Source organism: Nocardioides sp. Leaf307, assembly GCF_001423135.1.
Taxonomy (GTDB): Bacteria; Actinomycetota; Actinomycetes; order Propionibacteriales; family Nocardioidaceae; genus Nocardioides; species Nocardioides kribbensis.
This window is the reverse complement of the sequence record NZ_LMNY01000001.1, coordinates 810,624-1,037,667: the sequence shown is the minus strand read 5'-3', so window position 1 is coordinate 1,037,667 and position 227,044 is coordinate 810,624. Positions and strand designations below refer to the sequence as shown.

At 74.6% G+C, this 227,044-nt stretch carries 202 protein-coding genes, 7 tRNA genes and 4 riboswitches (2 of these 213 only partly in view); of the genes, 71 read left to right on the top strand and 138 right to left on the bottom strand.

Features of this window, described 5'->3' with window-relative positions; translation table 11 throughout:
- On the bottom strand, positions 1-3,808 hold the 5' portion of the coding sequence (locus tag ASF50_RS04805) for a Pls/PosA family non-ribosomal peptide synthetase (RefSeq protein ID WP_056903648.1). 125 nt of this gene lie to the left of the window's left edge; 3,808 of the gene's 3,933 nt are visible here — the first part of the coding sequence; the start codon lies at positions 3,806-3,808; the stop codon falls past the left edge of the window.
- A gap of 107 nt (positions 3,809-3,915) precedes the next feature.
- Complete coding sequence (locus tag ASF50_RS04800) at positions 3,916-5,523, bottom strand: long-chain-fatty-acid--CoA ligase (RefSeq protein WP_056903647.1); 1,608 nt, start codon at positions 5,521-5,523, stop codon at positions 3,916-3,918.
- 118 nt (positions 5,524-5,641) lie between these two features.
- Here ASF50_RS04800 and ASF50_RS04795 point away from each other — a divergent pair, with 118 nt between their 5' ends.
- Positions 5,642-6,922: a S1C family serine protease gene (locus ASF50_RS04795; protein WP_056903646.1), complete on the top strand. Its 1,281-nt coding sequence runs from the start codon at positions 5,642-5,644 to the stop codon at positions 6,920-6,922.
- A gap of 33 nt (positions 6,923-6,955) precedes the next feature.
- Here ASF50_RS04795 and ASF50_RS04790 read toward each other — a convergent pair whose 3' ends face one another.
- The 12 genes from ASF50_RS04790 to ASF50_RS18830 all read right to left on the bottom strand — a co-directional run bounded on the left by ASF50_RS04790 (position 6,956) and on the right by ASF50_RS18830 (position 22,686).
- On the bottom strand, positions 6,956-8,020 hold the full coding sequence (locus ASF50_RS04790; RefSeq protein WP_056903645.1) for a GNAT family N-acetyltransferase: 1,065 nt from the start codon (positions 8,018-8,020) through the stop codon (positions 6,956-6,958).
- Positions 8,017-9,702 carry an ABC-F family ATP-binding cassette domain-containing protein gene (locus ASF50_RS04785; RefSeq protein ID WP_056863796.1) on the bottom strand — a complete coding sequence of 562 codons (1,686 nt, stop codon included), beginning with the start codon at positions 9,700-9,702 and terminating at the stop codon, positions 8,017-8,019. The genes ASF50_RS04790 and ASF50_RS04785 overlap by 4 nt, the downstream gene beginning before the upstream one ends.
- Positions 9,703-9,744: 42 nt before the next feature.
- Positions 9,745-10,425, bottom strand: coding sequence for a GTP pyrophosphokinase family protein (locus tag ASF50_RS04780; RefSeq protein WP_056904237.1), 681 nt, complete (start codon positions 10,423-10,425; stop codon positions 9,745-9,747).
- Positions 10,426-10,478: 53 nt separating this feature from the next.
- Positions 10,479-11,207 carry a lytic murein transglycosylase gene (locus ASF50_RS04775; RefSeq protein WP_056903644.1) on the bottom strand — a complete coding sequence of 243 codons (729 nt, stop codon included), beginning with the start codon at positions 11,205-11,207 and terminating at the stop codon, positions 10,479-10,481.
- Positions 11,204-11,842: an HAD family hydrolase gene (locus ASF50_RS04770; RefSeq protein ID WP_056903643.1), complete on the bottom strand. Its 639-nt coding sequence runs from the start codon at positions 11,840-11,842 to the stop codon at positions 11,204-11,206. The genes ASF50_RS04775 and ASF50_RS04770 overlap by 4 nt, the downstream gene beginning before the upstream one ends.
- Positions 11,839-12,630 carry a 3'(2'),5'-bisphosphate nucleotidase CysQ gene (locus ASF50_RS04765; protein ID WP_056863792.1) on the bottom strand — a complete coding sequence of 264 codons (792 nt, stop codon included), beginning with the start codon at positions 12,628-12,630 and terminating at the stop codon, positions 11,839-11,841. The genes ASF50_RS04770 and ASF50_RS04765 overlap by 4 nt, the downstream gene beginning before the upstream one ends.
- Before the next feature lie 25 nt (positions 12,631-12,655).
- Positions 12,656-13,252, bottom strand: coding sequence for an aminoacyl-tRNA hydrolase (gene pth / locus ASF50_RS04760; RefSeq protein ID WP_056903642.1), 597 nt, complete (start codon positions 13,250-13,252; stop codon positions 12,656-12,658).
- Complete coding sequence (locus tag ASF50_RS04755; RefSeq protein WP_056863790.1) at positions 13,249-13,935, bottom strand: 50S ribosomal protein L25/general stress protein Ctc; 687 nt, start codon at positions 13,933-13,935, stop codon at positions 13,249-13,251. The genes pth and ASF50_RS04755 overlap by 4 nt, the downstream gene beginning before the upstream one ends.
- 166 nt (positions 13,936-14,101) lie before the next feature.
- Positions 14,102-16,615: an FHA domain-containing protein gene (locus ASF50_RS04750; RefSeq protein WP_056903641.1), complete on the bottom strand. Its 2,514-nt coding sequence runs from the start codon at positions 16,613-16,615 to the stop codon at positions 14,102-14,104.
- An 8-nt stretch (positions 16,616-16,623) separates the two neighbouring features.
- Positions 16,624-18,612, bottom strand: coding sequence for a serine/threonine-protein kinase (locus ASF50_RS04745; protein ID WP_056903640.1), 1,989 nt, complete (start codon positions 18,610-18,612; stop codon positions 16,624-16,626).
- A 10-nt stretch (positions 18,613-18,622) separates the two neighbouring features.
- Complete coding sequence (locus tag ASF50_RS18835) at positions 18,623-19,951, bottom strand: ABC transporter substrate-binding protein (protein ID WP_056903639.1); 1,329 nt, start codon at positions 19,949-19,951, stop codon at positions 18,623-18,625.
- Positions 19,952-19,953: 2 nt separating this feature from the next.
- Complete coding sequence (locus tag ASF50_RS18830; protein WP_156718097.1) at positions 19,954-22,686, bottom strand: hypothetical protein; 2,733 nt, start codon at positions 22,684-22,686, stop codon at positions 19,954-19,956.
- Positions 22,687-22,867: 181 nt separating this feature from the next.
- Between ASF50_RS18830 and pepN (ASF50_RS04730) the strand changes: the two genes are divergently transcribed.
- The 3 genes from pepN (ASF50_RS04730) to ASF50_RS04720 are packed head-to-tail and all read left to right on the top strand — an operon-like array spanning position 22,868 to position 27,635.
- Complete coding sequence (pepN, locus tag ASF50_RS04730; RefSeq protein ID WP_056903637.1) at positions 22,868-25,360, top strand: aminopeptidase N; 2,493 nt, start codon at positions 22,868-22,870, stop codon at positions 25,358-25,360.
- 35 nt (positions 25,361-25,395) lie between these two features.
- Positions 25,396-26,313, top strand: coding sequence for a hypothetical protein (locus ASF50_RS04725; protein WP_056903636.1), 918 nt, complete (start codon positions 25,396-25,398; stop codon positions 26,311-26,313).
- A complete protein-coding gene (locus ASF50_RS04720) occupies positions 26,310-27,635 on the top strand; it encodes a hypothetical protein (protein WP_056903635.1) in 1,326 nt (441 codons plus the stop codon). Before ASF50_RS04725 ends, ASF50_RS04720 begins: the two co-directional genes overlap by 4 nt.
- Here the strand turns inward: ASF50_RS04720 and ASF50_RS04715 are convergent.
- The 4 genes from ASF50_RS04715 to ASF50_RS04700 form a co-directional block, all read right to left on the bottom strand.
- Complete coding sequence (locus ASF50_RS04715) at positions 27,632-28,873, bottom strand: reverse transcriptase family protein (RefSeq protein ID WP_200920034.1); 1,242 nt, start codon at positions 28,871-28,873, stop codon at positions 27,632-27,634. The genes ASF50_RS04720 and ASF50_RS04715 overlap by 4 nt on opposite strands.
- A 310-nt stretch (positions 28,874-29,183) precedes the next feature.
- On the bottom strand, positions 29,184-30,155 hold the full coding sequence (locus ASF50_RS04710) for a ribose-phosphate diphosphokinase (RefSeq protein ID WP_056863781.1): 972 nt from the start codon (positions 30,153-30,155) through the stop codon (positions 29,184-29,186).
- Positions 30,156-30,292: 137 nt separating this feature from the next.
- On the bottom strand, positions 30,293-31,741 hold the full coding sequence (gene glmU / locus ASF50_RS04705) for a bifunctional UDP-N-acetylglucosamine diphosphorylase/glucosamine-1-phosphate N-acetyltransferase GlmU (protein ID WP_056903634.1): 1,449 nt from the start codon (positions 31,739-31,741) through the stop codon (positions 30,293-30,295).
- A 1-nt stretch (position 31,742) separates the two neighbouring features.
- Positions 31,743-31,821, bottom strand: a tRNA-Gln gene (locus tag ASF50_RS04700).
- Between the two features lie 67 nt (positions 31,822-31,888).
- On the opposite strand from ASF50_RS04700, the gene ASF50_RS04695 reads away from it, so the two are divergent.
- Positions 31,889-32,980 (top strand): ATP-dependent DNA ligase, encoded by a 1,092-nt coding sequence (locus ASF50_RS04695; protein WP_200920033.1) that lies wholly within the window; start codon positions 31,889-31,891, stop codon positions 32,978-32,980.
- A gap of 23 nt (positions 32,981-33,003) precedes the next feature.
- Positions 33,004-33,582: a hypothetical protein gene (locus ASF50_RS04690; RefSeq protein ID WP_056863779.1), complete on the top strand. Its 579-nt coding sequence runs from the start codon at positions 33,004-33,006 to the stop codon at positions 33,580-33,582.
- Positions 33,583-33,889: 307 nt separating this feature from the next.
- Here ASF50_RS04690 and ASF50_RS04685 read toward each other — a convergent pair whose 3' ends face one another.
- Complete coding sequence (locus tag ASF50_RS04685; RefSeq protein ID WP_056903633.1) at positions 33,890-34,978, bottom strand: WD40/YVTN/BNR-like repeat-containing protein; 1,089 nt, start codon at positions 34,976-34,978, stop codon at positions 33,890-33,892.
- Positions 34,979-35,022: 44 nt separating this feature from the next.
- On the opposite strand from ASF50_RS04685, the gene ASF50_RS04680 reads away from it, so the two are divergent.
- From ASF50_RS04680 to ASF50_RS04670, 3 genes are all read left to right on the top strand, one after another.
- A complete protein-coding gene (locus ASF50_RS04680; RefSeq protein WP_056903632.1) occupies positions 35,023-35,901 on the top strand; it encodes an EamA family transporter in 879 nt (292 codons plus the stop codon).
- 123 nt (positions 35,902-36,024) lie between these two features.
- On the top strand, positions 36,025-36,231 hold the full coding sequence (locus tag ASF50_RS04675; protein WP_056863776.1) for a hypothetical protein: 207 nt from the start codon (positions 36,025-36,027) through the stop codon (positions 36,229-36,231).
- A 54-nt stretch (positions 36,232-36,285) separates the two neighbouring features.
- The gene (locus ASF50_RS04670) at positions 36,286-37,203 is read left to right on the top strand and encodes an alpha/beta fold hydrolase (protein WP_056903631.1); all 918 of its coding nucleotides are present in this window, start codon (positions 36,286-36,288) and stop codon (positions 37,201-37,203) included.
- Here ASF50_RS04670 and ASF50_RS04665 read toward each other — a convergent pair.
- The 8 genes from ASF50_RS04665 to gatC all read right to left on the bottom strand — a co-directional run bounded on the left by ASF50_RS04665 (position 37,193) and on the right by gatC (position 47,035).
- Positions 37,193-38,035: an ECF transporter S component gene (locus tag ASF50_RS04665; protein WP_235557554.1), complete on the bottom strand. Its 843-nt coding sequence runs from the start codon at positions 38,033-38,035 to the stop codon at positions 37,193-37,195. The two genes, ASF50_RS04670 and ASF50_RS04665, sit on opposite strands and share 11 nt — an antisense overlap.
- Complete coding sequence (locus ASF50_RS04660) at positions 38,032-39,651, bottom strand: ABC transporter ATP-binding protein (RefSeq protein ID WP_056903630.1); 1,620 nt, start codon at positions 39,649-39,651, stop codon at positions 38,032-38,034. The genes ASF50_RS04665 and ASF50_RS04660 overlap by 4 nt, the downstream gene beginning before the upstream one ends.
- The gene (locus ASF50_RS04655; RefSeq protein WP_056903629.1) at positions 39,648-40,745 is read right to left on the bottom strand and encodes an energy-coupling factor transporter transmembrane component T; all 1,098 of its coding nucleotides are present in this window, start codon (positions 40,743-40,745) and stop codon (positions 39,648-39,650) included. The genes ASF50_RS04660 and ASF50_RS04655 overlap by 4 nt, the downstream gene beginning before the upstream one ends.
- Complete coding sequence (locus tag ASF50_RS04650; protein ID WP_056903628.1) at positions 40,742-41,728, bottom strand: hypothetical protein; 987 nt, start codon at positions 41,726-41,728, stop codon at positions 40,742-40,744. Before ASF50_RS04650 ends, ASF50_RS04655 begins: the two co-directional genes overlap by 4 nt.
- Before the next feature lie 2 nt (positions 41,729-41,730).
- Positions 41,731-43,407 (bottom strand): hypothetical protein, encoded by a 1,677-nt coding sequence (locus tag ASF50_RS04645; RefSeq protein ID WP_056903627.1) that lies wholly within the window; start codon positions 43,405-43,407, stop codon positions 41,731-41,733.
- Positions 43,408-43,509: 102 nt separating this feature from the next.
- A riboswitch (cobalamin riboswitch) is annotated at positions 43,510-43,591 on the bottom strand.
- A gap of 62 nt (positions 43,592-43,653) precedes the next feature.
- Complete coding sequence (gene gatB / locus ASF50_RS04640) at positions 43,654-45,177, bottom strand: Asp-tRNA(Asn)/Glu-tRNA(Gln) amidotransferase subunit GatB (protein WP_056903626.1); 1,524 nt, start codon at positions 45,175-45,177, stop codon at positions 43,654-43,656.
- Positions 45,174-46,739, bottom strand: coding sequence for an Asp-tRNA(Asn)/Glu-tRNA(Gln) amidotransferase subunit GatA (gene gatA / locus ASF50_RS04635; RefSeq protein WP_056903625.1), 1,566 nt, complete (start codon positions 46,737-46,739; stop codon positions 45,174-45,176). Before gatA ends, gatB begins: the two co-directional genes overlap by 4 nt.
- Positions 46,736-47,035, bottom strand: coding sequence for an Asp-tRNA(Asn)/Glu-tRNA(Gln) amidotransferase subunit GatC (gene gatC / locus ASF50_RS04630; RefSeq protein ID WP_056863767.1), 300 nt, complete (start codon positions 47,033-47,035; stop codon positions 46,736-46,738). The genes gatA and gatC overlap by 4 nt, the downstream gene beginning before the upstream one ends.
- Before the next feature lie 119 nt (positions 47,036-47,154).
- On the opposite strand from gatC, the gene wrbA reads away from it, so the two are divergent.
- Positions 47,155-47,751 (top strand): NAD(P)H:quinone oxidoreductase, encoded by a 597-nt coding sequence (gene wrbA, locus ASF50_RS04625; protein ID WP_228942354.1) that lies wholly within the window; start codon positions 47,155-47,157, stop codon positions 47,749-47,751.
- Positions 47,752-48,727: 976 nt separating this feature from the next.
- Here wrbA and ligA read toward each other — a convergent pair.
- Positions 48,728-50,866 carry an NAD-dependent DNA ligase LigA gene (gene ligA, locus ASF50_RS04620; RefSeq protein ID WP_082502755.1) on the bottom strand — a complete coding sequence of 713 codons (2,139 nt, stop codon included), beginning with the start codon at positions 50,864-50,866 and terminating at the stop codon, positions 48,728-48,730.
- A 100-nt stretch (positions 50,867-50,966) separates the two neighbouring features.
- Between ligA and ASF50_RS04615 the strand changes: the two genes are divergently transcribed.
- The 3 genes from ASF50_RS04615 to ASF50_RS04605 all read left to right on the top strand — a co-directional run bounded on the left by ASF50_RS04615 (position 50,967) and on the right by ASF50_RS04605 (position 54,094).
- Positions 50,967-51,653 carry an alpha/beta hydrolase gene (locus ASF50_RS04615; RefSeq protein ID WP_082502753.1) on the top strand — a complete coding sequence of 229 codons (687 nt, stop codon included), beginning with the start codon at positions 50,967-50,969 and terminating at the stop codon, positions 51,651-51,653.
- Between the two features lie 151 nt (positions 51,654-51,804).
- Complete coding sequence (locus ASF50_RS04610; RefSeq protein ID WP_056863766.1) at positions 51,805-52,392, top strand: TetR/AcrR family transcriptional regulator; 588 nt, start codon at positions 51,805-51,807, stop codon at positions 52,390-52,392.
- Positions 52,393-52,450: 58 nt separating this feature from the next.
- Positions 52,451-54,094, top strand: a complete 1,644-nt coding sequence (locus ASF50_RS04605; RefSeq protein WP_056863765.1) for an MFS transporter — start codon at positions 52,451-52,453, stop codon at positions 54,092-54,094.
- 116 nt (positions 54,095-54,210) lie between these two features.
- Here ASF50_RS04605 and ASF50_RS04600 read toward each other — a convergent pair whose 3' ends face one another.
- The 11 genes from ASF50_RS04600 to ASF50_RS04550 form a co-directional block, all read right to left on the bottom strand.
- Positions 54,211-55,209 carry a methionine synthase gene (locus ASF50_RS04600; RefSeq protein ID WP_056903623.1) on the bottom strand — a complete coding sequence of 333 codons (999 nt, stop codon included), beginning with the start codon at positions 55,207-55,209 and terminating at the stop codon, positions 54,211-54,213.
- 7 nt (positions 55,210-55,216) lie between these two features.
- Positions 55,217-56,326 carry a tRNA 2-thiouridine(34) synthase MnmA gene (gene mnmA, locus ASF50_RS04595; RefSeq protein ID WP_200920032.1) on the bottom strand — a complete coding sequence of 370 codons (1,110 nt, stop codon included), beginning with the start codon at positions 56,324-56,326 and terminating at the stop codon, positions 55,217-55,219.
- Positions 56,323-57,495 carry a cysteine desulfurase family protein gene (locus tag ASF50_RS04590; RefSeq protein WP_056903622.1) on the bottom strand — a complete coding sequence of 391 codons (1,173 nt, stop codon included), beginning with the start codon at positions 57,493-57,495 and terminating at the stop codon, positions 56,323-56,325. The genes mnmA and ASF50_RS04590 overlap by 4 nt, the downstream gene beginning before the upstream one ends.
- A gap of 27 nt (positions 57,496-57,522) precedes the next feature.
- On the bottom strand, positions 57,523-58,512 hold the full coding sequence (locus ASF50_RS04585; RefSeq protein WP_156718091.1) for an endonuclease/exonuclease/phosphatase family protein: 990 nt from the start codon (positions 58,510-58,512) through the stop codon (positions 57,523-57,525).
- Between the two features lie 62 nt (positions 58,513-58,574).
- Complete coding sequence (proB, locus tag ASF50_RS04580) at positions 58,575-59,666, bottom strand: glutamate 5-kinase (protein ID WP_056903620.1); 1,092 nt, start codon at positions 59,664-59,666, stop codon at positions 58,575-58,577.
- Positions 59,663-61,207, bottom strand: coding sequence for a GTPase ObgE (obgE, locus tag ASF50_RS04575; protein ID WP_056863760.1), 1,545 nt, complete (start codon positions 61,205-61,207; stop codon positions 59,663-59,665). The genes proB and obgE overlap by 4 nt, the downstream gene beginning before the upstream one ends.
- Before the next feature lie 125 nt (positions 61,208-61,332).
- Positions 61,333-61,587, bottom strand: a complete 255-nt coding sequence (gene rpmA, locus ASF50_RS04570; RefSeq protein WP_056863759.1) for a 50S ribosomal protein L27 — start codon at positions 61,585-61,587, stop codon at positions 61,333-61,335.
- A 47-nt stretch (positions 61,588-61,634) separates the two neighbouring features.
- Positions 61,635-61,943 carry a 50S ribosomal protein L21 gene (rplU, locus tag ASF50_RS04565; protein ID WP_056863758.1) on the bottom strand — a complete coding sequence of 103 codons (309 nt, stop codon included), beginning with the start codon at positions 61,941-61,943 and terminating at the stop codon, positions 61,635-61,637.
- Between the two features lie 216 nt (positions 61,944-62,159).
- Complete coding sequence (locus ASF50_RS04560) at positions 62,160-65,903, bottom strand: Rne/Rng family ribonuclease (protein WP_056903619.1); 3,744 nt, start codon at positions 65,901-65,903, stop codon at positions 62,160-62,162.
- A gap of 362 nt (positions 65,904-66,265) precedes the next feature.
- On the bottom strand, positions 66,266-66,997 hold the full coding sequence (locus ASF50_RS04555) for a TIGR03936 family radical SAM-associated protein (protein ID WP_056904232.1): 732 nt from the start codon (positions 66,995-66,997) through the stop codon (positions 66,266-66,268).
- A gap of 19 nt (positions 66,998-67,016) precedes the next feature.
- Positions 67,017-68,222, bottom strand: coding sequence for a winged helix DNA-binding domain-containing protein (locus ASF50_RS04550; RefSeq protein ID WP_056903618.1), 1,206 nt, complete (start codon positions 68,220-68,222; stop codon positions 67,017-67,019).
- A gap of 51 nt (positions 68,223-68,273) precedes the next feature.
- Here ASF50_RS04550 and ASF50_RS04545 point away from each other — a divergent pair, with 51 nt between their 5' ends.
- Together ASF50_RS04545 and ASF50_RS04540 are read left to right on the top strand one after the other, a co-directional pair.
- Complete coding sequence (locus ASF50_RS04545; RefSeq protein WP_414855732.1) at positions 68,274-69,494, top strand: MFS transporter; 1,221 nt, start codon at positions 68,274-68,276, stop codon at positions 69,492-69,494.
- Between the two features lie 4 nt (positions 69,495-69,498).
- Positions 69,499-70,269 carry a DUF4190 domain-containing protein gene (locus ASF50_RS04540; RefSeq protein WP_056903617.1) on the top strand — a complete coding sequence of 257 codons (771 nt, stop codon included), beginning with the start codon at positions 69,499-69,501 and terminating at the stop codon, positions 70,267-70,269.
- A 34-nt stretch (positions 70,270-70,303) separates the two neighbouring features.
- Here the strand turns inward: ASF50_RS04540 and ASF50_RS04535 are convergent, their stop codons facing one another.
- Positions 70,304-72,319 (bottom strand): TIGR03960 family B12-binding radical SAM protein, encoded by a 2,016-nt coding sequence (locus ASF50_RS04535; protein ID WP_056863754.1) that lies wholly within the window; start codon positions 72,317-72,319, stop codon positions 70,304-70,306.
- Between the two features lie 118 nt (positions 72,320-72,437).
- Here ASF50_RS04535 and ASF50_RS04530 point away from each other — a divergent pair, with 118 nt between their 5' ends.
- Positions 72,438-73,559, top strand: coding sequence for a calcium:proton antiporter (locus tag ASF50_RS04530; protein WP_056863753.1), 1,122 nt, complete (start codon positions 72,438-72,440; stop codon positions 73,557-73,559).
- 28 nt (positions 73,560-73,587) lie between these two features.
- On the opposite strand, the gene rodA is transcribed toward ASF50_RS04530, so the two are convergent.
- From rodA to ASF50_RS04495, 7 genes are all read right to left on the bottom strand, one after another.
- Complete coding sequence (gene rodA / locus ASF50_RS04525) at positions 73,588-74,832, bottom strand: rod shape-determining protein RodA (RefSeq protein ID WP_228942343.1); 1,245 nt, start codon at positions 74,830-74,832, stop codon at positions 73,588-73,590.
- A complete protein-coding gene (gene mrdA, locus ASF50_RS04520) occupies positions 74,829-77,006 on the bottom strand; it encodes a penicillin-binding protein 2 (protein ID WP_235557553.1) in 2,178 nt (725 codons plus the stop codon). Before mrdA ends, rodA begins: the two co-directional genes overlap by 4 nt.
- Positions 77,003-77,518, bottom strand: coding sequence for a rod shape-determining protein MreD (mreD, locus tag ASF50_RS04515; RefSeq protein ID WP_056903616.1), 516 nt, complete (start codon positions 77,516-77,518; stop codon positions 77,003-77,005). Before mreD ends, mrdA begins: the two co-directional genes overlap by 4 nt.
- A complete protein-coding gene (gene mreC / locus ASF50_RS04510; protein WP_082502751.1) occupies positions 77,515-78,525 on the bottom strand; it encodes a rod shape-determining protein MreC in 1,011 nt (336 codons plus the stop codon). Before mreC ends, mreD begins: the two co-directional genes overlap by 4 nt.
- On the bottom strand, positions 78,525-79,553 hold the full coding sequence (locus tag ASF50_RS04505) for a rod shape-determining protein (RefSeq protein ID WP_056903615.1): 1,029 nt from the start codon (positions 79,551-79,553) through the stop codon (positions 78,525-78,527). Before ASF50_RS04505 ends, mreC begins: the two co-directional genes overlap by 1 nt.
- Positions 79,554-79,727: 174 nt before the next feature.
- Entirely contained in the window at positions 79,728-80,135 is a 408-nt protein-coding gene (ndk, locus tag ASF50_RS04500; protein WP_200919020.1) for a nucleoside-diphosphate kinase, read from the bottom strand.
- On the bottom strand, positions 80,132-80,884 hold the full coding sequence (locus ASF50_RS04495; RefSeq protein WP_056903614.1) for a pyridoxamine 5'-phosphate oxidase family protein: 753 nt from the start codon (positions 80,882-80,884) through the stop codon (positions 80,132-80,134). Before ASF50_RS04495 ends, ndk begins: the two co-directional genes overlap by 4 nt.
- A gap of 69 nt (positions 80,885-80,953) precedes the next feature.
- On the opposite strand from ASF50_RS04495, the gene ASF50_RS04490 reads away from it, so the two are divergent.
- Entirely contained in the window at positions 80,954-82,291 is a 1,338-nt protein-coding gene (locus ASF50_RS04490) for a PLP-dependent aminotransferase family protein (protein ID WP_235557552.1), read from the top strand.
- A 13-nt stretch (positions 82,292-82,304) separates the two neighbouring features.
- On the opposite strand, the gene ASF50_RS04485 is transcribed toward ASF50_RS04490, so the two are convergent.
- The 3 genes from ASF50_RS04485 to ASF50_RS04475 are packed head-to-tail and all read right to left on the bottom strand — an operon-like array spanning position 82,305 to position 85,099.
- Positions 82,305-82,679, bottom strand: a complete 375-nt coding sequence (locus ASF50_RS04485) for a DUF4233 domain-containing protein (RefSeq protein ID WP_228942296.1) — start codon at positions 82,677-82,679, stop codon at positions 82,305-82,307.
- Positions 82,676-84,115, bottom strand: coding sequence for a bifunctional folylpolyglutamate synthase/dihydrofolate synthase (locus ASF50_RS04480; protein ID WP_056863748.1), 1,440 nt, complete (start codon positions 84,113-84,115; stop codon positions 82,676-82,678). The genes ASF50_RS04485 and ASF50_RS04480 overlap by 4 nt, the downstream gene beginning before the upstream one ends.
- A 12-nt stretch (positions 84,116-84,127) precedes the next feature.
- The gene (locus tag ASF50_RS04475; protein WP_082502749.1) at positions 84,128-85,099 is read right to left on the bottom strand and encodes a GNAT family N-acetyltransferase; all 972 of its coding nucleotides are present in this window, start codon (positions 85,097-85,099) and stop codon (positions 84,128-84,130) included.
- A 90-nt stretch (positions 85,100-85,189) separates the two neighbouring features.
- Between ASF50_RS04475 and valS the strand changes: the two genes are divergently transcribed.
- Entirely contained in the window at positions 85,190-87,838 is a 2,649-nt protein-coding gene (valS, locus tag ASF50_RS04470; protein WP_056903612.1) for a valine--tRNA ligase, read from the top strand.
- A 79-nt stretch (positions 87,839-87,917) separates the two neighbouring features.
- Here valS and clpX read toward each other — a convergent pair whose 3' ends face one another.
- The 16 genes from clpX to ASF50_RS04390 all read right to left on the bottom strand — a co-directional run bounded on the left by clpX (position 87,918) and on the right by ASF50_RS04390 (position 102,854).
- Positions 87,918-89,201 (bottom strand): ATP-dependent Clp protease ATP-binding subunit ClpX, encoded by a 1,284-nt coding sequence (gene clpX / locus ASF50_RS04465; RefSeq protein WP_056863746.1) that lies wholly within the window; start codon positions 89,199-89,201, stop codon positions 87,918-87,920.
- Positions 89,202-89,403: 202 nt separating this feature from the next.
- Positions 89,404-90,009: an ATP-dependent Clp protease proteolytic subunit gene (locus ASF50_RS04460; protein WP_056863745.1), complete on the bottom strand. Its 606-nt coding sequence runs from the start codon at positions 90,007-90,009 to the stop codon at positions 89,404-89,406.
- Positions 90,010-90,013: 4 nt separating this feature from the next.
- The gene (locus tag ASF50_RS04455) at positions 90,014-90,616 is read right to left on the bottom strand and encodes an ATP-dependent Clp protease proteolytic subunit (RefSeq protein WP_056864552.1); all 603 of its coding nucleotides are present in this window, start codon (positions 90,614-90,616) and stop codon (positions 90,014-90,016) included.
- 149 nt (positions 90,617-90,765) lie between these two features.
- Positions 90,766-91,254, bottom strand: coding sequence for an SRPBCC family protein (locus tag ASF50_RS04450; RefSeq protein ID WP_056903611.1), 489 nt, complete (start codon positions 91,252-91,254; stop codon positions 90,766-90,768).
- Between the two features lie 54 nt (positions 91,255-91,308).
- The gene (locus ASF50_RS04445) at positions 91,309-92,493 is read right to left on the bottom strand and encodes an esterase/lipase family protein (protein WP_156718089.1); all 1,185 of its coding nucleotides are present in this window, start codon (positions 92,491-92,493) and stop codon (positions 91,309-91,311) included.
- Positions 92,494-92,634: 141 nt separating this feature from the next.
- The gene (tig, locus tag ASF50_RS04440) at positions 92,635-94,065 is read right to left on the bottom strand and encodes a trigger factor (RefSeq protein WP_056903609.1); all 1,431 of its coding nucleotides are present in this window, start codon (positions 94,063-94,065) and stop codon (positions 92,635-92,637) included.
- A 60-nt stretch (positions 94,066-94,125) separates the two neighbouring features.
- Positions 94,126-94,198, bottom strand: a tRNA-Pro gene (locus tag ASF50_RS04435).
- 37 nt (positions 94,199-94,235) lie between these two features.
- Positions 94,236-94,306: transfer RNA gene (locus ASF50_RS04430), tRNA-Gly, on the bottom strand.
- A 102-nt stretch (positions 94,307-94,408) separates the two neighbouring features.
- Entirely contained in the window at positions 94,409-95,263 is an 855-nt protein-coding gene (locus tag ASF50_RS04425; protein ID WP_056903608.1) for an Fpg/Nei family DNA glycosylase, read from the bottom strand.
- Positions 95,263-95,781 carry a ribose-5-phosphate isomerase gene (locus ASF50_RS04420; protein WP_056903607.1) on the bottom strand — a complete coding sequence of 173 codons (519 nt, stop codon included), beginning with the start codon at positions 95,779-95,781 and terminating at the stop codon, positions 95,263-95,265. Before ASF50_RS04420 ends, ASF50_RS04425 begins: the two co-directional genes overlap by 1 nt.
- Positions 95,782-95,823: 42 nt before the next feature.
- Positions 95,824-96,723, bottom strand: coding sequence for an alpha/beta hydrolase (locus ASF50_RS04415; RefSeq protein WP_056903606.1), 900 nt, complete (start codon positions 96,721-96,723; stop codon positions 95,824-95,826).
- Between the two features lie 8 nt (positions 96,724-96,731).
- On the bottom strand, positions 96,732-97,301 hold the full coding sequence (locus ASF50_RS04410; RefSeq protein ID WP_056863738.1) for a hypothetical protein: 570 nt from the start codon (positions 97,299-97,301) through the stop codon (positions 96,732-96,734).
- A gap of 18 nt (positions 97,302-97,319) precedes the next feature.
- Positions 97,320-99,116: a methionine--tRNA ligase gene (gene metG / locus ASF50_RS04405; RefSeq protein WP_056863737.1), complete on the bottom strand. Its 1,797-nt coding sequence runs from the start codon at positions 99,114-99,116 to the stop codon at positions 97,320-97,322.
- A gap of 37 nt (positions 99,117-99,153) precedes the next feature.
- The gene (locus ASF50_RS04400) at positions 99,154-100,503 is read right to left on the bottom strand and encodes an N-acetylmuramoyl-L-alanine amidase (protein ID WP_156718087.1); all 1,350 of its coding nucleotides are present in this window, start codon (positions 100,501-100,503) and stop codon (positions 99,154-99,156) included.
- Between the two features lie 67 nt (positions 100,504-100,570).
- Positions 100,571-101,173, bottom strand: a complete 603-nt coding sequence (locus tag ASF50_RS04395; RefSeq protein ID WP_056903604.1) for a DsbA family protein — start codon at positions 101,171-101,173, stop codon at positions 100,571-100,573.
- 67 nt (positions 101,174-101,240) lie between these two features.
- A complete protein-coding gene (locus ASF50_RS04390) occupies positions 101,241-102,854 on the bottom strand; it encodes a CHAP domain-containing protein (protein ID WP_056903603.1) in 1,614 nt (537 codons plus the stop codon).
- A gap of 170 nt (positions 102,855-103,024) precedes the next feature.
- Between ASF50_RS04390 and pepN (ASF50_RS04385) the strand changes: the two genes are divergently transcribed.
- Positions 103,025-105,568: an aminopeptidase N gene (gene pepN, locus ASF50_RS04385; protein ID WP_056903602.1), complete on the top strand. Its 2,544-nt coding sequence runs from the start codon at positions 103,025-103,027 to the stop codon at positions 105,566-105,568.
- 92 nt (positions 105,569-105,660) lie between these two features.
- Here the strand turns inward: pepN (ASF50_RS04385) and ASF50_RS04380 are convergent, their stop codons facing one another.
- Positions 105,661-106,047 (bottom strand): DUF5130 family protein, encoded by a 387-nt coding sequence (locus tag ASF50_RS04380; RefSeq protein WP_056864551.1) that lies wholly within the window; start codon positions 106,045-106,047, stop codon positions 105,661-105,663.
- A complete protein-coding gene (locus ASF50_RS04375; RefSeq protein ID WP_056863732.1) occupies positions 106,034-106,399 on the bottom strand; it encodes a hypothetical protein in 366 nt (121 codons plus the stop codon). Before ASF50_RS04375 ends, ASF50_RS04380 begins: the two co-directional genes overlap by 14 nt.
- Before the next feature lie 167 nt (positions 106,400-106,566).
- On the opposite strand from ASF50_RS04375, the gene ASF50_RS04370 reads away from it, so the two are divergent.
- The 4 genes from ASF50_RS04370 to ASF50_RS04350 all read left to right on the top strand — a co-directional run bounded on the left by ASF50_RS04370 (position 106,567) and on the right by ASF50_RS04350 (position 110,675).
- Positions 106,567-107,592, top strand: coding sequence for a mechanosensitive ion channel family protein (locus ASF50_RS04370; RefSeq protein ID WP_082502747.1), 1,026 nt, complete (start codon positions 106,567-106,569; stop codon positions 107,590-107,592).
- 34 nt (positions 107,593-107,626) lie between these two features.
- On the top strand, positions 107,627-107,998 hold the full coding sequence (locus ASF50_RS04365; RefSeq protein ID WP_156697838.1) for a globin: 372 nt from the start codon (positions 107,627-107,629) through the stop codon (positions 107,996-107,998).
- Positions 107,999-108,782: 784 nt separating this feature from the next.
- Positions 108,783-109,337 (top strand): RNA polymerase sigma factor, encoded by a 555-nt coding sequence (locus ASF50_RS04355; protein ID WP_056903599.1) that lies wholly within the window; start codon positions 108,783-108,785, stop codon positions 109,335-109,337.
- A gap of 159 nt (positions 109,338-109,496) precedes the next feature.
- Positions 109,497-110,675: an NADH:flavin oxidoreductase gene (locus ASF50_RS04350; RefSeq protein ID WP_056903598.1), complete on the top strand. Its 1,179-nt coding sequence runs from the start codon at positions 109,497-109,499 to the stop codon at positions 110,673-110,675.
- Between the two features lie 14 nt (positions 110,676-110,689).
- Here the strand turns inward: ASF50_RS04350 and ASF50_RS04345 are convergent, their stop codons facing one another.
- The gene (locus ASF50_RS04345) at positions 110,690-111,592 is read right to left on the bottom strand and encodes an acyl-CoA thioesterase (RefSeq protein ID WP_056903597.1); all 903 of its coding nucleotides are present in this window, start codon (positions 111,590-111,592) and stop codon (positions 110,690-110,692) included.
- Between the two features lie 25 nt (positions 111,593-111,617).
- Entirely contained in the window at positions 111,618-111,797 is a 180-nt protein-coding gene (locus tag ASF50_RS04340) for a hypothetical protein (protein WP_056863726.1), read from the bottom strand.
- Positions 111,798-111,935: 138 nt separating this feature from the next.
- On the opposite strand from ASF50_RS04340, the gene ASF50_RS04335 reads away from it, so the two are divergent.
- The 3 genes from ASF50_RS04335 (at position 111,936) to ASF50_RS04325 (ending at position 114,425) form a co-directional block, all read left to right on the top strand.
- Positions 111,936-112,526, top strand: coding sequence for a TetR/AcrR family transcriptional regulator (locus tag ASF50_RS04335; protein ID WP_056903596.1), 591 nt, complete (start codon positions 111,936-111,938; stop codon positions 112,524-112,526).
- A 73-nt stretch (positions 112,527-112,599) separates the two neighbouring features.
- The gene (locus ASF50_RS04330; RefSeq protein ID WP_056903595.1) at positions 112,600-113,814 is read left to right on the top strand and encodes an acetyl-CoA C-acetyltransferase; all 1,215 of its coding nucleotides are present in this window, start codon (positions 112,600-112,602) and stop codon (positions 113,812-113,814) included.
- A 92-nt stretch (positions 113,815-113,906) separates the two neighbouring features.
- Complete coding sequence (locus tag ASF50_RS04325; RefSeq protein WP_200919018.1) at positions 113,907-114,425, top strand: MarR family winged helix-turn-helix transcriptional regulator; 519 nt, start codon at positions 113,907-113,909, stop codon at positions 114,423-114,425.
- A gap of 36 nt (positions 114,426-114,461) precedes the next feature.
- Here ASF50_RS04325 and ettA read toward each other — a convergent pair whose 3' ends face one another.
- The 5 genes from ettA to ASF50_RS04300 form a co-directional block, all read right to left on the bottom strand.
- Positions 114,462-116,144, bottom strand: coding sequence for an energy-dependent translational throttle protein EttA (gene ettA, locus ASF50_RS04320; RefSeq protein WP_056863723.1), 1,683 nt, complete (start codon positions 116,142-116,144; stop codon positions 114,462-114,464).
- A gap of 58 nt (positions 116,145-116,202) precedes the next feature.
- The gene (locus ASF50_RS04315; RefSeq protein WP_235557551.1) at positions 116,203-116,625 is read right to left on the bottom strand and encodes a single-stranded DNA-binding protein; all 423 of its coding nucleotides are present in this window, start codon (positions 116,623-116,625) and stop codon (positions 116,203-116,205) included.
- A 142-nt stretch (positions 116,626-116,767) separates the two neighbouring features.
- A complete protein-coding gene (locus tag ASF50_RS04310) occupies positions 116,768-118,408 on the bottom strand; it encodes a GTPase (RefSeq protein ID WP_056903594.1) in 1,641 nt (546 codons plus the stop codon).
- A 79-nt stretch (positions 118,409-118,487) separates the two neighbouring features.
- Positions 118,488-120,254 (bottom strand): dynamin family protein, encoded by a 1,767-nt coding sequence (locus ASF50_RS04305; protein WP_228942283.1) that lies wholly within the window; start codon positions 120,252-120,254, stop codon positions 118,488-118,490.
- On the bottom strand, positions 120,251-121,372 hold the full coding sequence (locus ASF50_RS04300; RefSeq protein ID WP_056903593.1) for a PrsW family intramembrane metalloprotease: 1,122 nt from the start codon (positions 121,370-121,372) through the stop codon (positions 120,251-120,253). The genes ASF50_RS04305 and ASF50_RS04300 overlap by 4 nt, the downstream gene beginning before the upstream one ends.
- 56 nt (positions 121,373-121,428) lie before the next feature.
- Here ASF50_RS04300 and ASF50_RS04295 point away from each other — a divergent pair, with 56 nt between their 5' ends.
- The 6 genes from ASF50_RS04295 (at position 121,429) to ASF50_RS18340 (ending at position 127,260) form a co-directional block, all read left to right on the top strand.
- A complete protein-coding gene (locus ASF50_RS04295) occupies positions 121,429-122,865 on the top strand; it encodes an aminopeptidase P family protein (RefSeq protein WP_056903592.1) in 1,437 nt (478 codons plus the stop codon).
- A 107-nt stretch (positions 122,866-122,972) separates the two neighbouring features.
- On the top strand, positions 122,973-124,340 hold the full coding sequence (locus ASF50_RS04290; RefSeq protein ID WP_082500316.1) for a hemolysin family protein: 1,368 nt from the start codon (positions 122,973-122,975) through the stop codon (positions 124,338-124,340).
- Positions 124,337-125,374: a hemolysin family protein gene (locus tag ASF50_RS04285; protein WP_056863719.1), complete on the top strand. Its 1,038-nt coding sequence runs from the start codon at positions 124,337-124,339 to the stop codon at positions 125,372-125,374. The genes ASF50_RS04290 and ASF50_RS04285 overlap by 4 nt, the downstream gene beginning before the upstream one ends.
- A gap of 13 nt (positions 125,375-125,387) precedes the next feature.
- Positions 125,388-126,449: a zinc-binding dehydrogenase gene (locus ASF50_RS04280; protein WP_235557550.1), complete on the top strand. Its 1,062-nt coding sequence runs from the start codon at positions 125,388-125,390 to the stop codon at positions 126,447-126,449.
- Positions 126,450-126,516: 67 nt separating this feature from the next.
- A tRNA-Arg gene (locus ASF50_RS04275) sits at positions 126,517-126,590 on the top strand.
- Between the two features lie 40 nt (positions 126,591-126,630).
- Positions 126,631-127,260 (top strand): hypothetical protein, encoded by a 630-nt coding sequence (locus ASF50_RS18340; protein WP_082502745.1) that lies wholly within the window; start codon positions 126,631-126,633, stop codon positions 127,258-127,260.
- On the opposite strand, the gene ASF50_RS04270 is transcribed toward ASF50_RS18340, so the two are convergent.
- The 3 genes from ASF50_RS04270 to ASF50_RS04260 all read right to left on the bottom strand — a co-directional run bounded on the left by ASF50_RS04270 (position 127,191) and on the right by ASF50_RS04260 (position 130,380).
- Complete coding sequence (locus ASF50_RS04270) at positions 127,191-128,900, bottom strand: SpoIIE family protein phosphatase (RefSeq protein WP_056903591.1); 1,710 nt, start codon at positions 128,898-128,900, stop codon at positions 127,191-127,193. The two genes, ASF50_RS18340 and ASF50_RS04270, sit on opposite strands and share 70 nt — an antisense overlap.
- Positions 128,901-128,992: 92 nt before the next feature.
- On the bottom strand, positions 128,993-129,661 hold the full coding sequence (locus tag ASF50_RS04265; protein WP_056863717.1) for a helix-turn-helix transcriptional regulator: 669 nt from the start codon (positions 129,659-129,661) through the stop codon (positions 128,993-128,995).
- A 71-nt stretch (positions 129,662-129,732) separates the two neighbouring features.
- Positions 129,733-130,380: a response regulator transcription factor gene (locus ASF50_RS04260; RefSeq protein ID WP_056863716.1), complete on the bottom strand. Its 648-nt coding sequence runs from the start codon at positions 130,378-130,380 to the stop codon at positions 129,733-129,735.
- Between the two features lie 70 nt (positions 130,381-130,450).
- Here ASF50_RS04260 and ASF50_RS04255 point away from each other — a divergent pair, with 70 nt between their 5' ends.
- Positions 130,451-131,281: a PIG-L deacetylase family protein gene (locus ASF50_RS04255; RefSeq protein WP_235557612.1), complete on the top strand. Its 831-nt coding sequence runs from the start codon at positions 130,451-130,453 to the stop codon at positions 131,279-131,281.
- Here ASF50_RS04255 and ASF50_RS04250 read toward each other — a convergent pair.
- A complete protein-coding gene (locus tag ASF50_RS04250; RefSeq protein WP_056903589.1) occupies positions 131,254-132,327 on the bottom strand; it encodes an adenosine deaminase in 1,074 nt (357 codons plus the stop codon). The two genes, ASF50_RS04255 and ASF50_RS04250, sit on opposite strands and share 28 nt — an antisense overlap.
- The gene (locus ASF50_RS04245; protein ID WP_056903588.1) at positions 132,324-133,049 is read right to left on the bottom strand and encodes a DsbA family protein; all 726 of its coding nucleotides are present in this window, start codon (positions 133,047-133,049) and stop codon (positions 132,324-132,326) included. The genes ASF50_RS04250 and ASF50_RS04245 overlap by 4 nt, the downstream gene beginning before the upstream one ends.
- Before the next feature lie 108 nt (positions 133,050-133,157).
- Here ASF50_RS04245 and orn point away from each other — a divergent pair, with 108 nt between their 5' ends.
- The 4 genes from orn to ASF50_RS04225 all read left to right on the top strand — a co-directional run bounded on the left by orn (position 133,158) and on the right by ASF50_RS04225 (position 135,507).
- Positions 133,158-133,784, top strand: coding sequence for an oligoribonuclease (gene orn, locus ASF50_RS04240; protein WP_056863712.1), 627 nt, complete (start codon positions 133,158-133,160; stop codon positions 133,782-133,784).
- A gap of 49 nt (positions 133,785-133,833) precedes the next feature.
- Positions 133,834-133,906: transfer RNA gene (locus tag ASF50_RS04235), tRNA-His, on the top strand.
- Between the two features lie 124 nt (positions 133,907-134,030).
- Positions 134,031-134,702: a Type 1 glutamine amidotransferase-like domain-containing protein gene (locus tag ASF50_RS04230; RefSeq protein ID WP_056903587.1), complete on the top strand. Its 672-nt coding sequence runs from the start codon at positions 134,031-134,033 to the stop codon at positions 134,700-134,702.
- 31 nt (positions 134,703-134,733) lie between these two features.
- Entirely contained in the window at positions 134,734-135,507 is a 774-nt protein-coding gene (locus ASF50_RS04225) for a hypothetical protein (RefSeq protein ID WP_056903586.1), read from the top strand.
- A 4-nt stretch (positions 135,508-135,511) separates the two neighbouring features.
- On the opposite strand, the gene ASF50_RS04220 is transcribed toward ASF50_RS04225, so the two are convergent.
- Entirely contained in the window at positions 135,512-136,129 is a 618-nt protein-coding gene (locus tag ASF50_RS04220; protein WP_056903585.1) for a hypothetical protein, read from the bottom strand.
- 115 nt (positions 136,130-136,244) lie between these two features.
- Positions 136,245-136,377, top strand: a riboswitch (cobalamin riboswitch).
- A gap of 74 nt (positions 136,378-136,451) precedes the next feature.
- Here ASF50_RS04220 and ASF50_RS04215 point away from each other — a divergent pair.
- From ASF50_RS04215 to ASF50_RS04205, 3 genes are read left to right on the top strand one after another with little or no spacing between them, the layout of a single operon-like run.
- On the top strand, positions 136,452-137,360 hold the full coding sequence (locus ASF50_RS04215) for a nitrite reductase (RefSeq protein ID WP_056904226.1): 909 nt from the start codon (positions 136,452-136,454) through the stop codon (positions 137,358-137,360).
- The gene (locus ASF50_RS04210; protein ID WP_056903584.1) at positions 137,357-138,025 is read left to right on the top strand and encodes a precorrin-8X methylmutase; all 669 of its coding nucleotides are present in this window, start codon (positions 137,357-137,359) and stop codon (positions 138,023-138,025) included. The genes ASF50_RS04215 and ASF50_RS04210 overlap by 4 nt, the downstream gene beginning before the upstream one ends.
- On the top strand, positions 138,022-139,611 hold the full coding sequence (locus ASF50_RS04205) for a precorrin-2 C(20)-methyltransferase (RefSeq protein ID WP_056903583.1): 1,590 nt from the start codon (positions 138,022-138,024) through the stop codon (positions 139,609-139,611). The genes ASF50_RS04210 and ASF50_RS04205 overlap by 4 nt, the downstream gene beginning before the upstream one ends.
- Before the next feature lie 12 nt (positions 139,612-139,623).
- Here the strand turns inward: ASF50_RS04205 and cobM are convergent, their stop codons facing one another.
- Complete coding sequence (gene cobM, locus ASF50_RS04200) at positions 139,624-140,394, bottom strand: precorrin-4 C(11)-methyltransferase (RefSeq protein WP_056904225.1); 771 nt, start codon at positions 140,392-140,394, stop codon at positions 139,624-139,626.
- Between the two features lie 38 nt (positions 140,395-140,432).
- Complete coding sequence (cbiE, locus tag ASF50_RS04195; RefSeq protein ID WP_235557549.1) at positions 140,433-141,764, bottom strand: precorrin-6y C5,15-methyltransferase (decarboxylating) subunit CbiE; 1,332 nt, start codon at positions 141,762-141,764, stop codon at positions 140,433-140,435.
- Positions 141,765-141,781: 17 nt separating this feature from the next.
- Positions 141,782-141,938, top strand: a riboswitch (cobalamin riboswitch).
- Positions 141,939-141,960: 22 nt separating this feature from the next.
- Here cbiE and ASF50_RS04190 point away from each other — a divergent pair.
- Genes ASF50_RS04190 through ASF50_RS04170 form a run of 5 tightly spaced genes read left to right on the top strand, consistent with a single transcriptional unit; the run spans position 141,961 to position 147,715 of the window.
- A complete protein-coding gene (locus tag ASF50_RS04190) occupies positions 141,961-144,027 on the top strand; it encodes a magnesium chelatase subunit D family protein (RefSeq protein WP_056903582.1) in 2,067 nt (688 codons plus the stop codon).
- On the top strand, positions 144,027-144,644 hold the full coding sequence (gene cobO / locus ASF50_RS04185; RefSeq protein WP_056903581.1) for a cob(I)yrinic acid a,c-diamide adenosyltransferase: 618 nt from the start codon (positions 144,027-144,029) through the stop codon (positions 144,642-144,644). The genes ASF50_RS04190 and cobO overlap by 1 nt, the downstream gene beginning before the upstream one ends.
- A complete protein-coding gene (locus ASF50_RS19600; protein ID WP_235557548.1) occupies positions 144,641-145,996 on the top strand; it encodes a cobyrinate a,c-diamide synthase in 1,356 nt (451 codons plus the stop codon). Before cobO ends, ASF50_RS19600 begins: the two co-directional genes overlap by 4 nt.
- Complete coding sequence (cobC, locus tag ASF50_RS19595; RefSeq protein ID WP_056903580.1) at positions 145,989-147,035, top strand: Rv2231c family pyridoxal phosphate-dependent protein CobC; 1,047 nt, start codon at positions 145,989-145,991, stop codon at positions 147,033-147,035. The genes ASF50_RS19600 and cobC overlap by 8 nt, the downstream gene beginning before the upstream one ends.
- Complete coding sequence (locus tag ASF50_RS04170; RefSeq protein WP_056903579.1) at positions 147,032-147,715, top strand: hypothetical protein; 684 nt, start codon at positions 147,032-147,034, stop codon at positions 147,713-147,715. Before cobC ends, ASF50_RS04170 begins: the two co-directional genes overlap by 4 nt.
- 15 nt (positions 147,716-147,730) lie before the next feature.
- Here the strand turns inward: ASF50_RS04170 and ASF50_RS04165 are convergent, their stop codons facing one another.
- The gene (locus tag ASF50_RS04165; RefSeq protein ID WP_056863702.1) at positions 147,731-147,952 is read right to left on the bottom strand and encodes a hypothetical protein; all 222 of its coding nucleotides are present in this window, start codon (positions 147,950-147,952) and stop codon (positions 147,731-147,733) included.
- Between the two features lie 88 nt (positions 147,953-148,040).
- Positions 148,041-148,129, top strand: a riboswitch (cobalamin riboswitch).
- 58 nt (positions 148,130-148,187) lie between these two features.
- Between ASF50_RS04165 and ASF50_RS04160 the strand changes: the two genes are divergently transcribed.
- The 4 genes from ASF50_RS04160 to ASF50_RS04145 all read left to right on the top strand — a co-directional run bounded on the left by ASF50_RS04160 (position 148,188) and on the right by ASF50_RS04145 (position 151,151).
- Positions 148,188-148,424, top strand: coding sequence for a CbtB domain-containing protein (locus ASF50_RS04160; protein WP_056903578.1), 237 nt, complete (start codon positions 148,188-148,190; stop codon positions 148,422-148,424).
- 93 nt (positions 148,425-148,517) lie between these two features.
- The gene (locus tag ASF50_RS04155; protein WP_235557547.1) at positions 148,518-149,333 is read left to right on the top strand and encodes a CbtA family protein; all 816 of its coding nucleotides are present in this window, start codon (positions 148,518-148,520) and stop codon (positions 149,331-149,333) included.
- Positions 149,330-150,403 (top strand): nicotinate-nucleotide--dimethylbenzimidazole phosphoribosyltransferase, encoded by a 1,074-nt coding sequence (cobT, locus tag ASF50_RS04150; protein WP_056903576.1) that lies wholly within the window; start codon positions 149,330-149,332, stop codon positions 150,401-150,403. The genes ASF50_RS04155 and cobT overlap by 4 nt, the downstream gene beginning before the upstream one ends.
- Positions 150,396-151,151: an adenosylcobinamide-GDP ribazoletransferase gene (locus ASF50_RS04145; RefSeq protein ID WP_156718085.1), complete on the top strand. Its 756-nt coding sequence runs from the start codon at positions 150,396-150,398 to the stop codon at positions 151,149-151,151. Before cobT ends, ASF50_RS04145 begins: the two co-directional genes overlap by 8 nt.
- Positions 151,152-151,156: 5 nt before the next feature.
- Here ASF50_RS04145 and ASF50_RS04140 read toward each other — a convergent pair whose 3' ends face one another.
- On the bottom strand, positions 151,157-151,681 hold the full coding sequence (locus ASF50_RS04140; RefSeq protein ID WP_056904221.1) for a bifunctional adenosylcobinamide kinase/adenosylcobinamide-phosphate guanylyltransferase: 525 nt from the start codon (positions 151,679-151,681) through the stop codon (positions 151,157-151,159).
- A 14-nt stretch (positions 151,682-151,695) separates the two neighbouring features.
- Here ASF50_RS04140 and ASF50_RS04135 point away from each other — a divergent pair, with 14 nt between their 5' ends.
- Positions 151,696-152,631: a cobalamin biosynthesis protein gene (locus tag ASF50_RS04135; RefSeq protein ID WP_056903575.1), complete on the top strand. Its 936-nt coding sequence runs from the start codon at positions 151,696-151,698 to the stop codon at positions 152,629-152,631.
- Here ASF50_RS04135 and ASF50_RS04130 read toward each other — a convergent pair.
- The 7 genes from ASF50_RS04130 to ASF50_RS04100 all read right to left on the bottom strand — a co-directional run bounded on the left by ASF50_RS04130 (position 152,582) and on the right by ASF50_RS04100 (position 163,126).
- Positions 152,582-153,307, bottom strand: a complete 726-nt coding sequence (locus ASF50_RS04130) for a cobalt-precorrin-6A reductase (protein ID WP_056903574.1) — start codon at positions 153,305-153,307, stop codon at positions 152,582-152,584. The two genes, ASF50_RS04135 and ASF50_RS04130, sit on opposite strands and share 50 nt — an antisense overlap.
- Entirely contained in the window at positions 153,304-154,752 is a 1,449-nt protein-coding gene (locus ASF50_RS04125; RefSeq protein ID WP_056903573.1) for a cobyric acid synthase, read from the bottom strand. Before ASF50_RS04125 ends, ASF50_RS04130 begins: the two co-directional genes overlap by 4 nt.
- Positions 154,749-155,561: a precorrin-6A synthase (deacetylating) gene (cobF, locus tag ASF50_RS04120; RefSeq protein WP_056903572.1), complete on the bottom strand. Its 813-nt coding sequence runs from the start codon at positions 155,559-155,561 to the stop codon at positions 154,749-154,751. Before cobF ends, ASF50_RS04125 begins: the two co-directional genes overlap by 4 nt.
- Entirely contained in the window at positions 155,558-159,169 is a 3,612-nt protein-coding gene (gene cobN / locus ASF50_RS04115; RefSeq protein ID WP_056903571.1) for a cobaltochelatase subunit CobN, read from the bottom strand. The genes cobF and cobN overlap by 4 nt, the downstream gene beginning before the upstream one ends.
- A 174-nt stretch (positions 159,170-159,343) precedes the next feature.
- Positions 159,344-160,066 (bottom strand): (2Fe-2S) ferredoxin domain-containing protein, encoded by a 723-nt coding sequence (locus ASF50_RS04110; protein WP_235557546.1) that lies wholly within the window; start codon positions 160,064-160,066, stop codon positions 159,344-159,346.
- Positions 160,067-160,102: 36 nt separating this feature from the next.
- Positions 160,103-161,050 carry a pirin family protein gene (locus ASF50_RS04105; RefSeq protein WP_056903570.1) on the bottom strand — a complete coding sequence of 316 codons (948 nt, stop codon included), beginning with the start codon at positions 161,048-161,050 and terminating at the stop codon, positions 160,103-160,105.
- Between the two features lie 66 nt (positions 161,051-161,116).
- Positions 161,117-163,126, bottom strand: coding sequence for an ATP-binding protein (locus tag ASF50_RS04100; protein WP_156718083.1), 2,010 nt, complete (start codon positions 163,124-163,126; stop codon positions 161,117-161,119).
- Between the two features lie 165 nt (positions 163,127-163,291).
- Between ASF50_RS04100 and ASF50_RS04095 the strand changes: the two genes are divergently transcribed.
- From ASF50_RS04095 to ASF50_RS04065, 4 genes are all read left to right on the top strand, one after another.
- On the top strand, positions 163,292-164,896 hold the full coding sequence (locus ASF50_RS04095) for a phytoene desaturase family protein (RefSeq protein ID WP_056903568.1): 1,605 nt from the start codon (positions 163,292-163,294) through the stop codon (positions 164,894-164,896).
- 66 nt (positions 164,897-164,962) lie between these two features.
- Positions 164,963-165,038, top strand: a tRNA-Lys gene (locus ASF50_RS04090).
- Between the two features lie 2,632 nt (positions 165,039-167,670).
- Positions 167,671-168,777: a C4-dicarboxylate ABC transporter gene (locus ASF50_RS04070; protein WP_156718079.1), complete on the top strand. Its 1,107-nt coding sequence runs from the start codon at positions 167,671-167,673 to the stop codon at positions 168,775-168,777.
- 140 nt (positions 168,778-168,917) lie between these two features.
- On the top strand, positions 168,918-169,472 hold the full coding sequence (locus ASF50_RS04065) for a type 1 glutamine amidotransferase domain-containing protein (protein ID WP_056863687.1): 555 nt from the start codon (positions 168,918-168,920) through the stop codon (positions 169,470-169,472).
- A gap of 104 nt (positions 169,473-169,576) precedes the next feature.
- On the opposite strand, the gene ASF50_RS04060 is transcribed toward ASF50_RS04065, so the two are convergent.
- On the bottom strand, positions 169,577-173,701 hold the full coding sequence (locus ASF50_RS04060; protein ID WP_200920031.1) for an Ig-like domain-containing protein: 4,125 nt from the start codon (positions 173,699-173,701) through the stop codon (positions 169,577-169,579).
- Positions 173,702-173,947: 246 nt separating this feature from the next.
- Between ASF50_RS04060 and ASF50_RS04055 the strand changes: the two genes are divergently transcribed.
- Positions 173,948-174,931: a LacI family DNA-binding transcriptional regulator gene (locus ASF50_RS04055; RefSeq protein ID WP_056863686.1), complete on the top strand. Its 984-nt coding sequence runs from the start codon at positions 173,948-173,950 to the stop codon at positions 174,929-174,931.
- 3 nt (positions 174,932-174,934) lie between these two features.
- On the opposite strand, the gene ASF50_RS04050 is transcribed toward ASF50_RS04055, so the two are convergent.
- From ASF50_RS04050 to ASF50_RS04035, 4 genes are all read right to left on the bottom strand, one after another.
- Positions 174,935-176,983 carry a beta-galactosidase gene (locus ASF50_RS04050; protein ID WP_056903563.1) on the bottom strand — a complete coding sequence of 683 codons (2,049 nt, stop codon included), beginning with the start codon at positions 176,981-176,983 and terminating at the stop codon, positions 174,935-174,937.
- A 115-nt stretch (positions 176,984-177,098) separates the two neighbouring features.
- Positions 177,099-178,442: an ABC transporter substrate-binding protein gene (locus tag ASF50_RS04045; RefSeq protein WP_056863684.1), complete on the bottom strand. Its 1,344-nt coding sequence runs from the start codon at positions 178,440-178,442 to the stop codon at positions 177,099-177,101.
- 108 nt (positions 178,443-178,550) lie between these two features.
- Positions 178,551-179,528, bottom strand: a complete 978-nt coding sequence (locus ASF50_RS04040) for a carbohydrate ABC transporter permease (RefSeq protein WP_056903562.1) — start codon at positions 179,526-179,528, stop codon at positions 178,551-178,553.
- A gap of 1 nt (position 179,529) precedes the next feature.
- Positions 179,530-180,432 carry a carbohydrate ABC transporter permease gene (locus tag ASF50_RS04035; RefSeq protein ID WP_056863682.1) on the bottom strand — a complete coding sequence of 301 codons (903 nt, stop codon included), beginning with the start codon at positions 180,430-180,432 and terminating at the stop codon, positions 179,530-179,532.
- A gap of 155 nt (positions 180,433-180,587) precedes the next feature.
- Between ASF50_RS04035 and ASF50_RS04030 the strand changes: the two genes are divergently transcribed.
- Complete coding sequence (locus tag ASF50_RS04030) at positions 180,588-181,010, top strand: hypothetical protein (RefSeq protein WP_056863681.1); 423 nt, start codon at positions 180,588-180,590, stop codon at positions 181,008-181,010.
- Between the two features lie 15 nt (positions 181,011-181,025).
- Here ASF50_RS04030 and ASF50_RS19880 read toward each other — a convergent pair whose 3' ends face one another.
- The 7 genes from ASF50_RS19880 to ASF50_RS04005 all read right to left on the bottom strand — a co-directional run bounded on the left by ASF50_RS19880 (position 181,026) and on the right by ASF50_RS04005 (position 188,263).
- Positions 181,026-181,157, bottom strand: a complete 132-nt coding sequence (locus ASF50_RS19880) for a hypothetical protein (protein ID WP_264674740.1) — start codon at positions 181,155-181,157, stop codon at positions 181,026-181,028.
- Entirely contained in the window at positions 181,154-181,789 is a 636-nt protein-coding gene (kdpC, locus tag ASF50_RS04025) for a potassium-transporting ATPase subunit KdpC (protein WP_056903561.1), read from the bottom strand. Before kdpC ends, ASF50_RS19880 begins: the two co-directional genes overlap by 4 nt.
- A gap of 11 nt (positions 181,790-181,800) precedes the next feature.
- A complete protein-coding gene (gene kdpB, locus ASF50_RS04020; RefSeq protein ID WP_056903560.1) occupies positions 181,801-183,804 on the bottom strand; it encodes a potassium-transporting ATPase subunit KdpB in 2,004 nt (667 codons plus the stop codon).
- Positions 183,801-185,465, bottom strand: a complete 1,665-nt coding sequence (kdpA, locus tag ASF50_RS04015) for a potassium-transporting ATPase subunit KdpA (protein WP_056903559.1) — start codon at positions 185,463-185,465, stop codon at positions 183,801-183,803. Before kdpA ends, kdpB begins: the two co-directional genes overlap by 4 nt.
- Positions 185,462-185,605, bottom strand: a complete 144-nt coding sequence (locus ASF50_RS18820) for a hypothetical protein (protein WP_156718077.1) — start codon at positions 185,603-185,605, stop codon at positions 185,462-185,464. The genes kdpA and ASF50_RS18820 overlap by 4 nt, the downstream gene beginning before the upstream one ends.
- A 109-nt stretch (positions 185,606-185,714) precedes the next feature.
- Positions 185,715-187,526, bottom strand: coding sequence for an amino acid transporter (locus ASF50_RS04010; protein ID WP_200920078.1), 1,812 nt, complete (start codon positions 187,524-187,526; stop codon positions 185,715-185,717).
- 476 nt (positions 187,527-188,002) lie between these two features.
- Complete coding sequence (locus tag ASF50_RS04005; protein WP_056904218.1) at positions 188,003-188,263, bottom strand: GlsB/YeaQ/YmgE family stress response membrane protein; 261 nt, start codon at positions 188,261-188,263, stop codon at positions 188,003-188,005.
- Positions 188,264-188,455: 192 nt separating this feature from the next.
- Here ASF50_RS04005 and ASF50_RS04000 point away from each other — a divergent pair, with 192 nt between their 5' ends.
- Positions 188,456-189,904, top strand: coding sequence for an MFS transporter (locus ASF50_RS04000; RefSeq protein WP_056903558.1), 1,449 nt, complete (start codon positions 188,456-188,458; stop codon positions 189,902-189,904).
- Here ASF50_RS04000 and ASF50_RS03995 read toward each other — a convergent pair.
- From ASF50_RS03995 to ASF50_RS03970, 6 genes are read right to left on the bottom strand one after another with little or no spacing between them, the layout of a single operon-like run.
- A complete protein-coding gene (locus tag ASF50_RS03995; protein WP_056864537.1) occupies positions 189,901-190,200 on the bottom strand; it encodes a GroES family chaperonin in 300 nt (99 codons plus the stop codon). The two genes, ASF50_RS04000 and ASF50_RS03995, sit on opposite strands and share 4 nt — an antisense overlap.
- A gap of 50 nt (positions 190,201-190,250) precedes the next feature.
- Positions 190,251-190,508 (bottom strand): DUF3618 domain-containing protein, encoded by a 258-nt coding sequence (locus ASF50_RS03990; protein ID WP_056863675.1) that lies wholly within the window; start codon positions 190,506-190,508, stop codon positions 190,251-190,253.
- A gap of 9 nt (positions 190,509-190,517) precedes the next feature.
- On the bottom strand, positions 190,518-191,276 hold the full coding sequence (locus ASF50_RS03985) for an energy-coupling factor ABC transporter ATP-binding protein (RefSeq protein ID WP_056863674.1): 759 nt from the start codon (positions 191,274-191,276) through the stop codon (positions 190,518-190,520).
- A gap of 28 nt (positions 191,277-191,304) precedes the next feature.
- Entirely contained in the window at positions 191,305-191,973 is a 669-nt protein-coding gene (gene cbiQ, locus ASF50_RS03980) for a cobalt ECF transporter T component CbiQ (protein WP_056863673.1), read from the bottom strand.
- 1 nt (position 191,974) lies between these two features.
- On the bottom strand, positions 191,975-192,355 hold the full coding sequence (locus tag ASF50_RS03975; protein WP_235557545.1) for a PDGLE domain-containing protein: 381 nt from the start codon (positions 192,353-192,355) through the stop codon (positions 191,975-191,977).
- Positions 192,352-193,050: an energy-coupling factor ABC transporter permease gene (locus ASF50_RS03970; protein WP_056863672.1), complete on the bottom strand. Its 699-nt coding sequence runs from the start codon at positions 193,048-193,050 to the stop codon at positions 192,352-192,354. The genes ASF50_RS03975 and ASF50_RS03970 overlap by 4 nt, the downstream gene beginning before the upstream one ends.
- Before the next feature lie 151 nt (positions 193,051-193,201).
- On the opposite strand from ASF50_RS03970, the gene bcp reads away from it, so the two are divergent.
- Both bcp and ASF50_RS03960 read left to right on the top strand, forming a co-directional pair.
- Positions 193,202-193,690 carry a thioredoxin-dependent thiol peroxidase gene (gene bcp, locus ASF50_RS03965; protein ID WP_056863671.1) on the top strand — a complete coding sequence of 163 codons (489 nt, stop codon included), beginning with the start codon at positions 193,202-193,204 and terminating at the stop codon, positions 193,688-193,690.
- A gap of 31 nt (positions 193,691-193,721) precedes the next feature.
- A tRNA-Leu gene (locus ASF50_RS03960) sits at positions 193,722-193,794 on the top strand.
- A 23-nt stretch (positions 193,795-193,817) separates the two neighbouring features.
- Here the strand turns inward: ASF50_RS03960 and ASF50_RS03955 are convergent.
- Genes ASF50_RS03955 through ASF50_RS03935 form a run of 5 tightly spaced genes read right to left on the bottom strand, consistent with a single transcriptional unit; the run spans position 193,818 to position 197,492 of the window.
- The gene (locus ASF50_RS03955; RefSeq protein ID WP_056863670.1) at positions 193,818-194,393 is read right to left on the bottom strand and encodes a 1-acyl-sn-glycerol-3-phosphate acyltransferase; all 576 of its coding nucleotides are present in this window, start codon (positions 194,391-194,393) and stop codon (positions 193,818-193,820) included.
- Positions 194,390-195,028 (bottom strand): non-canonical purine NTP pyrophosphatase, encoded by a 639-nt coding sequence (locus tag ASF50_RS03950; RefSeq protein ID WP_056903557.1) that lies wholly within the window; start codon positions 195,026-195,028, stop codon positions 194,390-194,392. Before ASF50_RS03950 ends, ASF50_RS03955 begins: the two co-directional genes overlap by 4 nt.
- A complete protein-coding gene (gene rph, locus ASF50_RS03945) occupies positions 195,025-195,747 on the bottom strand; it encodes a ribonuclease PH (RefSeq protein WP_056863668.1) in 723 nt (240 codons plus the stop codon). Before rph ends, ASF50_RS03950 begins: the two co-directional genes overlap by 4 nt.
- Before the next feature lie 21 nt (positions 195,748-195,768).
- On the bottom strand, positions 195,769-196,569 hold the full coding sequence (locus ASF50_RS03940) for an ABC transporter permease (protein WP_056903556.1): 801 nt from the start codon (positions 196,567-196,569) through the stop codon (positions 195,769-195,771).
- Positions 196,566-197,492, bottom strand: a complete 927-nt coding sequence (locus tag ASF50_RS03935; RefSeq protein ID WP_056863666.1) for an ABC transporter ATP-binding protein — start codon at positions 197,490-197,492, stop codon at positions 196,566-196,568. Before ASF50_RS03935 ends, ASF50_RS03940 begins: the two co-directional genes overlap by 4 nt.
- Positions 197,493-197,619: 127 nt before the next feature.
- On the opposite strand from ASF50_RS03935, the gene ASF50_RS03930 reads away from it, so the two are divergent.
- Entirely contained in the window at positions 197,620-198,792 is a 1,173-nt protein-coding gene (locus ASF50_RS03930) for a sensor histidine kinase (protein ID WP_056903555.1), read from the top strand.
- Positions 198,780-199,457, top strand: a complete 678-nt coding sequence (locus tag ASF50_RS03925; RefSeq protein WP_056903554.1) for a response regulator — start codon at positions 198,780-198,782, stop codon at positions 199,455-199,457. The genes ASF50_RS03930 and ASF50_RS03925 overlap by 13 nt, the downstream gene beginning before the upstream one ends.
- An 18-nt stretch (positions 199,458-199,475) precedes the next feature.
- On the opposite strand, the gene ASF50_RS03920 is transcribed toward ASF50_RS03925, so the two are convergent.
- Genes ASF50_RS03920 through clpS form a run of 9 tightly spaced genes read right to left on the bottom strand, consistent with a single transcriptional unit; the run spans position 199,476 to position 205,603 of the window.
- The gene (locus ASF50_RS03920) at positions 199,476-200,243 is read right to left on the bottom strand and encodes an MBL fold metallo-hydrolase (protein WP_056864536.1); all 768 of its coding nucleotides are present in this window, start codon (positions 200,241-200,243) and stop codon (positions 199,476-199,478) included.
- Positions 200,244-200,248: 5 nt separating this feature from the next.
- Positions 200,249-201,067, bottom strand: a complete 819-nt coding sequence (gene murI, locus ASF50_RS03915) for a glutamate racemase (protein ID WP_156697833.1) — start codon at positions 201,065-201,067, stop codon at positions 200,249-200,251.
- A gap of 49 nt (positions 201,068-201,116) precedes the next feature.
- Complete coding sequence (locus ASF50_RS03910; RefSeq protein ID WP_056863662.1) at positions 201,117-202,064, bottom strand: PLP-dependent cysteine synthase family protein; 948 nt, start codon at positions 202,062-202,064, stop codon at positions 201,117-201,119.
- Between the two features lie 22 nt (positions 202,065-202,086).
- Positions 202,087-202,641 (bottom strand): NYN domain-containing protein, encoded by a 555-nt coding sequence (locus ASF50_RS03905; protein ID WP_056863661.1) that lies wholly within the window; start codon positions 202,639-202,641, stop codon positions 202,087-202,089.
- A gap of 19 nt (positions 202,642-202,660) precedes the next feature.
- Positions 202,661-202,933 (bottom strand): MoaD/ThiS family protein, encoded by a 273-nt coding sequence (locus ASF50_RS03900; protein WP_056863660.1) that lies wholly within the window; start codon positions 202,931-202,933, stop codon positions 202,661-202,663.
- Positions 202,934-202,977: 44 nt separating this feature from the next.
- Entirely contained in the window at positions 202,978-203,427 is a 450-nt protein-coding gene (locus ASF50_RS03895) for a Mov34/MPN/PAD-1 family protein (protein ID WP_056903553.1), read from the bottom strand.
- 22 nt (positions 203,428-203,449) lie between these two features.
- The gene (locus ASF50_RS03890) at positions 203,450-204,718 is read right to left on the bottom strand and encodes a hypothetical protein (RefSeq protein WP_056903552.1); all 1,269 of its coding nucleotides are present in this window, start codon (positions 204,716-204,718) and stop codon (positions 203,450-203,452) included.
- A 7-nt stretch (positions 204,719-204,725) separates the two neighbouring features.
- On the bottom strand, positions 204,726-205,310 hold the full coding sequence (locus ASF50_RS03885) for a DUF2017 domain-containing protein (RefSeq protein WP_056863657.1): 585 nt from the start codon (positions 205,308-205,310) through the stop codon (positions 204,726-204,728).
- Positions 205,307-205,603, bottom strand: coding sequence for an ATP-dependent Clp protease adapter ClpS (gene clpS, locus ASF50_RS03880; protein ID WP_082502739.1), 297 nt, complete (start codon positions 205,601-205,603; stop codon positions 205,307-205,309). Before clpS ends, ASF50_RS03885 begins: the two co-directional genes overlap by 4 nt.
- A 34-nt stretch (positions 205,604-205,637) precedes the next feature.
- Between clpS and ASF50_RS03875 the strand changes: the two genes are divergently transcribed.
- From ASF50_RS03875 to ASF50_RS03865, 3 genes are read left to right on the top strand one after another with little or no spacing between them, the layout of a single operon-like run.
- A complete protein-coding gene (locus ASF50_RS03875) occupies positions 205,638-206,942 on the top strand; it encodes a nicotinate phosphoribosyltransferase (protein ID WP_268778346.1) in 1,305 nt (434 codons plus the stop codon).
- Positions 206,943-206,951: 9 nt separating this feature from the next.
- Positions 206,952-207,506 (top strand): isochorismatase family protein, encoded by a 555-nt coding sequence (locus ASF50_RS03870; RefSeq protein WP_056903551.1) that lies wholly within the window; start codon positions 206,952-206,954, stop codon positions 207,504-207,506.
- Positions 207,499-208,287, top strand: coding sequence for an enoyl-CoA hydratase-related protein (locus ASF50_RS03865; protein ID WP_235557544.1), 789 nt, complete (start codon positions 207,499-207,501; stop codon positions 208,285-208,287). The genes ASF50_RS03870 and ASF50_RS03865 overlap by 8 nt, the downstream gene beginning before the upstream one ends.
- Positions 208,288-208,326: 39 nt before the next feature.
- Here the strand turns inward: ASF50_RS03865 and ASF50_RS03860 are convergent, their stop codons facing one another.
- Together ASF50_RS03860 and ASF50_RS03855 are read right to left on the bottom strand one after the other, a co-directional pair.
- Positions 208,327-210,186, bottom strand: coding sequence for a bifunctional metallophosphatase/5'-nucleotidase (locus ASF50_RS03860; RefSeq protein WP_056903549.1), 1,860 nt, complete (start codon positions 210,184-210,186; stop codon positions 208,327-208,329).
- Between the two features lie 129 nt (positions 210,187-210,315).
- Positions 210,316-210,849 carry a DUF1697 domain-containing protein gene (locus ASF50_RS03855; protein WP_414855731.1) on the bottom strand — a complete coding sequence of 178 codons (534 nt, stop codon included), beginning with the start codon at positions 210,847-210,849 and terminating at the stop codon, positions 210,316-210,318.
- Between the two features lie 72 nt (positions 210,850-210,921).
- On the opposite strand from ASF50_RS03855, the gene ASF50_RS03850 reads away from it, so the two are divergent.
- From ASF50_RS03850 to ASF50_RS03830, 5 genes are all read left to right on the top strand, one after another.
- Positions 210,922-211,725 carry a basic amino acid ABC transporter substrate-binding protein gene (locus ASF50_RS03850; protein ID WP_056863652.1) on the top strand — a complete coding sequence of 268 codons (804 nt, stop codon included), beginning with the start codon at positions 210,922-210,924 and terminating at the stop codon, positions 211,723-211,725.
- A gap of 41 nt (positions 211,726-211,766) precedes the next feature.
- The gene (locus tag ASF50_RS03845; RefSeq protein WP_056903547.1) at positions 211,767-212,561 is read left to right on the top strand and encodes an amino acid ABC transporter permease; all 795 of its coding nucleotides are present in this window, start codon (positions 211,767-211,769) and stop codon (positions 212,559-212,561) included.
- Positions 212,561-213,313 carry an amino acid ABC transporter ATP-binding protein gene (locus ASF50_RS03840; protein WP_056903546.1) on the top strand — a complete coding sequence of 251 codons (753 nt, stop codon included), beginning with the start codon at positions 212,561-212,563 and terminating at the stop codon, positions 213,311-213,313. The genes ASF50_RS03845 and ASF50_RS03840 overlap by 1 nt, the downstream gene beginning before the upstream one ends.
- A 135-nt stretch (positions 213,314-213,448) precedes the next feature.
- Positions 213,449-213,922: a MarR family winged helix-turn-helix transcriptional regulator gene (locus tag ASF50_RS03835; protein WP_056864533.1), complete on the top strand. Its 474-nt coding sequence runs from the start codon at positions 213,449-213,451 to the stop codon at positions 213,920-213,922.
- Between the two features lie 38 nt (positions 213,923-213,960).
- The gene (locus ASF50_RS03830) at positions 213,961-215,169 is read left to right on the top strand and encodes an MFS transporter (protein ID WP_082502737.1); all 1,209 of its coding nucleotides are present in this window, start codon (positions 213,961-213,963) and stop codon (positions 215,167-215,169) included.
- 106 nt (positions 215,170-215,275) lie between these two features.
- Here the strand turns inward: ASF50_RS03830 and ASF50_RS03825 are convergent, their stop codons facing one another.
- Together ASF50_RS03825 and hppD are read right to left on the bottom strand one after the other, a co-directional pair.
- The gene (locus ASF50_RS03825) at positions 215,276-215,944 is read right to left on the bottom strand and encodes a hypothetical protein (protein ID WP_056903544.1); all 669 of its coding nucleotides are present in this window, start codon (positions 215,942-215,944) and stop codon (positions 215,276-215,278) included.
- Positions 215,945-216,074: 130 nt separating this feature from the next.
- On the bottom strand, positions 216,075-217,304 hold the full coding sequence (hppD, locus tag ASF50_RS03820; RefSeq protein ID WP_056903543.1) for a 4-hydroxyphenylpyruvate dioxygenase: 1,230 nt from the start codon (positions 217,302-217,304) through the stop codon (positions 216,075-216,077).
- Between the two features lie 82 nt (positions 217,305-217,386).
- Between hppD and ASF50_RS03815 the strand changes: the two genes are divergently transcribed.
- A complete protein-coding gene (locus ASF50_RS03815) occupies positions 217,387-217,875 on the top strand; it encodes an Lrp/AsnC family transcriptional regulator (protein WP_228941074.1) in 489 nt (162 codons plus the stop codon).
- Here ASF50_RS03815 and ASF50_RS03810 read toward each other — a convergent pair.
- From ASF50_RS03810 to ASF50_RS03790, 5 genes are all read right to left on the bottom strand, one after another.
- On the bottom strand, positions 217,872-218,534 hold the full coding sequence (locus ASF50_RS03810) for an IclR family transcriptional regulator (RefSeq protein WP_056863645.1): 663 nt from the start codon (positions 218,532-218,534) through the stop codon (positions 217,872-217,874). The two genes, ASF50_RS03815 and ASF50_RS03810, sit on opposite strands and share 4 nt — an antisense overlap.
- A gap of 37 nt (positions 218,535-218,571) precedes the next feature.
- Complete coding sequence (locus ASF50_RS03805) at positions 218,572-220,269, bottom strand: DEAD/DEAH box helicase (RefSeq protein WP_228941183.1); 1,698 nt, start codon at positions 220,267-220,269, stop codon at positions 218,572-218,574.
- Between the two features lie 110 nt (positions 220,270-220,379).
- Positions 220,380-220,649, bottom strand: coding sequence for a DUF3039 domain-containing protein (locus ASF50_RS03800; RefSeq protein ID WP_056863643.1), 270 nt, complete (start codon positions 220,647-220,649; stop codon positions 220,380-220,382).
- 25 nt (positions 220,650-220,674) lie between these two features.
- The gene (locus ASF50_RS03795) at positions 220,675-221,229 is read right to left on the bottom strand and encodes a YqgE/AlgH family protein (RefSeq protein ID WP_056903540.1); all 555 of its coding nucleotides are present in this window, start codon (positions 221,227-221,229) and stop codon (positions 220,675-220,677) included.
- A 33-nt stretch (positions 221,230-221,262) separates the two neighbouring features.
- On the bottom strand, positions 221,263-221,799 hold the full coding sequence (locus ASF50_RS03790; RefSeq protein WP_056904214.1) for a hypothetical protein: 537 nt from the start codon (positions 221,797-221,799) through the stop codon (positions 221,263-221,265).
- A 166-nt stretch (positions 221,800-221,965) separates the two neighbouring features.
- On the opposite strand from ASF50_RS03790, the gene ASF50_RS03785 reads away from it, so the two are divergent.
- Positions 221,966-222,670 carry a TetR/AcrR family transcriptional regulator gene (locus tag ASF50_RS03785; protein ID WP_056863640.1) on the top strand — a complete coding sequence of 235 codons (705 nt, stop codon included), beginning with the start codon at positions 221,966-221,968 and terminating at the stop codon, positions 222,668-222,670.
- A 30-nt stretch (positions 222,671-222,700) separates the two neighbouring features.
- Here the strand turns inward: ASF50_RS03785 and ASF50_RS03780 are convergent, their stop codons facing one another.
- From ASF50_RS03780 to ASF50_RS03760, 5 genes are all read right to left on the bottom strand, one after another.
- The gene (locus ASF50_RS03780; RefSeq protein WP_056903539.1) at positions 222,701-223,741 is read right to left on the bottom strand and encodes a DUF3048 domain-containing protein; all 1,041 of its coding nucleotides are present in this window, start codon (positions 223,739-223,741) and stop codon (positions 222,701-222,703) included.
- A gap of 164 nt (positions 223,742-223,905) precedes the next feature.
- Positions 223,906-224,667, bottom strand: a complete 762-nt coding sequence (locus tag ASF50_RS03775; RefSeq protein WP_056863638.1) for an SDR family NAD(P)-dependent oxidoreductase — start codon at positions 224,665-224,667, stop codon at positions 223,906-223,908.
- A gap of 89 nt (positions 224,668-224,756) precedes the next feature.
- The gene (locus ASF50_RS03770; protein WP_056903538.1) at positions 224,757-225,173 is read right to left on the bottom strand and encodes an HIT family protein; all 417 of its coding nucleotides are present in this window, start codon (positions 225,171-225,173) and stop codon (positions 224,757-224,759) included.
- Complete coding sequence (locus tag ASF50_RS03765) at positions 225,170-226,573, bottom strand: M15 family metallopeptidase (protein WP_056903537.1); 1,404 nt, start codon at positions 226,571-226,573, stop codon at positions 225,170-225,172. The genes ASF50_RS03770 and ASF50_RS03765 overlap by 4 nt, the downstream gene beginning before the upstream one ends.
- A gap of 88 nt (positions 226,574-226,661) precedes the next feature.
- Positions 226,662-227,044, bottom strand: partial view of a glycerophosphodiester phosphodiesterase gene (locus ASF50_RS03760; RefSeq protein WP_056903536.1) — the end only. Its footprint extends 808 nt past the window's final position; the window shows 383 of its 1,191 coding nt (coding positions 809-1,191); the start codon falls outside the window, past its right edge; its stop codon occupies positions 226,662-226,664.

Sequence of the window (227,044 nt, the reverse complement as noted above, 5' to 3'; positions counted from 1 at the left end):
TGGCCGCGGGCAGGATCACCGAGTTGGGCCCGAGCGTGCCGCCCCGGCGCACCCGCACCCGGTCGGTGGCCAGCAGCCGGTCGTGGAAGAGGTGGGTCTGCACCACGCTGCCCTGGTTGACCGTGGCCCCGTCGCCGAGCTCGACCAGGTCGGCCTCGGGCAGCCAGTAGGTCTCGCACCACACCCCACGGCCCACGGTGGAGCCCATCGAGCGGAACCACGCGGTGAGCAGGGGCGTGCCCGTGGCCAGCCGGGCGAACCACGGCGCGGCCACCACCTCCACGAAGGTGTCGGCCAGCTCGTTGCGCCACACGAAGGAGCTCCACAGCGGGTGGGTGCCGCTGCGGTGGCGGCCCACCAGCAGCCACTTCGTCGCGGTGGCGAGCGCGGCCGCCACGAGGCCCCCGGCCACCAGCAGCGGCACCAGGGCGAGGACGACCACCACGAGGACCGTCGCTCCCCCGCTCGGCCCCGTGACCGCGTCGGCCGCGGCGAGGGCGAGGAGCCCGACCACCGCGTGGAGCAGCACCGCGCAGGCCAGCGGCACCACGCGCGCCGCCTCCCACAGGGCGCGCGCGACCCGCAGCCGGGTCGGCGGGGCGTAGGTGCGGGCGTCGTCGCCCGCGCCCGTCGTACGCCGCAGGGCCGCGGGCGGGCTGCCCAGCCACGACTCCCCCGCGCGCGCGGTCTTGCGGTTGGGCGCGGCCGAGAGCACCGCGACCAGCGCCCGCTTGGGCACCTTGCGACCCGGGGCGGCCATGCCGGAGTTGCCGACGAAGGCCCGCTTGCCGATCTTGACCCGCTCGACGCGCAGCCAGCCCCCGCCGAGCTCGTAGCCGCCGATGAGGGTGTCGTCGGCGAGGAAGGCCAGGTCGTTGACGGTGGTCAGCGCCGGCACCATCAGCACCGTGGAGGCCTCGACGTCGGCGCCGACGCGGGCGCCGAGCAGGCGCAGCCAGGCCGGGGTGAGCGTCGAGGAGTAGAGCGGGAAGAGCCAGGTGCGGGCCTCGTCGAGCACCCGCACCGTGGCCCACACGCCGAGGGCGGGGCGGCTGCGCACGGGGTAGACCCCCGGGCTCAGCCCGAGCGCCGCCAGGCGCACCACGCCCAGCACGAGCGCGGCCAGCACGAGCAGACCCACCAGCGTGCCCGGCACCAGCCAGGGCAGCAGCGCGCCGAGCAGGTCGAGGGGTCCGGTGCCGGTGCCGGTGCCGGTGCCAGGGTCGGCGGGCAGGTCGGCGCCCAGCAGCGCCACCAGGGCACCGGCCCCGACGGCCAGCGCCGGGAGCAGGCCGAGCGCGACCGCCACGGCGGCGTAGGCCACGACCCAGGCCGCCGAGCTTGCCGGGCGCTCCGACCAGGGCCCGCGCGCAGCGCCCGAGACCCGGGTGGCCGGGGCCCCGGACCAGAACTCCCCGTCGGGCACGACGCCGACGACGGCGGAGCCCGGCGCGACCTCGGCGTCGTCGCCGACGCGGGCGCCGGGGCAGAGCATCGAGCGGGTGCCGACGCGGGCACGCCGGCCCACCCTCACCTCGCCGAGGTGGAGCACGTCGCCGTCGACCCAGTAGCCGGTGAGGTCGACCTCCGGCTCCACCGAGCAGCCGGCGCCCAGGCGCAGGAAGCCGGTGACCGGCGGCACCGAGTGCAGGTCGGCGTGGCGGCCCACGCGGGCGCCGAGCAGCCGGGCGTACCACGTGATGAGCGGGGCGCCGCTGAGCGCGGTGGCCCCGAGCTGGTCGACCATGCGCTCGGCGGCCCAGACCCGCAGGTGCACCTTGCCGCCGCGCGGGTAGTCGCCCGGGGTGATGCCGCGCAGCCAGAGCCGCGCCGCGCCGGCGGCCAGCACCATCCGGCCCGGAGGCGTCAGCACCAGCAGGGCGGCCAGGCCCAGCAGCCACCACGGGGCGGTGGGGAGCCCCCCGACGTCGAGCAGGTCGTGGACCAGGGTGCTGGCGGCGAGCAGCCACACGGCCCACCGCGGCGCGGCCAGCGCCCGCAGCGCCACGACCGCCGCCACCTGCCCGGCCTGGGTCTTGAGCGGGATCGGAGGCACCAGCCGGTCCTGGGCGTTGTCGACGCCGGCGTCCATCGAGTCGACGAAGTCGGCCAGCCCGCCCAGCGTCGGGTGGTCGTAGACGTCGCCGACCGCGACGTCGGGGTGCTCGCGGCGCAGCAGCGTGACGACCTGCGCGGCGGTGAGGCTGCCGCCGCCGACGTCGAAGAAGTCCTCCTCGCGGCGGGTGACCGAGGCGCCGAGCACCTCGTTCCACAGCTCGGCGATCCGCGCGGCGGTGCCGGTCAGCCCCGACTCCTGCGGCGACACGGCGCTGAGCGGCCACGGCAGGGCGTCGCGGTCGACCTTGCCCGAGGTGCGGGTGGGGATGTCGTCGACGACGGCCAGGCGCGGCACGAGCGCCGCCGGCAGGTCGCGGCGCAGCGCGGCCACCGCCGCGGCCGCGTCGTAGCGCTCGTCGACGGTGACGTAGCCGACCAGCAGCTGGTTGCCCGTGCGGGAGCGGCGTACGGCGGCCGCCGCCCCGACGACCCCGGGCAGGGCGAGCAGCGCCGAGTCGACCTCGCCGAGCTCGATGCGGCGACCGCCGAGCTTGACCTGGTCGTCGGCGCGGCCGCCGAAGAGCAGGCCGGCCGGGTCGTGGACCACGAGGTCGCCCGAGCGGTAGGCCCGCTCCCAGCCCAGCGTCGGCATCGGGGCGTACTTCTCGGCGTCCTTGACCGGGTCGAGGTAACGGGCCAGCCCGACGCCGCCGATGATCAGCTCGCCGGTCTCCCCCACCGGCACCTCGCGGCCCTCGGCGTCGACGACGGCGAGGTCCCAGCCGTCGAGCGGCAGCCCGATCCGCACCGGCCCCTCGGCGCCGACGAGGGCGCCGCAGGCCACCACGGTGGCCTCGGTGGGGCCGTAGGTGTTCCACACCTCCCGGCCCTCGCGGGCCAGTCGGGCGGCCAGCTCCGGCGGCAGCGCCTCGCCGCCGAGGATGACCATGCGCACGCGCTCGAGGGCCTCGTCGGGCCAGAGGCTGACCAGCGTGGGCACGGTGGAGACGAGGGTGATGCGGTTGGCGGCCAGCCACGGCCCGACGTCCATGCCGCTCTTGACCAGCGCACGGGGCGCGGGCACGAGCGTGCCGCCGTAGCGCCAGGCCAGCCACATCTCCTCGCAGCTGGCGTCGAAGGCGACGCTGAGCCCGGCCATCACCCGGTCGTGCGGTCCGATCGGGTCGTCCTGGAGGAACATCCGCGACTCGGCGTCGACGAAGGCCGCCGCGTTGCGGTGGCTCACGGCCACGCCCTTGGGGGTGCCGGTGGACCCGGAGGTGAAGATGACCCAGGCGTCGTCGTCGTGAGCCGGGTCCTCGCGCTCGCGGGGTGCGCCCGCGCGGCGCGCCTCGATCGCCAGGTCGGCGCCCACGACGGCGGCGACGTCGGCCTCGCCGAAGACCAGCCGGGCCCGCTCGTCGGGGTCGTCGGCGTCGACGGGCACGTAGGCCGCGCCCACGAGCAGGGTGGCCATGATCGCGATGTAGAGGTCGGTCGTGCCGCTGGGCAGGCGGACCCCGACCCTGTCGCCGCGGCCCACGCCGAGCGAGGCCAGCTCGTCGGCCACCTCGTCGGCGGCCTCGGCGAACTCGAGGTAGGTCAGCTGCTCCGCGCCGCTGTCGAGGGCCGTGGCGTCCGGGAAGGTGGCCACCGTGGTGCGGAAGACGTCGACCAGGGTCCGGGGGGCGGGCGCCGCCGCGCCGCGGCGCAGCGCGCTCGTCGGGGCGGTGCTCGTCGTGTCGCTCACGGGGCGGAGGGTGTCGCAGCCAGGTGAACGGCCGGTGTCGCGACCGAGGGCTGGGCGCCCGCGGGCCGGCGTGCGCGGGCCGGGCGAGCGCGGGCTGGACCGGTCGGTCAGTTGACCGCCCGGTCGCGACCCTCCCAGTAGGGAGCGCGCAGCGAGCGCTTGAGGATCTTGCCCGTGGGGTTGCGCGGGAGCAGGTCGAGGATGTCCACCGACTTGGGGCACTTGAAGTGCGCGAGGTGCTCGCGGCAGTGGGCGATGAGCTCCTCCGGCGTCGCCGAGGCGCCCTCCTTGAGCGAGACCACGGCCTTGACCGCCTCGCCCCAGGTGTCGTCGGGCACCCCGATGATGGCGACCTCCATCACCGCGGGGTGCTCGGCCAGCACGCGCTCGATCTCGGGGCTGTAGATGTTCTCCCCGCCCGAGATGATCATGTCCTTGAGCCGGTCCTCGACGAAGACGTAGCCACCGTCGTCGACCCGGCCCATGTCGCCGGTGCGGAACCAGCCGTCGGCCGTGACGACCTCGGCGGTGGCCTCGGGCTTGTTCAGGAAGCCCTTCATCAGCTGCGGCGTGCGCAGCCAGATCTCGCCGTGCTCGCCCACCGGGAGGTCCTCCAGCGTGGCCGGGTCGACGATGCGCACCTCGACGTCGGGCACCGGGCGCCCCGCCGAGACCAGCCGCTCCGGGTGCTCGGGGTCGCGGTGGTCCTCGGGCATGAGGTGGGTGGCGACGCCCGCGACCTCGGTGAGGCCGTAGACCTGGATGAAGTCGGTGTCGGGCCAGGCCTGCATCGCCGCGCGCAGCAGCGGGGGCGGCATCGGCGCCGCGCCGTAGGTGTAGGTGCGCAGCGCGCCGAAGAGCTTGACCGCGTCGGGGCCCGCCTGCAGGACCTGGGCCAGCACGGCGGGCACGAGGAAGGTGCGGTTGGCGCCGGCCATGATCGCCCCGGCCAGGGAGGCGCCGTCGGGCTCGCGGGTCATCACGCTGGGGATGCCGTCGTGGATGCCGAAGAGCACGTAGGACGAGCCGCCGACGTGGAAGAGCGGCATGGCCACCATGGACTTGTCACCGGGCTCGAACTCCCAGCCGTCGTGGGCGTTGACGGTGTGGGCGACCATGTTGGCGTGGGTCAGCATGACCCCCTTGGGGCGCCCGGTCGTGCCGGAGGAGTAGAGCACCAGGCAGGTGTCGTCGGGCGTGACGGCCGGGTCGCGGTCGACCGGGGTGGCGGCGGCCAGCATGGCCTCGTAGGCGTCGCCCTCGGCCCCGTCGGTGGTCACCTCGACGACGTGCTCCACGCCGGTCAGCCGCTCGCGCACCCGCTCGAGCAGCGGCGCCAGCTCGGAGCCCACCACGACGACCTTGGCCCCCGAGTCGTTGACCGCGTAGTCGACCTCGTCGGGTGCCAGGCGCCAGTTGACGACGGCGTTGGCCGCACCCAGCGTCGCCACGGCGAGGGAGACCTCGACGCAGGCCGGGTGGTTCTTGTCGAGGAAGGCCACGACGTCGCCGCGACCGACCCCGAGCCCGCGCAGCGCCCCCGCGGCGCGGCGCACCCGGTCGTGCCACTGCGCCCACGTCCAGGTGCGGCCGAGGTAGGTCATGCACTCGCCGTCGGGGTCCACCGACGCCCAGTGGGCGAGCCGGTCGTCGACGAAGACGGCCGTGGGGGCGGGGCGGGAGGACGTGGTCTCGGGCGTCGCCGTGGCACTCATGGCCCAGATTGTGACCGAGAGCACAGTCAGCCACAAGGGTCCGTCCCGCGCCGGCTTCTTCCCCCGCCAACAGGGCCGTCTCAGCCTGGTCACAGGGTGGCTGAGCACAGTCGTCACCATGAACGACTTCCCTCGCGACGAGCAGCCCGCCGGCCCCACCCGCTCCGACCAGCCGGCCTGGTCCGCCCCGGCCGGCCCGCCGCCGCCCCCGCCGTACGCCGGGTCGACGGCCGTGGCCGAGCGGCCGCGGCGTGGGCGCACCGTGTTCGCGGCGGGCCTGCTCACCGCCGCGCTCGTCGTGGGCGGCGGCGCCGGGGTCGGCGGTGCGGCGGTCTGGTCCTCGCTGAGCGACGACGCCACGGGCGGGTCGGCGTCCGGGGCCTCGACGGCGAGCACCACCTCGCAGGTCGTCGACACCCCCGAGGACCCCGGCGAGCAGGGCACGGTGCAGCAGGTGGCCCAGGAGGTGCTGCCCTCGGTGGTCAAGATCGAGGTGAAGGGCGCCCAGGAGTCCGGCTCCGGCTCCGGCATCGTGCTCTCCTCCGACGGCCAGATCCTCACCAACAACCACGTGGTCGAGGTGGCCGGCGACTCGGGCACCATCCAGGTCGACTTCAACGACGGTTCGACCGCACTCGCCGAGATCGTCGGCACCGACCCGCTCACCGACACCGCCGTGATCCAGGCCCAGGACGTCAGCGGCCTGACCCCCGCCACCATCGGCTCCTCCGACGACCTCCAGGTCGGGCAGGGCGTCGTGGCCATCGGCTCGCCCTACGGCCTCGACGCCACCGTCACCAGCGGCATCGTGAGCGCGCTGGACCGCCCGGTCGACGTCGGCTCCGACAGCGAGGGCAACACCACCGCCTACCCCGCCGTGCAGACCGACGCGGCCATCAACCCCGGCAACAGCGGCGGCCCGCTGGTCGACATGTACGGCCACGTCGTCGGCATCAACTCCTCCATCCGCACCGCCGGCAGCGGCTCGACCTCGCCCTTCGGCGAGACCGCCGAGGGCGGCTCGATCGGCCTCGGGTTCGCGATCCCGATCGACGAGGTCATGCCGATCGTGGAGCAGATGGTCGACGGCGAGACGCCCACCCACGCGCGGCTCGGCATCACCGTGAGCGACGTGCGCGCCGAGGGCGGCTCGACCGCGGCCGTCGTCGACGGCGCCCAGGTGCAGGAGATCGGCGACGGCTCGACCGCCGGCGACGCGGGACTGCAGGCCGGCGACGTGATCACCCGCATCGACGACACCGCGATCTCGGGCTCCGACTCGCTCATCGCCACCATCCGCTCCTACCGCCCCGGCGACACCGTCACCGTGACCTACGTGCGCGACGGCGAGGAGCAGACCACCGACCTCGAGCTCGACTCCGACGCCACCACCTCCTGACCCCGGCGCGACCGGAGGACGGTCACCACGGGGTCAGTCGTCACGAGGGAGTCGGCGCTGGAAGGCGCCGGCTCCCTCGGCCGCGTGGAAGCCCAGGGCGTCGTTGACCGCCACCATCGGTGCGTTGACGTCGGCGTTCCAGGTCAGCACGCGGCGCACGGAGGGGTCGGTGGACTGCAGCAGCCGCAGGTTGGCCGTCTTGACCGCCAGCCCGAGCCGGTGGCCCCGGTGCTCCCGCCGCACCAGGGTGCCCCACTGGAAGGCCCGGCCCGGCTCGTGACGGCCGGTGACCAGGTCGGTGTAGGCCACCACCTCGCCGTCGGCGTCGAGCGCGACGGTGCCGATCCTCGTGCGGCCCTGACGGCGCTGCACCTCCTCGGCCTCGCGCACCCCGGCGGGGTCGGCGGTCTCGGGCTCGCGGTCGAGGTCGCCGGTCGGGGCGTCGGACTCCACGCTGGCGCTCGCCTCGGCCCACCCCCGCAGCAGCTCCTGGGGCACGGGACCCACGAAGGAGCGCAGGGCGTAGCCGTCGTGGTGCGAGGCGGCCCGCGCGGCCAGTCCGGCGAGGAGCTCGGGGTCGACGGGCAGCTCGAGCGTGCGCAGCACCTCCACCAGCCCGAGCTCGAAGCCGTGGCGGCGCAGGAACGCCGGCCCCGCTTCGGTGGCCCCGTGGTCCGGCGCCCCCGCGGGCCACCAGGTCCGGGCCTGCACGACGTCGCGCCCTCGCTCGCGCGCGATCCCGAGCAGGTGCTCGAGCACCGCGGACCCGTGGCCGCGGCGCTGGTGCGCCGGCGCGGTGCCCACCTCGACCTCGGCGGTGTCGCGGTTGTCGCGCAGGCTCGCGCCGATCCACCCCGCGGCCACCACCTGGTCGCCCACCACCCCGGCGTAGGCGCTCGCGCGCCGGGTCCGGCTCGCGCCCTCGACCTGACCCTGCAGCTGCAGGCGCAGCTCCTCGCGCCTCCACGGCGTCGCGAGCTCCTCGTGCCCGTGGCGCTGGGCGGCCTCGTAGGTCGCGTGCCACGGGTCGAAGGACCCCGGGTCGAAGGGGTCGACCTCGACCACCGTCAGCGCGCCCGCCGCCGCGCCCTCGCTCACCGGGCGCGCTCCACGCGTCCCTCGTCCCACACCGGCCCGTCGGACTCGTAGACGTCGCCGTCGGCGCCGTAGACCAGGAACCGGTCGAAGCCGCGCGCGAACCAGCGGTCGTGGGTGACGGCCAGCACCGTGCCCTCGAAGGCCTCCAGCCCCTCCTCCAGCGCCTCGGCCGACTGCACGTCGAGGTTGTCGGTGGGCTCGTCGAGCAGCAGCAGCGTGGCGCCGGAGAGCTCGAGCAGCAGGATCTGGAAGCGGGCCTGCTGCCCGCCGGAGAGCGACTCGAAGCGCTGCTCCGCGGCGTGGGCCAGCTCGTAGCGGTCGAGCACCCGGGCGGCCTGCTCGCGCCCCATGCCCGCGCGGCGCTCGTCACCGCGGTGCAGCACCTCCACGAGCGTGCGCCCGACCAGCTCGGGATGGTCGTGGGTCTGCACGAACCAGCCCGGCCGCACGCGCGCACCCAGGCGGGCCAGCCCCCGGTGGCGCACGGGCTCGATGACCACGTCGCCCACCGGGCGGTGCTCGACGTCGGGGTCGGTGCCGCCCGCGGCCAGCAGGCGCAGGAAGTGCGACTTGCCCGAGCCGTTGGAGCCGAGCACGGCCACGCGCTCGCCGTACCAGACCTCCAGGTCGAAGGGGCGCATCAGGCCGGAGAGCTCCAGGCCCTCGCAGACCACGGCCCGCTTGCCGGTGCGACCACCCTTGAGCCGCATGGTGACCTGCTGCTCGCGGGGCTGGTCGGCCGGCGGCCCGGCCTCCTCGAACTTGCGCAGCCGGGTCTGTGCCGCGCGGTACTGCGAGGCCAGGCCGTCGTTGTACTCCGCCTTGATCTTGTAGCGCAGCACGAGCGCCTTGAGCTTGGCGTGCTCCTCGTCCCAGCGGCGGCGCAGCTCCTCGAAGCGCAGGAACCGGTCCTTGCGCGCCTGGTGGTAGGAGGAGAAGCCCCCCGGGTGGGTCCACACCGTGTTGCCGGCGGCGCCCAGCTCGACGGTCACGACGCGGGTGGCGGTGTTGTCGAGCAGCTCGCGGTCGTGGCTGATCATGAGGATCGTCTTGTCGGACTCGCGGATGCGCTGCTCGAGCCAGATCTTGCCCGGCACGTCGAGGTAGTTGTCAGGCTCGTCGAGCAGCAGCACCTGGTCGGGCCCGCGCAGCAGCAGCTCGAGCACGAGGCGCTTCTGCTCCCCGCCGGAGAGGGTCGCCAGCTCGCGGTACTTCGCGCGGTCGAAGGGCACGGCCAGCGCCGCGGTGGTGCAGACGTCCCAGGTGACCTCGGCGTCGTAGCCCCCCGCGTCGGCGTACTCCCCCAGCGCCGTGGCGTAGGCCATCTGCGTGGCCTCGTCGTCGCTCTCCATCAGCGCCAGCTCGAGGCGGTCGACCTCGGCGGCGGCCGCGCGCACGCGGGGGCTCGACACGCTGAGCAGCAGGTCGGCCACCGTGGGGGCCTCGCCGAGGTCCTTGCCGACCATCTGGCGCATCACGCCGAGACCGCCGGAGCGGGTCACGACCCCGGCGTGGGGCACCAGGTCGCCGGTGATGAGGCGCAGCAGCGTCGTCTTGCCCGCGCCGTTGGCGCCGACGAGCGCGACCTTGGCCCCCTCGCCCACCCGGAACGACACGTCGTCGAGCAGCACCCGCCCGTCCGGCAGCTCGTAGCGCACCCCGGCGACATCCACGTGACCCACGACGGGCCATTGTCCGGCACGCGCGGCCGCAGGGCACCTTCTTTAGCGCCCGGCCTCGTGCCCCCCGGCCTCGTGCCCCCTGACCTCGTGCCCCCTGACCTCGTGGTGCAGCCGCTCCATCGTCGCGTCGAGGGCGTAGGAGGTCTCGGCGGCCTCGGCGAGACCGTCCAGGAGCTCCCGCGGCACGTCCTGGCGGTACTTGTAGAAGATCTTGTGCTCCAGGCTGGCCCAGAAGTCCATCGCGATGGTGCGGAACTGCACCTCGACGACCACCGGCACCGGGCCCCCGGAGAGGAACACCGGCACCTCGAGCAGCGCGTGCAGCGAGCGGTAGCCATTGGCCTTGGGCGTGGTGATGTAGTCGCGCACCTCCAGCACGGTCAGGTCGCGGTGCTCGGCCAGCAGGTCGGAGACCCGGCGCACGTCGGAGAGGAAGCTGCAGGTCACGCGGACGCCGGCGACATCGGTGACGGTGCGCCGGATCGAGTCCAGGGACCCGTCGTCGCACCCCTTGCGGCGCATCTTCTCGGCCAGGCTGGCCGGCGACTTGAGCCGGGAGGAGACGTTCTCGATGGGGTTGTAGTCGTGCAGGTGGGCGAACTCGTCGCGCAGGATCTCGAGCTTGGTGACGATCTCCTCCATGCCGAACTTGTACTCCAGCATGAACCGGCGGAAGTCCTGACCGGGCTCGCCCAGCAGCTCCTCCCACGACTCCGCGACCATGGCGGTCACTCTAGGGCGCCCGCCTGTGACGGCTCTCAGGCTCCGGCCCGGGCTCAGGCCCCGGCGTCCCGGGCGTACGCCGACGCGGCGGCGTGCACGGCGTCGACGTACTCGCGCGAGGGGTTGTAGGTCAGCACCGCCGCCTCCCAGGGCCCCAGGGCGGAGAGGTCCTCGCCCGCCGCGCACAGGTAGCGCGCCGCCCCGAGCGCGGCGTCGTCGAGGTCGCGGGGGTCGGCTGCGCCGTCGCCGTCGCCGTCGGCCCCCCACGGCTCCCAGGTGGTCGGCAGGAACTGCATCGGCCCCACGGCGTGCTCCCACACGGCGTCGCCGTGCCAGCGCGCCGACCCGCCGGTGGCGCGGATGGCCGCGAACTCGCCCGACCCGTCGAGCGCCGGACCGAGGATCGTGCTCGAGGAGCGCCCGTCGGCGCCGAGCGTGCGACCGCCGAGCGTGCCGTGCTGCGACTCCACCCAGCCGATGCCGGCCAGGGTGGTCCAGCCGACCCGGCAGCCGGGGTCGGAGAGCTGGGCGTCGGCGTAGGCGCGCAGCGCGGGCACCGGGATGCCGGTGGCCCGCGCCGTGCGGGTCAGCCAGCGCTGCTCGACGAGCTGCCCGGCCGAGCGGGCACGCTCCGGCGGGGTGGGCGCGGCGACGTAGTCGGCACCCGGCGTCAGGTCGAGCACCCGCTCGGGGGCGTAGAGGCGCGAGGCGGCGAGGGCGAGCAGGCACACGACGGCGAGCAGTCCCGCCAGTCGCACCACCGCCCGGGACGGGCGGCTCACCCGCGTGGCCGCGCCTGGCCGAGGCGGACCCCGACCCCGCGCAGCAGCGAGACGAGTCGCTCGTGGCCCTCGGCGATGGTCCAGCGCACCCCGCGCAGGCCGACCCCGCACGCGGACGCGACGTTGTCGGCGCGGTCGTCGACGAAGACCACGTCGTCGGGGTCGGCACCGATCATCGCGACCGCCCGCTCGAAGTAGGCCGGGTCGGGCTTGGCCACGCCGAGGTCGCAGGAGTAGACGCTGACGTCGAAGCGCTCGTCGTAGCCCAGCACCGTGCGCATGTGGGCGGCACGGTGGGCCTCCTGGTTGGTGCCCAGGTGGACGCCGTGGCCCGCGGCGCGGACCCGCTCCACCACGGCCCACGAGGCGGCGTCGGGCTCGGTGGCCAACCAGATGGCGGCGTGGAGGTCGCGTGCGGGCACGTCGACGCCGTGGCGCTCCAGGACGCCGGCGAGGTCGGCGAGGAAGTCGCTGCGCCCGACCAGCGCCTCGCGCTCCACCGCCACGGCCTCGCGCAGCAGGGCCTCGGAGGCCTCGTCGCGCTCACCCAGCCAGGGCGCGGCGGCGCGCTCCCAGCCGCCCGGCAGCGACTGGAGGACGCCGTCGGCGTCCCACAGGACGTGCTGCGGCCTCACTCGGTGCCGTGGGCGGCGATGAAGGCCAGGATCCGCTCGGACAGCTCGGGGCGGCACACGACGACGTCGGGCAGGTAGACGTCGTCCTGGTTGTAGACCAGCGGGCTGCCGTCGACGCGGGAGGTGAACAGCCCCGCGGCCCGCGCCACGGCGACCGGGGCGGCGGAGTCCCACTCGTACTGCCCGCCGGCGTGGACGTAGGCGTCGGCCACGTCGCGCACGACCGACATCATCTTCACCCCGGCCGAACCCATCGGCACGAGCTCGGCGCCGATCTCCTCGGCCAGGGCCTGAACGAAGGCCGGCGGGCGGCTGCGCGAGACCGCGATGCGGGGCCGCTCGGAGCTCGAGGCGGGCACGGCGGGGGCCTCGCCGGTGGTGAAGGTCTCCCCCAGCACGGGCTGGGCGACCGCGCCGGCGGTCAGGTCGCCGCCGTCGGCGGAGCGCTCCCACAGGGCCACGTGCACGGCCCAGTCGTCGCGCGGGGGCTCGGAGAACTCGCGGGTGCCGTCGAGCGGGTCGACGATCCAGACCCGGTCGGCCTCGAGGCGGGCCTTGTCGTCCTTGCCCTCCTCGGAGAGCACGGCGTCGCCGGGGCGCAGCTCGGCGAGCAGGCCCATCAGCAGCTCGTGGGCCGCCCGGTCGCCGGCGTCCTTGAGCTCGCGGCCCTCGAGGCCCTCCTGGCGGACCTGGAGGAGGCGGCGTCCCGCCACCTCGGCCAGCCAGGTGGCGAGCACGTGGTCGTCGGTGGCGGAGGCGGCGGGCGGGGTACCGGGGTCGAAGGTCACGGCCGCGACCCTACCGGGGCCCGCCTCAGGAGTTGAACCGCTGCTGGGTGCGCTCGAGGCCCTCGGTGACCAGGCTCTCGACCGCGTCGGCGGCCAGGTCGACGCCGAAGGGCAGGACCTTGCGCTCCGCGGTCGAGTAGTTCGACAGCACGAAGTCGGCGACGTCCTGGCGGCCCGGGGGCCGGCCGATCCCGACCCGCACGCGGTGGAAGTCGCCGGTGCCCAGCGAGGAGCGCATCGACTTCAGGCCGTTGTGGCCGTTGTCGCCACCGCCCAGCTTGACCCGCATCGTGTCGAAGGCGATGTCGAGCTCGTCGTGGACGGCCACGATGCGCGCCGGAGCGACCTTGTAGAAGGACGCGAGCGCCTTGACCGGGCCGCCCACCTCGTTCATGTAGGAGCGCGGCCGGGCGAGCACGACGCGCGGCGCCGGGGTGCCGGGCGCACCGAGTCGTCCCTCGACGACGTCGGCGCGCCCGGTCTTGTGCGCCCGGAAGGACGCACCCATGCGACGGGCCAGCTCGTCGTTGACGAGGTAGCCGATGTTGTGGCGGTGACCGGCGTACGTCGGGCCGGGGTTGCCCAGCCCGACGACCAGCCAGACCTCGGAGGTCTCGCTCACTCCTCGGAGGAGGAGTCCTCGGAGCCCTCGGCGGAGTCGCCCTCGGCGGCCTCGGCCTCGGCCTGCTCCTCGTCGGACTCCTCGCGCTCGATGCCGGCCTCGGCCTCGGCCTCCTCCAGCTCGGCCTCGAGGGCCTCGGCGCTGATCTGCTCGGTGACGTTGACGACCAGCGTCTCGCCGTCGAGGAGCAGGGTCGAGCCCGAGGGGAGGGTGAGCTCGGAGGCGAGGATCTGGGTGCCGGCGGGCAGGCCCTCCACGGAGACCTCGATGGTCTCGGGGATGTTGGTGGCCTCGGCCTCGAGCTCGATCTCGGTGGTGTCGGTGACGACCAGGGTGTCGGGGCCGGCCTCGCCGACGATGGTGACGGGCACCTGCACGGTGACCTTCTCGCCCTTGGTGACGGCGACGAAGTCGATGTGCTCGAGGTGGCGCTTGATCGGGTCGATCTGCACCTCGCGGGTCAGCGCGAGCTGGGTCTTGCCGTCGATCGAGAGCTCGAGCAGCGCGTTGGCGCCGCCGTGCTTGAGCGCCATCATGGTCTCGTGGCCCGGCAGCGTGATGTGCTGGGGGTCCATGCCGTGGCCGTAGACGACGGCGGGGACCTTGTCCTCGCGGCGGATGCGGCGGGCGGCGCCCTTGCCGAACTCGGTGCGGGACTCGGCGGTGATCTTCTCGGCAGACATGCTGCTTCTCCTGTGCGGTCGGCTCGTGCGGTGTGGAGGTGGTGCGTGCGTGTGGTCGCCCGGAGGACGGGACCGAGACGCACAGCACGGCGCGATGAAGCAGCCGACCGCGTCGATCACGGAGGTCTGTCTCCAGACCGTCCCTCGCCGAGGCAACCGCAGCAGTCTAGCCCGGCTCCCGGCCACCCACGAATCGCGCCGCGGCGTCGACGGCGTCGACGAGGTCGTCGAGGTCGGTGCGCACGGGCGTCGCGTCCGTCCGCGGCGGGTCGGGCACGGGCCGGCCCAGCCCCCACCAGTCCAGCGGCTGCACGTGCACCGCGGCGGTGACCGCCGCAGCGCCCGGGGGCTGACCGCCCACCCAGGCCAGCTGCAGGGCCACCTCGTCGCCGGCCCCCCCGGCGCCCGCGCCGGCGACGAGGGCGCGACCCGGCACCGCGGCCGGGAGGGCCGCGGCCGCGGTCGTGCCGAGCAGGTCGAGGCTGCCCTCCTCGTCGAGGCGCAGCGCGACGCGACGCGTCACCACCGAGCGCACCGCAGCGGGCACCGCGCGGGGTCGACCGGTCGCCGCCAGCAGGTGCAGCCGGGGGTCGCGGCCGGCCAGCCAGGCCAGCGCCTCGGCCGTGCCGGGCGAGGCCGACTCCAGCAGGTCGAGGTCGTCGACCACCACGAGGACCTCCCGGGCGGTGCGCAGGGCGGCCTCCGCGGCGCGCACCGGGCCCTCCCCCGCGGCGACGTCGGCGGGACGCGCGTGCGGGAGGCCGGCCAGCACCGCGAGTCCGGCGAGCGGCGCCCGCCCGGGTGCGGCGGCTCCCCCGTCGACGAGCACGACGGCGAGGGCGTCGGGTGAGCGGGAGAGCGTCGCGGCGCCCGCCATCGTCAGCAGCGCCGCGGTGCGCCCCGTGCCGGGGAGCCCGGCCACGACCGTGTGGGCGCCGGGTGCCAGCGGGTCGAGGTCCACCGGGCCGTCGCCGCCGACCCCGACCGGCACCGCGCCGGCGGCGTCGCCCCGGTCGTGCTCGTCCCACGCCCGGGCCAGGGCGGCCTCGCCGAGGGCGTCGGCGGGCAGCAGGTCGCGCAGGCGCACCCGCTCGGGCAGGAGCAGGCCCGTGACCGGGTCGAGCACCGGCGAGAGGCGCCGGGCGGCGCGGTCGACCAGCGCCGGGGCCACGCCCTCCAGGCGCACGCGCGGCAGCCGCTCCTGGCCGCTGCGGGCCAGGGCGGCGTACGACGGCTGGGCCGCGTCGACGAGCAGGGTCGCCGAGCAGCGCTCGGGGAGGTCGGCCTCGCGCTCGTCGACACAGACGGCGTGGACACCGACGGACGGTCCGTCGCGCAGCAGCTCGGTCAGCGCGGCCGACCCGCCCGGGGCGTCGGCGAGGGCGCGGTGGCCGTGGACGACCACGACGTGGGCCGCCCCGCGCTCACCGGCACGGCGCCGGCGCACGGTCGCCAGCAGGTCGCCGAGGCGGGCCTGGTGGCCGCTGGGGTCGACCCCCACCCGCGCCGCCCCGCTCGCGGGACCGGCGGGCCGCAGGTGCGGCAGCCACCGCAGCCACGACCAGGCCTCGTCGGCGCGGGTGCTCAGCACGGTGAGGCCGAGGTCGCCGGGAGCATGGGCGGCGCACAGCTGCAGCAGCAGCCAGCGCAGCACGGCGTCGCCGACGGCGCCGGGACCGGCCACCCCGAGCACCGGGGTCCCGCGCAGGGAGACCGCCACCGGCACGTCGCGCAGCCAGGGCCGGTCGGCGGGGGTGCCGCCGCGCAGCTCCATGCCGGCCGGTCGCGGGCCGGTGCCCACGCGCAGCACGAGGAAGTCGTCGTCCTCGGGACGCCGCTCCCACAGCCGCCGACCGTGCGGCAGCACCGTGGCCACCGTGCTCGCCGGGTCGGGCAGCAGCCCGCGGGCCTCCTTCTGCTCCTGCAGCACGGCCTCGCGCAGCAGCCGCCGCACGTCGTCGCCGAGGTCGCTGGGCCCGGCGCGCCCTCCCCGCCACCCCCGGCCCCGCGGGGCCGGGGGGAGGTCGATGACGAGCGGGTGGGCGGCGCCCCGCACGCGCGGGGGCCGCTGGAGCCTGAGCCAGCCGGGCGCGGCCGGCTCGGTCAGGGCGGCCGCCGCCGCACCGACGCGCAGCTCGCACAGCGAGTCGCCCACCTCCAGCGACTCGCCCTGGCGCCACGACACGGGCACCTGTGGTGGGCAGGCCCGTCCGTCGATGGCGGTGCCGTTGCTCGAGCCCAGGTCGGTCACGGTGACGGCCACCGAGGTGACCCCCACCCGGCAGTGGCGCCGCGAGAGCGAGTGGTCGGCCCAGGAGAGCGCGCCGCTGCGGCCGATCTCGTGCGTGCCCGCCGGCAGCGGGAGGACCGCGCCGCTGTCGGGCCCGCTCACGACGTGCAGCTGGAGACCGCGGCCCAGCCGGGGAGGCGAGACGTCGGCGCCGAGGAAGCCGATCCGGCTGCCGTCGAGGAGGCCGAGGTCGGCGACGGTGCCGCGTCCGGTGGGGATGCCACCGTCGAGCGTGGTGGGTCCCCCGCGCGGCACGACCATGGGTGCGTCGGGGGCCCCGGCGAGGGCGCGCAGCCGATGCTCGAGCTCGGCGGCGGGGCCGGACTCGTCGCAGTCGACGAGCACGTCGAGGGCCCGCGCGGGGGTCTGCAGCGTGACGGTGACGCGCACGGGGCGGGTCAGCTCCCGCGCGACTCGACGCTGAAGCGGGCCCGCGGGCTCACCCGCAGCTCCCCGACCTGGGCCCGCAGGAAGCACGGCCCGGTGAAGGAGGCCACCACGGTGAGCCCGTCGCCGGAGAAGCGCAGCGCGCTGCAGCCCTCCAGCTCGACGCCGTCGAGGCCGCCGGCCACCGCGGTCAGCACGCCGGTGGCCGAGCCGGTCACGGGGGCGGCCAGGAGCGGCCGGGCCAGGTCGGGCTCGCCTCCCCACAGCGGGTAGAGCGTGTACTGCACCGGCGCGCCGCCGGCGGTGCGCAGGTCGACGCGGGGCGCGACGTCGACCTCGACGCCGCGCAGCCGCTGCACCGGGTAGGCGTCGTCGCTGGTCTGGCGGGCCAGAGCGGTCTCCCCCGCCTCGGCGGCGCCCTCGAGCCAGCCCTGGAGCTCCTCCTCGCTGTCGACGCCCAGCTCCAGCGGCAGTCGCGCGGTCACGGCCACCTCGCCGCGCGCGGGCACCTGCCCGACGTCGACGGCCCAGCCGCAGTCGGCCAGCACGCCGGTGTCGGCGACGTTGTTGGCGCGCGCCTGCGCGCCCGACCAGGAGATCGACCCGGGGCACTCGCCGCCGTCGGCGGCCGGCAGCACCTCGAGGAAGGGCCCCGTGAGGGGCGAGCCGCCCGCGGAGTAGGTGACGGTGAGCTCCACGGTGGAGGAGGCAGGGTCGTAGCTGGCCTCGCGGTCGATGCTCAGCCCCGTCGGCAGCGGGTCGCCGTCGAGGGAGGCCTCGGCGGCCACGCCGACGGGCACCTCCGGTGCGTCGCCGCCGCCGTCGTCGGCGCCCGCGGTGACGACGCCCAGGGTCACGGCCGCCGCCGCGGCGAGCGCCACCGCGCCGGCCGCCCACGGCACCCAGCCCGGCCGGGCGGCACGACGCCGCGGCGGGGTGGACGGCGCGGTGGTCGACGAGGTGGTCGACGAGGTGGTCGACGCGGTCGGCGGGGCCGAGGGCGGCGGCCCCGTCGGTGCGGCGTGGGCGGCGGCCGGTCGGTCGGCGTGGAGGTTGGTGGCGCCCACGTCGAGGTGGGCGGGGCTGGCGTCGATCTGCACCGCGGGCGCCCGCAGCATCGTGCCCTGCACGATGTCCCACTCCTCGGGGGCCGGCTGCACCTCCAGGCGCGGGGCGTCGAGCACCTCGTCGGGCAGCTGGCGCAGCGCCTGGGCGGTGGCCGCGGCGGTCATGCGCGTCGTGGGGTCCTTGGCCAGCATCGTGGCCAGCACGTTCCACAGGGCAGGGGCCACCGGCAGGCGCGGCGGCTGCACCGACGCGTGCCGGAAGCCCACCGTGTGAGCCGTGCCGGAGCCGGAGAAGGGAGTGCGCCCGCCGAGCAGCTCGTAGAGCAGGATGCCCGCGGCGTAGACGTCGGAGGCGGCGCTGAAGCTGCCCTGCACGAAGAGCTCGGGCGGCATGTAGCCGGGGGTGCCGAGCAGGCCGGTGGCCTGCACGGTCGACTCCTGGGCCAGGCGGGCGATGCCGAAGTCGGTGAGCAGCAGGTCGCCCTCGTCGTAGTCGCCGTCGACGCCGCGCAGGAGCACGTTGTCGGGCTTGACGTCACGGTGCAGGCAGCTCTGCTGGTGGGCGGCGTCGAGCGCGTCGAGCACGGCGGCGGTCAGCCGCACCGCGTCGCGCGCGCGGAGGGTGCCGACGTCGCGCAGGTGCTTACGCAGGTCGGTGCCCTCGACGAGGTCCATGACGATCGCCAGCGCGTCGCCCTCGACGACGAGGTCGTGGACCTCGACGATGTTGGGGTGGTGCAGGGCGAGCAGGATGGCCCGCTCCTGGATGAAGCGCCCGACGATCTGCGGGTCGTGGGCCAGCTCGCGACGCAGCACCTTCGCGGCCACCCACCGCTCGCCGACGCGGTCCCACGTGCGCCACACGGTGCCCATCGCACCCTCGCCGAGCTCGTCGACGAGCTCGTAGCGACTGCCCAGGGCCTGACGGTTCACCGGCCCGCTCTCATCGACCGGCGGCGGCGGTCGCGAACCAGTACAGGCGCGGCGCCGCCTCCTCCTCGGTGGCCGCGACCGGGCGGACCTGCGGGTCCTGGGTGGTCGCCTCGAGCGCGACGACGGCGTCGGGCGCGAGCGCCTGGCTGTCGGCGAAGTCCAGGGCCGGGCCGGCCAGGCCGTCGGAGGCGTCCACGGTGAGCCCGGTGAGAGCCGCGGCGACGTCGGCCGGCTCGACCGACCCGGCCTCCACGGCAGCGGCCGCGAGCGCGAGCACCGCGTCGTGGCTGGCGGTGTCGGCGCCCTCGGCCACGTCGGCGAAGGGCACGCTGCCGAAGAGGTCCTGGAGCTCCGGGTCGCCGGCGGCCAGGCGCAGCGCCGAGAAGTACGACGCGGTCGCCTCGGCGCGCTCGCTCGTGCCGAGGGTGGTGGCGTCGGAGGCGTCCACGCCGACGGTGAGGAACTCCCCGGCCGGGGTGCCCCCCGCCTCGGTCAGCCCCGTGGCGAAGCCCGGGCTGAGCGCCTCGGGCGACAGCACGACCGGCGCGGTGCTGCCGCGGCCCTGGAGCGCGGCCACGACCTGGGCCTGGCTGGTGGCCGAGGCCGCGACGACCACGCTGTCGGCCGTGCCGTCCTCGACGGCGCGGGTCGCCCGGGCCACCACGTCGCCGAGGTCGTCGCCGGTGTAGTCCTCGCGGTCGGCCGAGCCGACGCCGTCCACGTCGACGCCGTCGGCGCTGACCACGAAGGGCTGCTCGAGGCCGCGCTCACCCATGGCGGCGAGAAGGGCCTGGTCGACGGCGTCGCCCGAGGGGCCGGTGGCCCACACGCCGTCGGGCAGGGCGGTGAGCTCGCGCTCGTAGGGCAGCAGGAGGGGCACACCGGCCCCTGCGGCCGCGTCGACCGCGGCCTGCAGGTGCTCGCCGGTGCTGGCGGCGACGATGCCGGACACGCCGGCGTCCACGAGGTCGGCGACCGCCCGGGTCGCGCCGTCGCTCGTGCCCGCGTCGTCGACGACCTCGAGCTCCACGTCGGCCCCGCCCAGCCCGAGCCGGTACGCCGCGACGCGGGCGCCCTCGGCCGCGGTGAGGACGTCCTGGCCCTCCCCCGGCGCGGAGCGCAGCGAGACCAGCACCCCGACCCGCAACGGCTCGCCGACCTCGGCGAGGGCTCCGGCCGCGTCGAGCTCGACGGCCGGGGCGGCGCCGGCGGCACCGGACGCGGGGGCCGCGGGCTCCTCGCCGCCGTCGTCACCGCTGCAGGCGACCAGCGTGGTGAGCGCCAGGGCGGCCAGGGTCAGGCCGGCGGCGCGGCGGGCGCGGGGCGGGGTCGTGCGCACGCTCAGTCCTGGCCGAGGTGGAAGGAGTAGACCGTCAGCACGTCGCTGCCCTCGGGCACGTCGAGGCCGAAGGCCGGCAGGGCCTCCTGCAGCTCGAGCGCACGCGCCATCTGGGCCTGCTGCAGGAAGACGTCGGCCAGGGCCTGGCTGCGCACGCTGCGGAAGCGCGTGGCCCGGGCGTTGGCCGAGGAGATCTGCTCGTTGGCCACGGCGGTCTGGGTGGCCCCGGTGACCAGCGAGCCCAAGATGCCGGTGCCGCCGGACTCGCGGGTGCCGAGGTCGGCCAGGACGTTGCCGAGGTCCTCGGTCAGGCGGGACTCGGAGTCGGCGACACTGCGGTTGGCCGCCGAGACCGTCGAGTCGAGCACGGAGAGCGCGTCGCCGACGGCACCGTCGAGGGCCAGGCCCGACGCGCGGACCGTGGCGTCGAGCTGGGTGCGCTGGGCCTCGATGCGCTCGGCCCCCTGCCCGGTGATCCGGTCGGAGGTGCGCTGGGCGCCGCGGCCCAGGCGGCCGAAGAGCTCGCTGACCTTGCCGCTGGCCTGGATGCGGGCCGCGTCGGTGCCGGCGATGGCCTCGCCCAGCGCGCCGCCCGAGCCCGAGAGGCCGTCGGTGATCGCGTCGATGCTGGCGTCGAGGTCGGCCTCGAGGCCGTCCTGGTTGCAGGCCACCTTGGTGTAGGTGAGGACGAGGCGGTCGACGGGCTTGCTGAGGGCGGGAGCGTCGTCGACGTCCTCGCACGAGGGTGCGGCGTAGGAGTCGCTGAGCGACACGACGCTCTCGGTGAGCTTGGAGAGCCGGCCGGCCAGGGAGCCGGCGGAGGCGTTGGTGGCGGCGGTGACGCGCTCGAGGGCCTGGTCGACGCCGCTCTGGATCGCGGCGAAGTCGACCGCCACGGCGTCCTTCGACGAGAGTCCCGCGATGCTGTCGAGGGTCGCGACGACCGGCGCGAGGCGCGCGTCGACGGCCGAGCCCGGGGTGGCGCAGCCGGCCTGGTCCTGGGCGGTCTGGATCTGGCCGGCCAGGGTCGCGTCGGCGGTGGCCGCGGGGTCCATGGCGCACACGGTGCCGCGCAGCGCGGCCAGGTCGGCCTGGAGGCTGCGGGCGGTGGCGGCCTGGGAGACGGCCTGGGCGTTGATGGTCTCGAAGCGGCGGCGCAGCCCGGAGGTGGCGTCGGGGCCGAGGAGGTTCTTGAGGTTGGTCAGCGTGACGCTCAGCTGGCCGAGGACGGCGTCGAGCGGCTCGAGGGGGTTGCCCGGGTTGGCGGGGTCGACCTGGAGCGCGGTCTTCTTCACCGACTCCACCAGCGAGGTGACCCCGGCGACCTGGACACCCAGGTCGTCGACCAGGCTCTCGTCGAAGCGGCCGCCGAGGCGGTCGCCCAGAGCCTGGAGGACCTCGCCCTGGTCGCCGACGGCCCGGCTGGCCGCGGAGAGCACGCAGACCGCGGAGGTGGACTCCTCGGTGCAGGTCGCGACGTCGGCGGCGGAGCCGATCTGCTCGCGCAGGGAGTCGACGATGCGCTCGCTGCACTCCGTGCCGGCCTCGCCGAGGGTCTCGAGGCGGCTGGCCACGGCCACGAGCTGGCCGTAGACGGTGTCGGAGGCGAGGCTGCCGCCGAGCACGACGCCGCAGCCGCCGCCGGTGCCGGCGGGCTGGGGAGCGGGGATCCGGTCGGGGTCGCCGAGCTTGGCCTTGACGGCGTCGATGCTGCGGGCGAGCGCGGCGTTGGCGGAGTCGGTGGCGCCGTCGAGCTCGCCGCCGACCTGGCCGCGCAGGGCGTCGAGGTCGGTGGTGAGGCCGCTGAGGGAGGCCGTGACCTCCTGCGAGGAGCGCTGCAGCTCGGCGATGGTGCGGGCGCCGAGCTGGTCGGCCGAGGCGCCGAGGCGGCTCTCGATCTCGCCCAGGACGCCGCTGGCCTCGGTGAGCACGGCGTTGACGTCTCCGACGAGCTGGATGGTCTGGGCCTCCATCGACACCGTGCTGCCGGCGTCGTCGGCGAAGGCCTGCTCCAGCAGCGCCGCGACCGAGGTGTCGGTGACCAGGCCGGGCTGCACGCTGAGGTCGACGTCGGGCACGCTGAGCGAGTCGGACTTCATCACGAGGCGGAAGGTCGCGCTGGGCGCGAGGCGCGGCGGGGCGAGCATCGAGGCCCACTGCACCTGGGCGGCACCGTCGGCGGACTGGCTCAGCACGCCGTTGGTGCCGTCCTCGCCACGGGTCAGCACCTGGGTCAGGCCCTCGTCGCCGAGGTCGGCGGAGGCCACGACGGTCAGGGGCGCGCCGATGAGGGCGTACTGCGTGCGCGAGACGCCCTCGGCGTCGTAGCTGACCCGCTCGGGCCGCACGGTGGTGTTCTGCACGGTGATGTCGATGACGACGCGGCCGCTCTCGCCCTCGATGTCGGACAGGTCGGTGCCGGCCCGGTCGTCGAGGCGGTAGGTCGTGGAGACGCGCACCGGGAGGTCGGCGGCGTCGGCGGCGTCGAAGTCCTGGCTCTCGCTGGCCGAGCCACCGTCGGAGTCCTGGGTGATGGTGGTGCCCGAGAGCGAGCCGATGCTGCCGTCGGGGCCGAGATGCACGTCGACCGCCTGGAGGGTCTGCTCGGTCGCGGCCTCGGCCGAGGTCGTGGCCGCCGAGAGCAGGCCGCCGACCAGAGCGACGACCACCGCCGACTGGGCCGTGCGGCGGACCGCTCCCGGGTGGTTCCTCGCCGAGTGACGGGCGACAGACATGGCTCTCCTCGTGAGGGCGCGGCGGAGGGTCGGGCCGGCCCGTGGTGACGGTCCTGGTGCGGGGGGTCGACCCGTGGTGTGTCCACCCCGACGGGTGGGCAAACCTGGTCTAGACAGATTCCACCACGAGTCGGCGCCGCTCCGCACGCCTTCGTAAAGAATGGCGTCGTAGGGTCCGGGCATGTCGCTGACCCTCGTGGAGGCGCGCTCGCGCGCGGCCGCCCTGTCCGACCTGTCCTACGCCGTGGCCCTCGACCTCACGGGGTGGGAGGCCGGCACCTTCGGCGTCGACACCACCGTGCGGCTGCGGACCACCTCCCCCGACACGTTCCTCGAGCTGACCGCGGCCCAGGACGTGACGGTGGCCGTCGACGGCGTCGCGCGGGAGCCGGCGTACGACGGGCGCCGGATCGCCCTCGCGGGCCTGCCCACCGGGGTGCCGGTGGAGGTGCGGGTCACCGCCCGGGTGCCCTACGTGAGCGACGGCGACGGGATGCACCTGGCCACCGACCCGGCGGACGGCGCGACCTACGCCTCGGCCTACCTGGGCATGGACGTCACCCAGCGGGTGCTGCCCTGCTTCGACCAGGTCGACCTCAAGGCGCCGGTGAGCATGAGCGTCACCGCCGAGGCGGGATGGACGGTGCTGGCCAACGCTCGCCCCGAGTCCCGCGAGGAGGTCGGGGGCACGGCCGTGCGCTGGTGCTTCGCCACCACCCCCCCGGTGCCGCTCGACCAGCTCGTCGTGTGCGCCGGGCCGTGGCACTCGGTCACGTGGGAGCACGCCGGCCTGCCCTTCGGGTGGCACGCCCGGGCCTCCCTGGCCGCCGACCTCGACCGCGACGCCGCCGAGCTGGTGGCCACGACCACGGCCTGCTTCGACCACTACGCCGGGCTCTTCGCGGAGCCCTACGCCTTCGACTCCTACGACCAGGTCTTCGTGCCGGGGCAGAACTGGGGCGCCCTGGAGACCCCGGGCTGCGTGACGTACCGCGACGAGCTGCTCCCCCGCGGCCGCACCACCGCGCGGGCCACCGCCCAGCGCGCCACCGTGATCGCCCACGAGATGGCGCACATGTGGTTCGGCAACCTGGTGACGATGCGGTGGTGGGAGGACACCTGGCTCAACGAGAGCTTCGCCGACTACCTGGGCTACCGCGTGGCCGAGGCGGGCGCGGGCTTCGCCGGGGCGCTGGTGGCCCACGAGGCCGGCCGCAAGCCGGCCGCCTACGACGCCGACCAGCGCCGCTCGCGCCACCCCGTCGCGCCGCTCGCCGAGGACGTCCCCGACGTCGACAGCGCCTTCGCCAACTTCGACGCCCTCTCCTACGCCAAGGGCAACTCCTGCCTGCGCCAGCTGGTCACCTGGCTGGGCGACGACGACTTCCTCAGCGGGGTCGACGCCCACCTGACCCGTCACCGCTTCGGCAACGCCTCCCTCGCCGACCTCGTCGCCTCCCTCGACGAGGCCTCGCCGCGCGACGTGCGCGGCTGGGCCGAGCGGTGGCTGCGCACACCCGGCTTCGACACGGTTCTCGTCGAGCGACCCGAGGAGGGCGGCGACCCGCTGTTGCGGCGCGAGGGCGTGCGCCCCCACCGGCTGCGGGTCACGGCCTACGACAAGCACACGTGGGCCGAGGTCGCCACGCGCCTGGTCGACCTCGAGGACGACCCGGTGCGGCTGGAGGGCTGGGGCGCCCACGTGGTCGTGCCCAACGCCCACGGGGAGACCTTCGCGCGGCTGCGCCTCGACGCGCGCTCCTGGGACGCGGTGGCCGCCGGGCTGGGGTCGGTGCCCGACCCCCTGACCCGCGCGGTGCTGTGGGCCACGGCCTTCGAGCGGGTGCAGGCGCGCGACCTGCCGGTCGACGACTACCTCGCCCTGGTGGCGCGCCACCTGCCGCTCGAGCACGACGTGGCCCTGGTGCAGGCCGTGCTGCGCCGCACCCTCGACACCGTGGTCGTGCGGTCGGTGCCGCCCGCACGGGCCGCCGAGGCGGTCGAGACCGTGGCCGCCGCGTGCCGCGCAGGGCTGGCCGCCCTGGCGCAGGGCGGCGCGTCCGAGGGCGCGGCGGGCCTCGAGCGGGCGATCGTGCTCACCGAGGGGCTGGCCGCCACCAGCCACGACCCGGGGCTCCTGCGCGAGTGGCTCGACGCGGGTCGCACCGCCCAGGGCGTCGAGCTCGACCCGGCCCTGCGCTGGAGCGTCGTCGCCCGTCTCGCGGCGCTCGGGGCCGCCGACGCCGCGCTCGTGGCGGCCGAGCGGCGCGCCGACCCGAGCGTGGCCGGCGAGCTGGGGGCCGCCGCGGCCCTGGCCGCGCGCCCCACCGCCGAGGCCAAGGCGGAGGCCTGGGCCGCCGCGGCCGACGACGACCGGGTCTCGAACCGGATGTTCGAGGCGCTCGTGGGCGGCATGTGGTCGCCGGAGCAGGCCGACCTGCTCGCGCCGTGGGTCTCGCGCTACCTCGAGCAGGGGCCGCTGCTGGCCGCCCGCCGCGGCCAGGCCTTCGGCGCGGTCGTGGGCCTGCGCTCCTTCCCCCGCGTGGCGCTCTCCCCGGCCCAGGTGCAGCAGCTGGAGACGGCCCTGACCGGGTCGCTCCCGACCGTGCTGCGCCGGCACTGGGAGGACCGGCTCGACGACCTGCGTGCGGGGGCCGAGGGCCCGAGCACCTAGATTGTCCCGATGATCGAGGCGACGGGGCGGGGCGCATGAGCGAGCAGGTCAGGGCCCTGGTGGCCGAGGTGCAGGGACACCTGGAGACCCTCAGCGCCGACCCGGGGCGCGACGAGGCGCTCTACGACGACCTGCGCGCCCGGCTCAACGACGTGCCCTCCGAGGAGCGCACCAGCGCGTGGCGGCGCACCAGCGTGCTGCTCGACCTCGCCTTCCGCAAGCGCGCCAGGCGCGCCCACGCCCAGCTGTCGATCATCCGGGAGAACCACCGCAAGGCCGACACCCTCGACCGCTTCGACGTCTTCTGGGCCCGCTGCGTCGCGCTGCTCGACGGCTGGACCCTCGGCGGCCACGGCTACCGCCGCGCACTGCGCGACCAGGGACCGGCGGTGTGGGCCGACGTGGCCGAGCTGACCGCGCTGCTCGACGCCGCCGGCCACCGGGCCTTCGCCAACTCCGGCACGCTGCTCGGGCTGGTGCGCGAGGGCGACGTCATCGCCGACGACGACGACGCCGACCTCGGCGTGCTGCTGCCCGGCGGCACCCTCGCCGAGGTCGTCGCGGCCTGGGCCGACCTGCGCGCGCGGCTGGCCGCCGACGGCGTCACCGACGCCGACTTCGAGCAGCGCAACGCCCTGCACTCCAAGGTCATCGGGGCCCGCGGCACCCGCATCGACCTCTTCCCGGCCTGGGTGCTCGAGGACCGCGCCTGGGTCTGGCCCCACACCGCGGGCGACGTGCCGGCGGCCGCCCTGCTGCCCCTGGCCTCGCGCGAGACCTCCGCGGGCACCGTGCCGGTGCCCGCCGAGCCCGAGCCCTTCCTCGAGAGCAACTACGGCGCGGCGTGGCGCCGGCCCGACCCCACCTGGGAGTTCGACTGGGCCCGGGCGCGCACCCGCTTCCCCGACTTCGTGGCCGCCCACCCGGAGTTCGCCGAGGACGTCACGGAGTGAGCACCGGGCGGGTGCTGTGGCTGCACTGCGGGGCGTTCAAGACCGGCTCCTCGCGCATCCAGACCCACGCCTGGGAGCAGCGCGACGTCCTGCTCGACGCCGGCTGGCTCTACCCGCGGGCAGGGCTCTCGCTCGACGAGCCCGAGGTGGGGGTGCGTCACACGCCGCTGGTCTACCGCTGGCGCGACCGCCCCGCCTGGGAGGCCCTGGTCGACGACCTGGTCGCGGAGGTCGTGGCCTCCCCCGCCTCCCGCGTGCTGCTGTCGTCGGAGGCCTGGAGCCGCCCGGGGGCCGAGGACTCCCTCACCGCGCTGCTCACCCGGCTGCGCGACGCCGGCGCCGTGCAGGAGGTCCGCGCGGTGGTCTACCTGCGCAACCGGCTCTCCTACGCCCGCAGCCTGCACCGCGAGCTGGTGCGCCGCCGCGCCCACGTGCGCGACCTCGACGACTTCGTGGCCGGCGAGCAGCGGCTGCTCGACCCCGTGGCCGCGCTGCGCGCCCTGCACGCCGCGCTGGACGCGGTCGGCGGCAGCCTCGAGGTGCGCTCCTACGAGCAGGCGCCCGACACCGCCGCCGACCTCTTCGCCCACCTCGGGCTGCCCTTCGACCCCGGCCCCCACGCGCGCACCAACACCGGGCTCGACGCCTGCGAGACCGAGGCGCTGCGCCAGCTCACCCAGGTCGCCCCCGAGACCCGGCCGGCCTGGCCCGGGCTGGAGGCCGTGCTCGCCGCCGCGGCCGTGCCGGTGGCGCTGGAGCGCACCGCCTGGAGCGAGCGGGTCTCCCCCGGCCGGCTCGACCTCGCCCCCGACGAGCGCGCGGAGCTGGCCCGCCTCACCGGCTGGGACGACGCACGTCTCGACCTGCTGCTGCGCACCGACGAGCCCGGCCACCGCGACGTCACCGCCCTCGCCGGCCTGCTGCGCGGGCTCGTGGCCGACCACGTCGCCGCCACCCACGAGGAGGTCGTCGACACCGTCGTGCGCCCGAGCCCCGCCGTGAGCGCCCTCGAGCTCGACGCCGGCGACCTGCTCGCCCCCGAGGTCCGCGTCAGCGGGCTGCTGCTGCTCGCCGCGGGCGTGCCCGCCGACGGCACGCGGCTGCTGGTCGTCTCCGACGAGGGCGAGCAGGAGGCCGACACCGGGCGGGCCTCGGCCGGCTTCGGGCGCCGCCACCCCGACCGCCCCGAGGCCGGCGCGGCGCGCTTCGCCGTACGCCGGGTGCGCTGGGGCTCCGGGCGGCGCCTGTCGCTGGTGCTCGCGCTGGCCTCGGGTGAGCGCCACGAGCTGGCCGAGCTGCGCCGTCGCTGGCAGCCGCGCTAGCGGGTCCAGTCGATCGCGCCGTGCTCGGCCAGCAGCCGGGCGCCGCGCGCGGGGTCGTGCTGGGCCACCCAGGCGATCCGGCCCCGCAGGTGCTCGGCGAAGGCCGGCACCTGGTCCCGGTTCTGCGTGCTGGGTCCGTGGCGGCGGCAGTTGTGCAGGATCGCGCGCAGCAGGTCGACCTCGTGGCGGGCCACGCGCGGGCGGTCGTTGACGACCAGCCCGGCCAGGCTCTGACGCCCAGCCCGCGGCATGACCGCCGTCTTGCGGGGGTTGAGCCGGAACCCCTCGTCGCGCACGACCTCCTCGACGGCGTCGAGGAGCCGGCTGGTGCCGCGGCCCCAGCCCGCGTCGCCCGAGAAGGCCAGGTCGTCGGCGTAGCGGGTGTAGCGACCGCCCCACGCGGCGGCCAGGGCCGTGAGCCGTACGTCGAGCCCGAAGGCCGCGAGGTTGGCGGTGGCCGGCGAGGTGGGGGCGCCCTGCGGGAGGTGGGGTGCGGCGAGGCGGCGCCCGAGGCGCCAGTGGGCGTCGAGCAGGCCCGGGTCGGCGGGGCGCGGGACCCCGCGCCAGGCGGCCAGCGGCAGCACCGCGGTCGTCAGCCCGGCCAGCGCGTGGGCGACCGGCTCGGGGTAGCCCGCGGTGCGCCAGATCCCGTGCACGCGGCCGACGGTGACGCTGGCGAAGAACGACTCGAGGTCGAGGCGGAGCACCACGGGCCGACCGGCGTGGGGCGCGGCGTGGGAGCGCACCGAGCCGCCGGCGCGGAAGCCCCGGGCCGCGTCGTGGGGCGGCACGAGCCCGAGGGCCTCGTCGAGCAGGCGCCGCTGGAGGCGGCGCAGGCGGGGCTTGGGCGCCTCGAGCACCCGGATGCCCCCGCTGGCCGCCACCCGGTGGGAGACCCGGTAGTGCTGCAGCGGCGCCTCGCCGGCGGTGCGCGCCCAGTGCTTGGGGTCGGCGAACCAGTCGAGCTCGCCGACGTCGAGCTCGAGGAGGGCGGCCAGGTCGGCCAGGTCGTGCAGCACCGGCAGGCGCCAGCGGTTGGTGAGCATCCGCGTCGGCGACACCGGCCGCGCCACGGGACGCGCCCGCCCGGCCCGGGCGGCCGCGGGACGGCTCGCCACCAGGGTCGCGAGCTCGCGCGGGCGGTCGAGCGGCGGGCGCGGGTGCAGGGCCACGACCTGGCGGGCCAGCGACGTCAGCCAGCGGGGGCGGCGCCCGAGCACGGCGGCGCCGCTGGCCACCAGCCCCTCGGTGCTCCACTCGCCGGCGAGGAACCCCGCGGCCAGCGCCCTCGCGAGGTCGGGTCTTACCGGCTCGCCCCAGCCCCGGCGCTCGAGGCGTCGGGGTGCGGCAGCGTGGCTCGACCTGTCCCGTCGTGCGCGCGGGGTCCTGCAGCGGAGCGCAGCGACTCGCGCGCGGTGCCGTGCCCGGACGTGCCGGTGGTCCCCGGGGTAGCCCCGGGGAGGCGGGCCGGTGTCACGCACCGGTCCACCGTCTCGAGGTCACGCTGCCGCACGCCGCGACCCTAGCCGCGACGCCCCGGCGACTGGCTCAGGCGTGCCCGTCGAACATCGAGGTGACCGAGCCGTCCTCGAAGACCTCGCGGATGGCCCGCGAGACCAGCGGGGCGATCGAGAGCACCGTGAGCTTGTCGAAGTGCCGGTCCTCGGGGATCGGCAGGGTGTTGGTGACGATGACCTCGGCGGCCGGGCTGTTCTTGAGCCGGTCGACGGCGGGGTCGGAGAGGATCGCGTGGGTCGCGGCGATGATGACGCCGGCGGCCCCGTCGGCCATGAGGGCCTCGGCGGCCTTCACGATGGTGCCGCCGGTGTCGATCATGTCGTCGGTGAGCACGCAGATCTTGCCGGCGACCTCGCCGACGACACGGTTGGCGACGACCTCGTTGGCCACGTCGGTGCGGCGGGTCTTGTGGATGAAGGCCAGCGGGGCCCCACCCAGCTTGGCCGACCAGCGCTCGGCGACCTTGATCCGCCCGGCGTCGGGCGAGACGACGCACAGCTGCTGGTCGCCGTACTTCTCCATCACGTAGTCGGTGAGGATCGGCAGCGCCATGAGGTGGTCGACGGGGCCGTCGAAGTAGCCCTGGATCTGGTCGGCGTGCAGGTCGACGGCGATCAGCCGGTCGGCGCCGGCGGTCTTGAAGAGGTCGGCCATCAGGCGCGCCGAGATCGGCTCGCGGCCGCGGTGCTTCTTGTCCTGGCGGGCGTAGCCGTAGAACGGCATGACCACGGTGATCCGCTTGGCCGAGGCGCGCTTGAGCGCGTCGACCATGATCAGGTGCTCCATGATCCACTCGTTGATCGGCGCGGTGTGGCTCTGCAGCACGAACGCGTCGCAGCCGCGCACCGACTCCTCGTAGCGGACGTAGATCTCCGAGTTGGCGAACTCGTAGGCCGAGGTCGGCACGAGGTCGGTGCCAAGGATCTCGGCCACCTCCGCCGCGAGCTCGGGGTGGGCCCGCCCACTGAAGACCATCAGGTTCTTCTCGGTGGTCTTCTTCATTCCGGTCACGGCGCTGCCTTCGTCTCGCGGGAAGGGGGACGACGAGCAGTCTGGCCCAGACCGGCCCCGCTCCCCAACCCCGGGTCCATCGTGGTCCTCGGGCGTGTGCGACACCTCTCGTTCACCCCGGCGACGCCTCAGGGCCCCTCGGGCCGCGCCGCCTCCGCGGCCTCGGCCTGGGCGGTCCCGGCGCGGCGCTGCCGGGCCCAGCCCTCGATCACGCGCAGCGGCCCGGCGCTGACCGCGAGGGCGCCGGCGGGCACGTCGCCGCGCACGACGGTGCCGCCGCCGGTGGCGGCGCCGTCGCCGATGCTCACGGGCGCGACGAAGGTGTTGTTGGAGCCCGTGCGGGCGTGGCGGCCCACGGTGGTGCGGTGCTTGGCCACGCCGTCGTAGTTGGCGAAGATCGTGCCGGCGCCGATGTTGGTGCCCTCGCCGATCTCGGCGTCGCCGACGTAGGACAGGTGGGGCACCTTGGCGCCGTCGCCGAGCACGGCGTTCTTGGTCTCCACGAAGGCCCCCACCTTGGCCTCGAGGCCGAGCCGGCTGCCGGGGCGCAGGTAGGAGAACGGGCCGACCGTGGCGCCGGCCCCGACGACGGCCAGCTCGCCGTGGGTGCGCACGACCCGGGCGCCCGTGCCGACCTCGCAGTCCTTGAGCGTGGTGTCGGGGCCCACCACGGCGTCCTCGGCGACGACCGTGGCGCCCAGCAGCTGGGTGCCCGGGAGGATGGTCACGTCGGGCTCGAGCACCACGTCGGCGTCGATCCACGTGGTCTCGGGGTCCATGACGGTGACGCCCTCGCGCATCCAGCGCTCCACGATGCGCCGGTTCAGCTCGCGGCCCAGGGCGGCCAGCTGCACGCGGTCGTTGGCGCCCTCGGTCTGGCGCACGTCGTCGATGGCGTAGGCACCGACCATCATCCCGCCGTCGCGGGCGATCTGGACCAGGTCGGTGAGGTAGTACTCCCCCTTGGCGTTGTCGTTGCGCAGCCGGGGCAGGGCCTCGACGAGGAAGTCGCCGTCGAAGGCCATGATCCCGGAGTTGATCTCGCCGATCTCGCGCTGCTCCGGGGTGGCGTCCTTCTCCTCGACCACCGCGACCACGTCGCCGAGCGCGTCGCGCACGACGCGGCCGTAGCCGAACGGGTCGGGCACCAGGCCCGAGAGGATGCTCACCGCGCGCTGGGCGGCCTCGTGGTCGGCGGCGAAGCGCCGCAGCGACTCCCCGCTCAGCAGCGGGGTGTCGCCGTAGGCGACCAGCACCGTGCCCTGCGGGCGCGCCTGCGCCGCGACCAGGGCGTCGACCGCGACCCGCACGGCGTGGCCCGTGCCGTGCTGCTCCTCCTGCACCGCCAGCACGGCGGAGGGGTGGATCGAGGTGATGTGGGGCCCGACCTGCTCGCGCTGGTGGCCCACCACCGCCACGACCTGGCGTGGCTCGAGCGCGCCCACCGCGGCCAGGACGTGACCGATCATCGAGCGACCCCCGATGGGGTGCAGGACCTTCATGGTCTTCGACCGCATCCGGGTGCCGCCGCCTGCGGCGAGGACGATGACGGTGACGTCGTTCAACGGTGCCTCCATGCTCCCCGGGTAGGAGTCGAACCTACGTCGCTAGTCCTGATTCAAAGTCAGGCGGGCCCTGCCGGCAGACCAACCGGGGATAGGTGCCACAGGGTAGGGCCCCCGCCGAGGAGCGTCACAACCTGCCGGTCTCGCTACGGTGGCCGGGTGGACCTGCCCGTGATGCCGCCCGTGCGGCCGATGCTCGCCAAGGCCGTCGACGGCGTGCCCGACCCCGCCGCCCAGGGCGGGCTCTCCTTCGAGCCCAAGTGGGACGGCTTCCGCTGCCTGGTCTTCCGCGACGGCGACGAGGTCGAGCTGACCTCGCGCAACACCAAGCCCCTCACCCGCTACTTCCCCGAGGTGGTCGCCGCGGCGCGCGAGCAGCTCCCGCCGCGCTGCGTGCTCGACGGGGAGCTCTTCGTCGCCTCCGGGGGCCGGCTGCAGTTCGAGGTGCTCCAGGAGCGCATCCACCCCGCCGCCTCCCGCGTCGAGCTGCTCTCGACGACCACCCCGGCCTCCTTCGTCGCCTTCGACCTGCTCGCCCTGGGCGAGGAGTCCTACGTCGACCGCCCCTTCCGCGAGCGCCGCGCGGCGCTCGAGCAGGCCCTCGCCGGCCTCGTCGGCGGCGGCGGACCCTGCCACCTGACCCGCACCACCACCGACCGCGCCGAGGCCCAGGGCTGGTTCGAGCAGTTCGAGGGCGCGGGCCTCGACGGCGTGGTGGCCAAGCCGCTCGGCGCGGCGTACGTCGAGAACGGGCGCACCATGCTCAAGGTCAAGCACGTGCGCACCGCCGACGTGGTGGTGGCGGGCTACCGCGAGCACAAGACCTCCACCCCCGAGGCGCCGCTGCTGGGCAGCCTGCTGCTGGGCCTGTGGCACGAGGGCCGCCTCCAGCACGTCGGGGTCAGCGCCAGCTTCACCGCGGCGCGCCGCGCCGCGCTGGTCGAGGAGCTGCGACCGCTCGTGTGTCCCGTCGAGGAGCACCCGTGGGGCGAGTGGCAGGAGTGGGCGGTCGCCAACCCCGACCGGGTGCCCGGCACCCAGAGCCGCTGGAGCGCCGGCAAGGACCTGTCCTTCACCCCGCTGCGCCCCGAGCGGGTGCTGGAGGTCAAGTACGACCACATGGAGGGCAGCCGCTTCCGCCACACCGCCCACTTCCTGCGCTGGCGCCCCGACCGCGACCCGGCCTCCTGCGGCTACGACCAGCTCGAGGAGCCGGTGGGCTACGACCTCGACAGCGTGCTCCAGGGCTGAGCGGGGACCACTAGAGTCGCAGGATGACGCAGACCCCGGGCGGCGCACCCGCCGACGAGACCGTCCACCCCGACTACGACGTCGTGCTGCTCGTCGAGCAGGCGCTCAGCGCCGCCGACGCCGCCCAGGTCAGGTCGCTGCACGAGGCCCTCGAGGAGCCGGTGGTCTACCACGTGCTGCTCCCCGTCGACGACGCCCCGGCCCGGGTGCAGGCGGCCATGGGCTCCCTCGGCGGCGCCGAGCCGCTCGCCTCGCCCGCCGTGGTGCTCGACGAGGACGACCTCGAGGTCGTCGAGCAGGAGGCGCTGGGTCGCAGCGAGCGCGAGCTCGCCGACACCCTGGCCCACCTGCGGGCCTCCGGGGTCACCGTGCACGGCGAGCTGGTCACCGCCCCCCCGGTCGACGCCCTGGCCGCCAAGGTCGCGGCCGTCGACGGCCGCGAGGCCATCATCCTCACCAGCTCCCACGTCGTCGCGGAGTTCTTCCACGTCGACTGGTCCTCCCAGGCCCGCCGCAAGCTGGGGGTGCCGGTGCTGCACCTGCTCGAGCACGAGACCTTCGACGAGCAGGCCGGCGGCGGCGAGGGCGCCACCCTCATCTGAGCCACCCCTCCCCCGCCCGACCCCCGATTTTGTTGCCGAACTGTGGATTTCGCTTTGACGTCCTGTTCGCCCGCCGGCCGTAGTGTTCTTCTTGTCGGAGCGGTCCGGGGGGACCGACACCGACACCACGATCCGAAGCGACGCAGCACCGCGATTCTGGGGGGAACGCGGTCACGACGCCGAGGTGAACAGGTCCGGGACTCCGGGGGGAGTCCGACAGGTCGCCGGGGGGCGACCAGGACCAAGATCAGAAGACCCGCTCGGCCACCGGCCGAGCGGGTCTCTGTCTTTCCAGGGGCCTGTCAGGTCAGGGGAGCACCGCGGCCCGGACCACCATCACGTCGGGCAGGTCGCTGACCACCGGGCGCCACGTCTCGCCGCAGTCGAGCGACCCGAAGACGGTGCCGTTGCGTGCGCCGACGTAGAGCCCGGCGCGCTCGTGGGTGTCGGTGCACATCGCGTCGCGCATCACCGCGACCCAGAAGGGCGCGGGCAGGCCCTCGCCGTGACCGGTCCAGGTCTCCCCCGCGTCGCGCGAGCGCCACACCAGCGCGCGGCCCTGCGGCGGGAAGCGGCCGTCGCCGCCGCCGAGGGGGAAGACGAAGAGCGTGTCGGGGTCGTGGGGGTGCACGACCACGGGGAAGCCGAAGTCGGAGGGCAGCCCGTCGGCGATCGAGGTCCACCGGGTGCCCTCGTCGTCGGAGCGGTAGACCCCGCCGTGGTTCTGCAGGTAGAGCCGCTCGGGGCGCGCCGGGTGGCGGGCCACCTTGTGGACGCACTGGCCGAACTCGGGGTACTGCTCGCCCTCGGGCAGGAACTCCGCGCGCAGCCCCTCGTTGGCCGGCGCCCACGAGGCGCCGCCGTCGCGGGTGCGGTAGACCCCGCCCGTCGAGATCGCGGCGACCAGGGAGTCGGGGTCCTCGGGGTGCGGCAGCAGGGTGTGGAAGGCCTGGCCGCCGAAGCCGGCCCCCCACCGCTCGCGGTGGGGGTGGTCCCACAGCGCGTCCACGAGCACGAAGCTCTCCCCGCCGTCCTGCGAGCGCCACACCGCCCCCGGCTCGGTGCCGGCCCAGACCACGCCGGGTGCGCTGCCCGCCACCAGCTGCCAGACCCGCTCCACGGCGGCCTCGCGCCGCTCCTCGAACCGCACGCCCCCGTCGGGACCGGCCTGCCAGGTGGCACCCAGGTCGTCGGACCAGGTCACGCGGGGACCCAGCCACATCGAGGAGGCGCCGGCGAGCAGCCGCACCCGGCCCTCACGGGTGTCGACCAGGCAGGAGTAGACCTCGTCGGTCTCGGCGTGCGGCCCCGTGAAGCGCCACTCCTCGCGCTCGGCGTCGGAGCGGCCGATCCACAGCCCCTTGCGCGTGCCCACCATCAGGACGGTCTCGGACATGCTCGGATTCCTCTCGTCGACGGGTCGGTCACTACCGTGACCCGGTGAGCGGGCGGAAGTCATCGGTGCGGCGCGTGTCGACCTCGCCCGTGCTGCTCGTGCTGGTGGGCATCGCCTCGGTGCAGCTGGGCGCAGGGGTGGCCAAGAGCCTCTTCGACGAGGTCTCCCCCACCACGCTGGTGTGGCTGCGCCTGGCCTCGAGCCTGCTGATCTTCGCCGCCGTCGTGCGCCCGCGCCTGCGCGGCCACAGCCGCGGCGACTGGCTGGTGGTGCTCGGCTTCGGCCTCGCGCTCGGCACCATGAACTGGGCGATCTACCAGTCCTTCGCGCGGATCCCGCTCGGGATCGCGGTCACCATCGAGTTCGTCGGGCCGCTCAGCCTCGCGCTGCTCGGCTCGCGGCGGGTGCGCGACCTGGCGTGGGTGGGCCTCGCCGCCGCCGGCGTGGCGCTGCTCGGCCTCGACACCGACGGCGTCACCTGGGCGGGCGCCGGGTTCGCGCTGCTGGCCGGCGCCGCGTGGGCGGCGTACATCCTGCTGAGCGCGCAGACCGGACGGCGCTGGGAGGGCGTCGACGGCCTGGTGGTCGCCAGCCTCGTCGCAACGCTCCTGCTGACGCCGTACGTCGTGGGACCGGGGCGCGGCGACCTCGACAGCGCCTGGATCCTCGCCGTCGGCGCGGCGGTGGGGCTGCTCAGCTCGGTGGTGCCCTACAGCTGCGAGCTCGTGGCGCTGCGCACGCTGCGCCCGGCCGTCTTCGGGATCCTGATGAGCCTGGAGCCGGCCGCGGCGGCGCTCGCCGGCATCGTGGTGCTCGGCGAGCTGCTGAGCGCACCGCAGTGGCTGGCCATGGCGTGCGTGGTCGTGGCCAGCATCGGCGCCACCCGCAGCGGGCGCCCGCTGCCGGCGCCCGTGCCCGACTGAGGACTGACACGGTGTCGCGGGCACGGTTCATCCCCCCGACACACGGCCTTGACGTGGTCGTCGCGCCACCGCACTAGGGTCGGGGCCACCGCACCACCCCGGATTCGTCAGCAGGAGCCGCCCATGCGCACCCGGATCCCCCACCAGGTCCTCCAGCCGCTCGCCCGCGCCCGTCGCTGGCCGGTCGAGGCCCAGCAGCGGGCCTGCCGCAACGCCATGGTCGCGAGCACCGCCCTGGCCCGCACCCGCGCCGAGCGCGACGACGTCGAGGAGTTCTTCGCCGCCCGCGCCCGGGCCGCCGAGCCCGACCCCGACGCCCGGCACGCCTGACCGCGCGTCGCACGTCACGCCCCGCGCCGCGCGATCCTGCGGCATGATCGGGTCATGCCGATCTCCCGCGCCCGCACCGGGACCGCCTCCTCGCTGAGCTTCCACGAGGTCCTCTCCGACGACGGGACGCGCCTGCGGGCGTGGACCAACGACCCCGAGGGCGCCTTCCCGGGGCCCACCGTGCTGCTGTGCAACGGCCTGGGCACCAACCCCTGGTCGTGGCCGGCGCTGCTCGAGCCCGACTGCGGCGTGCGGGTCATCTCGTGGAACCACCGCGGCACCGGTGGCTCGGCCCGCCCCGTCGACACCGACCGCGTCGGCATCGAGGAGTTCGTCGAGGACGGGCTGTCGGTGATGGACCACTTCGGCGTGGACCGCGCGGTGCTCATGGGGTGGTCGATGGGCGTCAACACGATGTACGAGCTCGCCTTCCGCCACCCCGAGCGGGTCGCCGGGCTCTTCGCCGTCGCGGGCGTGCCCGGCGACACCTTCGCGACCATGCTCGGCCCGCTGCACCTTCCCCACCCGCTGGCGCGCCTGCTCACCGTCAACGTCTCGCGCGCCATGCGCCTGGCCGGCCCGCTGCTGACCCCGATCTCGACGCGGCTGCCGATCGGCGAGAGGGCCGTGGCGCTGCTCAGCCACAGCGGCTTCATGCTGCCGGTGCACGACCTCGAGGCGACCGCGCTCACGGTCAAGGAGTTCCTCACCACCCCGCTGGGCTGGTACTTCCACCTCGCCCTGCGCACCTCCGAGCACGGGCGGGTCTCGCTGCGCAACATCCGCGTGCCCGCCGCCTTCGTCGCCGGCACCTGGGACGTGCTGGCCGGCGCCCGCGACATGGCCAGCGCCGCCGCCCGCATCCCCGGCGCCACCTACACCGAGATCGCCGGCAGCCACTTCCTGCCCCTCGAGCACCCCGACCGGGTCCACACGCTGCTGCGGGAGTTCCTGTCCCGCGTCAGCGGCTGACCCGGCCGGTCACGAGGCTGCGCCGCGCGGCGCGGCGCAGGGTGGTCAGCACGGCGGGGCCCAGCACCAGCACGGCGACGACGTTGGTCACCGCCCGCACGGTGTCCCACCCGGCCGTGGAGGTGAGCAGCGTGTAGACCACGAAGGTGTGCAGGTTCTCCAGCACCGGGGCGCCCGGCTCGAAGGCCAGCTGGAGCTCCTGGCCGGGCACGTAGACGCCGGTCAGGAAGGGCCAGCTGGAGAGGTTCATCAGCAGCCCGTAGACGTACGCCGCGACCGCGGCGTAGACCGCCAGCAGCACGAGCTCGCCGCGGCCCGTCACCCGTCGTGGCAGCAGCCCCGCGCCCATGCCCACCCAGGCCGAGCAGATCATCTGGAAGGGCAGCCACGGCCCGACGCCCGCGGTGAGCAGCGCGGAGGCGAAGAGCGAGGTGCAGCCGAGCACGAAGCCGAAGCCCGGCCCGAAGACCCGCCCGGCCAGGATGATGAGGAAGAAGACCAGCTCCACGCCGCCGGTGCCCGGGGAGACCCCCCGCACCACGGCCACCACCGCGCTCAGCACGCCGAGCACCGCCAGCACCCGGGGGTCGAGACCGCCCTCGCTGACCTCGGCGAGCACCACGGCCACCACCACCGGCAGCAGCACCAGGAACACGAACGGCGGGTCGACCCGCTCGCCCGCGGGGGCGTCGAGCAGCAGCGGCCACAGCAGCATGAGCAGCCCGGCGACGCCGGCCACGACCAGGACCGCCGCCGTGCGCCGCGAGACCGGCACCGCGGCGGGCCGCGCCGGCTGCGGGGCGCGCACCCGCGGGGTCGTCGAGGAGCTCACGCCGTCACCGGCTCGTCGGGGCCGGCGGCCAGCGCGGCGACGACCTCGTCGACGCGCAGCCAGGGCGCGCCGAGCACCTTGGTGACCTGCGGGGCGAAGGCGGGCGACTCGGCCACGACCCGGCGCACGGGGCCGGCCGAGACGACCTCCCCCTCGGCCAGGACGACCACGTCGTCGGCGGCCTGGGCCACGAACTCGACGTCGTGGGTGGCCACCAGCACGGCCTGACCGCCCGCGGCGAGGTCGCGCAGCACCCGGGCGAGCACGTGCTTGGCGGCGTAGTCGAGACCGCGGGTGGGCTCGTCGAGCAGCACGACGCGGGGCCGGGCCACCAGCACCACGGCGAGCGCGAGCGCGAGGCGCTGGCCCTCGGAGAGGTCGCGCGGGTGGGAGTCGTCGGGGATGCCGGGCACGAGGCGGTCGAGCAGCGCGCGGCAGTCGCCCGGGGCGCCGTCGACGTCGGCGGCCGCGCACTCCTCGGCCACGGTCTCGAGGTAGAGCAGGTCGGCGGCGGTCTGGGGCAGCATCGCGACGTGCCCGCGGCGCCGGTCGGCCGGCAGCCGGCCGGTGTCGACGCCGTCGACCTCCAGGTCGCCGCCGCGGCGGGCGCGGCTGCCCTGGAGGGTCCACAGCAGGGTCGACTTGCCGGCGCCGTTGCGCCCCATGAGGCCGACCACGCGTCCGCCGAGCAGGGTGAGGTCGACCTCGCGCAGGGCGACGGTCTGGCCGTGGGCCACGGTCACCCCGCGGGCCCGGGCGGCGCGCGCGGCGTCGGGGGCGACCGGGGCCGGCGCGGCCGGCGGCTCCGCGAGGCGCTCGCGCAGCGCCCGCACCCGCCGCCGGGCGTCGCGCACGCTCAGCGGGAGCGGATCCCAGTCGGCGGCGCGGCCGAGCTCCACGAGCGGGGGCGCGACGGGCGAGGTGGCGAGCAGCTCGGAGGGCTCCCCCACCCGCACCCCACCGTCGCCGGTGAGCAGCACCATCCGGTCGGCGAAGGGCACGACCCGCTCGAGGCGGTGCTCGGCCAGGAGCACCGAGACCCCCAGGTCGTGCACGAGGCGGGTGAGGGTGGCCAGCACCTCCTCGGCCGCCGTGGGGTCGAGGGCGGAGGTGGGCTCGTCGAGCACCAGCAGCCGCGGGTGCATCGTGAGCACCGCGCCGATGGCGACGCGCTGCTGCTGGCCGCCGGAGAGGGTGCGCAGGTCGCGCCCGCGCAGGTCGGCGATGCCGAGCAGGTCGAGGGTCTCCTCGACCCGGCGCCGCATGGTCTCGCCGGGCAGGCCGAGCTGCTCCATGCCGTAGGCCAGCTCCTCCTCGACGGTGTCGGTGACGAAGCCGGCGGCCGGGTCCTGCCCGACGTAGCCGATGGCGTGGGCGCGCTCGCGGGGCGGGTCGTGCACGATCGAGCGGCCCTCGAGCAGCACGTCTCCGGAGAGCACCCCGCCGGAGAAACGCGGCACGAGGCCGGTCACCACCCCGAGCAGGGTCGACTTGCCCGCGCCGGTCGGGCCCGAGACCAGCACCAGCTCGCCCTCCTCGACCTCCAGGTCGACGCCGTGGAGCACGGGCCGGGCGGCGCCGTCGTAGGCGAAGCCGATGTCGCGCAGCGCGATCACGCCGTCACCACCCGGGGGGCGGTGACCCGCGTCGGCGGGCTCGCCACGGCGCCCAGCAGCGCCACCCCGGCGCCGAGGAGCACCGCCAGGCTCACCGTCGGCACAGCGTCGAGGCGGGGCAGCGCCACCAGCGGCTGGTGGCGCGCGACCCACTGGCCGAGCACGGCCACGACCACGCCCGCGGCGACCACGAGCAGCTCGGGGGTGCGCCAGCGGTCGGGGCGGTAGCGCGAGCGCTCCACGCGCCGGCCGGCGCTGACCGTGCCGAGCACGGCCACCGCGACGCCGAGCAGCAGCATCGGCGTGGCCAGCCAGCGGGGCGCCTCCTGGTCGAGGCCGGCGTAGACGCCGACGCAGACCCCGCACAGGCCGGTGAGCATGAGGGCACCCGTGACCCGGCGACGCGCCGGCGAGGCGTCACCGGAGCGGCCGTAGCCGCGGGTGTCCATGCCGGCGGCCAGGGCCAGGGAGCGCTCGAGCGCGTCCTCCAGCACCGGCACCAGGAAGCGGCGCATCGACCCCACCCGCCCGGTCGCGGGCGCCGCGCGCAGCGACTGCGCTGCGCGCACCCGCTGCACGCTGTCGGCCAGCTGCGGGAGCACCGAGACCGCGACCACGAGCGCCGTGCCGACCTCGTAGAGCGCCGGGGGCACCGAGCGGAGCAGTCGCTTGGGGTTGGCCAGGGAGTTGGCCGCGCCCACGCAGATGACGATCGTGGCCAGGCGCAGGCCCTCGTAGGCGCCGGCGAGCAGCGACTCCAGCGTCACCGGCCCGAGCAGCACGATGCCGGCCGCGGCCTCGGGCAGCGGCACCGCGGGCAGGTCGAGCAGCACCGTGCCGTTGGACCCGCCGCCGAAGACGACCCGGAACACCACGCGGATGACCACGATGGCGACGCCGAGCCACACGTAGAGCCGGAACGACGCCCCCCACGGCTGGTCGGAGCGGCGCAGGCCCACCGCCAGGGCCGCGACCCCCACGAGCAGCAGCAGGCTGAGCGGGTTGGTGGTGGCCGAGGCCGCCACGGCGAGACCGATCGCCCACAGCCACCAGGCCACGGGATGGAGGTCGCGCGCGAGACGGCCGCGGCTCACGCCTGCGGCCCCCCGGCGGAGCGGCGGCGTACGGCGAGCACGACACCGGCCACGGCCAGCAGCCCGGCCACGGCGCTCAGCCCCACCCACGCGGGCAGGCCGTCCGCGTCGGCGGCCGCATCGGCGTCGTCGGCGGAGTCGGCGGCGGCGTCGGCCAGCACCTCGGCGCCCGAGGGCTCGGCCGAGCCGCTCGCCGAGGGGCTCGGCGTCGCGGAGGCGTCGTCGCGCTCGCCCCGCCCGCCGCGACCCTCGCGCCCGGGACGGTCCTCGTCGCGGGCACGCTCGTCGGGGCGCCGGTCGCCCGATCGCCCGGAGCGGTCGGACCCGGCCGCTCCGGTCGTCTCGGACGGGCCGTCGGGGTCGGCCGTGGCGCTCGGCGCCGGGGTGGCCGCGGGCGCTGAGGGCGCGGGGCCACCCGCGCCGCCGCCGGCCGAGCCGCCGCCGGAGCCCCCGGAGCCGCTCCCGCCGGAGCCGGCGCCGCCTCCGGAGCCGCCCGCGGGCTCGTCGTACCGGGCCGGGGCGACACCGGGCTGGTCGCTGCCGCTGCCGTCGACCCACGCGAAGGCGACCGAGCCGCCCTCGGGCACGGTGAGGCCGGAGACGCCGCGGGTCGCGTAGGTCCACGAGCCCGACGTGCCGTCGGAGACCCACAGCGACCAGTAGGCGGTGGCCGGCGGGGTGCGCTGGCAGGTCTGCTCGGCAGGCTTGCCCTGCACGGTGCAGACGAAGTCGCCCTGGCCGGCGACGTAGGCCAGGTCGACGCCGGCGGCCTCGAAGACCTCCTGGGCCGAGTCGCCCCCGCCCCCGGGCACGCAGAGCTGGGCGATGCCGCCGCCGAGCTCCTTGAAGTCGACGACGGCGCTGGCGCCCTCGCCGCCGGTGCACGACGCGGCCGAGGCCGGGGCCGACACCAGCGCGGGGCCCGTCGCCACCGCCGTCAGGACGGCGGCGGCGACGGCACGCAGGACGGTGTGGGCGCGCACGGTCAGCGCACGACCCGGACGGTGGCCTCGCCCGTGCGGTCGGCGAACTGACCCTTCGCCCGGAGCGTCGCGAGTCCCAGCGCCCCGCTGACGCGCACCTCGGTGACGACGCGGCCCTCCTCGTCGGCGCGGGCCACGCTCTTGGAGCCGCGGAACGTCACCACGGTGCGCTCCCCGGGCACGAGGCCGGAGACGGTCACGACGTGGGACCCACCCCGCTCGGCGCGCCGGGCGGTGTCGACGCCGAGGGTCTTGGGGCCGAGCACACGCACGTCGACGGAGCCGACGACGCCGCTCTCGCCCCGCACCTCGTAGGTGGCGGTGCCGGCGCGCTCGGGGCTGACGGTGAGGCCGGCCGAGCCGTCGCGACCGGCGGTGGCGCCCGCGGTCTCGCCGCGGCCGGCGCCACTGCCGGTGAGGCAGAGCTTGGCGCCCGGGGCCAGCCCGGTGACCTCCACGGTGAGGGCGCGGCCCTTGCGGGCGAGGTCCTTCGCGGCGACGGCGTCCTCGCCGGTGTCGGTGGAGGAGGCCAGCGCGGGCGCGGCCTGGGCAGTGGCGCGCAGGAACTGGCCGCGGTCGGCGGGGCGGACGCCGTCGGTGCGGGCGCCCTTCAGGGCCGTGTCGTCGTAGGCCACGGCGCCGAGGTCGGCGTCGTCGAAGCGGTTGCAGTCGCCGACGCCGGCGACCTGGCGGGCCCGCAGCCAGGCCGCGGCGTCGGCGGCGGCGCCGGCGCTGGCCGCGCCCACGCCGAGGTCGGCGAGGTCGCCGAGGGCCCAGCCGGCCAGGCCGGTGCTGTTGGCGTTGCCGGGGAAGGCGGTGGCGTCGGTGCCGGAGTCGAAGGAGCCGTTGGCGTTCTGGAAGCCCGCCAGCCAGGCGGCGGCGTCGGCCAGCGCGGCGTCGACCTCCGCGTCACCCGCCTGGGGCAGCAGCGACAGCACCGTCTGCGCGGTGGCGTCGACGCTGGCGTCGGCCCCGCTCCCGCAGGCCTGGTCGGTCGCGGTGGCCGGCGCGAAGTCCTGGCGGAAGAAGCCGGCCCCGCACTGCTGGAGCAGCAGGAAGTCGGTGGCGGCGTCGGCCTCGTCGCTGCCCGCGGCCTGGAGGCCGCGCACGGCGAAGGCCTGGCCCAGCGTGTTGGCGAAGTCGCCGGTCGGGTCGGGCTCGCCGTCCTTCGTGGCGACGTCGGCGATGCGCCCGGCGGTGGCACCGGTGTCGGCGGTCTGGGCCTCCAGCGCCCCGACGAGGTCGATCTGCTCGACGGTGGCCGGGTCGACACCCGCGGCCTGGAGGCCCACGAGGGCCTTGGCCACGGCGCCGGCCGCGCGCCCGGCGTACTGGGCGCCGTCGACGGGGTAGGCGTAGTCGGTGTAGACCGTGGGGTCCTCGGCGACGGCCGCGGCGATCGCGTCGACGGTGGCGTCCTGCCCGCCGACGGCGGCCAGCGCGAGCTCGACGTCGATGGACAGGCCGTAGTCGGTGAACGGCGCGCCGAAGCTGCGGTAGGTCAGCAGCCCGTCGTCGACCTGGCCCGCGAGCCAGTCGCCGGCGCGCTGCGCGGCGACGGGGTCGAGGTCGCCGGCGGCGGCCTGGGCCGGGGTGGTGAGGCCGGGCACCGCCAGCAGGGCCAGGGACAGGACGGGGGCGGCGGCGAGGGCGCTCGCGCGGCGCAGGGGGTGACGCATGGGGTTTCCTTCCCGCTGCGCACGGCGGGAGGCGCCCCGGCTGATCCGGGGCGGGCCACCCGCCGTGTTCCTCGACAGCGAATGATCAGGACGCGTCGCAGCGGGTGCTCCGGCTCGCCGCCCCGGGGAGGACCCGGCACGGCCTACGGTTGCGGGTCAGCGCCGGACTCCGACCGGCTTCCCCCACGTGCGGGCGTGATGAGTGGTGCGGGGGCAGCGTAACCCGGGTCCGCCCCCGCCGCCGCCTCAGGACAGCTTCTCGAGCACGAGCTCCTTGACCCGTGCGGCGTCGGCCTGGCCGCGCATCTCCTTCATCACGGCACCGATGAGCGCACCGGCCGCGGCGACCTTGCCGTCGCGGATCTTGTCGGCGATGGCGGGGTTCTCGGCGATGGCCTTGTCGACCGCGGCCGACAGGGCGCCCTCGTCGGAGACCACGGCCAGGCCGCGGGCCGCGACGACCTCGTCGGGGGTGCCCTCGCCGGCCAGCAGGCCGTCGAAGACCTGGCGGGCCAGCTTGTCGGTCAGCTCGCCGGCGTCGACCATCGCCTGCACGCGTGCGACGTGCTGCGGGGTGACGCCGAGGGCGCCGATCTCGACGCCGGAGTCGTTGGCGCGCCGCGCCATCTCGCCCAGCCACCACTTGCGCGCGGCCTGGGGCGCGGCGCCGGCGGCGATGGTCTCCTCGACCAGGCCGAGGGCGCCCGCGCCCACGGTGTCACGCATCTCCAGGTCGGTGAAGCCCCACGACTCCTGCAGCCGGGCCAGGCGGGCGCGGGGGTTCTCCGGCATGGTGCCGCGCAGCTGCTCCACCCACTCGCGCGACGGTGCCACCGGCACCAGGTCGGGCTCGGGGAAGTAGCGGTAGTCCTCGGCGTCGGACTTCTCGCGACCCGACGTCGTCACGCCGGTGTCCTCGTGCCAGTGGCGCGTCTCCTGCAGGATGGAGCGGCCCTCCCCCAGCACGGCGGCGTGGCGCTGCATCTCGTAGCGCACCGCACGCTCGACCGAGCGCAGCGAGTTGACGTTCTTGGTCTCGGTGCGGGTGCCGAGCGCACCGGAGCCCTTCGGGGCCAGGGAGAGGTTCACGTCGGCGCGGATCGAGCCCTGGTCCATGCGGGCGTCGGAGACACCGAGGGCGACGATGAGCTCGCGCAGCTGCGCGACGTAGGCCTTGGCGACCTCGGGGGCCTGCGCACCGAGCCCGGTGATGGGCTTGGTGACGATCTCGATGAGCGGGATCCCGGCGCGGTTGTAGTCGACCAGCGAGTAGTCGGCGCCGTGGATGCGGCCGGTGGAGCCGCCGACGTGCAGCGACTTGCCGGTGTCCTCCTCCATGTGGGCGCGCTCGATCTCCACGCGCACCGTCTCCGTGCCACCGTCGGCGGTCGGCACCAGGACGTCCATCCAGCCCTCGAACGCGATCGGCTCGTCGTACTGGCTGGTCTGGAAGTTCTTCGGCATGTCGGGGTAGAAGTAGTTCTTCCGCGCGAAGCGGCACCACTCGGCGATGTCGCAGTTGAGCGCGAGGCCGATGCGGATCGCCGACTCCACCGCCTTGGCGTTGACCACCGGCATGGCGCCCGGCAGACCCAGGCAGGTCGGGCAGACCTGGGTGTTGGGCTCGGCCCCGAACTCGGTGGGGCAGCCGCAGAACATCTTGGTCGCGGTGTTGAGCTCGACGTGGACCTCCAGGCCCATCGCCGGGTCGTAGGCGGCGAGGACCTCGTCGTAGCCGACGAGGACGTCGCCGGTGGTGGAGGTGCTCATGCGGAGGCTCCGTTCGCGTCGGTCGGGCCGGCCTGGGCGGCCAGGGCGGGCGCGCGGTCGAGCAGCGGGCCGCCCCACCGCTCGTGGAGGGCGGTCTCGAGGGCCGCGCCCACGCGGTACATCCGGTCGTCGGCCAGGGCCGGCGCCAGGATCTGGAAGCCGGCCGGCAGGCCGTCCTCGTCGGCCAGGCCGCTGGGCAGCGACATGCCGGGCACGCCGGCCAGGTTGGCCGGGATGGTGGCGAGGTCGTTGAGGTACATCGCCAGCGGGTCGTCGAGCTTCTCCCCCAGCTTGAAGGCCGTGGTCGGCGCGGTCGGTGAGACCAGGACGTCGACCTTCTCGAACGCGGCGGCGAAGTCGCGGGCGATGAGCGTGCGCACCCGCTGCGCCGTGCCGTAGTAGGCGTCGTAGTAGCCGCTCGACAGGGCGTAGGTGCCGAGGATGATGCGGCGCTTGACCTCGTCGCCGAAGCCGGCGTCGCGGGTGGCCCGCATGACCTGCTCGGCGCTCGGCGAGTCGACGCCCTCGGGCACCACCCGCAGGCCGTAGCGCATCGCGTCGAACTTGGCGAGGTTGGAGGAGGCCTCGCACGGCATGATCAGGTAGTAGGTCGCCAGGGCGTGCACGAAGGTCGGGCACGACACCTCGACGACCTCGGCCCCCGCCTTGACCAGCAGCTCCAGCGACTCCTCGAAGCGCGCCTGCACCCCGGCCTGGTAGCCCTCGCCGGAGAGCTCGCTGATCACGCCGACGCGCACGCCGGAGAGGTCGCCCTCGGCGCCGCGGCGGGCGGCGTCGACGAGCGACGGCAGCGGCTGGTCGACCGAGGTGGAGTCGAGCGGGTCGTGGCCGCCCACCAGCTCGTGCAGCAGCGCGGAGTCGAGGACCGTGCGCGTGACCGGGCCGACCTGGTCGAGGGAGTTGGCCATGGCCACGAGGCCGTAGCGCGAGACCCCGCCGTAGGTCGGCTTGACGCCCACGGTGCCGGTGACGGCGCCGGGCTGGCGGATCGAGCCACCGGTGTCCGTGCCGAGGGCCAGCGGAGCCTCGAAGGCGGCCAGGGCCGCGGCCGAGCCGCCGCCGGACCCGCCGGGGATGCGCTCGAGGTCCCACGGGTTGCGGGTGGGGCCGTAGGCGGAGTGCTCGGTGGAGGAGCCCATCGCGAACTCGTCCATGTTGGTCTTGCCCAGGATCGGCAGGCCGGCCGCCCGGAGCCGGGCGACCACCGTGGCGTCGTAGGGCGGGATCCAGCCCTCGAGGATCCTCGAGCCGCACGTCGTGGGCAGCCCCCGGGTGGCCAGGACGTCCTTGACCGCGATCGGCACGCCGTCGAGCGCCGAGGCCGGCGACCCCGCCGCGCGACGCTCGTCGGAGGCGGCGGCCGCCGCCAGCGCACCCTCGGCGTCGACGTGGAGGAAGGCGTGCACGCCGGCATCGGGTCCGCCGTCGACCGCGGCGATGCGGTCGAGGTGGGCCCGGGTCAGCGCGACGGAGGTGGTCGTGCCCGCGGCGAGGTCGGCGGCCAGGTCGGCGGCCGTGCGGCGGGTCAGGTCGGCGCTCACTGCTCGTCCCCGAGGATGCGCGGCACCATGAAGCGCTGCTGCTCCGACTCGGGGGCACCGGCCAGCGCGGCCTCGGCGCCCAGCCCGGGCACCACGACGTCCTCGCGGAAGACGTTGGTGAGCGGGAGCGCGTGGGAGGTCGGGGGCACGTCGTCACCGGCCACGCCGCTGATCGAGGCGACCGACTCCAGGATCACCGACAGCTGCGGGGCGAGGTGGTCGAGCTCGGCGTCGGACAGGTCGATCCGGGCGAGGTTCGCCAGGTGCTCGACCTCGTCTCGGGTTATCTCAGGCATGGCGCTCATCCTAGGGCCGTCGCCCCGGGTCACCCGCAGGGACCTTGTGGGGCGCCGCGCGATGGCTACCGTGGAAGTTGAACGGTCAACCGACTCGCGATCCCACGGAGGTACCACCCGTGCCCAGCAAGCTCTCGATCATCTACTACTCCGGCTTCGGCAGCACCCACGCCATGGCCGAGCGCCTGGCCCAGACCGCCGAGGGACTCGGCGCCGAGGTCCGGCTGCGCCACGTCGCCGAGACCGCGCCCCGCGAGGCCGTCGAGTCGGTCGACGCCTGGAAGCAGCACGTGGAGGAGCAGGCGAGCAAGCCCACCGCCAGCCCCGACGACCTCGACTGGGCCGACGCCGTCCTCTTCGGCTCGCCCACCCGCTACGGCCACGTCACCAGCCAGCTCCAGTCCTTCATCGACACCCTCGGCCCGCTGTGGGGCCAGGGCAAGCTGGCCGACAAGGTCTACGCCGCCTTCACCTCCAGCCAGACCCTCCACGGCGGCCAGGAGACGACGCTCGAGGCCATGCACACGACCTTCGCCCACTTCGGCGGCATCATCGTGCCTCCGGGCTACACCGACCCGGTGAAGTTCGCCGACGGCAACCCCTACGGCGTCGGCAAGGTCACCGGCCAGACCAGCGAGCTCGACGACACCGACCGCAGCGCGCTCGACCACCTGGTCACCCGCGTGCTCTCGGTCAGCGACAAGCTCAACGCCTGAGCCTGCGCTCCACCCGCTCGCGAGCGCCGTCCCACAGCCGTGGGGCGGCGCTCGCTGCGTGTCGGGGCATCTGCCCCAGTGCGGTCGGCCAGTGCGGTCGGCCAGTGCGGTCGGCCAGTGCGGTCGGCCAGTGCGGTCGGCCAGTGCGGTCGGCCAGTGCGGTCGGCCAGTGCGGNCCAGTGCGGTCGGCCAGTGCGGTCGGCCAGTGCGGTCGGCCAGTGCGGTCGGCCAGTGCGGTCGGCCAGTGCGGTCGGCCAGTGCGGTCGGCCAGTGCGGTCAGCCAGTGCGGTCGGCCAGTGCGGTCAGTCGTCGGCGTCGGTGAGTGGCGGGAGCCGGCACCGTCTGCGGCCCTCGACCGGTCGTGCGCCGCCACTCCTCGGGCGGGCCGGCCGGGGACGGGACGTAGCCCCGCGTGGCGGGGCCGGTGCTGGCGTCGCTCGCGGGGACCGACCGTGCGAAAAGTGGCGGGAGACGACACCTGCAGCGGCCGTCGAGTCGCCGTACGCCGCCACTTCTCGGGCGGTCCGGCCGGCGACGCGAGGCGCCCCCGGCGTGGCCCGCCGGTGCTGGCGTCGCTCGCGGGGACCGACCGTGCGAAAAGTGGCGGGAGACGACACCTGCAGCGACCGTCGAGTCGTCGTACGCCGCCACTTCTCGGGCGGGCGACCGGGCACGCGAGGCGCTTCGCCCGCGTGGCGGGTCCGAGCGGGTCCTCGTGCGGGTGTCGGTGGTGTCCACACGGTCGCTGGCGTGGCTCCTGAGGAGCGAGCGCAGCGAGCGTCTGGAAGGCCTCCCGCCTCGACGACCACCTGGCGCCGTGGTTTCGAGACGGTCGCTGGCGCTCCCTCCTCAACCGCCGGGGGCTGGCGGTCCCTCCTCAACCGCCGGGGGCTGGCGGTCCCTCCTCAACCACCGGGGGCTGGCGGTCCCTCCTCGACCACCCGGGGCTCGGCGCCGGAGCACCGGCCTCCGGGGCTCAGCCGTCGTCGCCGGCATCCTCAGGAGCCTCGGTCGTCGCGTCCTGGTCGTCGGCCGGGGGTGGCGGTCCCTCGGCGAGCAGGCGGGTGAAGCCCTCCTCGTCGAGGACGGGGAGGCCGAGCTGCTCGGCCTTGTCGGCCTTGGAGCCGGCGTTGGCACCGACGACGACGAAGTCGGTCTTCTTCGACACCGACCCGGCGGCCTTGCCGCCGCGCAAGAGGATCGCCTCCTTGGCCGAGTCGCGGCTGTAGCCCTCCAGCGACCCGGTGACGACCACGGTGAGCCCCTCGAGGGTGCGGGGCACGGACTCGTCGCGCTCGTCGGCCATGCTCACGCCGGCCTGCTCCCAGCGGTCGACGATAGCGGCGTGCCACGGCACCTCGAACCACTCGATGACGGCCTCCGCGATGGTGGGCCCCACACCCTCGGCCGCGGCGAGCTGCTCCTCGGTGGCGGCGCGCAGCGCGGCCATCGAGCCGAACTCCTGGGCCAGCGCCCGTGCGGCGGTCGGGCCGACGTGGCGGATCGAGAGGGCCACCAGCACCCGCCACAGCGGGACCTGCTTGCGCTCGCCGAGGTGGGCCAGCAGCCGCTGGCCGTTGGCCGACAGCACCCGCTCGCCCTCCTCGCCCTTCTTCGCCGCGCGCGTGAACAGGTCGGTGCGCAGCAGGTCGTCGGGCCCGAGGGAGAACACGTCGCCCTCGTTGGCGATCACCCCGGCGTCGAGCAGCGCGGAGGCCGCCTCGTAGCCGAGCCCCTCGATGTCGAAGGCGCCGCGGCCCGCGACGTGGAAGACCCGCTCGCGCACCTGGGCCGGGCAGTGCTCGTGGTTGGGGCAGCGCAGGTCCTTGTCGCCCTCCTTCTGCTCCGCCAGCGGGGTCTCGCAGGCGGGGCAGTGCGTGGGCATGACCCACTCCGCCAGCCCCTCGGGCCGCAGCGCGAGCACGGGCCCGAGGATCTCGGGGATGACGTCGCCGGCCTTGCGCAGGATGACGGTGTCGCCGGGTCGCACGTCCTTGCGGCGCACCTCGTGGGCGTTGTGGAGGGTGGCGTTCTCGACCGTCGAGCCGGCCACCCGGGTCGGCACCATCACGCCGTACGGCGTGGCGCGCCCGGTGCGGCCGACGTTGACCCGGATGTCGAGCAGCTCGGCGTTGACCTCCTCCGGGGGGTACTTGAACGCGATGGCCCACCGCGGCGCCCGGCTGGTCGAGCCGAGCCGTCGCTGCAGCGAGACGTCGTCGACCTTGACCACGACCCCGTCGATCTCGTGCTCGACGTCGTGGCGGTGCTCGCCGTGGTGCTCGATGAAGGCGCGGACCTCGGCGAGCCCGGGCAGCACCCGCACCCGCGGGCTGGTCGGCAGCCCCCAGGCGGCGAGCGCGTCGTAGGCCTGCGACTGCGAGGCCGGCTCGAAGCCGCGCCGCGCGCCGATGCCGTGGCAGACCATGCCGAGCGCCCGGGTGGCGGTGACCCGCGGGTCCTTCTGGCGCAGCGACCCCGCGGCGGCGTTGCGCGGGTTGGCGAAGACCGGCTTGCCCGCGTCGGTCATCGCGGCGTTGAGCCGCTCGAAGGCCGCGGTGGGCAGGAACACCTCGCCGCGGACCTCGACGAGCTCGGGCACCGCGAAGCCCTCGGCGGCGACCAGGCGGTGCGGGATGGAGTCGATGGTCTTCACGTTGGGGGTGACGTCCTCCCCCGTGCTGCCGTCGCCGCGGGTCAGCGCCCTGACCAGGCGGCCCTGCTCGTAGAGCAGGTTGATGGCCAGCCCGTCGACCTTCAGCTCGCACAGCAGCGCCGGGTCGTCGACGCCGTCGCGGGCCAGACGGGCGTGCCAGGCCTCGAGCTCGTCGTAGGAGAAGGCGTTGTCGAGGCTCTCCATGCGCTGGAGGTGGTCGACGGCGGTGAACTCGGTGCTGACCGCGCCGCCCACCCGCTGCGTGGGCGAGTCGGGGGTGCGCAGCTCGGGGAACTGCTCCTCCAGCTCCTCCAGCCGGCGCATCCGGGAGTCGAAGGCGGCGTCGTCGAGGGTCGGCGAGTCGAGCACGTAGTAGCGCCAGCGGGCGTCCTCGACCTCCTCGCTGAGCCGGCGGTGCTCGTCGCGGGCGTCGTCGCTCACGGGGACAGCCTCGGTCATGGGAGCCATCCTGCCGGGTCGCGCCGACAGCGGCGCACCCCCTTCCGGTCCGGGGTGCTCCGGGCCCATCCACCCCCCGCCGCGGCACCGAAGAAGCACCGTGACCACCCCGCACGCCGGGCGCCCCGCGCCCTCGCTGACCCGGCTCGACGTCGAGGGCGCTCCCCGGGCGCTCGTGCTGATGCTCCACGGCGGCAAGCCCACCTCGCAGCAGGTGGTCGACGGTCGCAGCGCGTCGTGGCGCCGCGTGGCGGCCCTGCAGCGGGCCATCACCCCCGCCCTGCACGAGGCCGGCGCCTCGACCTGGCTGCTGCGCTACCGCGCCCGCGGGTGGAACCTCGACGGCGCGGGCGCCATCGCCGACGCCCGGTGGGCCCTCGCCCAGGCCCGCGCCGAGCTCCCCGACACCCCCGTCGTGCTGCTCGGTCACTCCATGGGCGCGCGCACCGCCGTGCACGTCGCCGACGACGACCGGGTCGCCGGCGTGGTCGCGCTCGCGCCGTGGCTCCCGCCCGACGAGCCCGTGCGCGCCCTCGCCGGCCGGCACCTGCTCGCCGCCCACGGCCGCAGCGACAAGATCACCTCGGCGCGCCAGACCGCGGCGTACGTCGAGCGCGCGGCCCGCGTCGCGGCGTCGGCCCGCCTCGTCGACATGGGCCGCGTGGGGCACTACATGTTCCGCCGCGTCGAGGACTGGAACCGCGTGGCCACCGAGGGCGTGCTCGACCTCCTCCCGCACGAGCCCCAGCGCCGGGCCGACCGGCCCGAGCACCGCCGCGCCGACTGAGCGCGCACCCCGCCCCTCCCCCCGCGGGACGCCGGACCGACATCCGCGCGTTGGCGCGGGAACACCTGGGCGTGCCATGCTGTTCGGGATGGAACGGAACCGTTTCGTTTCATCCAGGTAAACGGACCGCACGACCAGACGTGGAGCAGCCATGACCCCCGCCGAGACCCGCCCGCGCGTCGAGGGAGACCGCGAGCAGGAGATCCTCGACGCCACCCTCGAGCTGCTGAGCGAGGTCGGCTACGACCGCCTCACCATGGACGCCGTCGCCACCCGGGCCAAGGCGTCGAAGGCGACGCTCTACCGCCGCTGGGGCGGGGGCAAGGTGGCCCTGGTCATCGACGCCCTCAAGGCGGCCAAGCAGCAGCCCGACCTGCCCGACACCGGGAGCCTGCGCGAGGACCTGCGGGCCACCTTCTGCGGCATGGGCGGCCTGACCGACGGCGAGACGGTCTCGCACTTCACCAGCATCCTCACCGCGATCAGCGTCGATCCGGAGTTCGCCACCGCCTTCCGCCGCGACGTGCTCGAGGCCAAGATCGCCGGCTCCCGCACCATCTGGGAGCGGGCCCGCGCCCGGGGCGAGCTGCGCGAGGACATCGACCTCGAGCTCATCGAGCCGGCCCTGGCCGGCATCGTCATGCACCGCGTCTTCCTGCTCGGCCGAGCACCCGACGCAGACACCATCACGCGGGTGATCGACCAGATCATCCTCCCCGCGGCGACCCGCCGACCCTGACCGGGCCCGCCCGCTCCACCACGTCTCCACCACGTCTCGACCAGACCAAGGACATCCCATGACCGACACCGCACCGCCCGACCAGCAGGCAGGGGCGCACGAGCCGCGCCAGCTCCGCCTCGGCTGGGCCCTCGTCGTGATCTCGATCGCGCAGCTGATGGTCGTGCTCGACGCCACCATCGCCAACATCGCGCTGCCCTTCATCGGCGCCGACCTCGACATCGACCAGGCCAACCTCACCTGGATCGTCACCGGCTACGCCCTGGCCTTCGGCGGCCTGCTGCTCCTCGGCGGCCGCCTCGGCGACCTCTACGGCCGCCGCCGCGTCTTCATGATCGGCCTGGTCGTCTTCGCGGTGGCCTCGCTGCTCGGCGGCATCGCCACCAACGAGCCGCTGCTGCTCGCGGCCCGTGGCCTCCAGGGCCTCGGCGCGGCGCTCGCCTCGCCCGCCGCCCTGGCGCTCATCACCACGACCTTCCCGGCCGGCCCCGCGCGCAACCGCGCCTTCGCCGTCTACGCCGCCATGTCGGGCGCCGGCGCGGCCGTGGGCCTCATCCTCGGCGGCTGGCTCACCGGCATCTCGCCGCAGCTGCTCGGCGTCGACGTCGACGGCTGGCGCCTCACCTTCCTCATCAACGTCCCGATCGGCCTGGTGGCCGCTGCCCTCGCCCCGCGCTTCCTCAACGAGTCCGAGGGCACCGAGGGCCAGCTCGACGTGCCCGGTGCCGTCACCGGCACCCTGGGTCTGCTCGGCCTGGTCTACGGCCTGACCCGCGCCGGCGAGGAGGCCCACGGCTGGGGCGACACCTGGACCATCGCCTCGCTGGTCGCCGGCGTCGCGCTGCTGGTGGCCTTCGCCTTCGTGGAGTCGCGCGCGGCGCACCCGCTGCTGCCGATCCGCATCTTCCAGAACCGGACCCGTGCGGCCAGCTTCCTGGTGATGATGCTCGTGCCGGCCGCGATGTTCGCGATGTTCTTCTTCCTCAGCCTCTTCATCCAGCAGGTCGTGGGCTACAGCCCGCTGCACACCGGTTTCGCGTTCCTGCCGTTCTCGGTGGGCATCGTGATCGGCGCAGGCCTGTCGTCGAACCTCGTCAACCGCATCGACCCGCGCTTCATCGCGGGCACCGGCACGCTGCTCGCCGCGATCGCGCTTTTCGGCTTCTCGCGGCTCTCGGTCGACGAGTCGAGCGCCAACCTGCTCCAGGCCGTGATGCCGGGCGGCCAGCCCGTGGGCGAGGACCTGAACTACTGGGCCTCGATCTTCCCCTTCATCGTGCTGATGAGCTTCGGCATGGGCATGGTCTTCGTGCCGCTGACCCTCACCGCCGTGCACCACGTGCGCGCCGAGGACAGCGGCATCGGCTCGGGCGTGCTCAACACCATGCAGCAGGTCGGCGGCGCCCTCGGCCTCGCCGTGCTCGCCACCGTGTCGCTGCACTTCGCCAGCGGCCGGGGCGAGGAGCTCTCCCCCGACCTGCTCGCGGCCGCGCAGCAGCAGGGCCTCAGCGGCGACCAGATCCCGCAGGTCGTCGGCGCCGCCACGCAGCTCGGCTCCTTCACCGACGGCGCGACCGCGGCCTTCCTCGTCGGCTCGGCGATGATCCTGGTCGGCTCGCTCATCGTGTGGCTCTTCCTCGACGTCAAGCACGAGGAGCTCGCCACCGACGGCCCCGAGGGCGCCCCGGTGCACATGGGCTGACGCCCGCACCCCACCGCTCGACGCCACGGGCCCGGTCACCTCGGTGACCGGGCCCGTGGCGTCGGTGCCCGTGCGCCCCAGGTGCGCCCCAGGTGTTGCCCGGTACGGCGGAGCCCTCAGCTCAGGCGGCGCGCGGTGTCGCTCGACAGGGCCAGCGCGCGGCGCGACCACGCGACGTCGGCGCCGGCGAGGCCGCAGGCCGGGCTGACCAGCAGCTGCCCGGAGACGGTGCCGGGGTCGATCCCCAGCATGTCGAGCCAGCGCTCGACCCGCTCGACGAGCGCCCTCTCCCCCGCCTCGGGCCCGGCGGCGGCTGTGGTCGGCACGACGCCGAGCACGACGCTGTCGCCGGCCTCGAGCGCCTCGCCGAGGGCGTCGTGGTCGGCGGCGGTCATCAGCGACAGGTCGACGGCGAGGCCGCGGGCCCCGGCGCCGCGCAGGAGTCCGAGAGGTGTGCCGGCGGCGCAGGTGTGCACCCACGCCTCGCCGCCCGCCTCGGTCGCGGCCCCGAGGACCCAGCCGAGGGCGTCGGAGGCCTCGGGCGGGTGCACGGTGCGGTGGCGGCCGAAGCCGGAGGCGGTGGGCACCCGGGCGTCGAGCACCGCGGCCAGCGCGGGCTCGTCGACCTGCACGACGAGCCGGGTGACGTCGGGCAGGCGCCGCCGCACGTCGCGCACGTGGTCGCGCACGCCCTCGGCCAGCGCCTGGGCCAGCTCGCGGCGCGCACCGGCGTCGGCCAGCAGCTTGTCGCCGCGGGGACGCTCCACGGTCGCGGCCAGGGTCCACGGCCCGGCCACCTGGATCTTGAAGGCGCCCGTCAGGCCCTGGGCCTGCTCCTCCAGCACGTCGAGGTCCTGGGCGAGCAGGCTGCGGGCGCGCCGGTGGTCGACCCCGGCGCCGCCGCCGGTCAGGCGCCAGCCGGCGGGCTGGAGGTCGGCCCCCAGCTCGGCCAGCACCGCGAGGCCGCGCCCGGTCATCGAGGCGGTGGCGCCGCGGCCGGGCAGCTCCACGAGGTGGGGCAGGTCGGGGAGGCTGTCGAGCACGGTGCGCGTCGCCTCGGCGACGGCGGCGGCGTCGTCGCCGGGCATCGAGCCGATGCCGGTGGCGGCGGTCATGCGGCGCTCACGCGGCGACCCGGGTCGTGGCGGTGATGGTGGCCGAGCCGACGACGCGGGTGCCGTCGTAGAAGACCGCGGCCTGGCCGGGGGCGATGCCGGCGGCGTGGTCGAGCAGCTCGACGCGCACCCGGTCGCCGTCGTGCACCTCGACCCGGGCGCGGTGCTCGGCGCCGTGGGCGCGCAGCTGCACGGTGACCTCGGGGCCCTCCAGCACCCGCGGCACGGTGCCGCACCAGCGGGGGCGGTCGGCCTCCAGGGCGCTCACCGCGAGCCGCTCGCGCGGCCCGACTCGCACCGTGCCCTCCACCGGCTCGATGTCGAGCACGAAGCGCGGCCGCCCGTCGGGGGCGGGCACCCCGAGCCGCAGTCCCTTGCGCTGGCCGATGGTGAAGCCGACCGTGCCGTCGTGGCGGCCCAGCTCCTCCCCCGTGGCGTCGTCGACGATGGCGCCGCCGTGGTTGGGCGCGCGGTCGCCGAGCTTCTCGCGCAGCCAGCCGGCGTTGTCGCCGTCGGCGACGAAGCAGACGTCGTGGCTGTCGGGCTTGTCGGCCACGAGCAGCCCGCGCCGCTCCGCCTCCGCGCGCACGGCGGGCTTGGGGGTGTCGCCGAGGGGGAAGAGGGAGTGGGCCAGCTGCTGCTGGTCGAGCACCCCGAGCACGTAGGACTGGTCCTTGCCGGCGTCGGCGGCACGGTGCATCTCCACCAGCCCGTCGGTGCCCGTGCGCAGCTGCGCGTAGTGGCCGGTGGCGACGGCGTCGAAGCCCAGCGCGAGGGCCCGGTCGAGCACGGCGGCGAACTTGATCCGCTCGTTGCACCGCAGGCACGGGTTGGGCGTGCGGCCGGCGGCGTACTCGTCCATGAAGTCCTCGACCACGTCGGCGTGGAAGCGCTCGGAGAGGTCCCAGACGTAGAACGGGATGCCGATCACGTCGGCGGCGCGGCGGGCGTCGTTGGCGTCCTCGATGGTGCAGCAGCCGCGCGCGCCCGAGCGGTACGACGCCGGGTTGCGCGACAGCGCGAGGTGGATGCCGGTGACGTCGTGGCCCGCCTCGGCCGCGCGGGCCGCGGCCACCGCGGAGTCGACGCCGCCCGACATGGCGGCGAGGACCTTCACAGCCGCGCCGCCCGGGCCCGCGCCACGACGGGGCCGATGGCCTCCAGCACCGCGTCGACGTCGGCGTCGGTGGAGGTGTGGCCCAGGGAGAAGCGCAGCGAGCTGCGGGCCTCGTCGTCGGGGTGGCCCATGGCCAGCAGCACGTGGGAGGCCTGCGGCACGCCGGCCGAGCAGGCCGAGCCGGTGGAGCACTCGATGCCGCGCGCGTCGAGCAGCATGAGCAGCGAGTCGCCCTCGCAGCCGGGGAAGGACAGGTGGGCGTTGCCGGGGAGCCGCTCGACCGGGTCGCCGTTGAGCACCGCCTCGGGCACGGCGGCCAGCAGGCCGGCCACGAGACGGTCGCGCAGGGCCGCCACCCGCTCCGCGTGGGCGGCCTGGTGCTCCACGGCGTGCGCGACCGCGGTAGCGAAGCCCGCGATCGCGGGGGTGTCGATGGTGCCGCTGCGGATGTCGCGCTCCTGCCCGCCGCCGTGCACCAGGGCGGTTACCTCGACCTGGCGGCGCACCAGCAGCGCGCCCACGCCGTAGGGGCCGCCGACCTTGTGACCCGTGACGGTCATCGCGTCGAGCCCGGAGGCCGCGAAGTCCAGCGGCACCGCGCCGAGGGCCTGCACGGCGTCGCTGTGCACGGGGATGCCGTGGGGCGCGGCGAGCGCGACGACCTCGGCCACCGGCTGCAGGGTGCCGACCTCGTTGTTGCCCCACATCACCGACACCAGCGCCACCGAGGCGGGGTCGCGCTCGATGGTGGCGCGCAGGGCGTCGAGGTCGACCCGGCCCTCGCGGTCGACCGCGAGCAGCTCGACCTCGGCGCCCTCGTGCTCCCCCAGCCAGTGCACCGGGTCGAGCACCGCGTGGTGCTCCACCGCGGTGGCCAGCACCCGCACGCGGCGCGGGTCGGCGCTGCGGCGCGACCAGAAGATGCCCTTGACCGCGAGGTTGTCGGCCTCGGTGCCGCCGGAGGTGAAGACGACCTCACCGGGCCGGCAGCCCACCGCGTGCGCGATCTGCTCGCGGGCCTCCTCCACCACGCGCCGGGCGTGGCGGCCCGAGGCGTGCAGCGAGCTGGGGTTGCCCACGTCGGCCAGGTGCCGCGTCATCGTCTCGATCGCGGCCGGCACCATCGGGGTGGTGGCGGCGTGGTCGAGGTAGACGGGAGTGGCGGTCATGTCCCTCCCAGGGTACGGCGGGGCCGCTCAGCCCACGACCACGAGGTCGGCCACGAGGGCGAGGTGGTCGGTGCCCCCGATCTCCACGGTGCGGGTGCCGAGGGCCAGCACGTCCTCGCCCACCAGCACGTGGTCGATCGCCACCGAGGTCGGCAGCGGCACCCCGAGCACCGGGAACAGCCCGTTGGCCGGCCAGGTGGGCTGCCAGCCGGCGTTGGTCTCGGCGGCGGCGTCGGCGTAGCCGTCGTCGAGGAGGCGGCGCATCGGCGCGTGGTCGAGGGTGGCGTTGAAGTCGCCGACGACGACGTCGGCGTCGGTGTCGCGGGCGACGTCGCGCAGCAGGTCGAGGTCGGCGTGCCAGCGCTCGGGGTCGACCGGGGCGGCGGGGTGCACGGCCAGCAGCCGCACGGTCGCGGCCCCGAGGTCGACCTCGACGCCCCAGGTCTGGGTGAAGGTGTCCACCGCGGTCGCCTCGCCCAGCGGCGCCCGCGACAGGACCATCGTGCCGTCGATCGAGGCACCGGTCTCGCCGATCCGCTCGGGCAGCAGCTCGTCGAGCCCGGCGCGCTCCATGTCGGCCAGCACGTCGTCGGTGACCTCCTCCAGCACCAGCACGTCGACGTCGGCGTCGACCGCCGCGCGCACGACCTCGGCACCGTCGGCCTGCCCCTTGAGCAGGTTGGCCGTCATCACCGTCACCCGCGCACCGTCGCCCGCGTCGGGCGGCGCGCCCGCCACCAGCGGCGACCACCACCAGGCGTGCAGCCCCCCGAGGCCGAGCACCACGAGGGCTGCGACCACGGCCGGGCCGCGGCGGCCGCTGCGGCCGCCGGTGAGCGCCCGGCCCAGCAGGAGCAGCAGGGCTGCGGCGTACAGGGGCAGCGCGACGGGGGTGAAGGCGACCGCCTGCACCGCCCAGCCGGGGCTCGGGTCGGTGGACCTCAGCGCGGTGAGCAGCAGGGCGGGCCCGAGGGTCGCCACCAGCAGGAGCCACCACACCGCGCCTCGCCACCGCACGGGGCCGAAGGTAGCAACGGCCCCCAGCCCGACCTGAACCGGCGACGTGGGCCGGTGGGTGCTCAGAGCACGACGAGGGCGTCGCGGTGCACGAGCTCGCGCTCGTAGGAGCGTCCGAGCAGCCCGGGCACCTCCGTTGCGTCGAAGTTCACCAGCCCGCGGGCCACCGGGCGGCCCTCGGGGTCGACGAGGTCGACCGGGTCGCCGGCGTGGAAGACCCCGGTGTGGCCGGTGACCCCGGCGGCCAGCAGCGAGGCGCGGCGCTCGACCACCGCGCGCACGGCGCCGGCGTCGAGCACGAGGGTGCCGCGGGGCTCGGTGGCGTGGGCCAGCCACAGCAGCCGGGTCGGGCGGCGCCTGCCGGTGCTGTGGAAGAGCGTGCCGACGGGCTCGCCGGCGACGGCCTCGCCGGCCCGGGCCGCGGAGGTCAGCACCACCGGGATGCCGGCGCCGGTGGCGATGCGGGCGGCCTCGACCTTGGTCTCCATGCCGCCGGTGCCGACGCCCGCGGCGCCGGTGGACCCGATCCGCACCCCGCCGAGGTCGTCGAGTCCGTGGACCTCCGGCACCAGCGCGCTGCCGGGCTCGCGGGGGTCGGCGTCGTAGAGCCCGTCGACGTCGGAGAGCAGCACGAGCAGGTCGGCGTGCACGAGGTGGGAGACCAGGGCGGCGAGGCGGTCGTTGTCGCCGAAGCGGATCTCCGAGGTCGCCACCGTGTCGTTCTCGTTGACGATCGGCAGCACACCGAGCTCGAGGAGCTTGGCGAAGGTCTGGTAGGCGTTGCGGTAGTGCGAGCGCCGGGTGACGTCGTCGGCGGTGAGCAGCACCTGGCCCGCGGTGAGGTCGTGGCGGCGCAGCTCCTCGGTGTAGCGGTGCACCAGCAGGCCCTGGCCGACCGCCGCGGCGGCCTGCTGGGCCGCCAGGCCGCGCGGACGACGGGCCAGGCCCAGCGGCGCCAGGCCGGCGGCGATGGCCCCTGAGGACACCAGCACCACCTCGGCGCCGCGGGCGCGGGCGGCGGCCAGCGCGTCGACCAGGGCACGGACCCGCTCGGGGTCGATCCCGCCGGCGGCGGTGGTCAGCGACGATGAGCCGACCTTGACCACGATCCGGCGCGCGGCCAGCACGACCTCGCGACCGGCGCCGCTGCTCACCGGCCGGGGTCCTGCTCGGACCAGTCCGGGTCCTCGCTCCCGCCGATCTCGTACGACGAGGGCCCGTAGGTCTGGCCCTTGCGCTCGGCGTCGAGACGGCGCGCCACGTCGGCGCGGGTCTCGCCCTCGGCGCGGTGCTCCATGGCCTCGTCGATCTCGCGGCGGCGGCTGGCCGCCGGGCGGGAGTGGTCGATGCGCTGGTCCTCGCCGCGGCGACCGAGCATCTCGGCGCCGGCGTCCATGCCGGGCTTGAAGTCGAACACGACGGCGTTGTCGGGGTCGCCGATGAGCACGGCGTCGCCCTCCTGCGCGCCCATCGACAGCAGCTTCTCCTCCACGCCGAGCCGGTCGAGGCGGTCGGCGAGGAAGCCGACGGCCTCGTCGTTGCTGAAGTCGGTCTGGCGCACCCACCGCTCGGGCTTCGTGCCGCGCACGCGCCAGCCGTCGACGGTCTGGGAGACGGTGAAGTCGCCGCTGCCGTCGGCGCCCTGGGGCCGCAGCACGATGCGGGTGGTCTCCACCGCGGGCTTCGCGGCGCGCGCGGCGGCCACGATCTCGGCCATCGCGAAGGTCAGCTCGCGCAGGCCCTCGCCGGAGGCGGCGGAGATCGGGATGACGCGCAGGCCGCGCTCGCGCAGGTCGTCGATGGTGATGTCGGAGAGGTCGCGCCCGTCGGGCACGTCGATCTTGTTGAGCGCGACCAGGCGCGGGCGGTCCTCGAGGCCGCCGTAGCGGCTCAGCTCGTTCTCGATCACGTCGAGGTCGTCGACGGGGTTGCGACCCGGCTCGATGGAGGCGGTGTCGATGACGTGCACGAGCGCCGCGCAGCGCTCGATGTGGCGCAGGAAGTCGTGGCCCAGGCCGCGGCCCTCGCTGGCGCCCTCGATGAGGCCGGGCACGTCGGCGACGGTGAAGGTGGTGTCGCCGCCGGTGACGACGCCCAGGTTGGGCACCAGGGTGGTGAAGGGGTAGTCGGCGATCTTGGGCCGCGCCCGCGAGATCGCAGCGATCAGGCTCGACTTGCCGGCGCTGGGGAAGCCCACGAGGCCGATGTCGGCGACGACCTTGAGCTCGAGCACGATCTCGAGCTCGTCGCCGGGCTCACCGAGCAGCGCGAAGCCGGGGGCCTTGCGCTTGGAGGAGGCCAGCGCGGCGTTGCCGAGACCGCCGCGCCCGCCCTGGGCGATGACCAGCTCGGTGCCGGGTCCGACCATGTCGGCCAGCACCTCGCCGCGCGGGTCGGCCACCACGGTGCCGTCGGGCACCGGCAGCACGAGGTCGGCGCCGTGGCCGCCGTTGCGGTGGGCGCCGGCGCCGTGCCCGCCGTGCTCGGCGCGACGCTTGGGGCTGTGGTGGTAGTCGAGCAGCGTGGTCACGTCGGGGTCGACCCGCAGGATCACCGAGCCGCCGGGGCCCCCGTTGCCGCCGTCGGGGCCGCCGAGCGGCTTGAACTTCTCACGGTGCACCGAGGCCACACCGTTGCCTCCCCGGCCTGCGCTGATGTGCAGCGTGACCCGGTCGACGAACGTGGGGACAGCCATGGTGCCTTCTCTCGATGGTGCTGCTCAGGGGTGGTGCTCAGGGGTGGTGCGGACGACGAAGGGCGCCCCGGAGGTCCGGGACGCCCAACGTGGAAGAGCCTGGTGTGCCAGGTGGGAGCGTCAGCTCACTCGCCCGGGACGATGTTGACGACGCGACGGCCACGGCGCGTGCCGAACTCGACCGCACCGGCCTGCAGCGCGAACAGGGTGTCGTCGCCGCCGCGGCCGACGCCGCTGCCCGGGTGGAAGTGGGTGCCGCGCTGGCGCACGATGATCTCGCCGGCGTTGACCAGCTGGCCGCCGTAGCGCTTGACGCCGAGGCGCTGGGAGTTGGAGTCGCGACCGTTCTTGGTGGACGCCGCGCCCTTCTTGTGTGCCATGTCGAATCCTTTGGTGTGCGCTGCAGGAAGCCTGAGACCGGGAAGGCTCAGAGGGAGATGTCGGTGACCTTGACCTGGGTGTACTTCTGACGGTGACCCTGGCGCTTCTTGTAGCCGGTCTTGTTCTTGTACTTCTGGATGATGATCTTGGGGCCCTTGGTGGCGCCGAGCACCTCGACGGTCACCGAGGCCTTGTCGAGGGCCGAGGAGTCGGAGGTGACGCTCTCGCCGTCGACGGCGAGGACGACGGGCAGCGTCAGCGTCTCGCCGACCCCGGTCGTCACCTTGTCGATCTCGATGACGTCGCCCACGGCAACCTTCTGCTGCTTGGCGCCTGCGCGCACGATCGCGTACACCGCGGTCTCCTTCGTCGGGTTGTGCTGTGTCAGTTGACAGGTAAGTCGGTGGTCTGGGGCTCCCGTGCCGCCGCACCGGGCCTGACCGGCCGGGCGTCGTGGGTGGTGCCACACAGAAGGGCACGCATCAGCGCACCGAGGACCCATAGTACGGACCCGCCGGGGCGACAGCAATTCGGTGTCGCCCCGGCGGGCCGTGGCGCCGGACGGGCCGGCTCAGCGCTTGCGGGTGCCCTTCTTCTTGACCGGCACGTGCGCGGCCGAGCCCTCCTCCGAGGACTCCCCGGCCTGCTCACCAGCGGCCTCACCGGCGGTCTCGCCGGCAGGGGGGCCGGCAGGGCGGGTGGCCCGGCGGGTGCGCGTGCGGGTCACGACGGTCGGCTCGGCCGGCGCCGCGGGCGGCTCCGGGTCGGCCTCCGACGCGGGCTCCGGGTCGGGGTCAGGGGCCGACTGCGGTGCGGGCTCCGCCGCCGCCGGCGCCGGCTCGGGCGCTGAGGCGGGCCGCGTCGCCGTACGACGACGGGTGCGGGTCACCACCGTGGTGGCGGGGGCCTGCGCGGCCTGGGCCTCGCTCACCGCGTCGGGCTCCGGCGGGGCCACCGGCTCGGGCGTCGGGGCCGGCGTCGGCTCCACCGGCGCGACCACGGGGTCCTCGGCCGCGACCGGCTCGGTCACCGTGGGCGCCGTGCGGCTCGCACCGCGCCGACGGCTGCGGGTGACCACCGTCGTCTGCTCGGCCGCGGGCTGCTCGGCGCCTGCCTGCTCGGCGGTCGCCGACTCGGGTGCGGGCTGCTCGGGTGCGGGCTGCTCGGGTGCGGGCTGCTCGGGTGCCGCGGCGACCGGAGCCTCGTCCGTCTCGGTGGGCTCCGGGCGCGCCATGGCCGCGATGTCCTTCGGGGAGGGCGGGGTGGGGGGCTTGGAGGCTCCCCCGTCGCCCTGGCCGCCGCTCTGCTCGGCCTGGTCGTCCTGGCCGCGGCCGCGACCGCCGCGCGAGCGACGTCCGCCCTGGCCGCCGCCGTCGTTGCCGCCGCCGTTGCCGTTGCCACCGCCGCCGTTGCCGCCACCGCTGCGGTTGCCACCGCGCCGACCCTCGTCGTCGCGCTTGGGCTCGACGGGCTCGTCGTGGGTGACGATCCCGCGACCCTGGCAGTGCTCGCAGTTGTCGCTGAAGGCCTCGAGCAGTCCGGTGCCGATGCGCTTGCGCGTCATCTGCACCAGGCCGAGCGAGGTCACCTCGGCGACCTGGTGGCGGGTGCGGTCGCGACCGAGGCACTCCACGAGACGTCGCAGCACGAGGTCGCGGTTGGACTCCAGCACCATGTCGATGAAGTCGACGACGATGATGCCGCCGATGTCGCGCAGCCGGAGCTGGCGCACGATCTCCTCGGCCGCCTCGAGGTTGTTCTTGGTGACGGTCTCCTCGAGGTTGCCGCCCGAGCCGGTGAACTTGCCGGTGTTGACGTCGACGACGGTCATCGCCTCGGTCCGGTCGATGACCAGCGAGCCGCCGGAGGGCAGCCAGACCTTGCGGTCGAGGCCCTTGGCGATCTGCTCGTCGACGCGGTAGGTCGTGAAGAGGTCGTGGCCGTTGTGCTCGGCGGGCTCGTAGCGCTGCAGGCGGTCGGCGAGGTCGGGGGCGACGTGCGAGACGTAGCTCTGCACGGTGTCCCAGGCGTCGTCGCCCTGGATGACCAGGGTCGCGAAGTCCTCGGTGAAGAGGTCGCGGACCACCTTGAGGGTCAGGTCGGGCTCTCCGTAGAGCAGCTGGGGGGCGCTGCCCTTGGACTTCTTCTCGATGTCCTCCCAGCGCGCCTTGAGCCGCTCGACGTCACGGGTCAGCTCGTCCTCGGAGGCACCCTCGGCCGCGGTGCGGACGATGACGCCGGCGCCCTCGGGCACGATCTCCTTGAGCAGCGTCTTGAGGCGGTTGCGCTCGGTGTCGGGCAGCTTGCGGGAGATGCCGCTGGTCGTGCCGTCGGGCACGTAGACCAGGAAGCGGCCGGCCAGGCTGATCTGGCTGGTGAGCCGGGCGCCCTTGTGGCCGATCGGGTCCTTGGTGACCTGCACGAGGACCGGCTGGCCCGAGGACAGCACCGACTCGATCTTGCGGGGCTGGCCGTCGCGGTGGCCCAGCGCGGACCAGTTGACCTCGCCGGCGTAGAGGACGGCGTTGCGGCCCTTGCCGATGTCGATGAAGGCGGCCTCCATCGAGGGCAGCACGTTCTGCACGCGCCCGATGTAGACGTTGCCGATGATCGAGGTCTGCGACTCGCGGGCGACGTAGTGCTCGACGAGCACCTTGTCCTCGAGCACGCCGATCTGGGTGAGGTCCTCGCGCTGGCGGATGACCATGGTGCGGTCGACCGCCTCGCGACGGGCCAGGAACTCGGCCTCCGACACGATCGGCGCGCGGCGACGGCCGGCCTCGCGACCGTCGCGGCGGCGCTGCTTCTTGGCCTCGAGGCGCGTGGAGCCCGAGATCGCGGTGATCTCGTCCTCGGCCGAGCGCGGCTTGCGCACCCGGGTCACGGTGTTGTCGGGGTCGTCGCCGTGCTCTCCCCCGTCGTCGCCCGAGCGGCGCCGGCGACGACGCCGTCGCGAGGAGCCCTCGCCGGACTCGGTGTCGTCCTTGGCGTCCTGCTCCTGGGGGCCGGTGTCGCCACCCTGGCGCTGACCGCCGCGGCCGCCTCCCTGGTTGCCGCCCTGGTTTCCGCCCTGGTTGCCGCCCCGGTTGCCCTGGCGACCCTGGCCGCCGTCACGGGCGGAGCCCTGGTCGACGTCCTGGTCGGAGTCCCTCTCCGCGTCGCCGCTGGCGTCCTGGCCCTCGGAGTCGTCGTCGGAGTCGTCCTCGGAGCGGCCGGAGCCCCCGTCGCCGGACTTGCGGCGCCGCCGGCCACCGCGGCGGCGACGACGTCGGCCGCCACCGCCCTCGGAGCGGTCCTCGTCGGAGTCCTCGGACTCGTCCGAGTCGTCGGTGCCGTCGGTGCCGTCGTCGTCGGTGTCGTCGGCCGACGCGTCGGCGCCGCCCCGGGCGGTGTCGGCCTTGTCGGCGGGCCCGGTGGTGGGAGCCACGCTGGCGGCGACGGCCTCGAGCTCGTCCTCCTCGGGTGCCGCCTCCTGCGGCGCGGCGGTGCGGGTGCTGCCGGCCGAGCGGCTGCGACCGCGGCTGCGCGTGGTGGTCGTGGTGCGGGTGCGCGCGGGGGCGTCGGTGCCCGCCTCGTCGGGGGCCTCGGCCACGACCTCGGTCGGGGTCTCCGCGACCGGGCTCTCCGCGTCGGTGGGCTCCGCGACGATGGGCTCGGCGGCGGGCACGGGGGTGGGCTCGGGGGTGGGCTCGGTCCGCACGGGAGCCGCGGCCCTGCCGCGGGTGCGGCGGGTCACGGTCGCCTTGGTGGCCTTCGCGGCGTCGGGGGCCTGGAAGAGCACGGCCGGCGCCGCCGCCACCTCGGTCTCGACGGGCGTCTCGGCGGGCGTCTCGACGGGGGCCTCGGTCACGACGGCCTCGGGCGCCGGCGCCTCGGCGGCGGCCGCCTCCGCGGCCCTGGTCGCCGCGCTCTTGCGGGTGCGGGTCGTGGTGGTGGCCTTCTTCGCGGCCGGCGCCTTCTTGGCGGCGCTCTTGCGGGCGGCGGCCTTCTTGGCCGGCTTCTCCGCGGGCGCCTCGCCCGGAGCCTCGGCAGGCGCGTCGACCGCCACCTCGGCGGGCACGTCCGGGGCGACGTCGGCGGGCGCCGGGTCCGAGGTCGACGGCTCGGCGGCCGCCGCCTTCTTCGTGGTGCGCTTGGCCGGCGCCTTCTTGGCGGCGGCCTTCTTCGCGGGGGCGTCGGCGGCGGTCTTCTTGGCGGCCGTCTTCTTCGCGGTCGTCTTCTTGGCCGCGGCCTTGCGGGTCGTCACGGTGACGGTGGGGGCCGTGTCGGCGCCCGTGTCGGTGGTGACGTCCTCGCCCAGGTTCTCGTCGGGCATGTGGTGCTCCTCTGCCCGGGCGGCGCACTGGCGACCCGGACGTGTCAGACGTCGGCCCGCAGGAGGTCCGGGGCACGACGCGTAAGCCTTCGGTGGCGGCGACACCCTCCGCGGTGCGTCACTGGACGCGTCGTCGTCGCCTGCCGCGGTCGCTGGGCCTGCCCCGGGAGGATCCCGGGGCCGGGGGCCGACTCGCTGTCACCGAGCCTGCCGGGCCGCGTCGCGGTCTGGCGCCGACGTCGCACCCACTGTGCCGACCCCGAGAGTGCGGGCCGGCGAGAACGTCGTCGGGTCGTCGTCCGCGGCAGGTTCCACCGGTGCGACGACCGTGGCGAGTATCGCACACGGGCCGTCGATCCAGGTCATGTCCGCGCTGCGAGCGGGTCGCCGACCGTGCCGGTCGACTCCTCCAGCGGCCCCTGGGCCAGCCGGGTCAGCAGCGGAGCGGGCCCCGCCTGGAGGCCGCCGACGGCCGCCAGGCCGGTGAGCACGTCGTCGGGCCGCACCGAGGGCACGCCGTGGCGCAGCACCAGGTCGAGCGTCGAGCGCGCCCCCACGCCCGCACCCGTCACGGGGCCGGCCTCGAGGCTGAGCACGGCGGCGCGGCAGTCGAAGGTGCGCAGACCCTTCTTGGTCATCCGCTCGACCTCCACCGACTCCTGCCCCAGGAAGGCCTCGACCGCAGCGCGGGCGTCCGGCTCCTCCGCGGCGACGTCGAGGCGCCAGTGGCTGGCCTGGAGGAGGTCGGCGAGCGATCCCCCGGGAGAGACCGCGACCTCGAGGATGTCGAGCCCGTCGGGCAGCGCCTCCTCCAGCGACGCCCGCACCGCGGCGACGTCGACGACCTCGGCGAGCCCGATCTCGAGGTACTCCGCCTCGCTCGCGGAGCCCGTCGGCGCTGCCCCGGCGTAGGAGATGCGGGGGTGGGGGTTGAAGCCGGAGGAGTAGGCCATCGGCACGCGGGCGCGGAAGACGGCGCGCTCGAAGGCGCGGCTGAAGTCGCGGTGGCTGGTGAAGCGGAGGCGTCCGCGCTTGGCGTAGCGGATGCGCAGGCGCTGGACCGGAGGGGCTTGCTGCTCGGGCTGCTCTCGCACCCGCACAGGCTACGAGAGGTCAGGCCGGTGCCCGCATCGCCGGCGAGGGGTAGACCGTGCCGACGCGCTCACCGGCGAGCCAGTCGGACAGCCGGTCGGCCTCGGTCTCCAGCGCGGCGCGCCCGGCGGCGGGGACCTCCTCGAGCAGGCGCACGAGCACGCGCCCCGCCTCGTCCTGCACCCAGCAGCCCACGACGCGACCGTCCCACCACGCGGTGGTGCCGGCGTTGCCGTTGCGGTCGAAGAGCGCGTCGCGGTGAGGGCCGAGGTAGAAGGCGCGCTCCTTCCAGCCCATGACCGTGGGGTCGAGCACGGGCAGCAGCGCCGCCCAGGGCCCGACCTCCTGGCCCCGGGCCCCGTCGAGCGGGTGGTCGAGGAGGTCGTCGTCGGGGAGCAGCCATCCGGTGGCCCCGCCGTCGAGCGCGACCTCCACGGCCTCGAGGCGCGCGAGCGCCGCCCGCACGATGCCCTTGGTCGCGCCCAGCCACCACACCAGGTCGGCCTCGGTGCCCGGCCCGAAGGCGCCGAGCCAGCGGCGCACCAGCTCGGCCCAGCCGTCGGAGGCCGACCACGGTCGGGGCTCCTCCCCCAGCCACGCCGCCATCGGCGCCCAGCGCGGCCGGGAGACGCGCCAGTGACCCGTGTTGACCCCCCGCACCACCTCGGCCTCGGCGCCCAGCACGGTCAGGAGCCGGCTCACCGTCGGGGGCACCGACGACGAGGGCGCGCCCGCCACGGGCGCCGGCGCCGCCAGCGCCGGCACGGCGGACCTGACCTCGGCCGCCTGGCGACCCTCCACGGAGCCCGCCACCACGCCGAGCACCTCCCGGCGTGCACGCTCGACCCAGGCGGCGCCCGCGCCCGGGTCCGCCAGGCCGTGGGCCTCGGCGTCCTTGGCCAGGCGCGCCCGCTCGGTGCCGGCCACCCGTGCGGAGGCGCTCCCCCAGGCCGCGGGGAGCAGGTCGCGCGGCAGCACGAAGAGGGTCCGGCGCATCGCCAGCTGCTTGACCAGCACGCGCTCCTCGTGGAGCGCGCGCTCCACGTCGGAGCGACGCAGCCCGTCGACCCGCGCCTGCAGCGACAGGTGCACCGTGGCGGGCTCGGTGGCGTGGAGCACCGCGACCGCACGGGTGGCGTCCTCGGCGTCGGCGCGACGCCGCACCGGGTCGATGCCGTGGCGCAGGGCGATGCGGTCGCGACGCTGCCGGTCGCTCACGTGGAGCACGACCCCATCCTGCCCCCACCGCCCGTCGTACGTCGTGGGTGCGGTGCCAGCATGGGCCCGGTGAGCAGCCCCGGACCCGTCACCCGCACCGTGCCCCTCGTCCTCGTGGGCGTGCTGCTGCTGGCGCTCAACCTGCGCCCCGCCGCCGTGAGCGTCGGCCCGGTGCTGGCCGAGGTCAGGAGCGGTCTCGGCCTCGGGGCCGGCGAGGCCAGCCTGCTCACCTCGCTGCCGGTGCTGGCCTTCGCCGTGCTCGGTGCCCTCGCGCCGGCCACGGCGGCGCGCGTCGGACTGCACCGCACCACCCTGCTCACCCTGCTCGCCGCGGCGGCCGGGCTGGTGGCGCGGGTGCTGACCGACGACGACGTGGTGTTCCTGGCCGCCTCCCTGCTCGCGGTGGGCGGCATGGCGATGGCCAACGTGCTGCTGCCGTCGCTGGTCAAGCTGCACTTCCCCGACCGCATCGGACCGGTCACCTCGCTCTACACCGCCGCCCTGGCCGTGGGGCTCACCCTCGCGCTGACCCTCACCGTGCCGATCTCCGAGGCTGGCGGCGGCTTCCGCTGGGGCCTCGGTACGTGGGCCCTGCTGGCGGTGATCGCGGCGCTGCCGTGGGTCGCGCTGGTGCGACGCGACCGCGCGGTCGAGCGCGGCGGCTCGCGCGTGTCCTTCCTCGACGTCGCCCGCACGCGACTGGGCTGGGCGATGGCGGGCTGCTTCGGGCTCCAGGCGCTCCAGGCCTACGCGATCTTTGGCTGGTTCGCCCAGCTGTGGCGCGACGCCGGCTGGTCGCCGACCGCCGCGGGGGCGCTGGTGGGCCTGCTGGCCGGCACCGGCATCCCGCTGTCGCTGTGGCTGCCGCGGCTGATGGCGACCACCTCCCGACCGCGCACCCTGCTGCTGGGGGTGATCGGCACCTACCCCGTCGCCTACCTGGGCATGGTGCTGAGCCCGTGGTGGACCGCACCGCTGTGGGCCGTCGTCGCCGGCGTCGGCGCCTGCACCTTCCCCCTCGTGCTCACGCTCATCGGGCTGCGCGCCCGGACCCCCGAGGGCACGGCGGCGCTCTCGGCCTTCAGCCAGTCGGTCGGCTACCTGCTCGCCGCCCTCGGCCCCTTCGCCGTGGGGCTGCTCAACGAGGCCACCGGGGGCTGGACCGTGCCGCTGCTCGTGCTCACCGCGCTCGTGCTCCCCATGGCCGTCCTGGGGGCCTACGTCGCCCGTCCGGTGTTTCTCGAGGACGCCCTCCCGCCGGCGCGCCGCGCCCTACAGTGAGCGCGTGACGACACCTCCCCACGGCCCCGGCGACCAGAGCGGCGCCGACGGCGACCCGGCCGGCCCACCGTCGCCGTACGGCCAGCCCACCCCCTACGGCCAGCCCGGGGGGTCGCCGTACGGCCAGCCTGCGGGGTCGCCGTACGGCCAGCCCGGGGCCCAGCCCGCCGGCCCCTACGGCCAGAGCTACCCCGGCGGCCCCACCCACCCGAGCGGCTCGCAGGGCACCGACACCCTCTCCGTCGTGGCGCTGGTGCTGAGCTTCACCTGCTGCCTGTCCTTCGTCGGCGCGATCCTCGGCCTCGTCGGGCTGGGCCGCACCAAGGAGGGCCGCGCCAAGGGCCGCTGGGCCGCGGTCACCGCCATCGTCGTGGGCCTGCTCGGCACCCTCGCGCTCATCGGCGGCATCGTCGCCCTCGTCACCGTGGGCACCAGCCTGACCACCCTCGACGACCTCGAGGCCGGCACCTGCCTCACCGCCGACGGACTGACCGACGACTCCGAGGAGAACGTCACCGACATCCGCGAGGTCGACTGCACCGAGGCCCACGACGGAGAGGTCGTGGCCACCGAGGTCGTCGACGGCGAGCCCACCGGCTGCGCCGAGCTGGCCAGCGCCGAGGGCTACGACGGCACCGACGTCGACATCTCCCGCATGACCCTCATCCCGATCTCCGAGCAGGTCCCGCCGCAGGACGGCGACCGGGTGGTCTGCGTGGCCTACAACACCGACGGGTCCTCCCTCGACGCCCCGCTCCTGGGCGCCGCCTCCTGACCCCGCTCCCGAGGACGCCGGGTCAGACGCCGGGTCAGACGACGGCGAGCGGCAGCAGCTGGCGCCCGGTGGGGCCGATCTGGATCTCGGTGTCCATCTCGGGGCACACGCCGCAGTCGTAGCAGGGGGTCCAGCGGCAGTCCTCGACCTCGACGTCGGAGGAGGGGTCGATGGCGTCCTCCCAGTCGGCCCAGAGCCAGTCCTTGTCGAGGCCGGAGTCGAGGTGGTCCCACGGGAGGGTCTCGTCGTAGCCGCGCTCGCGCACGGTGTACCAGTCGACGTCGACGCCGGTGCCCGCCAGCGCCTGCGCGGCGGCCTGCATCCAGCGGTCGTAGGAGAAGTGCTCGCTCCAGCCGTCGAAGCGGCCTCCGTCGCGCCAGACCTGCTCGATGACGGCGCCGACGCGGCGGTCGCCGCGGGAGAGGAGTCCCTCGACGATGCCGGGCTTGCCGTCGTGGTAGCGGAAGCCGATGGCGCGGGCGAACTTCTTGTCGGCGCGCACTGTCTCGCGCAGCTGGCGCAGCCGGTCGTCGGTGGTCTCGTGGTCGAGCTGCGCGGCCCACTGGAAGGGGGTGTGCGGCTTGGGCACGAACCCGCCGATGGAGACCGTGCAGCGGATGTCGTTGCGCCCGGAGACCTCGCGGCCCTTGGCGATGACCCGCTTGGCCAGGTCGGCGATCTGGAGCACGTCCTCGTCGGTCTCGGTGGGCAGGCCGCACATGAAGTAGAGCTTCACCTGCCGCCAGCCGTGGGAGTACGCCGCCGCGACGGTGCGGATCAGGTCCTCCTCGGTGACCATCTTGTTGATCACCTTGCGCAGCCGCTCCGAGCCGCCCTCGGGGGCGAAGGTCAGGCCCGAGCGCCGGCCGTTGCGGGAGAACTCGTTGGCCAGCGAGATGTTGAAGGCGTCGACGCGCGTCGAGGGCAGCGAGAGCGAGACGTTGGTGCCCTCGTAGCGGTCGGCCAGGCCCTTGGCGACCTCGCCGATCTCGGTGTGGTCGGCGCTGGAGAGCGAGAGCAGGCCGACCTCCTCGAAGCCCGTCGTGCGGATGCCGTTCTCGACCATCGCGCCGATGGTCTCGATGGAGCGCTCCCGCACCGGGCGGGTGATCATGCCGGCCTGGCAGAAGCGGCAGCCGCGGGTGCAGCCGCGGAAGATCTCGACCGAGAAGCGCTCGTGGACGGTCTCGGCCAGCGGCACCAGCGGCTTGGCGGGGTAGGGCCAGGCGTCGAGGTCCATGAGCGTGTGCTTGCGCACGCGGTGGGGCACGCCGGGCACGGTCGGCACGACGGCCTCGAGCGTGCCGTCGGCGGCGTAGGAGACGTCGTAGAAGCGGGGCACGTAGATGTTGCCGCTCACCGCGAGCCGGCGCAGCAGCTCGTCGCGGCCCGAGGCCATGTCGCCGGCCGGGCGGCCCTGGGCCTTCCAGTCGCGCACGACCTCCGAGATCGCCAGCACGACCTCCTCACCGTCGCCGAGCACGGCGGCGTCGATGAAGTCGGCGATGGGCTCGGGGTTGAAGGCGGCGTGGCCGCCGGCGAGCACGATGGTGTCGCCGTCGGTGCGGTCGGCGGCGTGCAGCGGGATGCCCGCGAGGTCGAGGGCGTTGAGCATGTTGGTGTAGCCCAGCTCGGTGGAGAAGCTCAGCCCGAGCACGTCGAAGTCGCGCACGGGGCGGTGGGCGTCGACGGTGAACTGCGGGATCGGCCCCTGCGCGTCGCCGCGCCGCATGATCTCCTCCAGGTCGGGCCACACCGCGTAGGTGCGCTCCGCGACGATCCAGTCGCGCTCGTTGAGCACCTCGTAGAGGATCTGGACGCCCTGGTTGGGCAGGCCGACCTCGTAGGCGTCGGGGTACATCAGCGCCCAGCGCACGGTCTCGCCGCCGTCGGCGCTCTCGGCCGCGCAGTCCCACGCCTTGACGGTGGAGTTGAGCTCGCCGCCGACGTACTGGATCGGCTTCGACACGCTCGGCAGGAAGGGCTCGAGGCGGGAGAAGACGCTCTCGCCGAGCACGCGGCTCCCGGCGGAGCCCAGGGTCGGGGACATGCAGCAACCTCACAGCGGGTCGTGGTGGCGTCCGGGGTCCCCGGACGCGCTCCGGACAAGGTCTCAGGGTACGTCAGCCCCGCGGAGCCGACCGAGTTCGCGCGTCTAGGCTCGTGCCATGACCGACACGAGCGTCCGCGGCCGGTTCCAGTGGACGGTCGTGGTGCCCGTCCTCGCCCTGGTGGTGCTCGCCGCCACCTGGGCCAGCCACGAGGCGTGGCCGGTGCTGGTGCTCATCGCGGTCGTCCTCGTCGGGGCGATCGTGGCCGCCGTGCACCACGCCGAGGTCGTCGCCCACAAGGTCGGCGAGCCCTTCGGCTCGCTCATCCTGGCCGTCGCGGTGACCGTGATCGAGGTCGGGCTGATCGTCATGCTGATGACCAGCGGCGGCGAGGGCACGAGCACCTACGCCCGTGACACCGTCTTCGCCGCCCTCATGATCACCCTCAACGGCATCGCCGGGATCGCCCTGCTGGTGGGGGCGGTCAAGCACCACCTGGTCAGCTTCAACGCCTCCGGCACGGGCTCGGCCCTCTCCACCGTGGTGGCGCTCGCCGCGGTCTGCCTGGTGCTGCCCAGCTTCACCACCTCCGGCGCGGGTCGGGAGTACTCCGCCTCGCAGCTGGGCTTCGCCGCGGTCGCCTCGCTCGCGCTCTACGGCGCCTTCGTCTTCACCCAGACCATCCGCCACCGCGACTTCTTCGTGCCGGTCACCAGCGACGAGCAGGGCCGTGTCACCGGCCTGGTCGACGAGGACGAGGACGGCCACGCCGACCCGCCGCCGGCCCGGGAGGCCTGGCTGAGCCTGGGCCTGCTGGTCGGGGCCCTGGTCGCGGTGGTCGGCCTGGCCAAGCTGCTCTCCCCCACCATCGAGGACACCGTCTCGGCCCTGGGCTTCCCCTACGCCGTCGTCGGCGTGGTCATCGCCCTGCTCGTGCTGGCCCCGGAGTCGATCGCCGCCGTGCGCAACGCCGCGCGCGACCGGGTGCAGATCAGCCTCAACCTCGCCTACGGCTCGGCGATGGCCTCCATCGGCCTGACGATCCCGACCATCGCGGTGGCGATGATCTGGCTCGACGGCCCGCTCGTGCTCGGCCTCGAGCCGACGCAGATGGTGCTGCTGGCCATCACCGTGGTGGTCTCGAGCCTCACCATCGCGCAGGGCCGGGCCAAGTCGCTCCAGGGCTTCGTGCACCTGGTGCTGCTCGCGACGTTCCTGTTCCTGTCCGTGCAGCCCTGAGCCGCACCGCCCCAGGGGTGCACCGGGGTCAGCGGACGGCGCGCACCCGGGGCGAGGCGGTGTAGCGCTGCGGCTGGGGCGCGCTGGCGCGCAGGTGGATGTTCTGCAGCAGGCCGACGGCGAGCATGCCGGCGAACATCGAGGAGCCGCCGTAGGACACGAAGGGCAGCGGCACGCCGGTGACGGGCATGATCCCCAGGCACATGCCGATGTTCTGGAAGGCCTGGAAGCCGAACCAGCAGGCGATGCCGGCGGCGGCGACGCGGCCGAACACGTCCTCGGTGCGGGTGGCGATGACCAGCGCCCGCCACAGCACGACGAGCAGCAGGGCGATGACGAGGCCGGCGCCGAGCAGGCCGAGCTCCTCGCCGGCCACGGTGAAGACGAAGTCGGTGTGCTGCTCGGGCACGAAGCCCGAGCGGGTCTGCGAGCCGTCGAAGAGGCCCTCGCCGACGAGGCCGCCGTTGCCGACGGCGATGCGGGCCTGCTCGACGTTGTAGCCGGCGCCGCGGGGGTCGAGGTCGGGGTTGGTGAAGGCCATGAAGCGGTCGACCTGGTAGTCCTTGAGCACCCCGGCCGCCACCGCGACCGCGGCGGCGGTGACGCCGCCGCCGGCGAGCAGCGCCAGCCACCGGCGCGGGGCCCCGGAGACCGCCAGCACCCCGAACACGGTCGCGGTCAGCACGAGCATCGTGCCGAGGTCGGGCTGGAGCAGGATGAGCGCGGCGGGCACGGCGGCGATGAGGAGCATCAGCCCCACCTCGACCCCGCCGACGCGCGAGCGCCAGCGGCCGCGGGCCCGGCCGGCGAGCACGAGGCCCATGCCGATGACCACGGCGAGCTTGGCGAACTCCGAGGGCTGCACCGACATGCCGCCGAGCATCAGCCACGAGCGCGAGCCGTTGATGGTCGTGCCCATGACGAGCACGAGCACCAGGCCGAGGACCGAGCCGAGGTAGACCAGCGGCGCCGCGACGCGGACCCAGCGGTGGTCGGAGACGGCCACCCCGGCCATCAGCACCAGGCCGATGGACACGTTGACCAGCTGCTTGTCGCGGTAGGCCGTGGGGTCACCCCCGGTGAGGTCGTCGCGACCGATCGTGGCCGACCAGACCAGCAGGGTCCCGAGGGTGACCAGGCCGAGCACGGCGCCGAGCAGGACCCAGTCGACGCCGGCCCAGCGCAGCCGGGGACGCGTGGTCGCCGACACCGGGGCCGGGCGCAGGCCCGGACGCGTGCTCGGTCGGACGGTCGGGCGGACGGTGGTGCTCACCGGGACTCCTCCGTGGTCGGCCGCACCGGCGGCAGGATCGAGCCGTCGTCGGCGAAGGTGGGCAGGCCCGCGGGCGGGGTGGTGCCGGGGATCGCGGCGTCGTCGGCCACGACCGACTCGCCGTCCACGCCGTACAGCGCCTCCCAGATCTTGCGCACCGCCGGGCCCGAGGTGCCCGAGCCCGTGCCGCCCTGGCTGACCATCATCACCACGACGTAGTCGTCGGAGTAGGAGGCGACCCACGAGGTCGACTGCTTGCCGTAGACCTCCGCGGAGCCGGTCTTGGAGCGGATCGGCACCTCGTCGAGGGGGAAGCCGACCATGCGCCAGGCCATCGTGCCGACGCGGGTGACGTTCTCGAGGGCCTCGTCGACGTAGCGCAGCGTCTCCTCGGGCAGGTCGACGCGACCCTGCACCTTCGGCGGGATCCGCTGGATGACCTTGCCGTCGGGGCCGACGACGGCCTTGCCCACGCGCGGGGCGTAGAGGGTGCCGCCGTTGGCCAGCGCGCCGTAGGCGCGGGCCAGCTGGAGCGGGGTGACGATGGTGTCGCCCTGGCCGATGGCGAAGTTGACCGCGTCGCCGGCGCGGTAGGCGAAGCCCTCGACGCAGAACTCCCCGGCGAAGGTGTAGACGAAGTCGGAGGTCTCGGCGTCCTGCGGCTTGTCGGCGATGCCGCAGTAGTAGTCCTTCATCGACTCGTAGTAGGCGAGCTTCCACTTCCGGTCCGCGATGCGGCCCGAGGCCTCGCCGGGCAGGTCGATGCCGGTCTCGGAGCCGAAGCCGAAGGCCTGCGCCTCGGCCACGAGCGGGTCCTTGGCGTCGACGTCGCTGACGTCGGAGCCGAAGCGCTGCCAGTAGTCGTAGCCCACGCGGTAGAAGAAGGTGTTGCAGGAGACCTCGAGGGCCTTGGCGAAGGAGATGAAGCCGTAGGCGCCGGACTCGTAGTTCTTGAAGTCGCGGTTGCCGACGCGGAAGGAGGAGGAGCAGTTCAGCGACGTGCTCGGCGAGTAGCCGTGGGTGAGCGCACCCGCGGTCATGAACGGCTTCCACGTCGAGCCCGGGGCGAACTGGCCCTGGGTGGCGCGGCCCAGCAGCGGGGTGCCGGCCGCCTCGGAGAACAGCCGCGAGAGCTGCTTCTGGGTGATGCCGCCGACCCAGACCTCGGGGTCGTAGGTGGGCTGGCTGGCCATGGCCACGACGCGGCCGGTGTCGGCCTCGAGCACCACGGCGGCGCCGGAGTCGGCGACGTAGTTCTTGCCCGTCACGGTGTCGAAGGTCGAGCGGGCGGTCGTGATGGTCTGGGCCAGCTGGCGCTCCACCACGCCCTGCACGCGCGCGTCGATGGAGGTGACGAGGGTGTCGCCGGGGCGGGCCTGCACCTCCCCGTCGTCGCCGAGCACGCGGCCCATCGAGTCGACGGCCACCGACTTGTAGCCGGGCATGCCGCGCAGCCAGGCGTCGTACTGCTTCTCGACGCCGGCGCGGCCGACCGAGGAGGCGCCGTTGACCGAGCTGTCGTCGTCGGCCTCGGCCTGGTCGAGCTCGTCCTCGGTGATCGGGCTGAGGTAGCCCAGCACGTGGGCCAGGTTCACGCCGTACGGCGAGGGGTAGGAGCGCACGGTCTGCTGCTCGGCCAGCACCGCGGGGTAGTCCTCGGGCTGCTCGAGGATCATCAGCGCGGTGCGCTTGGGCACGTCCTCGGCCACGGGCACCGGCTGGTAGGGAGAGCCGTTCCAGCACGAGCCCTCGATGCTGCCGGGGTCGCCGCAGGTCAGCAGCGCGCGCCGGATGTCACGGACCGGGGTGCGGCTGACCTCGGCGACCCGCTCGAGCACGGTGCGCTGGTCGCGCGCGCGCAGCTTGCCCAGCAGCGTGCGGTCGACCGAGACCACCCACGAGGTGCGGTTGCTCACCAGGGGTCGGCCCATGTCGTCGACGATGAGGCCGCGCTGGGGCTGCACGACGATGTCGCGCACCGACTGGGAGGCGGCCTGGGTCCGGTACTGCTCGCCGCTGACGACCTGGAGGTAGTAGAGGCGCACGCCGAGGGTCGCGAAGAGGGAGAAGACGAGGGCCTGGATGACCACGAGGCGCAGCCGGCTGCGCCGGGTGCCGGCCTGCTCCTCGCCGTTGACGGTCAGGCCCATGGGCCGGCCGGTGCGCACGCTCACAGCAGGGCCGCCCGGCCGGGCTCGAGGCGGCGGAAGGCGGCCATGAGGGGAGGCAGCACGAAGGGGGTGAGCAGGACGTCCCAGACCAGGGCGACGCCGATGACCTGGATCATGTCGCCGACCCCGAGCACCGGGTCGCGCAGCAGCAGGCCGCTGATCGCGAAGACCGACGTGCCGACGAAGGACGAGGCGGCGACGGTGCCGACCACGGTGACCGCGGTGGGTCGCACGTCCTGGCGCACGAGCCCGGCGACGTAGCCGACGACGAGCAGCGCGAGGGCCCAACGGCCGGCGACGTGGTCGGCCGGCGGGGCCAGGTCGAGCAGCAGGCCAGAGGCGAAGCCGAGCACCATCGCGAACTGCGGACCCCGCGTCAGCGCCGCGGCCACGACGACCAGCAGGCACAGGTTGGGCACGATGCCCTGCCAGGCCAGGTGCGGGAAGAGGGCGACCTGGAGGGCGAGGGCGACCAGCACGGCCAGCCCGGCCACCGCCGCGCGCAGCGCGCTCATCGCAGCTCCCCCTCGGCGTCGATGACGGCGCGGTCGCTGTCGGTGCCGGCGGGCACGATGACGCCCACCAGGTCGAGGGAGCTGAAGTCGACGAAGGGCTCGACCACGGCGCGCTGCGAGGTGTCGCGCAGCGAGCTGTAGACCTGCGTGACACGTCCGACCGGGATGCCGGAGAGGTACGGCGCGCCCGCGTCGCTGCCCCACGTGACGACGTTGTCGTCGCGCGCCGGCACCGACTGGTCGTCGACCAGCTCGAGGTCGAGCCGACCGCCGTCGCCGAAGGAGCCGCGTCCGCGCAGGAAGCCGACCTCCATGCTCTCCCCCGCGCGGGCGCCGACGGTCGACTCGGAGTCGATGACCAGCACGACCGTGGCGGTGGTGCGGGTGACCCGCAGGACGCGGCCCACGAGCCCGTCGTTGTTGACGACCGTCATGTCGGGGGCGAGCCCGGCCTGCGAGCCGGCGTCGAGGGTGACGGTGCTGGAGAAGGACTGGGCGGGTCCGACGCCGACCACGCGTGCCGGGACGAGGGTGTGGCCCAGGTCCTCGGCGGTGCGGGTGAGCCCGTCGTACTCCGCCAGGCGGTTGGCGTCGAGGCCGGCGGTCGCCAGCTCGCCGCGCAGCAGCGAGTTCTCGGCCTCGAGGGCGTCGAGGTCGTCGCGCAGCGATCCCTGCGTGCGGAACCACCCCGGGATGCTCGCGAAGGGGCGGACCACCGCAGTGGCCCCGGTCTCCACGGGGCCGAGGGCCTCGCCCACGACGCGGCGTGCCGGCTCCAGCGGGGAGTCCTCGCCGCCGGTGCGGTCGAGCACCATCAGGCTGGTGCTGGCCAGCACCAGCGCCAGCAGCAGGGCACGGGAGGGACGGCGCTGCGGCCCGCGGCCCGCGCTCCAGCGACGCTCGCGCTCGGAGCGGGAGCGGACGGTCGAGCCGGAGCGGCCGGGCAGGCCGGATGCGCCGGGCTGGCCGGAGCCGTCGGGGGTGCGCACGCGCTCGAGCAGGCTCATCAGTAGCGCCTCGGGTCGCTCACGAGCACCTGCTGGAGGGCCTCGAACTCCTCGACGCACTTGCCGGCGCCGAGGGCCACCGAGGTGAGCGGGTCCTCCGCGACGTGGACCGGCATGCCGGTCTCGTGGCGCAGCCGCTCGTCGAGGCCGCGCAGCAGCGCGCCGCCGCCGGTGAGGACGATGCCGCGGTCCATGATGTCGCCGGCCAGCTCGGGCGGGGTCTGGTCGAGGGTGGCGCGCACCGCGTCGACGATCGCGTGCAGCGGCTCCTCCAGGGCCAGGCGCACCTCGGCGCTGGAGACGACGACGGTGCGCGGCAGGCCGGAGACCATGTCGCGGCCCCGGATCTCGGCCTCGGGCTCGTCGGGCAGCGGGAACGCCGAGCCGAGGGTCATCTTGACCTCCTCGGCGGTGCGCTCGCCGAGGATGAGCGAGTACTCCTTCTTCATCCACGCCACGATCGCGGCGTCGAGGTCGTCGCCCGCGGTGCGGATCGACAGGCTGGTCACGATGCCGCCCAGCGAGATCACGGCGACCTCGGTCGTGCCGCCGCCGACGTCGACCACCATGTTGCCGGTGGCCTGGTGCACCGGGAGGCCCGCGCCGATGGCGGCGGCCATGGGCTCCTCGACGATGTAGACCCGGCGGGCGCCGGCCTGGTAGCCGGCCTCCTTCACCGCACGCTGCTCGACCGCGGTGATGCCGCTGGGCACGCAGATGACCATGCGGGGCTTGGCCCACGACCGGCGCCGGTGCACCTGCTGGATGAAGTAGCGCAGCATCTGCTCGGTGGCCTCGAAGTCGGCGATGACGCCGTCCTTGAGGGGGCGGATGGCGGTGATGTTGTCGGGCGTGCGCCCGATCATCCGCTTGGCCTCGTGGCCGACCGCGAGGATCTCGCCGGTCGAGGCGTTGAGGGCCACCACGCTGGGCTCGTCGAGCAGGACGCCCCTGCCGCGGGCGTAGACCAGCGTGTTGGCGGTGCCGAGATCCACGGCCATGTCCCGGCCGAAGAAGCTGTTCGCCATGACTCGTGCCTCGCAGTGCGCTCGTGCCGTGCAGGGGAAGGAGGGCACGACGGACGGGTCGACCCTCACCCGAGGGTAAGGACGACCCCGCCCGGTTCGGCGCAGGCACGCCGAGGCGCGTGGTGCGTGTGTGACTCGTGGGGTGGCGACCCCGGTGGGCCCGGGGGCCCGGGCTCAGAGGCCGGGGAACCAGATCCCGATCTCGCGCTCGGCGGACTCCGGCGAGTCGGAGCCGTGCACGAGGTTCTCGCGGTTCGACAGCGACAGGTCGCCGCGGATGGTGCCGGGGGCGGCCTTGCGGCCGTCGGTGGCGCCGTTGAGGGCGCGCACGACCTCGATGGCCTCGTCGCCCTCGAGCACGAGCGCGACGAGCGGGCCGCTGGTGACGAAGGTGCGCAGCGGCGGGTAGAAGTCGCGCTCGACGTGCTCGGCGTAGTGCTCGTCGGCCTTCGCGGCGTCGATGAGGCGGTGCTCCATGGCCACGATGCGCAGGCCCTTGGCCTCGAAGCGGGAGAGGACCTGCCCGACCAGTCCGCGCTTGACGGTGTCGGGCTTGAGCAGGACGAGGGTGCGCTGGGTCATGCTCCGCACCCTAGCGAGGCCCGGCCCGCCGCGACCCGCCGGAGCACGTCGGCGGGCACCGGGGCGTCGGTGAGGGGGTCGCTGACGGCCTCCCCCAGCCGGCGTACGACGGGCACGTGCCCGCCCCACGTGCCGGCCTCGACGTCGGCCTCGTCGTCGACGGGCCCCTCGGCGCGCACCTTCATCGAGGCCTCGTGCAGCGGCACGGCGAGCACCGCGGTGGCGGCGACCTCCTTGCGGGTGCTGGGCCGCAGCGTGGCCGCGCGACCGGGCACCATGTGGTCCACGGTGAGGTTGAGCGCACGCGCCTTCTCGGCGGGGTCGGTGACGATCCGGGCGGGGCCGACCACGACCACGGAGCGGTAGTTCATGGAGTGGTGGAAGGCCGAGCGGGCGGTGACGAGGCCGTCGACCTCGGTGACCGTGACGCAGACCGTCGCACCCTCGGAGCGGGTGAGCCAGCGGGCCGCGACCGAGCCGTGCACGTAGAGGGTGCCGTCGCGGTCGGGCCCGTCGAGGTCGACGGCGAAGGCGACCGGCAGCACCAGCGGGTGGTCGCCCACGTCGACGCCGAGGTGGGCGACGAGGGCGTCCTCGAGCAGCGCGTGCATGGCGGCACGGTCCTCGACCGCGCGGCTGCGACCGCGGGTCACGCTGGTGCGCGGCGTGGGCGAGAGCGGCGTGGGCGAGAGCGGGGTGGGCGAGAGCGGCGTGGGCGAGCGCGGGGCGGCAGGGGCAGGTGTGGACACGGCGTCCAGCCTCGTCGTTGAATGGCCCGCGCGCACGTGCCACTCCGCGACCAGATCGGCAGGCCACTCGTGACGACCGCACTACCCGTGCACCTCGACCGTCGCGCCGCCGACCCGCTCGGGGTGCAGCTGGGCGACCAGGTGCGGGCCCTGGTCGCGCGGGGAGCCCTCTCCCCCGGCGACCGGCTGCCCAGCAGCCGCGCCCTGGCCGCCGACCTCGGGGTGGCGCGCGCGGTCGCCGAGCAGGCCTACGCCCAGCTCGTGGCCGAGGGCTGGCTGGAGGGACGCCACGGGTCGGGCACCTTCGTCACCGCCCTCCACGCACGGGTCGCACCGCCGGCCGCGCGGCCGGCTCCCGCACCAGCCGGCGCGGCGCTGGTGCGCCTCGACGCCGGCACCCCGTGGATCGACCCGCGCCACCGGGCGGCCTGGCGGCGCGCGTGGCGCGAGGTGTCGGCGAGCGTCCCGCCCCGCGGCTACGACGACCCGCGCGGCCTGCCGGAGCTGCGGGAGGCCCTGGCCGAGCGGCTCGCCCGCACGCGGGGCCTCGTGCTCGACCCTGACGAGGTGCTCGTCACCGCCGGCACCACCGACGGGCTCCGCCACCTCCTGGGCGTCCTCCCGCCCGGCCCGGTCGGCGTCGAGGACCCCGGCTACCGCGCCGCGGTCGAGACGGTGCGCGGCACCGGCCGCGAGGTGCGCGACCTCCCCGCGCTCGCCCCCGTCGACGACCTCGCCGGCTGCGCCGCCGCCTACGTCACCCCCGCTCACCAGCACCCGCTCGGCCCACCGATGCCCGCCGCGCACCGGCTGCGCCTGCTCGAGGCCGCGCGGCGCGCCGACGCGGTGGTGGTGGAGGACGACTACGACTCCGAGTTCCGCTACGACGTCGCACCCATCCCCGCCCTCGCCGCGCTCGACCGCGACCGGGTGGCCTACCTCGGCACCACCAGCAAGACCGTCGCCCCCAGCCTGCGCCTGGGCTGGCTGGTGCCGCCGGCCCACCTGGTCACCGCCGTGTGCGAGCGCCGGGCCGCCACCCACGACGCGGCCTCCTGGCCCGCCCAGCGGGCCCTGCTCTCGCTGCTGCGCGACGGCTACGTCGACCAGGTCGTCCGCTCCGCGCGCCGCACGTACGCCGAGCGCGCGGCCCGCGTCGTGGCCGCGCTGGCGCCCCTCGGGGAGCCGGCCGGCCCCCCGGCGGGCATGTACGTCACGGTGCCGCTCGACGCCGACCGCGCGCGGGCCGCCCGGGCCGCGGCGCGGGCCGCGGGCTTCGACGTGCCGCTGCTGGCCGACTACGCCCGCGGCTCGGGGGCGACCGGGCTGGTGGTGGGCTTCGGCGGCTGCACCGACGCCGAGCTCGACCGGGCCCTGGCCGCGCTGGCGGGTGCGGCCCGGGGGTGACGCCCGGGGAGGGCTAGACCGGCTCGGGTCCGCCGTCGCGCTCCAGGGCGGCGTAGGCCGCGGCGCGCTCGCGCTCGATCTTGACCCCGAGGAGGACGGCGGTGCCCCACAGCAGCGCGAAGACCGCACCGAGGAAGAACATGATCGGCACCACGAAGCCGAGCAGCACCGCGGCCGCCTGCACCACCCAGCCGGCGGTGTAGGCCCACTCCGCGCGCAGCATCCCGGCCAGCAGGACGCAGGCGACGGCGAGCCCCAGGCCGATGGCCAGGCCGACGCCGGTGGAGACGTCGGTCAGGGTCAGCAGCACCGGGGTGGTGAGGCCGAGGGTGATCGCCTCGAGGCTGAGGATCGCGGCGCACATGCCGCGCTTGGGCGAGCGCTTCACTGGTCGTCCCCCTGCTCGAGCTGCTGGTCGATCTCGCGGCGGGCCACCCGCTGGGCCTGCGTGCCGCGCTCGCTGACGAGCAGGCCGCGCGCCTCGCCGGCGGTGACGACCGAGCCGGTCACCAGCACCGCGCCGGAGCCGAGCGGGTCGCCGAAGGCCTCCCCGGCCTCGGCCAGCGCGGCGGCGGCGTCGAGGGCCTCGGCCAGGCGGGGCACGACGGTGACCTGGTCGTCGTCGAAGATGCCGCGCGCGATCTCGGCCAGGTCCTCGGCGGGCAGGGCCCGGTCGGTGGAGCTCTGGGTGCACACGACGTGCGAGAGGTGCGGCTCGAGCGCGGAGAGCAGGCCCTCGGCGTCCTTGTCGCCCATGACCCCGACGACCCCGATGAGCGGGGAGAAGGTGAAGGAGTCGTCGAGCGCGGCGGCCAGGGCCTCGGCGCCGTGGGGGTTGTGCGCGGCGTCGAGCACGATGGTGGGGCTGCGGCGCACGACCTCGAGACGCGCCGGCGAGGTCACCTCGGCGAAGGCCGCGCCGACGAGGTCGGCGTCGAGGGGCTGCTCGCCGCCGACGAAGGACTCGACCGCCGCGAGCGCCACGGCGGCGTTCTGGGCCTGGTGGGCGCCGTGGAGCGGGAGGAAGACGTCGTCGTAGCGCGCCCGGAGGCCCTGCAGCGAGAGCACCTGGCCGCCGACGGCCGGGGTGCGGGCGGCCACGCCGAAGTCGAGGCCCTCCTGCACGACCTCGGCACCGACCTCGGCGGCGCGCGCGAGCAGCACCGCCGCGGCCTCCGGCGTCTGCTGGGCCAGCACCACGCGCGAGCCGGCCTTGATGATGCCGGCCTTCTCGGCGGCGATGGTGTCGGGCCGGTCGCCGAGGTACTTGGCGTGGTCGACGGCGACGGGCAGCACCACGGCCACCGCCGCGTCGGCGACGTTGGTGGCGTCCCATGCCCCGCCCATGCCGACCTCGAGCACCGCGACCTCGACCGGGGCGTCGGCGAAGGCCGCGAAGGCCATGCCCACCACGGTCTCGAAGAACGACAGCGGGTGCAGCTGGTCCTCGTCGACGAGGTGGGTGTAGGGCGCCACGTCGTTGAAGGCGCGCACGAAGGCCTCGTCGTCGAGCGGCTCGCCGTCGATGCTGATGCGCTCGTTCATCCGCTCCACGTGGGGGCTGGTGAAGCGGCCGGTGCGCAGGTCGAGCGTGCGCAGCAGGGTGTCGATCATCCGCGACGTGCTGGTCTTGCCGTTGGTGCCGGTCAGGTGCACGACGGGGTAGGAGCGCTGCGGCTCGCCGAGCAGCTCGGTGAAGGCGGCGATCCGGTCGAGCGAGGGCTCGAGGCGGGTCTCGGGCCAGCGCGAGAGCAGGGCGTCCTCCACCTCGGAGAAGGTCTCGGCGAGGCGGGGGACGTCGGGTGTCGCAGGGGTCTGGGTCATCGCCCTCCCAGTCTAGGAGGTGGCCCCGGTGGGATCGCCGCCCGCCGCGGGCCCGGGGTCGGGCCCGGGGTCGGGCTCCACCAGCAGGTTGGCCATGTCGACGACCGGCTCGAACCCCAGGGCGGTGTAGACGTGGTTCGAGACCGGGTTGGCCCGGTCGGTGAAGAGGCAGGGCCGGTGCCCGTGGTCCAGCGCCCGCGCCGCCACGGCGGCCACCGCGGCGGCGGCGTACCCGTGGCCGCGGTGGGGGGCCGGGGTGTAGACCGGGCCGATGCGCAGCACCCCGTGCGCCGGGGCGTTGTGGCCGGTGAGGTGGACCACGCGCCCCTCGACGTCCTCCCAGACCCACAGCAGACCCGCCTCCGTGCGGCGGGCCACCTCGGCGCGGTCGACCACGTCCACGGTGTCGTGCTCGGGCGTGCGGCCCGCCTGCGCCGCCGCGTCGACGTGGAACGCCGCGAACCACCCCGCCAGCAGGTCGAGGTCCCGCGACGTCGCGGCCCGCAGCCGGCCCACGGGAGACCGGGGCGCCACGAGGTCGCGCAGCTCGAAGAGCCGGGTCTGCTCGTGCACCCGCACCTCTCCCCCGCCCCCGGCCGCCAGCACCTCGCACAGCACCCGGGTCGCCGGCAGCGCACCGTTGGCCGCGCGCACCTCCTCGCCCCGCTCGAGCAGCAGGCCGGCGAGGGCCCGCGCGGCGACCTCGCTCATGGGCAGCACGAAGAGCGGCCAGGGCGCGAGCGGCGCGGTGCGCATCGCGGCGGAGACCACCGCACCGTCCTCGCGCACGAGCGCCCACCAGCACGGCCGGCCGGCCCCGGTCCAGGGCTCGCCGCGCTCGGCCGCCTCGACGGCCCGGCGGGTCACGGAGGCCACCACGGTCGCCACCACCGGGTCGGCGGCGAGCACCGGCTCGGCCGCGGCGAGGAAGGCGGCGGGGTCGGTGAGCAGCTCCACCGTCGTGCGGACGGTCGCGTCGGGCATGCCCGGCAGGCTAGGACGGTGCCGCTGACCAGCGCTAATGGTTTCGGGAACCGATTTCAGGGTGACGACCGGCACCCGTAATCTGGGGCCATGACCGAGACCCAGTCCCCCCAGGCCCCCGACACGACGAGCGCGACCCGCGCCGTCGTCGTACCGGACAAGCCTGCCCTGGAGGGTCTCGAGGCCTCCTGGAGCCAGCGGTGGAAGGCCGACGACACCTACGCCTTCGACCGCACCCAGCCGCGCGAGAACGTCTTCTCCATCGACACCCCGCCCCCGACGGTGAGCGGCAGCCTGCACGTCGGCCACGTCTTCTCCTACACCCACACCGACCTGATCGCGCGCTTCCAGCGCATGCGCGGCAAGTCGGTCTTCTACCCCATGGGCTGGGACGACAACGGCCTGCCCACCGAGCGCCGGGTGCAGAACTACTACGGCGTGCGCTGCGACCCCTCGCTGCCCTTCGACCCCGACTTCGAGCCGCCGGCCAAGCCCGACGCCAAGAAGCAGGTGCCGATCAGCCGGCCCAACTTCATCGCGCTGTGCGAGCGGCTGGTCGAGGAGGACGAGAAGGTCTTCGAGACCCTCTGGCGCACCCTCGGGCTGTCGGTGGACTGGAAGCAGCACTACACGACCATCGGCCCGAAGGCCCAGACCGTCAGCCAGCGCGCGTTCCTGCGCAACTACGCCCGCGGCGAGGCCTACCTGCAGGAGGCCCCCACCCTGTGGGACGTCACCTTCCAGACCGCCGTCGCCCAGGCCGAGCTCGAGGCCCGCGAGTACGCCGGCGCCTACCACCGCGTCGCCTTCCGCACCGTGGCCGCCGACGGCTCGCCCGGCGAGCCGGTCCACATCGAGACCACCCGGCCCGAGCTGATCCCCAGCGTCGTCGCCCTCATCGCCCACCCCGACGACGAGCGCTACCAGCCGCTCTTCGGCACCCACGTCACCAGCCCCGTCTTCGGGGTCGAGGTGCCCGTCCTGGCCCACCCCGCCGCGGAGATGGACAAGGGCGCCGGCATCGCGATGTGCTGCACCTTCGGCGACCTCACCGACGTCACCTGGTGGCGCGAGCTCGACCTGCCGGTGCGCACCGTGGTCGGTCGCGACGGACGCTTCCTGCGCGAGACCCCCGAGTGGCTGGCCGGCGAGCCCGCCGCCGCGGCGTACGCCGACCTGGCCGGCAAGACCGCCTTCAGCGCCCGTGAGGCCGTCGTGGCCAAGCTGCGCGAGTCCGGCGACCTCGACGGCGAGCCCAAGCCCACCCAGCGCATGACGAACTTCTACGAGAAGGGCGACAAGCCGCTGGAGATCGTCGCCACGCGCCAGTGGTACGTGCGCAACGGCGGACGCGACGCCGGCATCCGCGAGGAGATGATCGCCCGCGGCGGCGAGATCACCTGGGTCCCGACCCACATGAAGCACCGCTACGACAACTGGGTCGGCGGCCTCAACGGCGACTGGCTGATCTCGCGCCAGCGGTTCTTCGGCATCCCCTTCCCGGTGTGGTACCCCCTCGACGACTCCGGCGAGCCCGACTACGCCCACCCGCTGCTGCCCACCGAGGCCGAGCTGCCCGTCGACCCCTCCACCGACGCCCCCCGCGGCTACGACGAGGCCCAGCGCGGCCAGGCCGGCGGCTTCATCGGCGACCCCGACGTCATGGACACCTGGGCCACCTCCTCGCTCACCCCGCAGATCGCGGGCGGCTGGGAGTCCGACGACGACCTGTGGCAGCGCGTCTTCCCGATGGACCTGGCCACCCAGGCCCACGACATCATCCGCACCTGGCTCTTCTCGCGCGTCGTGCGCAGCCACTTCGAGCACCACGCCGCGCCGTGGACCCACGCGATGATCTCCGGCTTCATCATGGATCCCGACCGCAAGAAGATGTCGAAGTCCAAGGGCAACGTCGTCGTGCCCGACGAGATCCTCACGAAGTTCGGTGCCGACGCCGTGCGCTGGCGCGCCGCCATGGCCCGCCCCGGCCTCGACTCGCCCTTCGACGAGAGCCAGATGAAGGTCGGGCGCCGCCTGGCCATGAAGGTGCTCAACGCCTCGAAGTTCGTCCTCGGCGGCGTCGGCGCCACGACCCTCAACGCCTTCGAGGTCTCCGAGCCCGTCGACTGCGCCCTGCTCGGGCGCCTCGCCATCGTCGTCGAGCGCGCCACCGAGGCCTTCGAGGCCTACGACTACACCACGGCGCTGGAGACGGTCGAGAAGTTCTTCTGGGAGTTCTGCGACGACTACCTCGAGCTGGTCAAGGAGCGCGCCTACGACGAGTCCGGCGGCGCCGGCGCGGCCTCGGCCAAGGCCGCGCTCGCCCTCGCCCTGGAGGTGCAGCTGCGCCTGCTCGCGCCCTTCCTGCCCTACGTCACCGAGGAGGTCTGGTCGTGGTGGCACCCCCGCGGTGACGCCGACGGCTCGATCCACTACGCGCCGTGGCCCACCGCCCTCGACCTCGGCGCCCCCGCCGCGGCCGACCCGTCGACGCTGGACGCCGTGGCCCAGGCACTGATCGGCGTGCGCGGCGCCAAGTCGCAGGCCAAGGTCTCGATGCGCGCCGAGCTCTCCCGCGTCGAGGTCGTGGGCCCCGAGGCCCTCGTGGTGGCCGCCGAGCGCGCCGCCGACGACCTGCGCCGCACCGGACGCATCACCGGCGAGCTGGTCTTCCGCAGCGACCCCGAGGCCACCGCGATCTCGGTGCGCGCCGAGCTCGCGGCGCCCACCGAGGGCTGAGCGGGCCCCACGCACGACGAGAACCGCCCCGGACCGACGGTCCGGGGCGGTTCTTCGTGGGTCGGGGTGCGACCCGGGGTCAGGCCGACTTCTTCTTCTTGGTCTCGCTCTCGCGGGGCACCAGCGTGGGTGCCTCGTCACCGGTGACGACCGCTCCGGTGACGACGACCTTGGCGACGTCGCCGCGCGAGGGCACGTCGTACATCACGTGGAGGAGGACCTCCTCGATGATGGCGCGCAGACCGCGCGCACCGGTGCCTCGCTCCATGGCGTTGTCGGCGATGGCCTTGATGGCGTCGTCGGTGAACTCCAGCTCGACACCGTCGAGCTCGAAGAGCTTCTGGTACTGCTTGACCAGGGCGTTGCGGGGCTCGGTGAGGATCTGCACGAGCGCGGCCTGGTCGAGCTTGTTGACGCTGGCGATGAGCGGCAGGCGGCCGATGAACTCGGGGATCAGGCCGAACTTGGTGAGGTCCTCGGGGCGCACCAGCGCCAGCAGGTCCTCCTCCTTGCGCTCGGCCTGGGTGCGGACCTCGGCGGTGAAGCCCAGGGTCTTCTTGCCCACCCGCTGCTCGATGATGTGCTCGAGACCCGCGAAGGCGCCGCCCACCACGAAGAGGATGTTGGTGGTGTCGATCTGGATGAACTCCTGGTGCGGGTGCTTGCGTCCGCCCTGCGGGGGCACCGAGGCGGTGGTGCCCTCGATGATCTTGAGAAGGGCCTGCTGCACGCCCTCGCCGGAGACGTCGCGCGTGATCGAGGGGTTCTCCGCCTTGCGGGCCACCTTGTCGATCTCGTCGATGTAGATGATGCCGGTCTCGGCCTTCTTGACGTCGTAGTCGGCGGCCTGGATCAGCTTGAGCAGGATGTTCTCGACGTCCTCGCCGACGTAGCCGGCCTCGGTCAAGGCCGTGGCGTCGGCGATGGCGAAGGGCACGTTGAGCATGCGGGCCAGGGTCTGGGCGAGGTAGGTCTTGCCGCAGCCGGTCGGGCCGATGACGAGGATGTTGGACTTGGCGACCTCGACCGCCTCGTCCTTGCTGTGCTTGCCCGAGACGGGCTGGAGACCGGCCTGCACCCGCTTGTAGTGGTTGTAGACCGCGACGGCCAGCGACTTCTTGGCCTGCTCCTGGCCGATCACGTAGGAGTTGAGGAACTCGAAGATCTCGCGCGGCTTGGGCAGCTCGTCGAGGCTGACCTCGGCGCCCTCGCTGAGCTCCTCCTCGATGATCTCGTTGCACAGGTCGATGCACTCGTCGCAGATGTAGACGCCGGGGCCTGCGATGAGCTTCTTGACCTGCTTCTGCGACTTGCCGCAGAAGGAGCACTTCAGCAGATCGCCGCCGTCACCGATACGTGCCACGGGGTCATCCTCCTCGTTGCCGGCGCCGGGGCCGGGGTCCTACCTGTGCTGTCTGCCGGGTGCTGGGTGGAGCGGTGTGCTGCTGTGTCGGGCGCCGGCCGGGGCCGGGCGGGGCGACCCGACGACGGTACTCCCCCGCCGCCGCCACGAGGGCGGTGACACGAGGGTGGCCGTCGGGTCGCTCCGGGTGGAGCGGGGTGGCTCAGGCCAGGGCCGGGCTCTTGAGCGACTCGAGCACCGAGTCGATCAGGCCGTACTCCACCGCGGCCTCGGCGGTGAGGATCTTGTCGCGCTCGATGTCGCGGCTGACCTGCTCGATGTCCTTGCCGCTGTGGTCGCTGATCATCTTCTCGAGCAGCTCGCGCATGCGGATGATCTCGTTGGCCTGGATCTCGATGTCGGAGGTCTGGCCGAAGGTGCCCTCGGTGTAGGGCTGGTGGATCAGGATGCGGCTGTTGGGCAGCGCCATCCGCTTGCCCGGGGTGCCGGCGGCGAGCAGGATCGCGGCCGCGGAGGCGGCCTGACCCAGGCAGACCGTCTGCACGTCGGGCTTGATGAAGCGCATCGTGTCGTAGATCGCCGTCAGCGCGGTGAAGGAGCCGCCGGGGCTGTTGATGTAGATGCTGATGTCCTGGTCGGGGTTCATCGACTGCAGGCACAGCAGCTGGGCGATGACGGCGTTGGCCACGTCGTCGCTGATCGGCGTGCCGAGGTAGATGATGCGCTCCTCGAACAGCTTGCCGTAGGGGTCGATGCGGCGGAAGCCGTAGGAGGTGCGCTCTTCCCACTGCGGGATGTAGTAGTTCATGTCGTCAGTCCTTCTGCCGGGCCGGGCGGCCGTCGTCGGCGGCTTCGCGAGCGCTCTTGATGACCTGATCGACCAGGCCGTACTCCTGGGCCTGGTCGGCGGTGAACCAGCGGTCGCGGTCGGCGTCGGCGATGACCTGCTCGACCGGCTGGCCGGTGTGCTCGGAGATGAGGTCGAGGAGCACCTTCTTGATGTGGAGCGACTGCTGGGCCTGGATCTTGATGTCGGAGGCCGAGCCGCCCATGCCCGAGGAGGGCTGGTGCATCATGATGCGCGCGTGCGGCAGGGCGTAGCGCTTGCCCTTGGTGCCGGCGCAGAGCAGGAACTGGCCCATCGATGCGGCCAGGCCCATGCCGACCGTCGCCACGTCGTTGGGGATGTAGTTCATCGTGTCGTAGATCGCCATGCCGGCGTCGACCGAGCCACCCGGGGAGTTGATGTGGAGGAAGATGTCCGCCTCCGGGTCCTCCGCCGAGAGCAGCAGGAGCTGTGCGCAGATCGCGTTGGCGTTCTGGTCGCGCACCTCCGAGCCGAGGAAGACGATCCGCTCGCGCAGCAGGCGCTGGTAGATGTGGTCGTCGAGGACGTTGAGCCCGGCCCCGCCCATCGTGGGGCCGTGCGCCGAGGAGCTGGAGTTCTGGTTCACGTTGGCGACCCTAGCCCGTGCCACGGACACATCCACGCCTTATCCACCCCTGTTCGCCGACAGCGGATTTATGACCGCCCGACGGGGTCCTGCGGGGTCCGGCGGGGGCCTCAGCCGCCCTCGGCGGCGACCCGGAGCAGCTCGACGCCCTCGCGCATGCCGGCCTCCAGCTCGTCGGCGTGCCCGGCCGCGCCCCCCAGCAGGGCACCCGCGAACAGCCCGCTGACCCGGGTCAGCGCACGCGGCACGGGCCGACGGTGGACCACACGGGTGCCCCCCGCCTCCGGGGTCAGCTCCCAGATCCAGCGCGCGCCGCTCGACGGGGTGTCCCAGGCGAGCACGCGCGGTGCCTCGACGGTGGCGACGACCGACCGGGTGGGCCACACGACCGGGCCGCGGCGGTTGACGCCGACGTACCACTGACCCGGGCGCAGGCCCCCGGGCTTGAGCGGCAGCATCCTGACGAGCTCGGGACTGCGCCGGGCCATGGCCCCGAGATCGGTCAGCAGCGCCCAGACCCGCTGCGGCGGTGCGGCGACGAAGGCCTCCGCGCGCAGCTCGCGGGCGGCGCCGGTCGCAGGACTGGCCTCGGCATCCATGACGCGCAGCCTGCCACGCCGGGGGCCCCGGCGTCAGCCCTCACACCAGCCGCCTCACGACAGCCAGGTGGCGAGGGCGCCGTGGACGTCGGGGTGGTTGAGCAGCCCCCAGTGGTCGGTGCGCCCGACGTGGAGCACGTCGGCGTCGGGGAAGAGGGTGCGCCCGCGGGCGTCACGACCGTAGGCCGAGCGCGGGCGCACCAGCAGGTCGCCGACGAAGCGGCCCACCGGGTGGCCCTCCGACTCGCTCAACGTGGCGGCCACGAGGTGGTAGCGGGCGTGAGGCAGCGGCGGCACGTCGTCGGTGAGCCCCGCGACCAGGTCGTGCACGCCCGAGGAGCGCCAGTCGAGGATCCGACCGAAGGCGGCGGTCTCGGGCAGCAGGCCCAGCCCGCGGCTGCCGTGGCCGACCCCCTTGGCCACCGGCGCCCCCAGGTGGGGGGTGCCGAGGGTGACCACGTCGCTGACCAGGCCCGTCCACGGCTGCGGGTGGTCGGCCGCCACCGCGCCGGCGGCGCGGATGACCAGCCCTCCCATGGAGTGGCCCACCAGGGCGATCCGCGTCACCGGCACGGGCCAGGCCTCGACGAGTCGCTGGAGCAGCGCCGTCATGGCCACGCCGTTCTCCCGCAGCGGCAGACCGGTGTTGGCCCGCAGCACGATCGGGGTCCACCCGGTGGCGGCCAGCGCCTCCGGGTAGGTCTGGCGGCCCTCGTCGCGCCCGCGGTCCCAGTAGGAGTCGTCCTCGCACAGTCCGTGGAGGAACACCACGAGGCGCCCGGTGGCGTCGGCGAAGGCCGCCGACAGCCCGGCCTCGTCGACCTCCACGTCGCCGCCGTCGCGGCGCACCGCGAGCGGGATGGCCATCTGCGGGCGCTCACGCAGCAGCCTGTCGCCGATCAGGCCGTTGACCGCGGCGCTGAGGAAGCGGCCCTCGGGCCGTGACTCCAGGCGCGGCCCCACCCCGGTGGCGGCGACCCGGTCGAGCCCGGTCGACGCGGCGCGCAGCCCGGCGCTGAGGCCGCCGTAGATCCCGCCGGCGATGCCGCGGTGGGCCCGCTCCACGACCCCCGGCCCGCCGTGGGTGACCGCACGGCCGATGCCGTGGACCCGGTCGAGCACGGCCACGTGGGTGTCGCGGACGCTGCGCACCACCAGCTCGTCGGCCACCTCGCACAGCAGCGAGGCGGCGTCGAGCACCGAGGGGCCGGGCGCCGGCGTGACGGGGACGGGGCTCATGGCGCCCATGCTACCCGTCAGTGCACACCTGTGCACTCCCCTGGGGAGACGGGGGTACGCCGAGAGCCCGCCGGTCGCGACCGGCGGGCTCTCGGGGTGCAGCGGGTGGTGCGGTGCCGTCGCCGGGCGACGGCGTCGGCCTCAGGCCTCGGACTTCTCCGCGTCGGCCTCGGTGACCTCGGGGGCCTCGTCGGTGGCCCCGTCGGCGCTCTCGTCGGCGGCCTCGACCTCGGCCTCGGGCTCACCGATGGTGCCGTCGGGGCGCAGGTTCTTCAGCTCGACGGTGTTGCCGGAGGCGTCCTTCACCACGGCCGACTCGACCAGGGTCGCGAGCGCCTTGCCGCGCAGGATCTCCTGGACCAGGTCGGGGATGTGGTTGTGCTGGAACATGTGGTTCGCGAACTCCTGCGGGTCCTGGCCGGACTGCTGGGCGCGGCGCACGAGGTGCTGGGAGAGCTCCTCCTGGTTGACCCCGAGCTCCTCCTTCTTGGCGATCTCGTCGAGCAGGAACTGCGCGGCGACGGCGTCGCGCACGCGGCGCTCGAGCTCGGCCTCGAACTCCTCCTGGGTCTGCTCCTCGTCCTCGAGGTAGGAGGCCATGGTGATGCCGGCCATCGCGAGCTGCTGCTCGATGTTCTGCCGGCGCGCGGTGAGCTCGTCGGCGACCAGGCTGTCGGGCAGCGGCACCTCGACCTTCTCCAGCAGGGCCTCCAGCACGGCGTCGCGGGCGGCGGCGGCCTGCTCGAGGCGCTTGCCGCGGCCGAGGCGCTCGCGCACGTCGGCGGTGAGCTCCTCGGCGGTGTCGAACTCCGAGGCCTCCTGGGCGAAGTCGTCGTCGAGCTCGGGGAGCTCCTGCTCCTGCACCTGGGTCACGGTCACCGCGACCTCGACCTCCTCGCCGACGAGGTCGCCGCCGACGAGCTGGGAGGAGAAGGTCTTGTCCTCGCCGGCCGACATGCCGGTGAGCGCCTCGTCGAGGCCCTCGAGCATCCCGCCGCGACCGACCTGGTAGGACATGCCGGACACCTCGGCGCCCTCGAGCACCTCGCCGTCCTTGGTCGCCTTGAGGTCGATGACCACGAAGTCGCCGTCGGCGGCCGGGCGCTCGACGTCGCTGAGGGTGCCGAAGCGCTCGCGCAGGGCGGTCACCTGCTCCTCGACGTCCTCGTCGCTGACCTCGACGTCGTCGACCTCGGCCTCGAGGCCCTCGTAGGCCGGCAGGTCGATGGCGGGCTTGATGTCGACCTCGGCGGTGAACTCCACCAGCTCGTTGTCCTCGAGGCGGGTCACCTCGATCTCGGGCTGGGCCAGCGGCTCGAGGGAGTTCTCCTGCAGCGCCTCGACGTACTTCTTGGGCAGGGCGTCGTTGATGGCCTGGTCGAGCACCGCGCCACGGCCGACCTGACGGTCGATGACCATCGGCGGGACCTTGCCGCGGCGGAAGCCGGGGACGTTGATCTGCTGGGCGATCTGCTTGTACGCCGCGTCGAGGCTCGGCTTGAGCTCCTCGAAGGGCACCTCGACGGTCAGCTTGGCCCGGGTCGGGCTCAAGGTCTCGACGGCGCTCTTCACAGGGTGTCTCCTCTATCAATCGGGGGTCTGCTCACCGGACGGTGAGGGGTGTGGCTGTCGTCGGGGCGACAGGACTCGAACCTGCGATCTCCTGCTCCCAAAGCAGGCGCGCTAGCCACTACGCTACGCCCCGCCAAGAGGCGCCCCGGCGGACCGTGACGCTCCCTGAGAGCGGATGACGGGAATCGAACCCGCGTAATCAGTTTGGAAGACTGAGGCTCTACCATTGAGCTACATCCGCGTGGCCGTGACGCCGTCTGGCTGGGCAGGGTGGAGCGCCGTCGGACCGGGCCACATCGTGCCACACCGCGCCCGCCACGCCCCAACCGCCGCTGGCCCGCCGCTAGCCCGCCGCGGCCGCGCGCGAGCGGAACCGTCGCTGGCACCCCGGGCACCAGAACAGGTTGCGACCGGCCAGCTCGGTGGTCCTCACCCGCGCCCCGCACACCAGGCAGTCCTGGCCGTGACGGCGGTAGACGTAGACCTCTCCCCCGTGGTCGTCCACGCGGGCGGGACGACCCATCGCCTCGGGGGTGTGCTCGGGTCGCACGGTGTCGATGCGACCGGTGCGCACGCCCTCGGCCATCAGCACGACGAGGTCGTCCCACATGGCCTGCCACTGCCCCACCCGCAGGGTGCTGCCGGGCCGCAGCGGGTCGATGCGGTGGCGGAAGAGGATCTCGGCGCGGTAGACGTTGCCCACGCCGGCGAGCACCGTCTGGTCCATGAGCAGGCCGCCGATGGGGGCCCTGCTGCGGCGGATCCGCTGCCAGGCGCGGTCGGGGTCGGCGTCGGGGCGCAGCGGGTCGGGCCCCGAGCGCTCCACGACCGCGTCGCGCCCGGCCCGCGTCAGCAGCTCGCACGTCGTGGCCCCGCGCAGGTCGGCGTACGCCGCGCCGCGCGCGTCGTCGGCCACCAGGCGCAGGCGCACCTGGCCCACGGGGTCGGGCACGTCGGCGACCTCGGGGTGCACGGCGAAGGTGCCGTAGAGCCCGAGGTGGACGTGGACGAAGACCTCGCCGGGGAAGGTGACGAAGAGGTGCTTGCCCCACGACTCCGCGCCCGCGAGCACCCGGCCGTCGAGCAGGGCGGCCGAGTCGGCGAAGCGCCCCTGGGGGCTGCCCACCGCGACCACGCGCCCGGCGAAGGCCGCCTCGAGGTCGGCCGCCAGGCGGTGGAGGGTGTGGCCCTCAGGCATCAGTACGCGGCATCGGAGGGGCCGAGGCCCTGCGCCGACTCCGGCAGCGGGGGCAGCTCGCGGGTCTGCTCGTAGGAGCCGAGCTGGCCGATGCGGCGCACGTGGCGCTCGTCGCCGCTGAACGGCTCTGCGAGGAAGACCTCCACGAAGCGGGTCATCTCCTCCAGCGTGTGCATCCGCCCGCCGACCGAGACGACCTGGGCGTCGTTGTGCTCGCGCGCGAGCCGGGCGGTCTCCTCCGACCACACCAGCGCGCAGCGGATGCCCAGCACCTTGTTGGCGGCCATCTGCTCGCCGTTGCCGGAGCCGCCGACGACCACGCCGAGGCTGTCGAGGCCGCGCTCGCGGTCGGCCGCGACGCCCTCGGCGGCGCGGAGGCAGAAGACGGGGTAGTCGTCGAGGGCGTCGTGGACGAAGGGGCCGTGGTCGACCGGCTCGTAGCCGTGGTCGCGCAGCCACGCGACGAGGTGGTCCTTGAGGTCGAGGCCGGCATGGTCGGAGCCGAGGTGCACGCGCATGGGCCGCATCCTCCCAGAGCGGCTCCCGGCCCCGTCGCCGGGCTAGCGGTGCTGGTCGAGGAAGGCGGCCACCTGGCGCATCAGCGGCTCGGCGGCGTCGAAGACGTCGACGTGACGCCAGAAGCCGTGGACCTGCCCGAGGTAGCGCGTGGCGACAACCGCCACGCCCTCGGCGGCCAGCCGGCGGGCCAGCTCCTCGCCCTCGTCGCGCAGCGGGTCGTGCTCGGCGGTGACCACCAGCGTCGGCGGCAGGGCGCCGAGGCCCTCGGAGCGCAGCGGTGCGAGGTCGGGGTGCTCCAGGTCGGCCGGGGTCGCGGCGTACTGCTCCCAGTACCAGGCCGCCTCGCGGGGGTCGAAGCCGTCGGCGGCCGTGGCGTAGCTGTCGAAGGACGCGGTCGGGTCGAGGAAGGGGTAGATCAGCGCCAGGGCCGTGAAGCGCCCCGGGTGGCGCAGCGCCGCGACGAGCGCGAGGTTGGCGCCGGCGCTGTCGCCGTGGCCGTACGTCGGGCCCGCGACCCCCAGCGGGTCGCCGGGTCGCGCGGCCTGCTCCTCGAGCCACGCCAGCGCGGTGCTGACGTCGTCGGGCGCCGCGGGGAACGGGTGCTCCGGCGGACGGCGGTAGTCGACGCTGAGCACCGCGGTGCGCGACCGGTCGGCCAGGCGGCGGGCCACCGCGTCGTGGACGTCGACGTCGTGCATCACGAAGCCGCCCCCGTGCACGTGCACCACGACCCCCGGGCGGGCCCCGGCGGGTCGGTAGAGCCGGCAGGACACGCCGCCGGCGTCGACGTCGAGCACCTCGGCGACGTCCTCGCGCGGCTGGGCGGCGGCGAGACGGCGGGCCTCGAGCCGGGCGGCGGCGACGTCGAAGCCGGCCTCGAAGACGCGCGGCTGACCGGCGGCGGCCTCGACGGCTCGCCGCGCCTGCGGGAAGAGCACCACCGCGGGACCTACCGCTGCATCAGGGCGTCGAGGCCCACGGCGACGGCCGCGGCGACGCGGAAGTCGACGCGCTGGTCGGGCACGTGCACGGTGTACTTGTCGCGCACCGAGCCCTGGCGCTCCACGCCCAGCAGCGGCTGGCCGTCGGCGGTGGTGAAGTCGAAGTGGATCGGCAGGAAGGGGATGTCGGTGAAGCGGCGGATGAGCGCGATGGCCTGGCTGCGCTCCTGGCCCGTGCCGGCGTAGCCCGGGCCCTCGATCTGGAAGGTCGAGCGCATCAGGCTGGCGCCGAAGTCCTTCTTGAAGAAGCCGAGCGGCTGGCGGGCCTCGTCGACGATGTCGTAGCCCGAGCCGAGGTCGATGCGCTTGCGGGCCTTGAAGCTGAAGACCGCCCGCGACTTCGAGGCGTCCTCGTAGAAGGTGACCTCCTCCTTGAAGGCCATCCGCTTCTGCTCCGCCAGCCCCATCAGCTGCCCGAAGGAGCCGTCGGGGCCGGCGGCGTAGAGCTCGTAGCGGTTCGTCGTCATGGCGAACTTCTGCTTCACGAAGAAGGTGGGGAGGTACATGCCCGCGGTCATGCCCGGAAACCTAGCGGCTCACGCCTGCGCGAGGCGCCCGAGCTCCTCGTCGACCACCGACGGGTCGAGCTTGGTGAAGATCGGCGAGGGCTTGGCCACCGGGGTGCCGACCGCGATCGGGTGGCGCCGCCAGGTCGGCACACCGGTGTAGTCGCCGGTGAGCACGGGGTAGCCCGCGCCTCCGTCGAGGTCCTCGGCCTCCTCCAGGCGCGGCATCGGGGCCACGGTGCCGGCGCCGCCGAGGGCCTTGTCGACCTCGTTGGCCGAGAACGGCAGGAAGGGGGCGAGGACGAGGTTGAGGTCGGCCACGCACTGCGCCACGACGTGGAGCACGGTGGCGAGGCGCTCGCGCTGCTCCTCGCCCTTCAGCTTCCACGGCTCGGTGTCGGAGACGTACTTGTTGACCTCGGCCACGGTGCGCATCGCCTCGCCGATGGCCTGCTTCTGGCGGTGCCGGCCGATGAGGTCGCCCACGACGCCGAAGGCGGCCTCCACCGAGTCGAGCAGGCGCTGGTCGGCCGGCTCCAGGGGCCCGGCCGCGGGCAGCTCGCCGAAGTTCTTCGCGATGAGGGTGGCGGTGCGGTTGACCAGGTTGCCCCACCCGGCGACGAGCTCGTCGTTGGTGCGGCGCACGAACTCCGACCAGGTGAAGTCGGAGTCCTGGTTCTCCGGCCCCGCGGCGGCGACGAAGTAGCGGAAGGCGTCGGGCTGGTAGCGGCTGAGCAGGTCGCGCACGTAGATGACCACGCGCTGGGAGGAGGAGAACTTGCGGCCCTCCATGGTGAGGAACTCCGAGCTCACCACCTCGGTGGGCAGGTTGAGCTCGCCGTACTCGCGCGGCTCGCCGCCCTTGCTCCCCTTGCCGGAGTAGGCCAGCAGCTCGGCGGGCCAGATCTGGCTGTGGAAGGTGATGTTGTCCTTGCCCATGAAGTAGTACGACAGCGCCTCCGGGTCGTTCCACCAGCGGCGCCAGGCCTCCGGGTCGCCGGTGCGCCGCGCCCACTCGATGGAGGCCGAGAGGTAGCCGATGACGGCGTCGAACCACACGTAGAGCTTCTTGGTGGGGTTGTCGCGCCAGCCCTCGAGGGGCACCGCGATGCCCCAGTCGATGTCGCGCGTCATGGCGCGCGGACGGATCTCCTTGAGGATGTTCTGGCTGAAGCGGATGACGTTGGGCCGCCACAGGCCCGTGGCCTCGCGGCCGTCGAGCCACTCCCCCAGGGCCTCGGCCAGGGCCGGCAGGTCGAGGAAGAAGTGCTGGGTCTCCACGAACTCCGGGGTCTCGCCGTTGATCTTCGAGCGCGGGTCGATGAGGTCGTGGGGGTCGAGCTGGTTGCCGCAGGTGTCGCACTGGTCGCCACGGGCGCCGCCGGCGCCGCAGATGGGGCAGGTGCCCTCGATGTAGCGGTCGGGCAGCGTGCGGCCGGTCGACGGCGAGATGGCGCCGTAGGTGGTCTGCTCGACGAAGTAGCCGTTGGCGTGCACGCCGAGGAAGAGCTCCTGCACCACCGCGTGGTGGTTGCGGGTGCTGGTGCGGGTGTAGAGGTCGTAGCTGACGCCGAGCGCGCAGAGGTCCTCGGCGATGACGCGGTGGTTGCGGTCGGCGAGCTCCTGGGGGCTCACCCCGGCCTCGTCGGCGGCGATGAGGATGGGGGTGCCGTGCTCGTCGGTGCCGGAGACCATGAGCACCTCGTGGCCGGCCATCCGCATGTAGCGGGAGAAGACGTCGGAGGGCACGCCGAACCCGGCGACGTGGCCGATGTGGCGGGGGCCGTTGGCGTAGGGCCAGGCGACTGCGGACAGCACGGTGCTCATGGGGTGATCCTAGGGAGCACCCGGCCCGGGGCCGGGGTCAGGCCCCGAGGGTGCCGTCCTTGAAGCGCGCGATCCGCCTGCGGGTGCGCTTGCGGATGAGCGGCAGCTGGGCGTAGAGGAGCGAGCCGGGGCAGGCGGTGTCGTTGGTGTCGCGGTGGCCGTCGATGACCGGGAGCTTCACCGTGGCGCCCGCGGAGTAGCGGTCGCTGCCGGTGGAGCGCACCGTGGCGGTGCCCGCGGGCTTGCGTCCGTGCATCTCCAGCTTCCAGGCCGCGACCCGCGTGACGGCGAAGATGACCGCCTTGGAGGGCCGCGCGGTCTCGAAGTTGCCGATGACCGAGACGCCGGTGGAGGTGTCGTTGAAGCCCAGGGTGTGCGCCCCGCGCACGTTGCGGCCCGGGCCGCCGGCGCGCCCGACCCAGATCCGTCCGAAGCGGTCGACCAGGAAGTTGTAGCCGATGTCGGACCAGCCCAGCGACTTGGTGTGGTAGCGGTACATGCCGCGCAGCAGGGCCGGGGTCTCGGCCCTGGAGTAGTCGTTGGCGTTGACGGTGTGGTGCACGTGCACCTGCTGGAGCGTGGCGTTGCGCGTCGGCGTGCCGCTGCGCCAGGACTCGTCGGCGCCCCAGGTCTTGCGCGAGTAGAGCTTGGGCCACAGCGTGGCCGTGCTCGCCGCGGGCACCACGCCCGGGTCGTCGGCGCCGTCGTCGGCGCGCGCGGACACGGTCGACGAGACGGTCGCGGAGACGGCGGAGGCGCCGGAGGACCCGCCGGCGGCGGTCGTGGGCGGCTCGTCGGGCACGACGCTGGCGTCGGTCGGACGACCGGCGGGGTCGAGCAGCACCAGGCGCAGGTCCTCGGGGCGGGGGCCGTCGACGGCCACCTCGACCCCGTCGCAGCGGCCGACCCAGGTCACGTCGGTGGCGCGCAGCGAGCTGTCGCCCTCGACGCCGGCGTCGGGGCCGTCGGCCAGCGCGAGGGTCGAGCGCCAGGGGGCCCAGGCACCACCGCTGCGGGTCCGCACCCGCAGCACCGGGTCGCTGCCGCGCCAGGTGAGGCCCAGCATCGCGAACGACGTGGTCTCCAGCGGGCCGGTGCTCCAGGTCTCGGCGCCGGCGACGCGGCGACCCGAGGGGGCACCGGCGCCGCCGTCGTCCTGCACGACGCGCCCCGAGGCGTCGACCGGGCGCAGCCGTCGGTCGTCGAGGGCGACCTCGAGCTCGCCGACGTCGGAGCCGTCGTCGGCCGAGAGCATGAGCCGTCCGTCCGGGGTCGTCGGCTCCTGGCCGGGGCCCCAGCGGGCGAGGGCGGCGATGGCCGGCACGGCCACCACCCCCGCTCCGGCGGCGATGAGCAGCTTGCGGCGACCTGCATCAGCGTGAGACATCACGAAACATCATGCGTCACACGCGCACCACAGGTCGAGCCGACAGGCCCAACGACCCGCCGGACGATCAGCTGAAGTCGAGCTCCGCCGTCCGCGAGCGCTTCAGCTCGAAGAAGTAGGGGTAGGACGCCATCGCGACGGCGCCGTCCCAGATCTTCCCGGCCTCCTCGCCGCGCGGGATCGACGACAGGACGGGCCCGAAGAAGGCAGCGCCCTCGATCGCGATGGTCGGCGTGCCGACCTCGTCGCCGACCTGGTCCATGCCCAGGTGGTGCGAGGCCTTGACCGCCTCGTCGTAGCCGGCGTCGTCGAAGGCCTCGACCAGCTCGGCCGGCAGCCCGACCTCGGCCAGGGCCTCGGAGACGACCTCCTTGCTGACGCCGCGCCCCTCGTTGTGGATCCGGGTGCCCATCGCGGTGTAGAGGGGCAGCAGCTGCTCGCGCCCGTGCGCCTGCTCCACCGCCGTCACGACGCGGACCGGGCCCCAGGCGTCCTTGAGGGCCTCGCGGTACTCCTCGGGGATGTCCTTGTCCTGGTTGAGGTAGCCCAGGCTCATCACGCGCCAGGTCACCTCGATGTCGCGCACCTGCTCCACCTCCAGGATCCAGCGCGAGGTGATCCAGGCGAAGGGGCACAGCGGGTCGAACCAGAAGTCAGCCTTGGTGGTCATGACGGGCCAAGGCTCCGGGCGGCCGAAACATTCCGCCCCGCTGCGGCCGCGCGCGGCCGCAGCGGGCTCAGCGCGTGATCCGCACGGCGTCGACCACGCGGCGCGCCTCGACCACGGGTGTGCCGGAGTAGAGGACACGGACCCGCTTGCGCCCCGCGCCGAGCCCCGTCAGCACCAGCCTGGCCCGCCCGGCGACCAGCCGCGCCGACTCCTCGTGGGTGCCGATCCTCACCGTCACCCGCCCGCCGGGCTCGGGCACGCCCGGCGCCGCCACCCGCACCGCGACGACCGCGCGGCGCGGGCCGCCGACCGGGTCGACGTCGACCCCGGGTCGGGTGGTGATGCGCGCGGGCGCCGGCAGGGTGAGGGTGCGCGGCTCGTAGCCGGGGCGGGTGACCCGGGCACGGACCGCCAGGGTGGCCCCGGCGTCGGCCGCACGCACGGCGTACGACGCGCCCTTGCCGCCGTCGATCGGGCGGCCGTCGCGCACCCAGGTGTAGGTGACGTCGGCGTCGCGCGGGGTGGTGGCGCCGCGCTCCACGCGCAGCCGCTCGCCGACCCGCGTGGTGCCGGTGACCGCGAAGGTCCCGTCGGTCCCGATCCGGCCGCGCTGCACCGTGGTCGGGTCGGCGGCCACCACCAGCGGGCGGTAGCCCTCGCGCACGGCCCGCACCTTGGCGGTGACCGTGCGGCCGACCAGGCCGGGGCGCAGCTCGAGGCGCCCGGTGGTGGCGTCGGCGAGCGGCTTGCCGTCGGCGTACCACTGCACGGTCGTGGCGTCGGGGCGCGGGGAGAAGGAGCCGCGCACCGCGGCCAGGGTCTCCCCGACCCGCGGCGTGCCCGACAGGTCGGGCGCGGAGGGGTTGGCGAGGATCCCGCGGCGCACCTTCATCGTCGACCCCGACCGCACGACACCGGTCTTGTAGCCGCGCTTCTTCGCGGTCACGCGCACGCTGAGCCGGTGGCCCAGCACCGCCGGGGTCGGGGTGAAGGTGCGCGAGGTGGCCCCGGCGATCGCCTTGCCGTCGCGCAGCCACTGCACGGCCACCGACGCCGCGGGCTTCCACGTGCCGGTCCGGGCGGTGAGCCGCTCCCCCACCCGTGCGGCACCCTCGGTGTCGACCGGGGTGGTGGTCTCCACGGCCTTGTCGGCCAGGTGGATGAAGCCCGAGGGCCACCCGGTGCCCTTGGTCATGCGACGCCAGTGGAAGTCGCCGCCCCAGCTGTCCTCGGAGATCACGATCTCGGTGGCGGAGATGACGCGCTCGACGTAGGCCACGTGGCCCGACGACCCGGCGCCCGGCACGTCGGCCTTCCACCACGCCACGGCGCCGACCATCGGGGTCTGGTCGGTGCGGCCCTCGAGGTGCTCGCCCCAGTACTCCGCGTTGCCGCCGCCGACCCAGGGCCGCGTGGTCGACATCCCCGCCTGCACCATCCGGTAGGCGACGTAGTTGGTGCAGTTGTGGCCGGAGTACATCTGCCACCACATCTTCTTGCCCTCGGTGCGGTAGCCGTGGTGGGAGTAGCCGGCGTCCTTGCACGAGGCGTAGCCGGTGCACAGGTACGTCGAGGCCGCCGCGGCCGGTGGCACCGAGACCGCGGGGAGCACGACCAGGGCCGCCGCGAGCGCGACGAACCCCACGAGGACGGGTCGGAGGTGGTGCAGCAGCCGAGTCACGGGGCGCTATGTAACACCACGTCAAGCACCGACACGCCGGTGAGTCACAAATTTTCACATTCGTCCCACGCGTCCCGGCGGCCTCTCAGGCCCCTCCGGCGTCACCGTGAAGCACCCTGCGGCACGGTGCGATGCACGTCACCCCGCGGGCCGGTGGCAGGATGCGGCGCATGCCTGGAACCAACCTGACCCGGGACGAGGCCGCCACCCGCGCCGCCCTCCTGGACGTCTCGTCGTACTCCGTCGACCTGGACCTCACGACGAGCGAGACCACCTTCGCCTCCACCACCACGATCGAGTTCACCTGCTCCGAGCCCGGTGCCGAGACCTTCGCCGACCTCGTCGACGCGACGGTGCACAGCATCACGCTCAACGGCGAGTCGCTCGACCCCGCGACGGCCTACGCCGACAGCCGCATCGCGCTCAGCGGGCTGGCGGCGACCAACACCCTCGTGGTGGTGGCCGACTGCACCTACTCGCGCACCGGCGAGGGCCTGCACCGCTTCGTCGACCCCGTCGACGACCGGGTCTACCTCTACTCGCAGTTCGAGGTGCCCGACGCCCGCCGGGTGTTCACGACCTTCGAGCAGCCCGACCTGAAGTCGGTCTTCACCTTCGTCGTGCGCGCCCCCGAGCAGTGGAAGGTCGTCTCCAACTCCCCCACGCCCGCCCCCACCGCCCTCGGCGACGGCACGGCGCGCTGGGAGTTCGAGCCCACCAAGCGCATGTCGACCTACATCACCGCGCTCGTGGCCGGTGAGTACCACGAGGTCCAGGACGTCTACCAGGGCAAGCACGGCGACATCCCGCTGGGCCACTACTGCCGCCAGTCGCTGGTCGAGCACCTCGACCGCGAGGAGCTGGTGAAGCTGACCAAGCAGGGCTTCGAGTTCTTCGAGGAGGCCTTCGACTTCCCCTACCCCTTCGGCAAGTACGACCAGCTCTACGTGCCGGAGTACAACATGGGCGCGATGGAGAACGCCGGCTGCGTGACGCTGCGCGACGAGTACCTCCCCCGCAGCCGCCAGCCGCGCTCGTTCTACGAGTTCCGCTGCTCGGTGATCCTGCACGAGATGGCCCACATGTGGTTCGGCGACCTCGTGACCATGAAGTGGTGGGACGACCTCTGGCTCAACGAGTCCTTCGCGGAGTGGGCCTGCTATCACGCCGAGGTCGAGGCCACCGAGTACACCGACTCCTGGACCGGCTTCGCCAACGCGCGCAAGCAGACCGGCTACCGCCAGGACCAGATGCCCTCGACCCACCCGATCGCGGCCGACAACGTCGACCTGCAGGCCGTCGAGGTCAACTTCGACATGATCACCTACGCCAAGGGCGCCTCGGTGCTCAAGCAGCTGGTGGCCTGGGTCGGGCTCGACGACTTCATGGCCGGTCTGCGGCAGTACTTCAAGGACCACGCCTACGGCAACTCCGAGTTCAAGGACCTGCTCGCCTCGCTCGAGAAGGCCTCGGGCCGCGAGCTGGCGGGCTGGGCCAAGGAGTGGCTGCAGACCGCGGGCGTCAACACGCTGACCCCCGAGTTCACGCTCGACGGCGAGAGCGCCTACACCCGCCTGGCCGTGCGCCAGAGCGCCCACCCCGACTGGCCCACCCTGCGCCGCCACCGCCTCGGCATCGGCCTCTACGACGACCGCGACGGTCGCCTGGTGCTGCGCCGCACCGTCGAGGTCGACGTCGAGGGCGAGCTCACCGAGATCCCCGAGCTCGTCGGCGAGACCCAGCCCGACCTGCTGCTGCTCAACGACGGCGACCTCACCTACGCCAAGATCCGCCTCGACGAGCGCTCCCTGGCCACCGTGGTCGACGGGCTCTCCAAGCTCGACGACTCCCTGGCCCGCGCGCTGGTGTGGGGCGCGACCTGGGACATGACCCGCGACGCCGAGATGGCCGCGCGCGACTTCGTGACCCTGGTCCTGGCCAACATCGGCGCCGAGACCGACGCCTGGGGCGTCAGCCGGATCCCCACCTACGCCGCCCAGGCCGTGTCGACCTTCTCCGCCCCCGAGCACCGCGACGAGCTGCGCTCGCGCTGGGAGTCGGGCCTGCGCGAGCTGGTGCTGGCCGCCGAGCCCGGCAGCGACGCCCAGCTCACCTTCGCCCGCTCCTACGCCGCCGCGGCCCGCTCCGAGCAGGCCGTCGGTGACGTCGAGGCCCTGCTCGACGGGGGCCTGGAGATCGACGGTCTCGCCGTCGACCAGGACCTGCGCTGGTCGCTGGTCACCTCGCTGGCCGCCTCCGGCAACGCCGGGGACCGCATCGAGGCCGAGCTCGAGCGGGACCGCACGATCTCGGGCCAGGAGCACGCCGCCGCCGCCCGGGCCGCCCGGCCCACCGCGGAGGCCAAGGCCGAGGCCTGGGAGGTCGCGATGGTCTCCACCGAGACCCCCAACGAGACGCAGCGCTCGGTGGCGATGTCGTTCCAGCGCTCGGGCCAGGACGACGTGCTCGCGCCCTACGTCGAGCGCTACCTCGCCGCCGCCGACGACGTGTGGGACCGCCTGGGCAACAAGCGCGCGTCGACCGCGCTCGAGGCGATGTTCCCCCGCCAGCTGGCCAGCCAGGAGCTGCTCGACCGGGCCGACGCCTGGCTCGAGCGCACCCCGGCTCCCCCGGCCGCCAAGCGCTACGTCGCGGAGGGCCGCGCCGACGTCGCCCGCGCCCTCGCCGCCCAGGAGCGCGACGCCCGGGGCTGACCCCCGGCGCCAGCGTGCAGAAGGCCCCCACCGCGTCGCGGTGGGGGCCTTCTGCGTGCTCAGGCGGTGCTCGAGCGGTGCTCTGGCTGCGATCAGGCGCCGGCGTGCAGCGTGTTCTGCGGGCGGGCGTAGTCGGCGAGCATCCGGATGCCGGCGCGCAGGCCGCCCACGAGGTCGCCGGTGGCGAAGTCGGCCTGCATGTGCAGCGCGACCAGCTCGACCTGCTTGTCCGACAGCGTGCGGCGCACGTAGCCGCCGGTGACGATCTCCAGCACGCGCAGCGTCGGGTCGACCATGATCAGCACACTGCGCGAGGGAGCGACCAGGGAGTTGTGCAGCCGCGTGGCGAAGGCCCGCGACTCGCCCTCGACGTTGCCGACGAAGACCGAGAACTCGACCCGGCTCAGCTCCTCGGCACGACGCACGGCCTCGTCGAGCGCGGCGCGCTCGGCGTGGGAGAACGGGTCACCAGCGGGCACGTGCGCCACCGGCCTGCGACTCGTCGGTGTCGGGCGCGGCCAGCTCGGCGGTGGTCTTGCGGGGACCGCCGATCCACTGGTTCTGCACCGGCGGGGCCCCCGGGGCGATCCGCTCGCCCCGCACCAGCGGCGGCACGTAGATCATCGCCACGAGGGCGATCAGCATGAGGAGCGGGATGCCGCCGAGCACGAGGATCGCGTGCAGCGGGTCGACCGCGTCGGGGTCGGACCAGCCGACCGGCACGTCGGCGGAGGCCGGGCCGGCCAGGGCCACGCCCCCGAGCACACCGACGAGGGCGGTCGTGCCGACCACGGCGGACCGACGGAGCAGGGCGGCGAGGTGATGCGTCACACCACGAGGATATCGGCTCGCCGACGCCCACCCGGACGCGGACCGGGTCGACTGGGTCACATCCGCCGGCGGCGCGGGCCGCAGGCACGGCGTACGGGTGGGTGGGGTGGTGACGAGCCCCCTCCGCCGGGTCGAGGACTCCCGGTGACGTGTGTTTACTGGGCGCCATGTTCGCTCTTGCCACGCCCCCCTGCGAAGAAGGCCAACAGGTCTGCGACTTCGTGCTCGACCAGACCGATAACGACACCCTGGCCCGGATCTCCGACCTCGTCATCGGCAAGCCCTCGGCCCTGGTCGGCCTCTTCGTCCTCGGCCTGGTGATCCGCTGGCTGGCCCACCGCGCGGTCGACCGGATCGTGCTGCGTGCCGCCGACGGCGTGCTGCCCGACCGGGTCGGGCGCCTCTCGCGCATCCACGGCCGGGGCGGCAAGGCGGGTGGCGCGCCCACCCGCACCGACGTCGCCGCGAGCACGCGCCGGGTGCAGCGGGCCAAGACCATGGGCAGCCTGCTCAAGTCGATCATCACCGGGCTGGTGCTCGCCGTCGTCGGCACCATGATGCTGAGCGAGATCGGCGTCAACATCGCCCCCATCATCGCCAGCGCCGGGATCCTCGGCGTCGCCATCGGCTTCGGCGCCCAGTCGCTGGTCAAGGACTTCCTGTCCGGCATCTTCATGATCTTCGAGGACCAGTACGGCGTGGGCGACGAGGTCGACCTCGGCGAGGCCGTGGGCGTGGTCGAGGCGGTCAGCCTGCGGGTCACGCGACTGCGCGACATCAACGGCACCGTCTGGTACGTCCGCAACGGCGAGATCCTGCGCGTGGGCAACATGAGCCAGAACTGGGCGCGCACGGTGCTCGACATCCAGGTCGGCTACCAGGAGGACCTGGTCAAGGTCCGCCGCGTGCTCGAGGACGTGGCCCACGACGTGTGGGAGGACGAGGACTTCACGGGGCGCGTGATCGAGGAGCCGTCGGTCTGGGGCGTCCAGGACCTCGGGATCGACGGGATCTCGGTGCGGGTCGCGCTCAAGACGGCCCCCGGCGAGCAGTGGGCCATCGCCCGCGAGATGCGCCAGCGGATCAAGGCGCGCTTCGACCACGAGGGCATCGAGATCCCCTTCCCCCAGCGCGTGGTGTGGCACCGCGAGGAGCAGAGGGCGACCGCGGCGGGCCAGCAGGCCCCCGAGTGAGCCGCCCGCCGGCCCGAGGCGCGAGGATGGTCCCGTGACGTTCTACGACGAGATCGGCGGCCTCGAGACGATGCGGCGCATCGTGGCGACGTTCTACGAGGGCGTCGCCGAGGACGAGGTGCTGCGCCCGCTCTACCCCGAGGAGGACCTCGGGCCGGCGGAGGAGCGCTTCCTGCTCTTCCTCGTGCAGTACTGGGGCGGCCCGACCACCTACTCCGACACCCGAGGTCACCCGCGCCTGCGCATGCGCCACGCGCCCTTCGCCGTGACCCCCGAGGCCCGCGACCACTGGCTGACCCACTTCCGCGCCGGGCTCGACGCGGTCGACCTCACCCCGGAGCAGGACGCGCAGTTCTGGGAGTACGTCACCCACGCCGCCCAGTTCATGGTCAACACCTTGGAGTGAAGTCCCCCGCGGGAGCGCACGACGATCTAGGTTCGGGGACCGCACCGTGTAACGCCGCCCCGCCGCCGTGACAGGTAGGGGGTGCCGGCACAGCACCCAGCCCGAGCCGAGGAGGCGAGATGGACCGACGCGACCTGCGGGTCCCGGCGCCCGACCTCGAGCCCGAGGACTGGTTCGTGGAGCAGCTGGCCCTCCTCGCCCGGGAGAGCGGGGCGACGGGCACGAGCGACCTGCCGCGCAGCGGCTGGCGGGTCGCGGTCGTGACCGCCCTGGCGGCCGCGGTGCTCACCGCGACCGCCTGGCTCGCCGGCGCGCTCCCGGGTGGCTCACCCCTCGGCGAGCCGGAGCCCGGCCCGTCCCCGTCGCCGAGCGCCCCGGGCACGCCCGGCACCACACCGTCCCCGTCGCCGACCACCGGCGGGGCGACGCGCCCAGGTGGTCCCCCTGGACCTGGGAGCGGGAGCAGCCCGGCGCCGCCGTCGCAGTCTCAGGACGACGGCGCCGGGTCGCCGCGGCCGTCGGGGTCGACGTCGCCGGGCGGGTCCCCCGGCACGTCACCGCCCGGCTCGTCGGTGCCAACGCCCAGCGACCTCCCCACGCCCTCCGACATCGCTCCCGGAGCCGGGAGCCGCCCGCCGGGCGGGAAGACGACCGGGAAGCCGTCGGTCGGCGCCTCCGCCAGCGCCTCCGCCAGCGCCTCTGCCAGCGCCTCTGCCAGCGCCTCGGTCGGCGCCTCCGTCCGAGGCCCCCTGCGGACTTCCGTCGGCGACGCGGGGCCGCTCGGGTGACGACCCCCACCGACGACCTCGTCCGGCGTGCCCGCACGGGCGACGCCGAGGCCTGGCGTGCCCTCTACCGCGCCCACGCCGGGCGTCTCGTGGTGTGGCTCGGCACCCGCCCCACCGGCGACGCCGCCGTCAGCGCCGACGACGTCGCGGCGGAGGCCTGGCTGGTGGCCGCGCGCCGGATCGCGGAGTTCGACGGTGACGACGAGGAGTTCGCGGGATGGCTCTTCGGCATCGCACGCCGGGTCGGGCTGAACCTGCACCGGCGCAGCGCCCGCCGCGGCACCACCCCCACCGAGGCCCCGCCCGAGACGAGCCACCACGAGGGTCCCGAGGAGTCGCGCGTGGCGATCGACTGGGCGCGGCAGGTGCTCCAGCGGCTGCCGCCGCGCGAGCGCGACGTCGTGGCCTGCACCGAGGTCGTCGGGCTCGACGTCGCCACCACGGCCCAGGCCCTCGGCATCAGCGCCGTCGCGGTGCGGGTGGCCCGCCACCGCGGGCTGCGCCGGCTGCGCGACCAGCCCGACCTCGCGGGCGTCCGCCCGCGCCCCTGACCCACCCGTCGCCCCGGGCGCGACCCCGGCCGGGGCTGTGTCGGTGAGGCCGTGAGGCCGTGAGGGAAACGTGACGGGGGCCGGCCACGGGCGAAACACCCGGGCGGCGGCACGGGTGGTCGACTGCAGGTCCACCGACCGCCGGACCGAGGGGCACCCATGGCCGACCTGTTCTCGCCGTACGCACTGAAGGGCGTGACGCTGCGCAACCGCATCGTGATGTCACCGATGACGATGTACAACTCCGTCGACGGCCGCATGGACGACTACCACACGATGTACCTCGGCGCCCGGGCCGCCGGGGGCTTCGGGCTGGTCTTCCCCGAGCAGGTCGCCATCACCCCCGACGGCCGCACCACGACGTCGTGCGCGGGCCTGTGGAGCGACGAGCAGGTCGAGGGGCACGCACGGGTCACCGCGATGATCCGCCGGATGGGGGCGGTGCCCGGGATCCAGCTGGGCCACACCGGACGCAAGGGCAGCGAGCTGCCGCCCCACAAGGGCGTCAACGAGCAGGGCTCGTGGAAGGCGCTGCCGCCCGACCACCCCGACGGCTGGACCTGCGTGGCCCCCGACGCGATCCCCTACGGCGGCGACCACTCCTACCCCGTCCACCCGCTCACCGTCGCCGAGATCGCCGACCTGCACCGCAGCTACGCCGACGCCGCGCGGCGCGCCCTCGACGCCGGCTACCAGTGGCTGGAGATGCACTTCGCCCACGGCTACCTGGCCGCGAGCTTCTTCTCCCCGCTGGCCAACCAGCGCACCGACGAGTACGGCGGCAGCGTGCGCAACCGGGCGCGCTTCCTGCTCGAGGCCCTCGACGCCGTCCGCGAGGTCTGGCCCGAGGAGTACCCGCTCACCATGCGTCTGGGGGTCGACGACCTGCACCCCGACGGCATCCGGCTCGAGGACTCCATCGAGGCGATCGGCTGGATGAAGGAGCACGGGCTCGACCTGGCCGACGTGAGCATCGGCTTCAACACCGACGACATGGTCGAGCCCCCGCTCGGCGACAGGGGCTTCATGCTCGAGCGGGCCGCCCGCATCAAGCGCGAGGTGGACATCCCCGTCGCCACGAGCTGGAACCTCGGCGTGCCGCAGAACGCCGCGGCCGCGATCGCCAGCGGGGCCATCGACCTGGCCTTCCTGGGCCGGCCCGCCCTGTCGAACCCGCACTGGCCGGTCTGGGCCGCGCGGGAGCTGGGCCACGAGGACCCCTTCGGCCTGGTGCCGGCGGACTGGGCGTGGTGGCTGCGCAACTTCCGCGGCCACGACGCGAGCATCGGCCTCCCCGCCCCCTCGGCACCGGCGCCCGACCTCCGGGTGGCCGGCTGAGGGCCCGGGCGGACTCAGCCGGTCGGGCGCGCGGTCCAGGAGCCGTCGAGGGCGGCGAGCAACGGCGCTCGCACCTCCTCGCTCGGCTGCACGGAGCGACCCGTGGCGGTGTCGAAGAAGACCAGCACGACGCGGGCCCGGGCCAGCACGGTGTCGCCGTCGCGGATCTCGCTCTCCACCACCGACGAGCTGCGTCCCACGTGGGAGAACCAGCTCCACACGTCGTAGGGCTCGGGGCGGAAGAGGATCGGCACGCGGTAGTCGACGTCGATCTGCGCGACGACCAGGCTGGCGCGCGAGTCCTCCCCCGGCGCGGCGCCCCACAACCGGGCCAGCATGGCGATGCGCGACTCCTGGAGGTACTCGAAGTACTTCACGTTGTTGACGTGGCCGTAGACGTCGACGTCGCTGAAGCGCACCTGGAGCGGGAAGTGCCCCAGGTCCTCCTCGCGCGCCGGGGTGCGGGCCGGCCGCTCGACGGCGTCGCCCTCCTCCCGGAAGCCGGCCAGCACCTCGCGCTCGGCGGCGGTGAGACGACGGGGTCGCTCCTCGGAGAAGACGAACGGCGTCAGCACGGTCGTGGCGCGCACGTAGACGCGGCGCCCCTCGGGCGTCTCGTCGAAGACCTCGTAGGCCATCGTGAAGGTGGCCGCGCGGACCTCGGTGACCCAGCACTCGATGCGCACGGGGGTGAAGCGGAAGGTGAGCGGCTCGACGTAGGTGACCCGGTGGCGCACCACCACGAGTCCCTCCACGAGGCCCGCGGTCGCGTCGGCGCCGTCCTCCCGCGCGGGGCGGTGGGTCCGGAGCATGTCGACCCGGGCCTCCTGGAGGTAGTCGACGTAGACCACGTTGTTGACGTGGCCCAGCAGGTCCAGGTCGGCCCAGCGCAGCTGGCACTCGTAGAGGTGACGCACGGGGCGACTCTGCCAGACGCGGCGCTCAGTGGCTGAGCACGAGCCCGCCGTAGTACTCGCGCAGGCCCAGGTGGCGGGCGACCCGCACGTGGCGGTGGCGCAGGACGGTGTGGCCGAGGACGCCCACGGCGAGCAGGCCGCCGAGGACGCCGACGGCGACCACGGCCCACAGGACGGCGACGGCGGCGGGGCTGAGCAGTTCCATGAGGACTCCTTCTACAGGTGTAGAACTTCTACTGATGTAGAAGGTACGCCGCAGCCCCGCGGCCCGCAACGGCGCCGGGTAGTGTCGCCGCTCACCCGCCACACCCACCCGCCGCACCCACCCGCCGCAGGAGCCGCCATGCCCGACCCGACCCCGCGGCGTCGGCAGCTGGCGGAGGCCGCGACCGCCGTGGTCGCCCGCGAGGGCCTGCGCGGCCTGACCCACCGGGCGGTGGACCGGGAGGCCGGGATCGCTGAGGGCAGCTGCTCGGCCTACCTGCGCACCAGCAGGGCCCTGCGGGACGCCCTCACCGAGCACGTCGCCGGCAGCATGGCCGCCGACGTCGAGGACCTCGCGGCGCAGGTGGCCGCGCTGCCCCCGCGCGCCGAGGGCGCACCACCCGGACCGGCGCTCGACCTGGCGATGGCCCTGATGCAGCGCTGGGTCGACCGGCGCGACCTCGTGGTCGTCAGCCTCGAGCTGTCCACCGCCGCCACCCGCGACCCCGCGATCGCCGAGCAGCTCGCGCCCTGGCGCGCCCGCCTCGTCGACGTGGTCGACGCCATCCTGGCCGCGGCGGGCCGGCCCCACAGCACCGAGCGGGCCGACGCGCTGGTCGCGGCCTACGACGGGATCCTCGCCGCCGCCCTCCTGCGCCCCGACGACGAGCGCCGCGCCTGGCTGGCCCGCACCCTCACGCTGGTCACCGACGCGCTCACCTGCGCCTGAGCGCTGGACGAGGGGTCTAGGGTGGATCCGGCAGCATTACCCGCCAGTAACCCACACCAGACCGGAGTCCCGCATGCCCGAGGCCGTCATCGTTTCCGTCGCCCGCAGCCCCATCGGGCGCGCCAACAAGGGCTCGCTCAAGGACTTCCGTCCTGACGACCTCAGCGCCCTGATCGTCAAGACCGCGCTGGACAAGATCGAGGGGCTCGACCCCAACACCGTCGACGACCTCTACCTCGGCTGCGGCCTGCCCGGCGGCGAGTCGGGCAACAACATGGGCCGCGTCGTCAACGTGCTCAACGGCATGGACGCCGTGCCCGGCGCCACCGTCACCCGCTACTGCGCCTCCTCGGTGCAGACCACCCGGATGGCCTTCCACGCCATCAAGGCCGGCGAGGGAGACATCTTCGTCTCCGCCGGCGTGGAGACCGTCTCCCGCTTCGCCAAGGGCACCTCCGACCACATCCCCCACACCGTCAACCCGCGCTTCGACGACGCGCAGTCGCGCACCGCGAAGACCGCCGAGGGCGGCGTGGACTGGCACGACCCGCGCGAGGACGGCCTGCTCCCCGACGCCTACATCGCGATGGGCCAGACCGCCGAGAACGTCGCCCGCCTGCGCGGCCTGTCGCGCCAGGAGCTCGACGAGTTCGGCGTGCGCTCGCAGAACCTCGCCGAGAAGGCGATCGACAACGGCTTCTGGGCCCGCGAGATCACTCCCGTCACGACCCCCGACGGCACCGTGGTCAGCACCGACGACGGCCCCCGCGCCGGCGTCACCTACGACGCGATCAAGGACCTCAAGCCGGTCTTCCGCCCCGACGGCGTGGTCACCGCCGGCAACTGCTGCGCGCTCAACGACGGCGCCGCCGCGGTCGTCATCATGTCCGACACCAAGGCCGCCGAGCTCGGCCTCACCCCGCTCGCGCGCATCGTCTCCACCGGCGTGAGCGGCCTGTCGCCCGAGATCATGGGCCTCGGCCCCGTCGAGGCCACCCGCAACGCCCTGAAGTACGCCGGCATGAGCATCGGCGACATCGACCTGGTCGAGATCAACGAGGCCTTCGCCGCCCAGGTCGTGCCGTCCTACCAGGACCTGGGCATCGACATCGACCGCCTCAACGTCAACGGCGGCGCCATCGCCGTCGGCCACCCCTTCGGCATGACCGGGGCCCGGCTGCAGAACACGATGATCAACAGCCTCGACTGGCACGACAAGACCACCGGCCTCATCACGATGTGCGTCGGCGGCGGCCAGGGCATGGCCCTCATCCTCGAGCGCGTCTGACCCGCCCCGGTCCGCGGCACCCGGCCGGCTCGTGCGTCACGAGTCGGTCTCGGGTGCCGCGGCCGCGGTGCGGCTCTCCTAGACTCCGTCGAATGACGACCGAGCACCGCACCGCGCCCGACAGCGATCCCGTGACGGCCGAGCCGCGCTGGCTCGACCAGTCGCAGCAGCGCTCGTGGCGCGCCCTCCTCGTCGGCCACACGCTGCTCATGGCGCGGCTCGACGACGACCTGCGACGCGGCTTCGACCTGTCGCTGACCGAGTACGAGATCCTGGTGCGGCTCTCCGAGCGCGACGGACGCCTGCGCATGGCCCAGCTCGCCGACGCCATGGCCCACAGCCGCAGCCGGGTCACCCACACCGTCGCCCGGATGGAGCGCGCCGGGCTCGTCGAGCGGGTGTCCTCGCCCGAGGACGGCCGCGGCATCCTCGCCTCGCTCACCGAGCGGGGCCTCGACGTCCTGCGCCAGGCGGCCCCGATGCACGTCGCGGGCGTGCGCGAGCACCTGGTCGACCTCGCCGACGCCGACGACCTCGCCGCCGTCGGGCGGGTCATGAACGTCGTCGCCGACCACCTGGTCGCCGGGCACCCGGAGATGGACATCCGCTGAGCCCGGCGACCCGGTGGGTCGCTCGTCGGTGGCGCGTCAGTCGCGCGTGAGGCGGCGGTGGGTGACCCGGTGGGGCCGGGCCGCCTCGGCTCCGAGACGCTCGATCTTGTTCTCCTCGTAGGCCGCGAAGTTGCCCTCGAACCAGAACCACTTCGCGCTGTCCTCGTCGTCGCCCTCCCAGGCGAGGATGTGGGTGGCGATGCGGTCGAGGAACCACCGGTCGTGCGAGGTGACCACGGCGCAGCCGGGGAAGTCGAGCAGGGCGTCCTCGAGCGAGGACAGGGTCTCCACGTCGAGGTCGTTGGTGGGCTCGTCGAGCAGCAGCAGGTTGCCGCCCATCTTCAGCGTCAGCGCGAGGTTGAGCCGGTTGCGCTCCCCGCCGGAGAGCACGCCGGCCTTCTTCTGCTGGTCGGGGCCCTTGAAGCCGAACGACGCGACGTAGGCGCGCGAGTTCATCTCGAAGTTGGCGACCTTGACGAAGTCCAGGCCGTCGGACACGACCTCCCAGACGTTCTTGTTCGGGTCGATGCCGCCGCGGCTCTGGTCGACGTAGGACAGCTTGACCGTGGTGCCGACCTTGAGGGCGCCCTCGTCGGGCTCCTCGCCGCCGGTGATCATGCGGAACAGCGTCGTCTTGCCCACGCCGTTGGGGCCGATGACGCCGACGATGCCCGCGCGCGGCAGCGAGAAGGAGAGGTCGTGCATGAGGGTGCGCCCCTCGAAGCCCTTGGTGAGGTGGTCGGCCTCCAGGACGATGTCACCCAGCCGCGGGCCGGCGGGGATGTTGATCTCGGAGGTGTCGATCTTGCGCATCCGGTCGGCCTCGGCCGCCATCTCCTCGTAGCGTGCGAGACGGGAGCGGCTCTTGGTCTGGCGGGCCTTGGCGTTGGAGCGGACCCACTCCAGCTCCTTCTCCAGCATCTTGGCGCGCTTGGCGTCCTTCTGCCCCTCGATCTTGAGACGTTCCTTCTTGGTCTCGAGGTACTTGGAGTAGTTGCCCTCGTAGCCGTGGGCCTGGCCGCGGTCGAGCTCGAGGATCCACTCGGCGACGTTGTCGAGGAAGTACCGGTCGTGGGTGATGGCCAGGACGGCGCCGGGGTAGTCCTTGAGGTGTCCCTCCAGCCACTGCACCGACTCGGCGTCGAGGTGGTTGGTGGGCTCGTCGAGCAGCAGCAGCGAGGGCTGCTGGAGCAGCAGCTTGCACAGCGCCACCCGGCGGCGCTCGCCGCCGGAGAGGTTGTCGACGATGGCGTCCGGCGGCGGGCACCGCAGGGCGTCCATGGCCTGCTCGAGCCGGCTGTCGAGGTCCCACACGTTGGCCGCGTCGAGCTCGGTCTGCAGGTCGCCCGCCTCGGTGGCGACCTTGTCCTGGTCGGCGTCGGGGTCGCCCATCATCATGTAGAGCTCGTCGAGCCGGGCCATCTTGGCCTTGGTCTCGGCCACCGCCTCCTCGACGTTCTCCAGCACCGTCTTGCCCTCGCTCAGCGGCGGCTCCTGCTGGAGCATGCCGACCGTGGCCTGCGGGTCGAGGATCGCGTCGCCGTTGTTGGGCTGGTCGAGACCGGCCATGATCTTGAGCAGCGACGACTTGCCCGTGCCGTTGGGCCCCACGACGCCGATCTTGGCGCCGTGGAGGAAGGAGAGGGTGACGTTCTCGAGGACGACCTTGTCGCCGTGGGCCTTGCGCACGTTGCGCAGGGTGAAGACATATTCCGCCATGGTCCCCGAGCCTACGGGGTTGCCCGGGCGTCCGGGCACCCCGGGCCCCGCCGGCGGCTCAGGCCGCCACGCCGTCGCCGGCCGCGGCCTCCTCGGCCCCGGCGGCGCTCGAGGCCGGACGGGGCGTGCGCGCGAAGCTGCTCGTGCCACGGGTCAGGTCGTGGCCGACGAGCACGGCGTCGACCTCCATCGAGGTGACCTCGACGCCCGCGGAGTTGACCCACGACGACGTGGTGAGACGCCCGTGCACCACGACCGGGTCGCCGCGGCGCACCGAGGTCGCGACGTTGTCGGCCAGGCCCCGCCAGGCGTTGACCGAGTACCACACCGTCGGCCCGTCGCCCCACTCCCCCGACCGGCGGTTGAAGCGGCGCGGGGTCACGGCGAGCCGGAAGCCGGCCACCGGCGCCTCACCGGCGTGGCGCAGGGTCACCTCGCCCCCGACCCAGCCCTGCAGGGTCAGCATGGTCTCGTTCAGCACGGGAGTCTCCTCGTCCCTCGGTGGCCGCCGCCTCGGGGCGGCCCGTGGGGACAAGCGAACGCCGCGGCGCCGACCTCCGCAGCGCCTCGGGCCGGGCCTGGGGACGGACGGACCCTCACGCGCCCGTGTGGACGACTCGTGGTCAGCGCTGGGCCGCGTCGAGCCCGTGGCGCAGCCGGGTGTAGGCCGCGAGCTCGGCCTCGACCGGGCGCACCACCAGCTCGGTGGAGACCCCCGAGACCGCCTCGCGCAGCCGCCGGTCGGCGGCCTCCGCGCGACTGCGGGCCGTGCCGGCGACCAGGCCGCGGCAGCCCAGGGCGAGCAGCACGCCCAGGGCCACGCCACCGATGAGGAGCACGAGGGGCAGCGCGATGCCGGCGACGGCCACGGTGTCGGGCAGCGAGCCCGACAGCCCGGCGGCCACGCTCCACACGAGTCCGACGCCCGCGGCGAGGAGCAGGAGCCACTGGAGCGCCCGCACCGCCCCGGCCCATGCGGGCATCCGGGCGGCGTCGAGGTCGACGGAGCCGACCGCGGCGTCGAGACGGTCGCCGATCTCCGGCAGCCGGGCCACCGAGGCGCGCCGGATCGACTCCGTCCAGGGCTGCGGGAGCCCGGTCGACACGTCGTCGACCAGGGCGCGCACCTCGTTGTCGACCCGGGCCCGCTGCACGGCGTTCGCCTCGGGCACGGCCCGGCGGCTGCCGCGCAGCGCCGCGGCGTCGGCACCCAGCTCGAGCCCGAGCCGGGCGAGGGGGTCCTTGCGGAAGCGGTGGGTCCAGGAGACGACCGGCCAGCCCGCCGCGGCCGCGGCGCGCAGGCGGGTCGAGCGCTCGACGGCGTCGACCACGGTGGTGACGCCGGCGGCCTCGGCGAGGGCCGACTCCATCGACTCCACGCGCGCCGCGGGCAGGGCGCGCGTGCGACCGCTCCCGCCGGCGGCCTCCAGCCGGGCCGCCGCGGCGCGCACGTCGGCCTCGAGCCGGGTGCGGGTGGCGGCCTTCTCGGAGACCCGCCGACCGATCTCGGCCTTCAGCTCCTCGACCCCCAGGCCCTCGCGGGCACTGATGCCGATCACGGGCACGCCGGGCAGGCCGTCGGCGTCGAGGAGGCGCCGCACGTCGTCGAGCATCGACTGGCGGCGCTCGACCGGCACGCTGTCGATGTGGTTGAGCACGACGACCATGACGCCCTCGTGGGTCGCGAGGGGGGCGAGGTAGCGGTCGTGGATGGCGGCGTCGGCGTACTTCTGCGGGTCGAGGACCCACACCAGCATGTCGGCCAGCTTGACCAGGCGGTCGACCTCGAGGTGGTGCGCGACCTCGGTGGAGTCGTGGTCGGGCAGGTCGAGCAGCACCACGCCGTCGAGGGCGTTGGACTCGCGCCGCGTGTCGAGCATGGAGTCGCGCGTCGTCTGGTGGCGCGGCGGGATGCCGAGCCACGACAGCAGCTCCTCGGCCCCGTCGCTGCCCCACACGCAGGCGGTGGCCCAGGAGGTGGTGGGCCGGCGGACCCCGACGGCGGAGAGCTCCAGCCCGGTCAGGGCGTTGAAGGTGGAGGACTTGCCCGACCCGGTGGCTCCGGCGATGCCGACCACGGTGTGGGTGGCCGAGAGGCGCAGCCGGCCCGCGGCGCGCTCGACGACCTCCTCGGTCTCCCGCACCAGGGCGTCGTCGAGCCTGCCGCGCGCGGCCTCGGCCGCCTCGGCGAGACCCTCGATCCGAGCCCCGATGTCGGTGCCCCGGGTGGCCAGCTTCTTGGCCCCCTCCAGCAAGGACGTCATCTTCTCCCACTCACCCGCACGGTCTCGTCGAACTCCGCCACCACCCTAGGGGGTCGCACCCGCCCGCGTGCGGAGTAGGTCAGGACCGGGGCTGCGCCGAGGAGTAGCGCACGTCGTCGACCCGGCGGGCGGCGACCCGCAGGCCCTCGCCGGCGCCCGGCACGAGCTCGAGCCCGTCGAGCACCGCGACCCAGCGCGCCCGCTCGCCCTCGAGCAGCGTGCGCACGCGCTCCTCGAGACGGCGGCGCGCCCGCTCGGCGAGGCCACGCACGGCCTGCTCCCCGAAGACGGCCTCGAGGAGCTTCTGCCCGAGCACCGCCGAGCCCGAGGCGATGCCGGCCTCGGCCCCCGTCACGCCGCCGGTGCTGGAGAAGACCACGACCATGAGGGCCACCGACAGCCCGTTGACACCGAAGGCCAGGAAGCGTGCCGTCGAGCGCTTGTCGGCGCCCTCGGCCCGCACCATCGCGAGCACCTCGTCCTGCCACTCGCGCACCGACACCTCCGCGCGACGCCGCAGGTCGCGCGAGGCACGGCCCAGGTCGACGTCGGGCCGGTCGAGCAGGCCCTGACCGGCGTTGAGCTGCTTCCAGGCGGTCTCGGCGCGCTCGGCGGCGGCCTCGGCGTGCTCGAGCACGAGCATCTCCAGGCCGGACTCCACCGCCACCGTGACCCGCTCGGCCTGCTGGGGCTTGCCCTTGACGGCGTTGACGACGCGGTCGCGGATCCACCCGACGCGGTTCTCCAGCGAGCGCAGCAGCTCCCCGGTGCCGACGAACTCCTGCCAGCGCGCGAGGATCTCGCCGCGCAGGAGGGTGCCGTCGGCGGTGGCGGTGGTGGCCGCGAGCACCGCGGCGTCGTAGGCGCGGTCGACGTCCTCGCGCAGGGTGCGGGCGGCGGCGAGCTGCTCGGCGGCGGCGTCGGCCACCGGGTGCACGCGGTGCGTGAGCGCCCGGATCGCCCCGTCGAGGGTCTGCTTGACCACCGCGGCCCGGGCCTCGGAGTCGTGGGCCAGCGAGTCGAGCCAGCCGCGGATGTCGGCCACGTGCGCCGGCGGGAGCAGGCCGGCCTCGTCGACCGGGCCCTCGTGCACGATGAACATCGGCGAGTCCTTCAGACCCCGCGAGGCCAGCATCCGGGCCAGGTGGGCCGCGACCGTCTGCACCGCCTCGGGCGGGGTGCGGTCGAGCACGATCGCCACCGCGGTGGCGCGGTCGGCCGCGCCGCGCAGCGAGTCCCACGGCACCTGGTCGGCGTAGCGGGCCGCGGAGGTCACGAAGAGCCACATGTCGGCCGCGGCGAGCAGCTGGGCGGCCAGGGTCCGGTTGCGCTCCTCGACCGAGTCGACGTCGGGCGCGTCGAGGATCGCCAGGCCCGAGGGGATGAGCTCGGAGGGCACCAGCTGCAGCGCGTCGGGGTCGTCGGTGCTGTGGGCGACCCGGGCGAGGTCGGGCAGGAGGCGGTCCTGGCCGAACCACTCGGCGTCGTCGGGGTGGTGCACCAGCACCGGCGAGCGCGTGGTCGGGCGCAGCAGCCCCGGCTGGGTGACGCGGGTGCCGACCAGCGAGTTGACCAGCGTCGACTTGCCGGCGCCGGTCGAGCCGCCGACGACGGTCAGCATCGGCGCGTCGATCGTCATCACCCGCGGGATGACGTAGTCCTCCAGCTGGTCGACCATCTCGCGTCGGGCCGCCCGCTGCGCCTCCACGCCGGGCACCTCCAGGGGCAGCTCGGCGGCCTGGAGGGCACCCCGCAGGCGCACGAGCGCGGTGAGCATCTGGGCGTCGTCGGATCCGCCGCGGCGGGGGCCGCCGGGCGTCGCGCCGGCGTCGGTCGGGGCTGTCATCGGGTCGGAACCACCTGTCCTGGAAAGGCGATGAACGGCCTGACGGCGCCGATGCGGGCGACGTAGTGCTGTCCTCGTGCTGCGAAGTCTGGCGGTGGGGTGCCGCGCAGGAAGCGGTGATGGAGGAAACCGAGCTCGATCGCCGCCTGCTGGTAGTCGCGCATGGCCCGCTCGGCCTGCGCTCCCCCGCGCCGGCGGGCGAAGGCACGGGCCTCGCGCCGGGCCCGCAGGTCGACGACCCACCCGATGTCGGTGGCCGGCACCAGCCCGCGGCTCGCGGCGTCGCCGAGGGCGGCGGCGAGCATGCGCGACTCCCGGCTGCGCGCCCACACGGCGAGGACCAGCAGGCCGACGAGCGCCGGGAGCATGAGCACGACGTAGACCACAACGAACCCGCCGAAGCCGTAGAGCGTCGAGCCGTTCCACAGCCCGTGCGCCACGACCGCCAGCGAGAAGCCGACCACCGGGGCGACCACACGCACGGCGCCGCTGCGCGAGCCGACCGCGAGCCCGACCCCGATGCCGGTGAAGGCGGTGAAGAGCGGGTGGGCGAAGGGGCCGAAGAGGCAGCGCAGCACGAAGGTCGTCGTCAGCGCCTCGGTGCCGCCGGGGCCGGTGCCGTCGGTGCCGTTGTAGGCCGCCGCGAGGTAGAGGATGTTCTCGACGAAGGCGAAGCCGACGCCGACCATGCCGGCGTAGACGATCCCGTCGAGGACGCCGTCGAGCTCCGCGCGGCGCCACCACAGCAGCAGCACGAGGAAGGCGCCCTTGGTCGCCTCCTCGGTCAGCGGAGCCACCACCGCCAGGCTGGCGGCGTCGGTGAACCCGACGACCAGCCCGCCGACGCCCTGCACCAGCAGCGCCGCCGCGGTGGCGACGAAGCCGCCCCACAACAGGCCCAGGAGCAGCAGGGCCCGCGGCTCGGGCTCGTAGCGGTCGAGCCAGAGGTAGCAGGCCACCAGGGGCACCACGGGCAGGGCCGCCAGCGCGGTGGCCAGCACGAGCGACGAGGGCGCGCCCGACAGGGCGATCACCAGCAGCACGGGGAGCGCGGCGAGCACCACCAGCACGGTGACGAGCACCGTGAAGGCGACACTGTCGCGACGGGCTCCGGGCATGGCCCGCAGCCTATCGGGCAGCCGCTCCGCCCTCCCTCGGCGCGTAGGGTGAGCCCATGAGCGAGGAGACCACCAGCCCCGAGCAGACCGCGAGCGCGACGCCCGCCACGGAGTCGCACGACCCGGCCGTGCCCGAGGCCTACGCCGCCTTCATGCGCACCGGCTGGGGCGACCGCGAGCTCGACCTGCCGCTGCACCCCGTGGCCGCCCTGGCCGCCCAGCGCCGCACGCGGCTGGCCGAGGCCTTCCCGGGCGAGCGGCTGGTGCTCCCGGCCGGCGGCTTCAAGGTGCGCTCCAACGACACCGACTACCGCTTCCGGCCCGACACCGCCCACACCTACTTCTCGGGCAACCAGACCAGCGACGCGGTCCTGGTGGTCCACGACGACGAGCACGTGCTCTACGCCCGCCCCCGCTCCTCGCGCGACACCGACGAGTTCTTCCGCGACCGGCAGTACGGCGAGCTGTGGGCCGGTCGTCGTCCCTCGCTGCACGAGATGTCGTCGTCGCTGGGCCTCGAGGTGCGCCACATCGACCGTCTCCAGGGCGACCTGACCCAGGGCACCACCAAGACCCGGGTGCACCGCGGGGTCTCCCCCGCCGTCGACCGGATGCTGGCCGCCGAGGCCGCACTCGAGGACGACCTGGCCCGGGTGGCCTCCGAGCTGCGGCTGGTCAAGGACGACTGGGAGGTCGCCCAGCTGCAGGAGGCGTGCGACATCACCACGCTCGGGTTCGAGGACTCGGTGCGCGAGTGGCCCCGGGTGAGGGAGTACGGCGAGCGCTGGATCGAGGGCACCTTCTTCCGCCGTGCCCGCGCCATGGGCAACGACATCGGCTACGACTCCATCGTCGGCGGCGGCCGCCACGCCACGACGCTGCACTGGATCGAGAACTCCGGGCCGATCACCCCCGGCGAGCTGGTGCTCCTCGACATGGGTGTGGAGGGGGGCAACCTCTACACCGCCGACGTCACCCGCACCCTGCCCGTCGACGGCCGCTTCACCACCGTGCAGCGCGAGCTCTACGACCTCGTCTTCACCGCCCAGCAGGCCGGCATCGACGCGCTGCGCCCGGGAGCGCGCTTCCTGGTGGCCCACGAGGCCGCGATGGACGTGCTGGCCCACGGCCTGGAGGACATGGGCCTGCTGCCGGTGAGCGCCGAGGAGGCGCTCGACCTGCAGAGCAAGGTCTACTCGCGCTGGACCCTCCACGGCACCAGCCACATGCTCGGCATGGACGTCCACGACTGCGGCCGCTCCTCGATCGACGTCTACCCCCGCGGCGACCTGGCCGAGGGCATGGTGCTGACCGTGGAGCCCGGCCTGTACTTCCAGGAGGACGACCTCCTCGTGCCCGAGGAGCTGCGCGGCATCGGCATCCGCATCGAGGACGACATCCTCATCACCGCCGACGGCTCGCGCAACCTCTCCGCCGCGCTGCCGCGCTCCTCGGGCGACGTCGAGGACTGGATGGGCGGCCTCATCGGCTGAGCCGCCGCGGCCCGTTAGGCTGGGCCCACCATGGATGACACACCACGAAGTCCGAACCCTCCTGACGACCATGTCCCGAGCCCTGGGGATGTCAGGAGGTGGAGCGCGTGAACGAGTGGTTCATGCTGGGCATCGGCCTGGTCCTGACCGTGGGGACCGGGCTTTTCGTCGCCTCGGAGTTCGCCCTGGTCAACCTCGACCGGCACGACCTCGAGAAGCGCCAGGCCGGCGGTGAGCAGCGCCTGGGCACCACCATCAAGGCCCTGCGGATCACCTCGACCCACCTGTCGAGCGCGCAGCTGGGCATCACGCTGACGACGCTGCTGACCGGCTACACCTTCGAGCCGGCTGTCAGCTCGCTGCTCGAGGAGCCCCTCGGCGGCCTCGGGGTGCCCGACGCCGCCGTCGTCGGCGTCGGGGCGGTCATCGGCATCCTGCTCGCCACCCTCTTCTCGATGGTGATCGGCGAGCTCGTGCCCAAGAACTTCGCCCTCGCGGTGCCCCTGGCCACCGCCAAGGCCGTCGTGCCCTTCCAGACGGCGTTCACCACCGTGTTCAAGCCGGTGGTCATGCTGCTCAACAACACCGCCAACGGCCTGATCCGCTCCATGGGCGTGGAGCCGCAGGAGGAGCTGAGCGGTGCGCGCAGCGCCGACGAGCTGACCTACCTGATCCGTCACTCCGCCTCGGCCGGTCTGCTCGAGGAGGATGACGCGACGCTGCTCGACCGCAGCCTGCGCTTCACCGAGCGCGACGCCTCCGACGTCATGACCCCGCGCATCCGGATGTCGTCGGTCGAGGCCGGGGCGAGCGCCGCGGAGGTGATCGCGGTGGCCGCGGCCACCGGTCACTCACGGCTGCCGGTCATCGAGGAGGGCCCCGACGACATCGTCGGCTTCCTGCACGTCAAGGCGGCCTTCGCCGTCGACCTCGAGGCCCGCGGCTCCACCACGGCCGCCGACCTGATGATCGAGCCGCTGCGCGTGCCCGAGACCCTGGGCGCCACGGCACTGCTCGACCAGCTGCGCGGCGGCGGGCTCCAGATCGCCGTCGTCACCGACGAGTACGGCGGCACCGCCGGCATCGTCACCATGGAGGACCTCGTCGAGGAGCTCATCGGCGAGCTCGAGGACGAGCACGACCGCTACCACTCCGCCCTGACGCGGCGCGGCCGCTCGATCACCTTCGACGCCACCTGGCGTCCCGACGAGCTGCTCAGCCGCGCCGGCGTGGCCGTGCCCGAGGGCGAGGACTGGGACACCGTCGCGGGCTTCCTGTCCGCCGAGCTGGGCCGCATCCCCGAGGCCGGCGACGAGGTCGTCGTCGACGGCGGCCTGCTGCGCGTCGAGCGCGCGGAGGAGAACAGGGTGACCCGGGTGCGCTACGTGCCCGACGACCCGGTCCCCGCCGACGCCGCAGCCGGCACCGCAGCCGCCCGCGAGGGCGCCGACCCGATCGCCCAGGAGCACGCATGAGCGAGTACCTCCCCGGCCTGGTCTGGCTGGTCGTCCTGCTGGCGGGCAACGCGTTCTTCGTGGGCGCGGAGTTCGCCGTGATCTCCGCGCGCCGCTCGCAGATCGAGCCGCGCGCCGCGGCCGGCAGCCGTGCCGCCAAGACCACCCTGTGGGCGATGGAGCACGCCACCCTCATGCTGGCCACCAGCCAGCTGGGCATCACCGTGTGCTCGCTGCTCATCCTCAACGTCTCCGAGCCGGCGATCCACCACCTGCTGGAGTACCCCCTCGGCCTCACACCGCTCACCGCCGACGTCATCAGCGTCGTGGCCTTCGTCATCGCGCTGCTGCTGGTGACCTACCTCCACGTCGTGCTCGGTGAGATGGTGCCCAAGAACCTCGCCTTCTCCGTGCCCGACCGCGCCGCGCTGATCCTCGCCCCGGCGCTGGTCTTCGTCTCCCGCGTGGTGCGGCCGCTGATCTGGACGCTCAACGCCATCGCCAACGGCGTGCTGCGCCTCTTCCGGGTGGAGCCCAAGGACGAGGCCACCAGCACCTTCACCCTCGAGGAGGTCGCCGGCATCGTCGAGCAGTCGCGCCGCGAGGGCACCCTCGACGACGCCCCCGGCCCGCTCACCGGCGCCTTCGAGTTCACCGACAAGCTGGCCGCCGACATCGAGGTGCCGTTGGCCGACCTCGTGCTCCTGCCGCCGTCGGCGACCCCGCTCGACGTGCAGCGCGCCGTCGTCCAGCACGGCTTCAGCCGCTACGTCGTCACCGACGAGTCGGGCGAGCCCGTGGGCTACGTGCACATGAAGGACGTCATGGAGCTGCCGCTGGACGACTTCGAGGTGCCGGTGCCGGCCAAGCGCCTGCGCCGTCTCGTGGCCATCCCCCGCGAGGTGGAGCTCGAGGACGCCCTGTCGCGCATGCGCCAGCACGGCTCGCACGTCGCCAAGTCGGTGGACGCCGACGGCCGCACCCACGGCCTGCTCTTCCTCGAGGACGCCATCGAGGTGCTCGTGGGCGAGATCAACGACATGACCGCGGCCTGAGGCGGGCCGCCCCGTGACCTCGCCGGACGGTCCCTCGATGCGGGCCGCCGTGATCACCCACCACGGCGGCCTCGACGCGATCGAGCTGCGCGAGGTCGACCTGCCGCGACCCGGCCCCGACGACGTGCTGGTCCGGGTCGTGGCGGCCGGGTGCAACAACACCGACCTCTGGACCCGCGAGGGCTCCTACGCCGCCTCGGCCGAGGACCCCGACGCCCGCGGCGGCTGGCTGGGCCCGCTCGACTTCCCGCGCGTGCAGGGCGCCGACGTGACCGGCACGGTCGTCGCGGTCGGCAGCGGCACCGCCCCCGACCTCGTGGGCGCACGGGTGCTGCTCGACCCCGCCCTGTACGCCGACCCGGGCCCCGACGCCGCCGTGGTCGATGTGCTGGGCAGCGAGCGCGACGGGGGCTTCGCCGAGCACGTCGTGGTGCCCGCCGCGTGCGCGCACCGGGTGGACGACTCGCCCCTGTCCGACGTGGAGCTCGCCGCGCTGCCGATCGCCTACGGCACGGCCCTGGGCATGCTCGAGCGGGGCGGGGTCGGCGAGGGTCACACCGTGCTGGTCACCGGCGCCTCCGGCGGGGTCGGGCTCGCGGCGGTGCAGCTGGCCCGCGCCCGCGGCGCGCGCGTCGTCGCGGTGTGCAGCGGCAGCAAGGCCCGGGCCGTCCGCGCCGCCGGAGCCGACGTGGTCGTCGACCGGGGGCGCGGGGAGGTGCTCGCCGACGCCGCGGCCGCCGCCCCCGAGGGCTACGACGCCGCGGTCGACGTGGTCGCCGGGCCCTTCCTCGCCGAGGGCCTCGACCTGCTGCGCCGCGGCGGCCGGTGGGTCGTGGCGGGCTCCCTCGACGGCTGGGCCGTCGGGCTCGACGTACGCCGGCTCTACCTGGCCGACCTGTCCCTGGTGGGCTCGACGATGCACACGCGGCGGGTCTTCGCGGCCCTGGTCGACATCGCCCGGCGCGGCCTGGTGCGACCCGTGGTCGCCGAGACCTTCGCCCTCGAGGACCTGGCCCTCGCGCAGGCCCGGCTGGCCGAGCGCGGCCACGTCGGCAAGATCGTCGTCGTGCCCTGACCCGGTCGCGACCGGGCGGCCGCGCCGGTGCGGCATACTGACGCCCGACCGGCCCGGGCCGGTCCACGCCTCCGTAGCTCAGCTGGATAGAGCAGCGGCCTTCTAATCCGCCGGTCGCAGGTTCGAGTCCTGCCGGGGGCGCCCCGTCCACGGAACCGACCCACCCCTCTCGGAGGCCACGGTGCTGCGCACTCCCCCCGCCGTGCTCGTCCCCGTGCTCGTAACCGTCCTCCTCACCGCGGTGCTCGCCGGCCTCGTGGCGCCCCCGGTCGGCGCGCTGGCGCCGCAGCCCACCGCCGTGTCGCGGCAGGACCCGGCCGACGACCTCGCCCAGACCGCGGCCGACGACACCGTGCTGCGCCCCAGCGTCGACGTGCGCCGCGTGGGCTTCCGGGCCGCCGAGCAGCCGCGGGCCCTCGTTGGGCGCGTGCGCTTCGAGGACCTGCGCACGCTGGTGCACCCCGGCGGGCGCCGCTACAGGCAGTACCTCAGCGTGCTGGTCTCCGGGGTCGCCCCCTCCGACATCGCCTACGTCATCACCCGCACCCCCTCCGCCGCGGGCCCCAGCGCCACGCTCGTGGCCGGCAACGCCGCCGCCGACTGCAAGGGCGACGCCGTCACCGTCGACCTGGCCGCCGACACGATCGGCTTCCGGCTCCCCGTGCGGTGCCTCGCGCGCGCGGCCGACGGGGCCGACGTCGACCAGGTGCGGCTGCGGGTGTGGAGCCGCGGGGTGAGGGCCTACGACGACGCCGAGGACCCGGTCGGCCTCGACGTCACCCGGCGCACCGCGTCGCTCTCGCTGCCCTGACCGGCCAGCACCCGCACCACCAGCACGACCACGTCGTCCTCGGTGTGGCGCTCCGACCCGGCCACCAACCGGTCGCAGAGGGTCTCCACGTCGAGGTCCTGCTGGCCGTGCAGGAGGTCGGCGAGGCGTCCCAGACCGACGTCGAGCGGCTGGCGTCGGTGCTCGACGAGGCCGTCGGTGCACATGACCAGCGTGTCGCCCGGCGCGAGCAGCACCTCGTGGTCGGCACGCGCGGCGGCCGGGTCGAGGCCGAGCAGCAGGTCGCTGCGGTGGTCCAGCAGCCGCACCCGGCCGTCGGCGCCGAGCAGCAGCGGCGGCGGGTGTCCGGCGTTGGACCAGCGCAGCGAGCGGCCCTGCACGCCGTCGTGGTCGACGGGAGGCCCGAGCCGCGCGACGACGGCGGTCGCGGTGGTGTCGAGGCCGAGCCCCTCGAGCGCCTCGTCGAGCAGTGACAGCACCCGCGACGCCGCGGCCTGGGTGGCGTAGGCGATCCCGCGCAGCAGGTTGCGCGCCTGCCCCATGAGGGCTGCGGCGTCGCGGTCGTGGCCGGCGACGTCGCCGATCGCGACCACCAGGTCGCCGTCGGGCAGCACGAACGCGTCGTACCAGTCCCCGCCGATGCTGGCCTGCTCGCCCGCGGGCTCGTAGCGCACGGCCACCGCCACGCCCGCGGGCTGGGCGGGCGGGGTCAGCAGGCTGTGCTGGAGCACCTCGGAGAGACGGCGCTCGTCGGCCACCGCCCGACGCTCGGCCTCGAGGACGGCGACGGCGTCGAGGGCGCGCTCGACCGCGCGCGCCACGAGGGCCAGGAAGGCGAGGTGGTCGGGGTCGGCGGCCAGCGCCGGGGGGAGGCGTACGACGAGGTGGCCGCCCCGCTCGCTGCGCGCGCCGGTGACCCGCACCGGCAGCCAGGCCAGCACTCCCCCGTCGACCGGCTCCAGCAGCGGACGGTCGCCGTCCCACGGCGCGGAGGGGGCGGCCGGGAGCGCGGGCGCGCCCGCGCCGGCCTCGTCCACGGCCTCCGCGGCGGGGGTCGAGCGCGGCAGCCGCAGCGCGAGCGCGGGCAGGTCGGCGGGGTCGCCGGCGAGCACCTCGGCGGCGCGCTGCGCGACCTGGGTCGCCGAGGCGGAGCCGCTCAGGGCGATGCCGAGCTCGGAGAGCAGGGCCAGGCGCCGCGCGTCGACGACCTGGCGGGTCGTCTCCACCGAGATGTCGACGACCCCCTCGATGACACCGGCCGCGGAGCGGACCGGCGAGTAGGAGAAGGTGAAGTAGCAGTCCTCGAGGTGCCCGTGGCGCACGAGCGGGATGAGGGCGTCGGCGCTCCACGTGGCCTCCCCCCGCGTCGCCTGCTCGAGCAGCGGCGCGATGCCGTCCCACGCCTCCGGGAACACCGTGCGGGTCCGCTCGCCCAGGGCGGCGGGGTGCTTGTCGCCGATGAGGGCGACGTAGGCCTCGTTGTAGAGCAGCACCAGCTCCGGGCCCCAGATCAGCGTGATCGGGAAGCGGCTGCTCCACGCCGTCTCGAGGGCCTGGAGCAGGGTCGGGCTCCACGTGGACGGGTGCCCGACGGGCGAACGCGACCAGTCGACCGCGCGGTAGGCGTCGGCCAGCGCACCGGCGTGGGCGAAGGGGTCCATCGGCTCAGGCTAGGCAGACGCGCGGGCGGCCCGGCCATCGTCCGGTCGAGGTGGTCTGGACCGGTCTCACCGCTGAGCGCCGGGGCGGCAGGTCAGGAGGCGCGCGTGCCCGTGGGCTGGCGGACCATCTCGGCGTCGCCGAGGCCGTGCTGCAGGCCCCAGGCGACGGCCTGGGTGCGGCGCTCGACGTCGATCTTGCGGTAGGCGCCGCGCACGTAGGTCTTCACCGAGTTGATCGACAGGTAGAGCCTCTTGCCGATCTCGACGTTGGTGTAGCCCTGGGTGATGAGGGCCAGGATCTGCGCCTCGCGCGGGGTGAGGCCGTTGTCGGCGGCGCCGCCGCGGGCGACGACGGCGGCGTGGGCCGCCCGGTCGACGGTGGGACGCGGGCCCGGCGGGGGGCCGACGTGGCGGTGGACCGCCTCGATGCCGGCCACGAGCTGGGCGCCGGTGAGCGACTTCGAGAGCCGGCCGACGACGGGCCCGGCGGGCGCGCCCTGGGCGCTGTGCTCGCGCCAGGTGTAGACGACCGGGCGCGCGCCCGAGGAGGCCGCGAGCGAGCGGAGCATCGAGTGGCTGCTCTGCGAGAGCCGCACCGGCTCGTAGAGGATGACGTCGACCGACCGCGGCTCCACCAGCGCGTCGCCGAGCTCCACCAGCACCACCCGCGAGCGGTAGGGCTCGAGGAGCGCACGCACGCCCGGGAGGACGACGTGGAAGTCGTCGACGAGCGTCGCGACGACGGGTGCGGAGGGACTCACGCCGTCGAATCTATACAGACGCCGTGGCATAAAGCACGACGCCCCTGCGGTCCTCACCCGATCGGGTGAGGTCAGCGGAGCACGCGTGCGTGCTCGGGCGAGAAGCCGTGCTGCATGCCCCACGCCACCGCCTGGGCCCGGCGGGAGACCCCGATCTTGCGGTAGCCGGTGCGGATGTAGGTCTTCACCGAGTTGATGCTGAGGTAGGACCGGTCGGCGATCTCCTGGTTGGACAGGCCCTGGGTAATCAGCGCGATCACCTCGGCCTCGCGCGCCGACAGGCCGTGGTCGCGACCCGGCCACGCGCCGCGGTCGTGCTCGTCGAGGTCCTCGACCTCACCGGGCCGCACCGTCTCCCCGGCGCAGACCCGGGTGATGGCCTCGACGATGTCGCGCGCGTCGGACTGCTTGGACAGGTAGCCCGACGCCCCGCGGGCGATCGTGCGCTCGACGAGGTCGGCCTGCACGTTCCAGCTGAAGACCACGACCTTGGGCGAGCCGTCGGCGACGAGGTCCTCCAGCTCGATCCCGTCGCCCTGCACCTGGCCGAAGGTGTCGTAGAGCACCACGTCGACGTCGCCGACCACGCCGACGCCGATGTCGAGCTCCACCACGTCGACGCGCGAGCGGTACGGCGCGAGCAGCGCGGCGACGCCGGCGACCACGATCTCGTAGTCGTTGACGACCGCGACGCGCACGGGGCCGGCCGGGTTGCTCATGGCACGACAGTATTCACCCAGCGGGAGGAAGTGCCCACGGGCCGCCGGAATCTAGGTTCTGCCGGTGACGATGACGTCGGATCGGGACGGGGAGCGCGCGCACCCGTCGAGCGCCGGCCACCGTGCCGGCGACGCCCCGGCCACGTCGTCGGTCGCCGACTGGGAGGCCCACCCCCGCTACGGCGCCGTGCCGCTGCTGCGGCTGAGCCACGGCGAGCGGGCCTGCACCCGGCTCGTCGTCGTCAGCGCCCACCCCGACGACGAGAGCCTCGGGGCGGCGGGCCTCATGGCCACGGCCCACCGCCAGGGCGTCCCCGTCTACGTCGTGCTGCTCACCGCCGGCGAGGCCAGCCACCGCCCCTCCCAGCTGATGACGCGCCACGCGCTGGCGACCACCCGGCTGGCCGAGATGGAGAACGCCCTGGCCCGCCTCGCGCCCGAGGCCCCCCTGGTGTTCCTCGGCGCCGCCGACGGCGAGGTCGCCGCCCAGGAGCAGGCCGTCGCCGCGAGCCTCGCCGGCCTAGTGGGCGACGGGTCGAGCACCCTGCTGGCCGCGCCGTGGCGCCACGACGGGCACCCCGACCACGAGGCCGCCGGGCGTGCCGCGGCGGTGGCGGCGCAGCGCAGCGGTGCGCGGCTGCTGGAGTACCCCGTGTCGCTGTGGCCGACCCGCGGCCCCGAGGACGCGCCCTGGGAGCAGATGGTGCGCCTCGACCTCGACCCCGACCTCGTCGCGACGAAGGCCCGGGCGCTGCAGAGCCACGTCAGCCAGCTCTCGACCCTGCCCGAGCGGGTCCTAGCCCACTTCCGCGGGCCGGTCGAGCACTACGTCGAGACGCCGGTCGAGGTGCCGGTCGAGGTGCCGGTCGAGGGTCAAGCCGAGGACGCCGGTCCGGCGTAGGCGTCGATCTCGGCGAGCACGCGCGCCCGGGTGGCGTCGTCGGCGAACGACGCGCGCACGCCGGCGCGGGCGAGGTCCTTGACCCCGGCCTCGTCGAGGTCGAGCAGGTCGGCGGCGATCTCGTACTCGCGGTTGAGCGTCGTGCCGAACATCGGCGGGTCGTCGGAGTTGATCGTCACCACCACCCCGGCGTCGCGGAAGGCGCGCAGCGGGTGGTCGGCCAGGGTGGCGACGGCGCGGGTGGCGACGTTCGACGACGGGCAGACCTCCAGCGGCACCCCCGTCTCGGCCAGGTGGGCCAGCAGGGCGGGGTCCTGCGCCGCGGAGGTGCCGTGGCCGATGCGCTCGGCCCCCAGCAGGCGCAGCGCGTCCCAGACCGTCTGCGGCCCGGTGGTCTCGCCGGCGTGGGGCACGCTGTGGAGGCCCGCGGCGCGCGCGGCGGCGAAGTGGGGCTCGAACTGCGGGCGCGGCACGCCGATCTCCGGGCCGCCGAGCCCGAAGCCGACCAGCCCGTCGGTGGGGTGGCGCAGCGCGAGGTCCAGGGTCAGGTCGGCCGCGGGCAGGCCGGCCTCGCCGGGGATGTCGTAGATCCAGCGGAGCACGATCCCGAAGTCGCGCTCGGCGGCGACGCGGGCGTCCTCGATGGCCTCGTTGAAGGCCCCGATCGCGACGTGGGGCTCGCCCCGCAGCGCCTGCACCGAGGTGTAGGGGGTGCAGGTCAGCTCGGCGTAGCGCAGGGACTGCGTGGTGGCCATCTCGCGCGCGATCTCGTAGGTGAGGAAGCGGATGTCCTCGGGGGTGCGCACGAGGTCGACCACCGCGAGGTAGACCTCGATGAAGTGGGCGAAGTCGCGGAAGGCGAAGAAGTCGCGCAGCGCGTCGGGGTCGCTCGGCACGGTGCCGGGGTGGCGCTCGGCCAGCTCGCTGACGATGGCGGGGCTGGCCGAGCCGACGTGGTGCACGTGCAGCTCGGCCTTGGGCAGCCCGGCGACGAAGGCGCGCAGGTCGGGACGGGGGCCGAGCCCCGTCGTGGAGGAGTCGCTCACCCCACGGTCTCGTTGATCTGGTCGAGGATCTGCTCGGGGTCGCCGGAGATCTGCTCACCGTCGAGGAGCACCGTCGGGGTGCCCTGCACGCCGGCGTCCTGGGCGGCGGTGGTGGCGGCCTCGACCCAGTCGACCATCGACTCGCCGAGGATGCCGTCGCTGACCGCCGACTCCTCCGCGCCGGCCTCGACGGCCAGGTCGAGCAGCGCCTGGTTGTCGGGGAAGGGGCCCTCCTCGGAGGGCTGGTTGGCGTAGAGCAGGTCGTGGAACTCCTTGGCGGTCTCCGGGCCGCTCTCCTCGAGCACGACGGCGAAGGCGCTGGTGGCGCGCTCGGAGTAGTCGCCGATCCGGCTCAGCAGGTTGAAGGGGCGGTACTCCACCAGCACCGACCCGTCGTCGGCGAGCTGCTGGAGCTCCTCGCCGGTGCCGGCCTCGAGCTGGCCGCAGAAGGGACAGAGGAAGTCCTCGTAGATGACGACCTGGTGCGGGGCGTCCTGCTCGCCGATGGTGACGCCGTATTCGCTCTGGCCGGCCGGGGAGGCGGTGACCTCTCCCCCGCCCCGCAGGCTCTGGACCCCGAAGGCGATCCCGACCACGACGACGAGCGCGAACACGACCAGCGTGATGCTGCGGATCGTGCGGCGACGCTCCGCGCGCTTCTGGTCCTCGAGGGCGGCGGCGGCGCGCTGCGAGCGCTCCTGCTGACTGGGCTTCTTGGCCATGGGGTTTCCTCGGCGGTGCGGGTCGACGGCTGGCGTCCAGAACTCTAGGGGCCCGACCTGAGCCGTCGCTGAGTCGGGCCGAGCGCCTCGGCGCGTAGGGTGCGCGCCATGAATGATCGACTGGTCTGGATCGACTGCGAGATGACCGGGCTCGACCTCGGCGCCGACGCCCTGATCGAGGTGGCGGCCCTCGTGACCGACTTCGACCTCAACGTGCTCGGCGAGGGCGTCGACCTCGTCGTGCGCCCGCCGGCCGCCGCGCTGGAGCAGATGGGCGACTTCGTGCGCGACATGCACGAGAAGTCGGGGCTGCTCACCGAGCTCGACGCCGGGCTGACCATGGCCGATGCCGAGGCCGCCGTCCTGGCCTACGTGCGCGAGCACTGCGGCGACGGCAGCCGACCGCCGCTGGCCGGCAACACCGTGGGCACCGACCGCGCCTTCCTGGCCCGCGACATGCCCGAGCTCGAGGCCTTCCTGCACTACCGGATCATCGACGTCTCCTCGATCAAGGAGCTGGCCCGGCGCTGGTACCCCCGGGCCTACTACGCCGCCCCCGAGAAGCGCGGCAACCACCGCGCCCTGGCCGACATCCAGGAGAGCATCGAGGAGCTGCGCTACTACCGCGAGGCGGTCTTCGTGCCCCAGCCCGGGCCCGACAGCGCCGCCGCCCGCGCCATCGCCGCCACCCACGGCGGGTCGATCACGGGCCTCGATTCCACCTCCGGGAGCTGAGTCCCCTACACTTCATCGCGCGGTTCCGGCTCCGTCCGGCGCGCGCATGGTGGGTATAGCTCAGCTGGTAGAGCGCTGCCTTGTGGTGGCAGATGTCGCGGGTTCAAGTCCCGTTACTCACCCCGACACCGAGCCCCCGACCTGGTCCCCAGGTCGGGGGCTCGTCACGTCCGGCACCGATGAGTCCGGGTCGCACCGTCGGTCTGCTCCTGTGCCCGGCTCCCCCACCCGCCCTGGAGGCACCTCGTGAAGCTCCTGCTCACCTCCGGCGGCGTCACCAACGCCGCGATCGGGGCCGCCCTCGTCGACCTGCTGCCCAAGCCGGTCGAGGAGTGCCGCGCCCTCCTGGTGCCGACCGCCCAGTGGGGCCACCCGATGTGCGGGCCCGGCTCGGTGCGCGGAGCCGTGGTGGGCGCGGCGCCGCACGACCAGTCGGGCGTGTCCCTGCCCTGGGCCTCGGTCGGGCTGCTCGAGCTCACCGCGCTGCCCAGCATCGGCGCCGAGCGCTGGGAGCCGTGGGTGCGCGACACCGACGTGCTGCTGGTCGACGGCGGCGACGCGACGTACCTGGCGCACTGGCTGCGGGCCTCGGGCCTGCTCGACGTGCTCGCCACGATGCCCGCGCTGGTCTGGGTGGGCACGAGCGCCGGGAGCATGGTGGCGACGCCGCGGATCGGGGCCGACTTCGTGGAGTGGGCCGGCGCCGAGGACGACCGCACCCTCGGCTGGGTCGACGTGTCGATCTTCCCCCACCTCGACCACCCGCAGATGCCGGAGAACACCCTGGCCGCGGCCCGCAGCTGGGCCGCGGGCCTCGACCACCCCTCCTACGCCCTCGACGACGACTCGGCCCTCGTGGTCGACGACGGCCAGGTCAGGGTCGTCTCCGAGGGGCGCTGGGAGCGGCTCGGGGCCTGACCGGGCTGGTGCGCCCGGGGATGCTGGGGGCATGAGGCTCTCCGCCGCGCCCACCGCGACCGCCGTCGTCGGGCTGGTCGGCCTGCTGACGGGTGCGCTCACCGGGTGCGCGGCGTCGGCCGACGACCTCGCCGCGCGCGGCGAGCGCTCCCCGAGCGTGGTCGACGTCGTGGTCGAGCCCGACGCCGCCGACGACGGCGCCGGGCCCCTCGCCACAGCCAGCCACCACGTGCGCGCGGTGATGCGCGCCGACGCCACGGCCGACGAGGTCATGGCCCTCTTCGACGCCTACGACGACCAGGTCGACACCGGCGACGTCGTGTCGGTGTCGGTCACCCTGGAGGGGGCCACGGGCGCCTCGCTGGCCTCGGGCGAGGGGGTGGAGGTGTCGCTGCGCGAGGTGGAGGACCTGGTGCGCGCCCAGGCCGACCCGGTGGTGACGTCCTACCTGCTGCAGAACTACCCCGACCTCCCGCTCGTGCAGGTCGGGCTGGCGCCGGTGTCCTTCGCCGAGGTCGTCTCCGTCGCCGACCGCTACCTGCTCCTCGACGACCTCGAGTCGGTCACCGTCTCCTCCGGCGACCTCGTGCTCCGGCGCGAGGCCGTCGACGGGTCGGCCGAGCGGGTCGCCGCCCGCGAGGCCGCGGTGCTGGCCGCCGCCGAGCGCTTCGACCTGCTCGGCGCCGACGTCTCGGGCCGGGGACCCACCCTCGACGTCGACGTCGCCGACGGCCAGGAGGCCGCTGCCCGCCGCTTCCTGGCGCGCACCGCGACCGACGACGTCGGGCGGGTGGTCGTGCGCTGAGGACTCAGCGCGCGCCCCCGCGCCCCCGGCGTACGCCGAGCAGCGCCGCGCCGCCCGCGAGGGCCAGGCCGGCAAGACCCAGGCCGAGCGGGAGGGCGACCCACGCACCGAGGCCGGCGAGCAGCGGCGGCAGCGCGGGGGCCGACTCGACCGCGACGGGCGAGGCGGCGCGCTCGCAGGTGACCTCGACCGACGACGACGCCGGCCGGATCCTCGAGGTGGCGACCCAGTCGCCCGTGCTGCCGCCCTCACGGCGGTAGGCGCCGTCGACGGGGCCGGGCTCGAGCGCGGTGCCGACGTCGGTGCGGACCCCGGTGTCGCGGACCGTGCAGGCCGGGACCACCTCGGCCTCGTAGGTCCACACCAGCGCCGGGCCGTCGTCGGCCAGCTCCACGACGTGGGGGCGGCCGTCGGCGGGCACGAGGGCGGCCTGCGACCAGCGGTAGCCGTCGGCGTGGCTCAGCGCGAGCACCGCCGACGCGACCACGGCCACGAGGAGCAGCAGGGCCGCGGTGGCCACGAGCGCGGGGCCCCGCGGGTCGCGCCGGCCCGGGTCGCGCGGGTCGCGCGCGGCGGGCCGGGCGACGTCGGTGGCGGCGGGCTCGGACTCGCACTCGGTCACGGGCGCATCCTGCCACCCGTCCGACGCGGACGTGGGGCGCGCGCGGGAGCGGTCGTTGGTAACGTGCGGGACGCCAGTCGACCCCCGGGTGCGCCGCGAGGCGGGCCCGGAGGTCAGGGAACCCGGTGAGAGTCCGGGACTGACGCGCAGCGGTATGGGTGACGGGCGGGACCTCTGTCTCACGACAGGCCACTGGACGAGAGTCCGGGAAGGTGTCCCGCGCCGGGCGATCCCGAGTCCGAAGACCTGCTGGCCCTTGCGGCAGCCGCCGTGAGGTCGTGACGGGCTTCGCGCACGAGCCCCGGCCTCCGGAGTGACCTCCATGCCCGACCTGACCCTCCCCACCGCGCGCCGGCGGCGCGACCGTTGCCCGGGGGTGACCCGCCCGTGGCTGGCCGACGACGGCGCCCTGGTGCGCCTGCGCCTGGTGGGCGGTGCGCTGCCGGCGCCCGCCCTGCTGCGGCTCAGCGAGGTCGCCCAGCGCTGGGGCGACGGCGACGTGCACCTCACCGCCCGCGCCAACCTGCAGCTGCGGGCGCTGCCCCACGACGGCGAGCGCCTCACGCCCCCCGTCGCCGAGGCCCTCGCCGCGACCGGGCTGGTGCCGGCCCCGAGCCACGACCTGGTGCGCAACGTCATGGTCTCGCCGCAGTCGGGCCTGGCCGGCGGGCGCGCCGACCTGCGGCCCGTCGCTGCCCTGCTCGACTCCCTGCTGCGCGCCGACGACGGGCTCACCGCGCTCCCGGGCCGCTTCCTGCTGACCCTCGACGACGGTCGCGGCGACCTGCACGAGGCGCCCACCGACCTCGGCCTGGTCGCCCTCGACGCCACCCGGGCCCAGCTGCGCGTCGGCGCCCGGGGCTGGGGCGCGGTGGTCGACCTGCCCCGGGCGCCGCAGGCCGTGCTCGACCTCGCCCGCGACTTCCTGCGCCTGCGCGGCGGGGGACCCGACGCCCCCTGGCACGTCGACGAGCTGGCCGGTCTCGGCGTGCCGCTCGCCCACCCGCTCGCGCGCCCGACCGACCCCGACCCGGCCGCGCTGGTCACCGCCGACCCCCTGCCGGCGGGCCGCGTGCCGGGCGGCACCCACGTGCTCGCCCCCGAGGGCCGCCTCGACCCCGCCCTGGCCCGCGCGCTGTGCCGCACGGGCACCGACCTCGTGGTCACCCCGTGGCGTGGCGTGCTCGTGCCCGACCTCGCCCCCGCCCCGACCCAGGAGACTGCGCGATGACCACGCTGCTGCGCCGGCCCGGCCGCCACTACCCCTACGTCGCCCTCGGCCCGGAGATCTACCTCGACTCCTTCGCCACCATCCGCCGCGAGGCCGACCTGTCGGGCGTGCCCGAGGAGGCCGAGAAGGTCGCGGTGCGGATGATCCACGCCAGCGGCCAGGTCGACCTGGCCGCCGACCTCGTGCTCCACCCCGACCTCGGCCGGGCCGGGCGCGAGGCGCTGGCCGCCGGCGCCCCGATCCTCACCGACGCCCGCATGGTGGCCATGGGCATCACGGCGGGGCGGCTGCCGGCCGGCAACGAGGTCCGCTGCTTCCTCACCGACGAGCGGGTGCCCGCCCTGGCCCACGACTGGGGCACCACCCGCAGCGCGGCCGCGGTGTCGCTGTGGGAGCCCCACCTCGAGGGCGCGGTCGTCGCGATCGGCAACGCCCCCACCGCGCTCTTCCACCTCATGGAGATGCTCATCGACGGCGCCCCGCGACCGGCTGCGGTCGTGGGCTGCCCGGTGGGCTTCATCGGCGCCGCGGAGTCGAAGCAGGCGCTGGCCTCGCTGGCCGCCGACCACGGGATCGACGTGCCCTTCGCGACCGTGCGGGGTCGCCGCGGCGGCTCGGCGATGGCCTCGGCCGCCGTCAACGCCCTGGCCCAGGAGGCGGAGTGACCAGCCCAGCGACCAGCCCAGCGACCAGCCCGGCGACCGGCCGCTTCCACGGTGTCGGCGTCGGGCCCGGCGACCCCGAGCTGCTCACGGTGAAGGCCGCGCGCCTCATCGGCGACGCCGACGTCGTGGCCTACCACGCCGGGCCCGGCAAGGAGTCGAACGCACGGCGTACGGCGGCGGGCCTGCTGCGGCCCGGCGTCGTCGAGGAGGTGCTGGTCTACCCCGTGACCACCGGCGCCACCGAGCACCCGGGCGGCTACACCGGCGCGCTCGCGGTGTTCTACGAGGAGTCGGCGCAGCGCCTGGCCGCGCACCTCGAGGCCGGTCGCGACGTCGTGCTGCTCTCGGAGGGCGACCCGCTGTTCTACGGGTCCTACATGTACATGCACGACCGGCTGGCCGAGCGCTTCGAGACCGAGGTCGTGCCGGGGGTGCCCGCCTTCGCCGCGGCCGCCGCGGCGGTGGCCTCGCCGCTGGTGCGCCAGACCGACGTGCTCACGGTGCTGCCCGGCACGCTGCCCGAGCCGGAGCTCGCGCGTCGCCTGGCCGACACCGACGGCGCGATCATCATGAAGCTGGGCCGCACCTTCCCCGCCGTGCGCCGCGCGCTGGCGGCGGCCGGGCGCCTGGAGCACGCGGTCTACGTCGAGCGCGCCTCGATGCCCGCGCAGCGCTGGCTGCCGGTGGCCGACGTCGATCCCGCGACGGTGCCGTACTTCTCGCTGGTCGTCGTGGCCGGCGACAGCCGCCACGGACGCCGCACCCGCGACACCGAGCTGCCGGACGTGCCGGCCGCAGCGCGGGTCCCGGCGGCCACCGAGGCCGCGGAGCTGCTGGTGGTGGGGCTGGGGCCCGGGCCCGACCGGTGGCTGACCGCCGAGGTGAGCGCGGCGCTGGCCGAGGTCGACCACGTGGTGGGCTACGCGCCCTACGTCGACCGCGTGCCGCAGCGCGCCGGGCTGACCCGCCACGCGTCGGGCAACAGCGTCGAGATCGACCGGGCCCGCCTGGCCCTCGAGCTGGCCGCGCGCGGCGAGCGGGTCGCGGTGGTCTCCGGCGGCGACGCCGGGGTCTTCGGCATGGCCACCGCGGTGCACGAGGCCGCGGAGGCCGCGGGCGCCGAGGGGCGCGAGGACCTGGCCGGTGTGCCGGTGCGGGTGCTGCCCGGCGTCAGCGCCGTGCAGGCCGTGGCCGCGCGGGCCGGAGCGCCGATCGGCGGCGACTTCGCGGTGATGAGCCTCTCGGACCGGCTCAAGCCCTGGGCCGTGGTGGAGCGGCGGCTGCGGGCCGTGGCCGAGGCCGACCTGGTGCTCGCGGTCTACAACCCCGCGTCGCGCTCGCGCACCGAGCAGGTGGTGCGGGCCCAGAAGACGCTGCTGGAGGTGCTGCCCGCCGACACCGTGGTCGTGGTGGGGCGCGACGTGGGGCGCGCCGAGGAGTCGCTGCACGTCACGACCCTGGCCGAGCTCGACGCCGCCTCGATCGACATGAAGTGCCTGCTGATCGTGGGCTGCGCCCAGACCCGGGTCACCCCGTCGGGTCGGGTGTGGACCTCCCGCTCGGTGCCGGACCGGGCCGAGGGCTGAGTCGGGGCCGGGTCAGGAGCGGGGGCGGGTGGCGGAGTAGAGCCACGACTCCCCCGAGGCGTCGGTGTCGCGGGCCAGGGCGCGGCCGACGAGGATGACCGCGGCCTGGCGCAGCCCGGCCGCCTCGACCTGCTCGGCGATGTCGGCGACGGTGCCGCGCAGGACCAGCTCGCCGGGCTGGCTGGCCCGGAAGACGACGGCCACGGGGCAGTCGGCGCCGTAGTGGCCGGCGAGCTCGGCCATGGTCTCGCGGGTGCGGGTGACGGCCAGGTGCAGCGCCAGGGTGGCGCCGGTGGCGGCGTAGGCGGCCAGCGACTCCCCCTCCGGCATCGCGGTGGAGCGGGCCTGCACGCGGGTGAGCACCACCGACTGCGCCACGAGCGGCACGGTGAGCTCGCGGCCGACCAGGGCCGCCGCGGCGGCGTAGGAGGGCACACCGGGGGTGACGTCCCAGGTGACGCCGGCGGCGTCGAGGCGACGGGTCTGCTCGGCGAGCGCGGAGTAGAGCGACGGGTCGCCGCTGGTGAGCCGCACGACCTGCTCCCCCGCCTCGTGGGCGGCGCGCATCACTTCGACCATCGCGTCGAGGTCGAGGCCCTGGGTGTCGACCAGGCGGGCCTGCGGGCGGCAGTGGCCGAGCACCTCGGCGTCGAGGTAGGTGCCGGGGTAGAGCACCACGTCGGCCTCGGCCAGCATGCGCGCCGCGCGCAGGGTCAGCAGGTCGGCGGCGCCGGGGCCGGCCCCGACGAAGCGGACGGTCGGGGTGGTGATCGGGGTGGTCATCGGGGTGGTGGTCCGGGGCGTCGGCGGGGTCTCGGGGCTCACGGGGTGCTCCAGTCGGGGTCGCCCGGCCAGCGGGTCGGGTGGTCGGGCGGGGCGGTCCAGGCCCACTGGGTGACGGCGCGGGCGGGGGTCCAGCCGGTGAAGGTGCCGATCGGGGCGGCGGTCTCGACGCCGTGGCGGGTCAGCTCGCCCCCGTGCTCGGCGTAGGCGGCGGCGAGCAGCTGCTCGGTCTCGAGCGTGACGCCGTGCACCACGAGCCGGCCACCGGGTCGCAGCGCGGCGCGGCAGTGCTCGAGCAGGCCCGGCGCGGTGGCGCCGCCGCCCACGAAGACGGCGTGCGGGCTGGGCTGCCGCTCCAGCACCGCGGGCGCCCGGCCCTCGCGCACCTGCAGGTGGGGCACGCCGAGACGGCGGGCGTTGCGCCGCACCCGCTCGGCACGCCCGGGGTCGGCCTCGAAGGCCCAGGCCTGGAGCGAGGGGTGGGCGCGCAGCCACTCGATGCCGATCGAGCCGGCGCCGGCGCCGACGTCCCAGAGCACCTCGTGGGGCCGGGGGGCCAGGCGGGACAGGGCGCTCGCGCGCAGGTCGCGCTTGGTCAGCTGGCCGTCGTGCTCGAAGGCGTCGTCGGGCAGTCCGGTGGTCCACGAGCCCGTCGGCGTCACGTCGCCGCCGGTGGGGCGCACCTCGAGGGCGAGCACGTGCAGGGCGGGCACGTCGGCGGCGGCGACGTCGGCCCAGCCGCCGGCGGTGGCCTCCAGGCGCGACTCGTGGGCCGCGCCGAGGTCGCCGAGCACGGTGAGGGCGCTCGCGGCGTACCCCTCCTCGACGAGCAGGGCCGCCACGGTCGCGGGGGTGCCGGCGTCGGAGGTCAGCAGGAGCAGGCGCACACCGGGCGCGAGGTGTCGGCGCAGCCGGTCGGTGTCGCGCCCGACCAGGGTGAGCGCCTCGCACTCCTCGTCGGACCAGTGCATCCGGGCCCGGGCCAGCGCCAGCGAGGACACCGCCGGGTGCACGACGAGCCGCTCGCGCGGCACCAGGGCGCGCAGGGTGGAGGCGATGCCGGAGACGGTGGGGTCGCCGGAGGCGAGCACCACGACCTCGTCGTCGGCGTGGGCGGCCAGGGTGAGGGGCAGCGACGCGCCGAAGGGCCGGCCCCACGGCCGGCGGCGCTGGCCCTCGACGGCGGGCAGGAGGGCCAGCTGCCGGGCGCTTCCGAGCACGACGGACGCCTCGGCCACCAGCGCGCGGGAGGCCTCGGCGAGCGAGGACCAGCCGTCGGCGCCGATGCCGACGACGTCGACGCGCCGCGGTGCCGCTCCCCGCTCGGAGGCGTGCGGGGGGCCGTCGAGGGGGGACAGGTCGGGGGGCACGCTGCGTGACGCTATCGTGACCGCCACAGCTCCGAGGTGCCCCGAGGTCGCGAGACCGACGGGAGAATCTGGGAAGCCGGTGAGAGTCCGGCACAGGCCCGCTGCGGTGACCCGGGCGATGCGCGAGCGTCGACCCGGGAAGTCCGAAGACCGGCCTCGGGGTTCCTTTCCGATGGCGGACGAGCGGGAGCCTCTCATGCCACAGCACTACCCCTTCTCCGCCGTCGTCGGCTCCGCCGACATGTCGCTCGCGCTCGTGCTGAGCGCGATCTCGCCCGAGATCGGCGGCGTCCTCGTGCGCGGCGAGAAGGGCACGGCCAAGTCCACGATCGTGCGCGGTCTCGTCGGCGTGCTGCCGCCGATCGAGGTGGTCGCCGGCGACGCCTTCTCCACCGATCCCGCCGAGCGGCCCGACGCCCCGACCGAGCAGCGGCCGGTCAGGCTCGTCGAGCTGCCGGTCGGCGCCACCGAGGACCGCGTGCTCGGCTCGCTGCACCTGGAGAAGGCGCTCGCGCACGGCGCCGCGGAGTACGAGCCGGGCCTGCTCGCCCGCGCCCACCGCGGCATCCTCTACGTCGACGAGGTCAACCTGCTCCACGACCACCTCGTCGACGTGCTGCTCGACGCCGCCGCCACGGGCCGCGCCACCGTGGAGCGCGACGGGGTCTCGGTGACCCACGCCGCCCGCTTCGTGCTCGTGGGCACCATGAACCCCGAGGAGGGCGAGCTGCGCCCGCAGCTGCTCGACCGCTTCGGGCTCACCGTGGAGGTGGCCGCCCCCCGCGACCCGGCGCTGCGCGTCGAGGTCGTGCGACGCCGGATGGCCCACGACGCCGACCCCGAGGCCTTCGCGCGGCGGTGGGCCGCCGCCGAGTCCGACCTCACCCGCCGCGTCGCGGCCGCCCAGGCCCTGCTGCCCGACGTCGTGCTCGACGACGACGTGCTGCTCAAGGTCGCCGAGCTCTGCGCGGCCTTCGAGGTCGACGGCCTGCGCGCCGACCTCGTCACCGCCCGCACCGCGGTGGCCCACGCCGCCTGGCACGGCCGGACCCGCGTCACCGTCGAGGACGTGCGCGCCGCCGCCCGGCTCGCCCTCCCCCACCGCCGTCGCCGCAACCCCTTCGACGCCCCCGGCCTCGACGAGGACCTCCTCGACGACGTGCTCGGCCCCGAGCCCGACGAGGGGCCTGAGGACGACCCCGACGGGCCGGGTGAGGGACCCGAGGACGGGTCCGAGGGCGGGCCGAACCGAGGACCGGGCGAGCAGTCCGAGCCGCCGTCGCAGCCGGGACCCGCCGAGCCGTCCGAGCCGTCCGAGCCGGCGACCGGGGCCGACGACACCCCCGGCCGCCCTGACCCGACCGCGGAGGCGACCGAGGAGCCGACCCCGCAGCCGACCCCGCAGCCGACCCCGCAGCCGACCCCGTCCCCCGCGGAGGCGGGCACGACGGTGGCGGCGGGCGCGACGTACCGGGCGCGGCTGTTCGCGGTGCGCGGCACCGGCCGCGGGGAGAGCGGACGCCGCAGCCGGGCCGAGACCGACACCGGGCGCCGTGTCGGCGCGCGGCCGGGCCGCACCGGTGCGATCCACCTCGCCGAGACCGTGCGCGCGGCCGTGCCCCACCAGGCGCTGCGCGGGCGCGCGCCGGGCGCCGGCGGACGGCTGCTGCTCGACGCCGACGACCTGCGCGTGGCGGTGCGGGAGGGCCAGGAGTCCAACCTCGTGCTCTTCTGCGTCGACGCCTCCGGCTCCATGGCCGCGCGGCGCCGCATGGAGCAGGTGAAGGCCGCGATCCTCAGCCTGCTGCTCGACGCCTACCGGCGCCGCGACAAGGTCGGGCTGGTCACCTTCCGCGGGGCCGGCGCCGAGCTGACCCTGCCGCCGACCCGCTCGGTCGACGTGGCCGCCGCCCGGCTCGAGGTGCTGCCCGGCGGCGGACGCACCCCGCTCGCCGAGGGCCTCGAGGAGGCCGCCCGGACCCTGGCCACCGAGCGGCTGCGCGACCCTCGCCGCCGCTCCCTGCTCGTCGTGGTGACCGACGGCCGCGCCACCGCCGGGGCCGACGCCGTCGCCCGCTCCCGCCACGCCGCCGCCGCGCTCGCCGCCGCCGGCCAGGCCGCCCTGGTCGTCGACTGCGAGAGCGGGCCGATGCGCCTGGGCCTCGGGGGCGTCCTCGCCGCCCACCTGGGCGCCGAGCACGTGCCGCTGGCCGAGGTCAGCGCCGGCGCCCTCACCGCCACCGTGCGCGAGCGGGTCGCCTGATGGCGCCGAAGGGGCAGCCGCTGGCCGTGCCCGACGACGGCCTGACCACGGCCCAGCGGCGCACCCAGCCGCTGCTGATGGTGCACACCGGCGACGGCAAGGGGAAGTCGACCGCGGCCTTCGGGCTCGCGATCCGGGCCTGGAACCAGGGCTGGGACGTCGGGGTCTTCCAGTTCGTGAAGTCGGCCAAGTGGCGCATCGGGGAGCAGACCGTGCTCGAGCGCCTCGGCGAGCTGCACGACCAGACCGGCGAGGGCGGTCCGGTGGAGTGGCACAAGATGGGCGCCGGCTGGTCGTGGTCGCGCAAGGAGGGCTCGGAGGCCGACCACGCCACCGAGGCCGCCGAGGGCTGGGCCGAGGTCAAGCGGCGCCTGGCCGAGGAGCGCCACGACCTCTACGTGCTCGACGAGTTCACCTACCCCATGGAGTGGGGCTGGGTCGACGTCGACGACGTCGTCACCACCCTGCGCGAGCGGCCCGGGCGGCAGTACGTCGTGCTCACCGGCCGCCGCGCCCACCCGGCGCTGGTCGAGGCCGCCGACCTGGTCACCGAGATGACCAAGGTCAAGCACCAGATGGACCGCGGCCAGAAGGGCCAGAGGGGGATCGAGTGGTGACCCGGCTCCCGCGCGTCGTGGTCGCCGCCCCCTCCACCGGCCAGGGCAAGACCACGGTCTCCACCGGGCTGATGGCCGCACTGCGCCGCGCCGGTCACGTCGTCAGCGGCCACAAGGTCGGCCCCGACTACATCGACCCCGGCTACCACGCCCTCGCCTGCGGCCGACCGGGCCGCAACCTCGACCCGCACCTGGTCGGCGAGGACCTCGTCGTGCCGCTGCTGCTGCACGGCGCCCGCACGCCGGAGCCGGCCGACGTCGCCGTCGTCGAGGGCGTCATGGGCCTCTACGACGGCCGGGTCGGCACCCGCGGCTTCTCCTCCACCGCCCACGTCGCCGCCCTCACCCGCACCCCGGTCGTGCTCGTCGTCGACATCTCGCGCTCCTCGCGCTCCATCGGCGCCGTCGTGCACGGCATGGCCACCTGGGACCCCACCGTCACCGTGGCCGGTGTCGTGCTCAACCAGGCCGGCTCCCCGCGCCACGCCGCCGAGGTGCGCTCCAGCATCGACCTGCCCGTGCTCGGCACCATCCCCCGCGACGCCGGCGTCTCCGCGCCCTCGCGCCACCTCGGCCTCGTGCCCGCCGACGAGCGCGCCCTCTCGGCGGAGTCGCTGGACCACCTCGCGGACCACGTCGCCGCCCACGTCGACCTCGAGGCCGTCCTCGCCCTCGCCGCCACCGCGCCCGACCTCGCCGAGGACCCGTGGGCGCCGGAGGCCGTCGTACGCCGCCCCGAGGGGGCCGGCCGCCCGGTCGTCGCCGTCGCGGGCGGGCGGGCCTTCACGTTCCGCTACGCCGAGACCGAGGAGCTGCTGCGCGCGGCCGGCTGCGAGGTGGTGGGCTTCGACCCGATGCACGACACCGCGCTGCCCGCCGGCACGGCGGGGGTCTACCTCGGCGGCGGATTCCCCGAGGTCCACGTCGGGGAGCTGGGCGGCAACGAGGCGCTGCGCGCCGCCCTGCGCGCGGCCGTGCTCGACGGCGTGCCGACGGTGGCGGAGTGCGCGGGGCTGCTCTACCTCTGCGACACCCTCGACGGGGCGCCGATGGTGGGGGCGCTGCCGGCCACCGCGGAGATGACGCCGCGGCTCACCATGCGCTACCCCGTGGCGACCGCGGTCGGCGACAGCCTGCTCACCCGGCGCGGGGAGCAGGTCACCGGCCACGAGTTCCACCGCACCCACGTCGAGCCGGTGAGGGGCGAGACCGCCACCTGGGAGGTCGACGGCGAGGCGGTCGGCTTCGGCACCGCCAGCCTGCACGCCTCCTACCTGCACACCCACTGGGCCGGTCACCCCCACCTCGCCCAGCGCTTCGCCGACGCGGTGCACGCCCGGGCCCGTGGCTGAGGCCGGCCCGCCCGTCGACCCGCTGCGCCACCACGGCGACGCCGAGGTTCGCGGCAGCGGGCTGCTCGACCTGGCCGTCAACGTCCACGACGGCCCCCGCCCGGCGTGGCTCGACTCCGCGCTCCACGCCGCCGTGGACGCCTCGGGCGACTACCCCAGCCCCACCGCGGCGGAGGCCGCGCTGGCCCGGCGCCACGACCGGCCGGCCGAGGAGGTGCTGGCCACCGCCGGCGCGGCCGAGGCCTTCTCCCTCGTCGCACGCTGGCGCGCGTGGCGCCGCCCGGTGGTGGTCCACCCGCAGTTCACCGAGCCCCACGCGGCGCTGGAGCAGGCCGGTCACGACGTCACGCCGGTGCTGCTGCCGGAGCCCTTCGTGCTCGACCCGGCCGCGGTGCCCGACGACGCCGACCTCGTGGTGCTGGGCAACCCGACCAACCCCACCGGGGTCCTCCACCCGGCCGAGGCCGTGCGGGCCCTGCTGCGCCCGGGGCGGGTGGTGCTGGTCGACGAGGCCTTCATGGACGCCGTGCCCGGCGAGACCGCGTCGGTGGCCGGGCTGCGCGCCCCGGGCCTGGTGGTCGTGCGCAGCCTCACCAAGCACTGGGGCGTCCCCGGCGTGCGCGCGGGCTACCTGCTGGCCTCGCGCCGCTCGGTGGCCGCCCTGCGCCGCGGGCAGGTGCCGTGGTCGGTCTCCACCACGGCCGCCGCCGCGATGACCGCCTGCTCCACCCCCGCCGCGGTCGCCGAGGGCGCCCGGCGCGCCCGCGAGGTCGTCGCCCACCGCGAGCACCTCGAGCGCGGCCTGGCCGACCTCGGCGTCGACCACGTCGCCTCCGCGGCCTCCTTCGTGCTCGTGCGCGCCGGCCACGGCGCCCACGGACGGCTGCGCGAGCGCGGGATCGCCGTACGCCGGGCCGACACCTTCCCCGGCCTCGACGACGCCTGGGTCCGGGTCGCGGTGCGCTCGCCCGCGGTCAGCGACCGGCTGCTCGCCGCGCTCGCCACGCTCACCACGCCACCCCCGGCGGTGCCGCGGTGATCGGCTTCCACCGCCGCCGCGACTGCCCCCACCCCGCCGCGGCCCCCGAGCCCGTCACCCGGCTGCGACGCCGGGACGGGGAGCCCTACCCCCACGTCAGCCAGTACGCCACGCCCGCCCTCATCCCCCGGCTGGTCGACGGCAGTGCGCGGGCCGAGGACGACCCCGCCTGGGCCACCACGGGCGCCTGCTGCCCGGCCGGCTACGCGTTCTGGGCCCACCGCATGTGCGGCGTCGCGGCCCTGGCCGGGCTCGTGGAGCACCGCCGCGGCGAGCGGCTCGAGCTCGTGCCGACCGCCGAGGACCTGCTCGACGTCGGCGGCTACGTCCTCACCCCCGAGCGCGTCCACGGCCTGGTCTACGCACCCCTCGTCGAGCTGCTGCGCACCCGGTGGGGCATCGGGGCGCGGGTCGCCGTCGACCTCCCCGCCGCCGACCTGGCCCGCGAGGTCGCCGCCGGCGCGCTCGCGATCGCCTCCGTGCACCCGGCGGTCCGCCTCGCCCCCGAGCCGCCGCCGGCGCGCGGCGGGCACCTCGTGACGCTGTGGGCGGCCGACGACGCCGGGGTGCGGCTCACCAACCCCTCGGGCCTGCCCGACCACAGCCAGCACGCCCGGCTGCCCGTCGACGTCCTCGCCCGCTACTACGCCGGCCGCGCCGTGGTGGTCGAGCCGGCCTGACCCGCCTCCGGGTCCTCAGCGCTGGCGCGACTGGAGCACGTGCAGGCGCCACCCGACGCCGACACCGAGCAGCCCCATCACGCCGGTGCCGATCGGCACGGCGTCGATCGGGCCGACCACGGCCAGGAGCACGGCGAGCACCAGCAGCACGACGCCCATGCCCGCGACCAGCCAGGCCGTGGGGTCACGGCGTGCGGTGCTGCGAGGAGTGCTGCGGGAGCGGTCGCGGGGGTCCACGCCACCACGCTAGCGACCGCCCTTGAGCCCGGGACGGGACGGCCCCCACGCGGGGCCCCGATGGCCTAGGGTGAGCGCGCGGGCACGAGGAAGCCGGTGGGAATCCGGCACAGTCGCGCTACTGTGACAGCTCCTCCGCGGTCGACCACGGTCGGTCCGGGCGAGCTGGAGTCAGACCCGAGTGTCCGTCATCCATCCGCTTCGTCAGGGACGCACGCATCCCTCAGGAGGACACATGTCGCAGTCGTCTGCACCCACCGCTCCCCTTTCCCCGGGCCTCTCCCCGGCCGTCGAGGTCCCCGCGATCCCGCTCGGCCGGCTCGCCCCCTGGGCCCTCTTCTCCGGGCTGCTGTGCAGCCTCGTGCTGTTCTTCGTCAGCACCGACCAGGGCGCGGTCTCGCTGCTCTCCGGCACCGCGCTGCACGAGCTCGTCCACGACGGCCGCCACCTGCTGGGCTACCCCTGCCACTGAGCCCGTCCGGGCCTGCTCGCCACCACCCCTCACCTCCTCGGTGCCGGGGCCCGCTGAGGTGCGCCCCGGCGCCGGCACCCGAACGGAACCCTCATGTCCCCAGCCACCACCCCAGCCACCACCCGGATGACCCCGCGCGCCTTCCTGGTCAGCGGCCTGCTCGTCGGCCTGCTCGCGGGCTGCGCCGCCTTCCTCGTCGCCACCTGGGCCGGTGAGCCCGCGGTCGAGGCCGCCATCGCCCGCGAGGGCGGCCACGACCACGCCGCCGGCACGCCGGAGCACACCCACGACCCCACCGCGGGCGACGGGGCCGAGGAGGAGGTCGTCTCGCGCAGCACCCAGCGCACCTGGGGCCTGCTCACCGGCTCGGTCGCCGTCGGCGTGGCCCTCGGCGGGCTGCTCGCCCTGGGCGCGGCCGCCGCGGTGGGCCGCCTCGGCCCGTTGCGACCGGGGCCGACCGCGGCGCTCGTGGCCGGCGTCGGCTTCGTGTCGGTGGCCCTCGTGCCGTTCCTGAAGTACCCCGCGCTCCCGCCCGGCGTGGGCAGCGCGGAGACCATCGGCTCGCGCACCGCGCTCTACTTCACCTTCGTCGCCGTCTCGGTGGCCGCCGCCGTGCTCGCCGTGCTCGTGGCCCGTCGCCTGCTCCCGACCCAGGGCGGGTACGCCGCCGTGCTCGTCGGCACCGCCCTCTACCTGCTGGTCGTCGTGGGCGTGGCCGTCCTGCTTCCGGGCCCGGCCTCCGCGGGCGACGTGCCGGCCGACCTGCTGTGGAGCTTCCGCCGCGGGTCGCTGCTCACGCTGCTCGCCCTGTGGGGCGTGCTCGTCCTCGGCCTGGCCGGTGCCGTCGACCGGCTGGGCCGCCAGGAGAGCGCCCTGCGGGCCCGCCGCGAGCTGGCGGCCAGCCTGTGACCGGCCCGACCGACCCGACCGGCCCGACCGGCCCCGCCGCGCCCTCGGCCGCCGCGCACGCGGCCGCGGCCGAGCGGCTGGCCGGCCTGGCCACGCCGGCGGGTGCGCTCGGGCGCCTGGGCGAGCTCGGTGTGTGGCTGGCCGCGGCGCAGGACAGCGTGCCGCCGCGGCCGCTCGAGCGGGTGCGGCTGGTCGTGCTGGCCGGCGACCACGGGGTCGCCGGCCACGGGGTGTCGGCGTACCCGCCCGCGATCACCGGGGCCATGGTCCGCACCTTCCTCGCCGGGCGCGCGGGGGTCTCGGCGCTGGCCGCCGCCCACGGCGTGCACGTGCGGGTGCTCGACCTCGGTGTCGACGACGACCTCGACGGCCTCGCGCCCGAGGTGCACGCCGCGCTCACCGCCCACAAGGTGCGCCGCGGCAGCGGGGCGCTCCACCTCGAGGACGCGCTCACCCCCGAGCAGACCCGCGCCGCCCTCGAGGCCGGGCGCGCCGTGGCCCGCGAGGAGGTCGCGGCCGGGGCCGACCTGCTGCTCACCGGCGACATGGGCATCGGCAACACCACCCCCGCCGCCTGCCTGGTCGCCGCCGGCCTCGGGCTGGGCGCCGACGAGGTCACCGGCCGTGGCACCGGCGTCGACGACGCCGGCCTGGCCCGCAAGCGCGAGGTCGTGGCCCAGGCGCTCGCCCGCGCCGGCGACCGCGTCGCCGACCCCGTCGAGACCCTCACCGCGCTCGGCAGCGCCGACCTCGCCGCCACCGTCGGCCTGCTCACCGAGGCCGCCCGCAGCGGCGTGCCGGTGCTGCTCGACGGGCTGATGTCGGTGGCGTGCGCGCTCACCGCGGAGCGGCTCGCGCCGGGGTCCGCCGCGTGGTTCGTCGCCGGTCACCGCTCCCCCGAGCCGGCCCAGTCGCTGGCGCTGGCCCACCTGGGTCTCGAGCCGCTGCTCGACCTCGGGCTGCGCCTGGGCGAGGGCAGCGGCGCGGTGGCGGCGGTGCCGGTGCTGCGCAGCGCGGTGGCCCTGCTGCGCGACGTCGCACTGCTGTCCGACCTGATGCCCCGTGCGTGACGCCTGGCGCCTGGCCCTCGGCACGCTGACCGCGGTCCCCGTCGCCCCGCCCGGGCACGTCGACCGCGCCACCGCCGCTCGCGCGATGCTGCTGGCGCCCCTGGCCGCGGCGCCGCTCGGGCTGCTGGTGGCCCTCGTCGGCTGGGCCGGTGCCGAGGCCGGTCTCGACCGGCTCGCGGTGGCCGCGGTCGCCGTGGGACTCCTCGCCGCGGGCAGCCGCGCCCTGCACTGGGACGGCCTGTCCGACACCGTCGACGGCCTCACCGCCTCCTACGACCGCGAGCGGTCGCTCGCGGTGATGCGCACGGGCACCTCGGGCCCCGCCGGCGTCGTGGCCACCGTCGTCGTGCTCCTCGCCCAGGTCGCCGGCCTCGCCTCGCTGCTGCGCCTCGACGGCGGCTGGTGGCTGGCCGGCCTCGCCGTCGCGGTCTCGCGCTGCGCCCTCGTGCTGACCTGCCTGCGCGGGGTGCCCGGCGCGCGGGGCGAGGGGCTCGGGTCGGGCTTCACCGGCACCGTGGCGCCGCTCGCCGCGGCGGTGTCGTGGCTCCTCGGTACGGCCGCGCTCGTCGCCGTCGCCGCCGCGGTCGGCCTCGAGGCGTGGCGCGCCCCGGTCGCGGCGCTCGCCGCCGTGGCCGTCGTCGTCCTGCTCGTGCGGCGCACCACCCGGCGCCTCGGCGGGGTCACCGGCGACGTCTTCGGCGCCGCCGTCGAGCTGGCGCTCGCCGCGCTGCTGGTGGCGCTGTCGTGAGCCGCTCAGAGCACGAGCACGCGCCCGGCCACCACCAGGTGCACGGCCTCGCACTCCGCGGCCAGGCGCTGGTTGGCCAGGCCGAGCAGGTCGCGGAAGACCCGGCCCGAGCGGTGCGCGGGCACCACGCCGAGACCGACCTCGTTGGTCACCAGCACCACGTCGCCCGCCGCCCCGGCCAGCGCCGCGGCCGCCTCGTCGAGCCGCGCCCCGACCAGCGCGTGCAGCGCCTCGCTCGACTCCTCCCAGGCCGCGGCGTCGTCGAGCAGCCGGGTCAGCCAGGTGCCGAGGCAGTCCACGAGCACCGCGCCGTGCCCGGAGCCTGCCAGCGCCCCGGCGAGGTCGCCGGTCTCCAGCGTGCGCCAGGTCTCCGGCCGTCGCGCCCGGTGGGCGGCCACGCGGGCGGCCCAGTCGGCGTCATCGAGCACCGGACCGGGCGCGACGTAGGTGACGTCCTCGCGCCCCGCGAGCAGGCCCTCCGCGTGGCGCGACTTGCCCGAGCGCACGCCCCCGGTCACCAGCACCCTCACCACCGGAGCCTCCCATGACGTGCAGCCGGGCGGTGGGGCTGGCCGTCGGCTTCGCCGCCGACCGGGCCCTGGGCGACCCCGCCCGGTGGCACCCGGTGGCCGGCTTCGGCTCCCTCGCGGGCGCCCTGGAGCGGCGGGCGTGGGCCGACGCGCGGCCCCGCGGCGCGGCGTACGTCGTGGTGCTGGTCGGCGCCACGACCGGCGCCGGCGTCGCGGTGGAGCGCGCGACCCGGGAGCGGCCGGTGGCCCACGCGCTGGCCACGGCCGTGGCGACCTGGGTGGTGCTGGGCGGCACGTCGCTGGGTCGCGAGGCCGGGACGGTCGACCACCTGCTGCGCGCGGGTCGCCTCGACGAAGCCCGACAGCGGCTGACCCACCTCGTGGGCCGCGACACCCGCGTGCTCGACGCCGACGGGGTGGCCCGCGCGGCGGTCGAGTCGGTGGCCGAGAACACCTCCGACGCCGTCGTGGCCCCCCTCCTGCTCGGCGCGCTGGCCGGGGTGCCGGGGCTGCTGGGCTACCGCGCCGCCAACACCCTCGACGCGATGGTCGGTCACCGCACCCCGCGCCACGAGCGCTTCGGCTGGGCGGCGGCGCGCCTCGACGACCTGCTCAACCTGCCCGGCGCGCGGCTGTGCGCGCTGCTGGCGGTGGTGCTCGGCGACGACCCGCGCGCGGCGGTGCGGGCGTGGCGCCGCGACGCGCGCGCCCACCCCAGCCCCAACGCCGGCCCGGTGGAGGCGGCCTTCGCCGGCGCCCTCGGGCTGCGCCTGGGCGGCGAGACCGTCTACCCCACCCGGGTCGAGCAGCGCCCGCTGCTCGGCGACGGCCGCGCGCCCGGCGTTCACGACCTGCCCCGCGCCCGCGCGCTCGCCGCGCGGGTGGGCCTCGGCGCGCTCCTCACGCTCGCACCGCTCGCAGCCAGGCGCACGCGGCCGCGACGTCGCTGACCGTCGCGATCCCGGCCGGCTCCGCCGGGCGGCGTACGACGACCACCGCCAGGCCGCCCGCGGCGGCGGCCTCCAGCTTGGGCCAGGTGTGGACCCCTCCGGAGTCCTTGGTCACCAGGACGTCGGCGCGGTGCTCCTCGACCAGCGCCCGCTCGCCGGCGAGGGTGTAGGGCCCGCGGCTGCGCAGCAGCGTCCACGCCTCGGGCAGGGCGGCCTCGGGCTCGTCGACGACCCGGGCGAGCACCGCGTGGGCGGACAGCGGGCCGGTGAACCGGCCGAGCTCCTGGCGGCCCACGGTGAGGAACGGGCGCCGGCCCAGCCGCGCGGTCAGTGCGGCGGCCTCGTCGTGGCCCTCCACCCAGTGCCAGGCCCCGGCCCCCGGGGCGTCGGACCAGCCGGGCCGGGCCAGCCGCAGCAGCGGCACGTCGACGCCGGCGGCGCTGTGGGAGATCCGCGCGGCGAAGGGGTGCGTGGCGTCGACGACGGCGTCGTAGCCGCGGGCGTGCTCGCGCAGGCCCTCCGGCCCGCCGAAGCCGCCGACGCGCACCTCCCCCACCGGCAGCGCCGGACGGGCGACCCGCCCGGCCAGCGAGGAGACCACCTCGACGCCCTCGGTGACCAGCGCCGCCGCCAGGGCGCGCGCCTCGGCCGTGCCGCCGAGCACCAGCACCCTCACGCGTGGGTCCCCGCCGGCTCCGGCGCCCCGGGCGCCAGCACGGGCAGCCCCGCCGGGGCGCCGCGCGTCGCGAGGTCGAGCAGGGCGTCGACGTCGAGGTGCTCCTCGACGAGGTCGCCGAGCAGGTCGAGGCGCCGCTCGCGGGCGGCCGGGAAGGAGGCGGTGGAGGTGACGCCGAGGGCCTCGCGCAGGTAGGCCGCGCGGTGGGCGTCGTCCTCGAGCCGGCCGTGCACCATCGTGCCGGTCACGGCGCCGGCGACCCGCTCGCCGGTGGTGCGGCCGTGGTGGATCTCGTAGCCCGCCGGCTCGTGGGTGCGCAGCACCTTGTCGGGGCCGAAGACGGTCTCGAGGTCGAGCAGGCCGAGCCCCTCGACCTCGGCGCCGGGGTCCCCCTCCACGCCGTGGGGGTCGGCGATGCGCCGACCGAGCACCTGGCAGCCGCCGCAGATCCCGAGCACCGGGCGCCCGGCCGCGGCGTGGTCGAGCACGGCGCGGTCGAGGCCGCGCTCGCGCAGCCAGGCCAGGTCGGCGAGGGTCGCGCGGGTGCCGGGCAGCACGACCAGGTCGGCGTCGGCCAGGCCCTGCGGGGTGGTCACGAACCGCACGTCGAGGCCGGGCTCGAGGTCGAGCGCGTCGGCGTCGGTGACGTTGCTGATCCGCGGGAAGCGCACGACCGCGACCACCGCCCGGTCGCCCCCGGAGCGCCCGGAGCGCTCGCGACGCGCCTCGAGGTCGAGGGCGTCCTCGCCGTCGAGCCACAGGTCGGGGCTCCAGGGCAGCACGCCGAAGGTGCGCCGCCCGGTCGCCGCGGCCAGCTGGTCGAGGCCCGGCGCGAGGAGCGAGACGTCGCCGCGGAACTTGTTGACCACGAAGCCCGCCACCAGGGCCTGGTCGCCCGGCGGGAGCAGGGCGACCGTGCCGAGGAAGGCCGCGAAGACCCCGCCGCGGTCGATGTCGCCCACCACCACCGTGGGCAGGCCGGCGTGGCGCGCGAGGCCCATGTTGACGTAGTCGCCGGCGCGCAGGTTGATCTCCGCGGGGCTGCCCGCGCCCTCGGCGACGACCACGTCGACGCGGCCGGCCAGGTCGTCGTAGGCCGCGTGCGCGGCGGCGGCCAGGTGGCGCCGGCCGTCGACGAAGTCGCGCGCCGAGACCTCGCCGGCCGGGCGGCCCATCACGACCACGTGGCTGCGCCGCTCGGAGCCGGGCTTGAGCAGCACCGGGTTCATGGCCACCTCGGGCTCGATGCGCGCGGCCAGGGCCTGCACCCACTGCGCCCGCCCCATCTCCAGGCCGTCGCGGGTGACCATGGAGTTGTTGGACATGTTCTGCGCCTTGTAGGGCGCCACGCGCAGCCCGCGGCGGGCCAGCGCCCGGCACAGCCCGGTGGTCACCACGCTCTTGCCCGCGTCGGAGGTCGTCCCGGCGACGAGCAGACCGCTCACGCCGCCGGCTCCGGGGCGCGCAGCAGGTAGATGTCCATCACCCAGCCGGCCGTCTCCTTGCACCGCGCGCGGGCGGCCTCCACCTCGGCCACGACGTCGCGCACCCGACCGGCCACGAGCTCCTCGCTCGGCGTGCCGAGGTTGCCGCCCCACCAGATCGACCAGTCGCCCAGGTCGAGCCCGGGCCCGGTGAGGTCGACGACGCGGTTGAGCATGACCACGACGTTGTCCTGGCCCTGCCCGTGCGACGGGGGCAGCACGGCCTCGGCCAGCCGGCGCCGTGTCGTGACGTGGAGGGCCTGGCCCACCTCGTGCAGCACGAGGCGGTGGCGCGCGGCCAGCAGCTGCACCGAGGAGATCCCCGGCACGACGCTGACCTCCAGCGGCAGCCGGCGGCCCACCCGCTCGAGCACACGGATCGTGGAGTCGTAGAAGGCGGGGTCGCCCCAGACCAGGAAGCCCGCGTCGCCGTCGTGGCCGCGCAGGGCGTCCTCGTAGGCGCGGGCCCGCGCGTCGTGCCAGGCCTCGACGGCCGCGTCGTACTCCTCCTGGGTGCCGGTGCGCTCCGGGCGCCGCTCGCGCGAGGGGTCCTCGATGCGCACGACGACGGGGGCGGCGTCGAGGTGGCGGTCGAGCAGCCGCTCGCGCGCCACGACCAGCGGGTCGGGCATGCCACCGCGCTCGGAGGTCAGCGCGGCGGACTTGTCGGAGACCACGAAGTACGCCGACTCCCGCATCGCCCGCACCGCCTCCAGCGTGACCTGGTCGGGGTCGCCCGGCCCCACCCCGATCACCCGGACCCGCTTCACGCCCGGTCCTCGAGGTCGCCCTCCAGGTCGAGGTAGACCTCCTGCATCGCGGCCAGCACCTCGGGGTCGGGCTCGGCCCACAGACCGCGGTCGCGCGCCTCGTGGAGCTTCTCCACGATGCCGCGCAGCGCCCAGGGGTTGGAGCGGCGCATGAACTCCTGGTTGGTCTCGTCGAGCACGTACTCCTGGGCCAGGGTGTCGTACATCCAGTCGTGCACGACGCCGGTCGTGGCGTCGAAGCCGAAGAGGTAGTCGACGGTGGCGGCCAGCTCGAAGGCGCCCTTGTAGCCGTGGCGCTGCATCGCGGAGATCCAGCGCGGGTTGACCACGCGGGCGCGGAAGACCCGGTTGGTCTCCTCCTGCAGCGTGCGGGTGCGCACGGCGTCGGGCGTGGTGGAGTCGCCGACGTAGGCCTGCGGCGCGGCGCCGGTCAGCGCACGCACAGTGGCGACCATGCCGCCGTGGTACTGGTAGTAGTCGTCGCTGTCGGCGATGTCGTGCTCGCGGGTGTCGATGTTCTTCGCCGCGACCTTGATCCGGCGGTAGTTGGCCCGCATGTCGTCGGCGGCCGCGGCGCCGTCGAGGTCGCGGCCGTAGGCGAAGCCGCCCCAGGCGGTGTAGACCTCGGCCAGGTCGGCGTCGTCGCGCCAGGTGCCCGACTCCACCAGCTGCAGGATGCCGGCGCCGTAGGAGCCCGGCTTGGAGCCGAAGATCCGGGTGGTGGCCCGGCGCTCGTCGCCGTGCTCGGCGAGGTCGGCCTGGGCGTGGGCGCGCACGTAGTTGCTGGCGTGCGGCTCCTCGAGGCCGGCGACGAGGCGCACGGCGTCGTCGAGCATGGCCACGACGTGGGGGAAGGCGTCGCGGAAGAAGCCGGAGATCCGCACCGTGACGTCGATGCGCGGGCGGCCCAGCTCCTCCAGCGGCACGACCGTCAGGTCGTTGACGCGCCGCGAGGCCTCGTCCCACGACGGACGCACGCCGAGCAGGGCCAGGACCTCCGCGACGTCGTCGCCGGAGGTGCGCATCGCGCTGGTGCCCCACACCGAGAGCCCCACCGAGGCGGGGTAGTCGCCGGTGTCGTCGAGGTAGCGCTGCACGAGCGACTCGGCCATGGCCAGCCCGGTCTGCCAGGCCAGCCGCGAGGGCACGGCGCGGGGGTCGACGGTGTAGAAGTTGCGCCCCGTCGGGAGCACGTTGACCAGCCCGCGCAGCGGCGAGCCCGAGGGGCCGGCCGGCACGAAGCCGCCGTCGAGGGCGTGGAGCACCGCGTCGAGCTCGTCGGTGGTGCGGGCCAGTCGCGGCACGACCTGGGTCGCGGCGAAGGCCAGCACCCGCTGCACCTCGGGGTCGTCGTTTAGCCCCGCCGCGGCGGCGGGGTCCCAGCCGGCGGCCTCCATGCCCTGCACGAGCGCGCGGGCCCGCTCCTCGACGCCGTCGATGACCGTGGTCGCCTCCGCGCCCTCCTTGAGGCCCAGCGCCGCGCGCAGCCCCGGCACCGAGGCGGTCTCGCCGCCCCAGACCTGGGAGGCGCGCAGGATGGCCAGCACCAGGTTGACCCGGGCCTCGCCGTCGGGCGCCTGGCCCAGCACGTGCAGCCCGTCGCGGATCTGGGCGTCCTTGATCTCGCACAGCCAGCCGTCGACGTGGAGCAGGAAGTCGTCGAACTCCTCGTCGTCGGGGCGCTCGTCGAGCCCGAGGTCGCGGTGCATCTCCGCGGCGTGCATGAGCTGCCAGATCTCCCCGCGCACGGCGGGCAGCTTGGCGGGGTCCATCGCCGCGATGTTGGCGTGCTCGTCGAGCAGCTGCTCGAGGCGGGCGATGTCGCCGTAGGTCTCCGCACGCGCCATCGGCGGGATGAGGTGGTCCACGATCGTGGCGTGGGCGCGGCGCTTGGCCTGGGCGCCCTCGCCGGGGTCGTTGACCAGGAAGGGGTAGATCAGCGGCAGGTCGGCGATGGCCTGGTCGGTGGCGCAGCTCGCCGACAGCGCGGCGTTCTTGCCCGGCAGCCACTCCATCGAGCCGTGCTTGCCCAGGTGCACCACCGCGTGGGCGCCGAAGCCGCCGGTCTCCACGTCGCCGCCGACCCAGCGGTAGGCCGCGAGGTAGTGGTGCGAGGGCGCCATGTCGGGGTCGTGGTAGATCGCGACGGGGTTCTCGCCGAAGCCGCGCGGGGGCTGGATGAGCAGCACGACGTTGCCGGCCTGGATCGTGGCCAGCACGATCTCGCCGGCGTCGTTGACGAAGAGCTCGCCGGGCGACTCCCCCCAGGTCGCCACGACGTCGTCGCGCAGCGCGACCGGCAGGTCGGCGGTCCAGCCGTCGTACTGCTGCTTCGTGATCCGCACGTGGGCGTCGGTGAGCTGGGCGTGGGTCAGCCACTCCTCGTCCTGCCCGCCGGCGTCGATGAGGGCGTGGATCAGCGCGTCGCCCGCCTCGGTGTCGTCGTCGAGGTCGAGCCCCGGGACCGCGCCGGCCGGGCCGAGGTCGTAGCCCTCCTCGCGCATGCGCCGCAGCAGCCGCACGGTCGAGACCGGGGTGTCGAGGCCCACGGCGTTGCCGACCCGGCTGTGCTTGGTGGGGTACGCCGAGAGCATCAGCGCCACCCGCCGCTCGGCGGGCGGCACGCGACGCAGACGGGCGTGGCCGACCGCGATGCCGGCCACCCGCGCGCAGCGCTCGGCGTCGGCGACGTAGCGGGGCAGGCCGTCGGCGTCGATCTCCTTGAAGGAGAACGGCGCGGTGATGATGCGCCCGTCGAACTCGGGGATCGCGATCTGGGTCGCGGAGTCCATCGGGGTCACCCCGTCGTCGGAGGTCTCCCACTCCGCGCGGCTGCTGGTCAGGCACAGGCCCTGCAGGATCGGGATGTCGAGCGCGGCCATGCGGGCGACGTCCCACGCCTCGTCGTCGCCGCCGGCGCTGGCCGTGGCCGGGGTCGACCCGCCCGCGGCCAGCACGGTCACCACGAGGGCGTCGAGGGTGCCCAGCGCGGCGTAGAGCTCGTCGGGGGCCGAGCGCAGGCTGGAGGAGAAGGTCGGCACGCCGACCGCGCGGCCGGTGGCGTCGACGGCGTCGGCCAGCGCGTGCACGAAGGCGGTGTTGCCGCTGGCCTGGTGGGCCCGGTAGTAGAGGATCCCCACCCGCGGCAGGTCGGCGGGCAGGTCGGCGGACAGGTCGGCGGGCCGCTCGGCCAGGCCCCACTCCGGCAGGGCCGCCGGCGCCTCGAAGCCCTCGCCGGTGAGCAGCACGGTGTCGGAGAGGAAGGCGTGCAGCTGGGCCAGGTTGTCCGGGCCGCCCTCGGCGAGGTAGCGGTGGGCCTGCGCGGCCACCCCGATCGGCACCGACGACTGCTCCATCAGCTCCGCGCTGGGCTGCTGCTCCCCGCCGAGCACGACCACGGGCATGCCGGTGGCGCGGATGCGGGCGAAGCCCGAGCAGAGGTCCTGCGGGGAGCCGAGCACCCGGCCCACGACGAGGTCGCAGCCCTCGATGGTCTCGGCCATCGACTGGTGGCCGGGGCGGGCGGGGTTGGCCCAGACCCAGTCGGCGCCGCTGGCGCGGGCCGAGAGCAGGTCGGTGTCTGAGGTGGAGAGCAGCGCGATGCGCACGAGGGCCTCCTCGGGGTTCTCGCCCCGGTGGTAGTGGCGGAGTCCCGTGGCCAGTATCTGGCTGGGCCGTCGGAGGCGCAGGGCCTCGCGACGGCGTCACAGTGGCGGAACCGCCCCGGACTGGGCATCGCTGCCGCACCGGGTTCCTGGGTCCACGAGACGTGTAGCGGCAGCCTAGGCCATCCCGCGCGGCGCGGGGCGGGCCAGCCGCTGGGCGGCGACCGGGCGCCCGTCGACCAGGTGCTCGGCCACGATCCGGTCGACGGAGCCGGCACCGACGCGGGCGTACCAGACGTCGTCGGGCTGCACCGCGACCACCGGGGCGTGGTTGCACGGCAGCAGGCAGCCGGTCTGGGTCAGCAGCACGTCGTCGTCACCGAGCCCGTGGGCCATCAGGGCCAGCACCACCGCCTCGGCGGTGTCGTCGGAGCCGCGCGCGGTGCACCGCGGCCCGCGGCACACCAGCACTTGGTGGCGGTGGGCGGTGACCTCCTGCCACGCCGACGAGGTCAGCCCCGCCTCGGCGCCGGTCACCGGCGTGGCCGCGGCGACCAGCCGCGCGACCCGCTCCCCCGCGCCGGCGGCCGGGTCGAGGTCGGCCAGCAGCGCGCCGGCGACGCGCACCTGCGGTGCGTCGTCGCCCCGCTCGCGCCACCAGTGGGCGACCACGCGCCGCAGCCACGACGCCCCGGGGGCCAGCGGCCCGGTCGCCACGCCGACCACGACGACGCGGCGTACGCCGGAGCCGGCGAGGCGGGTCAGCTCGCGGGCCGGCGAGGGGTCGCCCTGCTGGAGGTGGGCGACGCTCGCGCCGACCTCGGCGGCGAGTGCGGCCAGCTCCGCGCCGGCGCGCACCTCGCGCACCGACATCGTCACCAGCACGACCTGCTCGTCCACGCGGGGGAACCTAGCAGCGCCCCCGCCGGCCCCCGCTTAGCTCGTCGGGTGCCCGAAGCTGCCGCGCTGGAAGGCCTGGTAGGCCTCCATCACCTCGGCCTTGGTGTTCATCACGAAGGGGCCGGCCCACGCCAGCGGCTCACGGATCGGGCGGCCGCCGAGCACGACCACGTCGAGGCGCGGCGAGCGGCTCTCCTGACGGCCCGCGGCCGAGACCGTGAGGTAGTCGCCGGCGCCGAGCACGGCGGCCTGGCCGGTGCGCAGCGGGCGGGCCTCCTCCCCCACGGTGCCGTCGCCGTTGAGCACGTAGACGAGCGCGTTGAAGTCGACGTCCCAGGGCAGGTCGAGGCGGGCGCCGGGCTCGAGCGAGGCGTGCACCAGCGCCATCGGCGTGTACGTCGACCCCGGCCCGGCGTGGCCGTCGACGGTGCCGGCGATGACCCGCACGAGCGCGCCGGCGTCGGCGGAGGTCAGCAGCTGCACCTCCCCGGAGCGGATGTCCTGGTACCTCGGGGTGCTCATCTTGGCGTCGCGGGGCAGGTTCACCCACAGCTGGAGGCCGTGGAAGAGCCCGCCGGACTGCACGAGCCACTCCGGCGGGGCCTCGATGTGCAGCAGCCCGGAGCCGGCGGTCATCCACTGGGTGTCGCCGTTGGTGATCGTGCCGCCGCCACCGTGGGAGTCGTGGTGGTCGAAGGTGCCGTCGATGATGTAGGTGACGGTCTCGAAGCCGCGGTGGGGGTGCCAGGCGGTGCCCTTCGGCTCGCCCGGCGCGTACTCCACCTCGCCCATCTGGTCCATCATGATGAACGGGTCGAGGCGGGCCAGGTCGATGCCGGCGAAGGCGCGGCGCACGGGGAAGCCCTCGCCCTCGTAGCCCTGGGGCGCCGTGGTCACCTGGAGCACCGGCCGCGGCTGGTCGCCCAGCCCGGGGCCGCGCACCCGGTCGAGGGTGGTCAGGTCGTCGACGGTGATCGCAGGCATGGCCCGATCCTAGCCGCGCCTAGTTGAACATTCAACAGATTGTCTCGGACAGGCGGGTCGAGCGGGTCAGGTGACGGCCGGGAGGTGCACGGTGAAGGTCGCGCCCTCGCCGAGCGCCGAGTCGACCTCCATCCGGCCGCCGTGGCGGGCGACGACGGCGTGGGCGATCGAGAGCCCGAGCCCGCTGCCGGGGATGGCCTGCTTCTGGGCGTTGGAGGAGCGGAAGAAGCGGGTGAAGAGGTGCTCGAGCTCGGTGGCGGGGATGCCGATCCCGGTGTCGCTGACGGTGAGCACGTGACAGGTCTCGCCCGGTCCGGTGCCCGCCACGAGGCGCACGCCCACCCGGCCGCCGTCGGGGGTGAACTTCACGGCGTTGCCGACGAGGTTGATCACGACGCGCTCGAGCAGGTCGCGGTCGCCGACCACCGGCAGCGGCTCGTCGGGCAGGTCGACCTCGAGCACGGTCGAGCCGCGCTCCAGCCCGGGCGACACCACGGCGCAGCCGGCGCGCACCACCTCGCCCAGGTCGAGGACCTTCTCGGCCATCCCGAGGCCGTCGTGCTGCACGGTGGAGAGCGTGAGCAGGTCGTCGACGAGCCCGAGCAGGCGGTCGCTGTTGCCGATGACCCGGCGCACCGCGCGGAGCTGGGCGTCCCCCAGGGCGCCGAAGTCGCCCTCCTCGAGCATCTCGAGGTAGCCCACGATGCTCGTGATGGGGGTGCGCAGCTCGTGGCTGACGCTGGAGATGAAGGCGTCCTTGACCGCGTCGACCTCGCGCAGCCGCTCCAGGGCGTCCTGCACCGCCCGCTCGGCCTCGAGCCGCTCGGTGACGTCCTCGGAGATGCTCAGGTAGCCGACCGGGCGACCGCGGTCGTCGAGGATCCGGTCGAGGGTCATCGAGTGCGTGCGCTCCGTGCCGTCCTTGCGCACGAAGCCGATGTAGGCGCCGGCCTGACCGGGCTCGAGCATCCTGCCCGCCACGGTGTCGAAGTCGTCGGCCACCCCGAGCTCGGCCGCCTTGCGCTGCACCCCGTGAGGACTGTGGAGCATGGCGGAGTCGCGGCCCATGACCTCGGCCGCGGTGTAGCCCAGCAGCTGCTCGGCGCCGGGGTTGAAGAGCGTGATGCGACGCTCGAGGTCGGCTCCGATGATGGCGTCGGAGGCGCTGTGCACGACCCGCTCCAGGGTGTCGCGCTCGGCCGCAGCGGTGCGGGCGGCGCGGATGTGCTCGCCCACGCGCAGCAGCAGCGGCACGACGATCAGCGCGCAGGTCGCGATGAAGGCCGAGAGCAGCACGCCGCGCAGGTCGGGGTCGAGGTCGAAGCGGCCGGGGGCGTCGGTGAAGGGGCCACGACCGGAGGCACTCATGAGCACCGCGAAGGCCAGCACCGCCACCAGCTGGGCGAGGGCCTCGGGAGCGCGCAGCCGCAGGGCGCTCCAGGCCAGCACCGGCACGACGAGGAAGACGACCGACGGGAGGTCGGTGGGCACGAACACGGCGGGGGCGACGGTCACCACCGCCGCCCACTGCAGCACGCGCTCACCGCGACCGGCGATGGCCGCGTGGTCGGGCAGCCGCGACCACATCGGGGTCAGCACGAGCTGGGACCCGAGGTGCGAGACGGCGAGCGCCAGGGCCACCAGGGCCGGGTCACCGAAGCCGGTGACCGCCGAGGTGAGCGCACCCGTCGAGGCACCGACGGCCGCCCCCGCGAGGCACGCCACGACGTAGCGACGCAGGTCGGCGTCGTGGCGCAGCCGCCAGCGGCCCTCCTCACCCTGCGACAGGATCGCCCACACCACGACGGTCTCCAGCGCGACGCCCGCGCCGTACCCGACCGCGACGTCGCCGGGGCGCCCGCCGAGCCAGATGGTCAGCACCGCGAGGGCGAGCACGAGCGCCGCGAGCACCGGCACGGCGCGACGACGGGCGAGCAGCAGCAGGCCGCTGGCCAGGCCGACGGGCCAGATGCCGATGGCGTGGCCGGCGTCGGGCGCGGCCCTCACGGCGGCCAGGCCCATCGCGCCCGTCAGCAGCGCGAGAGCCGCGACGGCGAGCATGCGACGAGGCGGCACGACTCCCCCTCCCGGTGTCGGTCCCGGCCTGAGTGAAGCACGCCCGCGGCGTCGGCGGCGCCGGTTCGCCAGGACTCGGGCGCCACCGCACGCTGAGAGACGTCTCAGCCGTGCTCGGGCGAGGCGCGTCGCCCGGCCCGCCGCCGCGACCACTACCGTGGCCCGATGAGCTCTTCGGGTGCGCCCACGCGGTCCTCCTACGACGTCGTCGTGGTCGGCGGCGGCCACAACGGCCTGGTCTCAGCCGCCTACCTCGCGCGCGCAGGTCTCTCGGTCCTGGTGCTCGAGCGCCTCGACCACACCGGCGGCGCCGCCGTCTCGGCCCCCGCCTTCCGCGGTCACGACGTGCGCCTGTCGCGCTACTCCTACCTCGTCTCGCTCATGCCCGAGGCGCTGATGCGCGATCTGGACCTCCAGGTGCGTCTGGAGTCGCGCACCACCGCCTCCTACACCCCGACGTCGCGCGACGGGAAGGCCGGCGGGCTGCTCGTGGAGCGCCCCGAGGGCCCCGCCACGGCGCGGTCCTTCGCCGACCTCACCGGGGGCGAGGAGGAGTACGCCGCCTGGCGCGAGTTCTACGCCGACGTCGCCGACCTCGCCCACGCCGTCGCCCCGACCCTCCTCGAGCCGCTGCCCGGCGAGCGGGCGCTGCGCGACCGGGTCGACCCCGACATCTGGCGCGACCTGGTCGAGCGCCCGCTGGGCGAGGCCGTCGAGCGGCGCTTCCGCGACGACACGGTGCGCGGCGTGGCGGCCACCGACGCCCTCATCGGCACCTTCGCCTCGCTGCACGACCCGTCGCGCGTGCAGAACCGCTGCTTCCTCTACCACCTGATCGGCAACGGCACCGGCGAGTGGCGGGTGCCCGTCGGGGGCATGGGCGCGATGACCGACGCGCTCGCCGCGGCGGCCGGGCGCGCGGGCGCCGAGCTGCTGACCGGCGCGGGCGTCTCGGCGATCCGTCCCACCGGCGAGGGCGCCGACTCCGGCGCCGAGGTGACCTTCCACGCCGGTGGCCGTGACCACGTCGTGAGCGGGCGCCACGTCCTGGCCAACGTCGCGCCGTGGGTGCTGGAGATCCTCCTCGGCGGCGTGGAGGACGCGGCGACGAAGCCCGAGGGCTCGCAGCTCAAGATCAACCTGCTCCTCGACCGGCTGCCCGCCCTGCGCTCCGGTGTCGACCCCGCCGTGGCCTTCGCCGGCACCCTCCACCTCGCCGAGGACTACACCCAGCTGGAGCGGGCCTACGCCGACGCCGTCGGCGGGTCCGTGCCCACCGCCCTCCCCGGCGAGGTCTACTGCCACACCCTCACCGACCCCTCGATCCTCGGGTCGGCCGCCGGCTCGGGCACCCACACGATGACCTACTTCGGCCTCCACACGCCCGCCTCGCTCTTCGCCGACCCCGCTCGCCGCGAGGCCGCCAAGGCCGAGGCGGTCGCCCGGGCCATCGCCTCCCTCGACGAGCACCTCGCCGAGCCGCTCGCGTCGTGCGTGGCCCGCGACGCCGACGGTCAGCCGTGCATCGAGGCCAAGATCCCCCAGGACGTCGAGGCCGACCTGGCCATGCCCGGGGGCCACATCTTCCACGGCGACCTCGAGTGGCCGTGGGCCCCGGCCCGCGCGCGCCTCGACACCCCGGCACAGCAGTGGGGCGTGCAGACCGCCCACGACGCCGTCCTGCTCTGCGGCTCCGGCGCCCGGCGCGGCGGCGCCGTCTCCGGGATCGCCGGCCACAACGCCGCCCAGGCCGTCCTCGCCTCCCGCTGACCGGTCCCCGCTCCGTCGATTTCGCCGCCCGGTGGCCCGCTGGTAATGTTCTTCTCGCTTCACCGCGCGGCATTAGCTCAATTGGCAGAGCAGCTGACTCTTAATCAGCGGGTTCGGGGTTCGAGTCCCTGATGCCGTACCACCCACGAGAGGCCCTCCCGGTTCGCCGGGAGGGCCTCTCGCCATTTCCCGACCTGCCCCCTTCCCCGCCGGGGGCGAGCCCGCACAGCCCACAGCCGTCGGGCGGGAGGCCCCAGCACCCCCCTGGTCGAGCAGGGAGCGCCAGCGCTCCGGTGGTTGAGGAGGGAGCGCCCGCGCCCCGGTGGTCGAGGAGGGAGCGCCCGCGCCCCGGTGGTCGAGGAGGGAGCGCCAGCGCCCCGGTGGTCGAGGAGGGAGCGCCAGCGACCGTCTCGAAACCACGGCCGACACGGTGGTTGAGGAGGGAGCGCCAGCGCCCCCGGTGGTTGAGGAGGGAGCGCCAGCGACCGTCTCGAAACCACCCTCGCGCGACAAGACATCCCTCTCCACAGATCCACCCGCAGACCTAGTTATCGAATGCGTGTTCGAATAAACTAGGCGCATGCTCCTCGACCTCGACACCACCGGCGCCGTGGTCGACGTCGACTCCTTCGAGGCCGACGAGGTCCTGGAGTACGCCGCCGACACCGCCCGATCCGTACGCGCCGCCGAGCGTCGCACGCTGCGGGTCATGGCCCGCTGGGGGGCGCTGAACCCCGACCGGGCCTACGCGTGGTCGGTGCCGGGGATGATCCGCCACGGCCTCGACGAGTTCGCGGCTGAGCCGTTGGCCCTGGCGTTGGAGATGTCGCCGGTCAACGCCGGCTGCAACCTCGCGGAAGTCATGGAGCTGGTCCACCGCCTGCCCCGCATCTGGGCGATGGTGGACGACCTCACCCTCCCCGGCTGGCGCGCCCGGCGCATCGCCTCCCAGACCCAGGTCCTCAACGACACCGGTGCTGCGTTCGTGGACCGCAAGGTCGCCGCCCTCGGGGCGAAGGTCCAAGGACTCGGATCGCGGCGGATCGAGCTGTTCGTCGCCGAGGCGGCCGCCAGGCACGACCCCCACGCCCAGGCCGCCCTGGAGGAGCGGGCCCGCGGTGGGTGGAACGTGAGGGTGACCCACGACGTCGACCGCGGCTCCGCCTCGGGCACCTCGTGGCTCGAGGCCACCGGTGACACCCAGGACCTCACCCGCTTCCACGACCTGATCTGCGCCACCGCCGCCGAGCTCGGACGCCACCAGAGCACCACTGGAGCCGTGGTCGAGTCGCTGGAGGTCCGTAAAGCCAGGGCGATCGGGGTGATCACCGACCGCGCCCAAGGCCTCACCGCCCTCGACTCCGTCGAACCCACCACTGCCAAGGAACGGGTCGTCTACCTCCACCTGCGCCCCGAGGACCTCGCACGCGCCGAGACCCTCGCCGCCCACGACACGGCCCGCGCCCTCGCTGAGGACCAGGCCGCAACCAATCCCCCGACCTGCGAGGGACCCCCGCCGCCCAGCGAGGCCCCCGCCGAGGAACCACCCCCCGACCCCCGCGACCTGTCCGCCCCCGAGGACACGGCCGATCCCGTTCCCGAGCCTGCGACAGGACCGCCCGCGGCAACCACGGCAACCACGGCGGCTGAGGAGCGAGCGCAGCGAGCGTCTCGAAGCCCCGCCGCGACCACCGACAACGATCTAGGGACCACTCTCGCTGGACAGGTCACGACCCCGGTGGCTGAGGAGCGAGCGCAGCGAGCGTCTCGAAGCCACCCCACGCCCGACGCACAGCCCACCGACGCCCAGCCCGCGGACGAGCATCCCGCGCACGAGCGGCCCGCAGAAGACCAGCCTGAGCACGAGCAGCCTGCGGGGGACGCGTACCGAACCACCGGCCCCGACCTACGACCCACGCCGGTCCACCGCCACCACGAGACCAGCCACCTCTCCCAGATCGACCGCACCGGCCCACCACCCGGCACCGCGGTCGTCGAGGGCCTCGGCGTCGTCTCCACCACCACCCTGCGCCGCTGGCTCCTTGGCACCAAGGTCTACGTGAGACCCGTCATCGACCTCGACCCCACCACCGCCGGNGGCCTCGGCGTCGTCTCCACCACCACCCTGCGCCGCTGGCTCCTTGGCACCAAGGTCTACGTGAGACCCGTCATCGACCTCGACCCCACCACCGCCGGAGCCGTCGACCGCCACGACCCACCACCGTGGATGCGCGAACACGTCACCCTGCGCGACCCACGCTGCGTGTTCCCCGGCTGCACCGTGCCCTCACGACGCTGCGACCTCGACCACATCACCCCCTACCGACCCCTCGACCACGGCGGCAGACCCGGCCAAACCCACCCCTCCAACCTCGCCCCGCTGTGCCGCCACACCACCGACTCAAGACCACCGGCTCCGAAGGCAGCCCACCCTGGAGCTANTCCCCGGCTGCACCGTGCCCTCACGACGCTGCGACCTCGACCACATCACCCCCTACCGACCCCTCGACCACGGCGGCAGACCCGGCCAAACCCACCCCTCCAACCTCGCGCCGCTGTGCCGCCACCACCACCGCCTCAAGACCACCGGCTCCGAGGGCAGCCCACCCTGGAGCTACCACCGCGCCCCCGACGGCACCTACACCTGGACCAACCCCCACGGCTGGACCACGCTCGTCCGCCCCGGCTGAGCGCACCGACCCACAGGCCGCGCCTGTGTCGACACAGTGCCGCGCCGCCTACCGCCGACCTCGCCGCCCGCCCATCCTGGGACGGTGACGACGACCGCGATGTCCCCCACCGAGACGACCCCGAGTCGATCCGACCACGCTGCGACCACGGCCGCGGGCTCGGTCGGACCCAACTGGTTCGCGTCGGTCATGGGCACCGGCATCCTCGCGGTCGCGCTGACCGTCGTGCCCGTGGCCGTCCCGGGGCGCGACCTGCTGGCCCTCGCGGCCTGGCTGGTGGCGGCGGTGCTGCTCGTCGTGCTCACCGCGGCGAGCGTCGCCCAGTCGCGACGCCACCCGGGCAGCGTGCGGGCCCACCTCGCCGACCCGGTCATGGCGCACTTCTTCGGCGCGCCCGCGATGGCCCTGATGACGGTCGGCGCGGGAGCGCTCCTGGTGGGTCACCGCGTCATGGGCGTCACGCCGGCGCTGGCCGTGGGCGCGTCGCTGTGGGTGGCCGGGACCCTGCTGGGCCTCGCCACCACGGTCGTGGTGCCGACCGTGGCGCTCGTCTCCCACCGCGTCGGGCTCGACGACGCGACCCCCAGCTGGCTGATGCCGGTCGTGCCCCCCATGGTGAGCGCGGCGACCGGCGCGCTGCTGGTGCCGCACGTGCCCGCGGGCGACCTGCGAGCGGCGTTCCTGCTCTGCTGCTGGGGCCTGGCCGGCGTGGCGCTGGCCGCCACCCTCGTCGTCCTCCCCCTGGTGCTGCGCCGGCTCCGACGCCACGGCATCGCAGCGACCGCCGCCCCGACGCTGTTCATCGTGCTCGGCCCGCTGGGCCAGTCGGTGACCGCGGTGCACCACCTCGGCGACCTCTCCCCCGCCGTCCTGCCGGGGCCGTGGGGGGCGTGGGCGGCCGGCGCGGTGGTGCCGTACGGCGCGCTGGTGCTGGCCCTCGCCATGGCCTGGCTGGTCGTGGCGGGCGCCCTGGTCGTCCGCACGGCTCGGCGCGACGGCGGGCTGCCCTTCAGCCTGGCGTGGTGGGCCTTCACCTTCCCTGTCGGCACCGTGGTGACGGGCTCCGCCGCCCTGGCCGAGGCGACCGGGAGCACCGCGCTGCTCGACCTCGCCGTCGTCCTCCTCGCCACCCTCGCCACCCTCTGGCTCGTGGTCGCCGTGCGCACGACGACCTGGCTCCTCGCCCGCTGACACCGGGCGTCAGGGCACCAGTGCGTCCTCACCCCGTCAGGCGGTGGTGCGCCCGAGTCGGCGGGGCAGGCTGGGGACACGGGCCCCGACGGCCCCGGGGCGAGCGCACCGCCGCCCCGCACTCGACGAAAGGTCCCGACATGCCCCAGCTCGACGGCAAGCGCATCGCCTTCCTGGTCGCCAACTCCGGCGTGGAGCAGGTGGAGCTCACCGAGCCGCGCAAGACCATCGACGCGGCCGGCGCCACCACCACGCTCATCGCGCCCGAGAAGAGCACCATCCAGGCCTTCGAGAACGACGTGGACAAGGCCGACACCTTCGAGCCCGACCTCGCCGTGGCCGACGCCTCGGTCGACGACTTCGACGGCCTCGTGCTGCCCGGCGGCACGACCAACCCCGACGCCCTGCGCCTCGACGAGAAGGCCGTCGCCCTCGTCAAGGCCTTCGCCGACGCCGGCAAGCCGATCGCCGCGATCTGCCACGGCCCCTGGACCCTGGTCGAGGCCGGCGTGCTCGGCGGCAAGACCCTCACCAGCTGGCCCAGCCTCAAGACCGACATCTCCAACGCCGGCGGCAGCTGGGTCGACGAGCAGTCCTTCACCTGCCCGGCCAACGGCTGGCAGCTCGTCACCAGCCGCAACCCCGACGACCTCCCGGCCTTCGGCGAGGCCGCCGTGGCGGCCTTCGCGGGCTGACCCACCCGGGCTCACCAGCGAGCAGCACCACGCACGTCGACGGCGGCGGCAGGACCTCGGTCCTGTCGCCGCCGTCGTCTGCGGGTCGTGCGAGGGTCAGCCGCTCACTCCTGCGAGCCGGTCGCGGGCCCGACCACCAGGTCGTCGAGCACCGAGCCGGTGGCGCGCTGCGCCCAGATCCCCACGTGGCCACCGCGCCCGACGAACGCCGTGGCGTCGCGGCCCTCGAGCGCGAAGGTCGCCACGACCGCGCCGTCGCGCAGCACCTCGACCCGGTCGCCGACGGTGCGGGCGCCGAGCACGTCGCCCTCGGCGAGGTCCACCCTCGGACCGACCGTGCGGGTCCAGGCCGAGGCCACCGAGCGCTTCACCGCGAGACGGACGCGCTCGGTCTGGGGGTTCCAGGTGACGGCCAGGCCGCGTCGGAAGCCGTCCTGGCCCTGGGCCTCGAGGAGCAGGCCGAGCGAGCGGGCGCCGGGGGCGACGCGCTCGAGGGTGACGGCGGCCTCCTGGTCGGCGCCCTGGCGGGACCCCGTGTGCAGGATCGGGCCCCCGCGCCCCACCCGCAGACCGCGGGGCGTCACGCGGTAGTCGGCGCGTGAGGTGAAGCCGACCCAGGCGTCGTCGAGACGACCGGGCTCCTCGAAGCCGTCGACGAGGACGGGCTCCGGCTCCGGCTCCGGCTCGACGGGGGGCTCGACGGTCTCGGTGACCACGACGGTCCGCTCGACCTCGGGCGCCGGGGCGTAGGTCGCGTCACCGGCCTGCGAGGCGGTGACGGTGCACGCACCTACCCCGGTGGCCCGCAGCCGGTCGACCGTCACCGTGCACGGCCCGTCGGTGCGGAAGGAGACCCCGAGGCCGGAGGTCGCCGTCGCGAACAGCTGCTGGTCGGGATCGCCGACCTCCATGTCGGAGGGCTTCGCGAAGATGATCGTCTGCCCAGCGGGCTGCGGGTCGGGGTCGGTGCCCGGAGCCTGGAACGTCACCGCATAGGTGCGGGTCGCCGAGCCGTCCTCGCTGGTGACCACGACCCGGGCGGTGCGACCGTCGCCGGCCTGCTGGACCTCCACGGTGGCGAAGGGGTCGGCGGCGCGCGCCGCGACCTGCTGCACCTGCGTGGAGGTGACGGTGTAGGACTCGCGGGCCGGGTCGAAGCCGGGCAGCGGGGTGCCGGCCACACGCAGCTCGGCGAGGCCGGCGTCGGAGCCCTGGGCGGCGACCTGACCCAGCACCTGCAGCTCGCTCATGGTCAGGTGGGTGTTGTCGCGGGCCGTCATCACCAGGCGGGCCCGGTCGACCTCGACCCCGGGGAAGCTGACGGTGACGACCGGCGAGGCGAGCCCGGCGGCCATCGTCGTGGTCTCCCCGACCTGTCGCCACCCACCGTCGCCGGTCGGCACCTCGACGCGCACCGAGGCGGGGTAGCTGTCGCTCGCGCCGTCCTTGAAGAACACACCCCGCAGGCCGGTGAGCGTGCGGGCGTCGGGGAACGTCATCGTGAGGGTGTCGGAGGTGTTCTTGGCCGACGACCTCCAGTTCGACCACGCCTTGTCGCCCAGGTCGCCGTCGAGCAGCCCGGCGGTGCCGTAGCCGGGCTCGGTGAAGGTCGCGGCCACGGTGGTGCCCTGCGGCGTGGGCACCACGCCGGGCACGGGCTCGGTCACCCGCACCGCGACGGTCGCGGGCAGGATGCGCCCGGCCCCGGCGTCGGCGACGCCCTCCAGCTCGACCACGCCGGTCTGGTCGAAGGCACCCGCGGACGCGGTCTCCCAGGTGACCGGCCGCTCGACGGTGGCGCCCGACTCCCCCACCGCGGTGACGGTGGTGGGCAGGGTCGGGGCCTGACCGACGTACGTCGCCGCGCGCGCCGGGCGGGTGGACACCAGGGTGTCGACGGTGACCTCGGCGGTCGTGGTGAGGCTCTGCCCGTCGGAGGTGGTCACGGTGCCGGGCACGACGACCGTGCCGGGCTGCTGCCACGCGGAGTCGGCGGGCAGGTCCCAGACGACGGGCAGGCCGTCGCGGTCGCCGCCGGCGTAGACCCCGGTGACGCTCGCGGGCAGGGAGGGGGCGACCCCGACGGGGGTGACGACGGCGGTGGGCCGGACACCCTGCACGGTCTCGTCGAGGATCCGCCAGCGCTGGTTGTCGCCCGAGGTCGGCGTGTAGAACGCCACCCGGGTGCCGTCGGCGGTGGCCCCGCCGGGCACGTCGAGGAGCTGACCGGTGCCGGCGTTGACGACGGTGTAGGTGCCGTCGCCGGTGGTGGAGAGCATCCACTGCGCGGTCTCGGCCGGGGTCGACCCGGCGTCGGCGGCGACCAGCGTCGGGTCGTCGGCCCCGGCGGCGAGCAGCAGCTCGCCGTCACCGGTGCTGAGCGTGTAGCGCTGCCGGTTGCTCACCGAGTCGGCGAGCGGCCGCAGCCGCCAGACCTGGTCGGGGGCCGAGGCGCTGTCGGTGCGGATCACGACGCCCGACCCGGTCGCGGCCGGGGCGAGCGACTTCCCGCTCTGCACGCCGCGCAGGCGGTAGACGTGGTCCTCCTGCACCAGCGCGGCGTCCTCGGCGACGCCGGAGACGTCCGAGACCAGCAGCGTGGTCACCGAGCGGGCGGGCAGGCGCAGCGTGGCCTCGCCGTCGCGCACCACGGTCGGTGTGCCCGTGCGCAGCGCGCCGGCGGTGCTCGTGACCACCGGCGTGACGGTGGCGCCGTCGGCCACCGACGCGAACTTCGCGAGGTCGAGGGTGACGTCGCGGGCGGCGTCGGAGTCGTTGACGTGCACGACGGTGACGCCCTCGTCGGTGACCGCCGCGGTGGAGTCGGTGGAGTCGGTGGCGACCAGGCGGTCGCCGGGCTCGATGTAGTGCGTGTAGTTGCGCACGGTGTCGAACTTGGTGTTGGTCTTGATCCGGCAGGTGCCCTCGGCGGGCGGGGCGGCGGGGTCGCGCACGAGCACGTCGCCGTCACCGCAGTCGAAGTCGAGCTGGATGCTGCCCCAGTTGGCCCCGGCGGCGCTCTCGCCGCCGGGCTCCATGTTCTTCAGGTCCTCGACCGGCTGCCAGAAGACCCAGGCGTCGGGCTCGAGCTCGCGCAGGTCGTCGGTGATCCGCTCGGCCATGCCCAGGCCGGGCGCCATGTCGGTGAAGCTCTGGCCCGCGCCCCACGAGCCCTCGACCTCGCTCATCCACAGCGGCTTGCCCTCGCCCTTGGCGAGGTCACGCGCCGACGTGCGCTGGCCGGTGCCGTAGGTGTGCACGTTGAGCTGCTCGACGAGGTCCTGCGTCGGCTGGTCGTAGGCGTACCAGTTGCGCACGAAGGTGCCGGGGTTGGTCTCGTCCATGGCCGAGATCGGGGTGTCGAGGTCGCTGGCCGCCAGCGCCTCCTCGAGGGCCGTGATGACCCGGGCCTGCATGGCGGGGCCGGCGTGCGCGCCCTCCTGGCGTCCGCCGGTCGGCTGACCGTCGGCGCCGAGCTGGGTGCCCCAGTAGGGCGTGTTGGGCTCGTTGAGGGGGTCGACGGTGTCGAAGGTGATGCCGTGGGCGGCCTCGAGCCGCTCCATGGCGCCGACGAGGTAGGCGGCGAAGTCGTCGACGGTGTCGGCGCGGATCTGCTCGGCGCTGGGGTCGAAGCCGCCCGAGACGTAGCCCGAGACGGTCTGGAACCACGGCGGGGAGTTGTTGAAGGCCTCCCAGTGGGTGATGTCGGCCTTGATCGCGTCGATCCACCAGCGCTGGGTGGCGTCGGCGTCCTCGTTCCACAGCGCCGGGTCGGCGGGGTCCCACCAGTCCTTGTCCTGCGGCGTGAGCTGCGGGCCCGCGGGCGCCTTCCACCAGCCCTCGACCGCGCCACCGGGGCGCAGGTAGTCCTCGACCGACGGAGCGTTGCCGCCGCCGATGTTGTAGCGCGCGATGTTGAGGTTGAGGCCCTCGTCGCCGAAGACCAGGTCGCGCAGCTCCTGGCGGATCGCGTCGGGGTAGTCGCCCGTGGCGTTGGCGAACCACACCAGGCTGGTGCCCCAGCCCTCGAAGGGTCCGCCCTGGTACGACGGGTCGGGCGTGACGGTCACGTCGGGCACCCCGTCGTCGGCGGCGGCCGACGGGTCGGGTGCGGCGGTGGGTGCCGCGGCGGGCGCGGCCGCTGCGGCGGTGGGCTGGCAGGCGAGCCCGGCGACGACCGCCGAGACCGCGAGGGCTGCGAGCCCGCGTCGGGGGGTGGGTGCTCTCATGCTGCGCTGCTCTCTGGAGAGGACGGAAGGGCGCGACGAGGGGTGCGCTCCCGCCCCGTCCATGACAGGATGTTTGCGCAAACATCGCCTGTGACGACCGTCTCACCGCGCCCCGCGACCGTCAAGCCCCCGCCTTGCCGGCGAGGTCCCCGGCAGGCGAGGATCGTGGTGGCGCCACCACCACCGAGAGCAGGCCCGTTGACCACCACCGAACCCCCTCCCCCGGCCCCGCAGCGGCGCGTGTCCATGGCCGACGTCGCCAAGCTCGCCGGCGTCTCGGCGCAGACGGTCTCGCGGGTCTCCAACGGGGCCGGCGACGTCGTCGACGCCACCCGCGAGCGGGTCCTGCGGGCGATGGACGAGCTCGGCTACCGGCCCAACGGTGCCGCGCGGGCCCTCAAGCGGGGCGAGTTCCGCACGATCGGCGTCGTGCTCTTCACGCTGTCGACCACCGGCAACATGCGCACGCTCGAGGGCATCGCCGACTCCGCCGCCGAGCAGGGCTACGCGATCACGCTCCTCCCCGTGGCCCCCACCCAGGCCAAGGTGGCCGGCGCCTTCGACCGGCTCAGCGAGCTCGCGGTCGACGGCGTCATCGCCATCATGGAGGTGCACCTGCTCGACACCGCCCAGGCCGTGCTCCCGCCCGGCATGACCATGGTCGTGGTCGACTCCGGCGGCACCGACCGCCACTCCGTCGTCGACACCGACCAGCACCTCGGTGCCCGGCAGGCCGTGCAGCACCTGCTCGACCTCGGCCACGAGACCGTGTGGCACGTCGCCGGCCCCGAGGCCTCCTACGCCGGGGAGAGCCGCTGCGAGGCGTGGCGCACGACCCTCGAGGCGGCCGGCCGCACGGCCCCGCCCCTGCTGCGCGGCGACTGGAGCGCGGAGTCGGGCTACGCGGCGGGCCAGCGGCTGGCCGGCGAGCCGGGCTGCACGGCGGTGTTCGCCGCCAACGACCAGATGGCCCTCGGTCTGCTCCGCGCCTTCCACGAGGCCGGCCGTCGCGTGCCGCAGGACGTCAGCGTCGTCGGCTTCGACGACGTGCCCGACGCGGCGAGCTACATCCCTCCGCTCACCACGGTGCGACAGGACTTCGCCGGCGTCGGGCGCCACTCGGTGGCCGGGGTGCTGGCCCAGCTGCGCGACCGGCGCACCCCGCCCACCACGGTGCTGGTGCCCACCGAGCTCGTCGTGCGCGCGAGCACCGCTCCCCCGCCCGGCTGAGGCTCAGTCGGCGCTGCGCACGACGACCACCTCGCGCGGGGCGATCACCAGCCGGTCGGAGGCGGGGGCGGCGCCGTCGATCACCTCGCCGGCCGGGGCCGGGAGCTCGACGTAGCCGTCGGTGCGGTTGACGAGGAAGCGGTACTGCTCGCCCTCGCGCTCACGACGGATCAGCTCCACCGCGCCGCGCGCCTCCTCGGGCAGCTCGGAGACCACGCCCGCGTCGCGGGCCAGGTCGGCCAGCACCGGCGCGACGCCGCTCGCACCCAGCCGGGTCCCGACGTACGACGCGGAGCCCGCGCCGACCGGGCGGCGGGTCACGGCGGGCGAGCCGGCGTGCACGCCGTCCTTGTAGCGCACGCGCACCTCGACGGCCGGGTCGACGAGGTCGACGCCGTCGGCCCACACCGAGCCCGCCGTGCCGTTGTCGAGGTCGACGCTCGTGCCGGGCTCCAGCGGGCCGAACTCCTCGATCCGCAGGCCGAGCAGGTCGCGCAGCGCGCCGGGGTAGCCACCGAGCCAGACGTGGTCGTGCTCGTCGACGACCCCGGAGAAGTAGGTGGTCACCAGGTGGCCGCCGCCGGCGACGTAGGCCTCGAGCCGCTCGGCCAGGGCCGCCGGCACGACGTGCAGCACCGGTGCCACGACCAGGGCGTAGCCCGACAGGTCGGCGGCCAGGGGCACGACGTCGGCGCGCAGCCCCAGGTCGAGGCAGGCGGAGTACCAGTCGAGCGCTTCTTGGCGGTAGCGCAGCTCCTGGGTCGGGGTGCCGCTGCCCTCGGCGGCCCACCAGGAGTCCCAGTCGAAGACGATGGCGATGTCGGCGGGGCGACGACTGCTGCCCACGACCGGCGACAGGGCGTCCAGGCGCGCGCCGAGCTCCTGCACGGTGCGGTGCAGGGCGGTGCCGGTGCCGGCGTGGGGCAGCATCGCGGAGTGGTACTTCTCGGCGCCGCCCTGCGACTGGCGCCACTGGAAGTAGCAGACCGCGTCGGCGCCGTGGCCGACGTGGGTGAGCGAGTCGCGCACGAGGTGGCCGGGGCGCTTGGGGACGTTGACCGACTTCCAGTTGACCGCGCTGGTGGAGTGCTCCATGAGGAACCAGGGCCGGCCGCCGGCGATGCCGCCGGTGAGGTTGGCCGAGAAGGACAGCTCGTCGAGCGGGCGCTCGCCGTCCTGCACGTAGTGGTCGTTGGAGACGAAGTCGACGTCGGCGGCCCAGGCGGCGTAGTCCATGCCGCGCGTCTCCCCCATCACCATGAAGTTGGTGGTCACCGGCACGTCGGGGGTGATCGCGACCAGCACGTCGCGCTCCGCGCGCAGGTGCTCGGCGAGGGCGTCGGAGGAGAAGCGCTGGAAGTCCAGGCGCTGGGTGGGGTTGATGAAGGAGCCGTGGCCGGCGAAGCGCGGCGGCAGCACCTCCTCCCACGCGCCGTAGCGCTGCGACCAGAAGCTGGTGGCCCAGGCGTGGTTGAGGGCCTCGACGCTGCCGTAGCGCGCCTGGAGCCAGGTGCGGAAGGCGCGCGCGGCGTCGTCGGAGTAGTCGTGGACGTTGTGGCAGCCCAGCTCGTTGCTCACGTGCCAGGCGGCCAGGGCGGGGTGCTCGGCGTAGCGCTCGGCCACGGCGCGCACCAGGCGCAGCGCGTGCTCGCGGAAGACCGGCGAGGTGGGGCGCCAGTGCTGGCGCGCCCCGGGCCACACGGTGTGGCCCTCGAAGCTCACCGGGAGCACCTCGGGGTGCAGGGTGGTCAGCCACGGCGGCGGCGAGGCGGTGGCGGTGGCCAGGTCGACGGCGATGTCGTGGGCGTGCATGAGGTCCATGACCTCATCGAGCCAGGCGAAGTCGAAGCGGTCGGGCGCCGGCTGGAGCCGGGCCCAGGAGAAGATCGCGACCGACACGACGTTGACCCCCGCGCCGCGCATCGCGGCGACGTCCTCGGCCCACACCTCCCGCGGCCACTGCTCGGGGTTGTAGTCGGCGCCGAAGGCCATGCGCGGCTCGTCGGGCCGGGTGGGCCAGCGCAGCCAGCGGTGGGAGGTCGGGGCGGTCATGGTGCGTGCTCCTCGGAGGAAGGGACCGTCGGTACGACGGGACCGGGCCGGGCCGGTCCCGTCGCACCGACGGGGGTGGGGCGGGGTGCTGCGGTGCAGCGAGGGGCGGGTCCGGTCAGGAGACGGAGAAGCCCTGCTGCTCGCCGTACTCGGTCATCTGCTCCTGCCAGGCGGCGAGGCCGTCGGCGAGGGGCTCGTCGGAGACGTAGGCCTGGCCGACGGTGTCGTTGAAGATGCTGTTGGCGTAGACCTGGAACGGCAGGTAGGACCAGCCCTCGGCGACCTGGCCGGCCGACTCGGAGAGCACCTCGTTGACCTTCTGGTCGCCGAAGTACGGGAACTCCTTGCCGACGAACTCGTCGGACTCGATCTCCGCGACGGTGGCGGGGAAGGCGCCGCCGTCGACGCGGGTCTGCACACCGTCCTCGACGTTGGCGTACTCCAGGAAGGCGTAGGCCAGCTCCTTCTCCTGGGCGTCGGTCGGGATGGTCAGCGAGGAGCCGCCGTTCTCGGCGGTGGTCTCGGCGCCGGCCTCCCACTGCGGCATCGGCGCGACGCGCCAATCGCCCTTGCCGTCGGGGGCACCGGACTCGAGGTTGGCCGGCATCCAGGCGCCGGTGACCAGGGTGGCCACGGTGCCGTCGTTGAGGCCGGAGAACCACTCGTCGCTCCACGAGCTGATCGGGGCGAGGAGCTCCTCGTCGATCATGGTCTGCCAGGTGTCGGCGTAGGTCTGCGCGCCCTCGTCGGAGAACTCGATGGTGACGTCCTCGCCCTCGGAGGCGAACGGCTGGGCCCCGGCCTGCCACATGAGGCTGGTCGCGAAGCCGGCGTCGCCGGTGTCGTTGGTGATGTAGACGTCGGGGTCGGCGGCCTGGAGGTCGCGACCGGCCTGCATGAACTCCTCCCAGGTGGTCGGCACCTCGATGCCGTACTCCTCGAAGACCTCCTGGTTGTAGAACATCGCCATCGGGCCGGAGTCCATGGGCAGGCCGTAGATGCCGTCGTTCTGCTGCACCGAGGACCAGGGGCCGGGGGTGAAGGTGTCCTCGAGGTCGGCGGCGCCGAACCCGCTCAGCTCGCTCACGCTGCCGGCCAGGGAGAACTGCGGCAGGGCGTAGTACTCGACCTGGGCGACGTCGGGCACGCCCTTGCCGGCCGAGACCGCGTTCTGCAGGGCGGTGTACTGGTCGTTGCCGGTGCCGGCGTTGACCAGCTCGACGTCGACGTTGGGGTACTCCGCCTCGAAGTCGCTGACGACCTTCTCCAGGGTGGGCTCCCACGCCCACACGGTGAGGGTGCCGCCCTCCTCGAGCGCGGCGTCGACGGCGTCGGCGGAGACCTGCTCCCCGCCGGAGGCGGAGTCGTCCCCCGAGCCGCAGGCGCTCAGGCTGAGCGCCCCGACGGCGGCGACGGCGACCGCTCCGAGCCAGCGGTTGCGTCGGTTCGTGTTCTTCATGGTGTGGGTGGTCCTCTCGGATCGTGCCTGCCCTGGACGGTGCGTCCCGGGGGGGATCGGTGGGGTGGTGCGGGTGGTGGTGCGGGGTGGTGGGGCGCGGGTGCGCGCTCACTCCTTGACGGAGCCGGCGGCCAGGCCCGACTGCCAGTAGCGCTGGAGCAGCAGGAAGACGGCGACCAGCGGCAGGATGGTGACCACCGAGCCGGTGATGACGAGGTTGAAGACGGCCTCGCTGCCCGCGGTGGACGCCTGGGCGTTCCACGCGTTGAGCCCGAGGGTGAGGGGGTACCAGTCGGGGTCCTTGAGCATGATCAGCGGCAGGAAGTAGTTGTTCCAGGTCGCGACCATGGTGAAGAGCAGCACGGTGACGACGCCCGGCATGAGCAGCGGCAGGCAGATCTGCCAGAACACCCGGAACTCCGAGGCGCCGTCGACGCGCGCGGCCTCCATGAGCTCGGTGGGGATGGCGTCGGTGGCGAAGGTCCACATCAGGTAGAGGCCGAAGGGCGAGATGAGCGACGGGATGATCACCGCCCACGGTGTGTTGGTGAGCCCCATCTGGCTGAACATCAGGAAGGTCGGCACCGCCAGCGCCGTGCCCGGCACCGCGACGGCCCCGATGACGACGGCGAAGACCGCCTTCTTGCCCGGGAAGTCGAAACGCGCCAGGGCGTAGCCGCCCAGCACCGCCAGCGCGGTGGCGCCGCCGGCGCCGAGCACGACGTAGAGCAGCGTGTTGAGCAGCCAGCGCAGGAAGATGCCGTCGTCGTAGGTGAAGGTCTCGGTGAGGTTGGACCACAGCGAGAAGTCGTCGGAGAACCACAGCCCGAAGGAGGTGAAGAGGTCGCCCTGGGTCTTGGTGGCGTTGATGACCAGCCACAGCAGGGGCACCAGGCTGTAGACGAGCACGATGCCGGTGAGGGCGGTCAGCAGCGGGCTGCGCCGGGCGCGGCGCTCGGCGGGGGCCCCGGTCACCGGGACGCCGCCGCGGCGGGCGCCGGAGCGGCTGGAGCGCAGGCGGGGGCCCGGGCGGACGGGGGCCGCGCCACGGTCGGGCGGGGTGGGGGCCAGGGGCGTGGTGGTCACGTCAGAGCTCCTTGCGCATGCCGCGCAGCTGCACGACGTAGGCGATGACCATGGTCACCAGGCCCATCACGATCGCGACGGTGGCGGAGTAGTTGTACTGCTGGCCCGAGAAGGACAGCGAGTAGGCGTAGAGGTTGGGCGTGAAGTCGGTGGTGATCGCGTTGGGCGCCAGGCTCTGCAGGATGCTCGGCTCGTTGAAGAGCTGGAAGCTGCCGATGATCGAGAAGATCGTCGCCACCACGAGCGCGCCGCGGATGGCGGGCAGCTTGATCGAGGTGATCACCCGCCACTCGCTGGCCCCGTCGATGGAGGCGGCCTCGTAGAGGCTGGTGGGGATGGTGCGCAGGGCGGCGAAGAAGATCAGCATGTTGTAGCCGACGAACTCCCAGGTCACGATGTTGCCGATCGAGGCCAGCACCCAGGTGGGGCTGAGCGGGTCGGGCAGCGAGGTGCCGAGGGCGTCGTTGACGTTGCCGACCAGGCCGAAGCGGTCGCCGTACATGAAGCCCCACATGAGCGAGGCGACGACGGCGGGCACGGCGTAGGGCAGGAAGATCGAGATCCGGAAGAACGACGCGCCGTAGAGCCGCCCGCTGTCGATGGCCAGCGCCACCAGCAGCGCGAGCAGCAGCATCACCGGCACCTGCACGACCAGGAAGAGGCCGACGCGGGTGAGCGACTCCCAGAAGGCGTCGTCGCCGAGCACCTGGGTGTAGTTGTCGAGCCCGACGAACGACGTGCCGCCGATGAGCTGGTCGCGGAAGAGGCTGAGGTAGACCGAGTAGACGATCGGAGCCAGGAACACCAGCGCGAAGACCGCGACGAACGGCGCCAGGAAGCCCCAGCCCGTCCACCGGCGGCGGTTGCGCGGGGCACGGTCTGCGATCGGTTGCTGGACCGCCATCGGCCTGCCTCCTCGGGGTGTCGCGGGATGCGATGTTTGCGTAAACATCGCGTTGTGAGGATGGTTACATCCCGCCCCGGCGTCCGTCAACGCCCCGACCGTCACTTCCTCGCCCGGGACTCGTTGGACAGGTCTCCGCCCCTGAGGAGCCACCCGTGTCCAGCACCCCGACCAGCCCGCTCGTCGACCCCGCCCTGCTGCAGCACTGCCGCCGTTCGGCCGAGGCCGGCTTCCCCTTCCGCGTGCGCACGCCCGCGGTCGCGGCGACCCTGCTGCTCCAGGGGCTGGCCACCCGCGACGCGAGCGACCCGCTGCTGCTCACCGGGCTCCCGCTCGCGCTGACCTGGGCCCCGCCGGCTCGCGACCCGCTGCCGCTGCGACCCACGGCTGCGTCCGCCGCCCCCGACCGCCCGCGGCGCTGCGCGAGCGGTCACCACCTCTCCCCCGTCGCCGCCGAGGTCACCGGGGTCCGTCAGCGGGGGGCCGCCGACGTCCTCGGCGGCGAGCGGGTCGAGCTGTGCGCCCGCTGCGCCTCGATGCTCGCCGACGCGGGCTACTTCACCGCCCGGCCGGCCTGAGGGCCCGGCCCCGCCTCAGTCGAGCAGCACCCGCAGGCCGGTCGCGAGGAGCGCGGCCAGGGCGCACGCGGCCGCGACGAGCAGCAGCCCGCCGTCGTGGGCGATGCGTGCCCGCGGTCCCGGGTGCGGCGACGACGGGCGCCTCACCGGTCGGCCCCCGGGATCTCCAGCCCCGCCGCGTCCACGACGGCGAGGTTGAGCCCGAGCACGTCGACGCGGGGCTCGCCGAGCACGCCGAGCGTGCGACCCGCGGTGTGCTCGGCCACCAGGTCGCGCACCCTCGCCTCCGGCAGGCCGCTGGCCGCGGCGACGCGCGGCACCTGCAGGGCGGCGTACCGCGGCGAGATGTCGGGGTCGAGCCCGGAGGCCGACGCGGTGACCGCGTCGGGCGGGACGTCGGCGACGTCGACGCCCTCGCGGGCGGCGACCTCGGCCTGCCGCTCGGCGATGAGGTCGAGCAGCTCGGGGCTCTCGGGGCCGAGGTTGGAGCCGTAGGTCGCGAGCATGTCGTAGCCCTCGCCGGCGGCCGAGGGCCGGGGCCGGAAGAGCCGGTCGTCGTCGACGAGCTGTCCGACGAGGGCGGAGCCCGCGGCCTCGTCGGGGTCGGTGGTGCGCTCCCCCTCGACGCTCACCAGCGAGCCGTCGGCCCGCCACGGGAAGGCGACCTGGGCGACACCGGTGACCAGCAGGGGGTAGGCCACGCCGAGCAGCAGCGTGGCGGCGAGCAGCACGCGCAGGCCGGCGAGGCTCTGGCGGGAGAAGGCGAGCAGGGTCTTCACGCGGGGTCCTCTCAGAGACCGGGGACGAGGGAGACGAGGAGGTCGAGCAGCTTGATCCCGACGAAGGGGGCGACCAGGCCGCCGACGCCGTAGAGCAGCAGGTTGCGCCGCAGCAGGTCGGCGGCCGACGACGGCCGGTAGGCGACGCCGCGCAGCGCCAGCGGCACCAGCGCCACGATGACCAGGGCGTTGAACACGACGGCCGACACGATCGCCGACTCCGGGCTGCTCAGGCGCATCACGTTGAGCACCTCCAGCTGCGGGAAGGCGACCACGAACATCGCCGGCAGGATCGCGAAGTACTTCGCCACGTCGTTGGCGATCGAGAAGGTGGTCAGCGCCCCGCGGGTGATGAGCAGCTGCTTGCCGATCTCCACGACCTCGATCAGCTTGGTGGGGTCGGAGTCGAGGTCGACCATGTTGCCGGCCTCCTTGGCCGCGGTCGTGCCGGTGTTCATCGCCACCCCGACGTCGGCCTGGGCCAGCGCAGGTGCGTCGTTGGTGCCGTCGCCGCACATCGCGACCATCCGGCCGCCCTGCTGCTCGCGGCGGATGAGCGCGAGCTTCTCCTCGGGCGTGGCCTCGGCGAGCACGTCGTCGACGCCGGCCTCCCGGGCGATCGCGTGGGCGGTCACCGCGTTGTCGCCGGTCACCATCACCGTGCGGATGCCCATGGCGCGCAGCTCCGCGAAGCGCTCGCGCATGCCGTCCTTGACGACGTCCTTGAGGTGCACCACCCCGAGCAGGCGGGCCGGCCCGTCGTCGACGCGCTCGGCGACCACCAGCGGCGTGCCGCCGCTCGCGCTCACCTCCTGCACGGCGGCGTCGACCTCCGGGGAGGCCGCACCCCCGCCGTCGAGCACCCACCGCGACGTGGCCGAGGCGGCTCCCTTGCGCACGCTGCGACCGTCGAGGTCCAGCCCGCTCATCCGGGTCGTGGCGCTGAACTCCACCAGCGACGCTCCCGCCGGCACCCCGTCGTACGTCGAGCCCACGAGGTCGACGATGCTGCGCCCCTCGGGGGTCTCGTCGGCCAGGGAGGCGAGGAGCGCGGCCTCGGCCAGCTCCGCGTCCGAGACGCCGCCGGCCGGGAGCAGCGCGCTGGCGCGCCGGTTGCCGTGGGTGATGGTGCCGGTCTTGTCGAGCAGCAGCACGTCGACGTCGCCGGCCGCCTCCACGGCGCGCCCGCTCATGGCCAGCACGTTGCGTCGCACGAGCCGGTCCATGCCGGCGATGCCGATGGCCGAGAGCAGGGCCCCGATGGTCGTGGGGATCAGGCACACCAGCAGCGCCACGAGCACCACCACCGACTGGTCGGCGTCGCTGTGGTCGGCGATGAGGTAGAGCGTCGCGCAGACCACGACGAAGACGATGGTCAGCGCCCCCAGCAGCACGCCGAGCGCGATCTCGTTGGGGGTGCGCTGGCGCTGCGAGCCCTCGACCAGGGCGATCATCCGGTCGACGAACGACTGCCCCGGCGCGGAGGTGATGCGCACCACGATGCGGTCGGAGAGCACCGTGGTGCCGCCGGTGACGGCGCACCGGTCGCCCCCGGACTCCCGGATCACCGGGGCCGACTCCCCGGTCACGGCCGACTCGTCGACCGAGGCGACACCCTCGACGACGTCCCCGTCACCGGGGATCCGCTCCCCCGCCTCCACCACGACGAGGTCGCCGACGCGCAGCGAGGTGCTCGACACCTGCTCCTCCTCGCCGCGGCGGTCCAGGCGACGTGCGGTGGTCTCCTGCTGCAGCGCCCGCAGGCTCGCGGCCTGGGCCTTGCCCCGGCCCTCGGCCACCGACTCGGCGAGGTTGCCGAAGAGCACGGTGAGCCACAGCCAGAGCGAGACGAGGACCGCCAGTGCGCTGGGGTCGAGGACGCTGAGCACGGTGGTCGTCACGGCCCCGACCTCGACGACGAGCATGACCGGGGTGGCGAGGAGGAGACGCGGGTCGAGCTTGCGCAGGGCGCCGGGCAGCGCCGCGCTGACGGTCGTCAGCAGGGAGGTGGTCACGAGAGGGACTCCACGATCGGGCCGAGCACGAGCACGGGCACGTAGGTCAGACCGACCAGGACCAGGGCGACGCCGGCGAGCAGGGTGACGAAGAGGGGACGGTGGGTCGGCAGCGTGCCGGCCCCGGGCGGTCGTGGGTGCTGCTCGGCGAAGCGACCGGCGAGCGCCAGCGCCAGCACGATCGGGACGAAGCGGCCCAGCAGCATGCACAGGCCGAGCAGGGTGTTCCAGAACGGCGTGCCCGACGTCAGCCCACCGAAGGCGCTGCCGTTGTTGTTGCTCGCCGACGTCACGGCGTAGACCGCCTCCGTCAGCCCGTGGGGGCCGCCCTCCTGCAGCCCGGCCAGACCGGCCGGAGCGGTGAGGGCCACGGCGCTGCCGACGAGGACGAGCACAGGGGTGGTGAGCACGTAGCCCGCCACCAGCACGATCTCGCGCTGGCCGATGCGCTTGCCGACGTACTCCGGAGTGCGCCCCACCATCAGACCGCTGAGGAAGACGGTCACGACGGCGAGCATCAGCATGCCGTAGAGCCCCGACCCGACGCCGCCGGGCGAGATCTCGCCGAGCATCATGTTGAAGAGGGCGATGCCCCCGCCGGGGGCGGTGAGCGAGTCGTGCATGGCGTTGACCGCACCGGTCGAGGTGCCGGTCGTGACGGCCGCCCACAGGGCCGACCCGGCGGTGCCGAAGCGGACCTCCTTGCCCTCCAGCGCTCCGCCGGCGAGCTCGGGCGCGGAGCCGGGCCCGGCCATCTCGGCCCAGGTCAGCAGGGCCACCGAGGTCGTGAGCAGCAGGGCCATGACCGCCACCACGGCGCCGCCCTGACGGCGGTCGCGCACGAGGTGGCCGAAGGCCCAGGCCATCGCGAAGGGCACCAGCAGCATCAGGTACGTCTCGAGCAGGTTGCTGGCCGGCGACGGGTTCTCGAAGGGGTGGGCGGAGTTGACGTTGTAGAAGCCGCCGCCGTTGGTGCCGAGCTGCTTGATCGCCTCCTGGCTGGCCACCGGCCCGCCGGTGATCTCCTGGGTGGCGCCGCTCAGCGTGGTCACGGCGTGGGGCTCGGCGAGGTTCTGCACCGCCCCGAGCGCCACGAGCAGCAGCGCGGAGAGCAGCGCGATCGGCAGCAGCACCCGCACGACGCTGCGCACGAGGTCGGTCCAGAAGTTGCCGACCCGACCGTCGCGGCCGCTGCGGGCCAGGCCGCGCGCCAGGGCCGCCGCGACGGCCATGCCGACCCCGGCGGAGACGAAGTTCTGCACCGTCAGGCCGGCCATCTGCATCGTGTGGCCCAGGGCGGCCTCGCCGGAGTACCACTGCCAGTTGGTGTTGGTGACGAAGCTGACCGCGGTGTTCCAGGCACCGTCGGCGGGCAGCGCCGGGAAGCCGAGGGACAGCGGCAGGTGCTGCTGGAGGCGCCCGAGGGCGTAGAGCCCGAGCACCCCGACCATCGAGAAGCCGAGCACCGACAGGGCGTAGGTGCGCCAGTGCTGGTCGGCGTCGGGGTCGAGGCGCAGCAGGCGGTAGGCCGCGGACTCGGCGCGCAGGTGGCGCGGGGACAGGTACATCAGCGCCAGCCGGCGCCCGAGGACGGGCACGGTCAGCGCGAGCAGCACGGCGAGGAGGAGGACCTGGCCGAGCGCGGGACCGAGCGCGCTCACCGGACGGCGTCGTCGGCGGAGCCGGCGTGGGCGGTCGGACCCCCACCGCCGGCGCGGCCGGAGCGGTCGAGGACTCCGGCGAGGAGGGCCAGCAGCACGAAGGCCGCGAGGGTCAGGGCGAGGTAGAGGAGGTCGGACACGACCTCATTCCAGAGCCTGCCAGCCGCTCCCCGAGACCTCCTTGATGCTTCCCTGACGGCCCGCTGCGCCCCGTTGACGCCTCCCTAGCGGGAGTGCGTCGGGGGCCGCTCACCCCACGTGCACGTGGGGGCGGCGGGCCCGGTCGGGCTCGGCGCGCCGCAGCACCTCGCGCGTCACGGGCGCCACCTCGCCGACCCCGAAGACGAGGAACCGCAGGAACTGCAGCACCGGGTTGCCCTCGGTCCACTCGAAGAAGATGTGGGGCGTCACGCCCGTCGTGTCACGTGCGTGCAGCAGCAGGGCGGCGAGAGCGTTGGGGACCGTGGACGACTCGAGGGTCAGCACGCGTCGCGACCCGTGGCGCACGCTGCCCCGCACGCGCACCACGGCCTCGAAGTCGGAGGGATCGGTCACGGTCACCTCCACGAAGATGACGTCGCCCTCGTCGGCGATGTCGTTGTCGGCCGCCATCTGCCGGGCCTTGTCGTCGTACTCCCCCCGGTCCCCCGAGTCCGGCTCGTTGGCGATCAGCCGGATGCGTCGACGCGCGCAGTCCCGCAGGAAGCGCTCCGCGGTCTCGTCGAGCTCCACCGACGTCACACGGAGCTCGAAGGCCCGACGCACGCGCGAGAGGAAGGACACCACGACGATGGCCGCGATGAACGCCCCGCCGATGCGCACGCCGTCGGGACGCTCCACCACGTTGACCACGGTGGTGTAGACGAACACCAGGGCGATCGCGCCGAAGGCGAGGGTGCGCTTGCGCTGGCGGTCGCGACGGGCGGCGAGGGTCACGGCCACCGCCGCGGAGGTCATCAGCACGAGCACGCCGGTGGCGTAGGCCCCGCCCTGGGCGTCGACGTCGGCGTCGAAGACCCACGTGACGAAGAACGCCACCGCGATCAGCACGAGCACCAGCGGCCGCACCGCCCGGGCCCAGTCGGGCGCCATGCCGTAGCGCGGCAGGTAGCGCGGGATGAGGTTGAGCAGGCCGGCGAGCGCCGAGGCGCCGGCGAACCAGAGGATGGCGATCGTCGAGGCGTCGTACACCGTGCCGAAGACGCTGCCGAGGTTCTCGTGGGCCAGGTAGGCCAGTGCGCGTCCGTTGGCCTCTCCCCCCTCCTGGAACTCCGCCGCCGGGATCAGCATGGTGGTGACGATGCTGCTCGTGACCAGGAAGACGCTCATGGTGAGCGCAGCGGTGGTCAGCAGCCGCTTCGTGCCGCGGATCCGCCCGGCGGGGTGCTCGGGTGTGTCCCCGGGATCACCCTTGACCTGGGGCATGACCGCGACCCCGGTCTCGAAGCCGCTCATGCCCAGGGCGAGCTTGGGGAAGACGACGAGGGCGACGGCCACCACCATCACCGGGTTGCCGTGCTGCTCGGTCAGCGCCTCCGACCAGTCGGCCACGACCGACGGGGTGGTCGCCACCTGCCACAGCCCCACTCCGATCACCACGGCGTTGAGGGCGAGGTAGCCGGCGACCAGCACCACCGCCACCCCGATGGCCTCGGAGAAGCCGCGCAGGAAGACAGCACCCAGCGCCCCCAGCAGCACCAGCGTGATGAGCACCTCGTGGCCGTGCCAGGCCGAGGGCACGTGGGGGTTCTCCACGATGTGGGCGGTCGCATCGGCCGCCGAGAGGGTCATCGTGATGAGGAAGTCGGTGGCCGCGAAGCCCAGCAGGGCGAGCACGAACAGCTTGCCCTTCCAGTAGGACAACAGCCGCTCGAGCATGGCGATCGACCCCTCACCGCGCGGCGACTCCTCCGCGACGCGGCGGTAGACCGGGAGCGCGCCGAGCAGGGTGAGCGCCACCAGCACGATCGTGGCCAGCGGGGAGACCGCACCCGCGGCCAGGGCGGCGATCCCGGGCTGGTAGCCGAGGGTGGAGAAGTAGTCGACACCGGTCAGGCACATGACGCGCCACCACGACGCGGTGTGCTCCTCCTGCGGCGGCAGGCCGTGCGGGGCCTGGTGGACGCGGCGGTCGGAGAGGTCCGACAGCAGCCACCCCCGCAGGCCGCCCCGCGCGTCCTCACCGCCCGCGGTGCCGGACGTGGGGCCGGACGTGGGGCCGGGGGGTGTCGCTGGTCGGTGCACGTCGACGGACATCCCCCCAGCCTGCCGAGGAGACCGGCTCCGCACACGCCGATCCGGGCCTGCGGGGCGTCAAGGAACCGTCAAGGTTCCCCACCTCCATCGCGCCCGTTCGTTTGGACTACGTCCGGACTGCGTCAGGGCTGCGTCAGGGCTGCGTCAGGGCTGCGTCAGGGCTGCGTCAGGGCTGCGTCAGGGCTGCGTCAGGGCTGCGTCAGGGCTGCGTCAGGCCCCCATGCAGACCGCCCCGCCGCGCGGGTGCGCGGCGGGGCGGGAGGTCGTGCGATGGGAGAGCGTCAGACGCGGGTCTTGTTCTTGCCCGCGACGCTCTCGGCGACGCCGATGAGGAGCACGGCGGCGATGACGGCGAGCACGAAGCCGATGACGTTCAGCTCGAAGATGCCGCCGGTGCCGAAGAGCTGCGCGATGAGCCCTCCGATGAGGGAGCCGACGAGGCCGAGACCGAGGGTCGCGAGCAGCCCCAGGTTCTGCTTGCCGGGCTTGATGAGGCGCGCGAGCGCACCGATGATGAGGCCTGCCACAAGGAATCCGATCATGGAGCCGACGCTACGCGCGCGGGCGGGCCGACCCATCACCCGTGGAGGTGACACCTCGGGGCACAGGCGTGCTCCTGCGCCCGGGCGGGCGCCGGTGGGAATGCCGCACCCCGGGTCGTGGTTGAGTCACGGTTGACCCGCGCAACCAACCGCGCGGCCCGCCCCACGAGCCCCACCCAGGAGCCCCTCCCCGTGTCACCAGCGATCCGTGGCAACCAGAGCCTCACCTTCGCCGTCCTCACCGTCGCGGTCTCGTCCTTCGCGCTGCTGCAGTCGCTCATCGTGCCGGTGCTGGCGCAGATCCAGCTCGAGTACGACACCGACCAGACCACCGTGACGTGGGTGCTGACCGCCTACCTGCTCTCGGCGTCGATCGCGACCCCGCTGCTGGGCCGGATCGGCGACGCGGTGGGCAAGAAGAAGATGCTCGTGGTCACCCTGAGCGCCCTGGCCGTGGGCTCGCTCATGGCCGCGCTGGCGCCGAGCATCGGCTGGCTGATCGTGGCCCGCGTGGTGCAGGGCCTCGGCGGCGGCGTGCTGCCGCTGTCGTTCGGCATCATCCGCGACGAGTTCACCGGCCGGGTCACCGGCGCGCTCAGCGTGATCGCCTCGCTCACCGCGGTCGGCTTCGGCGCCGGCATCGTGGTGGCCGGCCCGATCGTCGACTCGCTGGGCTACCACTGGCTGTTCTGGCTGCCGATGATCGCCACCGCCGTCGCCGCGCTCGCCGCGCTCGTGCTGGTGCCCGAGTCGCCCGTGCGCACCCCCGGGCGCCTGCCCGCCCTGCCCGCCGTGCTGCTCGCCGGCTGGCTGGTCGCCCTGCTGCTGGCCGTGAGCCAGGGCAACAAGTGGGGCTGGGCCTCGGTCGAGGTGCTGGGCCTGCTCGCGGCCGCCGCCGTGCTCGCCGCCCTGTGGGTGCGCGTCGAGACGCGGGTGCCGGTGCCGCTCATCGACATGCAGATGATGCGCCTGCGCGGTGTCTGGACGACCAACGTCGTCGGGGCCTTCGTCGGCTTCGGCATGTTCGCCTCCTTCGGCTTCCTGCCGCAGTTCCTCCAGACCCCGTCGGCGGCCGGCTACGGCTTCGACGCCACCATCACCGAGTCGGGCCACCTGCTGCTGCCCAGCGCCGTGGCCAGCTTCGTGGTCGGCTTCCTCACCGCCCGCCTCATCGGCCGCTTCGGCGCCCGCCTGGTCATCGTCACCGGCACCCTGATCAGCGGTGCGGCCTTCGCCTCGATGGCGCTCTTCCACGACACCACCGCCCAGCTCTACGCCGCCACCACGGCCCAGGGCCTCGGCTCTGGCCTGGTCTTCTCCAGCCTGGCCGGCGTGGTCATCGCCAGCGTGCCGCGCGAGCAGACCGGCGTGGCCAGCGGCATGAACGCCAACATCCGCACCATCGGCGGCTCCATCGGCTCGGCCGTCATGGCCGGCATCGTGACCGCCCGGATGAACCCGGCCGGCTTCCCCGAGGAGAGCGGCTACACGATCGGCTTCGCGATCCTGGCCGTCGGCATGCTGGTGGCCGCGGCCGCCGCGATGCGGATCCCCGACATCCACGACCCCGCGACCGAGCAGACCGACGACGCGGTCGAGCTCGAGCCGGAGGCCCCCTCGCCGCAGCCGGTCAACGGCTAGAGGTAGAGCCCGGTGGCCTCGTCGCCGAGCCGCTCGGCGGCCACGGCGTGCACGTCGCGCTCGCGCATGACGACGTAGAGCTCGCCGTGCACCTCGACCTCGGACTTGTCGTCGGCGTCGAAGAGCACGCGGTCGCCGGTCTCGACCGACCGGGCGCTGGGCCCGGTGGCCACGACGCGGGCCCACGAGAGCCGGCGCGCGCCCATGGCCGCGGTAGCCGGGATCACGATGCCTCCCGACGAGCGGCGCTCGCCGGCCTCGGCGTCGATCTCGACGAGCACGCGGTCGTGCAGCATCTTGATCGGCAGCTTGTCCGACACGGGCTCGGCCTGTCCGGGGGGCGGCGTCAGCGCACGACGCGGCGCACGACGACGAGCGTCACCACGACGCCGACGACCACACCGACGGTCTTGAGGATGTTGTCGGTGCGCGGCTCACCGGAGTCGACGTCGACGTAGTGGGCCTTCAGCGAGTAGGCCTGGCGCCCCGCGATGGTCTTGGGGCTGGCCCGGTGCAGCAGCTGGTCGATGGTGCCGGCCAGACGCTCGCGGGTCTCCTCGATCTCACGCTCGAGGGCGCTGGGCTGCTTGGGCTCGTTGGTCACGCGCTCACGCTACCAACCCGCGCCGCGGCCGAGGCTGCGCGGGTCGAAGCCGAAGGGCAGCTCGAGGCGGTGGCGGCGCATCAGGTCGTCGTCGGTCAGCACGTCGTAGGTCGCGCCGTCGGCCACGACCGTGCCGTCGTGCAGCACCACCGAGCGCGGGCAGAGCTCCAGGGCGTAGGGCAGGTCGTGGGTCACCATGAGCACGGTGACGTCGAGCGAGCGCAGGATGTCGGCGAGCTCGCGTCGCGAGGCGGGGTCGAGGTTGGAGGAGGGCTCGTCGAGCACGAGCACCTCCGGCTCCATGACCAGCACGGTCGCCACCGCGACGCGGCGACGCTGGCCGAAGGACAGGTGGTGCGGCGGCCGGTCGGCGTAGTCGGCCATGCCGACCTGCTCGAGCGCGGCCATGACGCGACGGTCGAGCTCGGCGCCCCTGACCCCGAGGTTGGCGGGCCCGAAGCCGACGTCGGCACGCACCGAGCCCATGAAGAGCTGGTCGTCGGGGTCCTGGAACACGATGCCCACGCGTCGCCTGACCTCGGCGAGGTTCTCCTTGGTCACCGGCAGCCCGCTGACGCTCACGCTGCCGGCCCCGGCGGTGTGGATGCCGTTGAGGTGGAGCACGAGGGTGGTCTTGCCGGCGCCGTTGGGGCCCAGCAGCGCGACGCGCTCGCCGCGGTGCACGTGCAGGTCGACGCCGTAGAGGGCCTGGTGGCCGTCGGGGTAGGCGTAGGCGAGGCCGCGGACGTCGAGCACGGGCGTGGTCATGGGCACATCATCGCGCCGGCGCCCGCGCTCATCGCGGCATGGTGCCGGTGTAGCCCCGCGAGAGCATCGCGAGGTGCACCCGCTCGCCGCGCTCGTAGGAGCGGATGAAGAGCGACCCCATGGAGCGCGCGAGCACCGGCCAGTGCCGCGGGTTGCGCGCGGAGAAGCCCCGCGACTCCCGGGCGACCTTCATCCGCTGCAGCTCGGTGGTGACGACCTCCAGGTAGCGGATCATGAAGCCCATGATCTGCACCAGCAGGCTGGGCAGGCGCAGGCGCTCCAGGCCGCGCAGCAGGGCCTGCGGCTCGGTGGTGGCGGCCAGCGTCAGGCTGGCCAGCACCCCGAGGGTGCCCTTGGCCAGCAGCGCCCAGGCGGCCAGCAGCCCCGGGCCGCTGACCGAGACCCCGAGCACCTCGATCCGCTCGCCGTGGGCCACGAAGGGCAGCAGCAGCGCGAAGAGCACGAAGGGCACCTCGACCACCATGCGCTTGAGCAGGTACGTCGGGGGCACCCGCGAGAGCGCGACGACCCCGAGCAGCACGACCAGGAAGCCGGCGTAGGCCGCGAACCACTCGCGCGGCGTGGCCACCACGACCACCATGAACGCCACGAGCGCGACGATCTTCAGGTGGGCCGGGGCCCGGTGGACCGCGGAGTGGCCGTGGAAGTGCAGCGTGTGGCCGTGACCGGCGCCCACGTCAGTGGTCCTGGTCGACGGGCTGGTCGACGGGCTGGTCGACCGGCTGGTCGGCGGGCTCGCCCCTGCGGCGCACCAGCAGGGTCAGCCCCCCGGCCAGCACGAGCACCACGAGCACGCCCACGACGCCGGCCACTCCTCCGGAGAGCCGCTCGTCGGAGATGAAGCTGCTGCCGTAGCCGGCGAAGGGTCCGTCGCCGGCCGCGTGGTCGGTCTCGGTGTCGGCGAAGCCCTGGTCCTGGGAGACCTTGGTCAGCCCGTCGGGGGCGCTGGCGGCGTAGAAGCTCACGACGCCCGCGAGCAGCAGCGAGACGACGAGCACCCCGAGGAGCACCATGCGGGTGCCGGGGCGGGTGCCGGGGCGGGTGCCGGGGCGCCTCACGCCGCGCTCGCCGTCGGGGAGGTGCGGACCTCGAGGGTGCGCTGGGCCAGGACCCGGCGTGCGCCGTGGACGAGGTCGGGGCGCACGGCGATGATCGAGCCGACCGCGAGGAAGGTGATGACCCCCTCGCCGACGCCGATGAGCAGGTGCACCCCCAGCATCGCGGTGGTGAGGTTGTCGAGCGGGAGCGGCGCGACGCCGCCCACGGCGTAGAGGCCGACGAAGACCAGCGCCGCGACCGGCACCGACACGAAGGCCCCGATCCCGGCGGCCAGCGGCACCATCGACACCCGCTTGGGCAGCACCGTCTGGAGCAGCCGGAAGACGCCCCAGCCGACGGCGCAGGTCACGACGCCCATCAGCACGATGTTGGTGCCCAGGGCCGTGATGCCGCCGTCGGCGAAGAGCAGGGCCTGCACGACGAAGACCACGCTGGTGCAGAGCACCCCGGTCCACGGCCCCACGAGCACCGCGGCGATCGCACCGCCCATGAGGTGGCCGGTCGTGCCCGCCGCGACGGGGAAGTTGAGCATCTGGGTGGCGAAGACGAACGCCGCGACGAGGCCGGCCAGCGGCGCCGTGCGGTCGTCGAGCTCGCGGCGCGCACCGCGCAGGGCCAGGCCGACGGCGGCGGCGGCCACCACGCCGGTGCCGACCGACGTCGGTGCGTCGAGGAATCCGTCGGGCACGTGCATGCGGGTCTCCTGCGGTCGGGCGTGGCGAGGGGCGGCCGGGCGTGGTCGGCTACGGTTCGACACCGACGAGCGCCACGGATGGGTCGTTGCCCTCGTGACGTTATTGCACACCGTGTGCGACAACACTACCCGACCGGACAGGACCAGCCCGATGAGCGAGACCGCAGCCCCCACCCGCCTCTCCCCCGGCGACCCGGCCCCCGACCTGACCCTGGGCGACGACACCGGCGCCACGGTCTCGCTGGCCGACCTGCGCGGGCGCAAGGTCATCGTGTACTTCTACCCCGCGGCGATGACCCCGGGCTGCACCAAGCAGGCCTGCGACTTCACCGACTCGCTGGAGTCGCTGCGCGCCTCCGGCTACGAGGTGCTCGGCGTCTCCCCCGACAAGCCGGCCAAGCTGGCCAGCTTCCGCGAGCGCGACGGCCTGGGCATCACCCTGCTCTCCGACCCCGACAAGAGCGCCATGGCGGCGTGGGGCACCTTCGGGGAGAAGAAGATGTACGGCAAGGTCGTCCAGGGCGTCATCCGCTCCACGTTCGTCGTCGACGAGCAGGGCACGATCGAGCTCGCGCAGTACAACGTCAAGGCCACCGGCCACGTCGCCAAGCTGCGCCGCGACCTGGGCCTCGACGCCTGAGCCCGGGTCGGGCACGGGATACTGGGGCCCGGCGCCCGTAGCCCAACGGCAGAGGCAACAGGTTTAGGTCCTGTCCAGTGAGAGTTCGAATCTCTCCGGGCGCACTCCCGGTCGGGGACCGGGCGGCTCAGCCCTCCTCGCGCAGCCGGGGCGGGGTGAACTGGTCGGGGTGGAATCCGCGCTTGTCGGCGTAGAACTCCCGCACCCGGTCCATGTCGGCCACCACGTCGCCGGTCGTGGGGAAGGTCGGACCCCAGCCGACGGTGCGGCTCGGGGCGTCGAGGAAGGCCAGGGTGATCGGCAGCCCGGTCTGCTGGGAGATCCGGTAGAAGCCCGACTTCCACAGCTCGCCGCGGCTGCGCGTGCCCTCGGCGGCGATCCCCAGCAGGAAGGTCTCGTCGACGGCGGCGTCGGCGACCAGGGCCCGGATGGTGCCGCCGGGGTCGCGCCGGTCGAGGGCCACCGCGCCGGTCGCCCGCAGCAGCGGGGCCAGCGGGCCCTTGAAGAACTCCTTCTTCACCAGCAGCCGGATCTGCACGTCGCTGTCCCACGCCAGCAGCATGGTCAGCACCCAGTCCCAGTTGGAGGTGTGGGGGGCGCCGACCAGCACCCCCTTGGTCGGCACGGTGCCGACGGTGCGCCAGCGCGCGAGGCGCAGGAGCAGTCGGGCGAGGTTCCTGCGGACGAAGAAGTGCCGGCTCATCGCACGACCGTAGCGGCGAGCACCGGTCCGAGCGCGCGCAGCGCGTGCCCGCGGTGGGAGATGGCGTCCTTCTCCTCGCGGCTCAGCTCGGCGGTGCTGCGGCCCGGCTCGTCGTCGGCCTCGAAGAGACCGTCGTAGCCGAAGCCGCCCTCGCCCCTGACCTCGCGCAGCACGCGCCCGGTCATCTCGCCGAGCACGACCTCCTCGCCGCCGGGGTGGCACAGCGCGACGGCGCACGCGAAGCGGGCCGCGCGACGCTCGTCGGGCACGTCGCAGAGCTGGGCGAGCAGCAGCGCGTTGTTGCGTGCGTCGACCTCCTCGCGGGCGGCCCCGTCGCGCGGGCCCGACCAGCGGGCGCTGAGCACACCCGGCATCCCGTTGAGCGCGTCGACGCAGAGCCCGGAGTCGTCGGCGACCGACGGCAGGCCCGTGGCGGCCAGGCCCGCGCGCGCCTTGAGCAGGGCGTTGCCCTGGAAGGTCGGCTGGTCCTCGACCGGCTCGTCGTAGTCGACCCCGAGGGCGGGCAGGTCGTCGAGCCCGACCACCTCCACCCCGGGCACGTGCTCGCGCAGGATGCGCTCCATCTCCTCGATCTTCTTGCGGTTGCGCGAGGCGAGGAAGATCCGGGTGCTCACGAGCCGAGCGCCTCCTGCTGCAGGCGGGTCAGGTCGGCGCAGCCCTTCTCGGCCAGGCCCAGCAGCGCGTCGAGCTCGCGGCGGTCGAAGGGCGCACCCTCGGCGGTGCCCTGCACCTCCACGAAGCTGCCCGTGCCGGTCATCACGACGTTCATGTCGGTCTCGGCGCGCACGTCCTCGACGTAGGGCAGGTCGAGGCGGGGCACGCCGTCGATGATCCCGACGCTGACCGCCGCGACCGAGCCGGTGAGCGGGGCGCCCTTGAGCGCCCCGGTCTGGCGCAGGTGGGCGACCGCGTCGACCAGGGCGACGTAGGCACCCGTGATGGCGGCCGTGCGGGTGCCGCCGTCGGCCTGCAGCACGTCGCAGTCGAGCTGGATGGTGTTCTCGCCGAGTGCGTCGTAGTCGATGACGGCGCGCAGCGAGCGGCCGATGAGCCGGCTGATCTCGTGGGTGCGCCCGCCGATGCGGCCCTTGACCGACTCGCGGTCGGAGCGGGTGTTGGTGGCCGCGGGGAGCATGGCGTACTCCGCGGTGACCCAGCCCTTGCCCGAGCCCTTGCGCCAGCGCGGCACCCCCTCGGAGGCCGACGCGGCGCAGAGCACCTTCGTGCGGCCGAACTCCACCAGCACCGACCCGGCGGCGTGGTCGAGCCAGTGGCGGGTGATCGTGATCGGGCGGAGCTCGTCGTCGGCGCGGCCGTCCTCGCGTGCAGTCATGACCGCGACCCTAACGGCGCCTCACTTCATCTCGGCGCGCAGCAGGCGCAGGATGCCGAAGGTCAGCGGCACGACCAGCCAGATGATGCTCGCCGTGGCCAGCTGCGCCCACTCCTCGCCCGAGGGCCGGAAGTCGCCGGTGAAGAGCGGGGTCTGGGCGGTGTTGAGCTCGATCCAGGGCGCGAGGTCCTGGAACCAGCCGACGAAGGCGCCGATGATGCCCACGACCGTGGGGATGATGAGGGAGTAGACGAAGTAGCCGACGATCGCCGCCGGGGTGTTCATCAGCAGCATCGCCAGCGCGAAGCCGATCAGCACGCCGATGAGGTTGGCGAGCACGAAGTTCTGCACCTGGCTGTACTCCAGCGACCAGGACACCTCGAAGCCGCGCAGCGAGGCCAGCACCGCCCCGACCGCGGCGATCACGGCGGCGAGCACCAGCACGCCCAGGGAGATGATCAGGCCGGCGCTCAGCTTGGCCGCGACGATCCGGGGCCGTCGGGGCTCGAGGGTGAAGGTCACCAGGCCGGTGCGTTGGCCGAACTCACCGGTGACCAGCAGGATCGGGATGATCGGCAGGAAGAACCCCAGCGTGCCGCCCATGGCGAGCAGGAAGTCGCTGAAGTCCTGGAAGCCCTCGTCGAAGAGCAGGGCGATGACCAGCATGACCACGACGCACAGCCCGACGACGCTGAGGCTGTAGGCGCGACCGGCGCGGGTGTCGAAGCTCTTGCGCAGCTCCACCGAGACCAGGCGCCCGAAGGGCACCGCGGGGGTCTGCGAGACGTCGAGAGTGGGCAGCGGGGCGGAGGTGGCGCTCATGCCAGGTGTCCTTCCGTGGCGGGGGCGGGCGCGACGGCGTCACGCTGGGTGTCGGAGGTGAGCTGGAGGAAGAGGTCCTCCAGGCCGGCGGAGCCGGTGCGCAGGTCGGTGAGCACGACGCCGGCCTCGAGGGCGGCGCGGCCGACCTCGACGGCCTCGCACTCCGCGCGCAGGCCGTCGCCGGCGGGCGTGACCTCGACCCGGCGGGCGACGAGGGCGTCGGCCAGGGCCCGGTTGTCGAGCGAGGTGACGAGGGTGGAGGCGTGCTCGCCGGCCAGCAGGGTCTTCTTGTCGCCCTGGGCCACGATCCTGCCGCGCCCGATGAGGATCATCTCGTCGGCGATGATCTCGACCTCGTGCAGCAGGTGGCTGGAGAGCAGCACGGTGCCGCCGCGCTCGGCGTAGCCCTTGAGCAGGCCGCGCATCCAGCGGATGCCGGCGGGGTCGAGGCCGTTGGCGGGCTCGTCGAGGATCAGCACCGACGGGTCGCCGAGCAGCGCGTGGGCGATGCCGAGGCGCTGCTTCATGCCGAGGGAGTAGTTGCGCAGCCGGCGACCGGCCTCCTTCTCGTCGAGGGAGACCAGGGCGAGCATCTCGTCGACGCGCGAGGCGGGCAGGCCCATGGTGCGCGCGCCGAGGGTGAGGATCTCGCGCCCGGTGCGACCCGCGTGCTGGGCCGAGGCGTCGAGCAGCACCCCGACGTGGCGGCCGGGGTTGGGGATGTCGCGGTAGAGGTGGCCGCCGATGGTGACGCGCCCGTGGGTGGGCGGGGTGAGGCCGACCATGACCCGCATGGTGGTGGTCTTGCCCGCGCCGTTGGGCCCGAGGAAGCCGGTGACCCGGCCGGGCTGGCAGGTGAAGCTGACGTCGTCGACGGCGGTGAACGCGCCGTACGTCCTGGTGAGTCCTTCGACTGAGATCATGCGACCACCCTGCCCGCTCCCCCGCGGGCGCACACCGGACCCCGGGCTGCGGCGGGGTGACCAAAGTAGGGGGTCGGCACGACCCGGGGCGCTGCCCGGCGGGGCCGGGACGCCCTAGCCTGGGGTCGTGCAGCGACCGACCCCGGAGGACTACCAGCCGCCGTTGTCGTGGTGGCGCCACGGGTGGCGGCTGCTGCTGTGCGCGGTCATCAGCGCGGTCGTGTGGCCCCAGTTCGCCCCCGAGCAGCTCGACGTGATACCGGTGCTGTTCTGGCTCGACCTGGGCGTCGGCCTGGCGTCCTACGTCGTGGTCCTGGGGCGCCGGCGGTGGCCGGTGACGGTCGCGGTGGCGACCAACGCGATGACGCTGGTCTCCGGCGTGGCCGCCGGACCGGCCACCCTCGCCGCGGTCTCGATGGCCACCCGTCGGCGGCTGCTGCCGATCGTCGCGACCTCGCTGGTCGCCGTGGTGGCCTCGATGCTCTACACCGAGCTCGAGCCCTCGGTGGTCGACGACCCGTTCTGGATCTCGCTGACCGCCACGGTCATCGCCGTCGCGGCCAGCATGGGCTGGGGCATGTACATCGGCTCGCGCCGCGAGCTGCTGTGGACCCTGCGCCACCGCGCCGAGCGCGCCGAGGCCGAGCAGGAGCTGCGGGTGGGCCAGGCCCGCGGCCAGGAGCGCTCGCGTATCGCCCGCGAGATGCACGACGTGCTGGCCCACCGGATCTCCCAGATCTCGCTGCACGCCGGCGCCCTGACCTACCGCGACGACCTCACCGCCGCCGACATGCGCGCCAGCGCCGAGGTCATCCAGACCACGGCCCACCAGGCCCTCACCGACCTGCGGACCGTGCTGGGCGTGCTGCGCGACGACGAGGGCAACGCCCTCGACGCCCCCCAGCCCACCTACGCCGACCTGCGCGCCCTGGTGGCCGACGCCGAGGCGGCCGGCCTGCGCGTGGAGTACGCCGACGACGTGCGCGCCGCCGACGGGGCCGGCGGGGTGCCCGACGCGCTCGGCCGGGCGCTCTACCGCATCGTGCAGGAGGGCATCACCAACGCCCGCAAGCACGCCCCCGGCGCGACGCTGCTGATCAGCCTCAGCGGCTCGCCCGACGACGGGATCGCCGTGGAGCTGCGCAACCGCCTCGGCTTCGCCGCCGCGGCCGCGCCGCCCGGGGCGGGCCTGGGCCTGGTCGGGCTCTCGGAGCGGGCCGCGCTGCGCGGTGGGCGCCTGGAGCACCGCCGCGACGCCGACGCCTTCGTGCTGCGGGGGTGGCTGCCGTGGGCGGCCTGACCCGCGACGCCGCCGTGGTGCGGGTGCTGGTGGTCGACGACGACCCCCTGGTGCGCTCGGCGCTGGTGCTGATGCTGGGCGGCCAGGACGACCTCGAGGTCGTCGGCGAGGCCGTCGACGGCCGCGAGGCGCTGGCCCGCGTGGCCGACCTCTCCCCCGACGTCGTGCTCATGGACATCCGCATGCCGCGCCTCAACGGCCTCGACGCCACGCGCGCGCTGCACCGCGCCCCCCACCCGCCGCGGGTCATCGTGCTCACCACCTTCGACGCCGACGAGCACGTCGTGGGGGCGCTGGGCGCCGGCGCCGACGGCTTCCTGCTCAAGGACACCCCGCCGGCGCAGATCGTCGCCGCCGTGCGCCGCGTCGCGGCCGGCGACCCGATGCTGTCCCCGTCGGTGACCCGCACGCTCATCGACCGGCTGCGCGAGCAGGCGCCCGACGACCGGGCGGCCGCGGCCTCGCGCCGCCTCGGCGCCCTCACCGAGCGCGAGCTCGAGGTGGCGCTGTGCGTGGGCCGGGGTCACAGCAACGCCGAGATCGCGGCGGCCCTCCACCTGTCGGTGCCGACGGTCAAGGCCCACGTCTCGCGGCTCTTCGACAAGCTCGGCGCCACCAACCGGGTGCAGATCGCCATCTGCGTGCACGACGCCGGCCTGCTCTAGGACCGGCGCGGTCCCGCCTCAGATCTCGTACGTCGTGCCCGCGGCCGCCAGCTCCACGGGCCCCTCGTAGACCGCGACGGCCTCGGCGAGCATGTCGGCGGGGTCGAACCACGGCGGCACGTGGGTGAGCACGAGGCGGCGGGCGCGGCTGCGCGTGGCCACCTCGCCGCAGTCGGTGCCGGTGAGGTGCAGCGAGGCGGGGTTGTCGTCGCAGGAGCGGAAGGACGCCTCGGCCAGCAGCAGGTCGGCGTCGACGCTGATCTCGTCGAGCCCCGCGCAGGGGCCGGTGTCGCCGCTGTAGGCCAGGGTGGCGCCGGGCACGCTGACCCGCAGGCCGAAGGCCTCGACCGGGTGGTCCACCGGCACCGCGCGCACCGTGAAGGGGCCCACCTGCACGACCGGCTCCCAGGTGCGGAAGTCGAACTCCTCGTGCATGCCGGGGTCGACGGGCAGGTCGTAGGCCCGGGCCATCCGGTCGGCGGTGTCGGAGGGACCCCACACGGGGATCCGCGGCTGGGGGCCGGTGGGGTGGTACTTGCGCATCACGTAGTAGCCCGACAGGTCCAGGCAGTGGTCGGCGTGCAGGTGGCTGAGCAGCACCGCGTCGACGGCGAGCGGGTCGGCGTAGCGGTGCAGGGCCCCGAGCGCACCGCTGCCGAGGTCGAGCAGCACGCGCCAGGTGCGCGCGCCGGTGCCGTCGTCGTGCTCGGCCTCGAGCAGGTAGCAGCTGGCCGGCGAGTCGGGGCCGGGGTAGGAGCCCGAGCACCCCACGACGGTAAGCCGCATCGCGCTCACGCCAGCCCTCCGGCGAACTGGCTGGCGGCGTGCATCTCCGGGCCCAGGAAGCGCCGCCCGATCGTCTCGAACTCCGTGGGCGAGCCGGTGGTGAGGAATCGGTGGGAGGGCTCCCCGCCGGCGCGGGCCAGGCCGGTGCGCAGCAGCATCTTGTAGACGTCCTTGCCGCACTCCTCGGCGCTGCTGACGAGGGTGACCTGGTCGCCCATGACGTAGGAGATGACGCCGGTGAGCAGGGGGTAGTGGGTGCAGCCGAGGATGAGGGTGTCGACGCCGGCGGAGGTGAGCGGGTCGAGGTACTCGTGGGCCACCGCCAGCAGCTCCTCGCCCCCGGTGACCCCGGCCTCGACGAAGTCGACGAAGCGCGGGCAGGCCCGGGTGGTGAGCTCGACGTGGGGCGCGGCGGCGAAGGCGTCGTCGTAGGCCTGGGACTCCGCGGTCGCGCGGGTGCAGATCACCCCGATGCGGCCGGTGCGGCTGGCGGCGACGGCGCGGCGGGTGGCGGGCAGGATGACCTCGACCACCGGCACGTCGTAGCGCTCGCGCGCGTCGCGCAGCATCGCGGCGCTGGCGGAGTTGCAGGCGATGACGAGCGCCTTGACGCCCTGGGCCACGAGGTGGTCGAGGCACTCCAGGGCGTACTCGCGCACCTCGCCGATGGGCTTGGGGCCGTAGGGCTGGCGTGCGGTGTCGCCGACGTAGAGCACCGACTCGTGGGGCAGCTGGTCGATGACCGAGCGGGCTACGGTCAGCCCGCCGAACCCGGAGTCGAAGATCCCGACGGGGGCGTCCGGGTCGGGGGCGAGGGGCGGCACGTCGTGAAGGTTATGTCCTGCGCGCACGCATCGCACGACCCGGCTCGCCCTAGGCCCAGAGCTGGCCCTCGAGCTTGTCCTCGGCCTCGTCGATCGTGCCCTCGTAGGCGCCGGTGGAGAGGTACTTCCAGCCGCCGTCGCAGACGATGAAGGCGATGTCGGCGCTCTCGCCGGCCTTGACCGCCTTGGCGGCCTGACCCAGCGCGGCGTGGAGGATCGCGCCGGTGGAGATGCCGGCGAAGATGCCCTCGAGCTCGAGCAGCTCGCGCACCCGGCGCACGGCGTCGCGCGGGCCCACCGAGAAGCGGGAGTCGATGAGGTCGGCGTCGTAGAGCTCGGGCACGAAGCCCTCGTCGAGGTTGCGCAGGCCGTAGACCAGCTCGCCGTAGCGGGGCTCCGCGGCGACGATGCGCACGTCGGGCTTGGCGCGGCGGAAGAAGCGGCTCGTGCCCATGAGCGTGCCGGTGGTGCCCAGCCCGGCCACGAAGTGGGTGATCGAGGGCAGGTCGGCCAGCAGCTCGGGGCCGGTGCCCTCCTCGTGGGCGAGGGCGTTGGCGGCGTTGCCGTACTGGTAGAGCATCACCCAGTCGGGGTGCTCCTCGGCGACGCGCTTGGCCACCCGCACGGCCTCGTTGGAGCCGCCGGCGGCCGGGGAGGAGATGATCTCCGCGCCCCACATGCGCAGCAGCTGGCGGCGCTCCTCGGAGGTGTTCTCCGGCATCACGCACACGATGCGGTAGCCCTTGAGCTTGGCCGCCATGGCCAACGAGATGCCGGTGTTGCCCGAGGTCGGCTCGAGGATGGTGCAGCCGGGGCGCAGCGTGCCGTCCTTCTCCGCCTCCTCGATCATCTTCAGCGCCGGGCGGTCCTTGACCGAGCCGGTGGGGTTGCGGTCCTCGAGCTTGGCCCACAGCCGGACGTCGGCGCTCGGCGAGAGCCGCGGCAGCCCGACCAGCGGGGTGCCGCCGACGGAGGCGAGCAGGTTGTCGTAGCGCATGGTGGCTCCAGGCCCGCGGCGGCTACCGCAGGAAGGTCTCGGGGTCGAAGGCGTCCAGGTCGATGATGCGGACCCGGGGCAGGGGGACGTTGAAGGCGGCCACGTCGTCCTCGAGGTCGTAGAGCTCGACGTCGAGGGCGCTGAGGTGGGTGGAGGTGTACTCCCGCAGCGCCATGAGCCCGACGCGGCGGTGGCCGGTGAGCAGCCGCTGGACGTGGGGCGCGAAGTCGCTGTCGTGGCTGACCAGCATCACGTCGGCGTCGCGCGAGAGCAGCGCGTCCAGCGTGCGCTGGATGCCGATGTCGACGACCTTCTCGTCGGCGCGGCCGGCCAGCGGCACCGGGCGGTAGTCGAGGGCCAGCAGGGCCTGCACGAAGCTGGCCGGCAGGTGGCCGTTGCTGGCGTTGAGGAAGAACAGGCCGGTGACCGGCTGGCCCCACTGCTCCTCGGCGAAGGCGGTCACGCGCTCCCAGCGCGGCCGCTCCTCGGGCGTGGGCCGACGCCCCAGCAGGGAGTTGCCGAGCGTGGCGTCGATGTTCTCGCCGTCGACGAGGACGTAGGTGCGACGCTCGGTCATCGGCTCCACGCTCCGCGCGTCAGCCGCCGGCGACGGCCGGCAGCACGACGACCTGGTCGCCGTCGCTGAGGGGCGCCTCGAGGCCGCCGATGAAGCGGACGTCCTCGTCGTTGATGTAGACGTTGACGAAGCGGCGCAGGTCGCCGTCGTCGATGAGGCGGTCCTTGATGCCGGGGTGGTGGGCCTCGAGGTCGTCGATCAGCGCGGTCAGGCTGGCTCCCTCACCGTGGACGGCCTTCTCGCCGCCGGTGTAGGTGCGCAGGATGGTCGGGATGCGGACCTCGATGGCCATGGGTGGTGACTCCTCGGTGGTGGGGTGCGGTGCAGCGGGTCGGGCTAGGTGGTGCGGGGCAGGGCGTCGACGACCGCGACCTCTTCCTCGGTCACCTCGCCGTCGACGATCCTGTAGGACCTGAACTCCACGGGACCGTCGTTATTCCCGTCGTCGGTGAAGCAGTCCCGGGTGCTGACCAGCACGTAGTGGGCGTTCGGCTCGCTGGCCAGGCCCACGTCGGTGCGGCTGGGGTAGGCCTCGGTGGCGGTGTGGGAGTGGTAGACGACCACCGGCTCCTCGTCGCGCGCGTCCATCTCCTTGTAGAGCTGGAAGAGGTCGGTGGAGTCGAACTCGTAGAACGTCGGGCTCCCCGCGGCGTTGACCATCTCGACCAGCCGCTCGGGGCGGTCGCTGCCCTCGGGGCCGGCGACGACGCCGCAGGCCTCGTCGGGGTGGTCGCGCTTGGCGTGGGCCACGATGGCGTCGTAGGTCGCCCGGTCGATGGTCAGCACGCGCCCAGCCTAGGGCCCCGGGTCAGGGCCCGGCCTCCAGGCCCAGCACCTCGTACGCCGGGGCACCGTCGACGGTGCCGGTCACCAGCACCAGCCCGTCGGCCAGGACCCGGTCGAGGCGGCCCGGCACCTGCTCGCCGGCGATGCGTCCGGCCCGGTCGAGCAGCCAGACGCCGTCGGCGCCCTGCACGGCCACGTGGCCGCGGGTGGTGCCCAGCACCCGCGGCGAGGCGTCGGTCAGCACCGTCGCGGGCAGGGGCGCGGTCACCGGCCGGTCCTCGCCGGAGGCCAGCGTGGCCAGCTCGACCGCCCCGCTCTCGTGGTCGGCCTCCACCCAGGCCAGCAGCGCGTCGCCGCCGACCCCGGAGCCCGCGGCGACGCCGGTCTGGAGCTGCTCCACGCGCTCGGTCGCGGCGTCGACGAGCACGGCGCCGGCCTGGCCGGGCACGGTGAGGGCGTAGACGTCGTCGGTGCCGCCGGCGAAGTAGCCCGGCTGCGGGGAGCGCCAGGTCTCCTCCCCCGTCGCGTCGTCGAGCAGCACGACCGTCTGGGCGCCGGACGCGGTCGAGGGCACCGAGGCCACGACCACGCCGCCGGTGGCCGCGGCGCCGGCCACGCCGTCGACCCGCCAGCGCACCTCGCCGGTGCTCAGGTCGAGGCCGAGGGTGCTCACGTCGTCGGGGCGGCCGGTCGGGTCGTCGACGCGCCCGGGCGGCGCCACCCGCACCACGACGACGTCCGACCCGACGCCGGCGGTGCGCGCCGCCAGCCCGGTCGGCGGCGACCAGCGCCACCGGTAGGACCCGTCGCCCTGCGACAGCGCCACGAGACCGCGTCGGCGCCCCTCGGCGTACGGCACGATCACGGGGAGGCCGGCGTCGCGGCCGAGGCGGGCGTCGGAGAGGTCGAGGTCGAGGGTGACGCGGCCGGCCCCGTCGCCCACCACCAGCGGCTGCGCGCCGGTGCGCTCCCAGCGGGTCTCCCCGGTGGCTCGGTCCACGACCTGCAGCGCGGGGCCCGACCCGTCGGCGGCGTCGCCGCGCACCAGGATCGAGCGCTCCCCCACCCCGGCCGGCACGGCCGCCCCCAGGCTGGAGTCGAGGGTGGTCCACTGCGGCTCGCCGACGACCACGGTGGGCGCGGCGACGGCCTCGGCGACGGCGGGCGACGTGGGCTGCGCGGTCGACGCGACCTCCTCGCCCCCGGAGCACCCGGTGGCCAGCACGGCCAGCACGGCCAGCACGACCAGCCCGGCGGCGACGCCCGACCCGGGCCGCGTGCGGGACCTCACCGTCGGGTCACCGCGACAGCGCCCCGACGAGGGTCTCCTGCAGGTAGCCGACCCAGTCGTAGATGTCGTGGGCCTGCGAGCGCGGGTCGTCGTCGGGCAGCGAGGCCCAGTAGTCCTCGTCGTCGTCCTCGATCCCCAGCCGGGTGGCCAGGGCCAGGCGCAGGTCGGTGAAGGAGCGCATCCAGGTCTCGGCGGTCGGCTCGTCGAGCTCGACGTCGATCATCAGGCCGTCCTCGCTGAGCTCGGGCGGCAGCCCGGCCTCCTCGAGACCGTCGATGATCGCGACCGCGGCGGCCGCCTTGCCGTCGCGCAGGCCGCCCTCGGTGAACCGGCGGAACTCCGCGGCCGCCTCGGGGTCCTCGCGGTAGGCGGTGGGGAAGAGCCGCGCCAGCACCGGGTCCTCGGGCTCGGTCTCCGGGCCGGAGAAGTCCATCATCGCCTCGAAGGGGTCCTGGTCCTCGCGGGGCACCGCGGCCTCGTTGCGCAGCAGCTCCACGAGCTGGGAGGCCAGGGAGCGCAGCAGGTCGGCCTCGAAGCCGGTGAAGGTGGCGATGACGCGGCGGCTGCGGCGGTGGCGGGCGAAGCCGCTCATTCCTGCTTCTCCATCGTGGCCCACAGGCCGTACTCGTGCATGGCCTGCACGTCGCGCTCCATCTCCTCGCGGCTGCCCGAGGAGACCGCCGACTTGCCGTCCTCGTGCACCTCCATCATCAGCTTCTCGGCCTTCTTCCTCGAGTAGCCGAAGTGCTTCTGGAACACGTAGGAGACGTAGGACATGAGGTTGACCGGGTCGTTCCACACGATCGTCACCCACGGGGTCGCGGGGAGGACCATCTCGTCGGGGGTGAGGGTCGGCTCGACCTCGACAGGGCTGGGCGCGGACACGTCTCCATGCTCGCACACGCCTACGCTGGCCCCCGTGACCCGCTCCTCGACGGCGCTGATGACCGACCACTACGAGCTGACCATGCTCCAGGCGGCCCTCGCCTCGGGCACGGCGCACCGGCGGGCGGTCTTCGAGCTCTTCCCACGACGCCTCCCCGAGGGCCGGCGCTACGGCGTCGTCGCCGGCGTCGGGCGGGCCCTCGACGCGCTCGAGGACTTCCGCTTCGACGACGACGTGCTGGGCGCCCTCGACGGCGTCGTCGACGAGCCGACGCGGGCCTGGCTGGCCGGCTACCGCTTCACCGGCGACGCCTGGGGCTACCCCGAGGGCGAGGTCTACCTCCCCCACTCCCCCCTGATGGTGGTGGAGGCCTCCTTCGCCGAGGCGGTGCTGCTCGAGACGCTGCTGCTGTCGATCTACAACCACGACTCCGCGATCGCCTCCGCCGCCTCGCGGATGACGCTGGCCGCCCGGGGCCGGCCCTGCATCGAGATGGGCTCGCGCCGCACCCACGAGGAGGCAGCGGTCGCCGCGGCCCGAGCCGCCCACGTCGCCGGCTTCGCCGCCACCTCCAACCTCGCCGCCCGCCAGCGCTACGGCGTGCCCTCCACCGGCACCAGCGCCCACAGCTTCACGCTGCTGCACGACTCCGAGCGCGACGCCTTCCGCGCCCAGGTCGACTCCCTCGGCGTCGGCACCACCCTGCTCGTCGACACCTACGACGTGGCCGAGGCCGTGCGCCTCGGGGTCGAGGTCGCCGGCCCGGGGCTCGGCGCGGTGCGCCTCGACTCCGGCGACCTGGGCGTGCTGGCCCACCGGGTGCGCGCGCAGCTCGACGACCTCGGCGCCCACGACACCCGCATCGTGGTGACCTCCGACCTCGACGAGTACGCCATCGCCTCGCTGGCCTCCGCCCCCGTCGACGGCTACGGCGTCGGCACGCAGCTGGTCACCGGCAGCGGTCACCCCACCTGCGGCTTCGTCTACAAGCTGGTGGCGCGCGAGGGCGCGTCGGGCGAGCTGGAGCCGGTGGCCAAGCGCTCCCCCGACAAGGCCTCGATGGGCGGTCGCAAGTGGGCGCTGCGTCGTCGTACGCCGGGCGGCGTGGCCGAGGCCGAGATCGTCGGCATCGGCGCGCCGCCCATCGACGACGGCGACGACCGCGCGCTGCTCGTGCCGCTGGTGCGCGACGGCGAGGTGGTGGGCCGCGAGCCGCTCGAGGCCGCCCGCCAGCGGCACGAGCGCTCGCGGGCCGAGCTGCCGGAGGCCGCGCAGTCGATGACCCGCGGCGAGGCCGTGATCCCGACCCTGGTCCAGGACACCGCCGCCAGCGCCTAGGCTCGCACCATGACGCGTGCACTGATCGTCGTCGACGTCCAGAACGACTTCTGCGAGGGCGGCTCGCTGGCCGTGGCCGGCGGCGCGCGGGTCGCGGCCGACGTGACCGCGCTGCTGCGCGGCGACCACGGCTACGACCACGTCGTGGCCACGCAGGACCACCACGTCGACCCCGGCGCCCACTGGTCCAGCGACCCCGACTACGTCGACTCCTGGCCGGTGCACTGCGAGGTCGGCACGGCCGGTGTCGAGCTCCACCCCGACCTCGACCCGGCCCCGCTCGAGGAGCTCTTCCGCAAGGGCGAGCACGTCGCGGCCTACTCCGGCTTCGAGGGCCGCTCCGCGACCGGCACCTCGCTGGCCGACTGGCTGCGCGAGCGCGGGGTGGACCGCGTCGACCTGTGCGGGATCGCCACCGACCACTGCGTGCGCGCCACCGCCCTCGACGCGGTGGCCGAGGGCTTCGCCACCCGCGTGCTCACCGACCTGGTCGTCGGGGTCGCCCCCGCCACCACCGAGGCCGCGCTCGCGGCCCTGCGCGAGGCCGGTGTCGAGGTTGCCTGACCAGACCTCCGAGCAGGACCTGCTCGTCGACCTCGCCGACGGGGTGCTGCGGCTGACCATGAACCGGCCCCGCGTCTACAACGCCCTCTCCCCCGCCCTGGTCGAGGCGCTCACCGCCGAGATCGAGGGGGCCACGGCCCGCGACGACGTGCGCGTCGTGGTCGTCACGGGCGCGGGGGCGGCGTTCTCCACCGGCGCCGAGCTCGCCGGCGAGGACCCGATCGCGGGCTTCGACATCACCTCCATGGATCGCGCCAACCGTCTCGTGCGCGCCGTCGTCGGCCTCGACAAGCCGGTGCTCGCCGCGGTCAACGGCGTGGCCGCCGGCGTCGGCTGCTCCCTCGCCCTGGCCGCCGACCTGGTCGTCGCCTCCTCGCAGGCCTCCTTCCTGCTGGCCTTCGCCCGCATCGGCTTCATGCCCGACGGCGGCACCTCGGCCTCCGTCGCCGCCTCCGTCGGACGGGCCCGGGCCATGCGGATGGCCCTGCTCGCCGACCCCCTCAGCGCCCAGGAGGCCTCCGACGCCGGGCTGGTCAGCCACCTCGCCCCGGCCGAGGAGTTCCCCGCTCTCGTCGACGCCCTCGCCGCACGACTGGCCGCCGGCCCGCCGCTGGCGATGGCCGCGACCAAGAAGGCGGTCAACGCCGCCACCCTCACCGAGCTCGACGCCGCCCTCGAGCGCGAGCGCCTGGGCCAGTCGACCCTGATGCGCACCGCCGACGCCGCCGAGGGCATGCGCGCCTTCACCGAGAAGCGTCGCCCCGCCTTCCGCGGCGAGTGACGCGGGAGGCGGGGCGCGCGAGCTGCGGGGTGGCCCGGCTCAGTCGGTGATGGTCACCGGCTGGTCGCCGGAGACCAGGCGCCAGTCGACGGAGGCGAAGAGGGCGGGGTCGATCGTCTCGTTGGCGATCACCCAGTCGATGAGCAGCTGGCGGATCTCCTGCTGGCCGTTGACGACGACGGGCGCGGTGGAGACGGCGGGGAAGCCGCCGCCCCCGGACTGGCGGTAGTTGTTGACCGCGAGCACGAACTCCTGGGCGTCGGCGACGGGGACCCCGCCGTGGGCGAGGTCGCGGATGCGCGAGCCCGGCGCCGCGGCGACGTCGATGTCGTAGGTCAGCGGCTGGTCGAGGCCGAACACGGAGTCGACGTTGTAGTCGGGGGTGCCGCCCGGCGCCGTCGCGGTGACGGCGTTGGTCAGCTCGGCGATGCTCGCGGTGGTGTCGCCGGGGGTCAGCTGCTTGAAGTAGCGGGCGGAGAACTCGAGGTACTCGCGCAGCTGGGCCCCGGTGATCCGCACCCCGAGCAGCGTGTTGTCGAAGACGTAGAGCCCGGCGACGTCGCGCACGGTGATCTCGCCGGCCGGGAAGACCGCCGAGCGGCTGAAGGGCGCGGCGATCGAGAGCACCGGCAGCGCCGCGTCGGCGCCGGTGAGCCCCCGCTTGACCGCGTCGGCCTGGACGTACTGGACGAAGTCGATGATCGGCACGTCCTCGACGACGCCGCGCGCCGCGGGCAGCCGCTCCACCGAGGTGCCGATGACGGAGTTGACGTAGTCGCGCACGGTCTGGTGGGCCTCGGCCACGGCCGCCACGACCTCCTCGTCGGCGTCGACGGTGTTGGAGTTCAGTGTCTGCGACCGGGCCCCGAGCAGCTTCCACCGCTTGGCGCGACCGTCGCGGTCGCGCACCAGCCGCAGCTCGAGGTCCATCACCGCGACCCGCATGCCCCAGTAGAGCGGCTCGCACAGCAGCACCTGCTGGCCGGTGCGCTCGTTCTCGACGTAGCGCTGGGCGATCTCCTTGTGGGCGTGGCCGACGAGGATCGCGTCGATGCCGGGCACCTGCTGGGCCAGCAGCGAGGAGGCGTTCTCCGGGTAGGGCAGCGCGTCGCCGTAGGAGGAGGACGTGTCGGCGCCGGAGTGGGCCGAGACGATCACGACGTCGCAGCCCTTGCGCCGCATCTCGGGCACGAACTTCCTGGCCTGCTCGACCAGGCCGGGGAACTCCATGCGCCCCTCCACGTTGGCCTTGTCCCAGATCGCGACGCCGGGGTTGGTGAGGCCGAGGATGCCGACGCGGAGGCGGCGACCGGTGCCGGTGGCGACGGTCTTGATGACGTAGGGCGCGAAGACCGGGCGCTGGGTGGCCGGGTCGACGACGTTGGCCCCCAGCAGCGGGAAGTCGAGCTGGCTCTCGAAGGTGCGCAGCGTGTCGATGCCGTAGTTGAACTCGTGGTTGCCCAGGGCGGCGGCGTCGTAGCCGACGAGGTTCATCGCCGCGGCCATCGGGTGGACCACGTCGCTCGAGATCTTCTCGATGCGCGCGAAGTAGTAGGCCAGCGGCGTGCCCTGCAGGGTGTCGCCGGCGTCGAGGGTGAGCACGGGACCCTGGCCGCGCCGCTTCTCGCGCACCGCCTCGATGAGGGTGCGGGCCTTGGCCAGCCCGATGTCGTCGCCCGCGGCGTTGGTGAACTCCGCGTCCTTGAAGTAGTCCCAGTTGAGGACGTTGCCGTGCAGGTCGGTCGTGCCGAGCACGGTGAGACGGACGTGGTCGTCGCCGCGCGGCTTGGCGGCGAGGCCGGGGGCGGCATCGGCCGGGGTGGCGACGTAGCCGGCGGCGGCGAGGGCGGCGGCACCGGTCAGGACGGTGCGGCGCGAGGCGGGCAGGGCGTGCGACATCGAGGGGGTCCTCCCGAGACGTGGGCGCGCGGCGGGATGACCGCGCGGGACGGTTCTACCCGAGCGCACCGACACCGGTCGAGCCCTGCGACCGAGTCGTCACCCGACCGACACCCGGCCGTCCCCGCCTCAGCCGCACCACCGCTCGCGCACCGTGCGCAGCACGCGCACGTTGCGGTTGGTGGCGACACCGAGGTGGCGCTCGACGACGTCGTTGCCCAGCCGTGCGGTGTGCACGTCCACGGGCAGCAGCAGGTGCACCGCCCGGCCGGTCACGTGGGCGGACTCCCCCGCGCGCCCCGACGCCTCCACGCGGCGCACGGCCTCGGGGTCGGGATCGGCCTTGAGCAGCGACACCGTGTGGACCCCCGCGTGCCCGGCGCCGATCCGGTCGGCGTCGGCGACCACGGCGCGCAGCTCCTCGACCGAGAGGACGACCGTGGGCACCTCGAAGCCCCGGTCGGCCAGGAAGGCCTCCTCGAGCGCCGTCTCGACCTCGTGGCGCGAGGCGGCCTCGAGGCTCAGCCGCACGTTGCCGGTGCCGAGGTGGCTGACCACGTCGCGCCCGCCGGCGGCGGCCACGGCGGCGAGCACGTCGTCCTTCGGGAACCTGCGCCGGGCGCCGAGGTTGATGGCGCGCAGGAAGGCGATCCAGGTGGTCACGGGTCCCATCCTGGCCCTCTCGCCGTGGTCCCGTTGCCTCCCTGTGACCTTGGATCGTTAACGTGTCGGCCCATGACCCCGCGATCCAGCAAGCGCGTCCTGTCCACCCTGGCCCTCGCCGGCGCCCTCGGCCTCACCGCCACGGCCTGCGCGACCGAGACCACCACCACCGAGAGCGGCGCCAACGTCGTCTCCGAGGGCGAGCTGACGGTCTGCACGTCGCTGCCCTACGAGCCCTTCGAGTTCAAGCAGGGCGGCGAGGTCGTCGGCTTCGACATGGACATGATGACGAAGGTCGCCGAGGCCAACGACCTGGAGATGAGCGTCGAGGTCACCGGCTTCGAGGGCATCCAGTCGGGCCAGGCCCTCAACTCCGGGACGTGCGACGTCGCCGCCGCCGGCATGACGATCACCCCGGAGCGCGAGGAGGCCATCGACTTCTCCGACCCCTACTTCGACGCCACCCAGGCCCTCCTCACCACCGACGAGTCGATCGACTCCCTCGAGGCCCTCGACGGCATGACCCTGGCGGTCATGAGCGGCACGACCGGCGAGCTCTACGCCGAGGACAACGCCCCCGAGGGCGTCGAGATCAAGTCCTTCGAGGACCTCGGCCTGCAGACCACGGCGCTCAAGACCGGCCAGGTCGACGCCGTGATCCAGGACAACGGCCCGCTGCTCGACTACGCCAAGAACAACGAGGGCTCCTTCGTCACCGCCGAGTTCGACACCGGCGAGGCCTACGGCTTCGCGGTCCAGAAGGGCGGCAACGACGAGCTGCTGGAGACCATCAACACCGTCATCGCCGACTCCCGCGAGGACGGCTCCTACGACGAGATCTACGAGAAGTGGTTCGGTCAGGCTCCGCAGAGCTGATGTGGCCCGCACCCGCACCACCGACCCCAGGAGCCTGACCGATGGCGATGTCCCCCCGTAAGCGAGCGCAGGTCAGCCGGATGGTGCAGTACGCCATCCTCGTCGTGGCGCTCGTCGCCCTGGCGCTGGTGGCCGACTGGGGCGAGCTCCAGGACTCCTTCTTCCGCACCGAGCTGGTCAGGCAGCAGTTCCCCGACGTCCTCACGATCGCGCTGAAGAACACGATCCTCTACACCATCGGCGCGTTCGTCTTCGGTCTCGCACTGGGCCTGGTGCTGGCGCTCATGCGGCTGTCGTCGGTCGCGCCCTACCGGTGGATCGCCACCATCGTGGTGGAGTTCTTCCGCGGGGTGCCGGCCCTGATCGTCTTCATCGCGTTCTACTACGGCCTGCCGCTGGCCTTCCCCGGGCGCACGGTGCCCGGCGGCACCTTCGGCACGGTGACCGTCGCGCTGGGCCTGGTGGGCGCGGCCTACATGGCCGAGACCATCCGCGCCGGCATCCAGGCGGTGCCCAAGGGACAGATGGAGGCCGCGCGGTCGCTGGGCATGTCGCACTCGCGCGCCATGGTCACGATCATCGTGCCGCAGGCCTTCCGCATCATCCTGCCGCCGCTGACCAACGAGCTGATCCTGCTCACCAAGGACTCCTCGCTGGTCTACGTGCTCGGGCTCAGCGTGTCGGGCTACGAGCTCACCAAGTTCGGTCGGGAGGGCCTCAACGACGAGTCCAACCTGACGCCGCTCTTCCTGGCGGCCCTGTGCTACCTGATCATCACCGTCCCGCTGTCCATCGTCGTGCGACGCATGGAAGCCCGATCCGAGAGGGCCCGCTGATGACCGAGCGCACCCGTGAGTCCGGGGCGGCGATCGACGTCCTGCAGCTGCACAAGTACTTCGGCGACAACGAGGTGCTCCAGGGCATCGACTTCCACGTCGGCAACGGCCAGGTCGTCTGCGTCATCGGGCCCTCGGGCTCGGGCAAGTCGACGCTCCTGCGCTGCGTCAACCTGCTGGAGACGCCCACCTCGGGCAGGATCTTCATCGAGGACACCGAGATCACCGACCCCGACGTCGACGTCGACGCGGTGCGCAGCCGCATCGGCATGGTCTTCCAGCAGTTCAACCTCTTCCCGCACATGACCGTGCTGAAGAACCTCACCGTCGCCCAGCAGAAGGTGAAGGGGCGCGGCAAGGACGAGGCGGTCGAGTGCGCCCGCCGCAACCTGGCCAAGGTGGGGCTGGCCGAGCGCGAGGACGCCTACCCCGCGCACCTCTCCGGCGGTCAGCAGCAGCGCATCGCCATCGCGCGGGCGCTGTCGATGGACCCTGACATGATGCTCTTCGACGAGCCGACCTCCGCGCTCGACCCCGAGCTGGTCGGCGACGTCCTGGGCGTCATGAAGGACCTCGCCTCCGAGGGCATGACCATGATGGTCGTGACCCACGAGATGGGCTTCGCCCGCGAGGTCGGCGACAAGCTGGTCTTCATGGACGGCGGCGTGATCGTCGAGGAGGGCGACCCCGTCGCCGTGCTCGGCGACCCCCAGCACGAGCGCACGCAGTCGTTCCTCTCCAAGGTGCTCTGAGCCCGGCAGCCACCGCACCGCACCACGTACGCCGGACGGCGCCGGTCCCCCCGCGGGGGGTCGGCGCCGTTCGGCGTACGTGAGCCGGCACACGTCTGATGGATTGCATAGCCTTCCTATGCAACAGTGGAGGACGTGGACGACGAGACCGCTGCACCAGCCCCCGGCACCGGGACACGCGAGCGGGAGAACGACGAGCTGCGCGCGCTGAGCAACGACCTCGTCGTCCACGCCGCCCGCCTGGTGCGCGCCGTGCGCCGCCAGCACCCCTTCCCCGCGGGGATCCGGGTGCTCTCGCTGCTCGACGAGCACGGCGCCACGGGCGTCAGCGCCCTCGCCGCCCTCGACCGCTGCTCGCAGCCCACGATGTCCAACGCCGTGAGCCAGCTCGTCGAGCGCGGCTGGGTCGGCAAGCAGCCCTCCCCCGACGACGGCCGGTCCACCCTGGTGGCCCTGTCCGAGGCGGGCCGCCAGGAGCTGCGCCGCACCCGCGACCTCAACGCCTCCGTCGTGGCCGAGCGCGTCGCCGCCGGCCCGCACACCACCGAGGACCTCGCCACGGCCGTCGCCGTCCTGCGCGACCTCCTCGACACCGAGAAGGGAATCTGAACGTGACCACCTCGCACGCACCAGCGCAGGGGACCTCCATGCTGCGTCAGCCCCGGGCCGTCTGGGCCGTGGCCTTCGCCTGCGTCATCGCCTTCATGGGCATCGGCCTGGTCGACCCGATCCTCAAGGACATCGCCGCCCAGCTGCAGGCGACGCCGAGCCAGGTCTCGCTGATGTTCACCAGCTACATGGCGATCATGGGCGTGGCGATGCTGGTCACCGGCGTGGTCAGCAGCCGCATCGGCCCCAAGCGCACGCTGCTCGCGGGCCTCGCCCTCATCATCGTCTTCGCCGGCCTCGCCGGAGCCTCCGACACCGTGGGCCAGATCGTCGGCTTCCGCGCGGGCTGGGGCCTGGGCAACGCCCTCTTCGTGGCCACCGCGCTCTCCACGATCGTCTCGGCCGCGGCCGGCTCGACCGCGCAGGCGATCATCCTCTTCGAGGCCGCCCTGGGCATCGGGATCGCCTCCGGCCCGCTCGTGGGCGGGCTGCTCGGCGAGCAGTCGTGGCGCGCGCCGTTCTTCGGCGTCTCGGTGCTCATGCTCCTCGCCCTGGTCGCGACGGCCGTGCTGCTGCCGGCCACGCCCCCGACCGGACGCCGCACCTCGCTGGCCGACCCCTTCCGCGCGCTGCGCCACCGCCCCCTGCTGCTGCTCGGCGTCACCGCGATCTTCTACAACATCGGCTTCTTCACCATCCTGGCCGCGGGCCCCTTCGCCCTGCCGGAGGCCGGCATCCTCGAGATCGGCTGGATCTTCTTCGCCTGGGGCCTGCTGCTGGCCTTCACCTCGGTCTTCGTGGCCCCGCTCGTGCAGCGTGCGATCGGCACCGTGCCCGCGATCATCGCCATGCTGGCGCTCTTCGCGCTCGACCTGGCCATGATGGCCGTCTTCACCACCCACGTGCCGGTGGTCGTCGCGGGCATCGTCGCCTCGGGCGCCTTCATCGGCATCAACAACACCCTCATCACCGAGGCGGTCATGGGCGCGGCCCCGGTGGAGCGGCCCGTCGCGTCGGCGGCGTACTCGTTCCTGCGCTTCTGCGGCGGCGCCGTGGGCCCGTTCGTGGCGCTCAAGCTCGGCGAGAGCGTCGACGAGCACGCGCCCTTCGTCTTCGGCGCCGCCGCGGTGCTGGTCGGTGTGGTCGTGCTGGCGGCCGGGCGCCACGTGGTCGCGGGGCGCACGCCGCACGCCGAGGTGGGCAGCCGCGCGGAGGCCGAGGCCGTGCTGGTGGGCGACGTCGACTGACCCGGGGTCCTGACCCCACGACGTCTGGACGAAGCAGCGCCCGGAGCCCGAGGGCTCCGGGCGCCTGCTCCCCCACGGAAGGCCGTCCAGCGGGTCCGGCGGTGGCTCAGCCCCGGGGCAGGGCCACCGTGATCGTGGCGACGCCGACCAGGAAGTTGCCGGGGATGGCCTTCTTCCCGCTCAGGCCGTAGGTGGAGTTGAGCAGCTTGGCCGCCACCGGCGAGACGAGCACCTTCGTGCCCTGCAGCGTCGCGGTGGAGTCGGTGGTCTTGAGCGGGTTGAGGGTGCGTCCGTCGAGCTGGAAGAGGAAGGCGCTGCTCACCGCGGTCTGCCCGTTGACCGCGACGTCGCCGTAGACGCGCGAGACGCCCGGGTCGACGTTGAGGTTCGACAGCCGCACCGTGGTGCCACCGGCGCTGAGGGTCAGCCCGGAGCCCTCGTGCTGGACCTGGCCGATCACGTAGGGCGAGACCTCGCCGGGCTCGAAGACCGTCACGTTGCCGCCGGTGATGGGGAAGACCAGCGAGCCCTTGACCAGCTTGGCCGTGCCGACCACGCCGGGCGTCACGCCGAGGGAGGACAGCGCGTCGGTGAAGCCCTTGTCGAGCTTGACCGCGGTCGTCTTGCCCCGCAGCGCGTCGATCGAGGCGACCGCCGCGGGGGCGCTGCCCGCGCCGCCACCGTCGTCGTCGCCGCAGGCGGCCAGGGGCAGGGTGAGCAGGGCGAGGCCTGCGAGCGCGGCGACGCGGCGGCGCGAGGGGGCGAGGAGCGGCATGGAGCGTCCTAGGGAGGCGCGGAGGGAGGAGCTGACGTCAGGCGGTTCGGTGACCTGGCTCACCCGGATTGGTCCCGCCCCGCCGCGGTCTGGTCCACCACGGGCCCCGCGCCGTCGTCGTCGGGCGCGCTCAGAGATTGCCGCGGCGGTCCTGCTCGCGCTCGATGGCCTCGAAGAGCGCCTTGAAGTTGCCCTTGCCGAAGCCCAGCGACCCGTGGCGCTCGATGAGCTCGAAGAACACCGTGGGGCGGTCGCCGACGGGCTGGGTGAAGATCTGGAGCAGGTAGCCGTCCTCGTCGCGGTCGACGAGGATGCCGCGCGCCTTCAGCTCCTCGATCGGCACCCGCACCTCGCCGATGCGCGCGCGCAGCTCGGGGTCGTCGTAGTAGGAGTCGGGGGTGGCGAGGAACTGCACACCGCGGGCGCGCATGACGTCGACGCTGCGCAGGATGTCGCCGGTGGCCAGCGCGAGGTGCTGGCAGCCGGGGCCGGCGTAGAAGTCGAGGTACTCATCGATCTGCGAGCGCTTCTTGGCCACGGCCGGCTCGTTGAGCGGGAACTTCACGCGGTGGTTGCCGCTCGCCACGACCTTGCTCATCAGCGCGGAGTAGTCGGTGGCGATGTCGTCGCCGACGAACTCCGCCATGTCGGTGAAGCCCATGACCCGGTGGTAGTAGTCGACCCACTCGTCCATCCGGCCGAGCTCGACGTTGCCCACGCAGTGGTCGACGGCCTGGAAGAGGCGGGCCGGGTCGCCGGCGCGCCGCTCCACCGTGCCCGTGCGGGCCACGTAGCCGGGCAGGTAGGGGCCGTCGTAGCGGCTGCGGTCGACGAGGGTGTGGCGCGTCTCGCCGTACGTCGCGATCGCTGCGGTCCGCACGGTGCCGTGCTCGTCGCTCTCGTCGTGGGGCTCCACCAGCACCGTGGCCCCGCAGGAGCGGGCGTGCGCGACGCAGCGATCCACGTCGGGCACCTCCAGGGCCAGGTCGACCACGCCGTCGCCGTGGCGGCGGTGGTGGTCGGCCAGCGGGCTGGCGGGGTCGACGGCACCGGTGAGCACGAAGCGCGCGCTGCCCGAGCGCAGCACGAAGGAGACCGCCTCGCGGTGGCCGGTGTCGGGGCCGCGGTAGGCGACCAGCTCCATGCCCATCGCCAGCTGGTACCACCCCGCGGCCATGGTGGCGTTGCCGACCACGAACCCCACGGCGTCGAGGGCGTTGACCGGGAAGGGGTCGCGGCTCGGGTCGTGCTCGACCAGGCCCACCAGCTGCTGGAGCTGCTCGAGGGTGAGGTCGGCACGCAGCTCCTCGGGGGTGAGGGCACGGTGCGCAGCGGTCGTGGTCTCGGGGGTGGCGGTCATGGCCTCAGGATGGTGAGGGGCGGTCAGGATGTGCAACAGTTCTCCGGATCGCTGGACAACCTGCACGGTCGAGGAGGCGCACGTGGACGATCTCGACCGCAGGGTGCTCGAGCTCTTCGCCGAGCAGCCCCGCCTCGGCGTGCTGGAGGCCTCCCGACGCCTCGGGGTGGCCCGCGGCACCGTGCAGGCCAGGCTCGACCGCCTCGCCGCCCGCGGTGTCGTCACCGGGTGGGGCCCCGACCTGTCGCCCGAGGCGCTCGGCTGGCCGGTCACGGCGTTCCTGACCCTGGAGATCCGTCAGGACTTCTCCCCCGACGGCGGCGCCCACGACGTGGTGGGCGAGCACCTCGCCGGCATCCCCCAGGTGCTCGAGGTGCACACCACCACCGGCTCCGGCGACCTGCTCGCGCGGGTCGTGGCCCGCTCCAACGCCGACCTGCAGCACGTCATCGACCGGGCGCTGGCCCACCCCGCGATCCTGCGGTCCTCGACCACGATCGCCCTGGCCACGCCGGTGCCCCACCGGGTGCTGCCCCTCGCCCGCCTGGCGGCGGGCCGGCCCTCGGGCTAGACCTCGTCGGGCGGCGGGGGCGCGGGGGCGAGGGCGGCCGTGACCTCCCGGGCGGCGCGCATGACGTGCTCGGCGACCGTGCGCTCGTCGACGTCGCCCATGCTGACGATGCCGACGCTGCCCTCGAGGCCGTCGACGTCGATGGGGGCGGCCAGGCCCTGGGCGCCGGTCTGGAGCTCACCGAGCGTCACGACGTAGGGCGGGCGCGGCCCCTGGGCCCGGCCGGCGAGGATCGCCTTGCCCGCCGCGCCCTGGAGGAGGGGGTGGCGCGTGCCGACCCGGTAGGAGACGTGGAAGTCGGTCCACGAGGGCTCCACCACCGCGACGGCGAGCGCCTCGTTGCCCTCGGCCACGGTCAGGTGGGCGGTGTGGCCCACGGCCTCGGCCAGGGTGCGCAGCACCGGCCCGGCGACGTCGCGCAGCACGGGGTGGACGGCCGAGGCGATGTGGAGCACGCCGAGCCCGACGTGGAGCCGGCCCCGTGCGTCGCGCCGGACCATCGAGTGCTGCTCCAGGGTGCTGACCAGCCGGTAGACGACCGTGCGGTTGACCTCGAGGGCCGCCGCGAGCTCGGTGACCGTGAGCCCGCCCGCCGAGGCGGCCAGCACGTCGAGGACGCGCAGGCCCCGGTCCAGGGTCTGGGACGTCTCGGCCGACATGGGGCGAGTCTAGGGCGGTCCCCGCGCGGGGTCGGTCTCAGCCCGACTTGCGCGCCGCCCAGTCGCGGATGCGGTCGATGCGGGCCCGCAGCTGCTCGGCGTTGGCGATGGCCGCCGCCGGGCCGCCGCACTCCTTGCGCAGCGCGGCGTGGGTGATCCCGTGGGCCTGGCCGGTGCGGTGGTGCCACGCGGCCACGAGCCCGTTGAGCTCGCGCCGCAGCACCGCCAGCTGCTCGTGGGTGCTGACCTGGGTCACCGAGTCGGCCGGACGCGCCTGCGCCGCGCTCGGGGGCGCCGCCGCCTTCTGCTTGCGCGCCCGGTCGCTCTGGCGCTGCTGGAGCAGCTCGCGCATCTGGGAGGGCTCGAGCAGGCCGGGGATGCCGAGGAAGTCCATCTCCTCCTCCGAGCCGACGTGCACCTCGCCCTCGTGGCCGAACTCGCCGCCGTCGTAGAGCACCCGGTCGAAGCGCGCCTCGGAGCCGAGCGCCTCGAAGGGCAGCTTGTCCTCCTCCGCGGAGGCCGACTCCCCCTGCTGCGCCTCGGCGAGCAGGTCGTTCTCGGCGGCGAAGATGTCGTCCTCGTCGGTGACCGTGCGCCCGAGCACGTGGTCGCGCTCGACCTCCATCTCGGAGGCGAAGCCGAGCAGGCGCGGCACCGACGGCACGAAGACCGACGCCACCTCGCCGCGGGTGCGCGCGCGCACGAAGCGGCCCACGGCCTGGGCGAAGAACAGCGGCGTGGAGGTGGTCGTGGCGTAGACCCCGACGGCCAGGCGCGGCACGTCGACGCCCTCGGAGACCATGCGCACCGCGACCATCCAGCGCGAGTCGTCCTCGGCGAAGGCGGTGATCTTCTTCGAGGCCGCCTTCTCGTCGGAGAGGACCACGGTGGCCGACTGCCCGGTGATCTGGCGCAGGGTCTTGGCGTAGGAGCGCGCGGAGTCCTGGTCGGTGGCGATGACCAGGCCGCCGGCGTCGGGCACGTGACGGCGCACCTCGGTCAGCCGACTGTCGGCGGCGGCCAGCACCGAGGGGATCCAGGAGCCGCCGGGGTCCAGCGCGGTGCGCAGGGCCTGGTTGGTGAGGTCCTTGGTCAGCGGCTCCCCGAGGCGGGCGGCCACCTCGTCGCCGGCGCGGGTGCGCCAGGTCATCTCCCCGGAGTAGGCCAGGAAGAGCACGGGGCGCACGACGTGGTCGGCCAGCGCGTGGGCGTAGCCGTAGGTGTAGTCGGCCACCGACCGCGGGATGCCGTCGCCGCCCGGCGCGTAGGTGACGAACGGGATCGGGTTGACGTCGGAGCGGAAGGGCGTGCCGGTGAGGGCCAGCCTGCGCGCAGCGGGCTCGAAGGCCTCGCGCACGCCCTCGCCCCACGACAACGCGTCACCGGCGTGGTGCACCTCGTCGAGGATCACCAGCGTCTTGAAGCGCTCGGTGCGGATCCGCATGGCCAGCGGGTTGACCGCGACGCCGGCGTAGGTGACCGCGATGCCGACGTAGTCCTCCGACGTGCGGCCCTTGCCGGCCGAGTAGGCCGGGTCGAGCGGGATGCCGGCCCGCGCGGCCGCCTCGGCCCACTGGAGCTTGAGGTGCTCGGTGGGGGCGACCACGGTGATGCGGTCGATCATCCGGCGCCCCAGCAGCTCGGCGGCCACCGACAGCGCGAAGGTCGTCTTGCCCGCGCCGGGCGTCGCCACGGCGAGGAAGTCGCGGGAGGGCCCGTCGAAGTACTTCTCCATCGCCGCCTGCTGCCAGGCGCGCAGCGACGGGGCCGTGCCCCAGGCGGCGCGCTGCGGGAAGGCGGGGCTGAGCGCGGGGACGAGGTGGGGTGCGGGCTCGGAGCCGCCCGTCACGCGTCGTCGCCCGCGTCGTCCTTCATGTTCTCCCAGGCGTCCTTGCACTCGGGGCACACGGGGTACTTCTCCGGCGCGCGGCTCGGCACCCAGACCTTGCCGCACAGGGCGACGACCGGGGTGCCCATGACCATCGCCTCGGTCAGCTTGTCCTTCTCGACGTAGTGGGAGAAGCGCTCGTGGTCACCGTCGTCGGTCGGGACGGTGCGCTGGTCCTCGCGGACCTTCTCGTCGACCGCGGTGCCGGTTCCGAATCCGAAGCTCACCCGCCCAGTGTAGGCGAGCCGGACCTCAGTTGAGCTCGGGGTCGGCGGGCCGGGTGGCGTGCCAGGCCAGCTCCCCCGGCTGGCGCCGCACGACGTCGCGGCGCAGGTCGGTGACGTCGTCGCGGAAGACGTCGTCGGCGGTGCCGGGCACCACCAGCCAGTCGCCCCCGGCGATCTCGCCCTCGAGCTGTCCGGCGCCCCATCCGGCGTACCCCGCGAAGACCCGTACGCCGAGCAGCGCGTCGGCCACCTGCTCCACGGGCGTGCCGAGGTCGACCAGCCCGAGCCGGTCCACGACCGGGCGGAAGCCCGCGGGCGGCTCCCCCGGCCCCAGCAGCGCGAGCGCGATCGCCCCGTCGGCGGAGACCGGACCGCCCTGGAAGAGCACGTCGGGCTCGACGACCAGGCGGTCCCAGCCCTCGAGCACCTGCTCGACGCTCACCGGGGTGGGCCGGTTGAGCACGACGCCGACCGCGCCCTCGGCGTCGGCGTCGAGCAGCAGCACGACGGTGTCGGCGAAGTGGGGGTCGAGCAGGCCCGGCCCCGCCACCAGCAGCATGCCCGCACCGACCTCGCTCATGGAGCCATCATGGCACCGGGGCGGTGGGTGCGATCAGGCCGCGAGGGCGGCGCGCAGGCGCCCGAGCAGGCTGGCGGACCGGTGGGCCACCGGGGGCTCGAGGCTCGCGCCCGGCTGCCAGCCGGCGCGCGCACGCGCCTCGATGCGGGACCCGGCGCGGGCCGCGGCGGCGGTGGCGTGGGTGCCGGCCTGCCCGGCCATCACGGCCAGCAGGTGGTGCTCCTTGGCCGACGCCTTGCGCAGCGCGGCGGCCATCACCTCGTCGCGGGGCTCGGCGCGGTAGTGGTCGAGCACGGCGCGCACCCCGGGCATCTCGTCGGCCGTGCCGCGCCAGGCGGCGACGACGGCGTCCTCGAGCGCCATCGGCTGGTGCACCAGCTCGCGCTCGATGCGGCCCGACAGGCGGGTGTGCCAGCGCAGCTGGAGGGCGCCGAGCAGGTCGAGCTCGTCGTGGAAGGCGCTCGTGGCGCCCTCGACGTCGAGCGGGAGCAGGCCGTCGACACGGGCGTCGGCGGCGGCGATCACGGCGCGGAGGATCTCCCCGCGGTTGCGGTGGCTGTTCCAGGTCATGGTCACTCCTCGGTCGTTCACGGTTCACGTACCGTGAGTACGTACCGATGGTAGGTCGGCATACCGGCGGTATCCAAGCACCACAGGGGTGACCTGACCCCGATCCGGCGTGATCCCGCCCACCCGGCGCGGCCGGCCCGTGGCGGCGGCCACATAGGGTGGGCCCATGGCGAAGTCCTCGGTCTCCAAGCTGGTCCCCAAGGTGCCCGCGGTGCCGGGCGTCAGCCGTCGCCAGCAGTACTCCGCGTCGACCAAGCGGGCCCTCGTCGACGTGGCCGAGCAGATGTTCACCGAGCACGGCTACGCCTCCACCTCGCTGGACTCGATCGTGGCCGGGGCCGACGTCACCAAGGGCGCCCTCTACCACCACTTCAGCGGCAAGCAGGCCCTCTTCGAGGCCGTCTTCGAGCGGGTGGAGTCCGACGCGGCGCGTGCGATCCAGAAGGTGCTGCGGGGCAAGAAGGACCCCTGGGAGAAGGCCCGGGCCGGGCTGCGCACGTTCCTCGAGGTGGTCCAGGAGCCGGGCTACCGCCGCATCGTGGTGCAGGAGGGCCCGGCCGTGCTGGGCTACGAGCGCTACCGCGAGCAGGAGGAGCGCTCCACCTACGCCAACGTCCTGGAGATCATGCGCTCGGTCCTGGGCGCCGGGCCGTGGGAGCTCGAGGACGAGATGCTGCAGACCTTCTCCCGCATCTTCTTCGGCGCCATGGCCTCGGCCGGGGAGTCCGTGGCCGGCTCCGACGACCCGATCGCGGCCGCCGCCCGGGTCGAGGCCGCGATCGGCTTCATGATCGCCGGCTTCCAGGCCCTCGCCGACGCCGGCGTGATGCTGCCGACCGGCCCGCTGGGGCCGATCGCCACCACCGACTGACCCCGACCGGACCGGCGGTCCCGGGCCGGGCTACTTGGCGAAGGTGACCGAGCCGCCGTCGGTGGGCACCAGCTCGATCCAGGTGCGTCCGGCCGGCACGCTCAGCGCGCCCGCCCTCGTCGACAGCTCGAGGGGCTGGTCGAGTCCCGGCTTCGTCCAGGTGCCCCGCACGAGCGTGCCGCCGTGGAAGAGCATCGCCTCGCCCTTGCCCTCGAGGGTCGTCTCGGGCACGGGATTGCCGGCCGGGTCGAGGTAGCCCGCGTCGCCGACCGGCACGCGCAGCACGAGCACGGTGTCGGCGGGGAACTCGTCGCCCTGCGCGGCGAAGGTGTCGGTGTTGGTGTAGCCGCCGTCGGCGTACGTCCAGCTCGTGGTGTGGCTGCCGGAGAAGCTCGCGGCCAGCGACCGCGCCGGCTGGCCCGCGGGCAGGTCGGACTCCTCGCCCCAGGGCAGGTAGTCGCTGGGCCGCTCCGCGGCGCCGTCGGTCAGCGTCGTGGTCGCCGCGAGGTCGGTGAAGAGGTTGTAGGGCGCGCTGCGCGAGGAGTCGCGGAAGAACCCCTTGGAGCCCTCGGCGAAGAAGGTGATCCCGGCCTGCTTGATCCGCCCGATGGTGACCGCGGCGGCACCGCTGGTCACCACGGCGGCGTCGGCGGGGGCCACGATCCCGATGTCGCTGGCCCGCATCGAGCGCACCGGACCCACCGTGCCGGGGATCTCGGAGTAAAAGAAGGCGGCCAGGCGGGTCATCCCGCCCTCCACCAGCTCCTCGACCACCAGGTCGGCCTCGCCCAGGCCCAGCTGCGGGGCCGCGGAGGAGGTGTTGTCCATCTTCAGCACCATGACGGGGTGGCGCTGGGCCGCCGACTCCCCCTTGCCCACCGGCAGGCCGGTCAGCGGCCAGGTCGCCTCGAGCCGCTCCCCCGCGGCGACGTCCTGGGCCTCGGCGCCGCCCCCGGAGCCGTCGGAGGACTCCTCGCCCCCGCCGCACCCGGCGAGCACCAGGGTGGCGGCGGCGAGCAGGGCGGTGGCGCGGGCGGCGCGGCGGCGGGTCGGGACGGGACGGATGAGCACGTCGGGCTCCGATCGGTGGGAGGTCGGGAGGACGGAAGGAACGGAAAGGCTACTGAGTCGATCGACAAAACCAGCGACCGCCCCCAGTGTGCGACCCGGACGCGCTCCGTGGACGGAGGCGCGCGGGCCGCAGCACCGACGGCGGTCGGCTGAGCGGTGCGGGGTCAGCCGCGGGAGATGGTGGCCCCACCGTCGACGTAGAGGGTCTGGCCGGTGATGTAGGAGGCCTCGTCGCTGGCCAGGAAGGTCACCGCGGCGGCGATGTCCTCGGGGTGGCCGACGCGCTTCACGGGGTTGGCCTCGCCGCTGAGGCGGCGGAACTCCTCGACGTCCATCTTGAGCCGCGCCGCGGTCTGGTCGGTCATGTCGGTGGCGATGAAGCCCGGCGCGACCGCGTTGACGTTGACGCCGAAGGCGCCCAGCTCGAGGGCGAGGGTCTTGGTGAAGCCCTGCAGGCCCATCTTGGCCGCGGAGTAGTTGGCCTGGCCGCGGTTGCCCAGCGCCGAGGTGCTGGAGGTGTTGACGATCTTGCCGTAGCGCTGCTCCACGAAGTGCTTCTGCGCGGCCTGGCTCATCAGGAAGGCACCCTTGAGGTGCACGCCCATGACGAGGTCCCAGTCGAGCTCGGTCATCTTGAACAGCAGGTTGTCGCGGGTCACGCCGGCGTTGTTGACCAGGATGTGCAGGCCGCCGAGCTCCTCGACCACGCGGGCCACGGCCGCCTCGACCGAGGCCTTGTCGCTGACGTCGCAGCCGATGCCGACCGCCTGGGTGCCCAGGGTGGCCGCCGACTCCGCGGCGGCGGACTCGTCGAGGTCCACGATCGCGACCGCGGCCCCCTCCTGAGCGAAGCGCTGGGCGGTGCCGAGCCCGATGCCGCGAGCGGCTCCGGTGATCACGGCCACGCGTCCGTCGAAACGACCCATGCTGCTGTCCTCCTCAGTGGCCGCGGCGCGGCCGGTGGTGTACGTCGAGACGCCGGTCACCCTAGGTCACCGGCCCGGGGGCGGTGACGTCAGTCCAGCGCCGACCGCAGCCGCGCGGCGTACGACGCGCGCTCGCCGTCGTCGTAGCGCTGCCGCGGCCAGAAGAAGCCCCGCAGGCCGTCGCCCTTGGTGCGCGGCACGACGTGCAGGTGCAGGTGGGGCACCGACTGGCTGACGGTGTTGTTGACCGAGACCCAGCTGCCCTGCGCGCCCAGCGCCTCGACCACCGCGGTGCAGAGCCGCTGGGCCGCGGCCAAGAACGGGTCGCGCAGCTCGCCGGGCAGGTCGGGCAGGGTCACGACGTGGGTGCGCGGCACCAGCAGCACGTGGCCGCGGAAGACCGGTCGCTGGTCGAGGAAGGCGACGAGGTCGTCGGTCTCCAGCACGAGGTCGGCCGGGGTCTCCCCCGCCACGATCGCGCAGAAGACGCAGCCGGCCTCGCTCACTCGCACACGACCCCGGCGCAGCGCGGGTCGAGCACGACACGGCCGGCGCCCGCGCTGGCGTCGAAGTGGTGGGCGTCCTGCACGCCGTAGGTCCAGCGCAGGCCGTGGGCCCGCATGGCGCTGACCACGGCGTGGGCCGAGGAGCGCCACGCCACCCTCGGGTGCGAGCGGGAGGGCCACCAGGTGTTGGGCACCGTGCCCTGCTGGGAGCGGTAGGGGTTCTCCCACGGGTTGACGTCGAGGGAGCGGCCGTAGGAGTGCGGGGAGCGCACGCCCGGGCGCCCGACGACGTCGCGGCAGTTGAAGGCCGAGGTGTTGTCGGCGGCCATCGAGGCGTAGTCGTCGGCGCCACCGAGGCGCTTCGACCAGCCGAAGCGGTCCACGCGGTACATCGCGCGGATCGGCAGCTGCTCGCGGTACATCTGGCCCAGCGCGCCCGCCATCTGGCCGACGGCGCCGGTGGCGGCCACCAGCTCACCGCGGTACCGGTAGCCGTCGAAGCCCCAGTAGTTGATGCGCAGCAGCCGCAGGCCGGAGCGGCCCACGGGGCAGCCGGCGTGCCAGCTGCGGCCGGTCATCTGCTTCCAGACCCCGTCGGGGATGGCGGTGACGACCGGGCGGGCGCCCTCGCCGGTGGCGCGGGGCTGGCGGGGCAGGGAGATGCGGGGCCGTGGGGCGCCGGCGGGCAGCGCGACCGGGGTGCCCGGCGGGCGGTTGTCGACCAGGTGCGTGCCGCTGACCGAGCGCTCGAGCCAGGCCTTGGCGGGGGCGAGGGCGCGGTAGACGGTGTCGACGCGGGGGCGCACCGTCAGCGAGGCGCGGCCCTGGTCGTCGGTGCGCACCCGGACCGGGTCGCTCCACGCCTTCGCGCCTCGCGGCTTGCTCTGCACCGTGACGCGCCCCGCCACCGGCGTGCCGCTGCCGGTCGTCCACCGCACCGCGAGGTCCACCGACCGCTCGTCGACGACCCTCCCGGGTCCACCCAGGCGCAGGTCGGAGCCGCGCTTGCGCAGCGGCAGCACCGTGGTGGCCTCGGCCGCCGGGTGGGTCGCGTCGCCGGCGAAGACCGCGCGGACGACGTTGTCCTTCGGCGCGCGGGCGAGCACGACGTCGACGACCACCGCGCCGGCCTCGTCGCTCAGGGCGCGGGCGACCTCGGCCCACTCCCCTCCCCGGCGCCGCTCCACGACGACCTCCGCCCCGGCGACCGGGGCGCCGGCGTCGTCGCGCAGGGTCGCCGTGAGCGGCGTGGCGGTGTCGGCGTAGCGCGCGGGCGCCTCGACGGTCAGCCCCGGCGCCCGGGCCGCGGTGGCGGGCAGGGCCGCCAGGGCCGCGCCCGCGAGGGCGGCGCAGACGAGCAGGACGAGCAGGCGCAGAGGGGTCTGCAGCAGGGACGGCATGGCGCTCAGTGTGCCGATCCCCCGCGCCGTTGGGCAGCCCCCACGCGGGCGAGGCACGCGCGGGGCCCGCCCCGGTCCCGGCCGCCGGCTACCGCCCGGCGACCCAGCTGTCGCGCGCGTAGACCGCGGAGTCGGGGTGGTCGGCGAAGACCCCGTCGACCCCGGCCTCGAGGAAGGCCTGCACCTCGGCGAAGACGTCGCCCTTGGCGTCGGGGTCGGTGCCGGAGCGGAAGTCGGTGGCCATGAACTGGTTCTCGTCGCGCACGGTGAACACCACGACCCGCAGGCCCGCCGCGTGGGCGTCGTCGACGACGTCGCTGGGCCCGGTCAGCGCCCCGGAGGCGTCGCGCGGCAGCACGACGTCCTTGTTGGGGCCCAGCCAGTCGGCGTAGCGCGCCACCTTCGCGAGCCCCGCCGGCGTCACGAGGTCGGCGTACGTCGTGTCCTTGCCGGCCGCGACGAGGTCGTAGG

Bases quoted from the DNA above. Each gene is read 5' to 3' on its own strand.
- ASF50_RS04800 (WP_056903647.1), bottom strand. From the start codon at position 5,523: ATGAGTGCCACGGCGACGCCCGAGACCACGTCCTCCCGCCCCGCCCCC.
- ASF50_RS04795 (WP_056903646.1), top strand. From the start codon at position 5,642: ATGAACGACTTCCCTCGCGACGAGCAGCCCGCCGGCCCCACCCGCTCC.
- ASF50_RS04780 (WP_056904237.1), bottom strand. From the start codon at position 10,425: ATGGTCGCGGAGTCGTGGGAGGAGCTGCTGGGCGAGCCCGGTCAGGAC.
- ASF50_RS04755 (WP_056863790.1), bottom strand. From the start codon at position 13,935: ATGTCTGCCGAGAAGATCACCGCCGAGTCCCGCACCGAGTTCGGCAAG.
- ASF50_RS18830 (WP_156718097.1), bottom strand. From the start codon at position 22,686: ATGTCTGTCGCCCGTCACTCGGCGAGGAACCACCCGGGAGCGGTCCGC.
- pepN (WP_056903637.1), top strand. From the start codon at position 22,868: ATGTCGCTGACCCTCGTGGAGGCGCGCTCGCGCGCGGCCGCCCTGTCC.
- ASF50_RS04725 (WP_056903636.1), top strand. From the start codon at position 25,396: ATGAGCGAGCAGGTCAGGGCCCTGGTGGCCGAGGTGCAGGGACACCTG.
- ASF50_RS04710 (WP_056863781.1), bottom strand. From the start codon at position 30,155: ATGAAGAAGACCACCGAGAAGAACCTGATGGTCTTCAGTGGGCGGGCC.
- glmU (WP_056903634.1), bottom strand. From the start codon at position 31,741: ATGGAGGCACCGTTGAACGACGTCACCGTCATCGTCCTCGCCGCAGGC.
- ASF50_RS04690 (WP_056863779.1), top strand. From the start codon at position 33,004: ATGACGCAGACCCCGGGCGGCGCACCCGCCGACGAGACCGTCCACCCC.
- ASF50_RS04685 (WP_056903633.1), bottom strand. From the start codon at position 34,978: ATGTCCGAGACCGTCCTGATGGTGGGCACGCGCAAGGGGCTGTGGATC.
- ASF50_RS04675 (WP_056863776.1), top strand. From the start codon at position 36,025: ATGCGCACCCGGATCCCCCACCAGGTCCTCCAGCCGCTCGCCCGCGCC.
- ASF50_RS04670 (WP_056903631.1), top strand. From the start codon at position 36,286: ATGCCGATCTCCCGCGCCCGCACCGGGACCGCCTCCTCGCTGAGCTTC.
- ASF50_RS04645 (WP_056903627.1), bottom strand. From the start codon at position 43,407: ATGCGTCACCCCCTGCGCCGCGCGAGCGCCCTCGCCGCCGCCCCCGTC.
- gatB (WP_056903626.1), bottom strand. From the start codon at position 45,177: ATGAGCACCTCCACCACCGGCGACGTCCTCGTCGGCTACGACGAGGTC.
- gatC (WP_056863767.1), bottom strand. From the start codon at position 47,035: ATGCCTGAGATAACCCGAGACGAGGTCGAGCACCTGGCGAACCTCGCC.
- ligA (WP_082502755.1), bottom strand. From the start codon at position 50,866: ATGACCGAGGCTGTCCCCGTGAGCGACGACGCCCGCGACGAGCACCGC.
- ASF50_RS04610 (WP_056863766.1), top strand. From the start codon at position 51,805: ATGACCCCCGCCGAGACCCGCCCGCGCGTCGAGGGAGACCGCGAGCAG.
- ASF50_RS04605 (WP_056863765.1), top strand. From the start codon at position 52,451: ATGACCGACACCGCACCGCCCGACCAGCAGGCAGGGGCGCACGAGCCG.
- ASF50_RS04600 (WP_056903623.1), bottom strand. From the start codon at position 55,209: ATGACCGCCGCCACCGGCATCGGCTCGATGCCCGGCGACGACGCCGCC.
- ASF50_RS04590 (WP_056903622.1), bottom strand. From the start codon at position 57,495: ATGACCGCCACTCCCGTCTACCTCGACCACGCCGCCACCACCCCGATG.
- obgE (WP_056863760.1), bottom strand. From the start codon at position 61,207: ATGGCTGTCCCCACGTTCGTCGACCGGGTCACGCTGCACATCAGCGCA.
- rpmA (WP_056863759.1), bottom strand. From the start codon at position 61,587: ATGGCACACAAGAAGGGCGCGGCGTCCACCAAGAACGGTCGCGACTCC.
- ASF50_RS04560 (WP_056903619.1), bottom strand. From the start codon at position 65,903: ATGCCCGACGAGAACCTGGGCGAGGACGTCACCACCGACACGGGCGCC.
- ASF50_RS04545 (WP_414855732.1), top strand. From the start codon at position 68,274: ATGGGCCCGGTGAGCAGCCCCGGACCCGTCACCCGCACCGTGCCCCTC.
- ASF50_RS04535 (WP_056863754.1), bottom strand. From the start codon at position 72,319: ATGTCCCCGACCCTGGGCTCCGCCGGGAGCCGCGTGCTCGGCGAGAGC.
- ASF50_RS04530 (WP_056863753.1), top strand. From the start codon at position 72,438: ATGACCGACACGAGCGTCCGCGGCCGGTTCCAGTGGACGGTCGTGGTG.
- mreD (WP_056903616.1), bottom strand. From the start codon at position 77,518: ATGAGCGCGCTGCGCGCGGCGGTGGCCGGGCTGGCCGTGCTGGTCGCC.
- mreC (WP_082502751.1), bottom strand. From the start codon at position 78,525: ATGAGCCTGCTCGAGCGCGTGCGCACCCCCGACGGCTCCGGCCAGCCC.
- ASF50_RS04505 (WP_056903615.1), bottom strand. From the start codon at position 79,553: ATGGCGAACAGCTTCTTCGGCCGGGACATGGCCGTGGATCTCGGCACC.
- ndk (WP_200919020.1), bottom strand. From the start codon at position 80,135: ATGACCCAGCGCACCCTCGTCCTGCTCAAGCCCGACACCGTCAAGCGC.
- ASF50_RS04480 (WP_056863748.1), bottom strand. From the start codon at position 84,115: ATGACCCAGACCCCTGCGACACCCGACGTCCCCCGCCTCGCCGAGACC.
- ASF50_RS04475 (WP_082502749.1), bottom strand. From the start codon at position 85,099: ATGCCCGACGCGACCGTCCGCACGACGGTGGAGCTGCTCACCGACCCC.
- valS (WP_056903612.1), top strand. From the start codon at position 85,190: ATGACCGAGACCCAGTCCCCCCAGGCCCCCGACACGACGAGCGCGACC.
- ASF50_RS04460 (WP_056863745.1), bottom strand. From the start codon at position 90,009: ATGAACTACTACATCCCGCAGTGGGAAGAGCGCACCTCCTACGGCTTC.
- ASF50_RS04455 (WP_056864552.1), bottom strand. From the start codon at position 90,616: ATGGGCGGGGCCGGGCTCAACGTCCTCGACGACCACATCTACCAGCGC.
- ASF50_RS04450 (WP_056903611.1), bottom strand. From the start codon at position 91,254: ATGGATGCCGAGGCCAGTCCTGCGACCGGCGCCGCCCGCGAGCTGCGC.
- ASF50_RS04445 (WP_156718089.1), bottom strand. From the start codon at position 92,493: ATGAGCCCCGTCCCCGTCACGCCGGCGCCCGGCCCCTCGGTGCTCGAC.
- ASF50_RS04425 (WP_056903608.1), bottom strand. From the start codon at position 95,263: ATGCCTGAGGGCCACACCCTCCACCGCCTGGCGGCCGACCTCGAGGCG.
- ASF50_RS04420 (WP_056903607.1), bottom strand. From the start codon at position 95,781: ATGCGCGTGCACCTCGGCTCCGACCATGCCGGCCTCGACCTCAAGGAC.
- ASF50_RS04410 (WP_056863738.1), bottom strand. From the start codon at position 97,301: ATGACCGCGGGCATGTACCTCCCCACCTTCTTCGTGAAGCAGAAGTTC.
- metG (WP_056863737.1), bottom strand. From the start codon at position 99,116: ATGAGCACCGTGCTGTCCGCAGTCGCCTGGCCCTACGCCAACGGCCCC.
- ASF50_RS04400 (WP_156718087.1), bottom strand. From the start codon at position 100,503: ATGTCTCACGCTGATGCAGGTCGCCGCAAGCTGCTCATCGCCGCCGGA.
- ASF50_RS04395 (WP_056903604.1), bottom strand. From the start codon at position 101,173: ATGACCACCAAGGCTGACTTCTGGTTCGACCCGCTGTGCCCCTTCGCC.
- pepN (WP_056903602.1), top strand. From the start codon at position 103,025: ATGCCTGGAACCAACCTGACCCGGGACGAGGCCGCCACCCGCGCCGCC.
- ASF50_RS04370 (WP_082502747.1), top strand. From the start codon at position 106,567: ATGTTCGCTCTTGCCACGCCCCCCTGCGAAGAAGGCCAACAGGTCTGC.
- ASF50_RS04350 (WP_056903598.1), top strand. From the start codon at position 109,497: ATGGCCGACCTGTTCTCGCCGTACGCACTGAAGGGCGTGACGCTGCGC.
- ASF50_RS04340 (WP_056863726.1), bottom strand. From the start codon at position 111,797: ATGGAACTGCTCAGCCCCGCCGCCGTCGCCGTCCTGTGGGCCGTGGTC.
- ASF50_RS04335 (WP_056903596.1), top strand. From the start codon at position 111,936: ATGCCCGACCCGACCCCGCGGCGTCGGCAGCTGGCGGAGGCCGCGACC.
- ASF50_RS04330 (WP_056903595.1), top strand. From the start codon at position 112,600: ATGCCCGAGGCCGTCATCGTTTCCGTCGCCCGCAGCCCCATCGGGCGC.
- ASF50_RS04325 (WP_200919018.1), top strand. From the start codon at position 113,907: ATGACGACCGAGCACCGCACCGCGCCCGACAGCGATCCCGTGACGGCC.
- ettA (WP_056863723.1), bottom strand. From the start codon at position 116,144: ATGGCGGAATATGTCTTCACCCTGCGCAACGTGCGCAAGGCCCACGGC.
- ASF50_RS04310 (WP_056903594.1), bottom strand. From the start codon at position 118,408: ATGACGTCCTTGCTGGAGGGGGCCAAGAAGCTGGCCACCCGGGGCACC.
- ASF50_RS04305 (WP_228942283.1), bottom strand. From the start codon at position 120,254: ATGACAGCCCCGACCGACGCCGGCGCGACGCCCGGCGGCCCCCGCCGC.
- ASF50_RS04300 (WP_056903593.1), bottom strand. From the start codon at position 121,372: ATGCCCGGAGCCCGTCGCGACAGTGTCGCCTTCACGGTGCTCGTCACC.
- ASF50_RS04295 (WP_056903592.1), top strand. From the start codon at position 121,429: ATGAGCGAGGAGACCACCAGCCCCGAGCAGACCGCGAGCGCGACGCCC.
- ASF50_RS04285 (WP_056863719.1), top strand. From the start codon at position 124,337: ATGAGCGAGTACCTCCCCGGCCTGGTCTGGCTGGTCGTCCTGCTGGCG.
- ASF50_RS04270 (WP_056903591.1), bottom strand. From the start codon at position 128,900: ATGGACCCCTTCGCCCACGCCGGTGCGCTGGCCGACGCCTACCGCGCG.
- ASF50_RS04260 (WP_056863716.1), bottom strand. From the start codon at position 130,380: ATGAGCAACCCGGCCGGCCCCGTGCGCGTCGCGGTCGTCAACGACTAC.
- ASF50_RS04255 (WP_235557612.1), top strand. From the start codon at position 130,451: ATGACGTCGGATCGGGACGGGGAGCGCGCGCACCCGTCGAGCGCCGGC.
- ASF50_RS04245 (WP_056903588.1), bottom strand. From the start codon at position 133,049: ATGGCCAAGAAGCCCAGTCAGCAGGAGCGCTCGCAGCGCGCCGCCGCC.
- orn (WP_056863712.1), top strand. From the start codon at position 133,158: ATGAATGATCGACTGGTCTGGATCGACTGCGAGATGACCGGGCTCGAC.
- ASF50_RS04225 (WP_056903586.1), top strand. From the start codon at position 134,734: ATGAGGCTCTCCGCCGCGCCCACCGCGACCGCCGTCGTCGGGCTGGTC.
- ASF50_RS04215 (WP_056904226.1), top strand. From the start codon at position 136,452: ATGCCCGACCTGACCCTCCCCACCGCGCGCCGGCGGCGCGACCGTTGC.
- ASF50_RS04210 (WP_056903584.1), top strand. From the start codon at position 137,357: ATGACCACGCTGCTGCGCCGGCCCGGCCGCCACTACCCCTACGTCGCC.
- cobM (WP_056904225.1), bottom strand. From the start codon at position 140,394: ATGACCACCCCGATCACCACCCCGACCGTCCGCTTCGTCGGGGCCGGC.
- ASF50_RS04190 (WP_056903582.1), top strand. From the start codon at position 141,961: ATGCCACAGCACTACCCCTTCTCCGCCGTCGTCGGCTCCGCCGACATG.
- cobO (WP_056903581.1), top strand. From the start codon at position 144,027: ATGGCGCCGAAGGGGCAGCCGCTGGCCGTGCCCGACGACGGCCTGACC.
- ASF50_RS04160 (WP_056903578.1), top strand. From the start codon at position 148,188: ATGTCGCAGTCGTCTGCACCCACCGCTCCCCTTTCCCCGGGCCTCTCC.
- ASF50_RS04155 (WP_235557547.1), top strand. From the start codon at position 148,518: ATGTCCCCAGCCACCACCCCAGCCACCACCCGGATGACCCCGCGCGCC.
- ASF50_RS04135 (WP_056903575.1), top strand. From the start codon at position 151,696: ATGACGTGCAGCCGGGCGGTGGGGCTGGCCGTCGGCTTCGCCGCCGAC.
- ASF50_RS04105 (WP_056903570.1), bottom strand. From the start codon at position 161,050: ATGCCTGCGATCACCGTCGACGACCTGACCACCCTCGACCGGGTGCGC.
- ASF50_RS04095 (WP_056903568.1), top strand. From the start codon at position 163,292: ATGAGCTCTTCGGGTGCGCCCACGCGGTCCTCCTACGACGTCGTCGTG.
- ASF50_RS04065 (WP_056863687.1), top strand. From the start codon at position 168,918: ATGCCCCAGCTCGACGGCAAGCGCATCGCCTTCCTGGTCGCCAACTCC.
- ASF50_RS04060 (WP_200920031.1), bottom strand. From the start codon at position 173,701: ATGAGAGCACCCACCCCCCGACGCGGGCTCGCAGCCCTCGCGGTCTCG.
- ASF50_RS04055 (WP_056863686.1), top strand. From the start codon at position 173,948: ATGGCCGACGTCGCCAAGCTCGCCGGCGTCTCGGCGCAGACGGTCTCG.
- ASF50_RS04050 (WP_056903563.1), bottom strand. From the start codon at position 176,983: ATGACCGCCCCGACCTCCCACCGCTGGCTGCGCTGGCCCACCCGGCCC.
- ASF50_RS04045 (WP_056863684.1), bottom strand. From the start codon at position 178,442: ATGAAGAACACGAACCGACGCAACCGCTGGCTCGGAGCGGTCGCCGTC.
- ASF50_RS04035 (WP_056863682.1), bottom strand. From the start codon at position 180,432: ATGGCGGTCCAGCAACCGATCGCAGACCGTGCCCCGCGCAACCGCCGC.
- ASF50_RS04010 (WP_200920078.1), bottom strand. From the start codon at position 187,526: ATGTGCCTGACCGGTGTCGACTACTTCTCCACCCTCGGCTACCAGCCC.
- ASF50_RS04005 (WP_056904218.1), bottom strand. From the start codon at position 188,263: ATGATCGGATTCCTTGTGGCAGGCCTCATCATCGGTGCGCTCGCGCGC.
- ASF50_RS03995 (WP_056864537.1), bottom strand. From the start codon at position 190,200: ATGCTGCACGACCGCGTGCTCGTCGAGATCGACGCCGAGGCCGGCGAG.
- ASF50_RS03985 (WP_056863674.1), bottom strand. From the start codon at position 191,276: ATGACCACGCCCGTGCTCGACGTCCGCGGCCTCGCCTACGCCTACCCC.
- ASF50_RS03970 (WP_056863672.1), bottom strand. From the start codon at position 193,050: ATGCACGTGCCCGACGGATTCCTCGACGCACCGACGTCGGTCGGCACC.
- bcp (WP_056863671.1), top strand. From the start codon at position 193,202: ATGAGCGAGACCGCAGCCCCCACCCGCCTCTCCCCCGGCGACCCGGCC.
- ASF50_RS03955 (WP_056863670.1), bottom strand. From the start codon at position 194,393: ATGAGCCGGCACTTCTTCGTCCGCAGGAACCTCGCCCGACTGCTCCTG.
- rph (WP_056863668.1), bottom strand. From the start codon at position 195,747: ATGACTGCACGCGAGGACGGCCGCGCCGACGACGAGCTCCGCCCGATC.
- ASF50_RS03940 (WP_056903556.1), bottom strand. From the start codon at position 196,569: ATGAGCGCCACCTCCGCCCCGCTGCCCACTCTCGACGTCTCGCAGACC.
- ASF50_RS03935 (WP_056863666.1), bottom strand. From the start codon at position 197,492: ATGATCTCAGTCGAAGGACTCACCAGGACGTACGGCGCGTTCACCGCC.
- ASF50_RS03920 (WP_056864536.1), bottom strand. From the start codon at position 200,243: ATGCGGCTTACCGTCGTGGGGTGCTCGGGCTCCTACCCCGGCCCCGAC.
- ASF50_RS03910 (WP_056863662.1), bottom strand. From the start codon at position 202,064: ATGCGCTACGACAACCTGCTCGCCTCCGTCGGCGGCACCCCGCTGGTC.
- ASF50_RS03905 (WP_056863661.1), bottom strand. From the start codon at position 202,641: ATGACCGAGCGTCGCACCTACGTCCTCGTCGACGGCGAGAACATCGAC.
- ASF50_RS03900 (WP_056863660.1), bottom strand. From the start codon at position 202,933: ATGGCCATCGAGGTCCGCATCCCGACCATCCTGCGCACCTACACCGGC.
- ASF50_RS03885 (WP_056863657.1), bottom strand. From the start codon at position 205,310: ATGAGCGGCTTCGCCCGCCACCGCCGCAGCCGCCGCGTCATCGCCACC.
- ASF50_RS03870 (WP_056903551.1), top strand. From the start codon at position 206,952: ATGACGCGTGCACTGATCGTCGTCGACGTCCAGAACGACTTCTGCGAG.
- ASF50_RS03860 (WP_056903549.1), bottom strand. From the start codon at position 210,186: ATGTCGCACGCCCTGCCCGCCTCGCGCCGCACCGTCCTGACCGGTGCC.
- ASF50_RS03850 (WP_056863652.1), top strand. From the start codon at position 210,922: ATGACCCCGCGATCCAGCAAGCGCGTCCTGTCCACCCTGGCCCTCGCC.
- ASF50_RS03845 (WP_056903547.1), top strand. From the start codon at position 211,767: ATGGCGATGTCCCCCCGTAAGCGAGCGCAGGTCAGCCGGATGGTGCAG.
- ASF50_RS03840 (WP_056903546.1), top strand. From the start codon at position 212,561: ATGACCGAGCGCACCCGTGAGTCCGGGGCGGCGATCGACGTCCTGCAG.
- ASF50_RS03830 (WP_082502737.1), top strand. From the start codon at position 213,961: ATGCTGCGTCAGCCCCGGGCCGTCTGGGCCGTGGCCTTCGCCTGCGTC.
- ASF50_RS03825 (WP_056903544.1), bottom strand. From the start codon at position 215,944: ATGCCGCTCCTCGCCCCCTCGCGCCGCCGCGTCGCCGCGCTCGCAGGC.
- hppD (WP_056903543.1), bottom strand. From the start codon at position 217,304: ATGACCGCCACCCCCGAGACCACGACCGCTGCGCACCGTGCCCTCACC.
- ASF50_RS03810 (WP_056863645.1), bottom strand. From the start codon at position 218,534: ATGTCGGCCGAGACGTCCCAGACCCTGGACCGGGGCCTGCGCGTCCTC.
- ASF50_RS03805 (WP_228941183.1), bottom strand. From the start codon at position 220,269: ATGGAGAAGTACTTCGACGGGCCCTCCCGCGACTTCCTCGCCGTGGCG.
- ASF50_RS03795 (WP_056903540.1), bottom strand. From the start codon at position 221,229: ATGAGCGAGGTCGGTGCGGGCATGCTGCTGGTGGCGGGGCCGGGCCTG.
- ASF50_RS03790 (WP_056904214.1), bottom strand. From the start codon at position 221,799: ATGACCTGGAACAGCCACCGCAACCGCGGGGAGATCCTCCGCGCCGTG.
- ASF50_RS03785 (WP_056863640.1), top strand. From the start codon at position 221,966: ATGGCGAAGTCCTCGGTCTCCAAGCTGGTCCCCAAGGTGCCCGCGGTG.
- ASF50_RS03775 (WP_056863638.1), bottom strand. From the start codon at position 224,667: ATGGGTCGTTTCGACGGACGCGTGGCCGTGATCACCGGAGCCGCTCGC.
- ASF50_RS03765 (WP_056903537.1), bottom strand. From the start codon at position 226,573: ATGCCGTCCCTGCTGCAGACCCCTCTGCGCCTGCTCGTCCTGCTCGTC.